Source organism: Mycobacterium sp. NBC_00419 (assembly GCF_036023875.1).
In the GTDB taxonomy this organism is placed as follows: Bacteria; Actinomycetota; Actinomycetes; order Mycobacteriales; family Mycobacteriaceae; genus Mycobacterium.
The window spans coordinates 629601-857941 of the sequence record NZ_CP107931.1 but is presented as its reverse complement, the minus strand read 5'-3'; the positions used below and the strand labels follow the sequence as shown (position 1 = coordinate 857941).

The window sequence follows — 228341 nt, the reverse complement described above, 5'->3', positions numbered from 1 at the left end:
TGCTGCGTGGTGCTCAGGTGAATCTGGGTCTGGGCAATGTGGGGTTTGGCAATGTCGGGTCGGGCAATGTGGGGGATTGGAACCTGGGCTCGGGTAACGAGGGTGCGACCAATGTCGGTGACGGCAATGTGGGGGACGGCAATCTGGGGTCGGGGAACTCCGGTGACGGCAATGTCGGTTGGGGTAATGCGGGGTCGGGCAATGTTGGTGTCGGGAACCTGGGGGACAACAACTTCGGGTTCGGCAATACCGGTAGCGGCAACATCGGGTTCGGGAATACCGGGACGGGCAATATCGGGTTTGGTCTGACGGGTAACAATCAGATCGGGTTCGGTGGCTGGAACACCGGGACGGGCAATATCGGGTTGTTCAACTCGGGGAACAACAACATCGGTTTCTTCAACTCTGGTGATGGCAATATCGGGTTCTTCAACTCTGGTGACAACAACTTCGGTATCGGCAATGCCGGAAACCTCAACACCGGGTTGTTCAATGTGGGCAACACCAATACCGGTGTCTCCAATGTCGGCAGCGTCAACACCGGCTACGGCAACAAGGGCAGCCACAACTCGGGCAGCCTGAACATCGGCAACACCAACAGCGGCGACTTCAACGCGGGCAATACCAACACCGGGTGGGCGAACTCGGGGAACTCCAACACCGGTGTGGCCAACACCGGCAACCTCAACACCGGGGCGTTCATCTCCGGCAACGGCAACAACGGCTTCTTCTGGCGCGGCAACAACCAGGGCCTCTTCGGGGCGAGCCTGGGTATCACCATCTCCGAGATCACCGGCCACTTCGACGTCGACATCCCCGTCGACATCCCCGTCACCGTCACCGTCACCCCACTGACGATCGACACCATCACGATCCCTACCGTCACGGTCGGCCCAGGAGCCGTTCTCGGGCAGTCGGTCTGCTTCATCGGCTGCGTTGTCAACCAAGAAGGCGTCAGCGCGAACTTCGGGCCGATCACCGTCGGACCCATCCAACTCGGATTCACCGACAACAAGGCCGTGACCGCAACGATCGGTGGACCGAGCACCGTCATCAAGATCGGCGCCAGCGGCGGCATCGGCCCCGTCGAGATCAAGCTGCTCGACATCCCGGCCGCCCCCGGCTTCTTCAACTCCACCACCAACCCGACATCGGGCTTCTTCAACACCGGCACCGGCGGCGGCTCCGGGCTGTTCAACGTCGGCGCCGGCTCCTCCGGCTGGTCCAACGCCGGCAACGGCCTCTCCGGCCTGCAGAACTACGGCGCACTGCTCTCGGGTTGGGCCAACCTCGGCAACACCATGTCGGGATGGTTCAACACCTCCACACTCGATCTTGCTGCAGCGGCCAACGTTTCGGGCCTGGCGACCCTCGGCACGCAATTGGCCGGTCTGTTCCGCGATGCCACCGGCACAAGGTTCAACCTCGGCCTGGGCAACGTCGGTTCCCTCAATGCCGGATTCGGCAACGTCGGTGACGTGAACCTCGGATCCGGTAACTACGGCAACAACAACGTCGGCAGCGGCAATGCCGGGGACGGCAACCTCGGGTCGGGGAACTCCGGTGACGGCAATATCGGCGTCGGCAACGCCGGCGATGTCAACATCGGTATCGGCAACCTGGGGAACTTCAACGTCGGCTGGGGCAACCTGGGAGACAACAACTTCGGGTTCGGCAACACCGGCAGCGGCAACATCGGGTTCGGTAACACCGGAACCGGCAATATCGGGTTCGGTCTGACGGGGAACAATCAGATCGGGTTCGGAGCCTGGAACACCGGGACGGGCAACTTTGGGTTGTTCAACTCGGGTAACAACAACATCGGGTTCTTCAACTCCGGTGACGGCAACGTCGGATTCTTCAACTCCGGCAACAACAACTGGGGCATCGGCAACGCCGGCAACCTCAACACCGGGTTGTTCAACGTGGGCGGCAGTAACACCGGCATCTCCAATGTCGGCAGCGTTAACACCGGCTACGGCAACGCGGGCAGCCACAACTCCGGCAGCGTGAACGTCGGCGGCAACAACAGCGGATCGGCCAACGCCGGCAACACCAATACCGGCTGGGCCAACTCCGGCAACACCAACACCGGCCTGGCCAACTCCGGCAACACCAACACCGGGGCCTTCATCTCGGGCACCAACAGCAACGGTCTCTTCTGGCGTGGCAACAACCAGGGGCTGCTGAGCTTCACCTACTCGATCACGATCTCCGAGATCGAGTACCACTACGACGTGACGATCCCGATCGACATTCCGATCGGCGCCACCATCGACCCGGCGACGCTCAACGCCATCGACATCAACATCCCGTTCCAGGTCAGGACCTGGGACCGCATCGGGGGATGCGCCCCGTTTGTCGGTTGCTCCTTCACCAACTGGGGCGCGTCAATCAAGGTCGTTGACAGCAATATCCCCATCACGATCGACGCCATGACGTTCGGGCCGTTCCAACTGCCGCCGATCGCGTACACCGACACGATCGACCTCGCGGGCAACGGAACCCTGGGGCCGTTCGTCTTCAACGTCATCGACATCCAACAAGAGCCCGGCTTCTTCAACTCCACGACCACCCCGTCGTCGGGCTTCCTCAACAGCGGCGGCGGCGCGAATTCCGGCTTCGTCAACTCCGGAACCGGGCTGTCGGGTCTGTTCCAGAGCGGCTCCTAGCGGCCCGTAAGTTGGTTGCCCATGTACCCCAAGCGCGAAGCCTTCCCCAACCCGCCAGTGGTGGTGGTCGCCGCCGAGGTCCTCTTCACCGATTCACCGCGGCTTCGCCAGAACGAAACCCTCGACGCGATCGCGATCGCATTAGAAGGGCGTTTCCCGTTCACCGAGCCGCTGACCGGAGTCGGCGTCGCCGCTGTCGCCCCAGGTATGCCGGCACAGCTGCAATCCCGCCAGGGCGTGCTGCTGCGCAATGCCGAGCGCACCGAAGCCGTGACCATCACCGCCGGCTCACTGACCTACGAGACATCCGGCTACACCGAGTTCGACAGCCTCCACACCGCGATGGGAGCCGCGTGCCAGGCGCTGGTGCAGGCCCAGGTGGCACCCGAACTCAAGCGGGTGGGTCTGCGCTACATCGACGAGATCCGGGTGGCCCAACCCGTCACCGACGCCCGGCAATGGGGCACCTGGGTCGACGCAAGCCTGCTGGGGCCGATGGCGATCACCCCCGATCACGTTCCCTCGGCCGGCATCCAGGGGGCCGTCGGATTCGACCTCGGCGGACGCGGTGGCCTCAAGATCCAGTTCGCGTCGTTCACCGAGGGCGCGACGATGCTGCCGGGTCATCTGCGGCGCCGGCCGTTCGAACCCGGACCGTTCTTCGCACTCGATTTCGACGGCTTCGTCGAGTTCGGCGCCGAGGAGTCCGTGCGGTTGGATGCCGGTGTGGTCACCGAACTGCTGGCCAAGGTGCATGCGCCGCTCGGCGCCGCGTTCCAGGGCTCGATCACCGACGCCGCCCGGGCCCTGTTCCGTGGCGGTGTCGCCGGGTCGATCAACGGGTCGGGCGGCCCGCGCCATCGCAGCGAGTCCGAACCGCCGATCGGCTGAACCAGCCCCCACCTGCCGGTTGGTCGGCAGACCGATACCCTGGTCCGATGAGTGTGCGAGCACCGTCGGTTCCCGATGTTCGTGAACAGGTGCATGAGGCGGCCCGGCGCGCCCGTGTGGCGTCGCGCATCCTCGGATCCCTGAACACCACGGTCAAAGACCGGGCGCTGCACGCCGCCGCTGACGCCGTCCTGGCCCACACCCACCAGATCATCGCCGCCAACGCCGAGGATCTCGACGCCGCCCGTGCCGCCGGCACACCCGAGGCCATGCTGGACCGGCTGGCGCTGAACCCTCAGCGTGTCGACGGCATCGCCGCCGGACTGCGCCAGGTCGCCGGGCTACCGGACCCGGTCGGCGAGGTGCTGCGCGGGCGGACCCTGCCCAACGGCCTGCAACTGCGCCAGCAGCGCGTTCCCCTCGGCGTGATCGGCATCGTCTACGAGGGCCGGCCCAACGTCACCGTGGACGCCTTCGGGCTGACATTGAAGTCCGGGAACGCCGTGCTGCTGCGCGGCAGTTCCTCCGCGGCGAACTCCAACGCTGAACTGGTCACCGTGCTGCGCGGCGCACTGGCCGGCGAAGGTCTGCCCGAAGACGCGGTTCAACTACTGCCCAGCGCCGACCGCTCCAGCGTCACCCATCTGATCCAGGCCCGCGGCCTGGTCGACGTGGTCATCCCGCGCGGCGGCGCCGGACTCATCGACGCCGTCGTCCGCGACGCCACCGTGCCCACCATCGAGACCGGCGTCGGCAACTGCCACGTATACGTGCACTCCGCGGCCGATCTCGACGTCGCCGAGCGAATCATCCTCAACGCCAAGACCCGTCGCCCCAGCGTCTGCAACGCCGCCGAGACCCTGCTCATCGACGCGGGAATCGCTGAGGTCGCCAGGCCACGGCTGCTCGGGGCGCTGCAGCAGGCCGGGGTAACCGTGCACGACAACCCGACCGAGGACGAGCTGCGCGCCGAGTTCCTCTCCATGGACATCGCGGTGGCCGTCGTCGCGGACCTGGATGCGGCAATCGACCACATCAACACCTATGGGACCGGGCACACCGAGGCCATCGTCACCACCAATCTCGCAGCGGCACAACGATTCACCGAACAGGTGGATGCTGCCGCCGTGATGGTCAACGCGTCGACCTCCTTCACCGACGGTGAGCAATTCGGATTCGGCGCCGAGATCGGCATCTCCACCCAAAAGCTGCATGCCCGCGGCCCGATGGGTCTGCCAGAACTGACATCGACCAAGTGGATCGTCTGGGGAGACGGTCATACCCGACCTGCCTGACCACGACAGGAGAACCCGTGACTGAAACTCCGGCACGCCCGGCCCCGCTGTTCGCTGACATCGAGGATGTCTCCAAGCGGCTGGCCGAGACCGGCTACCTGCCCGACACCGCGACGGCCACCGCGGTGTTCCTCGCCGACCGGCTCGGCAAGCCGCTGCTGGTCGAAGGCCCGGCCGGCGTCGGCAAGACCGAACTGGCCCGTGCGGTCGCGCAGTGCACCGGTTCGGGTCTGGTGCGGCTGCAGTGCTACGAGGGTGTCGACGAGGCGCGCGCCCTCTACGAGTGGAATCACGCCAAGCAGATCCTGCGGATGCAGTCTGGGGCCAACGACTGGGACCAGGCCAAGACCGACATCTTCAGCGAGGAATTCCTGCTGTCCCGCCCGCTGCTGACCGCCATCCGGCGCACCGAGCCCACGGTGCTGCTGATCGACGAGACCGACAAGGCCGATATCGAGATCGAAGGCCTGCTGCTCGAGGTCCTCTCCGACTTCGCGGTCACCGTGCCCGAACTGGGCACCATCACCGCATCGCGCACCCCGTTCGTCGTGCTGACCTCCAACGCCACCCGCGAACTGTCCGAGGCGCTCAAGCGGCGTTGCCTGTTCCTGCACATCGACTTCCCCGACCCCGACCTCGAGCGGCGCATCCTGCTGTCCCGCGTCCCGGAGCTGCCCGAGTCGCTGGCCGCCGAACTGGTGCGCATCATCGGTGTGCTGCGCGGTATGCAGCTCAAGAAGCTGCCATCGGTGGCCGAGACCATCGACTGGGGCCGCACCATCCTGGCGCTGGGCATGGACACCATCGACGACGCCACGATCGCCGCCACCCTGGGCGTGATCCTCAAACACCAGTCCGACCAGCAGCGCGCGGCCGGCGAGCTCCGGCTCAACTAGGGAGTCAGCAGATGGCCGTCCGCAGGGTCCGCCCCCCACAACCGCTGGCGCCGCATGGCCTGCCGGGTCACCTGGTTGGGTTCGTTGAAGCGCTTCGGGCGCAGGGTATTTCGGTTGGACCCTCGGAGACTGTCGATGCCGGGCGGGTGCTGACCGTCTTGGGCCTCGGTGACCGCCAGGCGCTGCGGGAGGGGTTGGCCTGCGCGGTCTTGCGCCGGGCCGACCACCGCCAGACCTACGACGCGATGTTCGACCTGTGGTGGCCCGCCGCCCTGGGCGGGCGCACCGTTCTGGTCGACGAGGACGCCGACGAGGACACACCGGACGGGCTGCCCCCCGAGGATGTCGACGCCATGCGCGACATGCTGCTGCAGTTGCTGGCCGACAACCCCGAGATCGGCGATATGGACGACCGGCTGGTCGCCATGATCGCCCAGATCGTCGAGGCCTACGGCCGCTACACCTCCAGCCGTGGACCGTCGTACTCGTCGTATCAGGCACTCAAGGCGATGGGGCTCGACGAGCTGGAGGGCCGGCTGCTGGCCGGGTTGCTTGCCCCGCACGGCGACGATCCCAGCCCCACCCAGGAACAGATCGCCAAAGCGCTTGCAGCGCAAAAGATTCAGCAGCTTCGCCGACTGGTTGAAGGTGAGACCAAGCGGCGTACCGCCGAACAACTCGGTCGCGACCATGTGCAGATGTACGGCATCCCGCAGCTGGCCGAGAACGTCGAGTTCCTGCGGGCCTCCGGCGATCAGCTGCGCCAGATGCGCAAGACGGTCCAGCCGTTGGCCCGCATGCTGGCCACCAAGTTGGCGGCCAAGCGCCGGCGTCACCGCGCCGGGTCGATCGACCTGCGCAAGACGCTGCGTAAGTCGATGTCGACCGGCGGTGTGCCGATCGACGTCGTGCTGCGCAAGCCGCGGCCCGCCCGCCCGGAACTGGTGGTGCTGTGCGACGTGTCCGGCTCGGTGGCCGGGTTCAGCCACTTCACCCTGCTGCTGGTGCACGCATTGCGCCAGCAGTTCTCCCGGGTGCGGGTGTTCGCCTTCATCGACACCACCGACGAGGTGACCCACCTCTTCGGACCCGAGGCCGACCTCGCGTTGGCCATCCAGCGGATCACCCGCGAGGCCGGGGTCTACACCCGCGACGGACACTCCGACTACGGCAACGCGTTCGTGTCGTTCACCGAGAACTTCCACAACGTGCTCTCGCCGCGCAGCTCGCTGCTGGTGCTCGGCGACGGCCGCACCAACTACCGCAACCCCGCCGTCGACGTCCTGGCTCACATGGTCAACGCCAGCCGCCACGCGCACTGGCTCAACCCGGAACCACGTCACCTGTGGGGCAGCGGCGATTCAGCCGTCCGGCGCTACGAGGACGTCATCACCATGCACGAATGCCGGTCGGCCAAGCAGCTGGCGGCCGTCATCGACCAGCTCCTGCCGGTCTAGTCCGCGGCCCTGGCGCTGCGACCGGTGGTCCTGGCGCCCGCGCTGTGGCGAGGCGACCCGGCCTCCGGGGCACTCGAGGCTGCGGCGGCCGACTTCGCGGTGCGTGCCTTCGTCGCATTGACCCTGACCGGGCCGGCTGCGGCAGTGTGGGCACGCTGCAGCGCGCTGCGGATCGCCTGAGCCGGTGAGGCAACCGTGCGAGTGTCGGCGACGGCGGCTGAACCGGCCGGCAGCGACCACGTGGCCGGCGTCGGCTGGCTGTAGTCGGTGCGGTCGTAGCCCTGTTCGACGATGGGCCGCAGGCCCGCATCCCAGGCGTTGAGGAGCGACTCCGGCAGGATGCCGGACAGCGGCATCAACAACGGCAGCCGCGGGGTGCGGACCAGGTAGTAGGTCGTGGTGCCGTGTTCCTGGTAGTACATGCTGTCGCCGCTGGCCTTCGCGGCCGCGATGTCGGCTGCGGTGATCTCGGTCTGCGTCGAGCCGTGGACGTAGATCATGCCCAGGACTGCATTGGCGGTGGCCAGCAGGTTCAGCGGGTGGGTCGGGAAGTCGGCCCAGCCGTCGTACTGCCGGGCGACGTCGATCGTCGGATCGCCGTTGTCGGGGGTGGCGCCGCTGAAGTCGACGTCGAGGATCGGAATGTGCAGGCCGGCGAACCTGGCCATCACGCCGCCGTTGGGTCGGCTGGGGTTCTCGACGAGGACGAAGGTGTTGCCGGTGCCGCCGGGGTGCTCGGCCTTGTACCGCGACACCACCACCGCCCCCTGCGACAGCCCGAAGACGACGTTGCCGTCGGGGTTGCGGGCGTCCAGGTTGCTCACGCCCTGGGCAACCGAACGGTTCCAGGTCAGGTCGAAGATCAAACCGTGTGAGACAGGCCAGAATCCCGCGTTGTAGTCGACGTTGCCCGCCGCGGTGGGCGGGTCTGCCGTCGTCCCGGTGCCGTCGAGCACCCGCCCGATGAAGGCGTGGTATTCCTGCTCGCTGGGCGTCCAGCCGATATTGGTTCCCCGGAGGTAGGTCACGGTGGCCGCTGCGAGTTGGGGAACGCTCGACATCGTCGGGGTCAATCCGACGACCGCGGCCGCGACGGCGGCAGTCACCGCGGTCAGCGCGCCGCCCCACGTGGTTGTCACTTTGCCGCCACCGTTGAACCGCACATCCGATAACCCCCTTCTCCGAGGCGGATCGTAACCCGGCGGGTGTGGTGTCATGGCCGGTTCGGCTTTGCTGACGTGCCGCAGCCGGCCAGCGCTGCGAGCGCTGCGAACAGCTCGGCGGCCTCCCGTAAGCTGGTCAATCGTGGTTTCCTCGGCTCGGCGCAGGCTCGGCGTGATGGGCGGGACGTTCGATCCCGTCCACAACGGCCACCTCGTTGCCGCCAGTGAGGTCGCCGACCTGTTCGAGCTCGACGAAGTGGTGTTCGTACCCACCGGCCAGCCCTGGCAGAAGTCCCGCGATGTGACCCCGGCCGAGGACCGTTATCTGATGACGGTCATCGCGACCGCGGCCAACCCCCGTTTCTCGGTCAGCCGGGTCGACATCGACCGGGGCGGCCCCACCTACACCACTGACACGCTGCGGGACCTGCGCGCCCTGAACCCGGACGCCGATCTGTACTTCATCACCGGCGCCGACGCGTTGGCCTCGATCCTGTCCTGGCAGAACTGGGAGGAGCTGTTCGCCCTGGCCACATTCATCGGCGTCAGCAGACCCGGCTACGACCTCAACGGCCAACACATCGTCGCGGCGTTCGACCAGCTGCCCGAGGAGGCGCTGAACCTGGTCGAGGTGCCGGCGCTGGCGATCTCGTCCACCGACTGCAGGATCCGCGCCGCCAAGAACCGGCCCATCTGGTACCTGGTGCCCGACGGCGTCGTGCAATACGTCGCCAAACGCGGCCTTTATCGTGACCACCGAGGGGATAACCACCATGACCGCGTCGACTGAGTCCATCGCGATGTCCACCATCGCCGCCCGCGCCGCGGCGGCCAAACTGGCGCAGGACATCGTCGTCATCGACGTCTCGGGTCAGCTCGTCATCACCGACTGCTTCGTGATCGCATCGGCCGCCAACGATCGGCAGGTCAGCGCCATCGTCGACGAGGTCGAGGAGAAGATGCGGGCGGCCGGCTACAAGCCCGCCCGCCGCGAAGGTACCCGCGAAGGCCGATGGGTGCTGCTGGACTATGTCGACATCGTGGTGCACATCCAGCATCAGGACGAACGCAACTTCTATGCGCTGGACCGGCTGTGGCGGGACTGCCCACAGGTGAAGGTCGACCTGGATGAGGCAGCCGACGACCCGCAGACCGGTGCGGCGCCGTGAGGGTGCGCCGACTGGTCATGTTGCGACACGGCCAGACCGAGTACAACGCCGGCAGCCGGATGCAGGGCCAGCTCGACACCGACCTGACCGACCTCGGCCGGGCCCAGGCGGTCGCGGCCGCCGAGGTGCTCGCCAAACGGCAGCCACTTCTGATCATCTCCTCGGATCTGCGGCGTGCCTACGACACCGCCGTCGCGCTCAGCGAGCGCACCGCGCTCCCTGTCCACGTCGACACCCGGCTGCGCGAAACCCACCTCGGTGACTGGCAGGGGCTGACCCACCATCAGGTCGACGCCACCGCACCGGGAGCGCGTATCGCCTGGCGCGACGACGCCACCTGGGCCCCGCACGGTGGCGAGAGCCGCATCGACGTCGCCGACCGGAGCCGGCCATTGGTGGCCGAACTCGTTGTCGCCGAGCAGGAATGGGGCCGCGACGAACCCGACCGGCCGGTGGTTCTGGTAGCCCATGGCGGTCTGATCGCGGCCCTGTGCGCGGCTCTGCTGGATCTGCCCGTCGACAGCTGGCCGATACTCGGTGGCATGGGCAACGCGAGCTGGGCGCAGCTGTCCGGGCACAGCGCCGATGACGCGCCGTTCACCGACATCCGGTGGCGCCTGGATGTGTGGAACGCCTCGGCCCAGGTGGCCAACGATGTCCTCTGAAGCTCCTGCCCGCCGGAGTCCATCCCCGGGTCGCTCCGCTCCTGCCCGCCGGTCCCTGCTGGTCTTCGCCGACTCGCTGTCCTACTACGGGCCGCAGGGCGGTCTGCCCTCCGACGACCCGAGGATCTGGCCCAATATCGTTGCCGGCCAGCTGGGTTGGGATCTCGAGCTGATCGGCCGCATCGGCTGGACGTCGCGTGACGTGTGGTGGGCCGCCACCCAGGACCCGCGGGCGTGGGCGGCCCTGCCCCGTGCCGGTGCGGTGGTCTTTGCCACCAGTGGCATGGACTCGTTGCCGTCACCACTGCCGACCGCGCTGCGTGAACTCATCCGCTACGTCCGCCCCGCGGTGTTGCGGCGCTGGGTGCGCGACGGGTACGGCTGGATACAGCCCCGGCTGTCGCCCATCGCCCGGCCCGCCCTGCCGCCGCATCTGAGCGTCGAATATCTTGAAATGACGCGAGCTGCAATAGATTTCAACAGGCCCGGCATTCCCGTGGTGGCGGCGCTGCCGTCGGTGCACATCGCCGACACCTACGGCAACGCCCACCATGGACGCCGGGGCACCGTCAAGGCCATCACCGAATGGGCCGACCAGCACGGAATTGCGTTGGTCGACTTGAAAGAGGCGGTCGCCGAGGAGGTGTTGGCGGGGCGGGGAAACCCCGACGGCATCCACTGGAACTTCGAGGCGCACCAGCGGGTCGCCGAACTGATGCTCAAAGCACTGACCGAAGTCGGCGTGCCCCCCGAGAAATCGCTCGACTGACCCATGGCCGTCGTCGTGGTGACCGACTCCTCAGCTCGGCTTCCCGCCGCGGAAGTCGACCAATGGGGTATCCAGGTTGTGCCACTTCACATTCTGGTCGACGGTGCCGATCTGCCCGACGGCAGCGACGCGATTCCGCCGGATCTCTATCACCGCGGCCAGGTCACCACGGCCGGTGCCACGCCTGCCGAGCTGACCGCGGTCTACCGGCGGGCGCTGGCTGACAGTGGTGGCGACGGTGTGGTGGCCGTGCACATCTCCGGGGCGCTGTCGAGCACGCTGGGCGCCGCCGAGTACGCGGCGGGGGAGTTCGGTGGATCCGTTCGGGTGGTGGACTCGAAGTCGACGGCGATGGGCACCGGATTCGTCGCATTGGCTGCCGCCGGTGCGGCGCGGGCCGGCCTCGATCTGGATACCGTTGCCGCACGGGCCGAGTCGACGGTCGGTCGGGTACACGGCTATATCGTGGTGCACCGCTTGGAGAATCTACGGCGCAGCGGCCGGATCGGGACGGCGGCATCGTGGCTGGGGACCGCACTCGCGCTCAAGCCGCTGTTGCGCATCGACGAAAGTGGACAGCTGGTCCTGGTCCAACGGGTCAGGACCGCCTCCAAGGCGCTCGCAGCGATGGTGGAGCAGGTTCTTGCGACGGTCGGGGAGCACCGCGCGAGACTGGCCGTGCACCACATCGACAATCCGGACGTCGCAGCCGATCTCGCTGCGACACTGGCTGCCGCCCTGCCCGGCTGCGGCCCTGCGGTGATCACCGATCTAGGTCCGGTGCTCGGCGTGCACGTGGGCAGCGGTGCGGTGGGTGTCGTTGCGGCGGTTGAGGAACCGCAGCCCTGACCTCAGCGCGCGGCGAACCGCCCGGTCACCGGCGGTAGGTCGGCCAGCGTCACGATGCCCGGTTCGGCGGCCACCACAGCGGGTACCGCGTTGGTCACCGGCATCGCCGTGTAGATCATGCCCAGCCCCATGAAGCCCTGTTCCGGCCAGTCCTTCGGCGGCAGGCAGTGCAGTACCGTGCGCATGTTGGGCACACCGAAGACCTGGATGACGTGACCGTGTTCCAGCGGCTTGGGCGGGGTGACGTGCGAGCCCATGATCCAGTTGAATCCGACGCTGACGACGTTGCGGTCCCCGACCCAGCCGCGGTGATAGCCGTAGACGCCGCCGACGGTGCCCGCCGGGATGGTCATGAACCCCAGGTCGGAGTCTCCTGTGGCCGGGGTGAACGTGACGTCGAACGTCATCCGGTCCAGGTCGGCGCCGATCGCATCGGCCATCATGGCCGCCGACTCGGCGAACACTTCGCTTTCCTGGCGCACGCTCTCGGCCAGTCCCGGGGTGTCGGGATCACAGCCGAACCCCATCGCGCTCTGGGTGCCTGCCGACTCGTAGGTCGAGCAGTCCACCGATTCGGTGATGCGGATCTCGTCGACCCGTTCACATGCACCGGAGAGGACCATTCCGACCGTGTTGGTCATACCGGGATGGGCGCCGCTGCCGAAGATCGTGGAATTGCCCTTCTCGCAAGCCTTTCGGATCCTCTCAAGGTCCTCCGGAGATTGCTTGCCGCCGGTGATCCACGCGGCTGACGCACAGACGTTCACCCCGGCCTCGAGCAGCCGCACCAATTCGTCGACGCTGGGCCACAGCGGGTTGTAGCAGCAGGCGTCCGGTTCGGCGGCCAGCAGCGCGTCGATGTCATTGGTGGCCTTGATGCCGGTCGGTGTGCCCGGTCCCAGTGGCCAGCCGGACAACTCGGCCGCGTCCACCCCGACCTTGTCGGCGCCGTGCGCGTAGACCCCGACCAGTTCCATGTCCGAGCGGCCGATGATGGCGTGCAGGGACCGGCGGCCGATGTTGCCGGTGGTCCATTGGATGACTCGTATCGGCTTGTCGGTACGTGCGCTCATCGGGCGGTCCTCCTGGACATCTGTAGACACTCTCGTCGCTTTGTACACCAAGTTCGCCCGGCGGTGTGCACAGTCCCGGATTCATCCACAGCCCACCCGGTTCGGCCCGTTTCCGGGCAGTTCTGCGTTGGGCGGCAGACCTACCGTCGCGGCATGGGATCGGAACCACCGTTGGTCAGCCTGCACCGCCGCCTGGGCGTGGCAGAGGAGCAGGCCGGCGAGGATGAGGACCAGGACGCCGCCGCCCTGCCCAGCTGGATTCCCGACGGTCGACCCGAGCGTGGGCGCAGGCTGGTGGCGGCGATCCGGGCTGACCCCGGTCGGGCCGGCGCGCTCGCCATGGGAGTCGTCGCGGTGATCGCCGTGCTCGTCACCGTGGTCACCCTGATGCGCGACGACTCCGCCCCGGTGATGTCAGCCAAGCTGCCGCCGGTGGAGATGGTGTCCTCGGAGGCCCCGCGCTCCGGGGCAGCGGCACCGCAGGGGCCGGTCGTCGTCAGTGTCGTGGGCCTGGTGAACACGCCCGGTCTGGTCACCCTGGCCCCGGATGCGCGGATTGCCGACGCGGTCTCAGCCGCCGGTGGCGCACTCGACGGCGCTGATCTGCTCGGACTCAATCTGGCCCGCCACCTCGTCGACGGTGAGCAGGTCGTCGTCGGCATCCCCATGCCCGCGGGCCAGCCCGACGCCCTGGGCAGCTCGGTCAGCGGCGCCCCGGCCACCTCAGGGGCGCCGACGACGGCAGCGCCGGCGGCACCCCTCGACCTCAACACCGCCAGCGCCGAGCAATTCGACACCCTGCCTGGCATCGGGCCGGTGATGGCGGCGGCCATCGTGGCCTGGCGCGAGACCAACGGAAAATTCACCAGCGTCGACCAACTGGGTGAGGTGGACGGCATCGGTACGGCGCGGCTGGAAAAGCTGCGGAGCCTGGTCCGGGTCTGAGTGCCGTGGACACCGAACCCCCAGCCCGGCTGGATCTGCGGCTGGTGCCTGCCGCGCTGACGGCATGGGCGGTGACGGCCGCCGGGATCGTCTGGTCGGCGGGCGCCGCGCTGGCGGCCACCTGCGCGGTGGTCGCCGCCGGGTGGACCGCCCTGGTGTGGTGGCGCTGCGGTCCGGCGGCAGTCCGGGCCTGCGCGCTCGCGGTGATCGGTACCGCCGTCGTCGGCGCCGGGTTCGGCGTTGCAGTCGCGTTACGCACTGACGCGCTGCGCGAGCACCCCGTCACGGGACGGTTCGGCAGCACCGACTCGGTGACGGTGACTCCGACCGAGAGCCCGAGATCACTGGGCAACGGGCGGCTGATGTTCGCCGCGAACCTCGATCGCCTCGATGCCGTCGAATCATCGGGTCGCGTCGTCGTGTTCGCACCCGTGCTCGGGTTCGCCGAGGTCTCGGCCGGTCAGCCGGCCCGGTTCCGGGCCCGGATCAGCCGGCCCACCCGGCGGGATCTGACGGTGGCGGTGTTGCGCGCCACCGGGGAACCGATCGTGGGCGAGGCCTCCTCGGTGCAGCGGGCTGCGCTTGCCGTGCGGTCGCGGTTCGCCGCCGCGGCGCTCGAGGTGCTGCCTGCCGACCAGGCGGCCATGCTCCCCGGACTCGTACTGGGTGACACGTCGTCGGTCACGCCGGAGACCGCCGCCGAGTTCCGTACGGCGGGCCTCACTCATCTGACGGCGGTGTCCGGCGCCAACGTCACGATCGTGTGCGGGACGGTGTTGCTCTCGGCGCGGCTGATCGGTCCGCGCGCGGCCACCGGGCTGGCGGCGGTGGCGTTGCTGGCCTTCGTCGTCGTGGTTCAACCCAGCGCCAGTGTGCTGCGTGCTGCGGTGATGGGAGCCCTGGCGCTGCTGGCGGTGCTGTCCGGCCGCCGCAGGCAGGCCATCCCGGTTCTGTCGGCCGCGGTCCTCGCCCTGCTCGTGGCCGCCCCGCAACTGGCCGTCGACGCGGGCTTTGCCCTGTCGGTGACGGCGACGGCCGCGCTCGTGGTGCTGGCCCCCGTCTGGTCGGCCCGGCTGGTGGCCCGGGGGTGGCCCAAACCACTGGCCGATGCGGTGTGTATCGCGGTGGCCGCGCAGCTGGTCACCGCACCGCTGGTAGCCGCCATCTCCGGACAACTCAGCCTGGTCGCGGTGTTGGCCAATCTCGCTGTGGCCGTTGTGATTCCGCCTATCACGGTGCTGGGGACGGCTGCGGCGGCACTGTGTCCGGTCTGGGCCGCGGGCGCGGGGCTGCTGATCAGGTTCACCGGGCCGGAACTGTGGTGGTTGTTGCACGTCGCGCGCTGGGCCGGCGCTGTGCCCGGTGCGGCGATCACGGTGCCCTCCGGGGTGGGCGGGGTCGTGACGGTCGGCGGTGTCACGGCGCTCGGCGCCGGGCTGTGGTGGTGGGCGCGGCGCGGGTGATTCGGTGCTGTCGGGTGGGCGTGAAACGATCGGGGCGTGAGCGCGACGGTAGCCAGCCTGCATCTGATCCTGGGCGACGAGGAACTGCTGGTCGACCGCGCCATCAGCCAGGTGCTGCGGGCCGCGCGGGCCGCCGCCGGCACCGACGACGTTCCGGTGAACCGGCTGCGTGCCGGTGAGGTGTCGACCAACGAACTGCTCGAACTGCTGAGCCCGTCGCTGTTCGCCGACGAGCGGGTCGTCGTTCTGGAGTCGGCCGCCGAGGCCGGCAAGGAGGCTGTCGACCTGATCGCCTCGGCCGCGGCGGACCTGCCGCCGGGCACGGTGCTCGTCGTCGTCCACAGCGGCGGCGGCCGGGCCAAGGCGCTGGCCGAACAGCTCAAGAAACTCGGCGCCGAGGTGCATCCCTGCGCCAAGATCGCCAAGGCCGCTGAACGTTCGGACTTCGTCCGCGCTGAGTTCCGCGCCCTCAAGGTGAAGGTCGACGACGACACTCTCGCCGCGCTTCTCGACGCGGTCGGCTCCGACATCCGCGAGCTGGCCTCGGCGTGTTCCCAGCTGGTCGCCGACACCGGCGGGCTCGTCGACGCGGAGGCGGTGCGCCGCTATCACAGCGGTAAGGCGGAGGTGTCCGGCTTCGACATCGCCGACAAGGCGGTCGTGGGTGACATCGCGGGGTCGGCTGAGGCGCTGCGCTGGGCGATGATGCGGGGGATGCCCCACGTTGTGCTGGCCGATGCGCTGGCCGAAGCCGTCCACACGATTGCCAGGGTGGGTCCGCTCACGGGCGACCCTTACCGCCTGGCCTCAGAGCTGGGCATGCCGCCGTGGCGTATCCAGAAGGCTCAGAAGCAGTCGCGGCGATGGTCGCGGGACAAGATCGCCACGGCGATCCGCCTGGTGGCGACCCTCAATGCGGACGTCAAGGGCGCAGCGGCCGACGCCAACTATGTCCTGGAGGACGCGGTGCGCAAAGTGGCGCAATTGGCCGCCGGAAGCGGCCGGGACTAAATCAGATCTTCTGGAAGGCCTGCGCGAGCGCGGACTTCTTGTTGGCCGCCTGATTCTTGTGAATCACGCCCTTGCTGGCGGCCTTGTCCAGCTTGCGGCTGGTGGCGGTCAGCAGATCGCCGGCCTTGTCCTTGTCGCCCTCGGCGGCAGCCTGACGGAACGCGCGGATCGCGGTATGGAGCGAGCTCTTCACCGACTTGTTGCGCAGCCTGCGGCGCTCGTTGGTGAGAATCCGCTTCTGCTGCGACTTGATGTTGGCCACGCGTATATATCCTCTTCGTTCTCAAGCTGGAATGTCGGTCTTGCCGGGGCCGTCAGGCCCTCGGGCAGCGACTGTTCAGGCTACCAGTGCGGGGCACAATCACCCAAAAGCGACGGCCAAGGCCCTGTACTGGCCTGCCGAAAAGTCCAACGTGGTGCAGCATGTGACGGGTGAGCCTTCGAACCCTGCCCTCCGAAGCCAGCCGGTCCTCGCGCAACGGTTCGCGTGAGCCCCGACAACACGACCACATCTTCGGTGGTTACAACAAGATGGGCTCGTACGCGAAGGCCTTCGACGAGATGTTCGACGCCCAGGGCAACGTCCGCGGGCCCTACAAAGGCATCTTCGCCGAGCTCGCCCCGTCCGATGCCGAGGAGCTCGAAGCCAGGGCCGAGGCGTTGGGCCGCGCCTTCATCGACCAGGGCATCACGTTCTCGCTGTCCGGCCAGGAACGGCCGTTCCCGCTCGACCTGGTGCCGCGCGTCATCTCCGCCGCCGAGTGGTCGCGCCTCGAGCGGGGCATCACCCAGCGGGTGAAGGCGCTGGAGATGTACCTCGACGACATCTACGGCGACCAGGAGATCCTGCGCGACGGCGTCATCCCACGCCGTTTGGTGACCTCCTGTGAGCATTTCCACCGGCAGGCCGCCGGGATCAACCCGCCCAACGGGGTGCGCATCCACGTCGCCGGCATCGACCTGGTCCGCGACGCCCAGGGAACCTTCCGGGTGCTCGAGGACAACCTGCGCTCACCGTCGGGTGTCTCCTACGTGATGGAGAACCGCCGCACGATGGCGCGGGTGTTCCCGAACCTGTTCGCCACTCACCGGGTACGCGCGGTCGGCGACTACTCCTCGCATCTGCTGCGGGCGCTGCGCAACGCCGCGGCGACCAACGAGGCCGACCCGACGGTGGTCGTGCTGACCCCCGGCCCGTTCAACTCGGCCTACTTCGAGCATTCGCTGCTGGCCCGGCAGATGGGCGTCGAACTCGTCGAGGGCCGCGACCTGTTCTGCCGCGACAACACCGTCTACATGCGCACCACCGAAGGGGAGCGGCAGGTCGACGTCATCTACCGCCGCATCGACGACGACTACCTGGACCCGATGCAGTTCCGGCCCGACTCGGTGCTCGGGGTGGCCGGGCTGCTCAACGCCGCCCGCGCCGGAAACGTCGTGATCTCCAGCGCGGTGGGCAATGGCGTCGGCGACGACAAGCTGGTCTACACCTACGTGCCCACGATCATCGAGTACTACCTCGGCGAGAAGCCGCTGCTGGCCAACGTCGACACCTTCCGGTGTTGGCTGGACGAGGAATGCGAAGAGGTCCTCGACCGCATCGACGAACTGGTCATCAAGCCGGTCGAGGGATCGGGTGGGTACGGCATCGTCTTCGGACCGGACGCCTCGGAGAAGGAACTGGCCGCGACCCGCAAGAAGATCCTCGGTGACCCGCGGGGTTGGATCGCCCAGCCGGTGGTCCAGCTCTCGACGGTGCCGACCAAGGTCGGTGACAGCCTGGCGCCGCGCCACGTCGACCTGCGGCCGTTCGCCGTCAACGACGGCGAGGACGTCTGGGTGCTGCCGGGCGGTCTGACCCGCGTCGCCCTCACCGAAGGCTCCCTGGTAGTCAACTCCAGTCAGGGCGGTGGCTCCAAGGACACCTGGGTGCTGGCGTCACGGACGTCGGTGGCGGCCCGCGAGCTGGGTGCTGCCGAGATCCTGCGCAAGCTTCCCAAGGCGGCCAAGGCGCCCGCGGTCGAGAAGGCTCCCGAGCAGTCCGGTCAGCAACAGCAGGGCCAACAACAGCAACAGCAGCAGCAGGCGGTGATGCACTGATGCTCGCCCGTAATGCCGAGGCGCTCTACTGGATCGGGCGCTACGTCGAGCGCGCTGACGACACCGCCCGGATTCTCGACGTCACCGTGCACCAGCTGCTCGAGGATTCCAGCGTCGACCCCGACCAGACCTCCCGGGTGCTGCTTCAGGTGCTCGGTATCGAACCGCCCAAACACCAACTCGACCTGTGGTCGCTGACCGACCTGGTGGCGTTCAGCCGGGGTCTGCCGGGCGGTTGCTCGATCGTCGACGCGATCTCGGCTGCCCGCGAAAACGCCCGATCCGCAAGGGAAGTCACCTCCAGTGACATGTGGGAGTGCCTCAACACCACCTACAACGCGCTGGCCGAGCGGGAGCGGGCGGCCCGCAGGCTGGGCCCGCACGAGTTCTTCTCCTTCATCGAGGGCCGCGCGGCGATGTTCGCCGGGCTGGCCGACTCGACTCTGTCCCGGGACGACGGCTACCGGTTCCTGGTGCTGGGGCGGGCCATCGAACGGGTGGACATGACCGTGCGGCTGCTGCTGTCGCGGGTCGGGGACAGTGCCTCCTCGCCGGCCTGGGTCACGGTGCTGCGCTCGGCGGGCGCGCACGACACCTACCTGCGGACCTACCGCGGTGTGCTCGACGCCAACCGGGTCGTCGAATTCATGTTGCTGGACCGGCTTTTCCCGCGCTCGATCTACTACTCGCTCAAACTCGCCGAACACAGCCTCGACGAACTGATGCACCGTGCGCACAACCGGATCGGCGCCACCGCCGAGGCCCAGCGGCTGCTGGGCCGGGCCCGCAGTGAGTTGGAGTTCATCCAGCCCGGCGTGCTGCTGGAGTCACTCGAGGAGCGGCTGGCCGCTCTGCAGGAGACATGCGCCGGCGTCGGAGAAGCCGTGGCGCTGCAGTACTTCCACTCCGCGCCGTGGGTGGCTTGGTCGGATGCCGGGCACAACGGTGCGCTGGTTGTCGAGGAAGGTGAGATCTGATGTGGCGGATGCGCGTGGTGCACGCGACAGGCTACGCCTACAAGTCGCCGGTGACCGCCTCCTATAACGAGGCCAGGCTCACCCCGCGGTCGGACTCTCGGCAGAACGTGATCCTCAACCGTGTGGAGACCGTTCCCGCGACCCGCAATTACCGCTATGTCGACTATTGGGGAACCGCCGTAACGGCTTTCGACCTGCACGCGCCACACACCGAGCTGGAGGTGACGTCCTCCTCGGTGGTCGAAACCGACAAAGCCGAGCCGCTGGAGAAGTCCGTCTCGTGGGAGGAACTCGCCTCCCCGGCGGTGCGCGACCGCTTCGACGAGGTGCTCACCCCGACGCAGTACACCCCGGGCAGCCGGCGGCTCGAGCGCGTCGGCAGGCGCATCATGAAGGAGAACGACCCGAACGACGCCGTGGTCGCCGCGGCCAGGTGGGCGCACAGCGAGTTGCAGTACGTTCCCGGTACCACCGGCGTGCACTCGTCGGGTCTTGACGCCCTGCGTGAGGGCAAGGGCGTCTGCCAGGATTTCGCCCATCTGACACTGATTCTGTTGCGCGGCATGGGAATTCCGGCACGCTACGTTTCGGGCTATCTGCACCCCAACCGCAAGGCCGTCGTCGGCGACACGGTCGACGGGCAGAGCCACGCCTGGATCCAGGCCTGGATAGGCGGCTGGTGGAACTACGACCCGACCAACGACTCAACGATTAACGAGCAGTACATCAGCGTCGGCGTGGGCCGCAACTACGGGGATGTCTCACCGTTGAAGGGCATCTACTCCGGTGAGGGCTCCACCGACCTGGATGTGGTGGTCGAGATCACCCGCCTGGCCTGACCGGGCGGGTGATCCGCACCCCACCTAGTTCTGCGCGCCGACCGGCACCTCGTCGTCCTCGCTGCCGGCGACCGCGTCATCGGTTGCCGGCAGCGCCGTTTCGGGTGCGCGGCGCCGGACGGCGACCACCGCCTCGGCCACCAGCATCACAAGCAGTGAGACACCGAACACCGGGTAGAGCACCCCGAGCCCGACGGCGACGACCGTCACCACGCTCATCGCCCCCTTGGGTGTGTTGGCGCGGGTGGCTGCACTGGCCGGGGCGGGCAGTCCGGTGCCGCCGGCCGGGCGGCGCTTCCACCACATGAGGAACCCGGTCACCACGCTGGTCAGCACACCGAGGCAGGCCAGCGTCGCGGTGATACGGGTCAGCACGCCGAACTGATTGCCCATGTGCATGGCGATACCGAAACTGGTCAGCCGGGACAGCGCACCGTCCTGGGCGGCGGTGGCATTGGCGATGGTGGCCCCGCTGAACTGGTCGAGATACAGGGTGCGCTGTTCGGAAACCCGCTGCGGCCAGCGGTTGACCACGGTGTAGCTGCCGTAGACCGTCGTGCCGTCCTCGGTCGAGTTCGAGGGCGGGATGATCGAATAGCCGGGAACCATGTGCTCGTCCTTGGCGATTCGGTCGATGTCGGCGAACGGCAGCGGCGCCGCCACGGCACCGCCCCGCTGGGAGGCGTAGATCGGGTCGTCGGTGGCGGCCCAGGCGATGCGGCGTCCGAGCCGGTCGTAATCACCCAGCTTGGCCGGCGTCGAGGGCGCGTCGATGGACGTGGACGGGGTGACCGTGGCGGTCACGGCGCGCCAGTTCTCGCCCCAGTATCGGGTCCAGGTCATGCCGGAGAGGATGTAGCCGATCAGGATGACCGCGACGACCACGCCGGTGAGGGCATGTAGATCGCGCCAGCGGATCCGGCCGCCCTTGCTCCACCTGACCTTCAGCAACGGCTTCGCGGCTTCGATCGCTCGGGGCCACCACAGGTAGATACCGCTGGCCAGCAGCACCAGGATCCACGTCGCTGTCAGCTCCATCACCAGGTTGCCTATCCCGGCAGGGATGGTGGCTTCGGGATAGGCCGACGGGTTGATCAGATGGCCCAGGGACGGCAGCTGGACGTGCGGGCCGTCGTTGCCGAACATCCGGTGGATCTGATTGGCCCAGCCCACCAGGCCGGAGAGTTGGTTGCGCTGGCCCAGGTAGGCGCCGGTGTACGGGTCGAGGAAAACCTGGACGACGTTCTTCTCGGCCTGCGGGTATCCGGGCGCGTCGGGGGCGAGGAAGTCGACCCGCGTCGATCCGTCCGGATTGTCCGGCGGCGACACCGCTTCGAGGCTGTAGTCGGCCCCGACATGCTCCTTGGCCACGGCGATCTGCTGATCCAGCGGGACTGTCGCCGGTCCCTGCGCGACGACGAAGAGATGCCGGTTCAGCAGCGCATCCAGCGGCTGGCTGTACAGGATGATCAGGCCGGTGCAGGCCAGCACCACCAGCACCGGCGCCGCGAACAACCCGACCCAGAAGTGCAGCCGCCAGATCCGGCGCAGCACAGCAGCCTCACCGCGCCGCTTCGTTGTTTCCGTCGTCGTCATCGCACCCCTTGGACCAGTGGCCGGGCCAGCGTGGCCACAGCTCAGACGTGGCCTTAGTCGGGGGCAGGGGTGCTGCAGTTCCCGGGTTGGGAGAAAAAGATCAGCCGATCGACACCTGGTGCAGGTCGTCGCCGAGTTCGATACGACCGCTGAACTCGGTCGCCGCCTTGGCCCGCCACTGGTCTTCCTGACCGGGCGCCAGCGGCGGCACGTAGTGGGTGAGCACCAGGGTCTTGACGCCGGCGCGCTCCGCGGTGGCCCCGGCCTGCTCCACCGACGAGTGGTAGTCCAGGATGTCGCGCAACCGCTGCACGGGTATCTGCTCGACGAGATCGGCCCGGATGACGGTGTGCACCAAAGCATCTGCCCCACTGGCTAATTCGTCGAGCGTTGCGCACGGTACGGTGTCGCCGGCCAGGACTACCGAGGTGCCGTCGTGCTCGACCCGGAAGGCGATCGTCGGCTCGACCGGCCGGTGATCGGTCGGGGCGACGGTGATCCGCACGCCGTCGGCATCCCACACCTGGCCCTCGGTGTACTCGTGCACCTGGATCGACGGCGGCTCGGTGATGTCGGGGTGATGGCCGATGCGGTAGGAGATGTCGGGTGCCAGCGCGGCCAGCGTCGCCTCGACGACAGCCTTGGTGCCCGGCGGGCCGATGATCGGCAGCGGGGTCGGGACGAACGTCGTCACCCAGCGGGTGGTGATGACATCGGACAGGTCGGTGATGTGGTCGCTGTGCAGGTGTGTCAGCAACAGAGCGCTGATATTGGCCGCGCCCACCCCCACAGCGGCGGCCCGCATCAGCGCGCCGCGGCCACAGTCCACCAGAAAGACCGCCTCGCCGGCCTTCACGAGGGTGGACGGTCCCGCCCGATTCGGGTCGACCATGGGGCTTCCGGTGCCGAGCAGGGTGATGTCAATCATGGCGTTATTACTACCCTGCGACCGTCATTCACGCCGGGCCGACACCCAGTGCGGGTCGCCACCACGACCTTTTCAATACTGTATTGATCACCGGTAATCATCGGAGCAGGGAAAGATGCTGTTCGCCATCGATCATTGCCTGCTCTTTCAATAGGTCATTCACTAACCGGAAACACCCCGGCAATAGATCGCCCCTACGGTCGGAGTTCTACCGCCGCCGGCTTCGCGTCGGCCGCTGAAAGGAATCAGATGACCACCACGCTCAACGGCCACGCGCGGGACTCCGACGTCGGCCAGATCGCCGAGGCGTTGGCGACCGCAGGCGTTCGGTACGCCGCGATCAGCTTCGTTGACATGCACGGTAAGCCGAAGTCGAAGATGGTTCCGCTGGCACACCTCGAGCAGGCCGCGTACGGATCGGAGATGTTCACCGGCGCCGCACTCGACGGTGTTCCACAGGACGTCAACGACGACGAGGTGGCACCCCACCCGGATCTCGGCAGGGCGATCATCATGCCGTTCAACCGCGAGATCGCCTGGTTCCCGGGAGATCTGTGGATCGGCGACACCCCGTTCGAGGCGTGCAGCAGGCAGATCCTCAAGCGGGTCACCGCCGACGCCGCGTCCCTCGGCTACACCTTCAACCTGGGGATCGAGACCGAGTTCTTCCTGCTGTCGGACAGCTCCGGCGTTCCGGCTCCCGCCAGCCCGGACGACACCCTCGACAAGCCCTGCTACGACCTGCGCACCATGTTGCACAACTTCGGCGTGGTCGACGAGATTGTCAGCGCCATGAACGAATTGGGTTGGGACGTGTACTCGTTCGACCATGAGGACGGCAACGGTCAGTTCGAGACCGACTTCACCTACACCGATGTGGTGACAATGTCCGACCGCTTCGTGTTCTTCCGGATGATGGTCGGTGAGATCGCCCGCAAGCACGGCCTGTTCGCATCGTGGATGCCCAAGCCGTTTGCCGATCGGACCGGCAGTGGTGCGCACTTCAACATGTCACTGGCCGACTCCGCAGGCACCAACCTGTTCGCCGCTGCCGGCGACCCCCGCGGGTGTGGTCTCTCGGAACTGGGCTACCAGTTCCTCGCCGGTGTGCTCCGGCACGCGCCGGCGATCTGCGCGGTGATCGCCCCCACCGTCAACAGCTACAAACGGCTGGTCAAACAGGGCAGCATGTCGGGGCTCACCTGGGCCCCTATCTTCGCCTGCTACGGAGACAACAACCGCACCAACATGCTGCGAATCCCCAAGGGCGGTGGCCGAGTCGAGTGCCGGGCCGCCGACAGCGCCAACAATCCATATCTGGGGGCCGCCCTGATGCTGGCCGCCGGATTGGAGGGGATCCGCGAGGGGCTCGACCCGGGAGAACCCAACCGGGACAACCTCTATCGGCTTTCCGATACTGAGTTGCAGGAGCGGGGGATCACCTGGTTACCGCGCTCGCTCGGCGAAGCCATCGAGGCACTCGAATCGGACCCGTTGGCCCGCAGCGTCTTCGGTGAGGCGATGTTCGCCTCGTTCATCGACGAGAAGCGTGCCGAGTGGGACTCCTACAACGCCCACGTGTCGTCGTGGGAATCCGAGCGCTACCTGAGGTTCTTCTGATGGCCGATGGCGGCAACCATGCGGGCAGTCACCGCTGGGAGGAACTCAACTCGGTCCAGATCGCCGCGCGCCTGGTCGCCGACCCCGACACGGTGGCCCTGATCCCGGTCGGGGCCACCGAACAACACGGCCCGCATCTACCGGTCGGCACCGACACCATCATGGCCACCGCAGTGGCCGAGGCCGCTGGCGGCGACCTGGCGCTGGTGCTGCCCGCACTGTCGTTCGGCGCGAGCATGTTTCACGGAACCCAGCTGGCCGGCACCGTCGCCTTCAGCGGCGAGGACACCGCCGACGCGGCGGTGCGGGTCGCACAGGCGTGCGTCGACTCCGGAGTTCGGCGCATCCTGTTCGTCAACGGGCACGTCGGCAATGCCGCACCACTGTGGCTGTCCTGCGACCGGTTCCGCCGGCTGCATCCGGACCGGCGCATCGGGGTCATGCAGTGGTGGGACCTGACACCCGACATCGCCCGCCGCGCCACCGAGGATGCCGTCGACTGGCATGCCAATGCCGCTGAAACCTCGCTCATGCTGGCGGTGCGCCCGGAGTTGGTGGACATCGACGCGATGGCCGGCGCCGACGATCCTGATCGCACCGCCGGTTCGGTGTTCCGCTATCCCGTTCAGCAGGTGTCCACCAACGGGGTGACCGGATACCCGTCGCGGGCATCGAAGGCGTTCGGTCTGCAGCTGTGGCGGGACGTGGTGGCCGCGGCCCGCGATGTCGTCGAACGCGCCCACGACGAGGTCCCCCCACTGGGGTGAGCGGCGACCTTACAATTCGCCGTGTGCCGACATCGGAGAGCGGGTCGCAGGTCCGTTCCATCGGGCGACCCCGCAACGATGCCGAATCGGTGAGTGCGGCCTCGCCGCGGGTCGGCATCGTCAACGCTGCGACACGGCTGTTCTCCGAAAAGGGCTACGCCCAAACCACGATGAGCGACATCGCGAGGGCCGCGGGCCTACAGCAGTCCTCGCTGTACTACTGGTTTCGCAACAAGGAACAGCTGCTGGGCGAGACACTGCTGGTGAACCGGGCGCCGCTGAAGTTCATCTCCGAGGTGGGCGCCGGTTCGGGCTCGCCGGCGGTGAAGTTGTACCGGTTGCTGCGGTTCGACACCCTGCAGCTGGCGTTGTCGCCGATCGACTTCAACGAGATCCAGCGCATCGCCCACAACCAGCGCACCGAGTTCCACCAGTTCTGGACGGATTACGAGCGACTGAAGAACTGGGTTGCCGACCTGATCGGCGCCGGCATCGCCGAAGGCAAGTTCATCGACTGCGATCAGCAGGAGACTGCGGGTCTGCTGTTGAACTTCGACGAGGGAGCGCAGAAACGCACCCGGCTGCACACCGACGTGGGTGACCGGGGGGCCGAGGCGATCAGGGTCGCCGAGCAGGTCGCCGTCATCGCCGTGCGCGGCCTGCTGAAGCGCCCGAGTGAGATCGCGCGAATCAGCAGTCAGGCCGCACAGTTCGACGATGCCGCGATGGCGCTCCGGGCTCGCCAGGAGTCCTGAGCCGCATCATCATTCCCGGCCGGCCGACACCCAGGTGAGGTCGGTGAACCGGTCACCGGTGACAGCGGCGGCGGCCGTATCCAGTGCTGCCAGGTGCTCACCGGTCAGCTCGACCGACAGCGAGGCCGCGTTCTCGTCGACCCGAGCGGCCCGCCGGGTTCCCGGAATCGGCACCGACGCCACACCGAGTGTCCGGGCACGCTGCCGAAGCCAGGCCAGCGCCACCTGCGCAGGCGTGCCGCCGAGTTCCTCGGCAACCGCGGAAACCGCTTGCACCACAGCAAGGTTGGCGTCCAGAGCGCCTTCGGCGAAGCGCGGCATGGTACGGCGGAAGTCCCACTCGGAGGAGAAGTCGCCCGTTGATCGGATCGCACCGGCCAGGAAGCCGCGCCCCAGCGGTGAGTACGGCACGAACCCCACGCCGAGTTCCACGGCCGCCGGTACGACATTGCGTTCCACGTCGCGACTCCACAGCGACCACTCACTCTGAACCGCGGCGATCGGGTGCACCGCGACGGCGGCGCGCAGTTCGTCGGCGGTGACCTCCGACAGGCCGAGGTGGCGCACCTTGCCCGCGCTGACCAATTCGGCCATCGCACCCACGGTCTCCTCGATCGGCACCGAGAGGTCACGGCGGTGCATGTAGTACAGGTCGACCACATCGGTGCCCAGACGCGTAAGACTGTCTTCGAGGCACTGCCGCACGTAGTCGGCGCCACCGAAGGCGCGCAGCGTGCCGGTGGTGGGATCGCCGCCGATGCCGAATTTCGTGGCCAGCGTGACCTCCTCACGGCGATCAGCGAGCAGTCGCCCGATCAGCTGCTCGTTGGCGCCCAGGCCGTAGACGTTGGCGGTGTCGATGAAGCTGACACCGACGTCGACGCAGTGGTGCAGCGTCGCCAGCGACTCGGTGTCGTCCACCTCGCCGTAGACCGGGGTCAGCGCCATCGCGCCGAAGCCGATCGCGCTGACCGTCAAACCATCGCCCAGCTGCGTCGCGGGAAGTGCGCCCATCGTCAAGCCTCCTGGTAGTCGTCTCGATCACTACCCAACACGTGCGGTTTGCATCCGCTGCGCCCGGCTACGCCCTAACCTGGTGTGAGGTCGATCACAAAGGAGTGACGATGCGCATCGCGGACATCTTGCGGAGCAAAGGCTCGGCGGTGGCGACTGTCACCGAGACGACCACAGTCAAGGGCCTGCTGACCGAACTGGCCGCCCACAACATCGGCGCCATGGTGGTCGTCGGCCCCGACGGAGTGCTGGGCATCGTCTCGGAACGTGATGTGGTGCGCACCCTGCTCGAGCACGGACCCGACCTGTTGCACCGCCGGGTCGGCGACATCATGAGCAGCGTGCTGGTGACCTGCACGCCCGAAGACCACATCGACGATCTGAGCGCCCTGATGACCAACAACCGGGTGCGGCACGTCCCAGTCCTGCACGACGGTCGCCTCGTTGGCATCGTCAGCATCGGCGACGTGGTGAAGAACCGGATGGAGGAACTGCAGGCCGAGCACGAGCAACTGCAGGCCTACATCACCCAAGGCGGTTAGCCCGCTGCCCGGGCTTGCTCGTCCACACCCTCGCCCACACCGTTGAGCAGGTCGTTGCCCGCGAACGCCCCGCGGTAGGCCGCGGCCGGGTGGGTGTCGGGCAGCCGGTCGCCGCGACCCAGGAGTTTGTGGCGCAACGTTCCGGACTTGTCGGTGGCGATCAGTCCACGCTCCCGCAGAACCGGGAAGAGCCGGTCGGCGATCTCCTGAAAAGAGCCCGGCACGGTGGCGTGGTAGACGTTGATCCCGTCCACGCCGGCCTCCCGCCATTCCTCGAGGTAGTCGGCGATCTCCTCGGCCGTGCCGACGACCCGGTTGGCTCCTTCGAGCGCCCAGGCCATATCGCGGATGGTCGGCGCGTCATTGCCGGAGATCTCCGATGCCCAGCGGATGAAGCTCTTGATGCCGGTGAACTCGCCGAGCTCGCTGATCGGGGTGTCCAGTGGGAGCCTGCCGGCGTCGATTCCGGCATCGCCGAGGGCGTGCAGCGCCACACCCTCCAGATCGAGGTAGCGCTTGATCTCGTCGTTTCGTCGAACCGCGTCGGCATGGCTGTCACCGATCACGAATGACAGCCCCTGGGCGAAGGTGATGTCCGAGGGATCGCGGCCGTTCTGGGCCGCAAGTGCCCGGGTTTCGCTGGTCAGCCCGTACGCGGCTTCGGGGGTGGGGCTGCTGATGTACACCCCTTCGGCGTTTCGGGCCGAGAAGAGCTGACCGGCCGGCGACGAACCGGCCTGGAACAGCACCGGGGTGCGCTGAGGTGACGGCGAGACGAAGTGCGGGCCCTCAACCTGGTAGCGATTGCCGACGTGGTTGATCTTGTGGATCTTCGAGGGGTCGGAATGGACACCGCGCTCTTTGTCCTGAACCAGACCGTCGTCGTCCCAGGAGCCCTCCCACAACTTGTACGTGACGTCGACGTACTCGTAGGCCCATTCGTAGCGCTGGTCGTGTTGGAGTGTGCCTTCGTGGCCGAAGCTGCGAAACATGTTGTCGTTGAAGCTCGTCACGATGTTCCACCCGAGCCGCCCGCCCGTGTAGTGGTCTAGCGAAGACATCCGGCGGGCGAAGTTGAACGGGTGGTCCTGGATGATCGAACTGGTGAACACGATGCCCAGGTTGTCGGTGGCAGCGGCGAGTGCCGAGGCCAGCACCGAGGGATCGTTGACCGGAATCTGAATTCCGCCTTCGACCGACTTGCGCCAGTTGCCGTTCCACGGTGCCCGCAGTCCGAATACGTCGGCGAAGAACAACAGGTCATAGCCCGCCTTGTCGACCTGGGTCGCCAGCGAGGTCCAGTGCCGCAGCGAGTTGAACTTGTGGTTCTCGGCCTCCGGCGAGCGCCAAAGTCCATGCAGCACATGGGATGCGGTATTCATCACGAACGCCGAGAAATACAGGGGACGCTTCGTCATTGCGGCGCAGTCTCGGTAACCGGGCCCAGGGTGTCCCGGATCAGCCGGTTGTCGGTGGTCTGCAGGAACTCTGCGATCTCTGGGTCCTTGAAGGTCGCGATGAGCTTCTGCACGTTGGGATCGTTCAGGTGCTTGTCGCTGACCACCAGGCCGCCCTCGCTGCCCTTGGGTGCGGGTTCGCGGGCCAGGATCTGGCTTTCGGTCAGACCGGCGGCGTACACGTCGGAGATGTGCACGACGACGGCGTCGACATCGGCCAGGCTTCGGGCCAACTGGCCGATCGGAACCTGGATGAATTGGTAGTTCTTCGGGTTGGTCGCGATATCGGACAACTGCGGCAATCCGGCGACAGTGTCTTTGCCCGGCTTGAGCGTGATCTGCTTGTCGTACGCGAGGTCCAGTAGTGCGATGGCCTGTCCGGCGGGGTCGTCGCGCAGCGCGATCTTGGCCCCGTTGGGCACCTGATCCCAGCTGCGGTACTTGTCGGAATACGTGGCCTGGTCCCAGGTGAAGGTGGGGGCGGCCAGCGTCAGCTTGAATCCGTTGGCGGCGATGGCGTCGTTGAGGAACGGCTGATGCTCGAAGAAGTTGCCGGCGACCGTGCCGGCGTCCACCGCGCGGTTGATCTCGATGAGGTTGTCGATCTTGACCGGTTCGATCGTGATCCCATGCGACGGAGCGATATTGGTGGCGATGTACCGCAGCAGTTGTTCGGCGGCGATGTCGGTGCTCCAGGTGGCCACCGGCAACGTCGTCCCGAACGGCTTGTCGCGGTGGGAGAACTTCGCGTAGGTCACACCTCCCGCGACAGCCACCACGATTGCGGCGGCCAGGGCGATCCACGGCCAGCGCTTCTTCTTCTTGATCTCGATGTCGACGTTGTTGCCGACCGGAGAGCCGATCTGTTCGGTCACGAGGTTCCTTTCAACGGGTGAGGGCTTTGACGACGCGGTCGCCGACGAACTGGACCGCTTGGATGGTCACGATCAAGGAGACCGCGGTGGCGATCATGATGTTGTGGTCGAAACGGTTGTAGCCGTAGGTGATTGCCAAGTTTCCGATGCCGCCCGCGCCGATCGACCCGGCGATCGCGGAGTAGTCGATCATGGCGATCGTGTTGACCGTCAGCGCACCGGCCAGTGCCGGAAGTGCTTCTGACAGCTGGACGGTGCGGATGACCTGCAGTTGGTTGCCGCCCGACACCTTGCCCATGTCGGTGACGTCGGATCGGACGTCCCGCAGCGCGTTCTGGACGAGCCGGGCGAAGAACGGCACCCCTGCCGTCGTCATCGGCACGATGGCTGCCGGTATGCCGATCGTGGTTCCGACCAGGAAGCGGGTCACCGGGATGATCGCGGCCATCAGGATCAGGAAGGGCAGGGAGCGGCCGATGTTGACGATGGTGTTGAGCACGCCGAATACCTTCGGGTCGGGAAAGAGCCCGAAGTCGGAGGTGTTGTGCAACGTGATGCCGAGCGGAATGCCGATCAGGATGACGAGCACCATGGTGATCCCGACCATCAGCCAGGTCTGCCCGTAGGCGGGCAGCAACAGGTCGGGCACCTTGTCCCAGGGCGTGCTGAAGTCCTTCTGCGCCAAGTAGTCCAGGTGACTCACGCCGCCCGTCCTCCCGCCTCGGCCGTCGTCGCACGGACATGCAGGCCATGGCGAGTCAGGTGCTCGGCGAACCCGGGCGGCGTGACGGGGGAGAGTGCCAGGACAGCGCGGCCGACGGCGACCCCGCGGATCGCCTCGACACTGGCCGACAGCACGTTCACCTGGGTTGCGGCGATGCCCGGGATCGTCGAGATGGAGGTGAGCCAATCCAGTGGCACGTTGCGGGAGGCGTAGGACACCTCCCAGATGTCGCCGGGACCGTCCAGTGCGACGCTGGGCCGGTCCGGGAGCAGTTCGTGAGCCAGCGCAGAGGCGGGATCCAGGATGATGTCCTCGACCCGGCCGCTCTCGATGATCCGGCCGCCGTCGATGCGGGCCACCGAGTCGGCGATCTCCCGGACCACCTCCATCTCGTGCGTGATAAGGATGATCGACAGGCCGTACTCGTCGCGAAGGTGGCTCAGCAGCGCCAGGATCGACTTCGTGGTCGCCGGGTCCAGCCCGGACGTCGCCTCGTCGGACAACAGATTCGACGGCCCGAGGGCCAGCGCACGGGCGATCCCGACGCGTTGCTTCTGGCCACCCGACAACTGAGCCGGGAGATAGTCACTGCGGTCGGACAGGCCGACGCGGTCGAGTAGCTCTGCGACGCGCTTGTCGGTGGAAGCCGAAGTGGCCCCGAGGTATTCAAGGGGCAACGCGACGTTCTGGGCGACGGTACGGCGGCGAAGCAGCGGTGCGGTCTGGAAGATCACGCCGACGCCGCGGCGGGCCGCGAGCAGTTCCTCGCCGTCGAGTCGGGTGAAGTCCTTACCGTCCACTCGTACGGTGCCGCTGCTGGGCTTCTCCAGGAAGCTCACACATCGCGACAGGGTGCTCTTCCCGGCTCCGCTGGGGCCGACCACGGCCAGAATTTCACCCTTGCCGACCGACAGGGAGATGTCGTCGAGCACGGTCCGGTCGCCGAACCGCTTGGTGAGGTTTTCGATCTCGATCACGGCAGCTCTCTGGGCTGGATGAGAATCTCAAGAGGTGGGCGTGCGACAGCACTGTCATGCGCCTCGGGAATGAACTCACCGTATGGGCGGCCGTCCGGGCAGGACAGGCAACGGATCGTTGTGATCGAAACTGGCCGGGCACATGCAATCACGCTGGTTTGAAAGATGGCCTGGCCACACGGGTTCCTCAGATACTGAGGGGTGGGGTTGCTGTCACTCGAAGATGCTGGAGCGCAAAGGAATTGATGAACGTTCATCTGATGTGGGTGTGACTGGCCAGCTGAAGTTTCACTGGTATCTGCCGACCCACGGCGACACGACCACCATTGCCGACAACCAAACCGACTTTCACCTGCGGGCCCAGTCCCATCTGCTGCCGACGCTGGAGAACCTCACCAAGCTGGTCCGCACCGCCGAACAGTTCGGCTTCGAGGCCGCGCTGACTCCCACCGGTTCGGCATGCGAGGACTCCTGGCTCGCCACCGCGGCGCTGGCACAGCACAGCGAGAAGCTGAAATTTCTGGTGGCGTTCCGGCCCGGGGTGCTCTCGCCGACCCTGGCCGCCCAGGAGGTCAGCACCTACCAGCGGTTCACCGGCAACCGGCTGGCACTCAACATCGTCACCGGTGGGGAAGACCTCGAGATGCGCCGCTACGGCGATCATCTGGACAAGGCGGCCCGTTACCGGCGGACCGGGGAGTTCTTGTCGATCCTGCGCGGCGTCTGGCGCGGTGGCGAGTTCTCCTTTCGCGGCGAGTTCTATCAGGTGGAGAAGGCCCGGGTCGCCTACCCGGTCCCCGTGGAGCCGGCCATCTATTTCGGCGGCTCGTCACCGGAGGCCATCGAGGTGGCTGCCGAGCATGCCGACGTCTACCTCACCTGGGGTGAGACACCCGACCAGGTCGCCGAGAAGATCGATCAGGTCCGTACCGCCGCCGCCCGGCGGGGTCGCACTCTGCGCTACGGCCTGCGGGTGCACACCGTCGCCCGGCCGAGCCGCGACGAAGCCTGGACCCGGGCCGAGGAGCTGCTGGCCGACCTGACCGCCGAGCAGGTGCGCGCCGCTCATCAGCGCTTCCTGCACTCGGGGTCGGAAGGTCAGCGCCGCATGGCCGCCCTGACCAACGGGCAGCTTGTCGATGCGCGCAGCCTTGAGGTGCACCCCGGGTTGTGGGCCGGACCGGGTCTGGTGCGCGACGGCGCGGGTACCGCCGCGGTGGGCAGTTACGCCGACGTCGCGGCACTGTTCGAGGAGTACGCCCGCCTGGGCATCAGCGAATTCGTGCTGTCCGGCTATCCCCAGATCGACGAGATCGCCCATGTCGGCAGCGGCGTGCTGCCCGTGGTGCGGGACGCCGAACGGGCTGCCGCAGCGGTGTGAGCGCTCAGCTCCAGGAGTACTGGGCGCGCAGCCGGGTGGCGACAAGTTCGAAGGTCACCTCGTCGACGATCGCACCTTCGCGCCGGATGCCCTCCTCGGGAACGTCGAGCACCCGGTCCAGCCGCACCCAACTGGGCCGGCCTTCGTAGTCCCAGCTGCCGGCACCGATCCCGATCCAGTTCGGGTCCTCGCCGTGATGCTGGCTGGACAACATCAGCCCCAGCAGGATTTGGCGGTCGCGGCCGACTACGAGAACCGGTCGGTCCTTGCCGCGGGTGGGGTCGTCCTCGTACACCACCCAGGTCCACACGATCTCGCCCGGGTCGGCACGTCCGTCGAGGTCGGGGGCATAGGCCACCTTGCGGGCGCGGTGGCCGGTCGGGACGCTGTTGTTGGTCACCGGGCGGCCCGCAGTGATCGCGGCGGGCGGCTCGGGAGCCAGAGCGGTCGCGAGCAATACATCGAGACCCATCTTGAGGCCCTGTTGGATGGTCCGCTGCACCCCCTGTGGACCCTGCAGCTGACGGATGAGCTTCGGGGCCTCGTTGAACACGAGGTGCTCAGTGCCGATCAGAATCCGCTGCAACGTCTTCCACTGCGACGCCATTCTCGACAGCATAGGCGAGGAGGATGGAGCGCGATTGTGCTCGACGGCGCCGGTGTCGATACTCTTGAGCTGCCCAACGGCCCTCCGAACACCGCCCGACCAGGAGATTCCCATCAGCAGTTTCGCCGACAAGACGTTCACCGCGCCGGCACAGATTCGAAACTTCTGCATCATCGCCCACATCGATCACGGCAAGTCGACGCTGGCCGACCGGATGCTGGGCATCACCGGCGTCGTTGCTGACCGGGACATGCGCGCCCAGTACTTGGACCGGATGGACATCGAGCGCGAGCGTGGCATCACCATCAAGGCCCAGAACGTGCGGCTGCCCTGGAAGGTCGGTGACACCGACTACGTGCTGCACCTGATCGACACCCCGGGCCACGTCGACTTCACCTACGAGGTGTCGCGCGCGCTGGAGGCCTGCGAGGGCGCGGTCCTGCTGGTCGACGCCGCCCAGGGCATCGAGGCCCAGACCCTGGCCAACCTGTACCTGGCACTCGACCGCGACCTGACCATCATCCCCGTGCTGAACAAGATCGACCTGCCCGCTGCCGACCCGGACCGCTACGCCGGTGAGATCGCGCACATCATCGGCTGCGAACCCGGTGACGTTCTGCGGGTGTCGGGCAAGACCGGGGAGGGCGTCCGCGAACTGCTCGATGAAGTGGTCCGGTTGATTCCCGCCCCGACCGGCGACGCCGACGCCCCCGCCCGGGCGATGATCTTCGACTCGGTCTACGACATCTACCGCGGCGTGGTCACCTACGTGCGCGTGGTCGACGGCAAGCTGAGCCCGCGCGAAAAGATCAAGATGATGTCCACCGGCGCCACCCACGAACTGCTCGAGGTGGGCATCGTCTCTCCGGAGCCCAAGCCCACCGACGGCCTCGGCGTCGGCGAGGTGGGTTACCTGATCACCGGGGTCAAGGACGTCCGGCAGTCGAAGGTCGGCGACACCGTGACCTCGGCCCGCCACGGCGCCACCGAGGCGCTCACCGGATACCGCGAGCCGCGGCCGATGGTCTACTCGGGCCTCTACCCGGTCGACGGCTCGGACTACCCGAACCTGCGTGACGCCCTGGAGCGGTTGCAGCTCAACGACGCCGCGTTGGTGTGGGAGCCCGAGACGTCGGTGGCGCTCGGCTTCGGCTTCCGCTGCGGTTTCCTGGGCCTGTTGCACATGGAGATCACCCGCGAACGTCTCGAGCGTGAGTTCGACCTGGACCTGATCTCCACCTCGCCCAACGTGGTCTACCGGGTCGTCCAGGACGACGGCACCGAGAAGATCGTCACCAACCCGTCGGACTGGCCGGAGGGCAAGGTCCGCGAGGTCTACGAGCCGGTGGTCAAGACCACGGTGATCGCGCCGAGTGAGTTCATCGGCACCATCATGGAGCTGTGCCAGTCCCGGCGCGGCGAACTCGGTGGCATGGACTACCTGTCGCCGGAGCGCGTCGAGCTGCGCTACACGATGCCGCTGGGCGAGATCATCTTCGACTTCTTCGACTCGCTGAAGTCGCGCACCCGCGGCTACGCCAGCCTGGACTACGAGGAAGCCGGCGAGCAGGAGGCCGCGCTGGTCAAGGTCGACATCTTGTTGCAGGGTGAGGCGGTCGACGCATTCAGCGCGATCGTGCACAGGGACTCGGCGCAGGCCTACGGCAACAAGATGACCACCAAGCTCAAGGAACTCATTCCGCGCCAGCAGTTCGAGGTTCCCGTGCAGGCCGCCATCGGCGCGAAAATCATTGCCCGCGAGAACATCCGGGCCATTCGCAAAGATGTGCTCGCCAAGTGCTACGGCGGTGACATCACCCGTAAGCGCAAGCTGCTGGAGAAGCAGAAAGAGGGCAAGAAGCGGATGAAGACCATCGGCCGGGTCGAGGTTCCGCAGGAGGCGTTCGTCGCGGCGCTGTCGAGCGACGCCGCCGGTGACAAGTCGGCCGACAAGGCCAGGAAGTAGGGCACATCACTCACGACACTCGTGTCGTTCGGGGGCGATCGATACTTGGTGCCGTTCTCGGCATCGCCGTCCTGGCAGGCTGCACAGCCACCGTCGGCGGCAGCGCGGTGCGCCAGGCGCCCGGCACGGCAGCGCGCGACCTCGCCGCGGTGCTGCCCAGCACTGCCGAGGTCAGCCAGATTGCCGGAAATCCGTTGGACGACAACGGTTCTGCACCCCAGCGGGGCGGCATCGATATCCTGCCCAACGGAATTCGCGACAACGACACGGCCCGGCCGATCGACTGCCTGGGGCCGGTCTCGCCGTTCATGCGCATCGTCTACGAGAAAGGCGATGTCGTGGGCGCGGCCTGGCAGGCGTTCTCCAACTACGGCGCCGGGCAGGCGGTTTCCAGCGTCAATGCCGGGGTGGTGCGGTTCCGTTCGGACGCCGAGGCGCAGCGGATGTTCGCCGATTTCGTGACCCGCTGGAAGTCCTGCGAGGGCACGACGGTCACCACGTTCCTGCGCGACGCCGACGGCACCGAACTCTACGAGAAGATCACCGGTGTCCGGGTGAACGCCAACGTGCTGACGGCGACCATCGTCAACTCCGACAATCAGGGCGATGCCGAATTCCCCACGGAACGGGCGATCGAAGTGGCCGCCGACTGCATCGTCGACGTCGACGTCGCAGTCACTGCCGGTGGAGCCGCGCAGCAGACGCCGCGGGACCGCGCGGCGGACATCGCCGGACTGACCGCGGGAAACATCGTTCGTCCTCGTTGATCGCGGATCGCCCCGGAAGGCGCACAGGAAACCTCCGGCCGGGGGACAATGGCCGGTGTGATCCGCCCCGTTCCCGCGGTGTGTACCGCTCTTGTCATCGGTGCCCTGCTGTCCGGATGCGCCTCGACGGTGCAGGGAACCGCGATACGGGCGCAAGGCGGCGGGGTGTCCCCGGCCAACCTGCCCGAGTTGAAGGAGTCCGACCTGGGCCGGGTCCTGCTCAGCGACGGGGAGATCAACGGCATCATGGGTGCCACGGGCATCCGCGGCGGCGGGTCCACCGAGGAGATGAGCGACAACTCCGACGCGGTATCCGATCTGGACTGCCTGGGGGCCATCTACGGTGCCGAGGAGCTGGTCTACAAGGGCAGCGACTGGACCGCGGTGCGCGACGAGGTCCTGCAGGAGCCCACCGGTGACAACGAACACTGGGTGGAGCAGATCGCCGTGCTCTACCCGAACTCGGACAAAGCGCAGACGTTCCTGGAGCAGTCACGCTCGACCTGGAGCACGTGTGAGAACACCTCGATCGACATCGACCATGACGAGGTCCACTCGACATGGGACATCGGTCCGGCCGACACCGGTGGCGATGTCCTGACGCAGAGCGCCGAACAGCAGGACGCCGGGGGATGGGGTTGCCAGCACGCGATGGCCGCCGGCGCCAATCTGATCGTGGAGGCCTGGGCGTGCAGCGACTCGATCGGCGACGAGGCCAAGAGCATTGTCACCACGATGCTGCAGAACGCCGCCAAGAAGAAGTAGCCGCGTGGTTGCCGGACAGTTCAGTTCGTGGCGGGTTTAACCGATGCGCCTGCGCACCAAGGGGTTCTAACCTGCCAAGGTGTCCAGAGAAGTGCACCTGCTGGCTTTCGGTAGCACCCGCTCCGCGGGCCCGTGGCGCCATCCTGATATCGACAACAGCACGGCGGCGGTCCGTCGCGGCCTGATCGAACGTGCTCGCACCGCGGAGAAGGGTACTTTCGACGCTCTCTTCTTCCCCGACGGCCTGAACTTCGGCCCGCCGGCGACCTGGGCCTACAAGACAACTGAGGACTTCGAACCATTGACGGCCACCGCGGCACTGTCGTCGGTGACCGAGCGCATCGGCCTGGTGGTGACCGGATCGGCTACTCTCGCCCACCCGTATCACCTTGCCCGCCAGTTGCTCTCACTGGATCACCTCAGCGGCGGCCGGGCCGGATGGAACCTGGTCACCAGCTTCGCCCGCGCCGCGGCAGACAACTTCAGTGACCGCGGGGTGGTGGATCACGACGAGCGCTACGACATCGCCGACGAGGCGATCGAGGTCGTCAAGAAACTGTGGGACGGCTGGGGTGAGGAGACGATCGTCGAAGATCGCCGGAGCGGAATCTTCAACGACGTCAACGCAATCCAGGTAGCCAATCACCGCGGTCGGCACTTCCAAGTCGGTGGCCCGCTGGGTGCGGCGCGCTCGGAGCAGGGTCAGCCGGTCATCTTCCAGGCGGGCTCGTCGCCGCGGGGGCGTCAGTTCGCCGCCCGGCATGCCGAGGTGATCTTCACCGGGCAGGGCACCATCTCCCGCGGCCAGGAGTTCTACCGGCAGATCCAGGCCGAGGCCCGTCGGCAGGGTCGCGCCCAGGCGCCGCTCGTCACCCCGTCGCTGCGGGTCCTCGTCGGCTCGACAGAGGACGAGGTTCGGCGGTTGCAGCAGGCGGAGTTCGACTACTTCAGTCCCGAATACCAGGCGGGCTGGCTGCTCGAAGTGGACGTCGACGTCACCTGTGCCGATCTGGACGGGCCGGTTCCCGACTCCGCGTTCCCCGCCAGCACCGAGACCCACCAGACGGCCCTGGCCGGATATCGGGCACTGGCCGCCGACTCTGCATCGGTTCGGGAGTTCCTGTATCGCACGATCAACGGGTGGGGCGCCCGGGTGGCCGGCACCCCCGAGCAGATCGCCGACGAGATCGAGGCGTGGTTCGTCGGCCGGGCGGCCGACGGCTTCGTGCTCGCCGATTCCGGATTGCCAGGACAGTTGGCCGATTTCGTCGAACAGGTGGTGCCGGTGTTGCGCAAGCGTGGACTGTTCCGCCACGAGTACAGCGGGACGACCCTGCGTGATCACCTGGGTCTGCCGGTACCTCAGCGCCGGGTGAGGTCGGCATGAGCCGCGCACCGTTCGTGTTGTCGGCCTTCACCATGTCGACGGTGTCGCACGGAAACTTTGGCCTGTGGCGCCATCCGGCGGATCGCACCGCGCACTACACCGACCTGAACTACTGGGTGGATCTGGCCCGGCTGCTGGACACCGGGGGCTTCGATCTGCTCTTCGTCGCCGACGCCGTCGGCCAGCTCGACGTGTTCGGTGGCAGTGCGCGGGCCGCGCTGGCCCACGGGGTGCAGACCCCCGTCACCGATCCGCTGCTCGCGGTTTCCGCGATGGCCGCGGCGACCACCCGCCTCGGGTTTGGCATCACGGTCTCCACGACCTATGAGAGTCCGTACCTGCTGGCCCGCAAGTTCAGTACGCTCGATCACCTCACCGGCGGGCGCATCGGCTGGAACGTCGTCACCTCGCTGCTCGACAGCGCCGCGCGCAACATCCTCGGCCGCGAGCGTCAGATTCCGCACGACGAGCGCTATGCCATCGCCCAGGAGTTCCTGGACGTCACCTACAAGCTGTGGGAGGGATCGTGGGAGGACGGAGCGGTGGTGCGCGATGCCGCGCGCGGTGTGTTCACCGACCCCGACAAGGTTCATCCGATCGAGCACGAGGGCCGCTACTTCAGCGTCCCGGGAGCACATCTCGTCGAGCCCTCACCGCAGCGCACGCCGGTGCTCTTCCAGGCCGGCTCGTCGACGGCGGGACGCGAATTCGCCGCCCGCAACGCCGAGTTGGTGTTCCTGTCGGACCCTCGGCCCGATGTCGTCCGGTCGCGTGTCGATGACGTCCGGCGCCGGGCGGTCGAACACGGGCGTGCGCCGGACTCGGTGCGGTTGCTGACGTCGGTCGAGATCGTCGTCGACAGCACGGCACGGGCCGCGCAGGCCAAGGCTGACGAGCTGTCGCGCTACACCGATCTCGAGGGCGGGCTGGTGCTGTTGTCCGCACTGACCGGGGTGGACTGGTCGACCTATGGTGTCGACCGGCCGATCGAGGAGTTCGACACCGATGCGTGTCGCTCGATCCTGTCCACCGTCAACGACCCGGATAATCCCGCACTACGTCAGCAAATCACGTTGCGCGACTATGTCGGAAAGCTCGGCGGCTTCGGCGGTCCGCTGTTTGTGGGGGATCCGGGCACCGTTGCAGACGGCCTTGCGGACTATGCCGATCGCACCGGCATCGATGGGTTCAACGTGGCCTACCACGTCACGCCCGGCAGCTTCGCCGATGTCGCCGAGTACCTTGTGCCGGAGCTGCGGCGCCGGGGTCTGGTCGGTTCGGATTCTGGAGAAACGTTGCGCCAGAGGATTTTCCCGTCAGGATCCGCGTACCTTCCGGATAACCATCCTGGCTCGGCATACCGCAAAAGAATCTCGGCGATTCGATAACTGACGGTCCGGAAGTCTTTCCGGCACCGTAACTGTCACATCAACAATAAGTAAAACCCTTGCGTGCCAGGCGCTTGCGTGGCGTCGGTGATACACGCCGGGTTCAGAGAGGCAACATCATGTCCACATCACACATCGGACTCGGTGGCCGTCCGCTGACGGCGGCCGAATCCACCGGCTTGGAACGAGAAGCCCTGGGCCCCTGGGGCGTGTTCGCCCAGGGCCTGGCCGCGGCGGCGCCCAGCGTCGCGATCGCCTCCGTGCCGTTCTCCTTGTTCGCGTTGGCCGGCAAGGGCGCATCGTGGGCGGTGGTGATCGGTCTGGGGTTGACCGTACTGATCGCCATCACCATCAGCTTTCAGGCCAAGCGGACGGTATCGACCGGATCTTTGGGCACCTACGCGGGCAACGGTCTGGGCCCCGGATTCGCCTACGCCGCAGGATTCAGCCTGTTGATCGGTTACATCGGATTCTCCGTCACGGGCACTCTGGGCGGAGTGCTCTACCTCGATGCGTTCCTGGAGTCGATCGGTCTGGGTTCTGAGGCCAGCTGGTTCCGTCTGCTGCTGGTGGTCGTGGTGGTGGCTGTCGCCACCTACCTACCGTTGCGGGGGGTCGGCATCGCGGCGAAGTACGAGCTCATCTTCGAGGTCATCGCGATCTCGTCGATTCTGGTGATCATCGTGGCGTCCTACGTCAGCTACGGCTGGCGTTTCGACACCGAGCAGTGGAGCCTCAGCCATCTGAGTTCGGGAGCGACCATCGCGGCGGGGGTCTCCGCTGTCGGCGCCTATGCCGGGTTCGAGAGCGTCGCAGCGCTGGGCGCGGAAGCGAAGAACGCACACCAGAACATCGCCCGCTCGCTGCTGCGGGTGGTGCTGCTGATCGGTGTGCTCTACCTGTTCACCACCTATCCCCAGGTCCTGCACTTCGACGCGATCGATGGTGACAAGGCGGTGCTCCCGCAGTTGGCTGGCATCACCGGCGTGGGTTGGGTGAACCACATCGTCAGTGCGACAGTGGCTATCGCCTATATCGTCTTCGTCACGGCGGTGAGTACCGCCGCTGCGCGTGCGCTGTTCACCCTGGCTCATGAGGGAGCGCTTCCGCGCGCGTTGACCCGGGTGCACCCCAAGTACAAGACCCCGTGGGTCGGCATCGCCATCGTGAGCGCGTTGGCAGTGGTGTTCGCCGTCTTCGCCACTTTCAGCTCGGTAGGCCGGCTGGTGTTCGACGTCTACGGTGCCTACGTGGCCAACTGGGGCTTCCTGGTCAGTTATCTCTTGGTAGCTATCGCGACCCCGATCTGGCTACGAAAGATCAATGCGCTCACCACCATCCGTCTTCTGGTGTCGGTGGCCGCCACCCTCGGAATCGGCTACGTGATCTTCTCGAGCTTCTACCCGGCCCCGGAGTTCCCCTTCAACATCTTGCCGTTCGTCTTCTTCGGTCTGCTCGCGGTCGGTCTGCTCTGGTACTTCTACCTGCGCACGACCCGCCCCGAGGTGGCGGCCCGCCTGGGCACCATCCAGACGCTGTCGGCGGCCGAACAGCAGCGGCTGATCGACGAGGGCATCCTCGAGGTGCTCGCCGAGGAGGCACCCACGCAGGACGAGGCGGCTAAGCAGGACGACGACCGCGACAAGCAGGTGGTGGCGCCATGAGCGGCGGCAGATCCCGACTGTTCTTCTCCGCTATCCGTACCGGATGGCTCGCTGCCGCAACGCCTCCGCGTGAGGTGCCGCAACCGGAGAGCATCGAGCTGAGCTGGCTCAACGAAGCAACGTTGGTGGGTATCTCGGTCCCGCCGCCGAGGAGTAAGAAATGACACTGCTCGACATCTCGGTGACCGGCAGTTGGTCGGTCGACCCGGTCGCCTCCGTCGACCATCCGCTGATCGCCGACTTTCTGGCGACCACCCCCGGGCTGGGCGGCCGCAAGTTCGCCGCCGACTCCCGTGATGTGGCCGAGCAGCTGGACGGGGCCTTCCAGACGCGCGTGGTCCGGGACAGTGGCGCCCGGATCCGCGGGTATGCCGCCGTACACCACCCGCACGGCGAACAACCCGAGCTCCTAGGTGACTTCGTCTTCGACAGCGAGGTGCCCTCCGACATCGTCGACGACGTCGTCGGTCTGACGGTGCACCGCTTCGAACGCGAAGCGCCCGGCATCCCGGGGTCGTTCTTCCGCGTCATCCTCGGTGATGACCAGACCGACGTGATCGATGCCCTCAAGCGGCGGGGGGCGGTGCAGGAGGCTCAGTTCGTCGGTGTTCGCAAACCGCTGCACAACGAGGATCGGGATGCGCTGGCGCAGGCCGGCATTCCGGGCATCGCGGTGATCGGCTGGCCCGAGATCGTCAGCCGCGGTCTGGGCGAACAGGTGCGCGAGCTGCAGCACCTGACCTTCCTGGAGCACTTCGGGAACATGTCGAAGACACCCGAGGACTGGCAGCACCATATTCACAGCCGCTCATTCGCACCGGATTTCAGCAATGCCGCCCTCGACGACCGCGGCGAGGTCGTCGGCTATGTGCTGGGCTCCACGTACACCTCGGGGACAGCGCCCGGCGAGGAGCGCACTGCCCACACCGACTACATCGGAGTCCGGCCCGACCTGCGTAAGCACGGCATCGGCGAACTTCTGCTGCGCAAGATATGGCTGGCCGCGTTGCGGCGCGGTCTGACCGCCGCGTCACTGGGCACCGATATCAACAACCGCAGCAAGGCGCACCTGCTCTACCGGCGCCTCGGCTATGCCACGGTGTCGCATCAGTCGGCCTATCGCATCGATTCCACGGGGACGCAGTCATGACCGAATCCACGACCTACCTGGCGGTTCCGACGGCCTCGGATACCGGGCTGTCCTCGGTGTTCGGCCCGATCTTCGACAAGATCGCCGAGGCAAACGTCGAACGTGAACGCGACCGGGTGTTTCCCTACGAGCAGGTTCGCTGGCTCAACGACGCCGGCTTCGGAACCATCCGTATTCCGGCTGCCAACGGCGGGTTCGGTGCGTCCCTGGAGCAGACGTTCCTGCTTCTCGCGGACCTGGCCGAGGCCGACGCCAACGTCGCCCACATCTGGCGTAACCATCTGGCCTTCGTCGAGGACAGGCTCAACGCCTCGGTCACCGACGGCAACGACACCTGGATCAAACGTTTCCTCGGCGGTGAGTTCGTCGGCGGCGGATGGACCGAGGCCAACAATGTTCCACTGGCCAACCTCACCACGACCATCACCGCCGAGGACGACCACTGGCTGGTCAGTGGCGCGAAATACTATGCGACAGGCAGCCTTTACGCGGACTGGCTCGATGTCCTCGGGCGCGGCGACGACGGTGAGCTGCTGACGGCACTGGTCCGCAGCGACGACACCGGGGTCACCCTCATCGACGACTGGAAGGGTTTCGGTCAGCGCACCACCGCCAGCGGTACGGCACGCTACGACCGTGCGCGCGCCGATCGCGGGGACGTGTTCCCGGCTACTGATCGGTTCAGTTATCAGGGCCACTTCTACCAGAACGCGATGCACTCGGTGCTGACCGGAATCGCCAAAGCCGCACTGCGGGACGGATCGACGGCATTGACCGAGCGGATCAGGAACTATCCGCAGGGCCTGACGCCGGTACCGGCCGCCGACCCCCAGCTGCTTCAGGTGATCGGGGAGGTCTCGGCGGATGTGTTCGCGGCGGAATCCGCACTCGCGCGCAGCAGCCGCTCCCTGGACCGGATCGTCGAAGGCAGGATCAGCGGTGACCCCGCCGATGCCCGTCAGCGCCTGATCGACGCCGAGGTCGCCGTCGACCAGGCGCAGCTGGTCATCATCGCCGCCACGCTGTCGGCCACCACACGCGTCTTCGATGCGCTCGGCGCCTCAGCGGTGTCCGAACAGCTGGGGCTGGACCGGCATTGGCGTAACGCGCGGACCTTGGCTTCGCACAATCCGCGGGTCTACAAAGCCCGCATCCTCGGTGACTGGCTGATCAACCGTGCCGACCCGGTGGCCGATCTGGCGTCACTGGGCCGGGGTGGGCAGGGCAACTAGATCGGCCGACCTGAGCCGACGCTCTCTGGGGCAACGGTGCACACTTCCTCCTGTGACATCTGCTCAACCTGCGCCGGCCGCTCTGTCGATCACGGGCTTGCGAAAGGTCTACCGCGGGGGCTTCACTGCAGTCGACGGCCTGGACCTCGAACTGCCTGAAGGCACCATCTTCGGTCTGCTGGGACCCAACGGCGCCGGCAAGACCACGCTCATCGGATCGGTCTGCAACATCGTCAGTCCCACCGACGGGCAACTCCGGGTCTTCGGTCACGATCACACGACCCGGGCCGCGCGCCGCCTGATCGGACTGGCAGAACAGGAGATCAACCTCGACCGGTTCCTGTCGGTCCGCCAACTGCTGGTCTACCACGCCGGCTACCACGGGATCGGGCGCGTGTCGGCGCGCCGTCGCGCCGACGAGTTACTGGAGCTCTTCGAACTGGGGCACAAGAGCACCGCGCGGGCCTACGAACTCTCCGGCGGCATGCAACGCAGGTTGGTGCTGGCGCGCGCATTGATGCACCGGCCGCGGTTGCTGATCCTCGACGAGCCCACCGCCGGTGTCGATGTTGCGCTGCGCACCGAAATCTGGCGACTGACAAAGGAACTCAACGCAAGCGGCACCACCATCCTGCTCACGACCCACTATCTCGAGGAAGCCGAGACCCTCTGCGACGAGTTCGCCCTGATCGTGGCCGGCCGGATCGTCGACCGGGGCTCTGCGGCCACACTGCGCCGACGGCACCGGGCGCGGGACATCTCCGAGGTCTACCACCGGGTCATCAGCCGCGAGGGGGCCCGATGAGCAGTTCCCGAGTGGCATTCGAGCGGGCACCGTTCCTGTGGCTGGCCGAGCGGGAAATCCTGCGCTTCCTCAACATCTGGCAGTACACGATCGTCGGCCCCGTACTGTCCACCATCCTGTTCGTCATCGTGTTCGGCTCGGCCTTGGGCAACCACGTGGACGGGATCGACGGAATTCTCTACGGGCAGTTCATCGTTCCCGGGCTGTTCGCCCAGGCCATCGTCAACGTCGGGTTCTTCAACGGCACAACGAGTCTGTTCGAAGCCCGTCGTGACAAGTACATCCATGACGTGTTCGCCAGCCCACTGCGATGGTGGGAGATCAATGCGGCACTGGTGACCGGGGGGCTGGCCCGCGGCACCATCGTCGGTGCCGCCGTTCTGGCGATCGCCCTGCCGCTGACCCACATTGCCGGGGTGGCCCGCCCGCTGGTCTTCGCCATCGGCACGTTGGGGGTTCTGGTGGTCGCGGCCCAGACCGGTGTGATCGCCGGGAGCCTGGCCAAGTCGCTCGACCACGTCTATTCGATGGAGTCGATCATCCTGCTGCCCCTGGGCTTCCTGGGCGGCGTCTTCTATTCGGTGCGGCAGCTGCCGCACGTCTGGGATCTGCTGAGCCGGGTCAACCCGGTCTTCTGGCTGGTGCAGGTGGAGCGGATCGGGCTGCTCGGACACGCTGATGTCAGCGCCGGTGCCGCGCTGGCTGTGGTGTGGGCACTGGCGATCGGCCTGTCGGTGTGGTCGGCGGTGATCTTCGGGTCCGACCAGCTCAAGGCCTGACCAGTCGAGCTATCGCGTGGCGAACGCCGTCGTACGGGCGGCGAGCAGATCGGCCCACAGGTCGAACGCCTCGGCCTGGTGGGGCACCGACTGGTCCGCGGGCCCCGTGATGGCGACCAGCGCGCGGGCGATCGCGCCGAGACCGACCCCGGTCCGGTGGACGGCGGCGACCAGTTCGGCGAACGCCTCCTGTTCCGAGCAGCCCCGCAGGCCGACCAGAATGCCGGTCGCCAGATCGATGACTCGGCGCGAGGTGTCAACGTAGCGGTAGCTCATGGACTCATCGTCGCCGTGGCCGCCGTCCCGGGACAAGAGATCGATGCACGATGATCCGAGGGGGATTCCGCCGTGTCGACCTGCTTCACACCCGTGCAGTTGTCGTGAAAGCCCGTGGCGGTGTTCACCGCCGGTACCGCACAATGGCGCACGTGCTCCCCGTACTCGACCTGACGCAGGCCGACAGTAACCCGCAGGCCTTTCGGTCGCGGCTGCGCGAGGCCGCTCACGACTTCGGCTTCTTCTATCTGGTGGGCCATGGCGTCGGCGACGAGCAGGCCGCACAGGTGCTGGCGCTGGCGCGGGAGTTCTTCGCGCTGCCGGCCGAGGCCAAGGCTCAGATCAGTCAGCTGAAAAGCCCCCAGTTCCGGGGCTACTCGCGCCTCGGTGGTGAACTGACCAATGGAACGGTCGACTGGCGTGAGCAGATCGACATCGGCCCGCAACGCCCGGCGATCGACGGTGCGACCGGCTACTGGCGGCTGCAGGGCCCCAATCTGTGGCCGTCCTCGCCGCCGGGTTTCCGGGCGGCGTTCGAAGCCTGGGACGCCAGCCTCTCCGCTCTGGGGTTGCGGCTGTTGCGCCACTGGGCGGCGTCACTGGGGGCTGCCGAGGACACCTTCGATCCGGCGTTCGCCGACCGGCCCGCAACCCTGATCAAGGTGGTCCGCTACCCGGGCAGAGACGACTACCGGCAAGGCGTTGGTACGCACAAAGATTCGGGTGTGCTGACCTTGCTGCTCCTGGAACCAGGAACCACCGGCTTACAGGTCGAGCTGTCCGATGGCCAGTGGCTCGACGTCCCGCCCGTCCCCGGCGCCTTCGTCGTAAACATCGGGGAATTGCTCGAGGTCGCCACCGGCGGCTATCTACGCGCCACCCGCCACCGGGTGCTGGCGCCGCAGCCGGGCACCGACCGGGTGTCCATCCCGTACTTCGTCAACCCCGGTCTGGACGCGACCGTCCCGATCATCGCGTTGCCGCCCGACTTGGCGGCCCGTTCCCGAGGTGTCGAGGCCGACCCGAACAATCCCATCTTCAACACCTACGGCGAGAACGCCTGGAAGTCGCGGACCCGAGCGCACCCCGACGTCGCCGAACTGCACCATGGGATCAAGCCCGCGGGCCCCGCGTCGGCATATTGATTTCTTCGTGTTGATCACAACCATGGGCGCGTGGCACCCCCGACGCTAGCTTGAACAAGGTGTTCGATGTGCGCCGGCTGCGGGTTCTGCAGGAGGTTGCGCGGTGTGGCTCGCTGTCCGGCGCCGCGGTCACCCTGAACTACACGACCTCGGCAGTGTCACAACAGATCTCGGCGCTGGAGCGTGAGATCGGAGCCGCCCTGTTGGTGCGCGGCCCATCGGGCGCTCAGGTCACCGCCGCAGGCACCAGGCTGCTCGAGCACGCCGAGCGGATCCTCGATGCCATCGGTGCCGCCGAGCGTGATCTTGCCCGACTGGCCACGGCGGGGCCCGATGTCGTGCGGGTGGCGTCGTTCACCAGTGCTGCCGCGGCCATCCTGCCCCGCGCCCTGGCGCGGTTTCGCAGCCGGTATCCCGGCACCGGCGTGGCCATCGTCGATGCCGATCCGGATGACGGCGTCGCCCTGCTCGCCGCCGGGGGAGTCGACGCGGCGATCATCACCGAAGTCCCCGGCGAACGCAGTCAGTACCCGCACGTGGTCGCCGTCCCGGTGTACGACGACGAGTTCTTCGTGGTCCTGCCGTCCGATCATCGACTCAGCGCGGCAGCTGAAGTGCCGCTGCCGGCCCTGGCATCCGATCAGTGGGTGGTGAGCTCGGCGACCGGTACCTGTCCGGATACCCGGGTGTTCCACAATGCCTGTCGCCACGCCGGTTTCGCGCCTTCGGTGACATTCCGGGCGGAGGACTACGCCACCGTGCAGGGTTTGGTGGCCGCCAACTTCGGGGTGTCTCTGGTGCCCTCGCTGGCAGCCGCCGGATCGCGGTCGGACGTGGCGGTGCGACGGGTCGCCGGCCGGCGTCCGGTACGCCGGATCGCGGTCGCGACCGCCGAGCCGCCAGGGCGCGGAACGGCACTGGCAGCTCTGGTCGCCCTGATCCAGGCGGTTGGTGCGCGGCTCGCCGCCGACGAGGTGTACAGCATTCCTGCACACCCGTTCAGCGTCGCTTGACACCGGCTCGCTTCCGCGATTTCACCGCCTAGCGTTCCTGGTCATCAACCCGATCGCCCAACCGCGTAGGTGGCCAATGATTTTCCCGCACAACCGATGTCCATCCCCACCCATCCGCCGCATATCTAGTCAGGAGTGAATTGCCATGACCACCGCCCAAACCTCAGCCCCGGTGTTGCACTCGGCCGACGAGGCCCTAGCGGTCGCGCGACTGCTCGCCGCCGACATCGGCACCGGTGCTGTCCAACGGGAGCTCGACGGCGTGCTTCCCGTCGAGCAACTCCGCCAGATCGGGACCTCGGGTCTGTTGGGCATCATCGTGCCTGCCGAACACGGCGGGCCCGATCTTCCGCGGTCGACCGCGGTCGAGGTGTTGCGCATCCTGTCCCGGGCTGACTCTGCGGTCGGCCAGTTGCTGCTGTCCCACTACGTGCTGTCGGCAGCGATTCGCGGGCTGGGTCAGAGTGATCCTGCGCCAAGGATTTTCGCCGACGTGCTGGCCGGTGCTCAATTGGGCAACGCCAGCGTGGAGCGCGGCACCCGCACCTCGGTGGACAGGCTCACCACGGTGCGGCGCAGGCCGGAGGGGGGATGGGTGCTCGACGGCACCAAGTACTACGCCACCGGCTCGCTCGGTGCGACCTGGATCGCTGTCGCGGCGCGCATTCCCGGCACCGATCCGGCCCACGGGGCGACGGTGTTCGTCCGGCCCGAGGATGCCGGTGTCGCACTGCATCTGGACAAGTGGTCGTCCTTCGGGCAGCGCGGCACGGCCAGTGGCGAGGTGGTCTTCGAGGGTGTAGTTGTCGACGATCAGTTCGTGATCGACGAGGGGCCCGATCCCGACCCGGTCACCTCCGAACCGTCTGTTCTCGGTGCATTCGACCAGGCGTTGCACGCGGCGGTGGACATCGGAATCGCCAGGGCGGCTTTGGAGGACGGTGCCGACTTCGTCCGCACCACGAGCCGGCCGTGGTTCGAGGCCCGGGTCGACTCCGCAGCCGACGAGCCTCACGTCATCCGGCGGTTCGGTGAACTCACGGCGCGGTTGTATGCGCTGGAGGCGTTGTTGGCTCATGGCGCCGGACTGGTCGACGACGCGCTGGCGCAGGCGGAGCTGACCAGGGATTCCGCGGCTGCAGCCTCACTGCAGGTCGCCGCGGCCAAGGCGCTGGCCCAGGAGTTTGCCGTCGAGATCTCCAGCGGAGTGTTCGAACTCGCCGGCGCCTCGGCGACTGACCGCCGCCATGCCCTGGATCGGCACTGGCGCAATGTCCGTGTGCATTCCCTGCACGACCCGGCACGGTGGAAATACGTTCACCTCGGCAATTACACGCTGCACGGCACCCGTCCGCCGCGCCTCGGCGTTCTCTTGTAAACCTTTTCCCGACAGGAGTTTTCATGACCAAGTTCTATGTCACCGGCAGTATCAACGTCCCGACCGTCGAGGATGCCTTTCGTCTCGTGGGCTCCCGCCTGCAGCCCGGCGTGAGCAGGGTTCCCGACGGGGAGCCCGGTGACCGGGCCAACTGGGTGTTCACCCAGGCGGATCATTTCCTGAACAACCCCACCCTGGACGTGGTCGGCGACCGGGCGAAGGTTCGGCCCGGCGTCGCGGTGAGCTTCGGCCCCGTCGACTACCACAGCATCGCCGCGGAGTCGTATGCGAAGTTCCGGCAGGCCCGCGAAAGCGGCGTGCTGCAGGAGGGTTCGCGGTTCCTGGTGTCGATCCCGACCCCCTTCAACGCGGTGAACTCGTTTGTCGAGTTCGACGACCGGGTCGAGGTGGCCGCCGCGTATGAACAGGCGCTGCGGCACAGTGTCGATGCCGTTCAGGACGCGATCCCACCGTCGGACCTGGCGATCCAGTGGGATCTGCCGACGGAACTGGCGACGATCGAGGGCTGGTTCGACAACCCGTACGACGGATTCGAGCCGATCTTCGCCGCCACGGCGAGGGTGGCGGACTGGGTGCACGACGACGCCGAACTGACCTTTCATCTGTGCTACGGCGACTCGAAGTTCGGTGCCTCGCCGTTCATGGGGGAGCCGCCGAACGACGAGGCCGCCGCCCGCGGCGGACGGCACATTCTGCCGCGGGACGCCTCGACGATCGTCGCGGTGTCTAACGGTCTGTCGCGCCACGTTTCGCGCCGCATTGATGCGATCCAGGCCGCGACCGTGGCCGCGTGGACCAAGCGCGCGCACTGGCAGCCGTTGGCCGACCTCGCACTGGAACCGGGCACCGAGTTCTACCTCGGCCTGCTGCATGCCGAGGATGGTGCGCAGGGCGCCGCCGCCCGCGCGGCGCTGGCGGCGGAGTTTCTTCCCGAGTTCGGCTTGTCGACCGAATGCGGTCTCGGGCGGCACTCGGCGCAGCAGCTGGAGGCGGTGCTGGTTGCCTGGCAACAGTATTCGGCCGCCCACGAACCGGCGCTGGCCGGCTGACCGGGTCGACACCAGGAGAGTCGTCATGACCGATACCGTCATTGCATCCGAGATCGAGCGAATTGCACTCGGGGACACCATCACACGCCAACCCCAGGGCAATCCCGGCGTGTTGGGGCTGCCGCTCATCATCGCCGGCGCGCTGGGCCTGGGATTCACCAACACCGGGATCATCACGGCAGGCTCGGCCGCGGTGCCGATCCTGCTGTCGGCAACCACGGTGGGCCTGTTGATCACCACGATCTGGTCGGCGGCACTGGGGCAGAACGTCAATGCCACCGTCTACGGTGTGTTCTTCGGCTTCTACGGAAGCTATTCGGTCCTGTCCCTGGGATTCACCCACGATTGGTTCGGCATCCCGGCCGACGCTGTCCAGGACACCACGGCCTTGTGGCTGGCCAGCTGGTTGCTGACCATCGGTCTGCTCACCGTGCTGACACTGCGGCTGCCGTGGACCTACCCGCTGTTGCTCGCGATCGTCGACGTCGCGCTGATCCTGCTGCTGATCGGAACGGTGACCGGCAGTGCGGTGGCGACCAGGGCGGGCGGCTGGTTCGTGTTCGCCTTCGTGGCCTTCGTCGTCTACTTCTACGTGGCAACCCTGTGGGAGGAGACCGGAGGGCGCGCGCTGCCATTGGGCCGGCCGCTGGTCAGCTGAGCTTGCGGCCGCTGAGGTAGGCGACCAACGCCAGGACCGACAGCGTCACCATGACCACGGCGAGCGGAAGAGCGGTGTGCTCGCCGCCGAGACCGACGAGCGGAGAGACGGCCGCTCCGAGTCCGAACTGCAAGGCGCCCAGCCCCGCTGAGCCGGAGCCGGCTGCCTGCGGCACCGCGGCCAGTGCCAGCGCGGTGGCGTTGCCCAGGATCAGACCCTGACAGGACACCGCCACGAAGATCGGGATGGCGATCGTCCACACGGGCGCGCCTGCGAGCACCAGGCCCAGCAGGGTCAGCGTCGCCGCCAGCGTCAGGCCGAGGCCCACGCCGAGCAGCTTTCGGCTGGAGATGCTCGCAGTCAGGCGCGCCGACAGTGCGCTCACCGCGGTGAGTCCCAGCGCATTGATGGCGAAGGCGATGCCGTACTGCGTCGGGCTGAGACCGAGCATCACCTGGTAGACGAACGGCGAGGCCGAGATGTAGGCCATCATCACCGCGAAGCCGAAGCCGAACGCCAGCGTATTGCCGATGTAGGTGCGTGAGCGCAGTTGGTGCCACGGTGAAACACCCTCGACAGCAGTCGCTTTCAGGGCGGCTCGACGTTCCTTGGGGTGCGATTCGCGCACCAGCGCGACCGTCGCGACGAACATCGCCACAGCGATACCGCCGACGACCCACAGGATTCCGCGCCATCCGACCGGGCCCACCAGCAGTCCACCGGCGAAGGGGGCGACGACCGGAGCCACGCCGCCGACGATCATCATCAGGCTGAAAGCCCGTGCCGCCGCCTTGCCGGTCGCGAGGTCGGAGATGACGGCCCGGCCGATGACCATTCCGGCCGCGCCGGTGAACCCCTGCGCGAATCGTGCCGCGACCAGAATGCCGACGGTCGGGGCCATCGCCGCCACTACGCTGGCGACCACGCACAACAGGGTGCCGGCGACCAGCGGACCGCGGCGTCCGATCCGGTCCGAGAGCGGTCCGAAGGCGAGTTGTCCGAAGGTCAGGCCGAGCAGGAATGCGGTCAACGTCAACTGGACGGCGGTGGCACTGGCATGCAGTTCGACCGTCATTTCCGGGAACGCGGGCAGGTACAGGTCGGTCGCCACCGGGGCGACGGCCGACAGCAACGCCAACACCAGAAGTAGCCATGGCGGTATCGATCCGTCGCGCTCGGCGGTGTGGGTCGGCTCGGTCACGGCGGTCGGCATATCCATCCTTGAAGCAAGTAGTTATGAAGTAATAACTATGTGATCATAATCAATTCCGGTACGATTTGTCCATGGAGAGTGAGCTAGCCGACCTCGCCGAGGTGATCCTCGTCGTCGCCCGTGAACTCCGGATGGGGATGGAACCCGACACGGTGCTGACCCCATCGGAGGCGCACGTCATGCGCTACATCGACGACCACCCGGGGGCCGCGCCCAGCGATGTCGCCAGGTTCACCGGCCTGCAGCGCAGCAACCTCAGCACCGCCCTGAAAGGGCTCGAGCGCCGCGGTTTCGTCGAACGCCGCGCCGACGCGCACGACGCCCGCGGCGTCAACCTCTTCCCGACCCCGCTGGCCGCCGACAACCTGACCCGGCTGCGTACCCGGTGGGCTCGCCAGCTGGCGGTCGCCCTCGGTGGCGACGTGCACGACGTGGCGACCGTCAAGACCCTGCTGGACCGCGCCGAGGCGCGGCTGCTGGCCGACCGCCTGGGCTGACTACATCGGCGCGTTGGCCGGCTGGAACACCCCGGTGCTGTCGGCTTCCTCCTCGGCGCGAATCACGTGCACCACGGCGTTGATCAACGCCAGGTGAGTGAACGCCTGCGGGAAGTTACCCAGGTGCCGCCCCGTTCGCGGCTCGATCTCCTCGGCATACAGATGCAGGGGGCTGGCGAAGGACAGCAGCCGCTCGCACAGATGGCGCGCCCTGCTCACCTCGCCGATCTCCACCAGCGCCGACACCAGCCAGAACGAACAGATGGTGAAGCTGCCCTCCTCGCCGGACAGCCCGTCGTCGGTCTCCTCGACGCGGTAGCGCAGCACCAGCCCGTCTTCGGTGAGCTCGTCGGCGATCGCCAGCACTGTCGCCCGAACCCTCGGATCGTCGGACGGCAGGAACCGCACCAGCGGGATCAGCAGCAGTGAGGCATCGAGGGCATCGTCGCCGTAGCGCTGGGTGAGCACCCCGCGCTTGTCCACCCCGTTGGCCAGGATGTCGGCCTTGATCTCCTCGGCGATCGCCCGCCACTGCTGGGCGTAGCTCTTCTCGCCGACGAGTTCGGCCAGCTTGGACCCGCGGTCCAGGGCCACCCAGCACATCACCTTCGACGAGGTGAAGTGCTGAGGTTCCCCGCGCACCTCCCAGATGCCCCGATCGGGTTCCTTCCAGTGCTTGATGGCCTCTTCGACCTGCTCCTTGAGCACCGGCCACAGCTGATCGGAGATCTGCTCGCGCGACTTGGCGTGCAGGTACACCGAGTCGAGCATGGTGCCCCAGATATCGTGCTGACGCTGGTTGTAGGCGCCGTTGCCGATGCGCACGGGCCGGGCGTTGTCGTATCCCGACAGGTGATTGAGTTCCTCTTCGACGAGTTCACGCTCGCCGCCCACGGCATACATCACCTGCAGGGGGTGGCGTTCGCCGTTGTTGGCGCCCGACACGTCGGCGATGAAGGAGAAGAAATCGTCGGCCTCGCGGTCCAGGCCCAGGGTGTAGAGCCCCCACAGCGCGAACGTCGAGTCACGCACCCACGCGTACCGGTAGTCCCAGTTGCGTTCCCCCTGCGGCGTCTCGGGCAACGAGGTGGTGCTGGCCGCCAGCAGGGCGCCGGTGGGCGAGTAGGTCAGTCCCTTGAGCGTGAGCGCACTGCGTTGCAGATATGAGCGCCACGGGTGGTCCGGGAAGTCGCCGATATTGATCCACTGCCGCCAGGCCTCGCTGGTCTGCCACATCTTGTCGGCGGCCTCTTCGTAGGTCTGCGGCGACGGATGCTTGGACCAGGACAGCGCGACGAAGATGTTGTCGCCTTCTTTGAGCCGCGTCCGGGCCCTGGCCTCCCGGCCTTCCAGCCCGATGCGCAGGTTGGTGGTCAACCGCAGGGTCGGGTGCGCGTCGGGGTCCTTGCGGGCCCGGGCGATGGCCTCGCCGTAGGCGTTGGCCGAGTACTCCCAGGTGGCGTTGACCCGGGCGTAGTCGAAGGACGGCTCGCAGTTCATCACCAGTTCGACGGTCCCGCTGACGCACTTCACGGTGCGCAGCAGGATGTGCTCGGCGTCCCAGTCCATCGGTGTCCGGCGATGCGTGCGTGACCGGGTGTCGATGTCATGCCAGGGACCCATGACCAGCGCGTCGCGCACGATTACCCAACCGGTGTGGGTCTGCCACGTGGTTTCCAGGATCAGGCTGCCGGGCAGGTAGCGGCGCGCGGCCGGAACCGACACACCGTAGGGCCCGAGCCGAAAATGCCCGGCCCCGCGGTCGAGGATGGCGCCGAAGACGCTGGGGGAGTCCGGCCGCGGAACGCACAGCCACTCGACGGCGCCCGCTGAGGAGATCAGGCAGGTGTTCTCGCAGTCCGACAGGAAGGCATAGTCGGCGATCGGCGGGAACGGGTTACGCAGCGGCCCTCCCGGCGTGTAGGGCACCGGGGCTGTGGCGGACAGCGGCGTGGGCGTCTGATAGGCCGGCGCGGCCGTGTCCTCGCCCGCAGGCTGGGCTTGCAGAACCATCCAGACATCATCGACCGCGCAGACGCCCGGCGTCTACTTGTAGGCCGAACCGTAACTTTGCTGCTCACGGAGATCGCAACTGGGTTTGCGGCGTCGGCATAAGGTGGTGATCGTGACCGGGATCCTGAGTTGGTGGGACGGCGTGGAGTTGTGGCTCTCCGGGCTCGGGTTCGTCCCGCAGGTGATCATCGTGATGCCGGTGGTTCTGGCGCTGGCCTACGGGATCGCGGTCACAGTGGACTTTGCGCTGGGCAACGGCATCAAAGCGCTGCACTGGATCCGTCGCGGCGACGGGCAGCACCGATGAGCGGGATGCCCCGATCACGGGTGACTCTGGCCCTAGTGGCGCTGCTGATTCTCGTCGTCCTGGTGTGGTTCTTGAACCGCTGACGCCCGAGTCGCCCTGTAACAGAACTCTGTTAAGCTTCGCGCCATGCAATCGGCGACCGGTTACGGCGAGGGCCATATCTTGGCGCTCATTGCCGTCGGTGCTCGCGCCGTTGCTGATGTTGCTTGTTGTCGCTGACACCCCTGCCCGTCTGCGGTCTGGTGTCGGTCTTGGTCACGGCAATTCGCTGATGACACAAAGACATTCCCTGCCATTCCGTTGCACGGGTTCGATCCCTTCCGATCCCGCAATGAGAAAGGCCCCCAATGAAGAGAGTCACCTCGATCCCCAGCCGCTGGCGCGCAGCGGCGGCGCTTGCCGTCACCGCGACCGTGCTCGCAGCGTGCGGCGGCGGCTCCAGTGACGTCGCAGGCGGGGACGGCGGGACCAAGGCCGACACCACGCTGACGCTGGTCGCCTACGCAGTGCCCGAACCCGGTTGGAGCAAGATCATCCCGGCCTTCGCGGCCACCCCTGAGGGCAAGGGTGTCGGCGTCACCACCTCCTACGGCGCGTCCGGTGACCAGTCACGCGCGGTGGTGGACGGCAAGCCCGCCGACATCGTCAATTTCTCCGTCGAGCCTGACGTCACCCGTCTGGTGAAAGCGAACAAGGTCGCCGCCGACTGGAACGCGGACGCGACCAAGGGCATCCCGTTCGGGTCGGTGGTGGCCATCGTCGTCCGCAAGGGCAACCCGAAGAACATCAAGAACTGGGACGACCTGCTGGCACCCGGTGTCGAGGTCGTCACCCCCAGCCCGTTGAGTTCGGGTTCGGCCAAGTGGAACCTGCTCGCGCCCTACGCGGCCAAGAGCAACGGCGGCCAGGACCCGCAGGCCGGTCTGGACTTCGTCAGCAAGCTGGTCAGCGAGCACGTCAAGACCCGCCCGGGCTCGGGCCGAGAGGCCACCGACGTGTTCCTGCAGGGCACCGGTGACGTGCTGTTGAGCTACGAGGACGAGGCCATCAACGTCGAACGTCAGGGCAAGGATGTCGAGCACATCATCCCGCCGCAGACCTTCAAGATCGAGAACCCGGTGGCTGTCGTGACCACCAGCGCCCATCAGGACAAGGCGACCGCGCTGAAGAACTTCCTGTACACCCCTGAGGGGCAGAAGATCTGGGCCGAGGCCGGCTTCCGCCCGGTCGACCCGGCGGTCGCCGCGGCCTTCGCCGCTGACTTCCCGGCGCCGTCGGAGAAGCTCTGGACGATCTCCGACCTGGGCGGCTGGAAGACGGTGGATCCGGCGCTGTTCGACAAGGAGAATGGCTCGATCACCAAGATCTACAAGCAGGCCACTGGATGACAGCAGCTGTCGAGCCGAATCCCCAGGTGGTCCGACCCGAGCTCACCGGTGGTGGCTCGGGCGGGCCGCCCGGCTTGTTGTCCCGCCGGCACGGCACAACCCGGCTGCGGGTCGGTGCCGCGTCGATCTGGCTGAGCGTCATCGTCCTGCTGCCGCTGGCGGCGATCGTCTGGCAGTCCGCCAAGGGTGGCTGGGCCGCCTTCTGGGCCGCGGTCACCTCCAACGCCGCGGTGGAATCGTTCCGGGTGACGCTGACCATCTCGATCGGTGTGACGCTGATCAACGCGGTGTTCGGCTTGCTGGTGGCCTGGGTGTTGACCCGCGACGACTTCCCCGGCAAGCGCCTGGTCGACGCGGTGATCGACCTACCGTTCGCGCTGCCCACCATCGTCGCGAGCCTGGTGATGCTGGCGCTCTACGGCCCTAACAGTCCCGTCGATCTGCAGCTGCAGCACACCAAGTGGGGTGTCGGGATCGCCCTGCTGTTCGTCACGCTGCCATTCGTGGTGCGCTCGGTTCAGCCGGTCCTGCTCGAACTCGACCGGGAAGTCGAAGAGGCAGCGGCGTCATTGGGCGCCACCAACTCCGTGATCTTCACCAGGGTGATCCTGCCCGCGCTGCTGCCGTCGTTGCTGTCCGGTGCCGGACTGGCGTTCTCCCGCGCCATCGGCGAGTTCGGTTCGGTGGTGCTCATCGGTGGCGCCGTGCCGGGTGAGACCGAGGTGTCCTCACAGTGGATTCGCACCCTGATCGAGAATGACGACCGGACCGGTGCGGCAGCGATTTCGATTGTGCTGCTGCTGATCTCGTTTGTCGTGCTCTTCATCCTTCGTACGATCGGGTCACGGGCCGCCAAACGGGAGGCCTTGGCGTCATGACTCCCTCACCGTTGGTGCGCTACCTGGCCCGCTACACGGCGCTCGCCTACATCCTGATCCTCGTGCTCGTGCCGGTCGGGCTGATCCTGTGGCGCACCTTCGCCCCCGGCTTCGGTGCGTTCTTCGGATCGATCACCACCCCGGCCGCCTTGTCGGCGTTGCAGGTGTCGCTGCTGGTGGTGGCGATCGTCGTACCGCTCAACGTCATCTTCGGCGTCCCGACCGCACTGGTGCTGGCGCGCAACAAATTCCGCGGCAAGTCCGCTCTGCAGGCGATCATCGACTTGCCGTTCGCGGTGTCGCCGGTCGTCGTCGGTGTGGCCCTGATCCTGCTGTGGGGCACCGCCGGGGTGTTCGGCTTCGTGGAGAACAGCCTCGGCTTCAAGATCATCTTTGGCTTCCCCGGCATCGTGCTCGCGAGCATCTTCGTCACCGTGCCGTTCGTGATCCGGGAAGTCGAGCCGGTGCTCCATGAACTCGGGACCGACCAGGAAGAGGCCGCCGCGACACTGGGATCGAGTTGGTGGCAGACGTTCTGGCGGATCACCCTGCCGTCGATTCGGTGGGGCCTGACCTACGGCATCGTGCTCACCGTGGCCCGGACCCTCGGCGAGTACGGCGCCGTCATCATGGTGTCGTCCAACCTGCCCGGTAAGTCCCAGACGCTGACCCTGTTGGTGTCCGACCGCTACACCCGCGGCGCCGAGTACGGCGCCTATGCCGTATCGACACTGCTGATGGCGGTGGCGGTCATCGTCCTCGTGGTTCAGGTCGTGCTCGATGCGCGGCGCACCGGAGCCACCGCCGAGTGAGCCAGACAAGATTGGAACTGTCATGACCAATGCGATCACCGTCGCCGGCGCCAACAAGCGCTACGGGGACTTCGTCGCTCTGGACAACGTCGACTTCGTGGTGCCCTCAGGGTCGCTGACGGCCCTGCTGGGTCCCAGCGGTTCGGGCAAGTCCACACTGCTGCGTGCCATCGCCGGCCTCGACCAGCCGGACACCGGCACCATCACCATCAACGGCAAAGACGTCACCAACGTGCCGCCACAGCGGCGGGGGATCGGCTTTGTATTCCAGCACTACGCCGCCTTCAAGCACCTGACCGTGCGGGACAACGTCGCGTTCGGACTCAAGATCCGCAAGAAGCCGAAGGCCGAGATCAAGGAGAAGGTGGACAACCTTCTCGAGGTCGTCGGGCTGGCGGGCTTCCAAACCCGTTACCCAAACCAGCTTTCCGGCGGCCAGCGGCAGCGGATGGCGCTGGCCCGGGCACTTGCGGTCGACCCCGAGGTGCTCCTGCTCGACGAGCCCTTCGGTGCGCTGGACGCCAAGGTCCGCGAGGATCTGCGGACCTGGCTGCGCCGCCTGCACGACGAAGTGCACGTAACGACGGTGCTGGTGACTCACGATCAGGCCGAGGCGCTCGACGTGGCCGACCGGATCGCGGTGCTCAACAAGGGCCGCATCGAGCAGGTGGGCTCACCGACCGACGTATACGACAGTCCCGCCAACGCGTTCGTCATGTCCTTCCTGGGCACCGTGTCGGCGCTGAACGGAATCCTGGTGCGCCCGCACGATATTCGGGTGGGCCGTAGCCCGGACTTGGCCATCGCGGCCGGCGATGGCACCGCGGAATCCACCGGTGTCGTACGCGCCACCATCGACCGCGTGGCCTACCTCGGCTTCGAGGTTCGGGTGGAACTGACCAGTGCCACAAACGGCGCGCCGTTCATCGCCCAGATCACCCGCGGCGATGCCGAGGCACTCGGTCTGAAGGAAGGTGACACCGTCTACGTGCGGGCCACCCGGGTGCCGCCGATAGCCGGTGAAGTGCAGGTCGCTGCAGGCTAGGCCGCGGCCCGCTGGGCCACGGCCACGTCGTACCGGTCCAGCACCGCCTGTGCGAGCAACGGGTGCGCGCCCAGCGGCGCTGCCATCACAATCCCTGCGGCACTGGCGATCTCGGCTACCCGGTCGGTGATGCGGCCCGGCGCGATGAACCACGGCGCCAGAACCACCCGGCTCGCGCCACGGTCCCGCAGAAGGTCGATCCCGTCGAGCACCGAGGGCTGCGGCCCGGTGGCGTAGGCCACCTGCACCCCGGCCCACCCTGCCCCGTCGGCCAGTGCGTCGCCCAGCGTTGCGGTGCGGGCGTTGGCCTGCGGCTGCGACGAACCGACCGCCACGACCAGCACGCCCACGTCGGGCGCGTCACCGGGGACACCGGCCTGCGCCAGGCGTTCACGCATCACCTGGACGAGGCGCGGGTCCTCACCGAGCGTGTCGGCCTGCAGCACATCGGCGCCGGCGTCGGCGATCATCTCCGGAATATCGACCCGGGCGTGGTACGCACTGGCCAACAGCAGGGGAGTGACGACAGCCGGCCCATCGGTGGTGCACAGAACGTCGCGAAGGTTCGGAGAGTTCTTCTCGCAGAACGCCACCGTCACGTCGAGCGCCGGGCGTAGCAGCCTGATCTGGTCGGCGACGGCGTGCGTGGTCGCCGCCGAACGGGGATCGGCGCTGCCGTGCGCGGTGAGAACGAGTCTCACGAAACGTGCAGTCCGCATTCGGTTTTGGCCGAGCCGAGCCAGCGTCCGCTGCGCGGGTCGGCACCCTCGACCGGCTTGGCCGTGCACGGTGCGCAGCCGATCGACGGGTAGCCCTCGTCGACGAGCGGATTCACCAGCACACCGTTGGCGTCGATGTAGGCCTGCATGTCCTCGTCGGTCCAGGCCGCCAGCGGGTTGATCTTCACCAAGCCGAAGGCCTCGTCGTAGGAGATCAGCGGTGCGTTGGCCCGGGTCGGTGACTCCACCCGGCGGATACCGGTCGCCCAGGCCGAATAGCCTTGCAGCGCCTTACGCAACGGTGTCACCTTGCGCAGCCGGCAGCACTCGTTGGGATCGCGGGCGAACAGATCCTTGCCCAGCAGCCGATCCTGCTCGGCGACGCTGTGCTCGGCGGTCACGTTCACCACGGTGATGTCGTAGACGGCTTCGGCGGCGTCGCGGGTGCCGATGGTCTCGGCGAAGTGATAGCCGGTATCCAGGAACAGCACGTCGACCCCGGGGCGCACTTTGGCGGCAAGGTCGACCAGCACGGCGTCCTGCATATTGGAGGCCACCACGTAGTTACCGGCGAAATGCTCGTCGGTCCAGGCCAGCAGTTCGGTTGCGCTGGCACCGTCCAACTCGGCGGCACCGCGCTCTGCCAATGCCCGCAGGTCGGTCTCGGTCATCTCATGCACCCCAATGGTCATCGCAAATCAGCCTCATCAGCGCGCAGCGCCCACTGGGCGAAACGCTCGCCGTCGTGTCTTTGTTTCACGAAGTTGCGCACGACCCGCTCGATGTAGTCGCCAAGCTCGCTGGAGAGCACCTTGTGCTGACGCAGCTTGCGGCCGAAGGCGCTGTCCAGGCCCAGGCTGCCGCCCAGGTGAACCTGGAACCCTTCCTCCGGTCCGTCGCCCTCGTCGACCATCTGTCCCTTGAACCCGATGTCGGCGATCTGGATGCGGGCGCACGAGTTGGGGCATCCGTTGATGTTGACGGTCACCGGCACGTCCAGCGCGGCGTTGATGTCCTCGAGGCGCTTCTCCAGGTCGGGCACCAGGCTCTGGGCGCGCACCCGCGTCTCGGCGAAGCTCAGCTTGCAGAACTCGATTCCGGTGCAGGCCATCAGGTTGCGCCGCCAGTGCGACGGCGCCGACGGCAGACCGAGCGCATCGAGACCGGCCCGCAGCTCCTCGAGCTTGTCGTCGGGGACGTCGAGGATGACCAGCTTCTGGTACGGCGTGAACCGGACCCGATCGGAGCCTGCGGCCTGCGCCAGGTCGGCGACCGCCGTCAGGATCGTGCCGGACACGCGGCCCGCGATGGGCGCCACTCCGACGGCGTTGAGACCGTTCTTAAGCCGTTGCACGCCGACGTGGTCGATCGGGCGGGCGACCGGCTCAGGTGCCGGCCCGTCGATCAGCGGCCGCTTGAGGTATTCGGTCTCGAGGACTTCCCTGAATTTCTCAATACCCCAGTCCTTGATCAGGAACTTCAGCCTGGCCTTCGCGCGCAGCCGTCGGTAGCCGTAGTCGCGGAACACGCTGACCACCGCTTCCCAGACATCGGGCACCTCGTCGAGGGGAACCCAGGCGCCCACTCGCTGGCCCAGCATCGGGTTGGTCGACAGGCCGCCGCCGACCCACAGATCGAAACCGGGGCCGTGGTCGGGGTGGTTGACCCCGATGAACGCCACGTCATTGACCTCGTGCACCACGTCCTGCAGACCACTGATGGCCGTCTTGAACTTGCGCGGGAGGTTGGAGTACTCCTTCTTGCCGACGTAGCGGCGGACGATCTCGTCGATCGCGGGAGTGCCGTCGAGAACCTCGTCGAGGGATTCGCCGGCCAGCGGCGACCCGAGCACCACACGTGGGCAGTCGCCGCAGGCCTCGGTGGTCTGCAGCCCGACCTCGTCGAGCCGGCGCCAGATCTCCGGCATGTCCTCGACGCGGATCCAGTGGTACTGCACGTTCTCGCGGTCGCTGATGTCGGCGGTGTCGCGGCCGAACTCGGTCGAGATCCCACCGAGCGTGCGCAGCGCTGCGGTGGTCAGTGCGCCGCCGTCGCTGCGCACCCGCAGCATGAAGAACTCGTCCTCGAGCATGTCGGTGTTCTCGTCACCGGTCCAGGTGCCGTCATAGCCGGGTTTGCGCTGGGTGTAGAGGCCCCACCAGCGGAAGCGGCCGCGCAGGTCACCCTTGTCGATGCTGTCGAAGCCCTGCTTGGCATAGATGTTCTCGATGCGCTCCCGCACATTGAGCGGGTTGTCATCCTTCTTGCTCTGCTCGTTGGCGTTGAGCGGTTCCCGGTAGCCGAGGGCCCACTGGCCTTCGCCTTTAGGACGCTTGGCAGGTCGGTCCGCTTTGGTCGGCTGGGTCATGAATCGATGCTCCTGGAGTCAAGGAGCCGGCGTTGGGAGTGCGCTGATCACCGGTGAGCTGTTCCGGCGGCGCAGATCCGTCGGCCAGCTGAAGTACAGGTGGGCGGTTCTACGGCGTCAAGCCAGACAACAACAGGTACAGACGCGCTTGAAATCAACATGCCGCCGAGCCACCAGCACACCGTTGCGCAGTGTCTGAGGGGCAGCCATGCCGGCCATTCTGCCACGAACACGCGCGATCCCCCCAACCGGGCCAGATTTGTGCTCGCGGTGAGTAAAACTAGGGTCTGCGACACTGGCAGCATGTCGGTTCGCCCCGTTCCGGCCGCTGCGCCCGAGCTCACCATCGCCCAGGGCACGGCGTTCGGCATCTACGTTCACGTGCCCTTTTGTGCCAGCCGCTGCGGGTATTGCGACTTCAACACCTACACCCCCGGGGAACTCGGCGGTGCCACGCCGGAGGGCTGGCTCATCGCCGCCCGGGCCGAACTCGCCATGGCCGCCGACATGCTCGGCGACGTGACAATCGACACCGTCTTCGTCGGGGGTGGCACGCCGTCCCTGCTGGGCGGCGCCGGCCTGACGGCGGTACTGGACGCGATCCGGGCCCACTTCTCGCTGGCCGCCGACGCCGAGGTCACCACCGAGGCGAACCCCGAGTCGACCTCGGCGGCGTTCTTCGACCAGATCCGCAATGCCGGCTACACGCGGGTGTCGCTGGGCATGCAGTCCGCGGTGCCCCGCGTTTTGGCGACGCTGGACCGGACCCACTCCCCGGGGCGCGCGCTGCAGGCGGCGGCGCAGGCGCGGGCGGCCGGTTTCGAGCACCTCAACCTCGATCTGATCTACGGCACGCCGGGGGAGTCCGACGACGACCTGCGCGAGTCGGTCGACGCGGTGCTCGCCGCCGACGTTGACCATGTGTCGGCCTATGCACTGGTGGTGGAGGAGGGGACCGCGCTGGCCCGGCGGGTTCGGCGCGGCGAGGTGGCCCGGCCCGACGACGACGTGCTGGCGCAGCGCTACGAACTCCTCGACGCGTGGCTGTCGGCGGCGGGCTTCGACTGGTACGAGGTATCCAACTGGAGCAAGCCCGGCGGTGAGTGCCTGCACAACCTCGGCTACTGGAACGGCGGCCAGTGGTGGGGTGTGGGCCCAGGGGCGCACGGTTTTGTCGGCGATACCCGGTGGTGGAATGTCAAGCATCCCAATGCTTACGCGGAGCTGCTCGGCGAAAAGCGAATGCCGGTAGCCGATTTCGAGCTCCTCGATGCCCACGATCGCCACGTCGAGGATGTGCTGTTGGGTATTCGATTACGCAGCGGCTTGCCGCTCGACGTTCTCACCGACTCCGAGCAGGCACGGGCACGGCAAGCGGTGGCCGAAGGCCTGCTGACGGCCGGCGCCGACCGGCTGATCCTGACCCCACGGGGCAGGCTGCTGGCCGATGCCGTGGTGCGCGACGTGCTCGACGACTAGTACTGGCCGTTGGGTCCGGCGTCCATGTCGTAGACCCGCGCATGCAGCACCGTGCGGTTACGCAGGGCGGCACGCACCGCCCGGTGCAGGCCGTCTTCGAGGTACACCACGCCGTGCCACTTGACCGCATGCGGGAACAGGTCGCCATAGAACGTCGAGTCCTCCGACAGCAACCGATCCAGCGCCAGCACGGTGGTGGTCGTCACGAGCTCGTCCAGGCGGATCTGTCGTGGCGGAATCTGCGACCAGTCGCGGTAGGTCAAACCATGGTCCGGGTACGGCTTACCTTCGCGGACACCCTTGAAGATCATCGACGCGCCATCCCCGTCGCAACCCCCAGGCCTGGCGTCACCATCTGAGCAAGGCTAGTCGCTGCCCGACGGAATGCCAGCGCTGGGCGAACTTCGATGCGCTGGTGACCGACCTGTGACGCCCTGAGACGCGGGATGGCACTCTCCGGGCTTGGGTGCTAATTGTGCAGATGATGCCCCTAAAATGGAGACGACTTGGAGGTGTACCAGATGGGAAGTGCTGACGACCGTCGCTTTGAGGTGCTTCGTGCCATCGTCGCCGACTTCGTCGCGACCCAGGAGCCGATCGGCTCCAAGGCCCTCGTCGACCGCCACAACCTCGGCGTGTCCAGTGCCACGGTGCGCAACGACATGGCCGTGCTGGAAGCCGAGGGCTACATCGCCCAGCCGCACACCAGCTCCGGCCGGGTGCCCACGGAGAAGGGCTATCGGGAGTTCGTCAACCGGCTCGACCAGGTCAAGCCGTTGTCGTCGTCGGAGCGGCGCGCGATCCTGCAGTTCCTGGAGACCGGGGTCGACCTCGACGACGTGCTGCGCCGCGCGGTGAAGCTGCTGGCCCAGCTGACCCGGCAGGTGGCGATCGTGCAGTACCCGACGCTGTCCAGCTCGACGGTCCGCCGCCTCGAGATCGTCTCCCTGACCCCGGCCCGACTGCTGATGGTTGTCATCACCGACTCGGGCCGAGTCGACCAGCGCATCGTCGAACTCGGTGACGCCATCGACGACCATCAGCTTGCGCAGCTGCGGGAACTTCTGGGCCAGGCGCTCGACGGCAAGCGACTCGGGGCGGCCTCGGTGGCAGTGGCCGACCTGGCGGCCCGGCTCGACGGGTCCGGCGGCCTGGGCGACGCGGTGGGCCGGTCGGCGACGGTGCTCCTGGAGTCGTTGGTCGAGCACAACGAGGAGCGGCTGTTGATGGGCGGCACCGCGAACCTGACCCGCAACACCGCTGATTTCGGCGGGTCGCTGCGGACGGTGCTTGAAGCGCTCGAGGAGCAGGTGGTGGTTCTTCGGCTGCTCGCCGCCCAGCAGGAGGCGGGTAAAGTCACGGTGCGTATCGGTCACGAAACCGAGGCCGAGCAGATGGTCGGTACCTCGGTGGTGACCACGACCTATGGCAGCTCGAACACGGTGTACGGCGGCATGGGTGTGTTGGGGCCGACGCGAATGGACTATCCGGGAACTATTGCCAACGTCGCGGCGGTTGCGACGTATATCGGCGAGGTTCTCGGCGGCCGATAGGCCCAAGCGGAGCCGGCTAACGGCGAGATTTTCGAAAGGTCAAGGGTGGCACGCGACTACTACGGCTTGCTCGGGGTGAGCACCGGCGCCAGCGATCAGGAGATCAAGCGCGCCTATCGGAAGCTGGCCCGCGAGCTGCATCCCGACGTCAACCCCGACGAAGAAGCCCAGCACAAGTTCAAAGAGATCAGCGCCGCCTACGAGGTGCTGTCCGATCCCGAGAAGCGGCGCATCGTCGACCTCGGCGGCGATCCGCTCGAGAACGGCGCGGCGGCCAACGGCTTCAGCGGCTTCGGCGGGCTCGGCGACGTGTTCGAGGCGTTCTTCGGCGGTGGCACCGGATCGCGTGGTCCGGTCGGCCGGGTGCGGCCCGGCTCGGATTCGCTGCTGCGGATGCGACTGGATCTGTCCGAGTGCGCGACCGGGGTGACCAAACAGGTCACCGTCGACACCGCGGTCCTCTGCGACATCTGCCAGGGCAAGGGCACCCACGGCAATTCGACCCCGGTCACCTGTGACGTCTGTGGTGGGCGCGGTGAGGTGCAGACCGTTCAGCGATCGCTGCTGGGCCAGGTCATGACGTCACGCCCGTGCCCGCAGTGCCGCGGTGTGGGTGAGGTCATCCCGGATCCCTGCCATCGGTGCGGGGGCGACGGACGGGTGCGGGCCCGCCGCGACATCAGCGTGAAGATCCCGGCCGGCGTCGGCGACGGCATGCGGGTGCGGCTGGCCGCCCAGGGTGAGGTCGGACCCGGCGGCGGTCCTGCAGGCGATCTCTATGTCGAGGTCCACGAGCAGCCGCACGACATCTTCGTGCGCGACGGTGACGACCTGCACTGCACCGTGTCGGTGCCGATGGCCGATGCGGCGCTGGGCACCACGGTCACCGTCGACGCGATCCTCGACGGGCTGACCGAGATCACGATCCCGCCCGGTACCCAGCCCGGTTCGGTGACCACGTTGCGTGGCCGCGGTATGCCGCACCTTCGTTCCGGTGTCCGCGGCGATCTGCACGCGCACATCGAGGTCAGCATCCCGACCAAGCTGGACGCCCGTACTAAGGAGTTGCTGACCGAGGTCAAGACCCGCAGCCTCGAAGAGGCCGCGGTCCGTTCCGCACACGCGCAGACCGCCAACGCCGGTGGGCTGTTCAGCCGGCTGCGGGAAACCTTCAGCGGCCGCTGACGCGTTGGCCGACACGCTGTTCTACACCGACGCCGTCCCGGCTGTCGGCGCCAGCGCCGTCGTCGAGGGCGACGAGGGCTTCCACGCCGCCACCGTGCGCCGCATCCGGCCCGGGGAAGTGCTCGTGCTCTCCGACGGGGCGGGCGAGATGGCCCGCTGCGAGGTCGAATCGGCGACCAAGCGCGGCCTGACGGCCACGGTGCTCCAGCGGTGGTCCGCGGCGCGAGCGGTCCCCGAGGTGACCATCGTGCAGGCCATCCCCAAGTCCGAGCGGTCGGAGCTGGCGGTCGAACTGGCCACCGAGGCCGGTGCGGATGCCTTCATCGCCTGGCAGGCCGCCCGCTGCGTGGCCCGCTGGGACGGCGAGCGCGCCGACAAGGGTTTGCGGCGCTGGCGTGCGGTGGCCCGCTCGGCTGCCCGACAGTCCCGCCGGGCGTGGATCCCTGAGGTCAGCGGACCGGTCGCCACGGCAGCGTTGGCCACCCTGGTCGCCGACCGGGTCGCCGCCGGTGCGGTGGTACTCGCCCTGCACGAGTCCGCCGACGTGCCACTGGCCGAAATTCCTGTCGCCCAAGCAGATTCGATCATGATGATGATCGGACCGGAGGGCGGCATCAGCGACACCGAGCTCACCGACCTCACGGCTGCGGGTGCCCGCACGGTCCGGCTGGGTCCGACGGTGCTGCGGACCTCGACGGCCGCGGCGGTGGCTCTCGGAGCCCTCGGCGTGCTCACACCGCGCTGGGCGGCACCGTCGTCATGACCGGTCACAACTCGGCGGGCGCGCTCCCCAACCGGGCATAGATCGATGCCGCTTCGGCCCGGTTGGTCGCGTGCAACTTACGCAGCACTCGCTTCACATGGGACTTCACCGTGCCCGGTGTGATGACGAGTTCGTCGGCGATCTGCTGGTTGGTGCGTCCGTCGGCCATCAGCCGCAGGACCTCGACCTCGCGCCGGGTCAGCATCTGATTGACCCGCGATGACATGGTGGCCAGCATCCTGCTGGCCGGGCTGCGTACCGCAGGCTCGACTTTGCGCAGTTCCAGGTCGGCGTCCTGCACGGCCTGGGCCGCCTTCTCGGCGGTGGCCAGCGCGGTGCGGACCTCGGCGTGCTGGCGCCGCATCCGCTCGACCAGGACGGTCCGCTCGAAGGCGTAGCCGAAGCCTTCGGCGAAGGCCCACACCGTGTCGCGGTCGATCTCGTCGACCGTCCGGCCGCTGTACAGCCGGTCGGCGTGCAGGAATCCGATCACCCGGCCGGTCGGCATCACCGGTGCGGCGACGTAGGACCGGGTCAGGGAGAAGTCGATGATCGGGCGGTTGACCCGGGGGTCGTTGCGGGCGTCGCGGACGATCGCCGGCGCATGTCGGCGAATCATCTGTGTTTCCAACAACATATGGTCGAGCGGCGGTGACACCGACTGGGCGAAGGCCACCATCTTCTCGGCGCCTTCGACGTCGTCGCCGAAGTACGCCGACTCCATCACCATGCGGCCGTCGTGCACCCGAAACAGCACCGCCCGGTCGAAGCCGCAACATTCGACGAGCTCACGCGGCGCGCGGTCGACGATGGCCGCAACGTCGTCCACGGCCCGCAACTTGCTCAACCCATCCTGAACCTGCAGCAGAGCCGTGGCCCGGCGCCGCGCGCCGTCCTCGATCAGCTGGCGTTCGAGCAGGGACAGGTCGAGTACGGCTTCCAGTGCCGCCAGCGCGCGCTCGTCGCCGACCGCCTCCAGTGCGTCACGAACGACGGCGGCCTGGGCGTCGACTGTTTCGGCGACCGCGGTGATCGGGTCGCTGCCGGGTTCCACGGTGCCGGCTCGGCAGGCCTCGGCGTAGCGACGCGACACCGGACTCACGGGTGCGGGCTTCGATGCCCACCCGGGGTGGTCGCCGTCGGCGAGCGCGTTGAGGGACAGAGGTTCGCTGGCAATGCTCACAGTGGGTCGATCGTCGCACCGCTTCGCCGCCGCCGGTGGCAAATCCGCCCGCACGGGGGCAGAACTGACCTCCATTGGGAGATCGACCCGCCGTAGCGGCTGCCGCGACGCTGGTGGCATGACCCTGACGACCACATCGGCACTTCACCAGCTGACCACCCCGGAGGGGGTTGCCAACCCCTATCCGCTCTTCGAGCACCTGCGCGAGGTTTCGCCCGTCGCCGGATACCAGGACTGGCCGCCCGGCACGGTGCCCGGAGCCGATGAGCCGGTGACGGCATGGGCCCTGTTCCGCTACGACCAGGTCTTCGCCGCGGCCCGCGACAGCGAGACGTTCTCTTCCCGGGATCCCATCCAGGAGGCCTCCTCGGCGCCGAGCCTGATGCTGGTCAACACCGATCCGCCCGCGCACACAGGGGAGCGCAAACTGGTCAGCCAGGCGTTCTCGCCGCGGCGCATTCGCCGGCTCGAGGGCTGGCTGACCGATCTGGTGCCGGTCCTGCTCGCCGACTTCGACGACCGCACCGGCGACGGTGACCGCGACGTGATGCAGTTTGCGGACGAGGTACCCACTCGGGCCATGGTCCGGCTCCTGGGCCTGCCCGAAGGTGACCACGTCCGGTTCAAGAACTGGGCCAACGCCTTCATGCTGTCCTCGACGATGTCACCCGAGGAGCGGATGGCCAGCAACGCCGAGATGGTGCAGGCGTTCACTGAACGGGTCATCGAACACAGTGGGCGCCTTGATCATTCGCAGGACGTCGAAGATGCCGAAGATCTGATCTCGGCGCTGCTGCGCGCCGAACTCGACGGGCAGCGGCTGACCCCCGAACAGATCGTGCGGCTCTGCGTGACGCTGGTGGTGGCGGGCAGCGAGACCACGACCTATCTGATCGGCAGCGTCCTGCACGCACTGGCGCGCGAACCAGCAGTGGCCGCCCGCCTGCGGGCCGACCGGTCGCTGGTCGGCACGTTCATCGAGGAGGTCGCACGGCTCACCGGTCCGCAACGGCTGTTCCGGATCGCCACCCGCGACGTCGAGATCGACGGGGCCAGCATCCGCAAAGGCGATTGGGTTGCGTTGTTCTTCGGATCGGCCAACCACGACCCGGCCGTGTTCGAGGATCCCGAGCGCCTGGATCTGGACCGGCCCAACATCCGCCAGCACATGGCCTTCGGGCAGGGCCTGCACTTCTGCCTGGGCGCGCCACTGGCCCGGCTGGAGGTGCTCGCGGTGGTCAACGCGGTGCTCGACCGGTACTCGACGATCGGATTGTCCGAGGAACCGGGCGAGCGACAGACCGCGAGCCTGCTCACCCACGGTTTCGTCCGGCTACCGCTGCAGCTGAGCCGATGACCGAGGAGCGCAACATCGCCAACACCAGGGCGATCTACACCGCTGTTCCCGCTGGTGACCTGGACACCGCGGTGAGCCTGCTCGATCCCGAGATCCGGATCACCTACTACGGCAGCGAGGCGATCCCGTACGCCGGCGACTACCGGGGCATGGCACGCGCGCTGGAGTTCTTCGCGACGGTGGCCGAACACATCGAGATCGTCGCCATGGAGCCCTGGCTCTTCATCCCCGACGGCGACAACCTGGCCGTCTGGGGCCAGCAGAAGTTCCTGCGGCCGTCGACCGGGCACACCTGGGAATCGGAGTTCGCCCACATCATCACGCTGCGGGATGGCAAGTGGCTGCACTTCCGGGACTTCATGAACTCGGCGCTGACCCACGAGGCGTTCACCACGACGCGGTAAACTGGGGATTCACTACGTTTGACCAGGGAACCCAGGAAGCAGGCTTCGAAGACCACGTGACGCCCCGCGAGACGACCGCTGCTCGCCCTGATGATCGCGGCCAGGTGCGCAGCAGCATGACTGTTCCGCCCGACCTCGTCGTGGGCCTGCTGGGTTCCGCTGACGAGAATCTGCGTGCGATCGAGAAGAGCCTCTCGGCCGACGTGCACGTCCGGGGCAACACCGTGTCGATGGCCGGTGAGGCCGCCGACGTGGCGCTGGCCGAGCGCGTCATCTCCGAGCTCATCGCGGTCGTCGCCGGGGGGCAGAGCCTGACCCCGGACTCGGTGCGCCGCAGTGTGGCGATGGTGTCCGGGTCGGACAACGAGTCCCCGGCCGAGGTGCTGAGCCTGGACATCCTGTCGCGACGCGGCAAGACCATCCGGCCCAAGACGCTCAACCAGAAGCGCTACGTCGACGCCATCGACGCCAACACCATCGTGTTCGGCATCGGCCCGGCCGGCACCGGCAAGACCTATCTCGCGATGGCCAAGGCGGTCAGCGCGCTTCAGACCAAGCAGGTCACCCGGATCATCCTCACCCGCCCGGCGGTGGAAGCCGGTGAGCGCCTTGGCTTTTTGCCGGGCACGCTGTACGAGAAGATCGACCCGTATCTGCGGCCGCTGTATGACGCGCTGCACGACATGATGGATCCCGACGCCATCCCGAAGCTGATGACGGCAGGTGTGATCGAGGTTGCGCCACTGGCTTTCATGCGTGGCCGGGCTCAGCCCTTGTCGACGAATGTCTTGACGCCCTCCGGTTTCCGGCCGATAGGTGAGCTGGCGGTCGGCGACTTCGTCATCGGCTCCGACGGTCAGCCAACCGAGGTGCTCGGCGTCTATCCGCAGGGCTACAAAGAGATTTATCGGGTCTTCACCCAGGACGGCTCGTCGACTCTCGCGTCGGGAGATCATCTCTGGTCGGTCTACACCGCAAGTGATCGTCGGCGTAACCGGCCTGCCCGGGTTCTCGAAACCAAGCAGATGATCGGCAATTTGCGGACCTACCACCAGCACAGGTACGAGTTGCCGCTGCTCGATGCACCCGTCGCTTTTGAATCACGACCGGTGCCGCTGGACCCATACGCATTAGGCCTTTTGCTGGGCGATGGCTGCTTCAGTAGCCGCGCCACCCCGACCTTCGCTACCACCGACCCCGAGTTGGCCCAGGCGCTGACCGATCTCATCCCCGGCGTCCAAGCGCGACGAAAGACCGAGGTCGACTACGTCCTGAACAGGATTCGGAAGCCGGGCGAAGTCATCACCATCGAGAATCCGGTCACCGGCGCGATGCGCCGACTGGGGCTCGACGGCAGGAGGTCGAACACCAAGTTCGTCCCCAACGACTATCTGCTCAACTCGATCGATGTGCGGCTAGCGGTGTTGCAGGGACTGCTGGACACCGACGGCGGTCCCGTCACTCAAGAGGGCCGCACCTGTCGGATTCAATACACGACGGTTTCTGACCGTCTGCGCGATGACGTTGCCTTCCTTGTCCGGTCGCTGGGCGGTGTCGTGTATTGCCGCACGCGAAAAGCGGAGGGCCGCAAACCCGGCCTTGCTCGTGGCAGGGAGGTCCACTACCGATCCGATGCGCACGTTATGGACATCCGATTGCCGGAGGGTCTCGCACCATTCCGCTTGCAGCGTAAGGCTGCGAAGTATGACGCGACCGGGGGCGGCCACCCCAAACGTTTCGTCCATCAGATCGAACCCGCCGGCACCGAGGAGGCCGTCTGCATCCGCGTCGCGGCGCAGGACTCGTTGTATGTCACGGAGGACTTCCTCCTCACGCATAACACCCTCAATGATGCGTTCATCATCCTCGACGAGGCGCAGAACACCACCGCCGAGCAGATGAAGATGTTCCTCACCAGGCTGGGATTCGGCTCGAAAATCGTTGTCACAGGCGATGTTACGCAGGTCGACCTGCCCGGGGGGGCAACCTCTGGTCTGCGCGCGGCTGCGGAGATCCTCGACGGGATCGACGATATCCACTTCGCGCAGCTCACCTCCGCCGATGTCGTGCGCCACCGGCTGGTCTCCGAGATCGTCGACGCCTACGCGAAAGCCGAGCAGCCGGGCATGATGAACCGGGCGCAGCGGCGCTCGCCCAGACGTTAGGCGGCGGTCGAGAACATGAGCATCGAGGTATCCAACGAATCCGGCCTCGACGTTTCCGAAGAGGAACTGATCAGTGTCGCTCGGTTCGTCATTCGCAAGATGAACGTCAACCCGGCCGCCGAGCTGTCCATGGTGCTGCTGGACACCAACGCCATGGCCGACCTGCACATGCGCTGGATGGACCTGCCCGGGCCCACCGACGTCATGAGCTTCCCGATGGACGAGCTCGAACCCGGCGGCCGGCCCGACTCGCCGGAGCCAGGTCCGGCGATGCTCGGTGACATCGTGCTGTGCCCGGAGTTCGCCGCAGGACAGGCCGAGTCGGCCGGCCACACCCTGGGTCAGGAGCTGGCGCTACTCACCGTGCACGGCGTGCTGCATCTGCTCGGCTACGACCACGCCGAACCGGACGAGGAAAAAGAGATGTTCGCCCTGCAGCGTCAGCTGCTCGAGGAGTGGGTGGCCGACCAGGTCGAGTCGTATCACTCCGAGCGCCAGAACGAGAAGGACCGGCGACTGCTCGACAAGTCACGGTATTTCGACGAACCGTGACCGGAATCGTCCCGCTGCTCGGAGCGATCGCGCTCATCGCGCTGGGTGGACTGTTCGCTGCGATCGACGCCGCCATCAGCACGGTGTCGGTGGCCCGCGTGGAGGAACTCGTGCGCGACGAGAGGCCCGGGGCGCTGCGTCTGGCCCGGGTGATGGCCGAACGGCCGCGCTACATCAACCTTGTTGTGCTGCTGCGGATCGCCTGCGAGTCGGCGGCCACCGTGCTGCTGGTGGCCTTCCTATGGGACGACCTGGGTCTGACATGGGGCTTGGTCGGCGCCGCTGCGATCATGACGGTCGCCAGCTTCGTGGTGATCGGCGTGGGACCGCGCACCATCGGCCGGCAGAACGCCTACACCATCGCCCTGTTGTCCGCGGTTCCGCTGCAAGCGATTTCGGTGCTTCTGACGCCGATCAGCCGCCTGCTGATCCTGCTCGGTAACGCCGTCACGCCTGGCCGCGGTTTCCGCAACGGGCCGTTCGCCTCGGAGATCGAACTGCGCGAGGTGGTCGACCTGGCCCAGCAGCGCGGCGTGGTGGCCGACGACGAACGGCGGATGATCCAGTCGGTGTTCGAACTCGGTGACACCCCGGCCCGCGAGGTCATGGTCCCGCGGACCGAGATGGTGTGGATCGAATCCGATAAGACCGCCGGGCAAGCCACATCGTTGGCGGTGCGCAGCGGGCACTCCCGGATTCCGGTGATCGGTGAGAACGTCGACGACGTCGTCGGCGTCGTCTACCTCAAAGACCTTGTCCAGCGCACCTATTACTCCGCCAACGGCGGACACGACACTGCCGTCTGCGATGTCATGCGCCCCGCCGTGTTCGTACCGGACTCCAAGCCGCTCGATGACCTGCTGCGCGAAATGCAGCGCGACCGCAACCACATGGCCCTGCTGGTCGACGAGTACGGCGCCATCGCCGGACTGGTCACCATCGAGGACGTCCTCGAGGAGATCGTCGGCGAGATCGCCGACGAGTACGACACCGACGAGGTGGCGCCGGTCGAGGAGTTGGAGGACAACAAGTTCCGGGTATCGGCGCGACTGCCGATCGAGGACGTCGGCGAGCTCTATGACATCGAGTTCGAAGAGGACCTCGACGTCGACACCGTGGGTGGGCTGCTCGCCCTGGAATTGGGTCGTGTTCCGCTGCCCGATGCCGAAGTGGTGTCGCACGGCCTTCGGCTGCGCGCCGAGGGCCGCCGCGACCACCGCGGCCGAGTGCGGATCGAAACCGTCCTGGTCAGCAGGACGGAACTGGAGAACGAGGTGACCGATGAGTGAGCTCGACGCGGAAGACGCCAAGCTGGTGGTGCTTGCACGAGGGGCCATGGGCCGTGCCGAAGCCCCCCAGGGAGCGGCGGTGCGCGACCTCGACGGCCGCACCTACGCCGGTGCGCCGGTCACCCTGCACGCGCTCGGGCTGACCGCCCTGCAGGCGGCAGTGGCCGCCGCGGTATCCAGTGGCGCAACGGGTGTGGAGGCCGCGGTGCTCATCGGCGGGTCCTCTGACGACGCCGGAGTCGCGGCCGTGCGCGAACTCTCGCCGGACGCGGCGGTCATCGTCACCGACCGCGCTGGGACACCACAATGAGCGAATTCCATTCCGGCTTCGTCTGTTTCGTCGGACGGCCCAACACCGGCAAGTCCACCCTGACCAACGCCCTCGTCGGCTCCAAGGTGGCGATCACCGCCGACCAGCCGCAGACCACCCGCCACACCATCCGCGGGATCGTGCACCGCGAGGACTTCCAGATCGTGCTGGTCGACACCCCGGGTCTGCACCGGCCGCGCACCCTGCTGGGCAAGCGGCTCAACGAACTGGTGCGCGCCACCTACTCCGAAGTCGACGTCATCGGCCTGTGCATCCCCGCCGACGAGCCGATCGGCCCCGGTGATCGGTGGATCTGCGAACAGATCCGGACCGTCGCGCCCAGGACCACCTTCGTCGTCATCGTCACCAAGATCGACAAGGTCACCAAAGAGAAAGTGGCCGAACAGCTCATCGCCGTATACGAGCTCGTCGGCGATACCGCCGCCGAGATCGTTCCCGTATCTGCAGCCACGGGCGAACAGGTCGACATCCTCATCGACGTCCTGGCAGCACAGCTGCCACCGGGGCCGGCGTTCTATCCCGATGGTGAACTCACCGACGAGCCCGAAGAGGTGCTCATGGCCGAGCTCATTCGCGAGGCCGCCCTCGAAGGTGTGCGCGACGAGTTGCCGCACTCGCTGGCCGTGGTCATCGAGGAGGTCGAGCGCCGGGAGGGCCGTGACGACCTCATCGACGTGCACGCCGTGCTCTATGTCGAGCGGGACAGCCAGAAGGGCATCGTGATCGGTAAGGGCGGGGCCCGCCTCAAAGAGGTCGGCACCGCCGCGCGCACGCAGATCGAGAAGCTGCTCGGCACCAAGGTGTACCTGGATCTTCGGGTCAAGATCGCCAAGAACTGGCAGCGCGATCCCAAACAGCTTGGGCGGCTAGGCTTCTAGATCCTTGACAGTCGGCGTGTTCCACCACACCGCCGGCTGTTTGTCGGCCCATCCGTTGATGGCCTCCAACTCGGCGGCCAGCGAGACCAGCAGCGGTTCGCTGTTGGCCGGGCCCATCAGCTGCACACCGATCGGCAGACCGTCGGCGGTGAAGCCGGCCGGGATACTGATCGACGGCCAGCCCAGCACGTTCCACGGGAAAGTCACCGGGCAGGCTGCGATCATCGCCCGGTCGGTGCCCGTCGGTCCGAGGTCGTCGAACATCCGCGCAGGCGGCGGCGGTTGCGCGGTGGTCGGAGCCAGCACCACGTCGACGGCGTTGAATATCGCGCCCACCCGGCGATGCAGCGCCGGTTCGCTGCGGCGAGCCCAGCGCAGCATTGACCCCGACAGAAGTTGTCCCATCCGCATATTGGCCTCGGTGCGGCGGTCGAAAGTGACGTCCTCACCGAGCCGGTCGGCCCAGTCCAGCAACCCGGCCGTCGAGCGCGGCAGGAAGCTGAGCGGCAGGCGCAGCCCGTAGTTGGGATTGCCCGCCATCACGGTGTGGCCAAGGTCCGTCAGCTGCTCACCGACGGTCTGCAGCGCGGCCCGGATCTCGGGATGCAGCTTGGCGCCGAACACGGTGAACGGAAACCGGGTGGACATCGCGACGCGCAGCGGCCCCGGGGCGACACCGACGTGGTCGGAGATCCGTACCGGCGGCGGCTGGTGCGGATCGTCGGGGACGTTGCCCGAGCAGGCGTCGAGCACCAGCGCGGCATCGGCGACGGTACGCGCCAGCACACCGTTGACGGTGATGCCGTTGAACGGCTCGCGCAGCGGCGAGGTCGAGATGCGGCCACGCTGCGGCTTGATGCCGACCAGATGTGTCCACGCCGCGGGCACCCGCACGCTGCCGGCTCCGTCTGAGCCGATGGCGGCGGCCACCAGGCCTGCGGCCACCGCGGCGGCGCTACCGCCCGAGGACCCGCCCGGGGTGTGCTTGCGTGACCACGGGTTTCGGGTGTGGCCGAAGGCCGGGCCGCTGGTGAAGGGCCACTGGCCCAGCTCACAGCAGTTGGTCTTGCCGACGATCACCGCGCCCGCGGCCCGCAGCCGGCGGACCACTTCGGCGTCCTCGGTGGCGGGGCGGATCCGCCCGGCCGCGCCGAAGGAGGTGGGCACCCCTGCGATGTCGACGTCGTCCTTGACGGCGATGGGGACACCCAGCAGGGCCGCCTGCTCACCGGCGGCCCGGCGGCGGTCGGCCTCGGCCGCCTCGGCCAGCGCACTTTCGGTGAGCACTACCCGGAAGGCATTGAGTGTCGACTGGCTGACGGTGATCGCATGCAGGGACCGCCGTACCAGTTCGGCGGAGGTCACCGCACCGCTGGCCAACTGGTACAGCTGCTCGGACACGGTCGGAAACCGTGTCGACCTGCTCGGATTCACATTCACAGACATGGCGACGTCGAGACTAACGGCGCGGGTCCCTGTCGTTGTCGCATTACGGTGCGAAACTGGCATTCATGCGGCTGTATCGGGACCGGGCGGTCGTGCTGCGCCAGCACAAGCTCGGTGAGGCCGATCGCATCGTCACCTTGCTGACCCGCGACCACGGTCTGGTCCGCGCGGTGGCTAAGGGTGTCCGGCGTACCCGCAGCAAGTTCGGTTCTCGGCTCGAGCCGTTCGCGCATATCGACGTGCAACTGCATCCCGGCCGCAACCTCGACATCGTCACCCAGGTGGTGTCCATCGACGCGTTCGCCACCGACATCGTCAGCGACTACGGCCGCTACACCTGCGCGTGTGCCGTGTTGGAGACCGCCGAGCGGCTGGCCGGTGAGGAACACGCGCCGGCTCCTGCACTGCACCGGCTGACCGTCGGGGCGTTGCGGGCGGTCGCCGACGGCGCCCATCCCCGCGAACTGGTCCTGGACGCCTACCTGTTGCGGGCCATGGGGATCGCCGGCTGGGCGCCCGCGCTGACCGAATGTGCCCGCTGCGCGGCACCGGGCCCGCATCGCGCTTTCCACATCGGCGCAGGTGGCAGCGTATGCATGCACTGCAGGCCCTCCGGGTCGACCACCCCGCCGCAGGCGGTGCTGGAACTGATGGCGGCACTGCACGACGGTGACTGGCAGGTGGCGGAGTCCTCGACGCCGTCGCATCGCAGCCATGCCAGCGGCCTGGTCGCCGCTCACCTGCAGTGGCACCTGGAACGCCAGCTTCGGACGCTGCCATTGGTGGAGCGTGTCTACCGGCAGCCCGCTACCCACGGTAAGGAGATGTTCAGGCAGGATGTGCCCCATGGCGATGAACCGGGTGACCAGCTCGTGGCGGGGGGCTGAGCGCAGGCGGAAGGAACAGTTCCCCCAGCTGCCCCCGGCGCCCGACGACTACCCGACGTTCCCCGACACCTCGAGCTGGCCGGTGATCTTCCCGGCATTGCCGCCTGCTCCCGGCGGCGGCCCGTGTCGGCCGCCGCAGCACACCTCCAAGGCGGTGCCGCCGGCGATCCCGACCGACCAGATGCCCAAGCACGTCGCTGTGGTCATGGATGGCAACGGTCGCTGGGCCACCCAGCGCGGGCTGAGCCGCACCGAGGGCCACAAGATGGGCGAGGCGGTGCTGATCGACATCACCTGCGGGGCCATCGAGATCGGCATCAAACACCTGACCGTGTACGCGTTCTCCACCGAGAACTGGCGCCGCAGCGCCGACGAGGTCCGCTTCCTGATGGGCTTCAACCGCGAGGTGGTACGCCGCCGCCGCGAGAACCTCGACATCATGGGCGTGCAGATGCGCTGGGTGGGCTCCAGGGCCCGGATGTGGCGCAGCGTCATCAAAGAATTCGACATCGCCGAGAACATGACGACCGAGAACGACGTCATCACCGTCAACTACTGCGTCAACTACGGCGGGCGGGCCGAGATCGCCGAAGCGGCAAGGCAGATCGCCCGGGACGCCGCGGCGGGCCGGATCGACCCGGAGCGTGTCAACGAGGCGATGGTCGAGCAGCATCTGCACCGTCCCGACATCCCCGATGTCGACCTGTTCATCCGGACATCGGGGGAGCAGCGGTCGAGCAACTTCATGCTGTGGCAGGCCGCGTACGCCGAATACGTCTTCCAGGACAAGCTGTGGCCGGACTACGACCGCCGCGACCTGTGGGCCGCGTGCGAGGAATACGCCGAGCGCAACCGGCGCTTCGGGCGCGCCTAGCCCGTGGCTCTCGCCGAACGCCTCGCCGAGGCACTCACTGACGTCATGCCGGTCGACGTCGAGGAGGACGGCGCGCTGACGGTGCGCCACGACGGCACGTTCGCGTCACTGCGGACGGTCACGATCGCCGAGGACATCGTGATGGTGTCGGTGACCCAGGTGCTGGCCTGGGATCTCCCGCTGACCGCTGATCTACGCAAACGTGTTGCCGCCCAAGCGCAGTCGACGATGCTGGGGACGGTGACGCTGGTCGAGCAGCCGGGCAGGCGCGGTGATGTGATGCTGCGCTACAACTTCCCCGGCGAGGGCCTGGAGAATCAGGCGCTGAGCACGCTGGTGTTGATGGTGCTCGCGGGCGGGGTCGACGCGCGGGCAGCCCTTACCGACTAGGTTGCCGCCGCTGCGCTCAGACAGTCGGCGCAGGTGCCGAACAACTCGATGGTGTGGTTGACGTCGGAAAAGCCATGCGCCTGGGCAACTTCGGCGGCCCAGGCCTCGACCTCACGGCCGCTGACTTCCACCGTCGAACCGCAGTGCCTGCACACGAGGTGGTGGTGATGATGCGGTGCCGAGCAGCGCCGGTACATCGACTCGCCGGTATCGGTGCGCACCATGTCCACCAGGTCGGCCGACGACAATGACTGCAGCGTGCGATAGACGGTCGTCAGGCCGATGTTGTCGCCGCGGCGGCGAAGCTCGTCGTGCAGATCCTGGGCCGAGCGGAATTCCTCGACGGAATCGAGCAGGGCGATGATGGCAGCCCGCTGGCGCGTCGCGCGTACTCCGGTCCCCGCTGTGCGGGTCTGCGCCCCGGTCACGTGTGGTCCTCTCCGGAGTGGGTGATCGCGGCGACGACGATCTCGGCCAGGTGATGGTCGACGAGCCGGTACATCACTTCGCGCCCGGACCGCTCGCCGGCGACGACGCCCGCGGCCTTGAGGATTCGCAGGTGCTGGCTGACCAACGGCTGCGGCACGTCGAGGGCGTCGACGAGTTCGTGCACGCAGCGCTGGGATTCGCGCAGCTGCATCACGATGGCGATGCGCACCGGCGCGGCCAGCGCGCGCAGCAACTCACCGGCGCGATCGAGCAGGTCGGCAGGCAGGTGCGGCGACGCGTCGACATCAGTCCAATTGGAAACGGTTTTCATATAGGACCCAGAATACATGCGCAGTTGTGCATTTCAACGACGGTGCTCTGCCGCGGGGCGAACAGGGCGGCATCTGCGGGTCGCTAGGCTAAGGAACTGTTGCCCACCGACAGACAAAGGAGTGACACCCATCGTGGCGTCCGTGATCGATAGCGTCGTCAACCTCGCCAAGCGGCGAGGCCTGGTCTACCAGTCCGGCGAGATCTACGGCGGCACCAAGTCGGCGTGGGACTACGGCCCGCTGGGCGTCGAGCTCAAGGAGAACATCAAGCGGCAGTGGTGGCGCTCGGTGGTCACCAGTCGCGACGACGTCGTCGGCCTGGACAGCTCGATCATCCTGCCGCGCGAGGTGTGGGTGGCCTCCGGCCACGTCGAGGTCTTCAACGACCCGCTCGTCGAGTGCCTGAACTGCCACAAGCGGCACCGCCAGGACCACATGCAGGAGGCGTACGCCGAGAAGAAGGGCCTTTCAGACCCCGATTCGGTGCCGATGGCCGACATCACCTGCCCGGACTGCGGCACCAAGGGGCAGTGGACCGAGCCGCGCGACTTCAACATGATGCTCAAGACCTACCTCGGCCCGATCGAGACCGAGGAGGGCCTGCACTATCTGCGGCCCGAGACCGCGCAGGGCATCTTCGTCAATTTCGCCAACGTGGTCACCACCTCACGCAAGAAGCCGCCGTTCGGCATCGGCCAGATCGGCAAGAGCTTCCGCAACGAGATCACCCCGGGCAACTTCATCTTCCGCACCCGCGAGTTCGAGCAGATGGAGATGGAGTTCTTCGTCGAACCCGACACCGCGCGCGAGTGGCATCAGTACTGGATCGACACCCGGCTGCAGTGGTACGTCGACCTCGGTATCGAGCCGGAGAACCTGCGGCTCTTCGAGCATCCCAAGGAGAAGCTGTCGCACTACTCCGATCGCACCGTCGACATCGAGTACAAGTTCGGCTTCCAGGGCAACCCGTGGGGTGAGCTCGAAGGCATCGCCAACCGCACCGATTTCGACCTCAAGACGCATTCGGAGCACTCCGGCACCGACCTGTCGTTCTACGACCAGGCCGCCGACACCCGCTACGTCCCCTACGTCATCGAACCCGCAGCGGGACTTACCCGTTCGTTCATGGCGTTCCTGGTCGACGCCTACGCCGAGGACGAGGCGCCCAACGCCAAGGGCGGGGTGGACAAGCGCACGGTGCTGCGGCTGGATTCGCGGCTGGCGCCGGTCAAGGCTGCGGTGCTGCCGCTGTCCCGGCACGCCGACCTGACGCCCAAGGCCAAGGACCTGGCCGCCGAGTTACGCAAGTACTGGAACATCGAGTTCGACGACGCGGGCGCGATCGGGCGGCGGTACCGCCGCCAGGACGAGATCGGCACGCCCTATTGCGTCACAGTCGATTTCGACACCCTCGAGGACCATGCGGTCACCGTGCGCGAACGCGACCAGATGACCCAGGAGCGCATCGGTATCGACTCGGTGGTCGACTACCTCGCGACGCGGCTGAAGGGCTAGCGCGCCTCTGCGCGAGCGTGCGTGTCGGTACAGCGACACGCCGTCGGTGAGCGCACTTCGCGCACGCTCGCGGCTGAAGGGCTAGAACCGCCCGCCGCCACCGAGCATCCCGCCACCGCCGCCGCCCTGCGACCCGCCGTAGGTGGTCGACGTCCAACCGCCGCCGCCACCGAAGCCGCCGCCGCGACCGCCGGACAGAATGTTGCCGAGGATGATGCCGCCGATCACTGCGCCCATGTCCGACGAACGGCCAACGCCGCCATGGTGATTCATGTAGGCGCGCTGGGCGGCCTGCACGTCACTGTTGGCCAGCTGCTGGGCCTGGGCGGCCAGTAGCGACGCGCCGTTGGCGTGCGCGATGGCCTCGGTGATGTTGGAGGCCTTCTTGGACTGGGCGGCCTCCAGTTGGCGCACCGCCTCGTTGAGCCGGGTCCGTGCCTCCGGGCCGACGCTGCCGCGCCGGGTGTCGACGTAGTCCGAGACCGAGCGCACCCGCGACTGCGCGGTGAACAGGGCCTGGTCATAGGACCGGCTCAGCCGCTCGGCGGCCTCGCGTTCCTCGGCCACCGCGGCCAGCAGCCGGTCCAGCTGGGCGTCGGCCTCGGTCAGCTGGGTGAACGCACCGAGCGGGTCGGCCGCCCCGGTGCTCTGCGCCGCGGTGACCGCTTTGACGGCGGTGTCGCGCGCAGCGGACAGCTCGGCGGCGTTGGCCAGCTCACCCTGGGCCAGCTGGGTGGCGGCCTGGTTGATGCCGTTCTGGATGTCGGCGATCGCCGCCGGCAGTGTGCTCACCGCCTTACGGATGTCGCTGGCCGCGCTGTCCACCGCGTCGAGCATCGACGTCGCTTGCTGCAGAGCCGATTCCGCACCGCGAACCGAGTCGACCAGTTCGGACTGCTTGCCGGCGACCGGCTTGGCCACCAGCTCGCGGCCGCGGGAGATCGACTCGTCGGCGAAGGCCACCCGCTCCTTGGCCGCGTTGACGTTGCGGGCCACCGACGCCAGGGCGGAGTCGGCGAACTCGCTGTGCAGCTGGGTCAGCTTCTGCTGCGACGGTTCGATCCGCGCGGTGACGTCGACCAGCTGCCGGGTCAGGGCATCGAGGCGGTCCGGCGCGTTGATCACCAGATCGCGCAGCTGGTGGAACGACTGGGTCTGGGTGTCGAGTTCGCGGTTGGCCCGGGCCGCGGCGACGACCACCCGGGTCAGCAGGTCACGGCGCTGCGTAGGGGTCTCGGGGACGTCGTCGTCGAGCTGCTGGCGCACGTTGAACGCCTGCTTGAGGGTGACCCTGGCGTTCTCGACGGCCGTGGCGAACGGCTCGGTCTCTTTCGGCCCGAATTCCTCGACGGCCAGGTCGAGTTCGTTGCTGCTCGTGCGGACGGCGTTGTCGACGTCGACGACGATCGAGCGGGACAGCTCGTCGAGGGCGTCGACGGGCACCGCGGCCAGGGCGTTGGGATCGGTCGGGTCCACCCGCTTGGCGGCCTCGACCTCGGCTTGGTGGCGCTTGCGCTTGCGGTGCCGGCTCCACAGGATCAGCAGCGCCACGGCCAGCAGCAGAATCGCGGCGATGATCAGCACCGGCACCCACGAGATGCTGGCGGCCGTCGCACCGCCGCCGGCCGCCCCGAGCGTGCCCAGGGCGTTGGCGGCGGCGATCGCGGAGCCCGCCCAATCGTTGGAGCGTAGGGCGGGCTCGATGCGGTCCCGGCGGATGTCGTCGACCTTGGTGGAACTGCCGCCTGCCGCGGCCGAGGGCACCAGGAACGAATACGACCGGTCCTGGGTGGCCACCGCGAGGATGGCGTCCTCGTCGCCCAGATCGCTGATCCGGCGGGTGTCCTGCGCCCAGGACATGGCGCCCTTGGGTGCAAAGGAATCCACGAAGACCACCCACAGCCGCACCCGCCGGTCGGTGTAGAGCTGGTCGACGGCCTTCTGCACATCGGAGATCTGCTTGTCGGAGAGCACGCCGGCGTTGTCGGTGACGTAGTCGGGCAGCCGGAACGGCGGCTCGGCTGTGGCTGCCGGTGCCACCAGGGTCGCGGCCGTCATGATGGCGGCGAGCAGGCTGAGCAGACGAGCGATGCGCATGAGGGTCAAATGTAGCTGGCAGACTGTGCCTCGGTGACGACGAATCAGCAGGGCCGCTACGACAAGGCCGATCACGAACGGGTGGTGACCGAACCGCCCAAGGCGGCGGGGCTGCCCGGGACCAGTGCTGAGCACCGCAGCGAGTTCGCCCGGGACCGGGCCCGGGTGCTGCACTGCGCCGCACTGCGCCGGCTGGCCGACAAGACCCAGGTGGTGGGTCCGCGGGAGAGCGAGAACCCGCGCACCCGGCTGACCCATTCCCTCGAGGTCGCCCAGATCGGCCGGGGAATGGCCATTCCGCTGGGCTGCGACGCCGACCTGGTCGACATGGCCGGGCTGGCCCATGACATCGGGCACCCGCCCTACGGGCACAACGGCGAACGTGCCCTCGACGAGTTCGCCGCCTCGTGCGGCGGTTTCGAGGGCAACGCACAGAACTTCCGCATCCTGACCCGTATCGAGCCGAAAGTGCTTGACGCCCAAGGGCGCAGCGTCGGGCTCAACCTCACCCGCGCGGCGCTGGACGCCGTGACGAAGTACCCATGGTTCCGCGGCACCCGCGGCCGCAAGTTCGGCTTCTACGAGGACGACCGGGAACTGGCCGACTGGGTGCGCGGCGGCGTGCCCGAACAGCGGCCGTGCCTGGAATCGCAGGTGATGGACTGGGCCGACGACGTGGCGTACTCGGTGCACGACGTCGAGGACGGCGTGGTCTCGGGCCGCATCGACCTGCGGGTGCTCGCCGAGGACGACGCCGCGGCGACGCTGGCCCGGCTGGGGGAGTCGGACACCCTCGCCGCCGACGATCTGGAGGAGGCCGCCAGGCGGCTGTCCCGGTTGCCGGTGGTCGCCGCTGTCGGCAAGTACGACGGCACGCTGACCGCGTCGGTGGCACTCAAGCGGCTGACCAGTGAGTTGGTCGGGCGGTTCGCCTCGGCCGCGATCGCGCTGACCCATGAGACGGCCGGGCCGCAGCCGCTGGTCCGCTACCAGGCCGACCTTGCGGTGCCCGCGACCGTGCGCGCCGAGGTCGTCGTGCTCAAGACGCTTGCGCTGCAATTCATCATGTCCGATCCGCGGCACCTGGATCTGCAGGCCCGCCAGCGCGATCGCATCCACGCGGTGGCGCACTTCCTGCTGCAGGGCGCGCCCGCCACCCTCGACCCGATCTTCGTGCCGGCGTTCAATGCGGCCGCCGACGACGGTGCCCGGATGCGGGTCGTCGTCGACCAGATCGCCTCCTACACCGAGGGCAGACTCGAGCGCATCGACGCGCTCTAGACTGTGCCGATGGCCGGTGGCGTGAGCGCAGGGGGAGACCGCAAGGGTCGCATCTCCGACCGCGATATCGCCGCCATCCGCGAGCGGGTCCGCATCGAGGATGTCGTCGGCGACTACGTCCAGCTGCGCCGCGCCGGTGCGGACTCGATGAAGGGTCTGTGCCCGTTCCACGACGAGAAGTCGCCGTCGTTCCACGTGCGGCCCAACCACGGCCACTTCCACTGTTTCGGCTGCGGCGAGGGCGGTGACGTCTACGCCTTCCTCCAGAAGATCGACCACATCAGCTTCATCGAGGCCGTCGAGATGCTGGCCGACCGCATCGGCTACACCGTCACCTACAGCGGCGGCGGCACCAGCGTGCAGCGCGACCGCGGAAGCCGCAGCAGGCTGGTCGCCGCCAACGCCGCCGCCCAGGAGTTCTACGCCGCCGCGCTGGAGTCCGACGAGGCCGGGCCGGCGCGAAAGTACTTGACCGAACGCAACTTCGACGCTGCCGCGGCACGGCAGTTCGGTTGCGGCTTCGCGCCGTCGGGCTGGGATTCGCTGACCAAGCACCTGATCCGCAGGGGCTTCGAATTCAAGGAACTCGAAGCCGCCGGGCTGTCGCGGGAGGGCAGGCGCGGGCCGATGGACCGCTTCCACCGCAGGCTGCTGTGGCCGATCCGCACGGCCAGCGGCGAAACCGTCGGCTTCGGGGCGCGCCGCATCTTCGACGACGACACCATGGAAGCCAAGTACGTCAACACCCCGGAGACGGTGCTCTACAAAAAGTCCAACGTGCTGTTCGGCATCGACCTGGCCAAGCGTGATATCGCCAAGGGGCACCAGGCGGTCGTCGTCGAGGGCTACACCGACGTGATGGCAATGCACCTGGCCGGCGTCGCCACCGCCGTCGCCTCCTGCGGCACCGCCTTCGGCGACGAGCACCTGTCGATGCTGCGGCGGCTGATGATGGACGACAAGTTCTTCCGGGGCGAGTTGATCTACGTCTTCGACGGCGACGCCGCCGGCCGGGCGGCCGCACTCAAGGCGTTCGAGGGCGAGCAGAACCTGGCCGGGCAGAGCTTCGTGGCCGTGGCTGCCGACGGGATGGACCCGTGCGATCTGCGGCTGGCCCATGGCGACGGCGCGCTGCGCGACCTGGTAGCCCGCCGCACACCGCTGTTCGAGTTCGCCATCCGCACCGCACTGGCCGAGCACGACCTCGAGCTCGCCGAGGGTCGGGTATCGGCGTTGCGTCGCTGCGTGCCGATGGTGGCCCAGATCAAGGACCCGAGCCTGCGCGACGAGTACGCCCGGCAGCTGGCCGGCTGGGTGGGCTGGGACGACGTGCCCCAGGTCATCTCCCGGGTTCGTGAGGAGGCCGGCCACAAGCCCGGCGGGCGCGGCGACAACCGGCGGCAGCCCGCGCGGCCTAAATCGCCTGCCGAGGCCGGGGCGGTGCGGCCCGATCCGCGCGACCCGACGCTGTGGCCGCAGCGCGAGGCGCTCAAGGCGGCGTTGCAGTACCCGGCGCTGGCCGGGCCCGTCTTCGACACCCTGACCGCCGAGAGCTTCACCCACCCGGGTTACACGGCGGTGCGCGTCGCGATCGAGGCCGCCGGGGGGACGTCGTCGGGGATCAGCGGTGGCCAGTGGATCGACGCGGTGCGCGAGCAGAGCGGCTCCCCGGCTGCTCAGGGCCTGATCACCGAGCTCGGGGTGGAGGCGATCCGGGTCGAGGACGAGGAGAAGCTGCCCCGCTACATCGGTGGCGTGCTGGCCCGGTTGCAGGAGGTCTGGGTCGGTCGGCAGGTCGCCGAGGTCAAGTCCAAGTTGCAGCGGATGTCGCCGGTCGAACAGGGAGACGAATATCACGCACTGTTCGGCGACCTGGTGGCCCTGGAGTCGTATCGGCGCAGTTTGCTCGAGCAGGCCAGCGGCGACGACATGACTGCGTGAAAACTGTGATCACGGTATGGTTAACACGCTGCCTGTCTCCGGCGAAAGGTCAGATATGACTACCGCAAACACTCGTGCCCGGCGTATCGCCGCCTTCGGCGCGCTCGCCGTGGCCGCGGCTGCGGTGCCGGCCCTGGCGGCGCTGACCGATGCCAGCACCTCGAGCACCTCGGCCACCGGCACCTGCCTGGCTTGGGTCGGCTCGCGCACCGACGGCCAGTGCATCTCGTACTCCAACGGCACGCCTACGTTCATCGGTACGCCGCAACTCGGCGTGTACGGCCCCGATACCAACGGCGGAAACGGCGGCGGTATCGGCATCACCACCGGCCCGCTGATGCCGGGCCAGACCATCAGCATCCCGCTGGGCTAGTTTCCCGGCCCTATCTCGCTTCAGGCCGCCGTGGTTCCACCACGGTGGTTTCCGCGTCGATCTCGGTCAGCGTGACCATCTTCGGATCCGGGTCCGGTGAGACCCGGTCGGCAATCTTGCGGCGACCCGCGTCGAGCACTGTCTTGGTGGCGGGATTATCGGTGAGCGCACGGTAGGTACCCACGATCTGCTCGTAGCGACGTCGTCCGGCTTTGGTGCCCAACACGTAGCCCACGCCCAGTACGGCCAGATACCGAATCACTGCGCTCCCTTCCTCGGCTGGTCTCCACCATCCTGCCTGACGCGGGTGGGTCGATGCCCGTCCACCCGTTTTGGCGTCGAGGGTCCCCAGTAGGCTAGAGTCACTCTCCGGTCCGCGTCAGCGCAAGCGCGCCTGGCCGGGAAGTCAGTCCCCTGTAGCTCAATTGGCAGAGCAGCCGACTGTTAATCGGCAGGTTGATGGTTCGAGTCCATCCGGGGGAGCAGCATTGCCCAGCGTGGCTACAGCCACAGATAGAGGCCCGACAACAGGGCCCACAACGCCACGCAGTAGATCTCGAAGGCCACCCTCAGCGGTATCGGCGCGTGCCTCAGCTCCATGAAATCCAGGCCCACCAACCGCACCTTCACCGCGGCGATACCCAGCACGGCCACCACGACCACCGAGCCGGTGCCGTGCTCGGCCCCCAGCGCCCACGACGCGCACGTGGCAGCCACCAGGATCAACCAGCTCACGCGGGCGCGCACGGGGATCAGCGACAGCATCAGCTCACCAGATACAGCAGAGGGAACAGGACGATCCACAACAGGTCGACCAGATGCCAGAAGCACCCGCCGCCTTCGATGACGGCCAGCCTGGTTGCGGACAGGTCGACCCGGCGGGTCTGGGTGAGCATGAGCGCCAGCACGACGATGCCGATGAGCACGTGCAGCAGGTGCAGCCCGGTGAGGATGAAGTAGTACAGGTAGAAGTGGTTGTCGCCGGGGCTGTGCCCGTCGCCGGCGAGCATCACGTACTCGCTGATCTTGAGGACCACGAACGTCACGCCGCAGCCGATCGCGGCCAGCAGGGCGCGTGCGGCGAGCGTACGGGCACCGGTGCGCAGCGCCCCCACCGCGGCGACCACGAACAGCGAACTGGTGAGCAGCACCAGGGTGTTGACCAGTCCGATGTTGAGGTGCAGGGTTTTGCGGGCCGAATCGAAAATGACTGGTGCTTTTGATCTTTCGACCATGAAGGTGGCGAAGAACACGGCGAAGACCACCATGTCGCCGAACAGGAACACCCAGGTGCCCTGCTCGCCCGGGATGCGACGGGGGGCCGGCGGTGCCGATTCCCCGACCGTGGTCACGGCGCCTCGGCCCGCTGCTGGGCCTTGATCCCGCGCAACAGCACGTAGGTCGTGGTGAACATCCAGACGGTCAGGGCCGCGCCGGGGATGTAGAACGCGAAGACGCCGGACCAGGACAGCGGTCCGTCGTTGAACACCACGACCACGCAGCCGGGCAGCGACAGCAGCGCCACCCAGAGGTTGAGGTACCCGTACCACCGCGGGAAGGTCAACGGATCGGTCTTGTCGATGAACGAGGCGATCGCCAGCACGATGTTCTGCATGATGATCGTTCCCACGATGCCGATGAACATCAGCCAGAACACGTCGTTGAGAGCCATGGTGATCTCGGCGGGTCTGGTCTCCGGCCGGAACGCCGCGGCCGCCATCACCAGGAACGGAAACAGCAGGGCGGGAACGAAGATCACCGCGGCGAACAGCTGGGTGACCGTCAGCATGCCCCAGTGACCCTCGACGCGGCGGATGCGCAGCACGATGGTCGCCAGGAACGGCAGGGCGATCACCGATGTCAGCAGGCACCCCGCGACACCGATCCGGATCCAGATCTTGTGGTCGACGTAGAAGTCGGCGACCTCCTGAGCGGACCACACCGGTGACATCGGCGGGAACATCCGCGCCAGCCCCGACATACACGTCCCGTAGAGGATCAACATGATCGTCCCGGACCAGGCACCAATTCGCTGCAGCGTCAGTTCCACGGCGGTGAGGCTACTGGGAAATCACCGGCGTTTTGTCAAAAATGTCAAAACTCAGGCCAAGTGTTCCGGGTGCAGCATCTCGGCGTACCGCAGTTGCTCCGGAATCCCGAAGCCGTCGACGAGTGCCTCGGCATAGGGCCGCAGCGTCCGGCAGCGTTCGTTGATGCCCCGGGTGACGGCCTTGGACCGCTCGGTGGACAAGAACCGGTGCTCGATGAACCAGGCCTTGTCCTCCTCGATCACCGTGAGCACGTAGAGGTCGCACACCATCTCCAGCACCCGGCGCGCCTCGGCGTCCTCGCAGGCGTCGATCCCGGCGACGAACGCCTCCAGCACGATCCGGTCGATATGGGCCTGCGCGGTGTGCAGCACGTGGTCCTGGACGGCATTGAACGCCTCGAACGCCGGCATCTCCTTGGACTTGCCCTGCAGGCGCCGGGCCACCGTCGAGAGCAGGTACTGCTCGCGGTCCTCGAACATCTTGACCTGGGTGCCCCGGTTGAACAGGCTGCCCTCCTCCTCGTTGTCCTGGCGGGTGTCGAGGATGGTCTGCATGATCGTCTCTGCCGCAGTCCGTTTCAGCACCCGGTCGCCGGCGAAGTTCGCGGCGAAGCGCACCCATTCGACCGGGCTCATGCCCTTGATGTCGTCGGCGTAAGCGGTCAGCAGTTCCTTGGCGACCAGTTGGGTCAGCACATGGTTGTCGCCTTCGAACGTGGTGAACACGTCGGTGTCGGCGCGCAGCGCGATCAGCCGGTTCTCGGCGAGATAGCCTGCGCCACCGCAGGCTTCGCGCGCTTCCTGGATGGCGGCGCTGGCATGCCAGGTGTTGGCGGCCTTCAGTCCGGCCGCCCTTGACTCCAGTTCGCGCTGCTCCTCGGCGTCGGGGTCCTCGGAGGTCTGCAGGTCGTGCAGCCGGGCGACCAGTTCGTTCTGGGCGAACTGCAGCGCATAGGAGCGCGCGACCAGGGGGAACAGCCGGCGCTGGTGCGCCAGGTAGTCCATGATCAGCACTTCGCCCTCGTCGTCGGGTGCGCTGAACTGCCTGCGCTGCAACGCATACCGCACCGCGATGTCCAAGCCCACCCGCGCCGCCGCCGCCGCGCTGCCGCCGACGGTGACCCGCCCGCGGATCAGGGTGCCCAGCATCGTGAAGAACCGGCGGTTCTGGTTCTCGATAGGCGAGGAGTATGTGCCGTCGGGTGCCACGTCAGCGTACTTGTTGAGCAGGTTCTCCCGGGGAACGCGGACGTGGTCGAACATGATCCGCCCGTTGTCGACACCGGGCAGCCCACCTTTGTAGTGGCAGTCCGACGTGGTGACGCCGGGCAGGTCGTTTCCGTCCTCGTCGCGCAACGGGACGACGAAGCAGTGCACCCCGTGTCCTTCGCCGCCGGTGATCAGCTGGGCGAAAACAGCGGCCACCCTTGCGGTTTGCGCCGCACCGCCGATGTAGTCCTTGCGTGAGGATGGGGTGGGGGAGTTGATGACGAATTCTCCAGTGCCCGGATCGTAGGTCGCCGTGGTCTCGATGGACTGAACGTCGCTGCCATGGCCGGTCTCGGTCATGGCGAAACACCCCAGTAGGTCCACGTCGATGATCCGTTGTACATAGGCCTGGTGGTGACGTTCGGTGCCCAGGTTCTCGATCGCCCCGCCGAACAGGCCCCACTGCACACCGGCTTTGACCATCAGTGACAGGTCGGACATCGCCAGCATCTCGATGCGGGTGACCGCGGCGCCGACATCCCCGTTGCCGCCGTACTCCTTGCGGAAGCCGTCCTCGGCGGCGCCTGCGGCCGCCATGATCTTCAGTTGCTCGGCAACCTTGGCGCGGGCGATCGCGGTGTTGGGCGTGTAGTGCGGCCGGAACACCTCCGTCGCCAGTTCGGCGCGGACCTCGTTCTTGACATCGCGCCAGCGACCATCGAGCGCATTCCGGAGATGCTCAGCAGTGGTAGTCATACGTGAAAGTAACCCGCTCGTTGTCCGCGCAAACGCCGTTGTGGCAAACACAGGTAAACCTGAGTCGATGTGACCTCGACGAGCCGCGTTGAATAGCCGTCATGGCCGAACAGACCGGGGGCGACATGCAGCCTGAGGTTGCCCTTCCGCACGAGATCGACCACTCTCACGCCGACGTCACTGGTGGCTGGCTGCGTGCCGCCACGTTCGGCGCGATGGATGGCCTGGTGAGCAACACCGCACTGATCGCCGGTGTCGCCGCGAGCGCCGGCGCGCAAACTGTCGTCCTCAGCGGCGTCGCCGGACTGCTGGCCGGGGCGTTCTCCATGGCGCTGGGCGAGTACACCTCGGTCACCACAGCCAACGAGCAGCTCGACTCCGAGGTGCGCGCCGAGCGGCTGGCCTTCGAGCGTCATCCGCATGCCGAGCAGATCGAACTCGTCGCCATGCTGATGGACATGGGGATGACCGAGCCGACGGCGCGCACAGCCGCCGAGGAGATCCACCTCGACGAGGACAAGGCCGTGCATTTCCACCTCTCCCAGGAACTCGGTGTGGACCCGCGGGAGAAGCCGTCGGCCATGGTGGCCGCGGTGTCGTCGTTCCTGCTGTTCGCCGTCGGCGCCATCATCCCGCTGCTGCCGTACCTGTTCGGTGCCGAATCGTTGTGGCCCGGGCTGGTGTTCGGCGGCGTGGGCCTGCTGGTCGCCGGGGCTGTCGCGGCCCGGTTCACCAAGGGCTCGCTGTGGTTCGGCGCCGGACGGCAGCTGATCTTCGGGGTCGTTGCGATCGCCGCCACGTACCTGGTCGGAATGCTTGTTGGCCGCGTCCTCTGACGGGTTGGCCCTTACGCTGTCGCGATGATCCGAAGTGTCGGGGTGGCCGGACCGGTCAAGGTCGCGTGGGTACTGGTGTGGCAGCTGCGCTATGACCTGCTGGCGGTGGTGATCGTCGCGGCGTTGATGATGCCGATCCCCGACGCCGTGCAGAGCGAGAACGCGCTGGCGGTGCTGTCGGTTCTCGGCATCGCCGCCTCGATCTTCATCGGCTTCCGCAACAGCAACGCCTACGCCAGATGGTGGGAGGCGCGGACGCTGTGGGGCGGCATCATCATCAACAGCAGGGCCCTGCACAACGGTCTTCAGTCTGTGGACACCGGGGCGGCGGCGATGGCCCCGATCGTGAACCGGATGCGCCGCCGCCAGGTCCGCCACGCCTGGCAGCTCGCCGCCGAAATGCGTGGAATCCCCGCGGTACCAGGGGTTGTCGAGCTCACCCCGGAAGACCCCGCCGACGCCAGTGCCACCGATCTGATCGTCTTCCAGGCTGACGACATCCACAAGCTGCGGGCCGGCCGGTATATCGACGATCAGGCCCGGGTGATGCTGATGGCGGCCAACACCGGAACAGTCACCGCGCAGAGCGGGCTGGAACGGGTGCGCAACCAGCCGGTGCCGATTCATTACGACCTGTTCATCCGGGCGATGGCCTGGTTCTTCGGGATCATGGTGTTCAACCGCCTCGACGGCGCCAGTCACCACATCGCCAGCATCGTGATCGGATTTCTGGTGATGGCGGTCTTCGTGATCGCCGAACGGGTGGGCCACTTCATCGAGGAACCGATGAGCAACACCGTGTTCGACCTGCCGATGTACCGGCTGTGCACCCTGATCACCGGCAACCTGCTCGGCGCCGGGCATCCGCTGGCGCAGCCTCAAGACAGCGCCACCGCAATGGTGTGGCGTTAGCTCACCGGCATTTGGCCACGACGGCGTGGGCGAACCGCTCGATCGGTGCGCGAAAGCGCTCGACGTCGGTGCCGGTGTCGATATCCGGTTCGGTGACCCAGGGGGCACACATCACTGCGGTGATGCCGATGTCCTCGGCGCGTTTGTACAGATCCGGCGACGGCCGCTCGAGTAACGCCACCATGATGTCGAAAGGTTCTCGGCTGCGGCCGAATTCGCGCCGCAGAGCGTTGAGCTTCTCGACGTAGGCCACCGCGCCGTCCCAGCTGTAGGCCGTGCCTATCCAACCGTCACACAGCTTCGCCGCGCGGCGCAGCGCCGCCTCGGATTCGCCACCGCACCAGATCGGAACCGGTTGTGGGGGATGGGGTTCGACCATCATCTCCGGAACCTGGTAGTACGTCCCGTCCCACGACACCCAGCCGCCCTGCCACAGTGCGCGCAGCGCCGGAATCATCTCGTCCAGTCGCTTGCCACGGTTGGAAAAGTCCTGGCCCAACAGCTCGTATTCCTCACGCATCCAACCGATTCCGACACCGAGTGACACCCGTCCCTCCGACAGCGCAGCGGCGGTGGCCACCTGCTTGGCCACCTCCAGCAGCGGCCGGGCCGGTGCGACGTAGATCGCGTTGGAGAACCGCAGCCGCGTGGTCACCGCGGCCATCGCACCAATCAGCACCCAGCTGTCGGGCCACGGCGTCTCGGGCGCCCAGCCGGGTTCACCGCTGGGCGAGGGATAGGGCGAGCGCAGCACCCGCGGATAGATCAGGTGGTCGGCGCAGATCATGCCCTCGTAGCCGGCCTCGTCGACCATCCGGGCCACCGCGGGGGCCTCGGCCGGTCGCTTCATGAACGGGGTGCCGCACCAGAACTGCATCGTCCTCCTCGGGCCTGACGGCGTCTCGCCGAACTCATCTTGCTCGACGCCGGCCAGATCCCGATGCGGTCAGCTACGAATCGGCAGGGCTGTCGAGATCGCCGAGGAGTCGGTGCAAGGCGCCGACGGCGGCCGACAGGATGTCGCGGTCCTCATCGGAGAGCCGCTCGATGCGCGGGTCGATGACCGCCGCGCGGTCCGCCCGGACCTGAGCCAGCACGCGCTGGCCCTCGGGTGTGATGCGAATGCGCACCGCGCGGGCGTCGTCGGGATCGGGGGCGCGGGCCACCAGCCCGGCGTCTTCGAGCCGGCGTACCTGGGTGGTCATCGTCGGCTGCGAGCAGTGGTCGAGTTCGGCCAGATCCGAGATCCGGGCGTGGCCCTGGTCGTCGATGGTGCTCAGCAGCCTGGCCTGCGCCCAGGGCAACGGTAGCCGGATGCGCTGGGTCGCCAGCCGGTTGAGCTTGGCGACGACGCCCAGCAGGTCCGAACCCAGTCCGGTGGTCTGTGGCGGCGTCGAACTCATGTCCCCATGTTTACATAGATTCACTATGTTGTAAGTGGTGGCACGCCGTGGGTTTCCTCACAGGCAGGTCGAATCGGGGGCCCGGGCCGGCCGGCTGGCAGAATCAGGAGATGACCGCGACGCGACAGGGGGCGCTCCAAGACCCTCCCGGCTCGGCGTCGCACCACCCGACCAGCCGATCGCTGACCCCGGTCGAGATAGCGCACGCATCGGTGATGGCCGCTCTTGCTGCCGCGTTGTCGATCCTGTCGGTGGTGATCCCGTTCGCCGGCGGCCTGTCGTTGCTGGTGACCGTTCCGATGGGCCTGCTCGGCTACCGCTACCGGCTGCGGGTGCTGATTGCGGCCACGTTCGCCGGCTGCGTCATCGCGTTCCTCATCGGCGGCATCGCCGGTTTCATGGTGGTGCTCAACTGCGCCTACGTGGGCGGACTGACGGGCATCATCAAGCGCCGCAAGCGGGGCACACCGACGGTGATCGCGATCTCGGTGGTGGCCGGGGTGATCTCCGGGCTGTTCATCATCGCCGCGTTGACCGTTCTGGTCCGGTTGCGCACCCTGACCTTCGATGCGATGACGGCCAATGTCGACGGCGTGGTGGCGGTGATGTCGCGCTTCGATCCGTTCCGGCCCGCCGCGCAGGACTTCAAGGCATTCTTCGGTACCGCACTGCAGTACTGGCCGCTGATCATCATGGTCTACGCGATCTTCTCGATCATGGTCGTGACGCTGGTCGGCTGGTGGGCGTTGTCGCGGGTGCTGGAGCGGCTGCGGGGCATCCCCGACGTCCACAAACTGGAGGCCCCGTCCGACTCGGGCCCCGTCGCGCCGGCGCCCGTCCGGCTCGTTGACGCGCGCTTCCGCTACCCGGGCGCCGACCACGACGCGCTACGGCCGCTGTCGATGACGGTCGAGCCCGGTGAGCACGTCGCCATCACCGGTGCCAACGGCTCCGGAAAGACCACCCTCATGCTGCTGCTGTCGGGACGCGCACCGACCTCGGGCGCGATCGAGCGGCCGGGCGCAGTCGGACTGGGTCGGCTCGGTGGAACGGCGGTGATCCTGCAGCACCCCGAAAGCCAGGTGCTGGGTACCCGGGTCGCCGATGACATCGTGTGGGGTCTGCCGCCGGGAACGCACACCGACGTGACCACGCTGCTCGACGAGGTCGGGCTGACCGGCATGGAAGAGCGTGACACCGGCGGACTGTCCGGTGGGGAGCTGCAGCGCCTGGCGGTGGCCGCCGCGCTGGCCCGTCAGCCCGCGATGCTGATCGCCGACGAGATCACCAGCATGGTCGACCAACAAGGCCGGGAGGGTCTGCTCAATGTGCTCTCGGGCCTGACCGAGCACCACCGGATGGCACTGGTCCAGATCACGCACTACACCAACGAGGCTGACACCGCCGACCGGATCGTCAATCTCAGCGAGTCACTGGACAACGCCGAGACGGTCGACAGCGCCGACGCGCCGACCACCACCGCGAGTGTGCACGCACCGCGCGGCGGCGCACCGGTGTTGCAGCTGGACAACGTCTCTCACGAATACGCCAGCGGCACACCGTGGGCCAAGTCCGCGCTGCGCGACGTGAGCTTCACCGTCCGTGAAGGCGAGGGCCTACTCATCCACGGCGGTAACGGTTCGGGCAAGTCGACGCTGGCCTGGATCATGGCCGGGCTCGTCGCCCCGACCTCTGGTACCTGCCTGGTGCGCGGCCGGCCGGCCGGTGAGCATGTGGGCGAGGTGGCGATCGCCTTCCAGGCGGCCCGTCTGCAATTGATGCGCGCCCGTGTTGATCTGGAAGTCGCGTCGGCAGCAGGCTTTTCACCCGACGACAAGGCCCGGGTGGCCTCGGCCCTTGCCAACGTCGGCCTCGACGCCTCGCTGGCGCGCCGCCGCATCGACCAGCTGTCCGGCGGCCAGATGCGTCGGGTGGTGCTGGCCGGGCTGCTGGCCCGCTCGCCGCAGGCCCTGATCCTCGACGAGCCGCTGGCCGGTCTGGACGCCGCCGCCCAGCGCGGGCTGCTGCGGCTGCTGACCGACCTGCGTCACAACACCGGGCTGACCGTCGTGGTGATCTCCCACGATTTCGTCGGGCTCGAAGAGCTCTGCCCGCAGACCCTGCATCTCGACGACGGGGTGCTTGCTGCGGCTCCCACGGCCGCGGGAGGGATGGCATGACAAACCGTCAGCGCCGCCCCGTCGTCCTGCTACGTCCAACGCCGGGAACCTCGACCATCCACGAGCTGTGGGCGGGCACCAAGATCGTGGTGGTGCTTGCCCTGTCGGCGCTGCTCGCGTTCTACCCGGGCTGGGTGCCGATCGCGTTTGTCACCGTCCTCGTCGCCGTCGCACTCTGGCTGTCCCGTGTGACCTGGGGTGTGGTTCCGTCGATCCCGAAGTGGTTGTGGCTGTTGATCTTCCTCGGTGGTTTCACCGCGGCCCTGGCCGGCGGCAGTCCCGAGATCCACATCGGCCCGATCGTGATCGGTCTGCACGGGCTGCTGAATTTCCTGCGGCTCACCGCGGTCTCCTTCCTGCTGATCGGACTGGCCGGTTTGGTGTCGTGGACGACGAATGTCGCCGACGTCGCGCCCGCGGTGGCCAAACTGGGCCGTCCGTTCAAGGTGCTCCGGATCCCGGTCGACGACTGGGCGGTGGCATTGTCGTTGGCGCTGCGGGCTTTTCCCATGCTGCTCGACGAGTTCCGGATGATGTATGCCGCGCGACGGCTTCGGCCCAGCCCCGTCCTGACCGGCCGACGGGCACGCCGCCGCCGCTGGTCCATCGAGATCGTCGACCTACTGGCCGCGGGTATCACCGTGACACTGCGCCGCGCCGACGAGATGGGCGATGCGATCACCGCCCGCGGCGGCACCGGCCAGATTGCGGCGGCGCCGTCGGGACCGCGACGGGCCGACTGGGTGGTGTTGGCGACCACGGCCGCGGTGTGCGTGCTGTCGATCGGGATTGAACTGGTCGTTCTGGGCTAACGGGCGGCCGCGTCGTTGGCTGCGCGCTGGGCGGTCGCCAGGGTGTCAGCGACCGAGGCCCGGCCCAGGAACATCTCGTCGAAATACGGCCTAATCGCCTGGTAGCCGGCGGCGAATCCCGCCCCGCCGGGTGCGGCGATCCGGGGTCCGTCGAGCACCCGGAAGAATGGAGCCACCTCGACTCCCTTGGCCGACCAGTAGTCGAAGTACGCCTGCTGGGCCGGCAACACCGCGGGGATCGCCGCGCCGCGCCGGCCGAGGAACTCGTTGCCCCGGCTGCTGCCCAGCCAGGCCAGCACCTCACGGACCGCGTCGGGGTGGCGGCTGGCCGGATTGCCCGCAGCGGCAATGCCGTTGGTGACACTGACCCGTCCTACCGGCCCGATCGGAAGCATGGCGACGCCCCACCGGAACCTGGCCTGCTCGGCGATCTCAGCCAGGTTGTAGGTGCCGGATTGGAACAGTGCCATCCGCCCGGACAGGAACTGGTTGCGGGAGAAGTCGCCGTTGCCGTTGGTGTCGGCGGCGGGTGGGGACACCCGGTCGGTGTTGATCAGGTCGACGACGTAGCGCAACGCCTCGGCGGCCTGCGGATTGTCGAAGGCGAACCGGTCGTCGGCGGCGAACACTCCACCCGCCGAGCCGATGTAGTTGAGGTAGATGCCCTGCAGGTCGTTGGCCGCGTTGTAGGCCCACTGGCGGCCGTGGGTGAGGCGCTTGAGCAGCGGCCGCAGCGTGTCGGCGGCCGGTTCGGGATCCCAGCGCAGGGTGTCCAGGTCGGCGGGGTCGACGCCGTCGGCGGCCAGCAGGTCGGCGTTGTAGTACAGCGCGATACCGGCATCGGTGAGCTGCGGCACCCCCCAGAGCACGCCGTTGCGGGTGAACTGGGCGACCACCGAGCGGTCCCAGTCCGGGCTGGGTTCAACGGCCAGCAGGCGGTTGTTGTCGGCGTATTCGGCGAAGTAGGCGTTGTTGATCCAGAAGATGTCGTCGGCGCCGCCGCCTGCGACGTCGGTGCGCAGGGTGTCGAAGTACCCGGCATAGGCGACGACGTTGGTGCGGACCTCGATATCGGGGTGGGTGCGGCTGAATTCGGCGAACGAGTCGCGGTAGGCGGCGGCGACCTGAGTGTCCCACAGCCGAACCGTGATCACGGTCTTGCCGCTGGGCGCGCCGGTGCGGCCCAGCGCCAACACCCCGGCCACGAGCAGCAGCATCACGGCCAGCAGCGCCGCCAGCATGAGCGTCGATACGCGGGGCCGGCTCACTTGAGCCCCGTCACCACGATCGAGCGCACGATGTGCCGCTGGAATGCCAGGAACAGCACCAGCAGTGGAACGATCGCGACCGTCGTGGCGGCCATCACCAGAGTCCACTGCGCGTTGTACTGCGACTGCAGGCCCGCGGTGGCCACCGTCAGCACCCGCCACGTGCCGCCGCTGGTGATCACCAGCGGCCACATGAACGAATTCCATTGACTCACAACGGTGATCAGGGTCAGCGTCGCCAGGATCGGCTTGCTCGCCGGCAGCACCACGTGGACGATCACGTCGAGGGTGTTCGCGCCGTCGAGCCGTGCGGCGTTGATGAGATCACCCGGGATGGCCCGAAAGTGCTCCCGCAGCAGGAAGATCGCGTACGGCGAGCCGAACACGAACGGCAGCACCAACGCCCAGAACGTATTGCGCAGACCGAGTTCGGCCATCATCAGATACAGCGGGACGACCGTGACCGTCGCCGGCACCATGAGAGTGGCGATGTACACCCAGAACAGCGCATCGCGACCGGTGAACTCCAGCCGTGCGAACGCGAAACCGGCCAGCACCGAGAACGTCAGCTGGGCCAGCGTGATGATCGCCGTCATCAGCGCGGTGACGGCCAGCGCCCGGCCGAAACCGGCGTCGCCGAGGGCGCCGTAGTTGGCCAGCGTCGGTGGGCGCGGCAGTGACAGTGGCGTACCGGTGGCGAACTGCTGCGCGGAGGTGAACGACGTCAGCAGGCCCAGCCCGAACGGCGCCAAAGTGATCACCGCCCCCGCCAGCAGCCCGAGGTAGATCAGCGCGTTACGTAACGTCATAGCTGACCCGTCGGCGGAAATAGAGGTGCTGGACGACGGTCGCGCCGACCAGGATCACGAACAACACCAGGGCCATGACCGCGGCCCGCCCGATCGCCGCCGCGCCGAACGCCTCGGCGTAGATACGGTGGGCCACCAGGTCGGTGCGCCCGGCCGGGCCGCCGCCGGTGAGGGCGTAGACGGTGTCGAACACCTGCGCCGCGCTCACGATGCCGGTGACCGAGACGAAGAACAGCGTCGGTCGCAGCATCGGCAGCGTCACGTGCCAGAACCGCTGCCAGTTGGTCGCGCCGTCCAGGCGTGCGGCGGCCTGGATCTGCGGCGGGATGGCCAGGATGCCGGCCAGGAAGAACAGCGTCACGTAGCCGACGTTGGTCCACACCGTCACCGCGCAGACCACCGGTAATGCCAAGCCGGGGTCGGTCAGCCACTCGACGGGCCGGCCCAGCAGCGTGCTCACCGCACCGTCGGTCGGTGCCAGGATCCAATGCCACAGCACCGCCACCGCCAGCGGCGAGCACACCCACGGCAGCACATAGAGGGTGCGGAACATTCCGCTGCCAGGCAGTTCACGCGCCAGCAGCGAGGCGGCCACCAACCCGAGGACGATCTGAGCCGGAACCACGATCGCGATGAAGGCCAGGGTCACCAGCAGCGAGTTGCCGAAACCCGGGTCGGTCAGCACCGAACGCCAATTGTCCAGTCCCACAAAGCGGATCGGGCCGAGCAGATCCCAGCGGTGCACGCTGAGCCAGACCACCACCAACATCGGCAGCAGCAGGAAGCAGACCACCCCGAACAGGCTGGGTGCCAGCAGTGCGTAGCCCAGCAGGCCCGAACGCTGACGACGGATGGTCACGTCAGTCATTAAAGCCCGTGAGCGAGCTCGCCCGTTACGGTGTAGCGGTGAGTTTCCGTGATGTCGACGCCGACTTCGTCGCCCTGCCGCGCCACCAGCTGGCCGATGCCGCGCTGACCGCAGCCCGCGATGCCGGGGCCAGCTACGCCGACCTGCGAATTCACGCGATCACCAACGAGGTGGTGCAGCTGCGCGACGGTGAACTGGAGACCGCGGTCACCGACCGCGAGATCGGCCTGGCGGTGCGGGTGATCGTCGACGGCACCTGGGGGTTCGCCTCGCATGCCGAGCTGGCACCCGAAGTCGCGGCCGTGACGGCACGCCGCGCGGTCGCGGTGGCCACCACCCTGGCCGCCCTCAATGCCGAACGCATCGAGTTGGCCGCCGAGCCGGTCTACTCCGACGCCACCTGGGTGTCGACCTACGCGGTCGACCCGTTCACCATTTCGACCGCCGACAAGATCGCCGTGCTGGGGGAGTACTCCGGGCGGCTGCTGGCTAGCAAAACAGGTGGGGTCGGTGTCGACCACGTCTCGGCGATGGTGAACACCGTCAAAGAGCAGGTGTTCTACGCCGACACGTTTGGTTCGAGCATCACCCAGCAGCGGGTGCGGGTGATGCCGATGCTGGAGGCGGTGGCCGTCGACGCCGCCGCGGGCAGCTTCGAGTCGATGCGCACCTTGGCCCCACCCACCGCGCGGGGCTGGGAGGCGGTGGCCGGTGACGAGATCTGGGATTGGACCTCCGAGCTGGCCGAGCTGCCCACCCTGCTGGCCGAGAAGACCAAGGCGCCCAGCGTGATCGCCGGACCCACCGACCTGGTGATCGACCCCACCAACCTGTGGCTGACCATCCACGAGTCGATCGGGCACGCCACCGAATATGACCGCGCCATCGGCTACGAAGCCGCCTATGCCGGTACCTCGTTCGCCACCCCCGACAAACTGAACACCATGCGCTACGGCTCGCCGCTGATGAACGTGACCGCCGACCGCACCGTCGAATACGGTTTGGCGACAATCGGATACGACGACGAAGGGGTAGCCGCCCAGAGCTGGGATCTGGTGCGTGACGGCGTCTTCGTCGGCTACCAGCTCGACCGGGTGTTCGCCCCCCGACTGGGACAGGCCCGCTCCAACGGGTGCTCGTACGCCGATTCCCCGCACCACGTGCCGATCCAGCGGATGGCCAACGTCTCGCTGCAACCGGGAACCGAAGATCTGTCCACCGCTGACCTGATCAGCCGGGTGCGCGACGGCATCTACATCGTCGGTGACAAGTCGTGGTCGATCGATATGCAGCGCTACAACTTCCAGTTCACCGGACAGCGGTTCTTCCGGATCCGGGACGGCAAACTGGACGGGCAGTTGCGCGATGTGGCCTATCAGGCCACCACGACGGACTTCTGGAACTCAATGGAAGCCGTCGGTGGACCGTCGACCTGGCGACTGGGCGGGGCGTTCAACTGCGGTAAGGCCCAGCCCGGGCAGGTCGCCGCCGTCAGCCACGGCTGCCCGTCGGCCTTGTTCCGCGGGGTGAACGTACTCAACACGCGTGAAGAATCGGGCCGCGCATGATCCCCGCACAGCAGGTCGTCGAACTGGCCCTGGCCGCCGCGACGGTCGACGAGACCATCGTCATCGTCACCGATCGGGCCGAGGCCTCGTTGCGCTGGGCCGGGAACTCGATGACCACCAACGGTGTGTCGACCACCCGATCCACCACGGTGATTTCCATTGTGCGTAAAGGCAATACCTCGCACACCGGATCCATCCGCACCAGCGACGTCGACCCCGCCTCGATCGGCGCCCTGGTGGCCGCCGCCGAGCAGGCCGCACATGCGGCGCCCGACGCCCGCGACAGCGCGGCACTGCTGTCGGGAGCCGGGAACCCGGACGACTGGAGCCATGCGGTGCCCGAGACCGGGGCCGAGGTGTTCGCCGATGTCGCCGAGTCGTTGACGCGCGGGTTCGCCGGCTCCGATCGGCTCTACGGCTACGCCCACCACCTGGTCGAGACGACGTTCCTGGCCACCTCCACCGGGGTGCGCAGGCGCTTCACCCAGCCCACCGGGACGGTGGAGGTCAATGCCAAGCGCGCTCGCGCCAGCGCGTGGGCCGGGGTCAGCACGCCGTGGTTCGCCGATGTCTCGACCGACGCTCTGCTCGATGACCTGGCGATGCGACTGGGCTGGGCGGCGCGCACCGTGGACCTGCCCGCCGGGCGATACGAGACGCTGATGCCACCCTCGACGGTCGCCGACATGATGATCTACCTCGGCTGGTCGATGGACGGCCGTGGCGCTCAGGAGGGCCGCACCGCGCTGTCGGCACCCGGCGGTGGAACGCGGGTGGGGGAGAAGCTCACCGACCTGCCGCTGACGATGTACTCGGATCCCTTCGCACCCGGTCAGGAGTGTGCACCCTTCGTCGCCGCCACCAGCAGCTCGGAGCGAATCTCGGTGTTCGACAACGGAATCGACATCGGCCGCGTCGACTGGATTCGGGACGGCGCCGTCAACGCGCTGGCGTATCCGCGGGCCGCGGCCGGCGAGTTCGGTGTGGAGCCGGCGGTGCCCGCCGACAACCTGCTGATGACCGGCGGTACGGCTGATCTGGCCGATATGGTGGCCGCCACCGAGCGTGGGCTGCTGCTGACCACGTTGTGGTACATCCGTACCGTCGATCCGACCACGCTGCTGCTGACCGGACTCACCCGCGACGGCGTGTACCTGATCGAGGACGGCGAGGTCACCGCGGCGGTCAACAACTTCCGGTTCAACGAGAGCCCGCTGGACTTGCTGCGGCGGGCGAGCCAGGCCGGTGTTCCCGAGGCGACCCTGCCCCGGGAATGGGGTGACTGGGCCACCCGCGCGGTGATGCCGACCCTGCGAATCCCGGACTTCCACATGTCATCGGTGAGCCAGGCGCAATAATCCAGGCATGGTCGATGATCTCGATGCCGAACTGAACTCCCTCGTCGTGCAGTCCCCGGCCGGCCAGCAGCGGCTGGTGGGGTTGATCCGGTCGACGTGCGCGACGGCGCTGCAACTCACACCGCTGCCCTCCGAAGCCGTCGTCACCCAGCCGGAGTCGGACACCGAGACGGTGGTGGCCGAGTTCGCCGAGCAGTTCAGCGTGGACGTCTCGACAGTGTCCGACGCGCAGCGCGCGGCGCTGACCGGTGCGCTGGGGGCCGCGACGTTCGCGGTGGCGACGCAGATGTTCGTCGCCGACTTCCTGCCGCGGGTCCGCAACGCACTGGAGGTCCTGGGCCTTGCGGTGCCGTGGCTGCCCGAGCAGCCGGTCTGGGACGCCGACGTCGACGCCACCGACGTGGTGTTCAACCGGTTGCTACCCGGAATTGCCAGGCTGCGGGCGCTGGACCCGGTGACCTCCGAGGTGGTGCGGCTGCGGGGGGCCGTCCAGCACAACTGCCGGCTGTGCAAGTCGCTGCGCGAAGGCAACGCGCTGGACGCCGGCGGGTCGGAAAGCCTGTACGAGGACATCGAGCACTACGAATCCTCCGAACTCCTCAGTGACGCGCACAAGGCGGCCCTGCGCTACGCCGACGCCCTGATCTGGTCGCCGGCCCGGATCAGTCCCGCGGTGGCGGCAGGGGTGCGCAAGCATTTCTCCGACGAGCAGGCCCGCGAGCTCACCCTCGATGTCATGCGCAACGCGAGCAACAAGATCGCCGTCGCCCTGGCCGCCGACGCTCCCCGAGTCGAGCAGGGCACCGAGCGCTATCTCATCGACGCCGACGGTCAGACACAGTTCGCCTGAGGATGTCCAGGACGGCGTGGACGTCGTCCTCGGTGCTCGCCCAGGAGCAGACGAACCGTACGGCCGGTGTGTGGGGGTCGGGCACATGCACGACGAAGTGTTCCCGGACGGCGCCCAGAGCCTCGGCGTCGAGGTCGACGAAGACCTCGTTGGCGTCGGTGGGAGAGCTCAGGCGCAATCCGAGCTCGGCCATTCCGGCTGAGAGCCGGGCCGCCAGAGCGTTGGCATGCGCGGCTGAGCGCAGCCAATCGCCGTCTGCCAGCATCGCATCGAATTGGGCTGAGACGTAACGATGCTTGCTTGCCAGGTGGCCGATCTGCTTCTGGACGAACTCGATACCGGCGAAATGCTCGGGGCGGCGCACCAGAATCGCGTCGCCGAACAACATGCCGCTCTTGGTGCCGCCGACGGTGACGATGTCCGCGTCGCCGATCGCCTGTGCCGGGGTGATATCAAGGGCGGCAATGGCGTTGGCGATTCGTGAACCGTCGACGTGGACCAGCAGGTCGAGATCGTGGGCGTGGTCGACGAATGCCGCGAGGGCATCGGGCTGCCAGACGCGGCCGTTCTCGGTGGACTGGGTGATGGTGACGATCCGCGGCTGGGAGTGATGTACCGCGCCGCGGCGGGTGATGCGCCGATCCAGTTCGGCTGGATCGATGAGGCCGTCGTCACTGGGCAGCGGCGCCAGGCTCGCGCCGGAAATGCGGACCGGGCCACCGGCTTCGTCGAGCAGCGAGTGTGCGATGTCGCTGCACAGGATCTCGTGCCAGGGGCGCACCGCGGAGGCGAGCGCGATGATGTTGGCGCCGGTTCCGGTGAACGCGAACAGCACGTCGGCATCCGGTGCGTCGAACGCGTCTTTGATCCGGTCGGCGGCGCGCCGGGTGATCGCGTCGGCGCCGTAGGAGACGACGGAGCCGTGGTTGGCGGCCACCAGCGCCGCCATGGCCGCGGGATGGGCCCCGGCGGCGTTGTCGGAGGCGAAGGCGGCGGACGTGTGCGGCACGGGTCTCATCGTTACATCCGCATTCGGGGTGAGTGAAACGATGGCCGGCCGGTGGCGGCGGCGGGACAATGGTCGGTATGTCTAGCGCGCAGCCTCACCAGACGGACACCACCGCGGGGCTTGCGCCCCTGGCCGGGGAACTCGAGAAGATCGCGGCACTGCTGGGGGTCAAGTCGGTGCTGGTGATGCGCTCCGAGCCGGACTCGATGGTGGTCGCTGCCACCGCAGGCGAGGCAACCCAGCACTACACCGTCGGCGCGGCGGGCAAGAAGGCCCTCGATGACGCGTCGGGGGTGCCGCTGTACTGCGAGCGGGTGGTCGACCACGACAGCGCGCTGTTCGTCCGCGACTCCCGTGAAGACGCCACCTTCGCCGGCAACGAGGACGAGGTCGAGTTCGGTCTGCACAACTACCTGGGGCTGCCGGTGCATGACGGGACGGGTGCCGTGGTGGGGACGGTCTGCGTGCTCGACAACACCGCCCGGGACTACACCGAAGACGAGCTGGCCCAGCTCTCTGCGCTGGCCGGCAAGGTGGAGGGCATCATCGACGCTGACGGCAGCGCGCTGGGTTGATCACGACGTAGTCGCACAGACCACGGTCGGCATGCGACCATAGTTGCCGCACCGGGGGCGGTAGCTCAGTCGGTTAGAGCCGTGGCGTGCCTGGGCGCAGGTTGGCGTGCAGTGGTCAAGGGCCAAAGGCATTTCTATCGGCATTTGGCGGTAGTGAAGTCTGCTGGGTGGGTTGGTGTCTGGAGCCCTGTGGCGTCCGCCGCTGCCTAGCGCGTTGACCACTGTGGTCATGATTCGCGCGCCGCCGGCGCCGAGCGGTCATGAGGATGCGTAAGCGTCGGCGGGGCGATGAGTAGTCGCCCCCGCTGGGGCGATGTCGGGGCTCGGCTACCCGATGGCGTTCGCGTGGCGTCGTCTATGGTGCTCGTTGTCGCACTTACGATCCAGTGTTGACAAACCGGTTAAGGGGCCATTTAAGGCCCCTTAAGCACTGGTGACCGCCTTAAGGGGACAGATATGGCCCCTAATGATAGGGAGTGCTGCCTATGGTGCTCGTTGCCACACCTACAATTCAGTGTTGACGAACCGGTTAAGGGGCCATATAATGCCCTTTAAGCTTAATAACCGCTTTAAAGGGACAGATATGGCCCCTAATGAGAGGCAGTCGGTCGACTCGATCGAAGGCGAACTAAGAGATCTGGGTGCCCGCATAGCCCGGATCCGACTCGGCCGAAATTTTACGCAGGCTGCCCTGGCAAAAGAGGCTGGGGCCTCTGTGCGGAGCGTCAAGCGGCTGGAGGCCGGCGAAAACACGTCTCTCGATACGTTGATTCGTGTCTTGGTCGCACTTGATCTGGGTGACCGGCTGTCGAGCACGCTCCCGAATCCAGATGTGCGACCGATCGAGCGGGTCAAGCACGAAGGGCACGAGCGGCGACGCGCGCGTGAACGTCATACTGTCCCAAGGGCTACGGACTGGGCCTGGGGTGAAGAGGACGAAGAATGACGGACGCAACGGTCCGGCTGTGGGGCAGCGACATCGGCGCCGTCAGCTGGCTCCCCGACCGTGGCGTCGGCGTATTTCAGTACATGCCAGACTTCGTGAGCAGCGGAATTCAGTTGGCGCCAATCATGATGCCGCTTGGTCCCGATCCATTTGAATTCCCTGCCTTACCGCGCGACGCATTCAAAGGCTTGCCGGGCATGCTGGCTGACTCGTTGCCGGACAGGTTCGGCAACGCCGTGATCGACGCGTGGGTCGCAGGGCAGGGGCGGCGGGCTGGGGAGTTCAATCCGGTCGAACGCCTCTGCTACATCGGAACGCGCGGTATGGGTGCGCTGGAATTCAACCCGGCTGTTGTACTTCCGGGTGCTAAGAAGTCGCACCGCCTTGAGATAGAAGCGCTGACCCAGCTGGCTGACGATGTCCTCAATAACCGTGGGAAACTTGCGGGCGTACTCAAGGGCGACGATGACGACCGCGAGGCGCTCGAAGATATCCTCCGGGTCGGAACATCCGCGGGCGGCGCGCGCGCAAAAGCGATCCTCGCGTGGAATGAGAAGACCGGCGAGTTCCGCTCTGGCCAAGTCAAGGCTGGCGAAGGCTTTACCTACTGGCTTATGAAGTTTGACGGAGTATCGAACAATCGCGACAAGGAACTGGCGGACCCGCAAGGCTTCGGCCTGATCGAGTATGGCTTTAGCCTTCTTGCTGTCGCTGCTGGAATCGATATGAGCGACTGTCGCATTCACCGCGAAGGTGGCCGATCGCACTTCATGACGCGGCGCTTCGATCGCAGTGCCGGAGGCCAGAAGTTACACATGCAGTCGCTGGCCGCGCTTCGTCACTACGATTTCAATGCGGCGGGGGCCTATTCCTATGAGCAGGCGATTGAGACTATCCGCATCCTCGGCCTGCCGGCATATGACGTTGAACAGCAGTTCCGCCGAGCAGTGCTAAACATCTTGATCCGCAACCAGGACGATCACGTCAAAAACATTGCATTCCTAATGAACCGCAAGGGTGACTGGCGTCTATCACCCGCTTTCGACGTCGTCTACGCATACAACCCTGACGGCAGTTGGACCCACCAGCACCAAATGAGCCTCAACGGCAAGCGGGATCGATTCGAGTTATCCGACCTACTTGAGTTCGGTGTTTTCTGTGGACTGAAGCGACCCAAAGCCGAGGACATCATTCGAGACATGCACGTTCACGTTGAAAACTGGATGTCATACGCGGACGAGGCTGGCGTTGCCGAGAGTGAAGCAGCAAAAATTTACCGCGCCATGCGCCGCCAGATCGTTCTGCCGATCTGACAGCAGGAGCGGCACACGCTCGACTGTCCCCACCAACACGATGGAACCGATCCGCCGCCTGCTTCACACGTTCAAACTTGTTGCACCACAATAGAATAAGGCGCAATCTATTGCGTTGGTCATTCCAGACTCGAGCCTGGCTGGCTCGGCCGAGGGATGCCGCGCCAAGTCCTGACCCTTGCCGAAATTGGCTAGTCTGTTTGTTGATACCAAATTCCCACACTAGATGGCACGTCTGTGTGGATGCATAGGGTTGTAATGGCTTCAAGGTCCAACGTTCTCCGAATAAATTCTCCACCAGTGGTGCGATCAGTAACCGTTGTGAACGGCCCATCCTCATAGGCAACCGTGATTTCGGCGTTGTCTGTTAGTCCAAGGCAGTACCGCGGAACCTCCCCTAGGTCGGCGAGACATTTCTCTACATCGGCGACAGAGGAGAACGAGCGTGACCCCTCGCCTTCTGGTGGCGGTCAATGCGCCACACCTTGCAGATGATTCCCGGAATCTCGCCCGAGCCAAGCTTCACGCCGAAGGATCCGGTCAAGCTCATCGAAGCGACGTAAATCGCGGCTTACCACGAAGGGACTTCTCATTTGCTCGACAACGTGACCACCGGCCGGCGGGTTCGCCTGTGGCTGGCGGAGGCCGGGTGCCATGATTCGCTGCTTACCCCAGTGCATGATTGGCGTAGCCACGCGGCATTGAACGCCTCGCGCAAAGAGGCCTCAACTACTGCCACGGATGCGGCGAATTGCTGGCACCATGTAGACCATGGTGGAAGGTCCTGTCGGCTTCTGGAGCTACGTTCACGCTGATAATGATGCGGTCGACGGGGCCATCTTGGAGCTGCGGCAGCTCATCATGAATGCGTATTCGATTCTGACCGGCGAAGATCTCACATTGTTTGTCGACACCGACATAACTTGGGGCGAGCAGTGGGAGAAGCGCATATCTGCGAGCATCGCCGGGACCACGTTCTTCATCCCGATCATCACCCCGCGGTTCTTCAAGAGCAAGGCATGCCGACAGGAGGTAATCGACTTCACCACGAAGGCAACAGAAGCCAGCGGATTGAAAGAACTCTTCCTGCCGATTCTCTATGCAGATGTGCCGTTCCTGTCAAAGGAAGCCGACGATCCTGTGGTGCGGTTGGTAGCGAACACGCAATACGTTCCATGGCACCAACTGCGATTACTTGACTCACGCTCGAGTGACCATCGGACCGCAGTGCACAAACTTGCAGTGGAAATCGAGCGGATTTCGCGAGACGTAGCCGATAAGCCCGACACAGTCCCCGCTGCTTTAGGCGGAGCTCGCTTTCCAGATGGCGGCGACGACGCCGACAGCGATGAGGGCGGCCTAGGCACGTTGGATCGAATCGCAGCCGCCGAGGAGGTCATGCCCCTCTTTAATGCCACGATAGGAGAGATGGCCGCCTGTCTCAACGAGATTGGGGAGATCGCCACAGCGAGCCAGCCTGAGATCGAAGAGGCAGCTCGGTCGCAGAAGATGTCGACCCCGATGGCTGTCATAAAGAAGGTCGCCGCGAATCTTGACCGTCCAGCCCAGCAGTTCTTGGACCTCTCGACGAAGTACTCTGAGCAGGCGATTGATCTGAATGCGGGGATCGACGTTCTTATACATCTCAAGTCATATTCAGACATGGATCCAGACGAGCAATCGGGCTACAGATTCCTCGCGAACTCGATCAGGGCCATGCGGGATGCGGGCCTGGACGCAGTACAGAGTGCTACCGCTACAAGCGATTCCATGCAAGAGCTTGCCTCCTTCAGCCGCGACATGAGAAGACCTGCGACCAAAATGAAGCGGGCGGTTGAGCGCATGGAAGACGTTCATGGCCTTTACGACGAATGGGTCAAAGGGTTCGAGGAGTCTGGCGTTTGGGCAAACCCACTCGGCAACGAGAAGCCCAATTCTCCTGCACCCGAATCGGATTGACGACGCCATTTGTCATTTGGATAATCTCGCTAGTTGTGTCTGGCGTGGAACGTCGTTCGCGCTGACTCTGTCCTCTCCGGGATGTAGCGTGGCCGCACCTCGTAGAGAGCGCTTCGTCACAACCGTCGGGGCAGGTTGGAGTACGTCCAGCTGGCTGGCGCAATCTGGCTGGCGTTCTCTCCGCTTGTAACCCGAGCTTCCGCGAGAGCTAGAACCCCACACGACACGCGACCCCGCTACGGGGCTGGCCGCCTCCGGCAGTTGGCGCGTCACGTTGGCGAGCCGCTCGGCAGTGGTCGTTACGAACGTCGGGTTCGTCACCCGGCAAAGAGGCCCGACATTGCCGTTCGGCCCCCGAATGTCGTCGTTCAGCAACATGTAATGGACTCCGAGTCGACCTCCCGTTAGGACCAGAGTTACGCGCCATAGGCGAGGGCCAAGTAATGGCTCTGTAGACCCGAAGACTTTGCTGGCAGATGCCGGCGGCATTCCGCTTGGGATGCCCTGTTTTGTTTGCTGACGACAGCGGGTTGGGCCAAATCTCACCGCGACACGCTGCAGGTACACGCTTGTGCTGCGGGCGGTGACGGTTTAGCGTCCGTTGCTGACAAAGATAGGCCTCCGCCTGCGGGAACAGACGGATGGCAGGCACCAGATTGGAGCTGCGCGTTGAACATTCTTTCGCGAGACGACCCCGCGCTTGCCCTCGCTCGCAGTGTCGGCCGGGGCGAACGTGAAGGTGCTCCAGAGAATCCTTGGCCACGCCTCAGAAGCCATGACACTGGATACCTACGCCGATTTGTTCGATGACGATCTCGCCGCCTTCGCCGTGGCCCTGAGCAAGGCGATAGAGAGCGCGCCGGCATCTGCCCGGTACCGTACCGGTGAGGAGGCCGTATCCAGCTAAAATACCGCTGGTCGACCTCGGGGGCGGTAGCTCAGTCGGTTAGAGCCGGGCACTCATAATGCTCTGGTCGCGGGTTCGAGCCCCGCCCGCCCCACTCAAACGCTGTATGACCTCGCCTGATGGTTGACGTTTCGGTGTCGGGTGATGGGCGACAGTGTTTCGGCTGATGCTTTACACCTGCTTCGGTTGATCCTTGACACTCCCTAGATGAGGGAGTTGAGCGTGGCTGAGCAGCGGTATCAGGCCGTGTTGGCCTTAATCAGTGATGGGTTGTCGATTTCGCAGGTCGCCTCGAAGGTAGGGGTGTCGCGGCAGACGCTGCACGCGTGGTTGGCCCGCTATGAGGCTGAGGGCCTAAAACACAACACCGAGTGTCAAGGATCAACCGACACTAAAACGTCAACGATCAACCGACTCTGAACAGCCCTACCAAGCGTTGTGTATGACCTCGGCCGGCGTGCCCGCTCATCCACGCGGCGTCTCCGTCGTCCCCAAGACTCGTTGCAGGTCGGGTTTCATCATCTGGAGTTGCTGTCCCCAGTAGTTCCAGCTGTGGGTGCCGTCGCTCGGGAAGTTGAACACTCCATTCGTGCCGCCCGCCGCGAGGTACTTCTCCCGGAAGGTCTTGCTGGTGCGACCGAGGAACCCCTCGAGGAATCGGGCAGCCGCCAGATTGCCGGCTGTGGCCCCGGTGTCCAGGTCCGACGGGATCCCGTTGCCGGCGTAGATCCACACCCGGGTGTTGTTGGCGACCAATCTGGCGATGTTGACCGTGGGGTCGTTGCGTTGCCACGCCGCATCACTGGCTGGGCCCCACATGTCTTGGGGGCTGAAACCTCCGGCGTCTCCCATCGCGATTCCGATCAATGTGGGCCACCACCCTTCTGATGGGTTCAGCGCTCCCGACAGCGCGGCGGCATAGATGAATTCACCCGGGTGCCAGATAGCGAGATTCAGCGATGCCGAGCCGGCCATCGACAGACCGACCGCGGCATTTCCCGTCGCAGACACGTTCTTGTTGGTCGACAGCCAGGCCGGTAGTTCTTCGGTGAGAAAGGTCTCCCACCGGTAGGTATGGATGCCGTCCTTGCCCGTCGCCGGTCGATACCAATCGGTGTAGAAACTCGACTGTCCACCGACCGGCATGACGACAGAGATACCGGAGTTGTCGTACCACTCGAACGCAGTGGTGTTGATGTCCCAGCCGTTGAAATCGTCCTGGGCGCGCTGCCCGTCCAACAGGTAGAGGGCGTGCGGGCCGCCGTACTGGAACTGGATGCGAATGTCACGCCCCATCGAGGGTGACGGCACGTCCAGGTATTCCACCGGCAGACCTGGCCTCGAAAAAGCCTGTGCGCGTGGAACATCACCCAGGCCGATCGCTATCAACACGAGCATCGCGATGGCCAGGGTAAGTCGGGCTGCTGAGCGTCTGGTCACGTCGAACTCCACTCTGCTCAGGTCACCGAGCGCAGAAATGGCTCGGCGAGCGCCAGGAACTCTTCGGGGGCCGAGGCGAATGGCACGTGACCGGTGTCGAGCACCTCGAACCGAGAATTCGGTATGACCGCGTGGGTGGCGCGTCCGGCAGACACCGGAATGGCTCTGTCGCGCAGTCCCCACACGATCAGGGTGGGCGTGACGAGTTGGGCTGCGCGGCTTCGTAAATCGCTGTCATCGCGTGCGAAGCTGCGCCAGAGTGCGGCCGCCTGCTGCACGCCGGCACTGGTTCGGGCGCGGCTGACGACCCGTTCCAGGATCTCGTGGTCCAGGGAACTCGTCGGCTTCATGTAGAGCCGGGCGAAGGTGGGCAACGCGAGTCGGGTGATCCAGGGTGTTCCCATGGCCTTGCAGAACAGCCGGGTCGGAGTGGTCATGGGAATGAACCCGCCCGTATCGACCAACACCAGACCCGCCACCTGCTGCGGCCGGGTGAGGGCCAACCGCGCCGCGGCGAAGCCGCCTACCGAGTTACCCACGATGCAGAGCGAGGGCACCGCGAGGTGGTCGACGAGATCCTCGAGGGCATCGGCGAACAACGTCGCGCTGAGCTTCGCAGGCTCGGTCGCTGGCGCCGAGAGCCCGCAGCCCGGCCAATCGAGTGTCACCAGCCTGTAGTCGGGCTCGAGACGTTCAACGAGCGCATCGAAGTCGTGGTGGTCGTGAAGAGTTGCGTGCAAGAGCACGATCAGCGGTCCGTCGCCGTGGTCTTGATAGCACAGCGTTCCGGCGCGCGTCTCGACAAAAGGCATGACCGGATGGTACTCATTGACCGTCCGGTCGGTCAATAAACACCGAATCACCGATCCGCTGACGAGAGGAATCGCGATGACTGCACCTGCTGTAGGCGCCCCGTTCGCCGAGAAGATGGCGTACTACCGCACCCAGCACACCAGCCGCGGGGTCAAGCTGACTCACCTGGTTGGCTTACCGGTGATCGTCTGGGGGATACCGCTACTGGCGGCTAGGCCCCGTATCGGGGCGGCGATGTTTCTCGGCGGCTGGGCACTGCAGATCGCGGGTCATGTTGTCTTCGAGAAGAATCTGCCGTCGACGCACAAGGGTTGGATCACCTATCAGCTCACCGGCGTGATCGACGTGTGCGAGACGTACGGCGACATACTTGCGCGCCGGGGCGCGCGCAAGGCGCTGCGCCGGGTGTCGGTCCCGCCGGCGACGTTCTCAGCACGTGTGAGAGTTATGCTCAGCAGGGCTGACCGGTCGGTCAACTACATGCCATGTATGAACGGATCTGCCTCTCACGATGACTGAAAGCGTTCGCGCCGCCGCGAAGGAGAAGACGCGAGATACGTTGTTGGATACCGGACTCGCACTGGCTGAGACCACGGGTCTGGAGGCTCTGAGCGTCAATGCCGTCACAGCGGCGGCGGGAGTGGCCAAAGGAACCTTCTTCCACCACTTTGGCGACCGTACGTCCTACCTTGTGGCACTGCATCGCCGGTTCCACGACGGCATTCTTGACGAGGTTCAGCAGGCGGTAGCGGGCATGGCATCGGGTGGTGAACGACTCTCGGTGATGTCGAACACCTACCTCGATGCGTGCATTCGGAGTCGGGGAGTGCGCGCACTCATCCTGGAAGCCCGCGGCCTGCTTCCGATTCAGGCCGAGATAACCCGACGTAACGACGCGATCGTGGCTCTGCTGGCCGTTGACTTCGTGGCCCTGGGGTGGCCGTCTCCCAGTGTTGCGGCGCGGTTGTGGGTTGCCGCCAACGCCGAATGTGCCTTACTCGAACTCGATCTGGGTAGACCCGACCTTGACGCACGCGAGGCGCTGCGCGCCTTCGCACAGCGACCAGGGCAAGGCTCGATGAACACGTCGACCTAATCCGGTTGATCCTCGACATCCCTTGACGTGGGGTTGCCGACCAGGTGTCCGCCGGTGGCCCCACGGGTGGGCGGCGCAGTGAGAATGCCTCGGCCACGTGCCTTTTCGACCCAACTGACCACCGTGCGAGACGTCACGAAGTACTCCTGGGCCAGGCTCGCGGCGTAGCCGCGGCCGCGCGCCAGGTACTCGCGGGCGATCGTGGTCAGGAACTCGTCGGTGAGAATCCTTCGATGTCGCAGCGGCTGGGCGGCGACAGCCGGGAATCCGGTCACCGGAAGGTCGACGGCGAACGGGTCGGTTCCCGCTGCGATGAGCCGGGGCAGTATTCCCGTGACGGCATTCAAGGGCGAGGCCCACCGAAACTCGCGCTGCAGCATCGCGAGATCGAGTCCGGCAGGAGCAACCAGGGATATCTGCACGATCTGCGGCTCACCGTCAACGAGATCGACTCGCGCGTTGACCCGTATCGCTTCGTCGCCGGTGACGGGATCGGTCTGCACCCAGTCGACGATCACGGGCAGATCGACCGTGACGTCTCCGGTCGTCCACGGATGGCGGGGCCCATCGGCACCGACGAAACGCGAGGAAACGCCGGGGAGTCGTGGCGCTGCGCCCATTGGTCCCTCCTCGGCGGCCCGCCTGCCACCGTCCATGGTGCGGCGCATTGATCCACTTCGTGGCTCTTCGGTCGACTTCCACTGCGCCCGTGTGCTGGGTCAGCTACACAACGGCGACACCGACTGCCGTCCGCGTCGCCGCTGTGTTGTGCTGGACTACGTGGTGCCGTTGGCGCCGGTTTGACCCGGCTGGCCGCCGAAGCCGCCGGGTCCGCCGAAGCCGCCCGTGCCGGGTGTCACCCCGGAGCCCGGCGACTTGGCGTTGCCGCCGCCGCCGCCGCGGCCACCGTTGGCGAAGAGGCCGCCTCTGCCGCCGGTGCCGCCGTTGCCAGCCTCACCATTCGCCGCGTTATGCCAGATGGGAAGGTTCGAGAGCGAACCGCCGGCCCCGCCGGTGCCGCCGACGGCGAACAGCCCGCCTTTACCGCCGGTGCCGCCCTTACCGCCATGGGCGGCCCCGCCACCAGCGTTAGCAGTCATGGCGTCACCGCCTGCGCCGCCGGAAGCCGCGCGGATGAGACTGAGGAAGCTGGCACCGCCGTTGCCGCCTGCCCCGCCCTGAGTGAGACCGAGCAAGCTGACAGCGCCTCCGCCGGTACCGCCGGACTGGCCCTGGCCGGCGAACCGGGCACTACCGCCGTTGCCGCCGTTGCCGCCGCCGGCGGTGCCTTCGTTTGACGCCGCCGAGCCGCCGCCGCCGGCCAGACCGCCGGAGCCGATGGTCGCGTCGCCGCCGGTGCCGCCGTTCCCACCGGCTGCGTACAGGACGCCGGAGAGAACCCCGAACTTGTACCAGTCGTCCGGATTTGTGCTGGGGGTATAGCCGCCGCCGTTGCCACCGGCGCCGCCGTTGCCCAACAGGAGGCCGCCGCGTCCACCGTCAGCGCCATCGCCGCCAGTGGCGACGCCAGAGTCCGCTAGGGCTTTGGCACCGGCTCCACCGGCGCCGCCGGTGCCGAACAGGCCGGTGCTTCCGCCTTCGCCACCGGAACCGCCAGTGGCCTTGTTGTTGGTGGGGGTGGGAGTCGCGACGCGGTTCTCGGCATAACCACCTGCGCCGCCTGCGCCGCCGTCACCCCAGAGCAGGCCACCGCTTCCGCCCGCGCCACCGTTGGCGCCCACCGAGTGATCGGTCTGGTCCCTGCCACCACGATCTTCACCGCCGTTGCCGCCGATGCCACCGTTGCCGAACAACCCGGCGCGGCCACCCCGTCCACCAGCCGTGGCGGCCCCAGTCCGCACGAAGGGCTGGGCAAATGTGTACGCGGCGTCGGCACCGTCGCCGCCATTGCCGGCGTTGCCGAGGAGCAAGGCGGCGTTTCCGCCGTTGCCGGCGGCCAGACCCGAGCCCGCGAAGGGGCTCCAACCGCTGCCACCGTTGCCGAAGAGCAGGCCGGCGTTGCCGCCATTGCAGACATGCGACGTGCAGTAGACGTCATCCGCCGCGGTGTAGTTGTAGCCGCTGCCGATCAGCACACCCGCGTTCGGATGCGTCTGTGTCCCGTTACCGATCAGAAAGCCGACGACGGACCCCAGGAGACCACCCGAGGAACTGGTCAGCTCGACATTGGCGGTCCGTAGCTGCACCTGCGCGACGGGTGCGGCGGGGTAGAGCGACTCCGCCCCCGGCGGGATCATCAACATCATCCCGGCGCTGGCTAACGCCCCCAAGGTCACCACCGGTGCGACCCGAAAGAGACCGCCTAGCCGACGGCCGGCGCACACGTCATCAGTCATCATCAAATTCCCCCCCGTTGAAAGCCCCACCCCGTTGTGTAGCCAAGCAGACTGGCGGGGTCACTAGTGGAGATTCGCCTACTGATGGGATCTTGTCGTCTTGATGGAAGGTTCGCCTCGCGGCCTCGTGGCTGGTCCGGCCTGAGTTGCATACTCATCCCTTATGAGGCAACTCGTGTTCGTGGAGCCCGGCGTGCTGGCATGGCAGGACGCCACGGATCCGGTCGCCGGCCCCGGCCAGGCCGTGGTGCGGCCGCTGGCGGTCTCCCGCTGCGACCTCGATGTCGCGATGGCCGGCTTCGGACTCTTTCCGGGGCCGTACGCAGTAGGTCATGAGATCGCCGCCGAAGTCGTCGACGTCGGTGCCGGGGTGACTGGATTCCGTCCCGGGCAGCGGGTCGCCGTGCCGTTTCAGGTGTCGTGCGGCACGTGCCCGCCGTGCGGCGAACGGCACTACGCCGCCTGCCTACCCAGCCAGGCCCGCGCCGGGGCGGCGTTCGGGTTCGGTGAGTCCGGCGGCGGTCACGGCGGTGGCCTGGCCGACCTGCTGCTCGTGCCCTACGCCGACCACCTGCTGGTGGAGGCCCCGCCGTCGATCAGCGACGTCGCCTTGGCCACCATCCCCGACAACGTCATCGACGGCTACCGCGCCGTCGTCGACGGACTACGTGAACGGCCCGGATCCGACGTGCTCATCGTCGGCGGCGACGCCACCTCGATCAGCTTGTACGCGATCCAGTGCGCGCGGGCATTGGGCGCCGGGCGGATCCGCTACGCCGACAGTGACTCCCAGCGACTGGCGGCGGCTTCGGACCTGGGGGCCGACGTGATCGACGTGGGCGGGCAGTTCCCGCGGCGTCTCGAGCGAGCCCCGATCGTCGTCGCCGCGTCGCTACAACTCGACGGACTGAACTGCGCGATCCGCTCCACGGAAGCTTATGGACGTATCACGGTGGTGACGATCCACTTCGCCCCGGAAACTCCGCTGCCGTTGCTCGAAATGTACACGCGCGGAATCACTTTCCACACCTCTCGGGCGGATTCCCGACGCTATCTCCCCGAGTTGCTCGATCTGGTCGGCGCCGGGCGAATCGACCCGCTGGCCGTGCCGACCACCACGGTCGGTTGGGATGACGCGGCGGATCGCTGGCTGGAACCCGCACTGAAGATGGTGGTCACCAGGAGTTGAGCGGCCGACGGTCCGCGATTGAAGTGACCTAAATGCCGCATCGCGGCGCCCGAATTCTGCAACACTGGCGGCGGCTAACCGTTGTATCGGATTCAACGACGAGGCAAGGGACGGGGGTCCCGCCGTGCGTAGTGCGGCTCTATCGTGGGCAGTTGCCGCTCTGGCACTGGGCACAGCCCCGCTGTTGGCGCTCTCACCCGTGACGTCGATGGGCGTCGGACTCACGGCGACTGCCTTGTTCATGGGTGGCACCGGGCATCCGCTGAGCATCCCCGAAGACACCACCGAGTACATCACCGAGTACGTCGAGGACGCCGACGCCGTCTATGTAGCGCCCTCCGGCTTGTGCGTCGGGGGAGACCCGGGTTGCTCACGGGTGGCGGTCTACGGTCCGGAGCAGTTCCGCTTCGATACGGGACTGTGGGACATGCCGTATGACGAGTCGGTGGCGATCGGACTGTCGAATCTCGATGCGTGCCTTCGCAAGGCGTCATGCACCGTCACCAAGCCCCCGTTCACGTCCACCGCGACCGCAACGCTCACCGACACGTCCTACGTGGTCTACGGGTATTCGCAAAGCGCCGCCATCGCGGCTCTGGAGAAATACGACCTCATCGCGCACCCGCCGCCGGGTACGACCGTGAGTTTCGTCGTCAACGCCAACCCGAACCGCCCCAACGGCGGCATCCTGGAACGTTTCGTCGGTGCCTACATTCCGATCATCGACGTGTCCTTCAACGGTGCGATGACGACAAATTCACCTGAGCCGCATCCCATTACGACGGTCGACGTGGCCAATCAGTATGAGCCGGTCGCCGACTTCCCGACCAACCCGTTGAACCTGCTGGCCGATCTCAATGTGCTGCTCGGATTCCTCTACCTACACCCCGAGCCGGCGTATTTCGCAGCCACTGACATCCGGCTGCAGGGTCAGTACCAGGACACGACGTACTACCTGGCGCCGGCCAAGACCGTTCCGTTGTTGATGCCGCTGGAACAGATTCCGCTCATCGGCCCGCCGCTGGCAGCAATACTGGACCCACCGCTACGCGTTCTCATCGAGGCGGGCTACGACCGCACCATCAACCCGGGCCAGCCCACGCCCGCTAAATGGCTCTACGTCCCGGATCTTCTGAAGACGACGGTGGACTTCCTCGAGGCCATCCCGACCGGATGGGACAACGGAATCGCGCTGATCTCCGGCGACCCGGCGAACCGGCCCTTCCACACCACTCCGCCGGGCCCGTACGGGGTGGGCGGACCCCCGGTGGATACCGGGGCTATCGACTCCTATGGCCCGCCGGCGCCGTACACCCCGTCGCCGACGCCGGCCCTAGCCGCCACCACGGTGGCCGGTGTAACCACCACGGCGGCACCGCGATCGGCCCGCCGCGCCACGGCTCGCACTACGCGCGCCGCCCGCAAACCGGGTCATGCGGTCGCAGCCCGCCCGTCCTCCAGTGGCGTGAGCGGGCGACCGCGTGCGGTACGGCCGCCCACCGGATAACGCCGATTCCCCGGCGCTGAGTGCGGCCGCGTGGTATTCCTTCGCCAGTACTGGTCCATAGCCCACGGGAGTCGCGATGCGTGGTTCGGCGCACAGATCGCTGACGGTGGTCAGGTGGCTTCAGTTCGGTGTGGCGGCAACCGGAATGGGCATTGCGCTGGCCGCGGCGCCCGGCACCGCCCACGCTGACGACAGCACCGGCGCGCACAGTGCGTCCTCGGCAGGTCACCACAAGCCGCGGTCCGCGGCAGACAAACCGACATCGGCCCGCCCCGCCGCGGCCACGCGCTCACGTCCCATCGCCGCCATCTCCGCGGCACGGGTGGCGGCGCGCCCGGTGGCCACCGTGGTCGGCTCAGCCAAGCGGCAACAGGCCTCGCCACTATCGGCCCCGCTGACCACGTCGTCCCAAACCTTGCCCGACGCGGTGAACGGCCTGCTCTATTCGGTGGCGAACCTGCTCTCCGTGCTGCCGCAGGGTCCCATCACCTACATCGCCGAGAGCACGCTGTATCTCGTTCGACGGACGCTGTTTCCGGCCAGCGTCGGTGTGATCACCACACCGATCACGGTGCCGCTGTACTTCACCGCCATCGATAGCGACGGTGACGGCACAGCCGACACGAAGAAGCTCGGCATCTATGCAACCCTCGGTAACGGCGCGAAGCCCAAACTGTTCGAATTCGACACCGGCGCTTCGGGTTTCTTCGCAGCGTATGCATCCAACGACCCGCATACCTCCGACTGGTGGGGCAACGGAGTCAAGGGGTCGACCACCCTGGTCTCGCGTGGCGACGACAGCGGCATCACCTATAGCGGCGTCGCGGCGAACACCACGGTATCGCTATTCGCACAAGGCAATTCGCTGCCGCTGACCTCCACCGGCTCCGTCCAGGTCGGCCAGGCCAACCTGATCACCAACGGCGACACCAATCTCTGGACACCCAGCGGCACGACGATCTCGGGCGGTATCGATCCGCCGCCCGTCGAGAAGGCCTTCTACGGCGACTTCGGAGTGGGTACCAACTACGAGGCCGACGGGATCACCAGCCTGTTGTCCCAGTTCACTTTCGGCAACGGGATATCACCAGGATTCATCGTCCACGTCGACGACCAGAGCCAGCAGGCGTGGGTTCAGATCGGCCTGACGGCAGCCGACCTCCAGAACCCGTCGACATCGTTCTTCGTCATGGATCCCGACGAGTCCGCCAAGGGCAACACCGTGCCCAACAGCGATGTCCGCTTCTACAAGCAGCAGCTCATCAAGGCGAAGATCAACATCAGCGACGGCAGCACGCCGGTCGTCACCGATTCCAAGGTGAAGGTGGTCCTCGACACCGGCGCCGCGACCACCGTGCACAACACCGACAAGAGTTCCGAGGCAGCCGATTACGACCAGATTCTGGTGCCGTCGCACGACGACGCCAAGAAGGGTGTTCTGGCCGGCAACCTGACGTTCTCCCTGAAGGGAACCACCACTGCCGGTCAGCACGAGACGTTCTTCACTGTGACGACGACGACCGATCGCCAGCAGGAGGACCAGACAACGCAGGTGATCAAGTTTCAGAACGACAAGGCCGCCGCCGACATCGACTCCGACAAGGCGAAGTACTACCTCAACTCCGGCATCCAGTTCTTCTACCACTACGACGTCGTCTACGACCTCGGGAATTCGGCAGGCGGCGGCCAGTTGGGTCTGGCACCGCAGACGACCTGAGCCCCTCAGAGCCCGCCGAGATCGTCGGGCACGTCGACGGCGTAGCGCTGCAGCGTTTCCAGCGGGACCAGATCCAGGGTGCGTTCGTGGGTGCAGGCCAGGACGACAGGCGCCGCGCAGCCGTCCTGGTGGGCCCGCAGCCAATTGCGGGCGGTGACGCACCAGCGGTCGCCGGGCGCCAGCCCGGGGAACCGGAACTGGGGCATCGGCGTCGACAGGTCGTTGCCGATGGAGCGCTGGTGCTCCAGAAACTCCGCGGTGACCACCGCGCAGATGGTGTGCGATCCGATGTCCTCGGGCCCGGTCGAACAACATCCGTCGCGGTAGAAGCCGGTCAGCGGGTCGCTGCCGCAGGGTTGCAGTTCATCACCAAGCACATTGCGATCGGGCACCTCACCATTATCGGCCCCGGGCACGCCAACTGCGGTAGCCCCGGTGTGCGGCGAATGCCCCGATGATCGCGGTGACGCACCACACCGCGATGGCCGGTGTAGGCCAACGGTGAGTTCAGGTCCGAGACCGAGGCGCCCAGTGCGGTATACACGAAGGCCCGTGGGGCTGACCCGATCAGAGCGCCAATCGCCATCTGCCACAGCGGCATCCCGAAAGCGCCGAATGCGTAGGGTGTCAGGGCGTCATATCGTCGCGGGGTTCGGGTCCTGCCCGGCCCGACCCTCAGTGGCTGGGCTATCTAGCCGAAGTTGATGGGGGTAAAGCCACCGGCGTCGGTGTACGTCGGCGGCATCCATCCGGGTTCGCCCGGCACGACGGTATCGGGCGTAACCGGGTACTTCACCTTCTCGAATACTTGCTCGTCCTGCCAATAGCCGCCACTTGTGGTGCAGCTGTATGTACCGCAACTTGTCCGAACCGGCACTGCATGTGCAGGTACCCAAACCATGCGGAATCGGATCCAGCTGCCGTCCGGCTGGAGCGGCCCGTCGCAGATGCTGCGTGTTTGGGTTGCCAGGAATCCCCACGGAACACTCTCGCAGCCCAGCTGCGCATCTGCGTTTGCCAGTGGGGAGCACAGTGTTCCGAAGATGGCCGAGAGACCTAGGGTAATAGCTATTTTCGTCTTCATGATTAAACCACCTCAGCAGGCAATATAACTGTATTGCCTCATGTTGGCAACGGTTACGCCAGAGTCAATTTGGTGATGTTGTCAAAGTTATTTATGTTGCTGGTGTGACAGATGGGTTCGGTGGTGGCAACGTCATGCGCGGTGCGGTTGCGCTTGAAGGCGAGGCCTCGCACCGCTCCACTGCCCCCAAGATCGTGACTCGCCGATGCCGTCCGTGAGCGAGAGGAAAGTCCTTCGACTCGGCTCGCGCGGGGCAGCGCCAAGTCGGCGATAAGCAGATCATCGTGTCGGCGTCGACTACCGGGGGTGGGATCCCCGTTGTCGCGTCGACGGTGCGGGGTCGCCCACCGGTCGACGGCGTCACCAGGCCCAGGGTGCATTCATGGGTGCAGGCCAGCCACCCCACCATTTATCGGCCCCGGGCACGCCAACTGCGGTAGCCCCGGTGTGCGGCGAATGCCCCGATGATCGCGGTGACGCACCACACCGCGATGGCCGCGTAGGCCAACGGTGAGTTCAGGTCCGAGACCGAGGCGCCCAGTGCGGTGTACACGAAGGCCCGTGGGGCTGATCCGATCAGAGCGCCAATTGCCATCTGCCACAGCGGCATCCCGAAAGCGCCGAACGCGTAGGACGCCAGGGCGTCAGAGATGCCGGGGATGAAGCGCTGGCCGACGACAGCCCACAGTCCGCGGCGCTTGATCTGGTCGTCGATGCGCTGCGCCCAGTCGGCTCCGATGAGCGCCCGAGCGCTGTCCCGGCCGGCGCGCCGTCCGAGGAAAGCGGTGATGGTCGCCGTCGTCACCGTCGAACCCAGCGTCACGAACGTGCCGATCAGCGGGCCGAACAGAAACCCGCTACCGGCGGCCAACAGCGGACCGGGAACGAAGATCGACGCCAGCACTGCCGACACCAGTAGGTAGGCCAGCGGCGCTGCCGGCCCGGTGGCGGCGACGGCGTCCCGGACCTGTTCGACGTCGATGACACGGGAGACGGCGACGAGATAGAAGACCGTGAGCAGCACCGCGACGAACAGCGCGAGTCGCAGAATGTGCGGCCAGCGCCTGACGGCCGGGGGTTCAGTGTCCTCAGTCATTGAGGATCTGCAGGGCGGCGGCGCTTCCCTGGCGCAGAAACTCGATGATCTCCGTCGCGGTGGCCTGCACCTGCTTGCGGTTTGCCCGTTCCGGCCCCAGCAGGGCGGTGACGGCGGGGCCCAGCACCCGCAGGGGATCGGCGTCGACCCAGTCCGGTACGGGCCGCAGCTGTGACAGCACGGCACCGGTAATCAGAAGATGAAGTGCGATGGCCTGGTCGGCGACATCCCAGTCTTCACGGGCCAGGCCATGGCGGCGCCAGATCGGCAGGATGCCGTGCAGCATGGCGCTGGGTCCCAGCGTGCTGTGCAGGGAGACCGAGCGCGGGTGGTTGGCGAGGACTCCGAGCAGGTCTTCGTTGTGGTCCTGCATCGCAGAGATGAGCGGATTGGTGGTCACCGTCTGCAGCATCGTGGGGCAGAAGCGCGAGGGGCGGACGAGGTCGGGTTCGTCGGTGATCTGCTGGATCAGGCCGTCCATGATGCTCATGAAGTTGCGGCCGATGAGCCCGACCAACAGGTCCTCTTTGGTGGGCCAGTACAGGTAGACCGTTCCCTTGCCCACGTGAGCCCGCTGTGCGACGTCGGCGACGGTGAATCCTTTGACGCCGCGTGCCACGAGCAGATCACTTGCCGCCGCCAGCAGCCTGGCCGCCTTCGCCGAGTGCTGTTCGGGCAGGTCATCGAGGGAAGTGCTCACCGTCGTGACTATATCGGCGCGCGAGTTGAACGCACGCGAATCGGCTTCTGTCGGCACGGCAGCCAGTATGGCATACTGACCAAAATGGTCGTTTGGTCAGTTTGGGGTTGGCATCGGTCGCAGCCGAAAGGGATTTGAGTGGTAAAGGTGTTGAGGCGTATACGGATTCCAGCCCCATCGGTCACGATGCGCACGCTGGCCGTCCTCTCGGCGGCCGCCACCGCCATCGTCGCAATGACCACCGCCTGCGCCGCGCTTCTGGCGGCATCACCCGCGGCATTACCCTAGGAGATGATTGTGTCGAACCCATTGCCGGACAACGATTCCCGCATGCCGGCCGAACTCGAGCGCCTGGTCAACCAGCCCGAGCGTGTACAGGCCATCACCAAAGCCATCTTCGCCGTCGCCGACCGGGTGAATCCGGTCGTCGACTTCGGCAAACCCTATGTCGACGGGCTGAACAACCTGCCGCGGGACGGCCGGTTCCTGCTCGTCGGCAATCACACGACATTCGGGATGGCCGAGATCGTGATGATCCCGTACTTCGTGCACCGCGAACTCGGTGTTCGCGTCCGCGGCCTTGCCGAGAAGTCATTCGGCGACGTGCGCGGTGTCGCCGCAGACGTACTGGCGGCTGCCGGCGCGGTGGTCGGTACACCGGCCAACGCCACTGCGCTGATGGCGAACGACGAAACGATCCTGGTGTTTCCCGGCGGTGGGCGCGAGATGCCCAAGTTCAAGGGTGAGGAGTATCGGTTGAGTTGGCAGGGCAGAAGCGGATTCGCGCGGCTGGCGATCGCCCACGACTACCCGATCGTGCCCGTCGGACTCGTCGGCGGCGACGACGTCTATCACGGTCTGGTCGAACGAGACAGCGCGGTGGGGCGGGTGAGCCAGTTCATCGGGCGGCGCATCGGAGGCCGGCCGGATATGGCCATCCCGCCGACGCGCGGCCTGGGACCCACCCTGCTTCCCGATCCCAAGCGGATGTACCTGCGTTTCGCCCTGCCGATCGACACCACGAAACCCGCCCGCACCAAAGCGGAGACGTGGGAAGCCACCGTCAAGGAACGGACCCAGTCCGCGCTGGAAGGTGTCCTGGCCGATCTGCAGACCCTGCGCGAGACAGACCCGTTCCGTAACCTCAATCCACTCGGCTGGAGCCGGGCCGTCCAGCCCGAATCAGCCGCGCCCTAGGCGTTCCCGGACGGTGTCGGTCAAGAACCGGGCCGCCGATGCGGGGCGGAATGCCCGTGCCGCTGCCGTCAGTACGTCCAAGGCCTCGGCAGACAACTCGATGTCGGCTGCAGCACAGTTGAATTCGAGTTGTTCGACGCTGGAGGCACCCGGAATTGCCACCACGCCGGGCAGGGCGATCAGCCAGGCCAGCGCCACCTGCGCCGGCTTGGCGCCGACGTCCGCGGCGACGTCACGCAGTGTCTGCAGCAGCGGCTCGGCCCGACGCAGGTTCTCGGTTCCGAACAAGCGGTTGGCGGCGCGGATACCACCGGGGCGGTTGTCGATGCCGTACTTGCCGCCGAGCAGCCCCTGTTCCAGCGGGCTCCACGCGATCACGATCCGGTTCTCCCGCTCGGCGAAGGGGACGAGATCGTCGAGCGGCCCGGCGTGCGCCAGCGAGAAGTGCACCTGATTACTGATCACCGGCCGGCCCAGTGCCGCATCGGCTTTGCGCCAGCGCTCCAGTGAATAGTTGGAGACGCCCGCCGCGCCGATCGCACCGCTGTCGAGGAGATCGCGCATACCGGGCATGATCACCGAATCGGGGACCACCGGGTTGGGCTGGTGGATCTGGTAGAGCGGGATCCGGTCGAGTCCGAGCCGCTGGGCGCTGGCCTTCTCGCGCTGGCGGACCACCGCCGGAAACGGCGCCACCGGAAACACCTTGCTGGCGACAGCGACATTGGCCCGCTCATCACCGAGCGCCTCGCCGAGGATCCGCTCACTGCGGCCGAAGCCGTAGATCTCGGCGGTGTCGAAGAAGGTGACTCCCAACGCCAGCGCACGCTGCACGATGTCGCGTGCCGCGCCCTGGGCGTACTCGTCGCCATAGCCCCACTCGCTGGAGCCGAACTGCCATGTTCCCAGACCGATGCGGCTGACCCGTCCCACACCGTCGACTTCGAGATACTTCATGGCACCAACCTACGGGTCCGGCAGTTCTGCCTGCATCTCGGCCTGTGCCGCATCAAAACTCAGAAGTCCCTTGATGGGCATGCTTTCCGGTAGCGGATCGTCGTAACTCCACGCGACGTCGTCGACGACGACCTCGCCGATCCTCGCCGACCAGTAGGTCGCCACACCCTTGTAGTTGCAGTAGCTGCTGGTGTCGCTTCTGGTCAGCAGGTCCATCCGGACGTGCTGCGGGGCGACGTACAGCCGCGGCTGCAGAGCCGTCTCGAAGAGGATCACGGTGTCGTCGGTGTCGACCAGCGTGGTGCCCGCCACCTCGACACGTAGCCGCCGCGAGGTCGGGCGGCAGTCGACCCGGTGGTACGGGTTGGGCGGGTAGTGGACCAGTCGCCGCCCTTCTTCCAGCCAGGTGTCCACCGAATTCCACGGCACCAGGACATAACCGGGCGCCAGGGGCTCGGGCTCGCCGGGCAGGTCGCCGATCTCGTCCTGCGGGAAGACGTAGCTCAGCGGGCGGCCCGCCCGGTGCACCATGAGGGCGTGCTCGGTGTCGATGACTGTGCGGCCGTTGCGAATTGCCTCGATACGCCGGGGATGCGGCTCGACGTAGGCCACGTCCTGGGGGAGTGGAACCGAGAACCGGCCCGCCGGGTCCGGGCCCAGGGGGCCCCGTCCCGCGACCAAGCTCACCGGATCAGACCACCGTGGTGTGCAGCGGCGTCAGGTCGGTCTGCATCAGGGTCACGTTGTAGGGGCCCCACAGCGACATGTTCCAGTACAGGTTGGTGATGTCGGGATTGTTGTTGTTGTCGACCAGCTTGCCCGTGCCCGACCAGGGGTGGATCATCGGCGCGTAGAGGCCCGGGTACTGGGCTGAGGTGGCGATGGTGATCGGATCCGACCACGGCCCCTCCGGCCGGTCGGCCGTGCGCAGCACCACGTTGTTCTGGCCGTTGCCGTAGAGCGCCACGTACTTGCCCAGATAGTCGTTGTACTGCACCGACATCTCGCTGACATTGCCACCGGTCTTGGCGCCGGTGAATCCGGCGAACCAGCCGCCGAAGAAATTCGGATTGTTCGCCAGGTCGATGATCCCCCCGAAAAGCCCTGGGGAACTGGTGGAGTCGCCGAGGATGGGTGCGGCGACGGCGGGCTTGCCCTGCACCCAGGTGCTGCCGTCCCAGTACTCGTACTTACTCAGATCGGTGATGTTGCCTTCGGCCACCCGTGACAGGTAGGCCGAACCGGCCCGGCCCGACGGGGTACCGAACGCGTAGACGTACTGCGGCTCACCTTCGGCTACCTGGTCGGCGGGCTGCAGGACATAGGCGGCCTGCTGGAAGTTCTGGCTGCCCGCCACATACGGGGTCGAGGACCGGAACCAGCCGGCCGAGCGGATCGTCGAACCCACCAGCACCCACTTGTCGGTCGCTGCGTCATACATCGAGATCGCCGAGTAATTGGTGGTCCAGCGGCCGGGGGTGTCCCAGGACTTCACCGACATGTAGTTGACGTACTGCTGTTGGTTCACCGAGATCGCCGACGTCGGGATGATCGTCACCTCGGAGTTGAGGATCGGGAACAGCGCGCCCGGCGCGCTCGGGATGAACTGGTAGGCGTAACCGGTCGGCAGCAGACTCAGGCCGTTGGTCAGGTTCGTGTCGGTGCTCAGCAGCAGCACGTTGGAGCGCCAGTCGCCGGTCATGTTGGGCCCGCTGAAGGTATCGCCGAACGCCAACTGGATCTTGCCGGTCAGTCCGTTCTCCCACATGATGCCGAGGTCGGTTCCGTTGATGCCGAAGCCGTTGGTGATGTTGGGGCCGGTGACAAAGCCGACGTTCCTGGTGTTGAGCGTGCCGGTCGTGGTCACCGCCGCCGCGGCCAGCGTGGTGGCCTGGGCTGCCTGGGCGCTCGACGTCGTGACCGGGGACGCCGCCGTGGGTTCGAATTCCCGTCGCGCTGACGCTGCCAGCGCCCACAGGGCCGGCGCCGGTGCCGGAGTGGGGGCGCCCGGCTCAGCCTCGGCGGTGGCTGTCGTGGTGCCGCTGGTCAGTGCGCCGCCGGAGCTGGTCACGATGCCGCGCACGGCGCTGACCTTGCCCGACGTCGACGACGACGAACCCGCGGAGTCCGAACCTGGCGTGCGCTTGACGCGCGCCGAGCCGCCGGTGGATGCCGGCTTGCTTGATCCCGGTGCACTCGCGCCAGTGCCGGACGAACTAGTGCCCGACGAACTCGCCGTCGAACCGGCCCCACCGGCGCCCGGGCTGTCCTCGGCCCACGCCGCGGCGCTGCCGTTCGCTATCGCCGTGCCGATGCCCAAGGCCACCGCGAGCGCACCCATCCGGCCCACATATGTGGCAGCTGTCCTGGAAGGACCCATCAACTTCACCCCTCGATTCACTTCTGTCACATCATCCATCGCCCGCGGCCCGCTCGATGTTTCCCCGTCAGGAGGTGAGCAGTAGTTCGCCCATCCTGGGAACGATGGCCTGCAACGCCTTCAGCGGCCGGATCATCACCGTGAACGACACGATCTTGCCGTCGTCGTTCCATCGAATGATGTCGACTCCCTCGAGGGTGAGGCCGTCCACCTCGGCGGCGAATTCCAGTACGGCCGAACGACTCTCGATCCATTTCTCGACATAGCGGAAATTGCTGTGCGAGAACAGCTTCTCGGCCGCCCGCAGATACGCCGCCGTCTTCTCCCGGCCGTGCTGTGGGGTGAAAACGGCCGGCGAGTAGAACACCGCGTCCTCGGCGAGCAGGTCGTCGAGCTCATCGGTCTGGCCGTTCTCGATGAACCTGAGCCAGCGTTCGATGACGGGAGCGGTCACGTCGGTGGTCCTTTCACGTAACGGACTTCCAGCGTCCCACAGCCGCACGGCTCGATGGCCGGGTGTTCCAGGTCGACGCGAAATTGAAACCTCGCCGAGCCTGACTCGGCCGTTCCAGCAAATATATTGACCAGCGATTGATGTTGCCAGATCAGCTGTAACGTGACAGTATCGTTGAGCCCGGCGAAGTCATATCCCGTCGGCGACAACGTGCGCGGTGAACTATTTCACCGCAGCCTAACGAGGGGAAATCCCATGAACGCAGGTCGTTCCTATACCAGTCTGGCAATCATTGTCGGAGCATCCATGTTCATCGCCTTCAGTTCGCTCGTCGCCGGTTGTGGCAACGGCGATAAGGAGGCTCCGCCGAGTACCACGTCGCCCAGTGGCACGCCTTCGTCGAGCACACCGGTGTCACCGACGGAGAAGTCGTTGGACCCCAACGGAGGCAACAAGTTCACCCCGCCGGTGGTGGCCCCGCCCGCACCGACCGAGGGCGCCGGAAATCACCACCACGGTCTGAACGGGATCGGCTGAGGTCGCGCACGTCGGCTGCACTTCGGGTAAAACCGACGGGTGATGCAACGCGGTGTGATGACGTGCGGTTCCTGCCTGCGCACCGTTGCATCGGCGGCCTTCTGCCTGCACTGCGGTGCGGATCTGACCAACCCTGACGGCGACGGACGTAACCGGCTCCGGCTGGCGCACTACGCCGCGGCTCCTCGTGAGCATGTACTGCGATTCGCGGTGGCAAGTTCACTGTTCCCCCAGGTGCCCCCGACATCGCGCCGCGCGTTGCGGCTCGGACTCCTGGTAGTGGCGGCCGCACTCGTCGGCTTCACGGTTGCCGGCTGGCAGGCCCCGCTGATCGGCGCGGCCGTGCTCGGGCTGCCACTGCTGTTCGCCCTCTACCTTCGTGCCGCCGCGATCCATCCGGATCTGCCCAGGCGCTGGCTGACGCTCACCGTCGGACTCGGTGTCGTTCTCGGCGTCATGTGGGGGTTGATCGGCGGACCGATGGTCGCCCGAGCTGCCGACGTCGGCTTGGGCGGTTCCAGAGCAGTCGGCTCAATTCTGGTGGAGAGCTTCGTCTTTCCGCTTGCGGGAGCGATGCTGATGCTCGCGCCCGCGGTGGCGGTGTGGGCGATGCAGCCTCGCGTCCGCGACTCGCTGGACGGCTTCGCCGTCGGCGCACTCGGCGCGCTGGTGTTCACCGCCGCGAGCACGCTGACCCGGTTGGCGCCGCAACTGGCCACCGGGCCCTGGACCGACGGTCAGCCGATGGGCCCGATTCTCGCCGAGGCGGGGATCCGCGGTCTGGCGATGCCCGTGATCGCGGCCGCGGTCGGCGGCCTGGTCGGCATCGCGATCTGGTTTGCCCGGCCGGTCCGCGCCATCCCCTTGGCGTTGACCGCCGCGGTGTCGATCTACCTGGCGCTGGGCTTCGTCCAGACGCTGCGGGTGCGGGACGACTTCCAACTGCTTCTGCATCTCGCGATCGCGGGCCTGACTCTGCTCGTCCTGCGGATCGGTGTTCAGGTGGCATTGCTGCACGAAGTGCACGACGAGGTGACGACGTCCGAGCCGGTGCTGTGTTCCTACTGCGATCACGTCGTCCCGGCCGCGGCCTTCTGCCCCAGGTGTGGGGTGGCGACCCGCGCTGCGTCGCGGTCGTCGCGCGCCGCTCGGCGCGCCTACCCGCCGGGCGAGCCCCCCGTCGGCGCCCGGCCCCAACTCGGCTACGCGATGCCTGCCGATACCTATCAGGCGGTGCCGGTCCGGCACAGCACGCGCGCGCGGGTGGCGGCGGTGATGGGAGCGGGACTCGGTATCGCGGCGGCGGCGGCCTTCGTCGTCTCGTTCGCGATCACCCCAGCGGGTGTGCAGCGCTACATCTGCCCGCCGGATTGTGGACGTCCGCCGATGGGGGTGCCGGTGGCGGCTAGTCCGCGGTTCGTATCGAGTCACGGCGAGTTCTCGGTGAACTATCCGGCCCCGGGGACGGCCTATCGAGCCGACACCGACCCGAACGGCGTCGTGCTGGACTACATCGCAGGCGATACCGGCACGATGGAACTCTTCGGACAGCCCTCGGTCGGCCGCAGCGCCCGGCAGATCACCGAGCAGATTCTCACCCGCAGCTACCCGGATGCCGTCGTCGAATACGAAATCCCCAACGCCACAGTGGGATACCAACAGGGTTACGGGGTGGTGGCCGACGTCTATCCCACCGATCCGGACGCCACTTACACCCGGCTACGGATTCTGGTGCTGACTGCGGTCAAGAACGACTACGCGCTGGTGGCCTCGGCTGTCGGACCGTTTCATCGGTTCAGCCCCGACTTCGGCAGCGGACATCCCTCCGGTGCCAACCTCGAACTCGCCCTGGACATGGGCAAGTACGTGAACAGCTTCATGTGGCAAGGCGATCCGCCCCGCTAAGCCGATCCGGCGAGCTGAAACTACTTGTCGCAGGTGATCGTCACGTAGGCGATCGGCTGACTACCGGCCGAGCCGACGGTATTGATGTCGGTGACTGTGCACTCCGACAAGCCCCCGTTGGGGACACCGTTCTCGTACTGCAGTGTGACGTCGTAGCCGAGGTTGTCGAGGTCGCCGATGGTGGACGCCACCGACTCCGAGCCGGGCTCGGGGATGTTCGGCGGATCGGCTAAAGCGTTGGGGGCCAACGCGATCGACGCGCCGAGACCGGTCAGTAAGGTGGCGATGGAGCGCAATCCTAGCGACATGCGAGGACTGTCGCGGTTGCGCCTTGCAGCGCGGGGAACGCCGGTTGAACAGCCGTCTAACAGCAGGTGTCGGGTCATCTCACCAGTTCCAGACGGACATGTCGTTCGGCGCGTAGTTCATGCAGACGTCGGTGGTCTTGGCGGCCACGCCCTTGTTGTTGAAGAACAGCTTGGCGTGGTTGGGCCACTGGAACGCCAGCGGATCGGAGTAGATGTTGGTCGCCATCTCCTCAGACCAGCCGCGGCGGGCGGCGGCGTCCATCGAGTAGAACCAGTGAACGTAGTCCTGGGCGGCCTGCTGAACCTGAGGCGACTTGTTGTTGTAGTCGATCATGTAGCGCTCGTAGTAGACCGGTGTCACGTCGCGTGCGGCCGCCATGATCTGTTCGGCGGTGCATGTCGTGATGATCATGCGGTGCGGGATCGGGTAGTCGTCGGAGGCGTCCGCGGCAGCCGTCGCGGGCAGTGCCACCGCGGCCATCGCCAGGGCGGCCGCTGCCGCGCCCATGCGCAGAGTGGTGCTCATCGTTGTCATGTAGAACCTCCTTCAGGGCTCGCGCCCACGGATAGCCGATCCGTATTGTCCGAGTCGTCGCGGGGCGACGGCCACTGTTGTGGCAGCGGGCGTTGACGCACCCGCTGCGGCCACCAGAACCATTTGCCCAGCAGCGCGGCGATCGACGGTGTCATGAACGACCGCACGATCAGTGTGTCGAACAGCAGGCCGAGCGCGATCGTCGTCCCGACCTGGCCGCCCACCCGCAGCGGGCTGATGAGCATCGAGCCCATGGTGAACGCGAACACCAGGCCGGCTGACGTCACCACTGAACCGCTGCCAGCCATTGCCCGGATGATACCGGTGTTGAGTCCGGCGTGGATCTCTTCTTTGAACCGCGCGACCAGCAGCAGGTTGTAGTCCGATCCGACCGCCAGCAGGATGATCACGGCCATGGCGAGGACGAGCCAGTGCAGTGGCTGGCCGAGGATGTGCTGCCACAACAGCACCGACAACCCGAACGACGCGCCCAGCGACAAGACCACGGTGCCCACGATCACCGCCGCGGCGACGATGCTTCGGGTGATCACCAGCATGATCACGAAGATCAGGCACAGCGCGGCGATCCCGGCGATCAGCAGGTCGTAGTTGGCGCCGTTCTGCATGTCCTTGTAGACCGACGCGGTGCCGCCCATGAAGACCTTGGAACCCTCCAGCGGGCTGCCCTTGAGGGCTTCGAACGCGGCGTTCTTGATCTTGTCGATGTGCGAGATGCCTTCCGGCGTCGCGGGGTCACCCTCGTGAGAGATGATGAACCGCACCGCTTTTCCGTCCGGAGAGACGAACATCTTGAGGCCGCGCTTGAAGTCGGGATTGTCGAAGACTTCCGGCGGCAGGTAGAACGAGTCGTCGTTCTTCGAGGCGTCGAAGGCCTGTCCCATCGCGGTCGCGTTGTCCTGCATCGCCTGCATCTGGTCCTGGAAGCCGTTCATCGTCGACTGCATCGTCAGCATCGACGCCTTCATGCTCTTCATGGTCGCGATCATCGGCGGCATGACCTGGACCATCTTCGGCATCAGGACGTCGAGCCTGTCCATGTCGACGACCAGTGACGCCAGATCGTCACTGAGAGTGTCGATCCCGTCCAGGCTGTCGAAGATCGAGCGCAACGACCAGCAGATCGGGATGTCGAAGCAGTGCGGCTCCCAGTACAGGTAGTTGCGGATCGGCCGGAAGAAGTCGTCGAAATCGGCCAGGTGGTCCCGGATCTCGTTGGTGTCGGCCACCATCTGCTTGGTCTTGGCCACCATGTCGTGGGTGACGCCCACCATCTGCTTGGTCAGGGCCAGCATGCGTTCCATGGTGTCGATGCTGACCTGCAGCTCGTCACCCATCTTGAGCATGTCCTTCATGCGGTCCTGCAGGTAGGACATGTTCATCGTCTGGTTGGTGCCCGACATGCTGATGATGAACGGGATCGAGGTGTGCTCGATCGGCGTGCCCAGCGGGCGGGTGATGGTCTGCACCCGTCCGATGCCCGGGATATGGAAGACATTCTTGGCGATGCGGTCGATCACCAGCATGTCCGCCGGGTTGCGCACGTCGTGGTCGGTCTCGATCAGCAGCAGTTCGGGATTCATCCGCGCCTGCGGGAAATGCCGGTCCGCCGCGGCGTAGCCGATATTGGCCGGGATGTCCTTGGGCAGGTAATTGCGGTCGTTGTAGTTGGTCGTATACGACGGCAGGGCGAGGAGGCCGACCAACGCCAGCGCGATCGAGGCGACCAGGATGGGGCCGGGCCAGCGGACCACCGCGGTGCCCACCCGGCGCCACGTGTGGGTGTTCATCTTCCGCTTGGGCTCGAAGACCTTTCTGAACCGGCTGCCGATCGCGATGACCGCGGGCCCGAATGTCAGCGCCGCGAACACCACGACGAGCATGCCGATGGCCAACGGGAAGCCCAGCGACTTGAAGTAGGGCAGGCGCGTGAAATGCAGGCAGAACGTCGCACCAGCGATGGTCAGGCCCGAGCCCAGGATCACGTGGGCTGTGCCGTGGTACATGGTGTAGAACGCGGTTTCGCGATCTTCGCCGTCCAGGCGGGCCTCGTGATAGCGCCCGAACAGGAATATCGCGTAGTCGGTGGCCGCGGCGATCGACAGGGTCGCCAGCAGGTTGACCGCGAACGTCGACAGACCGATGACCTCGGCGTTGCCCAGGAACGCGATGACCCCCCGGGCCGCGGTCAGTTCCAGGAAGACCATCACCAGCACCAGGATCGTGGTGACGATCGAGCGGTAGACCAGCAGCAACATCACGAAGATCACGCCGATGGTCACCATCTCGACGACCTTGACCGCCGAGTCGCCGACGTTGTGCTGGTCGTGACTCAGTGCTGTCGGGCCGGTGACGTAGACCTTGATCCCGGCCGGGGGCGGGTTGGCCGTGACGATCTTCTGCACGGCGTCGACAGACTCGTTGGCCAGGCTCTCGCCCTGGTTGCCGGCCAGATACACCTGGACGTAGGCGGCTTTGCCGTCCGCACTCTGGGAGCCGGCGGCGGTCAGCGGATCGCCCCAGAAATCCTGGATGTGCTCGACGTGCTTGGGGTCGTCGCGCAGCTTCTGGATCAGGCCGTCGTAGTACCGGTGGGCCTCGGCGCCCAGCGGCTGATCGCCCTCCAGCAGGATCATCGCGCTGCTGTTGGAGTCGAACTCCTGGAAGTCCTTACCGACCCGCTTCATCGCCTGCATCGACGGCGCGTCGTCGGGCGCCAGCGAGACCGTGTGCTCCTGGCTCACCTGCTCGAGCGGGGGGACCGCGACGCTCAGGACGACGACGAGGCCGATCCAGAACAGCACGATGGGCACGGCGAAACTCCGGACAAACCGGGGAATCCGCGGGTGCGCTCCGGGTGGCCGGCTCACGCGGACTTCACCAGACAGAAGGTTTGTGCGTTGACCCCGGACGAGGTCTTCTCGTCCTTGAGGACGCCGTCGACCAGGATGCGGCAGCCGATGGTGTCGGTGTCACCCTGGGCGACCACATTGGCGCTGGCCGCGGGGGCGGTCGTGGTCAGCGTGACCGACCACGGCAGCGTGACATCACGCGCGATCTGGGGCTGGGCATCGAGATCGAGGTAGTTGACGGTCGCTACCGCGCCCTGCGGACCGAAGATCTCGTAGGTCACCTGCTTGGGATTGAACGGCTTGGTGTCGTTGGCCAGGCCGCTGCCGGGCCGGGTGAGTTCGGTCTTGCCGAACACCCCATGCAGCCGAAACACCGAGAAACCCGCGATGGCCACCACGATGATGATGACCACCGGAATCCATGCGCGTCGAATTGCCTTGACCATTGGTTATCCCGAGGACGTCAGGACGCCGACACGGGCAACGCGCACATTTCTGCGACGCCGATCGTGAGGGTGCCCGTCAGTCTCATCTCAACCCCGATTTTCTCGCGCCGCCACAGATTGGTCGATTTAACTCAAGAGATTAGCTCACTTAACTGATCGGACGATACCCCGCGGTAGCTTCCCTGACCGATTTCCCTCCGTCATTCGTGCCCTAGGTCACACCGGCCGTCCGGATGTGATGGGTGGCATCTCGCATCTGCGTTGTGCCGCAGCGTGTTTCGGTCTCCGGATAGGCCATGCGCCGGAGGGCTTCCGCACCGCTGGTTAGCTGGCCTACAATTCCTCTTCATGAACGTCACGAGGCTTGCCATGGTCGCCGCTGCTGCCGTCGCGGCGCCGATGGTCCTGGCCGTTCCGGCCCATGCCGACCCCGACATCGACTTCGCCAATGAGCTGCACGGTTTCGGGATCTACGGTCCGCGTGACTACAACGCCTGGATCGGCAAGATCACCTGCAAGCGCCTGAACAACGGCCTGGACACCGACGCGTACCAGTCGGCCAAGTTCATCCTGACCAACCTGCCCAACGGGTCCACCCAGGCACAGTCCGTGCAGTTCCTGGGCGCGGCGATCAACACCTACTGCCCGGAGCAGATCGGCGTGCTGCAGCGCGCCGCCGTCCAGTAAGGACTCTTCGTGGCCGGGCCGGTCGACCGGACTATCACCGAGGATGTGCCGGGCACGCCCGACGCCGTCCGCGACCACTATGTCGATCTCGACAACATCAAGGATGTGCACCCGCTGGTAGTGGCGGTGCGCACGCTGCACCGCACTGACTCCGACGACGGGTACGTCCACACCTACCGGGTGTCCGACCGGATTCCGCTGGGCTTCGCGACCCTGCCGATCAGCTATACGGCCACTGTGCGGGTGCCCCGCAACGGCCCGGTACTCACCGAGGCCCGCCAGTTCCCCCGGGTGCGCCTCGAGGGTGTCGTGTCCTTCGAGCCGATCCCGACCGGCACCCGGCTGACCGAGCGCCTCCGCATCAGTGCGCCGTGGCCGCTGCTGGGAATGACGGCCAAGCAGGCGGTGGCGGCGCATCAGGAGATGCTGGCCGGAATCCGGCGGCGGTTCGAGGCCTCGCCTTAGTTCCCCTGCCCCCCCGGGGCTAGCCGGCGGTCTTGCCGTTGTCGACGTTGTAGACGGCGCCGTGAATGGTCGAGGCGTCATCGCTGGCCAGGAAGGCGATCACCTTGGCGACGTCGCGCGGGTCCATCATTCCGCGGGGTGCGGCGATGCGCATGATCAGATTCCAGTCGGCGTCGTCCGGGGTGGCGAACTCCGTCACCTGCGGGGTGAGCATCCCGCCGGGACACACCACGTTGACCCGCAGCTGTTCCTTGGTGAACTCCACGGCCAGCGCCCGGGTGAGCCCGACCAGTCCGTGCTTGGCGGCGCAGTAACCGGCCGAGTAGACCTCACCCTCGACCCCGGCGATCGAGGCCACGTTGACGATGTTGCCGCCGACCTCCAGCAGATGAGGCAGTGCTGCCCGGCTCAGGTAGAACGGTCCGTTGAGGTTGACTGCCAGGTCGTAGTCCCAATCCTGGTCGGCCACGGACGCGGTGTGGCGCATCTGGTGGAAGCCCGCGGCGTTGACCAGGACGTCGAGCCTGCCGAACTGCTCCATGCAGCCCGCGACGGCATCCTGGCAGGCCTGTGCGCTGGTGATGTCGATCGACGCATACGCACCGCCGGGCACGGATTCGAACACTCCTGCCATCCGGTCGGTGTCGCGCGCGATCCCGTAGACCGTGGCGCCCCGTTCGGCGAAGACCTGCGCCACCGCCGCCCCGAGTCCCGACGACGCTCCGGTCACCAGGGCGACTTTCCCGCTCAGCTGTGTCATGCCGGCCTCTCCGCCTGATCAGGCGTGTACGTTGCGGACGCCCACCGCGTTGCGCAATCCCGAGCAGTTGTAGCACCCGATGCAACCCACGCAGTCGGTGCACCGGGCACAGGCCAGGCACGCCATACATCTGCGGCATGCGAAGCAGGCCGCGCATCCGACGCATTCCCGCATCAGTGCGCACAACACGGTGATCACACAGCCCGCGATCAGTGCACTGCCCGCCGTCGCGACCGAGCCGGCGATCACCGCGCTACCCGCGGTCGCCAACGACCCGGCCACCGCCGCGCTGCCGGCGGTCGCGACCGATCCGCCCACCGCGGCGCTGCCGGACGTGGCGATCGATCCCGCCACGGCGACGCTGCCCACGGTGGCGATAGACCCCGCCACCGCCGCACTGGTGGTGGTCGAGATCGATCCGGCAGTGGTGACGGCGTCGTCCATGACTGTCTGCATCCCACCAGTATTCCAGCAGCTAGAGCCGCTTTCCGGGGTGTTGCGCAGGTGCCCGGGAAAAATTACGCGTACGTGACCATGTGCGTTCTGACAAGGCATCCGGGTCACCACTCGCCTTGAATTGGACCTAAGAGCACCGCCGTCTGGTTGCATCGGCATCCAGGGGGGTATCGCATGCACGGTGCTCGGCCCGGGTCGAGGTGGCCCGCCACGGGGAAGGAGCAGCCATTGCGCGCATCTGACGCAGTCTCGCTGAACGGCGCGCGTGTGCCCACCGCCAGTGGTGTGGCCACCGAACACGACGCGCAGTTCGAGATCTGGCGTAACGGCGTGCGACACGGCGCCCTGGCCCACGTCGCCGACTTCGTCGACAACCACTGCGTCCCGCAACTGGCCGGCGCCGGCATCGACGTCGCCGCCGACGTGCTGGTCCAGTTCGTCGGTGGGGGCAAGTGCCTGCGCTCCACCTTCATGTACCTGGGCTGGCTGTGCGGGGCACCGGCCGACGACGCCGCGCTGCGGGCCAGCGCCGGTCTGGAACTGCTCCACGCGTTCGCCCTGCTGCAAGACGACGTCATGGACGACTCGGACATGCGCCGGGGACAGCCCGCCGCGCATGTCCAGTTCGGTCAGTGGCATCGCCAGAACGGCCTGTCCGGGTCGCAGTGGCGGTTCGGCGCCTCGGCGGCGATCCTGCTGTCGGATCTGTGTCTGGTGTGGGCCGAGCAGATGATGCGCGACAGCGGGGTCTCCGCCGACGCGTTGGCGCGGGCCTGGCGACGCTACGACCTGATGCGTATCGAGCTCGCGGTCGGCCAGTTCGCCGACGTCGCCAACGACTACGGCGCCCTGCCCACGTTGGACCAGGTGCTCGACGTCGCCCGCCGCAAGTCGGGCAACTACACGGTGCGCAGGCCGCTGGAGATCGGCGCCGCGATGTCCGGTCGCGAGGAGCTCATCGGTGCGCTGGGCGAGTACGGCAGCGCCGTGGGCGAGGCCTTCCAGCTCCGGGACGACATTCTTGGCGTATTCGGTACACCCTCGGTAACGGGAAAGCCCATCGGCGGGGACCTCGCCGAGCGCAAGGCGACCAGTGTCGTCGTCGCAGCCCATCAGATGGCCGATGGAACGATCCGCCGCCAGTTCGTCGAGCTGATGAATGCCGAGGAACTCGGCACCGCCGACATCGCCCGGTGGCGCAACCTGATCGTGGCGACCGGCGCCGTCGAGTGGATCGAGGACCTGATCGACGAGCTGGTCGCGACCGCACAGGATCACGTGTGCGACAACAGAATTGACCCATGGGTGCAGTCGACGCTGGCCAACATGGCCGCGGCCTGCACGCTGCGAGAGACCTGATGAGAAGGAGTCGATGATGCGTACCGTCCCAGGGGCGACTGACCACGTCGTGGTGGTTGGAGCCGGACTGTCGGGCCTGTCCGCTGCGATGCAGCTCGCCGGGCGCGGCCGGTCGGTCACGGTGGTGGAGCGCTACCCGTTCCCCGGCGGGCGGATGGGCCAGGCCGACATTCGCGGGTATTCCATCGACACCGGTCCCACCGTGCTGACGATGCCCGACATCATCGAAGAGGCATTCGCCGCCGTCGGCGCCTCGATGGACGACCACCTGCATTTGGATCTGGTCGATCCGGCCTACCGGGCGTCGTTCGCCGACGGGTCCTCGCTGGACGTGCACACCGACGCCGCCGCCATGGCCGCCGCCATCGAGGAGTTCGCCGGTCCGGCCGAGGCGGCCGGCTACCACCGGCTGCGCGACTGGCTCACCGAGCTCTACCGGGTGGAGATGAACGGGTTCATCGCCTCCAACTTCGACTCCCCGTTGTCGCTGCTGACCCCCCAACTGGCCCGGCTGGCCGCACTCGGTGGCTTCCGCGGCTGGGAGAAGATGGTCAGCAAGTACATCAAAGACGAACGGCTGCAACGGGTTTTCACCTTCCAGGCGCTCTACGCCGGTGTCCCGCCGCAGCAGGCACTGGCCGCCTACGCGGTGATCGCCTACATGGACACCGTCGCCGGGGTGTACTTCCCGCGCGGCGGCATGCGCGCGGTGCCCGAGGCGCTGGCCGCCGCTGCGGCCGCGGCCGGGGTGGAGTTCCGCTACCAGTCCTCGGTGACCTCGCTGGAGAAGTCCGGCACCCGGATCACCGCTGTGCGCACCGATAACGGAGACCGGATCGCTTGTGACGCAGTGGTTCTCACCACCGAGCTGCCGCTGAGCTATCACCTTCTCGGCCGTACCCCACGCCGTCCGATCAAGATCCTGCCGGCCCCCTCGGCCGTCGTCATCCACGCCGGTGTCCCCGCGGTCGGCGACAAGCTGGTGCACCACAACATCAGCTTCGGCCGGCAGTGGGCGCGCACCTTCGACGAGATCATCCGCGACGGCACGCTGATGAGCGACCCGTCGCTTCTGGTGACCAGGCCGACCGCGAGCGACCCCAGCCTGGCCCCGGCCGGGCGCGACCTGCTCTACATCCTGGCCCCGGCGCCGAACCTCGACGCGGGCGTCGTGGACTGGGCATCGGCCGGCGACGCCTACGCCAACCAGGTGGTCGCGAAGGCGGCCGAGCGGCTGCTTCCGGGTCTCGACGACGACGCCGACATCCTCGACGTCGTCACCCCCGCGGACTGGGCACGGCAGGGGATGGCCGCCGGTTCGCCGTTCGCGCTGGCCCACACCTTCTCCCAGACCGGGCCGTTCCGGCCGGCCAATCTCGTGCGCGGTGTCGACAACGCGGTGCTGGCCGGCGGCTCCACCGTTCCCGGCGTCGGGGTGCCCACCGCGCTGCTGTCCGGCCGCCTGGCCGCCGATCGGGTCGCCGGACCGGCCGACGAGCTCACTCGAAAGCGCACCATCACCAGGTCGGGAAGCAGGTAGCGATGATCCACACCGAGTTACACGCCGCGGGGATCGACGACGAGCGGCTCCGCGAGTCCTACCGGTACTGCCGCAAGCTCAACGCCCAGCACGGCCGGACCTACTTCCTGGCCACCCGGCTGCTGGCACCGTCTCAGCGACCGGCCGTCCACGCGCTGTACGGCTTCGCCCGCTACGCCGACGACATCCTCGACGACCTCGACTCGACAGCCACCACCGCGCAGCGGGAAGCCCGCCTCGATGACCTGTCGGCCAAGTTCTTCAGTGGCACAGCCGATCCCAGTGAACCGGTGCTGCCCGCGGTGCTGCACACCGCCCGCACCTACCGCATCCCGCTGGACCTCTTCGACGATTTCCTGACCTCGATGCGGATGGACCTGACCGTCACGGACTATCCCGACCGGGCCGCGCTGAACCACTACATGCGCGGGTCGGCCGAGGTGATCGGGCTGCAGATGCTGCCGATCCTCGGGACGGTCGTGCCGACCGCCGAGGCCGAGCCGTGCGCCGAGGCGCTGGGGCGGGCGTTTCAGCTCACCAACTTCCTGCGGGATATCGACGAGGACCTGGATCGCAACCGGGTCTACCTGCCGGCCGACGAACTCGCCGCATTCGGTGTGGACCGTGACCTGCTGACCTGGTGCCACCGCAGCAACCGCACCGATGACCGGGTGCGCCGGGCGCTGGCCGCCCAGCACGAGATCACCCGGGAGATCTATCGGGAAGCCCGCAAGGGCATCGCACTGCTGGCCCCGCAGTCGCGCCCGTGTGTGACCACCGCCTTCACCCTCTACTCGGAGATCCTGGACCGCATCGAGGCGATCAACTTCGAGGTGTTCAGCCAGCGAGCCACCGTGGGGACCGGCCGTCGCATACAGGTGTTCGCCGGTGGCCTGATCCGCGCCCGGCGGGCCAGAAGGTACGGCGCCGCCTGATGGAATTCGCGGGTTTGCGCGCCGCGCTATCGCGCACCGTCGAATACTGGACGTTGATGGTGAGCTATGGAAAGGACCCTCAGTGGTAAGTGTCGGCCAGCGAGGACTGCGCCGGGAGCAGGTTCCCGGCGCCTTCGACGTCGGCGCCCAGGCCTACGACAAGCTGGTCGGGGCGAATCCGGGCTATCACGACCACCTGCGGATCTCGGCGCGGCGGATGCGTATCAGCGGCGGCGGACGTGGGCTGCGCCTGCTCGATGCCGGCTGCGGCACGGGCGCGTCGACGGCGGCCCTGCTCGAGGCGGCGCCGTATGCCGAGATCGTCGCGGTCGACGCGTCGGCAGGCATGCTCGCCGAAGCGAGAGCCAAGTCGTGGCCGGACACCGTGCAGTTCGTGCACAGCCCGATCGAGGGGATCGCAGAGGCGGGTGTGGAAGGACCGTTCGACGGGATCCTGGCCGCCTATCTGCTGCGTAACCTGGCCGACCCCGATTCGACGCTGCGGACCTTCCGCGGACTGCTGCGGCCCGGGGCGACCCTGGCAGTTCACGAGTACTCGGTGAGCGATTCCCGTGTCGCCAAGGCGATTTGGAATGCCGTCTGCTGGGGCATCATCATCCCGGCCGGCTGGCGGCAGACCGGTGACAGCACGCTCTACCGTCATCTGTGGCGCAGCGTGAACACCTTCGACGGAGCCCGGGACTTCCAGCGCAGGCTCGTCGCGGCAGGGTTCACCGGCGTGCACAGCGAGACCATGCCCGGCTGGCAGCGCGACATCGTGCACACGTTCCTGGCGGACGCTCCGAAATGATCGATCCACGCCGAGTCGCCCACCCGGCGCAGTCCGGGTTGCCGCACGCCAACGCACTGCCCAACACCCCGCATGTCGTGGTGGTCGGCGCCGGTATCGCCGGCCTTGCCGCCGCCGCCGGTCTGGCCGAACGCGGTGTATCCGTCGAGGTCCTGGAACGCCAGGATTATCTGGGCGGCCGCGTCGGCGGCTGGACCGAGAAGCTCGAAGACGGCACCGAGGTGGCCAACAACCGAGGATTCCACGCGTTCTTCCGGCAGTACTACAACCTGCGCGCGTTGTTGCGGCGCAGCGATCCCGGGCTCGATCGGCTGCGGGCCGTCGAGGACTACCCGCTGGTCGACGGGCAGGGTCGCCGTGACACCTTCCGCGGGCTGCCCAAGACCCCGCCGTGGAACGCATTGGTGTTCGCGCTGCGCAGCCCCACGTTCCGGATGCGAGACCTGGTGCGGCTCAACGCTCCCGCTGCCGCGCCACTGGCCGCGGTCTCGGTGCCCGATATCTACGACCAGCTCGACGACCTGGACGCCGAGACCTTCCTGACGAACATCAACTTCCCGGTCGCGGCCAGGCACCTGGCCTTCGAGGTGTTCGCCCGCAGCTTCTTCGCCCGCCCCGACAAGCTGTCGGCTGCGGAGCTGGCGGCGATGTTCCACATCTATTTCCTGGGTTCCAGCGAGGGTCTGGTATTCGACGTCGCCGAGTCGAACTTCAACACCGCGCTGTGGGATCCGTTGGGGGAGTATCTGATCGAGCAGGGGGTCCAGTTCCACACCGGCGTGACTGCCGAGTCGGTCAGCGTGGGCGGGCCAAAGACCATGCAGGTGAGGGTGTCCGACGGAAGGACCATCGACGCCGACGGAGTGGTGCTGGCGACCGATCCGGGCAGTCTGCGCCAGATCGTGGCCGGTTCACCGGGACTGGGCGACGAGCGGTGGCGGGAACAGGTTGCCGGCCTGCAGACGGCGCCGCCGTTCGTGGTGCAGCGGCTGTGGCTGGACCGGCCGCTGGAACCGGGGCGCCCGCCGTTCCTGGGCACCGGGGGACTGGAGCCCGTCGACAACATCAGCGTCGTCAGCAATTACGAACAGCAGGCCGCGCAGTGGGCTCGCGCCCACGGCGGTTCGGTGGTCGAGGTGCACTCGTACTCGGTGGTGGACCCGCCGCCCTTCGACGGACTTCGGGACAAGATGCTGGCCCGTCTGCATCAGCTCTACCCGGAGACGGCGACGGCCGGAATCGTCAAGGAAACAATGCTGCTGCGTGAGGATTGCCCGCTGTTCGCACCGGGTGCCTTCGCCAACCGGCCCACCGTGGAGACACCGGTGCCCAATCTGATGCTCGCCGGCGACGGTATCCGCATCGACCTGCCGGTAGCGTTGATGGAGCGAGCCGCCACCACCGGATGGACGGCCGCGAACGGTCTGCTGGCCGGATGGGGGGTCAGCGGGCACACGGTGCACACCGTTCCGGTGCAGGGACGTTCACCGGTCCTGCGCCGGCTGGCAACTCCGAGGAAGGCCCGGGCGTCATGAGCATCAAGTCGCGGCTGGCCGCACGATTTCCCAAAGGACTTCCGCTGCAGGTTGTTCCGAAGCTGGACTGGGCCAACCAGAAGCCGACGTATCAGGACGCCCAGCCCGCTGTGATCGACGCGGCGCTGCGCCGTGCCGAGCAACGGCCCAGCGGAAACTGGTTCGTGTTCGCCGCCAGCTCCGACGTGCGCACCGACAAGCCGTTTGGCACCCGGGTCGGCGGTGCGGAGATCGTGGCCTGGCGCGACGAGCAGGGCGGGCTGCACGTCGGACCCGCGGCCTGCCCGCACCTGGGCGCCGATCTGGCCACCGGAACCGTGAACTGCGGGACGCTGATCTGTCCGTGGCACGGCCTGAAGCTGGAAGGCAAGCGCGAATTCGGCTGGAAACCGTTGCCCGCGTTCGACGATGGTGTGCTGGTGTGGGTCCGGCTCGACCGGATCGGTGGTGAGCAGGCACTCGATGCGCCGGTGATTCCGGTGCGTCCGGAGGGTGCGGCGCTGGCCGCGGTGACCCGACTCGAAGGGGTCTGCGAACCGTCGGACATCATCGCCAACCGGCTGGACCCGTGGCACGGCGCGTGGTTCCACCCCTATTCGTTCACCCAACTCGAGGTGCTCAGCGCCCCGCCCGACGACGCCGACGAGGCCGCCGACCGCTTCCTGGTCGCCGTGACGTTCCGGATGGGCCGCCTCGGTGTCCCGGTGATCGCGGAGTTCACCACCCCGGAGCCACGCACCATCGTCATGCGCATCGTCGACGGCGAAGGTGCGGGCAGCGTGGTGGAGACCCATGCGACGCCGCTGGGACCCGGTCCTGACGGCCGGCCGCGCACCGCCGTGATCGAAGCCGTGATCGCCCAGTCCGACCGCACCGGCTTCAAGCATTCGCTTCGGGTGGCCCCGATGATCACCCCGCTGATGCGGGTGGCGGCGGCACGGCTGTGGCGCGACGACCTGGCCTACGCCGAACGCCGATTCGCTTTGCGCGACAACTGATCCAGCTAGGCTCCTAGCGTGGCTAAGCGAATAGTGATCTGGGGTACCGGTTTCGTCGGCAAGATGGTCATCCCGGAGGTGCTCGCGCATCCGGAATTCGAGCTGGTCGGGGTCGGTGTGAGCAACCCGGCCAAGGTCGGTGTCGATGTCGGCGAGATCTGCGGACTGGCTGAAGCGGTGGGCATCGGCGCCACCGACGACATCGATGCGCTGATCGCGCTGAAGCCCGACGCTCTCGTGCACTACGGCCCGACCGCCGCGCATGCCGACGCCAACATCGACGTCATCAGCCGTTTCCTGAGCGCCGGGATCGACGTGTGCTCGACGGCGATGACACCGTGGGTGTGGCCCAAGATGCACCTGAACCCGCCCAACTGGATCGACCCGATCACCCGGGCCTGCGAAGAGGGCCAGTCGTCGTGCTTCACCACCGGCATCGACCCGGGTTTCGCCAACGACCTGTTCCCGATGACCCTGATGGGGCTGTGCTCGCAGGTCCGCCGGGTCCGCGCCTCGGAATTGCTGGACTACACCAACTACGAGGGTGACTACGAATTCGAGATGGGCATCGGCCGGGAGCCGGAGTTCAAGCCGCTGCTGCAGAACTCCGATGTGCTGGTGTTCGCGTGGGGCGCGACCGTGCCGATGATCGCCTACGCCGCCGGGATCGAACTCGACGAGATCACCACGACGTGGGACAAGTGGGTGACCCCGACCGAACGCAAGACGGTCAAGGGCGTCATCGAGGCAGGCCACGTGGCGGCCGTGCGATTCACCATCAACGGCGTCTACAACGGCGAAACCCGCATCCAGCTCGAGCACGTCAACCGCATCGGACACGACGCGGCACCGGACTGGCCCTCCGGCGAGCAGGACGACGTCTATCGCGTCGACATCGAGGGCACGCCGAGCGTCTTCCAGGAGACCGCGTTCCGCTTCACCGACGGCTCCGGGCGCGATGCGGCCACCGCGGGCTGCCTGGCCACCGGGCTGCGCGCGCTCAATGCCGTCCCGGCGGTGAACGACCTGCCCCCGGGCTGGGTCACACCCCTGGATCTGCCCCTGATCCCGGGCCGCGGCACCATTCGCTGAGTAACGTCCGCGGCGGTCACACCGACATTTTCGGTGATGACTGACCACACGAAACCGGCCATCGGCCTGTCGGTCGGTGCAACCACCCTGGCCGCGGTGACCCCGGACCGAAGTGTCACGCGCAAGCCGGTTCTCACGCTCTCCGGCGTGACGATCACCGACTTCGTCGACCGGGTCGGGGATCCGGTGGGTATCGTCGCGCCCGACGGGTCGGCGCATCCGGCGGACAGGTTGCTGGCTGAGGCCCTGCGCGCACTGGCCTACGAGGCGACCGCCGGACGGCCGCTGCCCGGGGCCGCCGCCATCACCTATCCCGCACATTGGGGAACCCGGGCCGTCGAGGCCCTGCGCCGCGCCGTCGGCCGCATCCCGGAATGGTCAGCAGGCCCACCACTGCTGATGCCCGATGCGGCCGCGGCGGCGACCGCCCTGCAGGCCGATCCCGGGCTGCCGACCCGCGGCATCGTCGCATTGTGCGACTTCGGCGGCAGCGGCACCTCGGTCGCCCTGCTCGATGCCTCGGCGGGTTACCGGCCCATCGAGGCGCCGCTTCGGCATCTGGACTTCTCGGGGGACCTGGTGGACCAGGGCGTGCTGGCCCACGTGCTCGCCGAACTGTCGGCCGGCCGGACGCTCGATGTCACCGGCACATCGGCCTTCGGATCGCTGAGCCGGTTACGGGCCGACTGCCGGGCCGCAAAAGAACGCCTCTCGACGGTCTCGGTCACGGCGTTGCCCGCCGACCTGCCGGGCTTTGTCGGCGACGTGCGGCTCACCCGCACCGAACTCGATGACGTGGTGCGCCGTCCGCTGGCCGACCTGGTGGCCGCGGTGCACCAGCTGCTCGAGCGCGTTGGGGTCCGGCCCGCCGATCTGGTGGCCGTCGCCTCGATCGGCGGCGGCGCGGCAACCCCGGTGATCACCACGACGCTCTCCGAACACCTGCGGGTGCCCGTCGTCACCGTGCCACGTCCGGCGCTCATCCCGGCGATCGGCGCCGCGCTGCGGGCTGCCCGCGGTCCGGCTGACGACAGTCCCACCGCACTGGCCGCTGCACCGGTGGTACCGGTCGCGGCGCCGGCGCCGCAGACCGGGGCGGCGCTGGCCTGGTCTGCGGCTCCTGACGTGCCAGAGGTCCGGTTGCCGGTGGCAGAGCCGGCTGTCGTGCCGGCTGTCGTCGTCCGTCCGCAGATCGACTTCGAACACGGTCCCGCCGAAGCGGTCGAGGTCGCACAGCCGTGGTACCGGCGACCGCTGCCGGTGGTGGCGGCGGCCCTGCTGGTGATCGCGATGGCCGGTGCCGCCACGACGGTTGCGCTGCGCAACGACAGCAGCGCCGCCGCGCCGGCACAGCCGACCCCGAGTGTCACCACCGCGCCACCAGCGGAGTCGCCAACGCCGGCGCAACTCGCGGCACCGGTCGAGCAGCCGCCGCTGCGGACCGTGGTGCAGGCACCGGACCCGGCGCCCGCTCCGGCGCCCGCTCCGGTGGTCCAGACCCGGGTGGTGCAGGCACCTCCGGTGACGACCGAGGCGCCGCCGCCACCACCGCCACCGCCGGTGACCGAGACCGCGACCACGACTGTCGTCACCACCACGGTGTCGACGCCGCCACCGGTCACCGAGACGGCCACCGTCACCGCGCCGCCACCACCGACTCAGCCGCCGCCGGTGATCCCGACCATTCCGGCCATTCCGCCCATCCCGACGATTCCCGGACTGCCGCAGTTCTTTCCGCAGCTCAGCACGTCAGGTTGACGTATCCCGCTTGGCCAGGACGAGTTTGGCCAGCGGGATCGACATCTGCTCGGGTTCGGCGGCCAGGTGAGCGGCGACCCCGGCTTCTAGGCGCTCGACGAATTCGGTTGCCCGCGAATCGGTGACGCCGCCGTCCAGCGCCGCGGCCAGGGTGGGGAAGATCGAGGCACGAAGGAACCCAGCCCACTTCGCGCCGAATGCCCGCGCGTCCTTGTCGGTGCGGTACTGCGACCAGAACCGGTCCTCGGCGTTGAACATCTCCAGGTGCTCGATCGAGAGGCCTTCGAAACGCCCCGAGGGCGCGAACGGCGCACGGAAGTCCTTCTCGTCGCGGCCCATTGACGGAATCGACATCCGCCGGGTCTCGTCGCCGGTGACCAGGCCGTCATCGACCAACTCTCGCAACACCGTCACGATCGCGTCGAACGCCGCCCGGAACCCCGAGCCGCCATCGGGCTCGAGGCCGACGGTCAACACCACCAGCCGACCGCCTGGCGCCAACTCGCGGCCGCGGAACGCGACGAACTCGTGCCAGTCCTCGGCGGCCTGGCGGGCGTACGCGCGGCGCGCCTGCTCGTCACAGCTGTAGGAGATTTGCACGTGGTCGGGAATCGGGGTCGGTATCCGGCTCAGCCAGTGCACGGCCCACGAACTCCAGCCCAGAGCGATGCTGTCCGAGGGCAGGATCTGCGCGTAGAACGAACGTCCGACAGCTGAGGCGAAGGTTGCGGAATCCCGCTTCAGGTAGCTGTCCTGGTCGTCGGCCAACGTGGCGAACAGCGCGGTGAAGTCGTTGTCGGGGACGTCGGTGTGGGCTACCAGGATGGCGTGGTCGGCGCGGGTGCGTTGCCGCACGATCGCGATGGCCGCGCAGATGGGCAGCAGGGAGTTGAAGCCGTTGGCCGCGCCGTAGTCGGCGATCGCGATCGGCTGTGGTGCTCTGGGCAGCGGAACGGTTCGGGCGGCTTGCTCGAAAAGTTCTATGGCAGAGCGTAATCCGGCTGCCTGCAGGCGCGAGGAGGCGGTGTAGGTGGCGCTGTCCATCGGCTGTGGGCGCACCACGAAGCTGGACTCGGGCACATCAGGCTCGGCGACGGCGGTGCAACAGCAGACCGACGACGACGCCCACAACGAGCATCGCCGTCAGTAGCAGCCACATCGGTGACTCCACGGTGATCCACAGAACATGTACCTGCTGGCGATCGCGGTTCTGGCCGATGAAGACCGCGGCGAGCGCCACCAGCAGGATGGCCAGCCAGTAACGCAGCGCGAAACGCTGCACCGCGCCGCCGGAGGGCTTGGTTTCGTCAGGTGACATGGCGACCTCCCGTACTTGCTTGTCAGCAGGTGACGGTAGTCGTCCGACGGTCAATTGTTCGGATAACTCACCCCGGTGAGCTTCTCGGAGATCTGCCAGAGCCGGCGGCAGCCCTCGGCGTCGGTGGCGCGGGGCAGGATCTTGCCCTCCTTGGCCCCGCCGCCGACCATCTCCATGAATCCGGTGGGTCCGTAGAACTTGCCGCCCTGGGCGTTCGGGTCGACCGCGGCGTACAGGGTCGGGATGATGCCCTCGTCGACCTCCTGCCACATGAACGGCATGTAGCGCCAGCTGAACTGGTAGAACCGCGCGATGGCGGTGGGCTTGTCCCGCCCGTGTGACGGTCCGCTGATCTGCAGGTTGGTCTTGCACAGGCCGGGGTGAGCGGCGTTGGACATCACGCCCCAGCCGTGCTGGCGGCTGAGCCGGTCGAGTTCGATGGCGAACATCAGCGTCGCGCTCTTGGACTGCGAGTAGGCGGCGTTGGCCGAGTAGCTGCGTTCGAAGTTGGGATCGTCGAAGTTGATGCCGCCGAGCCGGGCGGCCAGGCTGCTCAGCGACACGACGCGGGCACTCTGGGCGGCCCGCAGCAGCGGCAGGACGTGGGCGGTCAGAGCGAAATGGCCCAGATGGTTGGCGCCGAACTGAAGCTCGAAGCCGTCGGAGGTGGTGTCGCGCTCGGGTGGCTGCATAACACCGGCGTTGTTGACGAGGATGTCGATCGGGCGTCCCTCGGCGTTGAGTTCCACGCCGAGGGCGGCGACGCTGGCCAGCGAGGACAGGTCGATGTTCTTGAGGGTCAGCTTCGCGGCCGGGACGGCGGCGCGGATCTCGGCGGCCGCGGCTTCGCCCTTGGCGTGGTTGCGGATCGCCATGATCACCTCGGCGCCGGCGGCGGCGAAGCGTTTGGTCACGCCGAGGCCAAGGCCGCTGTTGGCGCCGGTGACGACGGCGAGTTTTCCGGACAGGTCGGGAACGGTGAGGGAGAGGTCAGCCATGCCGGTGACATTAACAGAACGCTGGTCTGATAACAATAGAACGGTGGTCTGCTAAATTCATGGCTGTGACGTCGACCTTCCAGCGGGCCCGCCGGCCCGAGCAGCTGGCCGCCCGCCGCACGGCCATCCTGGCCGCCGCGCGCGAGGCGCTGGCTGCCGGCGGGGTCGACGAGGTCACCCTGCGCGATATCAGCGAACGGGTGGGCCTGGCCAAGTCGAACGTGCTGCGCTACTTCGAGAGCCGCGAAGCGATCTTCCTGGAGGTGCTCGACGAGGAGTGCCGGTCCTGGCTGGTAGACCTGGAGCAGCGCCTGGGTCGACCGCGCACCCGGAAACCGGATTACGCCAACGAGATTCGAGTAGCAGACGTTATCGCGGACTCGCTGGTGCAGCGCGCCATGCTGTGCGAGCTGCTGGGCGCGATGGCCGGGGTTCTGGAGCGCAACATCTCGGTCGAGTTCGCCAGGGACTTCAAGGTTCGGGCCGTGCAGACGATCGCCGAGCTCTCGGGCGTCGTCGGCAGGCAGCTGCCGTGGCTGGCCGAGGAGTTCGTGGGTTTCCTCGGCGAGGGCATTCTGTCGCTGGTGGCGGGCACGTATCCGTTCTCGGTGCCCACCGAGCCGGTGCGACAGGCGGTCCAGGAGCTCGGCCTTCCCGATCCGGCGTGCCGCTTCGCCGACGGCCTGCGCGCCGGTCTGCGAACCTGGCTGATTGGTGCGGCGGCCCAGAGCCCGGCGTGACACACTTCCCGCCATGAAGGGCACCTGGTCGGTCTCGCGCATCATGGCCGTCTGCGGAATCATCACGATGCTTGTTGGCGGGATCGGGTTCATCATCGTGATGGCACTCAACGCGTTCGTCCTCGACGAGTTCGACGCCTACGGCGAGGTTCCGATCCCGGGATCGGGTCAGGTCGAGCTGCCTGCCGGTGAGGTGCAGATCAGCTTCCACACCTCGGTGACCGGGTCGACCTCGGGAAGTTTCCCGGTGCCCGCGTTGAAGCTGAGCATCATCCCGCCCGACGGTGCAGCGGATCCGGTGCTCACCGAAAGCCGCAGTGGTACAACGACGGTCAACAGCGACACCCATCTGCGGATCTGGACCGCACAGGTTCCGGTGGCAGGCGTCTACGGGATTCGGACGGGTGGCGACGTCAACGGCTACATCAACCCGCGGCTGGCGTTCGGGCACGAGAGTGACTACGACTATCTGCACTGGGTGTTCGCCGCGATCTTCGGGGTGGGGTTGCTCGACGTGCTCCTGTCGCGGGTGTTCAAGCGCATGCGCGGCGGCGGATCGCCGGGCGTGGGCCTTCAGGACCTGCCCACCGCCCTCGCGCCCGTCGACCCGTTTACCCCGACCGATCAGGGCGTACGGCTCGAGCAGCTGAAAACTATTGCTGCGTTGCGCGATTCGGGTGCCCTGACCGAGGCGGAATTCGAGGCGGAGAAGCGCCGGATACTCAAGGGATAGGCGTCTACACTCGGCCACGTGAAGGCTGTCAGCTGTGTGAACGCAACCCTGTCGGTGATCGAGATGCCCGCGCCGCGTCCCGGGGACGGGCAGCTGGTGCTCGACGTCCGCAGCTGCGGTATCTGCGGATCCGACCTGCACGCCAAGGACCACGGCGACGAACTGGCCGACGTGCTCGATGAGGTCGGCTACCACGACTGCATCCGCAGCACCACCCCGACGGTGATGGGACACGAGTTCTCCGGCGAGATCGCCGAACGCGGCGTCAAGACCCCGAAGGCGCTCAAGGTCGGCACCCGGGTGGTGTCATTCCCGATGGTGCGAGCACACGGCGGCGTGCAGCTCACCGGTCTTTCCCCGCTGGCGCCGGGCGGTTACGCCGAGCAGGTCCTGGTCGAGGCGGCAATGACGTTCCCGGTGCCGAACGGGCTGTCGATGGACATCGCCGCGCTCACCGAGCCGATGGCGATCGCCCTGCATGCGGTGCGGCGCAGCGAGATCAAGAAGGGGGACACCGCGATCGTGATCGGCTGCGGACCGATCGGGCTGGCCGTCATCTGTCAGCTCGAGGCTCTCGGTGTCGAGACCGTTGTCGCCAGCGACTTCTCCCCGGGTCGGCGTGCCCTGGCCAGCCGCTGCGGTGCCGAGATCGTGGTGGACCCGAAGGTCGACTCGCCCTACGACAGGGCGGTGGGCAAGGGCGTGGTCACCGACTTCTCCGGGCTGGCTGACCTTGCCGTCGGGTCGATGGAGAAGCTGCGCAAGCTGCCCGGCTGGCAGCACGTCTACCGCGCCGCCGACGCACTCGGCGCGGCCGGACCCAAGCGGCAGGTGATCTTCGAATGCGTCGGCGTGCCGGGGATGATCGACGGTGTCATCGGCGCCGCGCCGCTCAACGCGCGGGTGGTCGTCGTCGGCGTCTGTATGAGCGACGACAAGATCCGCCCGGCCATGGCCATCGGCAAGGAGATCGACCTGCGGTTCGTGTTCGGTTACACGCCACTGGAATTCCGCGACACGCTGCACATGCTGGCCGACGGCAAGCTGAATGCCACGCCGCTGGTGACCGGCAAGGTGGGGTTGGGCGGTGTCGCCGCGGCCTTCGCGGCGCTCGGCGACCCGGAGACCCACGCGAAGATCCTCATCGATCCCCGCAGCGCGGTCACCGCGCCCTAGTCAGCTGCCCTTAGCCACCCAGTCGTCGTAGTTGACCAGTTCGTCGCCGATGCGGGTGGTGTCGCCGTGGCCGGTGTAGACGACGGTGTCGGCGGGTAGCTTGCCCAGCTGGTCCTTGATAGACCCGAGGATGGTCGGGAAGTCGGAGAACGACCGGCCCGTCGCGCCGGGCCCACCCTGGAACAGGGTGTCGCCGGAGAACACCGCACCTAGGGCCGGGGCGTAGAGGCAGGTGGAACCGGGGGAGTGGCCCGGGGTGGCGATGGCGTGCAGCTCGATGCCGTCGGCCTTGAGGACCTGGCCGTCGGAGATGGTGTGGAACGGCTTGTCGCCGTGAGTCATTCGCCACAGCATGTCGTCGGCCGGGTTCAGCAGGACCGGGGCGTCGAGGTCCTTGCTGAGCTGGGGGGCGACGGTGATGTGGTCGTTGTGGCCGTGCGTGCACACCACCGCGACGACGTGCCGGTTGCCCACGGCGTCGGTGATGGCCTTCGCGTCGTGGGCGGCGTCGATGACGATGACCTCTTTGTCGTCGCCGACGATCCAGATGTTGTTATCGACTTCCCAACTGCCGCCGTCGAGTTCGAAGGTGCCGTGGGTGACGACCCGCTCGATGCCGCTCACAGCACGACCACCGAGCGCAGCACTTCACCGGCGTGCATCTTGTGGAAGGCATCCTCAATGCCGTCGAGGCCGATGCGCTCGGAGACGAACTTCTCCAGCGGTAGCCGGCCCTGGCGGTAGAGGCTGATGAGGGTGGGGAAGTCGCGCTCGGGCAGGCAGTCGCCGTACCAGGACGACTTCAGCGCGCCGCCGCGGGAGAAGAAGTCCACCAACGGCATCTCCAGCTTCATGTCCGGAGTCGGAACACCAACCAGCACAACGGTTCCGGCGAGGTCGCGAGCGTAGAACGCCTGCTTCCAGGTCTCCGGGCGGCCGACGGCGTCGATCACCACGTCGGCACCGAACCCGTCGGTGAGGTCCTGGATGGTCTCGACCACGTCGAACTCTTTGGCGTTGACGGTGTGAGTGGCGCCGAATTCGCGGGCCCAGGCCAGCTTGGTGTTGTCGGTGTCGACGGCGATGATCGTGCGGGCGCCCACCAGGGCCGCACCGGCGATCGCGGCATCGCCGACGCCGCCGCAGCCGATCACCGCGACGGTGTCGTCGCGGCCGATGTGACCGGTGTTGACCGCAGCACCGAGGCCGGCCATCACGCCGCAGCCGAGCAGGCCGGCCACCGCCGGGTCAGCCTCGGGATCGACCTTGGTGCACTGGCCTTCGTGGACCAGCGTCTTGTCGGCGAAGGCGCCGATCCCCAGCGCCGGGGTGAGTTCGGTGCCGTCGGTCAGCGTCATCTTCTGGGTGGCGTTGAACGTGTCGAAGCAGTACCAGGGGCGTCCGCGCTTGCAGGCGCGGCACTGGCCGCACACCGCGCGCCAGTTGAGGATCACGAAGTCGCCGGGCGCGACGTTGGTGACGCCGTCGCCGATGGATTCGACGGTGCCCGCGGCCTCGTGGCCCAGCAGGAAGGGATACTCGTCGTTGATGCCGCCCTCGCGGTAGGTCAGGTCCGTATGGCAGACGCCGCACGCCGTCACGTTGACCACGACCTCGCCCGGACCGGGATCGGGGATGACGATGTCGACGAGCTCGACGGGTTCGCCCTTCTTGCGAGAAATCACACCGCGCACTGTTTGACTCATGAGTCAAACCTTAGCGTGGCGGCGCCGGAATGCCTTACGGCAGTATCGCTGAACGATACCGAGGGCCCCGGGCATTAGGCTCACCGCTGTGCCTGAGCCCCTCGACCTGATCGCCGATTGGCCGGTACCGGCCGCGTCTGCCGCAGTGGTGGGACCGGCGGGAGTGCTCGCGACCTACGGCGACCAGGCCGCCGAATACCGGCTCGCCTCGGTGACCAAGCCCCTCGTCGCCCGAGCCGCCCAGGTCGCCGTCGAAGAGGGTGTCGTCGACCTCGACACCCCGGCCGGACCGCCGGGCAGCACGATCCGCCACCTGCTTGCGCATGCCTCTGGGCTGTCGATGCATTCCGCAGAGGTGATGGCCGAGCCCGGCAAGCGACGGGTGTACTCGAACTACGGCTTCACCGTGCTGGCCGAGGCGATCGAGCAGAGCTCCGGAATCGAATTCGGGCAGTATGTGGCCGAGGCGATCTTCGGACCGCTGGGCATGGGTACCTCACGGTTGACCGAGGGCGCGGTCGCGGCGGGCTACGGTGCGGTGTCGACGGTGGCTGACCTGGCGATATTCGTTGCTGACCTGCTGAATCCGCGAACCGTCTCGGCCGAGATGCACGCCGAGGCGACCAGTGTGCAGTTCCCGGGGCTGACCGGCGTGCTGCCCGGGTTCGGCGTCCAGCGGCCCAACGACTGGGGGCTGGGCTTCGAGATCCGGGACGACAAATCACCGCACTGGACGGGGTCGGCGAACTCACCGCGCACCTATGGCCATTTCGGCCAGACGGGCACCTTCATCTGGGTGGATCCTGACCGCAGGCTGGCGCTGGTGGTCCTGACGGCGCGCGACTTCGACGAGTGGGCCAAACCGTTGTGGCCGGCGTTGTCTGATGAAGTTCTGAGAGACTACAGCGCTGACTAGCGCAACAGGGGCCTCACAAGGCACAATAAACACGCACGAAACAACTGCATCTTCGGAAACACCAGGTCGTTGGGGAAGACGTCCCTCGTGGAGCCGAAGGAGCAAGGTATGCGTGCGTCGAACCAGTTCGCCGACGCGACGACTGGCGTGGTGTATGTGCACGCCTCGCCCGCGGCGGTGTGCCCACATGTCGAGTGGGCGTTGTCGTCGACCCTGAATGCCAGGGCGAATTTGAAGTGGACCGCGCAGCCGGCCATGCCTGGTCAGTTGCGCGCCGTGACCAACTGGGTTGGTCCGGTGGGCACGGGTGCGCGGTTGGCCAATGCGCTGCGCTCCTGGTCTGTGCTGCGTTTCGAGGTCACCGAGGATCCGAGTGCGGGCGTGGACGGTCAGCGGTACTGCCACACCCCGCAGCTGGGTCTGTGGAGCGGATCGATGAGCGCCAACGGTGACACGATGGTCGGCGAGATGCGCCTGCGTGCACTCATGGCCGCCGGCGCCGACACCCTGGCCGCGGAGCTGGATTCGGTGCTGGGCACCGCATGGGACGACGCGCTCGAGCCCTATCGCGATGGCGGCGACAGCGGTGAAGTGAGCTGGCTGAGCCGGGGAGTCGGCTGAGCCACGATCAGAACGGCGGCGGCTTGTTGCGTTCGGCGACGCGAGCGTCGTTGAGTGCGCGTTCCCGTCTGACGTAGCGGGCCCGGTCCTGTGCGCGGGTTCGGCGCCGCGTCGGCATCATCAGTGTGCGCGCGTGCGACGGGTCGGCTTCTTTTGGCGGCGGTAGCGGGCTGGTCGTGACGTCCCATTGCGGGAAGAACACCCGACTGCCCGGATGCGTCACATAGGTGTTGCCGGTCGGCGACGTCCACTCGACCGTTCCGTCGGGGAACTGGATCTCCGACCAGCCCTCCCAGAATGTCTTGAGCAGGTGCTCTTTTCGGCACGTGCATTTCAGATTCGACGGATGTGTCGGGCCGAGCGGCCACGGGATCGTGTGGTCGATGTCGCAGAATTCGGCGGGCACGTCGCAGTTCGGGAAACGGCAGGTGAGGTCCCGGAACCGGACGAACTCCGCCAGCGCTGCCGACGGCCGGTAGCCGGGCTCGGGTTGGTCGGACGGCTGGCGAACGTGCCGCACGGTGGCACCGCCACGGATCAACTCGGCAAGCATCGGGGTCGGAACAATCCCGCCGCGACCGGTCAGCGTCGCCGTCGACTTCCTGGCCGGCGGGTCGGCGGGGGAGTCGACGGTGCCGAAACCCTCTCCCGACATGTTCGGGTCCGGTTCGATGGCATCCACGTCGGCGTCGGTCACGACGTGGATGACGACAGCGGCTGAGCGGCCGTCGTCGCCGGACGCCGGGCACGTCGGCGATCCGCATTGGCAGGCCAGGCGGTCCGAACCGGCGGCCAGCGCGCCGAGTGCGTCGGCCCGCCGTTGCCCGGTGGTCCGCGGGTCGTCGTCACACACGCCGCGCGCCATCTGCATGAGGCGACGGTCGAGCAGGGCGGCATCGGTGGCATACAGGCGGCCGCGCACCGAGGTGGACCCCGCCGTGTCGTGTTGGGCGCCGAACTGGACGTCGCGGTCCCGAGCCCGGGACCGGGTCTGGTGGAGGGCGCCGGGGTCGATCTGGTCAACCCACGCGTCGATGGCTTTCTCCATCTTGTACACCGAGAGCACGCCCCAGGACCGGGCGTGCTCGGCGAGGACGGTGTCGATGCGATCCAGTGCCGTGCGGTCTTGGATCAGGTCGGTGCGGTCGGCGATCACCGAGCACACCCGGTGGCTGATCAGGCCTTCGGTGAACAACTCGGCAACCTGCGGCAAGCGGTAGCGCAGCGAGAGGCCCAGGTGCATCTCCCCGGAAGCCCGGCCCCGACTGATGCCCAGGGCCGCGCCGATCTCGGCGGCGGCGGCATCCCACGGATCGCAGGCCCAGTAGGCCCGCTCGTCGTCACCGCACCGGCGGCGCACCAGCTCACTGATCGCCGCGATGCGCCGGGCCGCGGTCTCGGCCTCGTGGCGGGCGAGGTCCTGGATCGCGGAGACGACAGCTGCGTCGCTGGCCGATCGAAGACCGCTATCGAACATACGTTCTAGTATAGCGGCGGCCCCGACAGAAATCGTCGTCACGCCTAGCCTGGACGTCATGGTCCTGATTCACGTCGAACGCACCATCGCCGCGCCGTCCGATCAGGTCTTCACGTGGCTCGCCGACCCGGCGAATCTGACGACCGCGCCGCTACTCCTTAAGGCCAACTGGGTCGACGGTGTCTCGGAACCGCGCGTGGGCGCGGTGCGCAGGGCGGTCGCCACCGGCATGTGGTTTCGCGAGGAGATCACCACCTACGACCCGCCGCGCAGCTATTCGTACCTGATCATCAGTTCGGTTCCGGCTTTCGACCACGAGGGCGGCACCCTGACGTTCACGCCGGCGCCCGGCGGGACTCACGTCAGTTGGGATTCGCGCTATACCCATCCGCTGCGCGGCGGCGGAAAAGCCATGGAGGCCTTGACCTCCCGGCTGCTTCCGTGGAACTTCGGCGCCATCCTGAAGGCCTGCGCAGCGGCATTGGAACGCTAGGCGGGAACGAAGATCGTCAACGCGCCGGGCACCGCAGAGATCTCAGCGGGAAGCGGGCAGACGTAGTCGCCGTCGGCGTAGGCATTGATGCCGGGGGATTCGACGGTGATGGTCCGGGCCCGGTCGACGGTGACCTCGTCGAGGTTGACGTGGGTTCCCTTGAACACCGTCGGGAACAACCGGATCAGCCTGGTGCGTGACTCCGAATGCACCATCGTGATGTCGAGCATCCCGTCAGAGTGGTTGGCGCCCGGGCAGATCTGCATTCCGCCGCCGTAGCTGCGGGTGTTTCCGAACGCCGCCAGCGTCAGCCTGGTGTTGATCTCGCGCTGGCCGTCGAGGACCATCCGGAACGGCAGCAGCCGCAGCTTCGACAACTCGGCCACCATCGCGACGTTGTAGCGCATCCGCCCGTGCGGCCAACTCATCCGGTTCACCCGATCGCTGACGAGCGAGTCGAAACCCGTTGCCGCGACAGTGCCGAACCACGTGGTGCTGCCGTCGGCGCCGGTGATCAGGCCGAGGTCGACCGTCTCGGTATGCCCCGCCGCGATGATGTCGACGGCGCCCTCGGGATCTGCGGTCGGCAACCGGTACTCCCGTGCGTGGTCGTTGCCCGTGCCCGCAGGCACGATCCCCAGCGGAACGCCGCTGCGCGCCAGCGCCTGCAGCGCCAGCCGGATCACCCCGTCGCCGCCCACCACCACGAGGGCGTCGGTGCCCCGGCTCAACGCCTCGTCGACCAGTTCCCGGGCATGTGCGGCGTCACGGCCGACGATCGCGACCACGTCGACGCCAAGCTCCTGGAACCGGGCAACCGCGCGTTCCGAGGCGTGCGGCGCATTGCCGTGCCCCGACATCGGGTTGGTCAGCAGTGTGACGGTGCCGATCATGGAATGAGCTTGCCCGGGTTGAGGATTCCGGCCGGATCCACCGCCTGCTTCACAGCGCGCAGCACCTTCACGCCGAGCTCGCCGACCTCGGCGGTCATCCACGGCCGATGGTCGGCCCCCACGGCATGGTGATGGGTGATGGTCGCGCCGACGCGTGTGATCGCCTCGCAGGCAGCGACTTTCGCGGTCCGCCACTGCTCGGTGACGTCACCGCGCTGTCCGGCGACGACGGTGAAGTACAGCGACGCTCCGGTGGGGTACACATGCGAAATGTGACACATCACCAGCGCCGCTGTCCCGCTTTCGGCCAGCGAATTGGTCAGCGCCTCGGTCACGGCCGCCTTCAGGTTGGGCACGTTGGCCCATGTGGTCGCCGTTTCGAGGGTCTCGCAGAGCGCGCCTGCCGCCAGCAGCGAGTCGCGCAGATAGGGCGCGTCGAAACGGCCGTGCTCCCAGGCGCGGGCCGGGGCCTCGCCGAGCGAGGTTCCACCGTTGGCCTCCAGCACGGCCCTGGTCTCGGCGTGCCTGCTCTCGGTATGCGCGGCGCTGCCCTCGAACACGGTGATGCCCAGGCAGCCGCCCGTGATGGTCTGCTCGCCGATGTTGCCGGTGGTGGCCAGGTTGACGCCCGTCTCGGCTTCGTCGGACAACCGCACAACGGTCGGGCCGGTGCCGATCTGCGTGACGGTGCGCAGGGCTGCGGCGCCGGTGCTGAAGTCGGGGAACGACCATGCCTCGTACCGCACCGTCTCCGGCACCGGATGGACCCGCAGCCGCACGCGGGTGATGATGCCGAACACGCCTTCGGACCCGGAGAACAGCTCGCGCAGATCCGGGCCCGCCGCGGTCTCCGGCGCCCGGCCGAGATCCAGCACGCCGGCGGGTGTCACGATCCGCAGCCCGCGGATCATGTCGTTGAACCGGCCGTAGCCCGCGGAATCCTGGCCCGAGGACCGGGTGGCCGCGTATCCGCCGATGGTGGCGAACTTGAAACTCTGCGGGAAATGTCCGATCGAGAAGCCCCGCTCACCCAGTAGCCGCTCAGCGTCCGGTCCGGTGAGGCCGGCGCCGAGTTCGGCCTCCTGTGAGGTCTCGTCGAGCGAGTGCAGCTGGTCGAGGCGGCGCAGGTCCAGTGAGATCACCGCGGCAAACTCGCCACGAATCGGATCCAGACCGCCGACCACGCTGGTGCCGCCACCGAACGGAACGACTGCGATGCCGTGCTCGGTGCAGTAGGCCAGCACCGCCGCGATCTCGTCCTCACCGGAAGGAAGCAGCACCGCGTCCGGAGCGTCCTGATGAGTCTGCTTGCGGCGCAACAGGTCCAGCGTTGACTTGCCACCCGCGTACAGCAGGCGATCGCGATCACCCGTGCGGACGTAGTCGGCGCCGACGATCGCTGCGAGTCCCTCGCGGTCGGCGTCAGGCAGTGACGACGGCCGCACCTGCACCTCGTCGATGGTGGGTGCGGCGATGGTGGTGGCCTGCACGCCGAGGGCCTGTTCGAGCAGGCTGCGGATTCCATCGGACAGTGGTTTGGCGGCGTGCGGGTCGCCCCAGGCGTTCCATGCCATCGGCGGAATCAGGGTGGTGTGGGCGGCATCGTTGACCATGCGTTACAGTATTACACATGCTGTCAATCAGTAACGCGGAGTCGGTGGACATCGACGACCGGATTATGACCGCGGCGGCCAGCTGCCTGCGGGATTATGGCGTGGAACGGGTCACCCTGGCCGAGATCGCACGCCGGGCCGGAGTGAGCCGCCCGACGATCTACCGGCGCTGGCCCGATACCCGCGCGATCCTGGCGTCGCTTCTCACCGACCGGATCACCGGCACCTGGAAGTCGATTCCCGCGCGCCGACCAGGCCGCGAAGGGCTGGTGGCCCGGATTGTCGAGGTGGCCCGACGGCTGCGCGACGACGAGCTGATCGTCTCGGTCCTGCGCTCGGCACCCGACCTCGCGATGGTCTACATCGCCGGCCGGCTCGGCACCAGCCAGCAGATCCTCATCGACCTGGTCGAAGACGAGCTGCGCGCCGGCCAGGCCGACGGCAGCGTCCGGGCCGGCGACGTCCGGCAGATGTCGGCGATGGTCCTGCTGATCGCCCAGTCGTCCATCCAGTCGGCCGCGATCGTCGAGACGATCCTCGACACGCAAGCCCTGGCCATCGAACTCGCCCGCGTCCTGAACGGATACCTCGCCCCATGAGTGACCTCACTGCCCTCAACGCCGCCCGCCGTGCCGCTGACCTGGCCACGCTCGGTGCCGACGGACGCGTCGACGTCGTGGTCATCGGCGGCGGCATCACCGGTACCGGCGTCGCGCTGGATGCCGCCAGCCGCGGGCTGTCGGTCGTCCTCGTGGAAAAGCACGACCTGGCCTTCGGAACCAGCCGGTGGAGCTCCAAGCTGGTTCACGGCGGCCTTCGCTACCTCGCCACCGGCAATGTCGGCATCGCGCGGCGCAGCGCCATCGAGCGCGGCATCCTGATGACCCGCAACGCGCCCCACCTGGTCCACGCCATGCCCCAGTTGGTGCCGCTGCTGCCGTCGATGAGCCGCGCCCAACGGGCCCTGGTGCGTACCGGATTCATCGCCGGTGACGGGCTGCGCCTGCTTGCCGGTACGAAATCCTCGACGTTGCCTCGCTCGCGCCGGATCGGTGTTCAGCAGGCCGTGGCGATGGCGCCGACGGTGCGCCGTGACGGGCTCGACGGCGCGCTGCTCGCCTACGACGGACAGCTGATCGATGACGCCCGACTGGTCACCGCCGTCGCCCGTACCGCCGCCCAGCACGGCGCGCGGATCCTCACCCGGGTGTCGGCGGCCTCGGGGACCGGCGACTCGGTGCAGTTGGTCGACGAGCTCACGGGGGAGACGCTGACCCTGAACGCCCGGGTGGTCATCAACGCGACCGGGGTGTGGGCCGGTGAAGTGGACTCCGCGATCAAACTGCGCCCGAGCCGTGGGACGCATCTGGTGTTCGACGCCGCCTCGTTCGGCAATCCCGTTGCAGCCCTGACCATCCCGATACCCGGTGAGATCAACCGCTTCGTGTTCGCGATGCCCGAACAGCTCGGCCGGGTGTACCTGGGCCTGACCGACGAGGACGCGCCCGGCCCGGTTCCCGACGAGCCGCAGCCCAGTGCGGCGGAGGTCGACTTCCTGCTGAACACCGTCAACACGGCGCTGGGAACCGCGCTGGGAACCGCAGACGTCACCGGCGCGTACGCCGGTCTGCGGCCGCTCATCGACACCGGCGAAGGCAGGACATCCGACTTGTCTCGCGACCACGCCGTCCTGGAATCGGGGTCCGGGGTGTTCAGTGTCGTCGGCGGCAAGCTGACCGAATACCGCCACATGGCCGAAGACACCTTGGATCGTGCGTTCGCGGCCAGGTCGATCACCGCGGGGCCGTGCCGGACCCGCAATCTGCCCCTGGTCGGGGCACCTGCCAATCCCGTTGCCACCCTGCGCACCTCGAGCGAGCTCCCCGGGTCGCTGGTGGCCCGCTACGGAGCGGAGTCGCCCAACGTCATCGCCTCGGCCCGGTGCGAGAGGCCGACCGAGGCCGTCGCCGACGGGATCGACGTGACCCGCGCCGAGTTCGAGTTCGCCGTCACCCACGAGGGCGCGCTCAGCGCCGACGACATCCTCGACCGGCGCACCCGCATCGGACTGGTCGCCGCCGACCGGGAGCGCGCACTGGCCGCCGCACAGGAGCTGCTCGCCGCGACCACCTGACAGGTATAACTTCCGTGCGAATGGGCATTCAATGCCCATTTCCCGCACAGCCGGAGGACGCCATGTCAGACACACCAGCTTTGAAGAAGGCCCTCAACCAGCGGCAACTGAGAATGATCGCCATCGGCGGTGTGATCGGCGCCGGCCTGTTCGTCGGGTCGGGGGTGGTGATGGGCGACACCGGCCCCGGTGTGTTCATCACCTACGCGCTGTCCGGGGTGCTGATCATCATGGTCATGCGAATGCTGGCGGAGATGGCCGTCGCCAACCCGTCGACCGGGTCCTTCGCCGACTACTCCCGCGAAGCTCTCGGCCACTGGGCGGGCTTCTCCGTCGGCTGGCTCTACTGGTACTTCTGGGTGATCGTCGTCGGCTTCGAGGCGATCGCCGGCGCCAAGATCGTCGAATACTGGATCGACGTCCCATTGTGGTTGTGCGCCTTGGCGTTCATGGTGCTGATGACGGCCACCAACTTGTTCTCGGTGAAGTCATACGGCGAGTTCGAGTTCTGGTTCGCCGGGATCAAGGTCGCGGCCATCCTGGTGTTCATCGCGATCGGCGCCTGCTTCGTGTTCGGCCTGTGGCCGGGCAAGTCGGCGGACTTCTCTAACCTCACCAGCCATGGCGGGTTCCTGCCCATGGGTGCCGGGGTGATCACGGTCGGGATCGTGACGGTGATCTTCTCCATGGTCGGCCCGGAGATCGCGACCATCGCGGCCGCTGAGTCGTCCGACCCCGAGAAAGCCGTTGCCCGGGCGGCCAATTCGGTGATCATGCGGATCCTGGTGTTCTACGTGCTCTCGGTGTTCCTGATCGTGACGATCGTGCCCTGGAATGACAACGGGCTGGCGGCGTCGCCGTTCGTCGCCGCGTTCACCGAGATGGGCATTCCCTACGCCGACCACATCATGAACGCCGTCGTGCTCACGGCCGTGCTGAGTTGTCTCAATTCCGGGATGTACACGGCCTCACGAATGCTGTTCGTGCTCGCGGCGCGACGGGAAGCCCCCAGGCTGCTGGTCCAGGTGACCCCTCGGGGTGTGCCTGCCAATGCGATCCTGTTCTCGTCGATCGTCGGCTTCGCCTGCGTCATCGCCGCGGCATTCGCCGAGGATTCGATCTTCGCGTTCCTGCTGAACTCCAGCGGCGCGATCATCCTGTTCGTCTACCTGCTGATCGCCATCTCGCAGATCGTGCTGCGCTACCGCCATCGCGGCGCCGAACTGCGGATGAAGATGTGGCTGTTCCCGGTGCTGTCGATCCTCACCATCGTGGGGATGCTGGCGATCCTGGTGCAGATGTCCCTCGACGACAAGCTGCGCTCGCAGCTGCTCCTGAGCCTGCTGTCGTGGGCCGTGGTGGTGGGCCTGTACTTCGCAAACAAGCGGTTCAACCGTGACCGGCACGAGCCTGAAATGGCCGTGCCGGCCACCGCCGATCGCTGAGCCGAGGGCTACAGCGGGATGTTCTTGTGGCGACCGCGGCGCCCGGGAGCCTCGGCCAGGGCCTGGGTGACCCTGCTGCGGGTGTGCGACGGATCGATCTTCTCGTCCACCACGCCGATCTCGATGGCCGAGTCCACGCCACCGGCGATCCGCTCGTGCTCGACGGCGAGCTCCTCGTGCAGCGCATCGCGCTCGTGATCGGCCGCAGCGGCCAGCTTCTTCTTGTGCAGAATCCCGACCGCAGCCTTGGCGCCCATCACGGCGACCTCGGCGTCCGGCCAGGCGAACACCTTGGTGGCGCCCAGCGAGCGCGAATTCATCGCGATGTAGGCCCCGCCGTAGATCTTTCGGGTCACCAGCGTCACCCGTGGGACGCTCGCCTCACCGAAGGCGTGCAGCAGCTTGGCGCCGCGTCGCACGACACCGCCCCACTCCTGGTCGACACCGGGCAGGTAGCCCGGCACGTCGACGATGACGACCAGCGGGATGCCGAACGCATCGCACAACCGCACCAGACGTGCTGCCTTCTCGGCGCTTTCGGAGTTCAGGCAGCCGCCCAGTCGCAGCGGGTTGTTCGCCAGCACGCCAACGGAGCGACCGGCAAGCCGGCCGATGCCGACCACGATCGAGGGAGCCCACTTGCCCTGGAATTCCTCGAAGGTCGAGCCGCCCTCGTCATCGGAATCCAGCAGCGCCTCCACCAACGGATGCACGTCGTAGGCGCGGCGGGGCGACTCCGGCAGCAGCGCGTGCAGGTCGACGTCGCCGGCCTCAGCCTTGCTGCGGTCGAAATGACCCTGCTGGCTGAACAATCCGACCAGCCGGCGGCCACGCGCATAGGCGTCGAGCTCGCTGTCGGCGACGATGTGGCACACACCGGATTTCCTGTGGTGGGTGTCCGGGCCGCCCAGGGAGGCCATGTCCACGTCTTCACCGGTGACGCTGCGGACCACGTCCGGCCCGGTGACGAACACCCGGCCCTCGCTGGCCATGATGACGACGTCGGTCAGCGCCGGCCCGTAGGCGGCACCGCCCGCGGCGAACCCGACGACGACCGAGATCTGCGGGATGTAACCCGACGCGCGGATCATCGCCTCGAACACCAGGCCCACCGCGTGCAGCGCGCGCACGCCCTCGGCCAGCCGGGCCCCGCCGGAGTGCCAGATGCCCACGATCGGGCTCTGCTCCTCGATGGCCGTGTCGTAGGCGTTGACGATGTGCTGGCAGCCCTCCACGCCCATGGCGCCGCCCATGACGGTGCCGTCGGTGCAGAACGCGATGGTCCGCACACCGTTGACGGTGCCGGATGCGGCCAGCACACCGGAGCGGTCGCGCTCGTGCAGCAGCTCGACGGTGTCGTCGTCGAAGAAGGTGCGCAGGCGCAGCAACGGGTCGCGCGGGTCGAGCGATTCGCCGACCGTCTCAGGTGCCATGATCGTCATCCAAATCTCCTTTGTGCGCGCCGGTTGCCGCCAGCGCCTTCGGTTTTCAGTACTTTCCGAAAGCGATCGCGACGTTGTGGCCACCGAATCCGAATGAGTTGTTTACCGCGTATTGGTAGTTGCCTGGCCGGGGTTCTCCGGCCACCACATCCAGATCGATCTCCGGATCGAGGTTGCGCAGGTTGAGCGTGGGCGGGACGACGCCGTCCCGCAGCGCCATGATGGTCAGGATCGACTCCACCGCTCCGACGGCACCGACCGAGTGACCCAGCGCCGACTTGGGCGCGTAGACGGCCGGACGGTGCTTGCCCATCGCGTTGTTGATCGCCTTGCCTTCCGCCACGTCACCAACCTGAGTGCCCGTCGCGTGCGCGTTGATGTGATCGATGTCGGTGGGCTGGAGTCCGGCGACCCGGACCGCCCGGGTGATCGCTTGTCCGGCCTGATCGCCCGTGGGGTCGGGGGCCACGATGTGGTAGCCGTCCGAGGTGATGGCCGCACCCATGAGCCGGGCCAGGATGTTGGCGCCGCGGGCCTTGGCATGCTCCTCGGTTTCGATCACCATCAGCGCGCCACCCTCGCCGAACACGAAACCGTTGCGATCCCGGTCGAACGGCCGGCAGGCACCGGCGGGATCGTCATTCGTGGTCGACAAGACGATGCGCATCTGAGCGAATCCGGCAATCGGCACCGCCTCGATCTTGGTCTCGACGCCGCCGCAGACCGCGATATCGGCTTCGCCGAGAACGATCTGCCGCCACGCTTGGGCGATACCCTCCGAACCTGAAGCACACGCTGAAACCGGCGTGATCACACCGGCTTTGGCGCCGAGCTCCAGGCCGACCGCCGCGGCCGCGGCGTTGGGCATGTACATCTGAACCGCCAACGGCGACACCGCCCGCAGACCCTTTGCGCGCATGCCGTCGTAGGCGAACACCAGCTCCTCGGTCGAACCCATACCGGTTCCGATCGAGACCATCAGGCGCCGGGTGTCGACCTCCGGGGAGCCGGCGTTCTGCCACACCCGCCTGCTCAGCACGGTGGACATCTTCTGCAGGTAGGACAGCCGACGCAGTTCCACCCGCGTCAGCTGCCCGTCGAACTCCTCGACGAGATGACCGCCGATCCGGACGGGCAAGTCGTACTTCTCGACGAACTCGTCTTCGAGAAGCCGGATTCCACTTTGCCCGTCCAGCAGCGCCTTCCAGGTGCTGTCGGCGTCAGATGCCAGGGCGGTCGTCATGGCAACGCCAGTGACGACCACATTGGGGAAACTCTTCCCCGTTGACAGTTGTGTCAACCCTGCCATTCTCTGTCGCTCGTCCTTTCCCCCAGGATCAGTAGCGCCCGAAGGCGAGCGCCACGTTGTGTCCTCCGAATCCGAACGAGTTGTTGATCGCGTACTGGTAATCGCCGTAACGGGGTTCACCCGCGACCACGTCCAGATTGATCTCCGGATCCGGTGTCTCGTAGTTCAGCGTCGGCGGGATGACACCGTCGCGCAGAGCCAGCACCGTGAGGATCGACTCCAGGGCGCCAACCGCACCGATCGAGTGGCCCAGCGCCGACTTCGGTGCGTACACCGCGGCATGGTCCACACCGGCGACCCGGATGGCATTGGCCTCGGCGATGTCACCGATCGACGTTGAGGTGGCGTGCGCGTTGACGTGGTCGATGTCCTTGGGGGACAAGCCCGCCAGCTCCATCGCCCGCGTCATCGCCCGGCCGGCCCGCAGGCCGTCCGGAGCCGGCGCCACCATGTGGTAGGCGTCCGACGTGATGCCCGCACCCAACAGCCTGGCCAGCGGCTTGGCGCCGCGGGCCAGGGCATGCTCCTCGGTCTCGATGATCATGAGCGCACCGGCTTCGCCGAAGACGAACCCGTCGCGATCCTTATCGAACGGACGTGATGCCCGCTCGGGCTCGTCGTTGCGAGTCGACATCGCGCGCATCATCGAGAACGTTGCGATGGGCAACGCCTCGATGCCGCCTTCGACGCCACCACAGACCGCGAAATCGGCGTCACCCATGACGATTTGACGCCATGCGTGAGCGATGGCCTCCGACCCCGACGAGCAGGCCGACACCGGCGTGATGACGCCGGCGCGGGCCCCGAGCTCGAGGCCGACGACCGCCGCCGCACCGTTGGGCATGATCATCTGAACGGCGAGCGGGGACACCTTGCGGGGCCCGCCCTCGTTCATCGCGTCGTAGGTTTCGACGATCTTCTCGCCACCACCCAGGCCCGTGCCGACCACGACCGCGAAGCGATCGGGATCGACCTCCGGCTTGCCGGCGGTTTCCCACAGCTGAGCGCTGAGGAACTTCGACATCCGCTGGACGTATGACATCCGGCGGAAGTCGAGCCGACCCATGTGGTCGTCGACCGGATCCTTGAGGTGCCCACCGATCTTGACCGGCAGATCCCATTTGGTGACGAAGTCGTCCTCGAGAACGCGGATGCCGCTCTCGCCGGCCAACAGACCCTTCCACGTGCTCTCAATGTCGCCCGCGACTGAGGTTGTCGCCGTTACGGCGGTCACCACAACATTGGGGAAACCGCCGTTAGCAGTGGAAGGCTTGGTCACTGTGCGAACTTCTCGCGCAGAGCAGCGGCAGCCTCGGGGTTCTCTTCCTCGAGCTTCTGGATGTAGTTCACGACGTCACCGACGGTGCGCAGGCCGGCCAGATCCTCATCGGGGATCTTCACGCCGTACTTGTCCTCGGTCTGAACCGCGATCTCCACCATCGACAGCGAGTCGATGTCCAGGTCGTCGACGAAGGACTTCTCGGGGGTCACCTCGGACGGCTCGATACCGGTGACCTCTTCGATGATCTCGGCGAGACCGGCAATGATTTCTTCCTGGCTGGCGGCCACAGTGTGGCTCCCTTCGTAATCGGTTGTTCTTCTTGGTAAATCTGTGGTGCTTATGCGGTTGCCCTGGATCCGGCCCGCGTCTAGAGCTCGGTCAATTCGTCCAGGTCTGCGGGTGTCTTGACGGCGCGCGTCGCAACTCCCCGAAGTTCTCGTTTGGCGATACCGGTCAAGGCGCCCGCGGGCGGGAACTCGACGATCGCCTCCACTGCGAGCTGACGCAGTGTTTCGGTGCACAGGTCCCAGCGCACGGGGCGGGTCAGCTGTGCGACGAGCTTGTCCATGGCGTCCGCGGCCGAGGCGACCGGCTGGCCGTCGGCGTTGGACAGCAGCGTGGTGGTCGGCTCGGCGGTGGCCACATCCGCGGCCGCGGCGGCGTAGGCGTCCAGTGCGGAGGCCATGAAGTGGGTGTGGAAGGCGCCTGCGGTGGCCAGCTGGCGGACGCGGGCCTTGGCCGGGGGATCCTCGGCCAGCTTCTCCAATGCTGCGAGCGCGCCGGCGGCCACAATCTGGCCCGCGGCGTTGCGGTTGGCCGGGATGAGGTCCAGTGCCTCGAGACGGGCCAGCACCTCGGCCTCATCGCCGCCCAGGACGGCCGACATACCGGTGGGCTCCACCGCACAGGCCTTGGCCATCTCGGCGCCGCGGACAGCGGCCAGCTTGACCGCATCGTCGGGGGAGATGACGCCGGCGATCGCGTAGGCGGCGATCTCACCGACCGAGTGCCCGGCCACGACGGTCTTCTTGTGGGCCAGGGTCCCGCGCTTCACCAGTTCGGCGTTGGCCAGCAGGGTTGCCGCCACGACCAACGGCTGGGTGACCGCGGTGTCGGTGATCTCCTCAGCCGACGCCGTGGTGCCGAGCCGGGCCAGATCCAGACCACTGATCTGCGACCAGGTCGCAATCTGATCGGCAGAACCGGGCAACTCGAGCCATGGCGCGAGCATGCCGGGGGTCTGTGATCCCTGTCCGGGGGCGAGCAAAGCAATCACGTTATTAAGGGAACACTGTGAAACCGGTTTTGCGCGGTGTAAGAGATTATGAACCTTGTCTTAGGTTTTTGTAGGTTGTCCACAAAAGTGCATGTGATGCGACTCCAATGAGACCATCCCGCGATCTGTGGCCTGGCTCACTTCATGCCGTTGATGCCCACCAGCGCCGGTGTGAGCTGGGCGACAGATCTGTTTGCCATGGTCTGGGGCGACGGTGGGTAACCCAGCCGCGCGACCGTGGTCGCGACCCGTAGCACATACGCATCGCGCGGCAGCGTGGGATCCCGGCCGGTGAAATCGGCTATCCGCTTTAGGCGATACCGGACAGTATTTGGATGAACGAACAGTTTCCGCGCGCAAGCTTCAATCGCGCCACCACTGTCGAGGTAAGCATCGAGTGTCTCGGTGAGCGCCGGGCCGGCATCGGCCAGTGGTCGCATGATCTCGGTGTGCAGCGCGGCGATCGCCGCGGCGTCGCCGAGTAGCGCCCGCTCGGGCAGCAGTTCGCGGGCCAGTACCGGCCGAGGCGCCCCGCTCCAACCGGCGACGGCGTTCATCCCCGAGATCGCCTCGGTGGCGCTGTAATGGGCGGCGGTGAGCATCGCCGCCGTCGGGCCGATGACGACGGGTCCGCTGGAGAACGCCGTCAGCAGCTGATTGAAGAACTTGTCGGTCGGGGACAGCGGCCCGGAGATGATCGCGATCAGCCAGGTGCCGTGCACGTCGGCCAGGGCCCCGCGATCGAAGCGGGCCGCGATCTCGCGGATGTCCTCGCTGGCCAGATCCTCCCGCCCAAGCGGTGGGGTGCCGACGACCACCGTCGCGGGCGCGTTGGTGTCCCAGTTCAGCGCCGCCGACCGGGACAACAGTTCCGGTCCGGCGTCCCCGCGCACGATGGCGTCGACCACGCTGGCCTCCATCCGGCTGTCCCAGGAACCGCGGGCCTCTGCGGCGTCGGCGTAGGAGGCCGCAGCCGCGAAGGCGAGGTCCCGGCTGTAGCGCAGGATGCCGATGGTCAGGGAGGTGAGCTGCTCGTCGGAGCGGGCCAACAGCGGCACCACCTCTTCGAAGAACTCCATGGTGACCCGGACCATGTCGACGGTCTGGGCCAGCGCGATGCGGCGGGTGAGGTCCTGCGGCACCAGCTCGAAGGCCTGCGCGGTGTAGCCGACCTGGCTGGCCGGATCGCGCATCCACTCGACGAAGTTCACCACCGCGGCCTGCACCACCAACTGGACGCTGGCGCGCTGCGAGGCCTCGAGCTCACCGAAGAACGGCAGTCGCTCCTCCATGGCATGCACGGCCTGGGTGGCCAACCGCCCGGAGTACTGCTTGAGCCGGCGCAGGGTGGACTCGGGCACGTTGGCGAGAACCGCCAATGGCAAGGGCGGCGGCGCGTCCGAACGAGGATTGTCGGGCATCCCTAAAAGCTACGCCCCTTTTATGGATGTTCCCACCAAAGACGCGGGGTTCTCCCCGTCGCGAGTGTGCGGTTCCGTCCGCAACACGCCGGCTGCGGCGTATGAGGATGCACACTCGCGGCGATCGAAGCGTCGGCTACGCACTCCCGGGATCGACGTAGGAGACCTGAGCCGCCATCACGTCGTCGATCCGGTACTCCCGCGCCGCGGCCACCGCCACCGACGGGTCGATCTCGCCGTCCCGGGCCAGTGCCGCGAGCACCGCCACCACGACCGACTCGGCGTCGGTGTTGAAGTAGCGGCGGGCAGCAGGACGGGTGTCGGAGAATCCGAAGCCGTCGGTCCCCAGCGTCACATAGGTGTTGGGCACCCACGGCCGGATCTGCTCGGGCACCGCACGCATCCAGTCCGAGACCGCGACCACAGGCCCGGCGGTATCGCCGAGTACCTGGGTCACATACGGCGTCGCCGCCGGCCGGTCGGGATGGCGCAGCAGGTCCTTCTCGATCGCCACTCCGTCGCGGTTGAGCTCACCCCAGCTGGTGACCGACCACACGTCGGCGGCCACATCCCAGCGTTCGGCCAGCAGGTCCGCCGCCCGCAGGGCCTCGGGCATCGCCACCCCCGAGGCCAGGATCTGAGCGACGTTGGAACGCTTCTCGGTGGCCGCGCGATAGCGGTAAATCCCGCGCAACAGGCCCTCGGGGTCGAAGTTCTCCGGCTCCGGCGGCTGAGCGTAGGGCTCGTTGTAGATCGTGATGTAGAAGTAGATGTTCTCGGGGTTCTCCCCGAACATCCGGGCCAGCCCGCTCTCGACGATGTAGGCGATCTCGAAGGCGAACGCCGGGTCGTAGGCCACCACGGCCGGGTTGGTCGACGCCAGCAGCAGCGAGTGCCCGTCGGCGTGCTGCAGGCCTTCGCCGGTCAGTGTGGTGCGGCCGGCGGTCGCGCCGAGCACGAAGCCGCGGGCCATCTGATCGGCCGCCGCCCAGAAACTGTCGCCGGTGCGCTGGAAGCCGAACATCGAATAGAAGATGTAGATCGGGATCATCGGCTCGTTGTGCGTAGCGTACGAGGTGCCGACTGCGATGAACGACCCCGTGGACCCGGCCTCGTTGATGCCCTCGTGCAGGATCTGGCCGATCTCGGATTCCTTGTATGCCAACATCAACTCGGCGTCCACCGCGGTGTACAGCTGGCCGTTGCGGTTGTAGATCTTGAGGCTCGGGAACCACGAGTCCATCCCGAACGTGCGAGCCTCGTCGGGGATGATCGGGACGATGCGATGTCCGATCTCCTTGTCCCGCAACAGTTCCTTGAAGGTACGCACGATCGCCATCGTGGTGGCCACCTGCTGGTGGCCGGACCCCTTCTTGAGTGCCTTGTAGGCATCGCGCGGCGGCAGCTTGAGCACCTTGGCCTTGGTGCGGCGTTCCGGCAGGAACCCGCCGAGTGCGCGGCGACGATCCACCAGGTAGCGGATCTCCGGTGCCTCGGGGCCGGGGTGGTAGTACGGCGGCAGATACGGGTCCTGCTCGAGCTGGGCGTCGCTGATCGGGATGCGGATAGCATCGCGGAAGTCCTTGAGATCTTGCAGCGCAAGCTTTTTCATCTGATGGGTGGCGTTGCGACCCTGGAAGTGAGCGCCCAGCGAGTAGCCCTTGATGGTCTTGGCCAAGATCACCGTCGGCTGGCCCTTGTGCTCCATCGCCGCACGGTAGGCGGCGTAGACCTTGCGGTAGTCGTGCCCACCACGCTTGAGGTTCCAGATCTCGGCGTCGGTCATCGGTTCCACCAACGCCTTGGTGCGCGGATCGCGGCCGAAGAAGTGATCGCGGACGTAGGCGCCGTCGTTGGCCTTGTAGGTCTGGAAGTCACCGTCGGGCGTGGTGTTCATCAGGTTGACCAGGGCGCCGTCCTTGTCGGCATGCAGCAGCGCGTCCCACTCGCGGCCCCACACCACCTTGATGACGTTCCAGCCCGCCCCGCGGAAGAACGACTCCAGCTCCTGGATGATCTTGCCGTTGCCGCGCACCGGGCCATCGAGGCGTTGCAGGTTGCAGTTGATGACGAAGGTCAGGTTGTCCAGCGCCTCGTTGGCGGCCACCTGGATCAGCCCGCGGCTCTCCGGCTCGTCCATCTCGCCGTCACCGAGGAACGCCCACACATGTTGGTCGGCGGTGTCCTTGATGCCGCGGTCATGCAGATAGTGGTTGAACCGGGCCTGATAGATGGCGTTCATCGGACCCAGGCCCATCGACACCGTCGGGAACTCCCAGAAGTCCGGCATCAGCCGCGGGTGCGGATAGGACGGCAGCCCGCCGCCGGCATGGCTGTGCTCCTGGCGGAAACCGTCGAGCTGGTCGCTGCTGAGGCGGCCTTCGAGGAACGCGCGCGCGTAGATACCGGGGGAGGCGTGGCCCTGGATGAACACGTGGTCGCCGCCGCCCGGGTGGGCCTTGCCGCGGAAGAAGTGGTTGAAGCCGACCTCGTAGAGCGCCGCCGACGACGCGTAGGTGGAGATGTGGCCGCCGACGCCGACACCCGGACGCTGCGCCCGGTGCACCATGATCGCGGCATTCCACCTGATCCAGGCGCGGTAGCGGCGCTCGACGTCCTCGTCGCCGGGGAACCAGGGCTCCAGTTCGGTGGGGATGGTGTTGACGTAGTCGCTGGAGGTCAGCGCGGGAATGGCCACCCGCTGCTCGCCGGCGCGTTCGAGCATGCGCAGCAGCAGATATCGGGCCCTGGCCGGGCCGGAGCGCGCCAGCAGGTCATCGAATGACTCGAGCCACTCGCTGGTCTCCTCGGCGTCGATGTCGGGCAGATAGGACGCGACTCCCTCGCGGATCACTCGCACACGATCAGATTCGGTTGGGCTGTTTGAGTTTTGAGCCAGATCGTGGCGCGCGAACTCGGTGGTCAACATCAGCTCCTTAGTAGCTGGCGCAGGTTTTGCACCCTCTGCCCACTATCGTGCCGCACTCGGGGCAGTACCGACGAGTAGTAGCCGACAGCGACCGGTGAAATTAATGCACCGCGCCGGACCGGGCCATTTGCCGGTAACCTCTCGGGCTGTGCTGATCAGTAAGGCTCGGGGGTTGCGGATCGGCGGTCTGCTGGCCGCCGGCGCCGCGGTGATCGCCATGGGCGTGGTGGGCTGCACCACGGTCAGTGACGGCACGCCCCGGGTCAACGCGGGCGACGCTCCGGCCTACCGGACCTCGGTCTCGGTGTCGGCATCGCAATCCGCGGAGTCGTCGCGGGTGCGCGAGTCCGAGCGTCAGGAGTCGCTGACCACGCAGGCCATGCACGACACCTGCGAGACACTCTCGACCACCAGCGCCGACGCCATCGATGCGGTCAACGCCTACGTGAGCGCCTTCAACGACGGTGGTGGGAACACCACGGCCACCGAGGGACCCGCGGTCGACGCGCTGAACCAGAGTGCCGACGCGGTGGCGGGCAGCATCACCGACGCCATCCCGCAGGAACTGAAGCAGGCGTTCACCGACTGGATCGACGGTGCCCGCGCAACGGCCAAGGCGATCACCGCTCGGGCGCCTGCCGGGGAGTTCAACACAACGATCGGCGCCCTCAACGACACCAGGTCTAACGCCTTGAGTCTGTGCGACGCGACGTACTAGTCCCCACCGCGCGGCATGCATTCGCCCGTGTCGTGCGACGATAAACCCTAGACAGCCGACCCTGACGATTAAAGGAGGTCCCGACGGTGGTCGCGGAGGATGGCCCCCCGAACTATGCCCAGAGGCTGGGTGTGCAGAAGGGCCAGGTCGTTCAGGAGTTGGGCTGGGACGAAGACACCGATGACGACATCCGGGTCGACGTCGAGGACGCCAGTGGTGGTGAGCTGCTCGACGAGGACGCCGACGAGGTTGTCGACGTGGTCCTGCTGTGGTGGCGAGACGGCGACGGGGACCTGGTGGACCGGCTGATGGACGCGATCGCGCCGCTGGCCGACGACGGGATCATCTGGGTCCTGACGCCCAAGACCGGCAAGCCTGGGCATGTGCTTCCCGCGGAGATCGCCGAGTCGGCCCCGACCGCCGGCCTGATGCCGACGTCGTCGGCCAACCTGGGTGACTGGAGCGCCAGCCGACTGGTGCAACCGAAGTCGAAGGCTGCCGGACGGCATTCGTGACCGCCGCCGTCGGTACCGAGGCGCCTGACTTCACCCTCAAAGACCAAAACGGTCAACCCGTCACACTGCGCGACTTCCGCGGCCGCAAGAACGTCCTGCTGGTGTTCTTCCCGCTCGCGTTCACCGGAATCTGTCAGGGCGAACTCGACGGGATTCGCGACCACCTGCCCGTCTACGAGAACGACGACACCGCCACGCTGGCGATCTCGGTGGGCCCGCCGCCCACCCACAAGATCTGGGCCGTCCACAGCGGCTTCCTGTTCCCGGTGCTGTCCGACTTCTGGCCGCACGGCGCCGTCGCCCAGGCTTACGGAGTGTTCAACGAGCAGGCCGGTTATCCGAACCGCGGCACCTTCGCCGTCGACCGCTCCGGGATGATCGGTTTCGCCGAGTGCAAAGAGCCCGGCGAGGCCCGTGACCAGTCGGTGTGGGCCGAGGCGCTGGCCGCGCTGAGGGCCTGACCTGGATTTCCCTGCACCCGCGCGGTCCGTGTAACCTGCCCGGGCACGGGCGTGTAGCTCAGTGGTAGAGCTCTGGTTTTACACACCAGCGGTCGGGGGTTCGAAACCCTCCGCGCCCACCAGTGAAGTCCCTGTTAGGGGCCAGTTTCGGTCCAGATCAGCATTGGTAGCCGACCCCCCGTTAGGCCACGAATAGGTCAGCGGGGTGAAGGCCGGGCGGAAAGGGGGAGCGTTGACGCTTCCACTTTGGGACAAAGTTGATGTGTCGGTGCTGGAACTCAAGGCAGAGGATTCGCCTGAGGTAAGCGCGAAGCCGCGCAAGCGGAATTGGCGTCGTATTTCCCGCGTTGGAGGTGTTCTCGGCGCGCTCTGTTGGGGCCTCGCGCTGACCAAGTTGTTCGTTTTTGACTTTGACCGGTTTATCGCAGAAAAGCTCGGCCCGCCGTTCGATCTGATCGTGCAATTCCGCTTCCTGGTAATCCTCGGCGTAGTCGCCCTGCTGATTGCGGTATTCAGAAAAGCTTGGGCGCTTTTGATCTACATTGCGCTATTCCCGCTTATTTTCCTGTTCTGGACAATTCCCAGGACTTTGGTGAAACTTCGGAGCTGGAATCTAATTCTGGCCATTATGTCCCTTGTGGCATCGTGGTTTCACCGGTTCCAGCTGAGGTTTCTGATCCGCTCGCTGGAAGTCATTACCGGTGTCCTTGCGTTGTTCAGTTCAAGTAAATGGCTATCCATAGTCTGCGCGTGTCTGCTCGGAGCGGCGCTCATTTATCGCTACACCATGACGGTGGTTTCCGGAATCCGCGCATCGAAGTTTTCAGAGTATCAAGAGAAGCTAGTCGGGGTTGCCACTAAAATGGAGTTCAACGCCTACATCGAGCCGGAACTCAAGAGTGACGAAATAGTCCGCTTCACGAAGGAGCAGCTGGAGACGTTCTCGGCCACTGTCTCAAACGGGCTGGTGCAGGTCAAACTTCTGTCCTATTACGCCGCGCTACTGCGTCAATACCGCAAGAGTCAAGCCTTAGTCTTTTTGAACCTTCTGTCCTACGCGTGGCTATTCGTCCAATCGGCCATTCTCCTAACGCTGATCAACCTGTCGGTCTACGTGGCGGATCCAGATCTGTTCCGAATCGAGGGTGAGGCCACGCTTCCTCAATTCCTCTACTATGCAACTGCTGCTTTGTATGGCAACACGGTTCCGCAGATAACCGCGTCCGGAGATGTTGCGGTGCTAATCGCCACCGCGACGGCTTTCTACGGGCCAATATTCTTGTTGGCGCTTGGGTTGCAGGTGATCGCCAGTTTTCGGCATGCTAAAGACGACGCGGCGTTTGGTGAATTTGCTGAGCGCCTGAAATCGAAGGAAATTGAACTCTCAAACGAGCTTCAGGCCGAGTATGAAATGTCTCCTGATGAGGTGATGCGGCGACTCCAAGAGTTGGGCAACAGTACCGGCAACCTCTTTGCGCACTGGGTGTCCAAACTGCCGACCGACCTAGACGGCGAGCACGGCAGAGGCGCATAGCGGGCGGGCCTATGACCGCACTGTTGCTGGTCCAAATGGCAGGTTAGGGCTCCCAGGCGTGCGTGATCGGGTGACACTGGTGAGCTACTTCGGCGGCGAGAACTGCGGCGCGTGGGTGCCGACCTTCACTGAAAGTCTGGACGACTGAAACCTGTCGAGCTGCGGCCACTGCGCCGGTGCAAGAGAACGCTGAGCCCGGCGGGCGCTTTAGTCGCGGTCGACCGTGTCATAGCGTCCTTGCCGGACTCCCGACACGGTCTCCAACAACCGGTGCGCCATCGCCTCAGCTTCTTCCACCGACATCATGATTATGGCGGGCTGATGCGCCGGATTTCCCGCACGTAAGCGTGGCTCAAAGTGGCCGAACGGCCATAAGGCGATGGACGCATCCGTCACTGTGCCGTATTCATTGACCGTTGCCGACGACTCGACGTAGGGAGTTACATCAAATTCAGTGAAGCTGGTGCTCACATGCATGGGGCGTAGGCTTTCTGTGTAAGGGTTAACGTGGCTGTTAGCAGGTATTAGGCAGGCGAGAGCTTGTTCGATTTAGACCGATTGCATTTCCAGCAAAGAGTCTGCAAATTCTCCGATGTTGACAATCCACCCTTGGAGACCGGGATGATGTGGTCAACCTCCAAAAGCAGGTGGGGTTCCGCTGCAAGCGACACCGAGCAGTATCGACAGGTGTGGTTGTCACGCGCTTTGATGGAACTACGGAGCCGCGATGTCATAAGCGCGCGTTGGCCAGCAGCACTTTTTCTCCAGCGGATCTTCTGCGATAGGGTTCCGATCAGAGCATCGATGGTCGGGGTGTCGAACGTGACCGTTGCGCGCTGCGAGCTGTTTCCTCCTGCACTGACGTACTCAAAGACGTAGACCGGGTAGGGAACCGTGATCGGGGATAGCTCTACCCCCACGTGTTGCATGAACTCGCCAGCGTAGTGCTTCACGATGAATGCAGGCGGATTGATCGCCTGCGTGATGCTAACTTCACGTTGCCGGAGGTTATAGACAGCATCTTCGAGTCTGGTGATGCCGTCGCCGAGCTCCTCAACCTCGGCGAGGTGGGTCTCGTCAGCCTTGATATTGAAGTACTTCATGACGTATTTGATGGGATCGGCGCTGGCGTTTCGGACGACCTGAAGTGAACAGTTATGGACATTCGGAGCGTGGTAATTAGCCACGTTTCTATCTCTTTGATAATTCCAGTGACTTGTATTCTGAAACGAAGCCAGATGCGCATGCGATCCGGTATACGACGCACCCAGCTCAAAAGTGCCTTGGCCACGTATTTCCGAGATGTAGCCGGCGAGTTCGTTGTGCTCGCCAACGAATGACGCAATCCGCTTCTTTTGCGCCAGAAACTCTTCGCTGGCGAAGTACCGCTCTTTAAGTATGTAGCGACCGAGCCGGTACGAGCCCCATCCCGCTAACGCCACGAGCCCAAGGACCAAAATAGCTTCCATGCCGAGTGCGGCCTCCTGCATCGTCTCCTGTTTGAGCGACCGGACTCTAGCAAGCTGCTACGACATCGTCAGTTGGTTTGGAGCCAACCGATGCCGTGTTTGGGCTCTATTCGGCTCATCAGACGTTGAGAAAGAACTGTTGTCGACGCGCTCTACGGGGTCTCCACAGCCAAGAGGTCGCACTGGTCGATCCAGCGCGACAGAGTGCTCAATATCGCGAGCTGTTCCATCGCCAAGTGCGGGGCCATCTCCGTCGTTCCGTGGGTCGCCGGGTTGCGAATCGCTGCGAAGCACCCCTGACTGAATTGCAGTAGGCCCGTGCGCATCGCCTTAACCGTTGGATCGGCGTCTGTCGCTCGCCCTGCGGGACAGTCCGACCACTCGTGGTGATGGGCACCGGCATTGTTCTTCAGCGCAGCAACACCGTGCTCTACCCACCATGTTAGATAAGTGGTCATAGATTTACACACCAGCGGTCGGGGGTTCGAAACCCTCCGCGCCCACCAGGAAAGACCCTGTTACTGATGTGCCGGGTACGCGTGGATCAGTGCAGTCGTCAGCTTCGGCACGGCGTGGGTGAGATCGTGCTCGGCGTCATGCGCTATCCGGTGCGCCTGCGCCAGATCGAGCGAAGGGTCGAGGTCCAGCTCCGCATCGGCGTGCAGGCGATGACCGATCCAGCGCATCCGCACGCTGCGAACCGAACGCACGCCGGGGTGAGCGGCCAGAGCCTTCTCGGCGGCGTCGACGAACTCCGGATCGACTCCGTCGAGCAACCGGCGGAAGACGTCGCGGACCGCCGTTCGCAGGACGGCCAGGATTGCCACCGTGATGACCAGGCCGATGATGGGGTCGGCCAGCGGGAAACCCAGTGCCACACCTGCGGCGCTCACCAGCACGGCCAAGGACGTGAATCCGTCGGTGCGGGCGTGCAGGCCGTCGGCAACCAGGGCGGCGGAGCCGATGCGACGCCCCACGCGGATGCGGTACAGGGCCACCCACTCGTTTCCGATGAAGCCGAGGAGTCCCGCTACTGCCACCCACCCGAGGTGCTCGATCGGCTGCGGATGGATCAGCCTCATGATGGCCTCGTAGCCCGCGACGGTCGCCGACAGCGCGATCATCGCGACGACGAACAGCCCCGCGAGGTCTTCGGCGCGGCCGTACCCGTAGGTGTAGCGGCGAGTCGCGGCCTTGGTGCCCAAGGCGAATGCGATCCACAGCGGCACCGCCGTCAAGGCATCCGAGAAGTTGTGGATGGTGTCGGCCGCCAGCGCCACCGACCCTGAGATCACGACGATGACGATCTGAGCGAGCGCCGTGACGCCGAGGACCACCAGGCTGATCTTGACGGCGCGGATACCGGCGGCCGACGATTCCAGCGCACTGTCGACGCTGTCGGCGGAGTCATGTGAGTGCGGCGCGAAGATCTCTTTGACCACACCGCGCAGCCCCGTGGGGTGGTCGTGGTCGTGACCGTGGCTGTGGTGGCCATGGGCCGCGTGGGCTTCGTGGGCCATCAGTTGCCCTCGGCAATCATGGTGTCGGGGTGCAGGCTCACGAGTTCGCCGGCGTCGCGGTGATGCCCGGGCACGCCCGGCCCGGCGTGCTCGGCATTGAAGACGGCATCGGTCACCAGTTGGGCGATGTGAGCGTTGTCCAGGCTGTAGAAGATCGTGGTGCCCTCGCGGCGGGTGCGAACCAGCCGGGCCATCCGCAGCTTCGCCAGGTGCTGTGACACCGACGGAGCCGGCTTACCGATGTGGGCCGCCAGGTCGTTGACCGACATCTCCCGGCTCGTCAGGGCCCACAGCACCTGGACGCGGGTCGCGTCGGCCAGCATCCGGAAGACTTCGACCACCAGGTCGACCTGATCGTCGGGCAGCCGGCGCCGGCAAGCACCCTTATCTGCATTCATACGCAGATAGTAGCTGAGGCGCGCCGCGTCGCGCTTGGAGGCCCCGGTCCGAACGTGGTCGTCGCCAACTCGTGAAATGCAATCTAAAACATAAATTATTTAGCGATATAGTTGTATATTCCGCCGCGTGGACTTGAAACTGCAACGCGGTGCCGCGTGGACCGGCCTCATCATGGTGGTTCTGCTCCTGGTGTTCTTCTTGATCATCGGCAAGCTCATCCCACCTTTCGATCCGACGGCAGGGGCCGACGAGATCGCCCGCTTCCTCATCGAGAACAAGTTGCGCGTTCGACTCGGAGCGACGCTATCGATGATCGGCGCCACGCTGATGCTGCCGTTCCTCGCCGTGATCTGCGTTCGGATATTCCGCATCGAGCGAACGTTCGGTGTGCTGACGGCCACCCAGGTGTTGGCGAGCGCCTTCTTCGTTCCTGGATTCTGGGTGTCCCTGATGTCATTGTCGACCGCACTCTTTCGGCCCGAGTCCCGGGCCGTCGAGATCACCCAGGCGTTCACCGATTACTTCTGGCTGATGTTCGTCGGTATCGCAGAGGTCGCGGTGGCTCAGGCGGTCATTCTCGCGATCGCGGCCTTTATCGACCGCGGCACTCCAGCCACGTTCCCGCGTTGGTTCGCATACTTCAACATCTGGTACGCCCTGCTGACCCTGCCCGGTGCGCTGGTGGTGCTGTTCAACGACGGCCCTCTGGCGTGGAACGGTGTTTTCGCGTTCTGGATTCCACTGACTGTCTTCTCCATTTGGTTACTCACGACGGTGTGGGTTCTGCTGCGCTCGATCCGGGATGAAGAGGCCGCGGCGAATCGAGCAGCCGTGTCGCCGGAATGACCATGCGACAGATCCGCTCGGACTCGAGCGTCAGTCCAGCTCGGCGAGTGCCCTACGGGCGGCTTCCAGTTCGGCCTCCAGAGCCGCGACCCGGGCGGCCTGCTGGGAGCGGGCCTCCTCGATGACCGCATCGATCGGGGTCGAGAGATCCTCGTGCAGTTCCTTGGCCGCCCTTGACACGGCGGCGGCCGCGACTGCGAGGTCTTTCGCGAGGTAGGTGCTGCCCTGTTTAAGCTCCGCGCGCCATTCGCCGTCAGCGGTGCCGGTTACCGTCAGGGTCAGCTCCAGCGTCTTGGCTTTCTTGCCGGGCCCACGCTTGGACTGGGCCTTTGGCTCCGCGACGGGCTGCTCGACGGGCTGCTCGATATTGAACGTGTCGATGGTGGTGGGGGCTGCGTCTGCGGTCATCAACTCAACGGTCATCGGTACGTGATCTCCTCTCGATGGAGCGCCAAGTAGAACACACGTTCGATGGTCGGTTCAACGCGCCGCGCCCACGACACACCAAGAGCCCGCCCGGTGACGTCACGGGCGGGCTCAGGGGTGTGGGGGATCAGCTGCGGCGAGCTACGGTGCGTAGCAGCGCTCGTCGCCGTTGTCGTTGATCCAGCAGTTCGGGCTGATGAAGTGGGCGCCGGGGCCGGGGATGTTGACGACGCAGTTCCCGCCGTCGAGGTGGAAGCCGATGCCGCAGCCGTCGGCGGCCTGCGCGGCCGGGGCTAGCCCCAGGCCCATGGCCAGTGCGCCGGTGGCGAGGGCGCCGGTGAGAAGTCCTGCAGCACGCTTGGTGATCTTGGTAGCCATGTTGTCCTCCGGGTTGTTCAGGTTCTGTGGGCCGGCTCGGGTTGAGCGCGGCTCGAAATGAATAGTGCGCTGAACCACACCGGCTGTATGTCCACCGACCAGACCGCATCGAGAGGGAATCGCGCGTCCACCAATCGGTGGACACCGATCGCCTTTCGGACTGCACCCCGACATCGACTGTCAAACGAAAAGCATTGCAGCACAACATAGTTCAAGAAAAATCCCGCCCGAGCCAAGTGGCCCGGACGGGAGTGGTTGGGTGGTGTCGCCGAGTTACGGTGCGTAGCAGCGCTCGTCGCCGTTGTCGTTGATCCAGCAGTTGGGGCTGACGAAGCGGGCGTTTGGCGGGGGAACGTTGACCACGCAGTTGGGGCCGTCGAGGTGGAAGCCGATACCGCAGCCGTCGGCAGCATTGGCGTTGGGGGCGAGGCTCATTCCCGCAGTCACTGCACCAGCAGCGAGCGCGCCTGCGAAAAACGCTGCGGCGCGTGTGGAAATCGATCCGGTCATGTGTGTCCTCCCGAGCGTGCCCCCGCTCGGGATGAGCGGGGCGCGAGACGAGCAAGTGTACGTCCGCAACGCTTGTGCCGCAGGGCGATTTAGTCGAAGTTGGGACAGTTCAGCGCCCTGAGAAACCGATCGTTCACAGACACGTCATCCCGCCCGGGCCAGTGGCCCGGGCGGGATGAAAAGGGGGTCGGATGGTTCAGTAGCAACGCTGATCGTCGTTGCCGTTGATCCAGCAGTTCGGGTGACCGGGGTCGGCCTGGGCGCCGGGGCCGGGCAGGTTGACGACGCAGCTGCCGCCGTCGAGATGGTAGCCGTACCCGCAGCCGTTGGCGGCGCTGGCGGTGGGGGCGAAGCCCAAGCCCAGGGCCAGCCCGCCGGCGGCGACGACGCTGGCCAGCAGCCCTGCGGTGCGCTTCGAGATCTGTGCAGTCATCGTGTCCTCCAAGTCTGGGTCCGCTTCGCTTGAGCGGCTCGAGATGAATACTGCGCCGCCACCACACCGGCGTCTGTCCACCGAGCGGCCCCGGTGGGGGATGATTCGCGTGTACTCCGATCGGTGGACCCCTGTGCGGTCAATACTGGACGGGCGATCTAGGGAGTACGGAATGCGCAGAGCAACGTATGTGGGCCGAATCGGGGGCCTGGCGATAGCACTCGGTGTAGGCACCGCGCTGGCCAGCGGCTCGGGGATTGCGTCAGCGGAGTCCGGTGACGGCACGCCGAGCTCAACCTCGGCCGCGCACTCGCCGCGCCACCAGCGGGCCTCCTCGCCACGCACGACGGTGAAGCCCGCGAGCGCGGCGCCCAGCGCTGCGACGACGACGGCCGCCGGGGCCCGCGACAGCGTCGAGGTGCCGAAAGCGCTGCCGCGCAGAGATTCCCGGGCCGCCGGCTCCTTCGCCCCCAACCGGCCGGTTGCCCCGGTGGATCCGGCTCCGCTGATGGCCCTGGCGTCGTGGACGCGCCGCGACACCGAGGCCACAACCACGACGCCGACGGCCACCGCCTCGGTGGCCGCGGTGACGTCGTCACCCGTCACGACCAAGGTCGGTTGGGTTACCGGACCCAACAACGGCACCTCGGCCCGGTTCGGCATCTACGGCACCGACGTCGGCGTCATGTGGGACAACGGCATGACCGGCCAGGACCGTCAGGTGCTCATCATCTTCGGAGACACCTTCAGCGGTCCGAACATGAGCGGTGCGTGGCGCTCGAACGTGCTGCTGCGCACCACCGACCCGATCGCCCGGACGTTCGCAACCGGCTCGTTGACCAACCCGTTCGCCGGCTCGCCGCTGAGTTCGACCGGCATGTCCAAACAGGTCATCCGGGGCAACGCGAGTTACCTGGGGCTGTTCGGCTCCGAGGTGACGATCATCCCGACTGCGGCGATCTCCGTGCCGTACGACAACACCTATGGTGCACGGCAATACGTCAACTTCATGTCGGTTCGATCGTGGGACTTCGGCGGCCAGTGGACCACCAACTACTCGGCGATCGCCTACTCCGATGACAACGGGCAGAACTGGACCGTCGCCCCGCAGACCATCCGGGCCGCCAGCTGGCTGCGATCCAGCCGATCATTCGTCTACGGCAACCAGAACTTTCAGCAGGGCGCCTACGTCAAGCCGCCCGCCGACTCCGCCGACGCCGGGTACGTCTACTCATTCGGCACCCCGTCGGGGCGGATGGGCTCGGCCTACGTCTCACGGGTCAAGCAGGACGCCATCCTCGACCTCGACCAGTACGAGTACTGGAACGGCGCATCCTGGACGATCAACGACCCGTCGGCCGCAATACCGATCCTGCCGCCGACTACGCAGAACCAGAACGCCGGCGGATTCCTGGGCCAGCTCGGCCTGTTCTTCGGCAGCTGGGTCGCCGGTGTCTTCGGCGTCGGCGGACCCAACGGCCACGTCAGCGAGATGTCGGTGCAGTACAACACCTACCTGAACAAGTACGTGGCGATGTACTCCGACGGCACCGGCACGGTGGTGATGCGGACGGCTGATTCGCCGCAGGGCACCTGGTCGTCGGCCACCCCGCTGGTGAATTCACTGCAGTATCCCGGCCTGTACGCGCCGATGATGGATCCGTGGTCCACCGGCCAGGACATCTACTGGAACATGTCGCTATGGGGTGACTACAACGTCGCCCTGATGAAGACCACGCTCGCGTAGCCGACGGGTCTGGGAATCGTTGCACTGTAAACCGCCTGGAGGACGTTGAGGTCGGTTATGCTTCGCCCCAGCCGGGGGGTTTCAGGGCCCGCGCGTGTCTCGTCCGTCGACCGTAGGGGTGCCGATGTCCGCTGTTCGTGTGTGGCCAACCAGTCAGCCGTCCCGGTGGCTCCAACGCCTGGCGATCGTCGTGCTGGCGGTCGTGATGTTCATCGCGTCCTCGGCAGTGGCCTGGGCGGCCACCTCGATGACGCTGACGTTTGTTCGGCACGCCCAGTCGATGGAGAACGTCGAGCAGATCCTCGGCTCGATTCCACCGGGCCCCGATCTGAGCCCGCTGGGCCAAACCCAGGCGCAGGCTCTGAAAGACACCCTGATCGCGAAAGGCGTTGACTACGACGCCATTTACACCTCCACCCTGATCCGAACCTCACAGACCGCCGCGCCCTACGCGCAGTACGCCGGACTGACGCCGGTCGCCCTGAACGGACTGCTCGAGGTCCGCGCCGGCGCCAACGAGTTGGCCAGCACCGTGACGACCCCCGACGGAAAATTCGTGGACCCCCGAATGACGTCCTACGTCAATGTTCAGGACCAGTGGAGGCTGGGCAGCTGGCTGACCCCGATGCCGCAAAGCCCCACACCCACTTTGGCGAATGGTGATGTCAACGGCATCGCCTTCTACGACCGTACCAACGCCGCCATCCAGAAGATCTACTGGGACGAGATGAACAAGTACTCGTCCTTCACGGCCGACGCCCTCAACCCCGACGCGAACCCATTGGCGTTCTCGCACAACGGCACGATCACCAGCTGGGTGATGTTGAACGTCAAGAACCCGCCGACCCTCGACTTCGTCAACAACAACTTCCTCGGCAACACCGGAATCGTGGTGGTCCGAGGCAACCCGACCGACGGCTGGACTCTGGTGAGCTGGAATGGCGTTGCGGTGCCGGAACATCCGGCACTGGGAACCGCACTGTTCGTCGACTATCGCGACTGGGCGCTGGCGGGTTCGCGGGCGGTCTACGACGTCCAGCTCGCGCTGGCGACCGGGGATGCCGGCCTGGTGCTGCAGAAGACCGTGGAAGCTGTGGGCGCCGTCATCAAAGCGACCGCCGTGCTGCCCGGCAAGGTGTTGGGTGACGTCGGATATGCCATCGTCGACGCGATCCGGCCGCAGGCGCCTGCGGCCGCACCGGCGGCGGTCGAGACCGCCGGCGCACGGCTCACGTCGGTGCGGACCGCCGGGGCTGCCAAGGTGCGCGGTGCGTCCGTCGTCCCGATCAAGCCCCGGACGGCGGCTGCCTCGGGAAGCTCGCGGTCCACAACGGATGCCGGCAGCCCGACCGCGAGCCGGTCCACCGCCAAGTCCGTGGCCTCGACAGGGCGGCCTGCGCGTTCGGATCGGGTCCGCCCGGCCGCCTGACCCGGGGCACGGTTCAGCAGCAGGTGTGCCGGGGTTCACCGGCCAGATGAGCATGCGTGCCGGGGTCGGCACCTCCGACGGCTCCCAGGAACTCGTCGAGGTCGATTCGCTTGCCGCTCAACCACGTTCCGCTCACCTGAGCTTTCTGCGCCAATTCCGCCGGATCGACTGTGTAGGGGTCGGCGGTCAGTTCGGTGAAATCGGCGAGCTTGCCGACGCTGACCGAACCGACGAGATCCTCCCGGTGCAGTGTGCGTGCGGCGTCGATCGTATGTGCACGCAACCCCTGGTCCAGTGAGATCGCCTGCTCGGGACCGTGGACATTGCCCGCCCTGGTGCGCCGGGACACCGCCGTCGCGATGTTGAGCACCGGTGTCGGCGGCGACACCGACCCGTCGTTGTGCAGCGACAGCACCGCACCTGCGGCCGCCGCGTCACCGAATGCTTGCCAGCGGCTGCCGTGCTCGTGGTCGAACAGCTGACCGTCGAGCAGGTCACCCCAGTAGTAGTACTGAAACGGCGCCATCGAGACGTAGACACCCAGTGCCGCGGCCCGCTCGAATTGCGCGCGGGTGCCCGCACCGAGGTGTTCCAGCCGCCAACGATGGTCGGTGCCGACCAGGTTGTGCCGGTGCAGCGCCGCGTCGTAGGCGTCGAGCGCCAACTCGATCGCCAGGTCGCCATTGGCGTGAAACGACATCTGCCAGCCTGCTGGAGCGGCCTTGTCGAGGGTGACGTCGAGTTCCTCGCGGGTGTAGTTCAACGAGCGCGCCCCACCGGCCACCGCGGGGTCGATACCGGCGTCGGCGGTGGTCGTGTTGCTCAGGTAGGGAAACGAGGTCGCGATGTTGCCGATCCACGGCGAGCCGTCGGTCCACAGCTTCACGCCGCGTTTGACCAACAACGCCTCGCCCGCGGCGAAGCTCTCGGGGTCGGCGAAGCTGTCGGAGGTCGACATCTCCCACATGCTGACCCGCAGCGGACACGACGGCGCGGCGGCCAGCGCCTCGTAGGCGGTCTTGAGATTGCGGTCATAGGTCATGTCCGAGGTGGACGTGTAGCCGCCGCGCGCCATCTCCGCGTAGTACTGTGCGGCGCTGAACAGCGGGTTGCCGCCCAGTTCGGCCATCACCGGCGCGGCGATCGCCATGATGGCCGCCGTTTCGAAGCCCTGGCCGTTGAGACTGCCGTCGGCGTTCCGGCCGTAATGGGCACCGGCCGGATCCGGGGGCGGGGTGACATCCCAGCCGTTGCGCTTCATGACCGCGGTGTTGAAATACGCGCCGTGGCCCGAGTTGTCGGCGATCACCGCGACCCGCTCGCCGAATATCCGGTCGAGTTCGTCGGCCTTCGGCGAGGGCCGGCCGTGCAGCAGCGCGTCGAATCCGGCGAACAGCAGCGGGGTCGCCGGGTCGGTCGCGGCGATCGCCTCGGCGATGATCGCTTCCACATCAGCCCAGGTCGGCGCGACCCATGGCGCGATGGATCGCGCCGGTGGCTGGGTGGCCACACCGCTCATCACCGGATGGCTGTGCGGTTCGACGAACCCGGGCAGCAGCGCGGCCACCCCGGTGTCGAGGACCTCGGCGTCCGGGCACGCCGCCTGGCACTCGGCCAGCGAACCCACCGCGGCGATGCGGCCGTCGGTGACGGCCACGGCCTCGGCACGCGGGCGTGCTGGATCCATCGTGATGACGGTGCCTGCCGTCAGGATCTGGCTGGACATGGGGGCAGTACACCACGTGTGAGAGAGTGCCGAGGTGTTTGTGCGCAGACCGTGGCGGGCCACCGGAATCGTGCTCGGTCAACTGGCCGACGTCGCGTTCGCCGACCCGCAGCGCCACCATCCGGTCGCGGGGTTCGGTTGGTGCGCAGCCGCACTCGAATCCAGGACCTACCGCGACAGCCGCGCCGCCGGCGCCGTGCACGTCGCCGTCCTGCTGGGTGGGCTGGCGTTGGCGGGCACGGCGGCGCAGCGGGGCGCCCGTGGTGGTCCCGCTCTGGGCGCGGTGACGGCGGCCGCCACCTGGGTGGCACTCGGCGGTACGACGCTGGCCCGAACCGGGACCCGGCTGGCCGATCTGCTCGACGCCGGTGACATCGACGGCGCCCGCGACCTGCTGCCGTCGCTGTGCGGGCGAGATCCCTCGGTGCTCGACTCCGACGGTCTGGCCCGAGCGGCGCTGGAGTCGGTGGCCGAGAACACCTCTGACGCCCACGTCGCCCCGCTGCTGTGGGCCGCGCTGGGGGGAGTGCCGGGGGTGCTGGTCTACCGCGGCGCCAACACCCTCGATGCGATGATCGGCAACCGGTCGCCGCGCTACGCCCGATTCGGTTGGGCGGCAGCGCGATTGGATGACATCGCCAACTATGTCGCGGCCCGGCTGGCCGGCGCGCTGGTGGTGCTGTGCGCGCCGGCGGTCGCGGGGTCGCCGTCGGGGGCGCTGCGGGCCTGGCGCCGTGACGCCGCCCGTCACCCCAGCCCGAACGCCGGGGTGGTGGAGGCGACGTTCGCCGGGGCGCTGGGGGTGCGGCTCGGCGGCCCGACGCAGTACCGGCACGAGCTGGAGATCCGGCCCACCCTGGGCGACGGGCGGGTGCCGCAGGTCGAGGACCTGCGCCGGTCGGTGGCGCTCTCGCGGGTGGTTCAGGTGGCCGCGGCCGGTGTGGCGGTCGGGCTCAGCGTCGCCGGCCGTAGCGGTCGGCGAGCTTGTCCTCGACGGTGACCGGCTCGGACGGCACTTTGGCCGCGTCCGCTTCGGCGTCGCGGCGCCGGGCCCGGACCTCGGAATACACGAAGTAGCCGAGGCCGATCGGCGCGACGATGCCGAACGCGATCCACTGAATGCCGTACGACAGGAACGGCCCGGCGTCGAGGTGCGGCAGTTCGGCGACGCCGAGCACCCCGGGCTGGTTCTCGGTGAGCTGGAGATACGAGCCTGCCACCGGCACCCGGGTGGCGGCCGACACCGCACGGGTGTCGATCGCATAGATCTGGGTGACGCCGTTCTCGGTGAACGCCGGCTTGTCCGGCGGTGCGGTCTCGGAGTCACGCAGCCGGGCGGTGATGGACACCGTGCCGCCGGGCGCAGCCGGGATCTCGGGTACCGCGGTGCCCTTCACCGGACGGACGTAGCCGCGGTCGACCAGCACGGTGGGGCCGCCGTCGACGGCGAACGGCACCAGCACCTCGTAGGCGGGCTCGCCGCCCACCACCCGCAGCCGAGCCACCACCTGAGCGTCGGTCAGGTAGCGCCCGGTCGCGGTGACCTGCCGCCACTGCGCGTCGGGTGCCGACGAATTCTGTTGCGGAAGAAAGGTTTGCACCGGAACCGGAGCAGCCGTCAGTGACGACTGGATCTGGTCGTTCTCTCGCTCGGTCTTGGTGTTCTTGCCCAGCTGCCACGGGGCCAGCACCGTGAAGCACAGGTAGGCGAACGCCACCACCACCAGGCCCAGTGCCCACCAGCCGGGTTTGAGCAGGAACGACCAGCGCTTCATCTAGCCCGCCAGACCCTCGGCGGCCAGTCGCTGGTCGACCCAGGCGTGTAGGCCCGGCAACGACGCCTCGATGACGGTGAACGTCTCCTCGAAGTCGGCGTGCGTCCCGTAGTACGGGTCTTCGACGTCGAGGGCGTGGGCGCCGGAGCGGGGATCGAAGGCCCGCAGCATGCGCAGCCGTTCGGGTTCCACTCCGAGGTCGGTGAGAAAACGAAGGTGGTTGCGGCCCATGGCGATCACCAGGTCGGCGCCGAGATGGTCGTCGGCCAGACGCGCCGCCCGGTGCTCGGTGGGGTAGCCGTGCTGGCGCAGCACGGCATTGGTGCGCGCGTCGGCCCCTTCACCGGCATGCCAGTGCCCGGTCCCTGCACTGCTCACCCGCACCACGTCGGCCAGACCGCGCTCGGCGATCTGGTGGCCGAACATCTTCTCGGCCATCGGCGAGCGGCAGATGTTGCCCGAGCAGACGAAGGTGACGTGCAGTATTTCCGTGGTCTCAGACACCGAGCACCTCGCGCAGCGCGGCGACCGAGGTGACGTGGGCGGCCGCTGCGGCCGCAGCCTCGGGATCGGTGAAGTCACCTGCGCCGTAACCCCAACCGACCACGATGGTGTCGATGCCGTGTTCGGCAGCGCCTTCCACGTCGTGGGCACGGTCGCCCACCATCACCACCCGCTGCGGCAGGGGTTGCAACTGACCCAGCGCGTGCGCCACCACCTCGGCCTTGCTGGAGCGGGTCCCGTCGACGCTGGCGCCGGCGATCACGTCGAACGCCTCGGACAGGCCGAAGTGCTCGAGGATCCGCCGCGCCGTCGGTTCGGCTTTCGAGGTCGCCACCGCCAGCCGCACCCCGGCTGCCCGCAGGTCCTCGAGCAGCTGCGGAATACCGTCGAACAGGCTGTTCATCGCCCAGCCGCGAGTGGTGTAGTCAGCCCGGTAGGCGGCCATCGCGTCGTCGGCCAATTCGCCGAGCCCCATGGCGGTCAGGGTCTGGTGCATCGGCGGCCCGACGATCCGGCCTGCCAGGTCACCGCCGGGAACCTCGGCGCCCACGGCTGTCAGCGCGTGCCGGAAGCTGGCGACGATGCCGTCCGCGGAATCGGTGAGGGTGCCGTCGAGATCGAAGATCACCAACTGCGGGCGGGTGGCGGAGGCCGTGCGGGTCACGGCTCCATTGTCCCTGATCGCCCGGCGGTACTGTGCTTGGCGTGGTGGAGATGTCGAGATGAGCGCACGACTCGCCGAGATCATCGCTGTGCTCGACGCGGCCTACCCGCCCAGCCTGGCCCATAGCTGGGACTCGGTGGGCCTGGTCTGCGGCGACCCCGACGACGTCGTCGACTCCGTCACGGTGGCCGTGGACGCCACCGCAGAGGTGGTCGCGACGGTGGGGCAGCGCGGTCTGCTGCTGGCCCACCACCCGCTGTTGCTGCGCGGGGTGGACACCGTGGCGGCCAGTACCCCGAAAGGTGCGTTGATCCACCAGTTGATCCGCGCCGGCTCCGCATTGTTCACCGCCCACACCAACGCCGACTCGGCGAACCCCGGGGTGTCCGACGCCCTGGCGGACGTGCTGGGGTTGTCCGTCGAGGGCGTCCTGGATCCCGCGGCTGCGCCCGACACCGACAAGTGGGAGATCCTGGTCCCGCCGGAGCACTCCGAGGCGCTGCGTTCGGCGGTCCTCGCGGCCGGCGCCATACCGGCGATCGGCACGACGGAGCACCGTCCCGGGGAACGCGTCGAGGTGGTGGCCCCGGCGCGGCTGCGGGCCCAGATCCTGGCGGCCCTGCGTGCCGCCCACCCCGACGAGGAGCCGTCGTTCGACGTGCTGACGCTGGCACCGCTGCCCGCGGGTGTCGGGATCGGCCGGATCGGCAGCCTCGCCGAACCGCTGCGGTTCGCCGACTTCGTGGCCCGGGTGGACGCGGTGCTGCCGCAGACCACCTGGGGCGTGCGCGGCGCCGGTGATCCGGATGCCCCGGTGTCGCGGGTGGCGGTCTGCGGCGGCGCCGGCGACTCGCTGCTCGGGGCGGCCTCGGCCGCCGGCGTGGACGTCTACGTCACCTCCGATCTGCGGCACCATCCCGCCGACGAACACCGCCGGGCCGGCGGGCCGGCACTGGTCGACGTCGCGCACTGGGCCGGCGAATACCCGTGGTGCACCCAGGCCGCCGAACTGCTGGGCTCGCATTTCGGTCCGGTGCTGCCGGTCACCGTCTGCGGCATCCGTACCGACCCGTGGAACATCGAGCATCAACCCCGAAAGGCAGGCTGTGAAAGCTGAAGTGACACAGCAGCGTTCGCTGCTGGAGCTGGCAGAGCTGGACGCCGAGCTGACCCGTACCGACCATCGCGCGGCGCATCTGCCCGAGCAGCAGGCATACGAGCAGGTGCTGGCCGAGCACCGCGGCGCCAGCGACCACCTCGCCGCCCTGACCATCGCGATCGAGGACCTCGAGGCGCAGGTGACCCGGTTCGAGTCCGAGATCGACGGTGTGCGCCAGCGCGAGGAGCGCGATCGCGGGCTGCTGGATTCCGGCACCGTCAACCCCAAACAACTCGAGGAGCTCTCGCACGAGCTGCAGACCCTGGAGCGCAGGCAGGCCAGCCTGGAGGACTCCCTGCTGGAGGTGATGGAACGCCGCGAGCAACTGGTGGCCGAGCAGACTGCCGCGGCGTCGAAACTCGAAGCGCTGCAGCATGATCTGGCCACCGCGACGGCCGGGCGCGACGAAGCGCTCGGCGACGTCGACAAGCTGCGCACCGAGAACGCCGCGCGCCGCGCCGACGTGGTGGCCGGCCTGGACACCGCGCTCGCGCAACTCTACGAACGGCAACGCAAGTCATCGGGGGTCGGTGCGGCGCGGTTCCTTGGCGGCCGGTGCGGGGCCTGCAGAATCGAGATGGACCGCGGTGAGCTGGCCCGGATTTCGGCCGCCGCCGAGGACGAGGTGCTGCGCTGCCCCGAGTGCGGAGCAATCCTGTTGCGCATCGACGGGTTCAGCCGGTGAAAGTAGTCGTCGAGGCCGACGGCGGGTCGCGCGGCAACCCCGGCCCGGCGGGCTACGGCGTGGTGGTGTGGTCGGCCGACCGGCAGCACGTGCTCGCCGAGCACGGCAGCGCTATCGGCGTGGCCACCAACAACGTCGCCGAATACCGCGGTCTGATCGCCGGGTTGGAGGAAGCCCGCAGGGTCGGCGCCACCGAGGTGGCGGTGTCGATGGACTCCAAACTCGTCGTCGAGCAGATGGCCGGGCGCTGGAAGGTCAAGCATGCCGCGATGGCCGAGCTGCATCAGCAGGCCCGCGCCCTGGCGTCGACGTTCGACTCGGTGACCTACGAGTGGATCCCTCGCGAACAGAACTCCTACGCCGACCGGCTGGCCAACGAGGCGATGGACGGGCCCGCCTCGATCGCCGACCCGCCCGCGGGGGCGGTGGCCGTGCCGCCCGCGGCCTGGACCGGAAACCGTGGCGAGCCGACCCGCTTTCTGCTGTTGCGCCACGGCCAGACCGAGCTGTCGGTCGCGCGCCGCTATTCGGGCCGCGGCAACCCGGAACTGACCGAGACGGGCCGTGGGCAGGCCGACGCGGCGGCGCGTTACCTGGCGCAGCGGGGCGAGGTCGACGCGGTGATCAGCTCGCCGCTGCAGCGCTGCGTGGCGACGGCCTCGGCGGCGGCCACGGCGCTCGGCCGCGATGTCGTGGTCGACGAGGACCTGATCGAGACGGACTTCGGCGCGTGGGAGGGCCTGACCTTCACCGAAGCCGCCGAACGTGACCCCGGCCTGCACGGCCAGTGGCTGCGCGACACCAGCCTGCGTCCGCCCGCCGGTGAGAGCTTCGACGACGTCACCCACCGGGTCCGGCGCGCCCAGGACCGCATCATCGCCGCGCATCCCGGCCAGACGGTCCTGGTCGTCTCGCATGTGACGCCGATCAAGACGATGCTGCGCCTCGCGCTGGACGCCGGGGCGAGCATCCTGCACCGCCTGCACCTGGACCTGGCGTCGCTGAGCATCGCCGAGTTCTATCCCGATGGCGGCTCCTCGGTCCGGTTGGTGAACCAGACGTCATATCTGGGCTGATCCCTACGACCGCAGGTGCACCCGCTCGCCGTGGGCGCCGAACAAGATGATGGCCTCCACCGCGGAGTCGACGGCACCGAACCAGTGCGGGGTCCACGTGCTGAACTCCACCGCTTCGCCGGGGTCGACGACGAAGTGCTGCTCGTCGAGGATCAGCTGCAGCCGCCCGGACAGCACGTAGAGCCACTCATGGCCCTCGTGGGTCGGCAGTTCCGCCGGCGGTGTGCGCCGGCGGGCGCTGATGCGGATCTTGAAGGCCTGAAGGCCCGCCGCGCCGCCGTGGCGGGTCAGCGGCCAATACGTGACCAGGCCTCTCGTCTGAGACGGGGCCCGAACCCGGGGGTCGGTAGCCTGCGGCGGTCCCAGCAGTTCGTCCGTGCTGACCGACAGTGCGGCGGCCAGCCGGGGGAGATGGTCGAGGGCCAGGCGCCGCTTGCCCGATTCGAGCCGGCTCAGGGTCGAGACGTCGATACCGGCGCGGGTGGCCACCTCCTCGAGTGTCAGGCTCAGCCGGGTGCGCAGCTCACGTAGCCGCCGCCGCACCCGTCGGTCGACATCGCCGTCGGCGCCGTTTGCCTGCATGGCAAAAGACCTTGCCAGTTCCGGGTGGTCGGGACAAGCTCGGAGTATGGACAACGAACACCAGGCCCACTGGGAGCAGCGCTACACCGAGAAACCGCGGATCTGGAGCGGGCGGGTCAACGCCCAGCTCGCCGAGATCGCCCCGCAGCTCGACTGCGGCGTCGCGCTGGACCTGGGCTGCGGGGAGGGCGGGGACGCGATCTGGCTCGCCGAGCACGGCTGGCAGGTGGTGGCCGTCGACGTGTCCGCCACCGCGCTGGCCCGCGCCGCCGAGGAGGCCGGCAAGCGTGGGGTGTTGTCCCACATCGACTTTCAGCAGCACGACCTGACCCAGACCCTGCCCGCGGGCCCGTTCAATCTGGTGTCGGCGCAGTTCTTCCACAGCTTGGTGGAGATGGACCGGCCTGCCATCCTGCGCCGGGCAGCGGCGACCGTGGCACCCGGTGGCACGCTGCTGATCGTCGACCACGGCGGTATGCCCCCCTGGGCACCCGAGGAGGTCCACCACCACGTGTTCGAGTCCCCGCACGAGGTGATCGACGGGTTGGCATTGGACCCCGCCCGGTGGGAGACCACCAGGGTCGGACCCGTGCCGCGCGAGGCCGTCGGACCCGACGGCGAGCAGACCACCCTGGTCGACAACGTGATCCAGCTGCGACGCCGATGAGCTACCGTGTTCAGGCGGACGAGTTGGCCGGGCGGCCGCGGCTCACTTGTGAGTCGAGGAAAGTCCGGACTTCACAGAGCAGGGTGATTGCTAACGGCAATCCGAGGTGACTCGCGGGACAGTGCCACAGAAAACAAACCGCCACCCGTCAGGGTGGTAAGGGTGAAAAGGTGCGGTAAGAGCGCACCAGCATTCCGGGTGACCGGAGTGGCTCGGTAAACCCCACCCGAAGCAAGGCCAAGAGGCCGCACCTGGTGCGGCTGCGCAGGCGTCCGAGGGCTGCTCGCCCGAGCCTGCGGGTAGGCCGCTCGAGGCACCCGGCGACGGTGTGCCCAGATGGATGGTCGCCGCCGCCTTGTCACGGTCAACCGGGGCAGGGCGGAACAGAATCCGGCTTACAGGCCAGCTCGTCCGCCCCCGCTCAGTGCGCCTTGTCGACGGCGCGCTTGAGCGCGCGCAGCGCGTCCTCGAGCTGTTCGCGGGACCGCTCGGCAAGATCGTCTTCCTGCTGATAGAGCAGGCCGTAGGTGAACGTGTCCTCACCGGCGGCGTAGGCGGCCTCGGCCTGCTGGCTCAGGTGGGTGCGGCTGACGACACTGTCCTGGTGGTCGCCGAGCAGGGTCTGGATGACCTTGGCCCGGTCGGACACCTTTGGCTCGCCCGTTGCCGCTGCGACGTAGCGAAGACGCTTGGCGCCCTTGCGGATTCGATGCAGCGCTTCGTCCTTGTGGTCTTCTTCGGCGTGCGCGGCCGTCCTGGCCGCCTTGCGGATCCGCTTGTAGGCCGAGTCGATACTCACCGGCGGATGCTCCTCACCAGGAGCGGGCGGCGTCGGCTCGGCGGCGACGAGAGCCTCCAGCGCGTCGAGCAGGCGGAAGTACCGCGGCGAGCGCATCGCGGCCAGCGACCGTCGCAGTCCGGCCTGGTAGCGCCGGTTGGCCCCGTCCACCAGGCGCTCGCGCACCGGGCCGCGGACCAATTCCGGAGCCAGTTCGTCCAGGGAGCGTTCATAGCGCTCCGCGAGCACCTCGGCGTCGCGGGCCACGCCCAGCACGGCGGCGAGCTGACGCAGTTCGTCGAGCACCCACGCGTCGTCGGTCAGGCCGAAGGAGTCCTCGGACGCCTGCAGCAGGCTGCGGATCTTGCGGGTGGTCACCCGCATCTGATGCACCGAATCCCAGGTGTCGGCGCGCACCGCCCGGTCCCACTCCAGCATCTGGTCGACCTGTTCGGCGACCGCTCGGTGCACGGGATCGGGGGACGGCTCGGGACGGGGGGCTGCCGGCAGCCCGGCCTGTAGAACCTTGGCCAGCTTCGAGCCGTGCCCTGCCGGGGCCGCACCGGCGTCGAGCAGCCGGTTGGCCAGCCGCCTGAGCACATCCTTGCCGCCGTCGGCCTCGCCGTCGACCAGTTCCAGCTCCCACTCGTGCCAGCCCTGCTCCTCGCCGCTGGCGCCGTCGGCGGGATCGATGGCCCACGCGCTGACCTGGTCGTCACAGAACTCGGCCAGCGCGGCACCGTCGGTCCCGTAGACCAGCACGACATTGCGGGTGGTCGAGATCCGCGCGACCGGGACCAGGGGACGATCCCGCACGATTGCCAGCACGATGTCGACGAGTTCGGTGGGAACCTCGCTGTCCGCGGCGTGCGTACCGCCGTCCAGCGGCGCATGGACCTCGGTGCGGGCATCCGGTCCGGCAGGCAACTTGAGGTGCCAACCGGCGTCCGGACCGCCGGTGCGGCGGCGCAGCGTGACACGCCGTCGCGCCAGATCCTGGCCTGATGTGTCGTAATACACCGCGTCGAGAGACTGTGACGGAAGCCGCTCGACCCGGGAGACGAACGTCAGCCCCTCGAACGACGGAAACACCGTCTCGGGCGGGACGTCGAACTTCTGCTCCACTTCCACGTGGCGGGTCGAACCCGCAGCTTTAGCAGCCATTTCCACCTTCGCTCGCGACCCACCGTGTAGTCCGTCTTGCCGCACAGGGTGTCACATCCAAGTGAACACGACGCCGCGCCGCGATGTCGGCGGCCGCCGCCGGAGCCACCGCGGATTCGGCGGCGCGCCGCGTGCGGACCGGGGAAATGTGCTGGCCGATCGTAAAATTCGATCATGAGCCGCGAACCCGCATCCGCCGCCGACCAGGGTGTCCGGCTGAGGCTCGAGGACTATCTCGACGACAGCGGCAACATCGCACTTCCCGCCGATCTGACCATCACGCATTTCCTCGACCACAACATCGCCCAGTTCGGCGAGACCGCCGCCTACCGCTACCTCGACTTCGACCACGACTCCGCAGGAATCACGATCAACTTGACCTGGCGGGAGCTCGGGGCGCGGCTGCGCGCCGTGGGGGCGCGGCTGCAACAGGTCACCTCACCCGGTGACCGGGTGGCGATCCTGGCCCCGCAGGGTGTCGACTACGTCGTCGGTTTCTTCGCGGCGATCCAGGCGGGCAATATCGCGGTGCCGTTGTTCGCCCCGGAACTGCCCGGCCACGCCGAGCGGCTGGACGCGGTGCTGACCGACGCGCTGCCCTCTGCGGTGCTGACCACCACGGCGGCCGCCGAGGCCGCGCAGGCTTTCGTGCGCAAGCTGCCGCACTCGCGCCGACCGCGGGTGATCGCGATCGACGCGCTGCCCGATTCGGTCGGGGAGACGTTCGTGCCCGCGCCGCTGGAGAGCAACGGAATCGCCTATCTGCAGTACACCTCGGGATCGACCCGCACCCCGGCCGGCGTCGAGATCACCCACCGCGCGGTGTTGACCAACGTCGTGCAGATGATCATCTCGGTCGGGCTGGACTGGGACACCGCCAGCGTCAGCTGGCTGCCGCTGTTCCACGACATGGGTCTGCTGATGATCATGTTCCCGGCCCTGTTCGGCGGTCACCTGACCTTGATGTCGCCGACGGCGTTCGTCCGCAGGCCGCATCGCTGGATCAAAGAGCTTGCCGCGGAAGCCAAATGGGGCCGAACCTTTGCCGCGGCACCCAACTTCGCCTTCGAGCTGGCTGCGCAGCGCGGGCTGCCGCCGGCCGGTGAGGACCTCGACCTGAGCAATGTCGCCGGGCTGATCAACGGTTCCGAGCCGGTGAACATCGCCTCGATCGACAAGTTCAACGCGGTGTTCGGGCCCTACGGGCTGGCGCCCACCGCGGTCAAACCGTCCTACGGCATGGCCGAGGCGACGCTGTTCGTCTCCACGATCGGTTCCGATGCCCGGGCGACCGCCATCTACCTGGACCGCGAAGAACTCGGCCTGGGCCGTGCCGTTCCGGTGTCGCGCGACGCGCCGAACGCCGTCCCGCAGGTGTCGTGCGGCCACGTCGCCCGCAGCCAGTGGGCGGTCATCGTCGACCCAGGCTCGGGGGCCGAGCTGCCCGACGGCGGGGTGGGCGAGATCTGGTTGCACGGCGAGAACATCGGGCGCGGCTACTGGGGCCGCGAGCGCGAAACCGAGCTGTCCTTCCGTAACAAGCTGCAGGTGCGGTTGGACAGCGGCACCCATGCCGAGGGTGTCGCGGCCGACGGCATGTGGTTTCGCACCGGCGACATGGGTGTCTATCTCGGCGGCGAGCTCTACATCACCGGCCGTATCAAGGATCTGGTGATCCTCGACGGCCGCAACCACTACCCGCAGGACATCGAGGCCACCGTGGCCGAGTCCTCGAGCGCGGTGCGCCCCGGGTTCGTCACCGCCTTCTCGGTGCCCGGACCCGACGGCGCAGGCGAGCGGCTGGTGATCATCGCCGAGCGCGGCCCGGGTGCCGGCAAGGCCGACCCCGGGCCGGTCGTCGAGGCCATCCGGGCGGCCGTCTCCCGCCAGCACGCGCTGCCGGTTGCCGACGTGCGACTGGTCGCCGCCGGCGCGATCCCGCGCACCACCAGCGGCAAGCTCGCCCGGCGGGCCTGCCGCGCCGAATACCTGGCCGGAGTCCTCGGCAGCCGCTAACTGGCCAGCTGACCGGAGAACTCGCCGGCCTTGTCCCATGCCTGCCGTTCAGCGGCGAACGCCTCGGCCTGTTGCCCACGGAAGGTGGCGATGCTGTCTGCGTTGCCGGCCAGGAACCGTTGGTACTGAGACATCGAGAACTCGCCGTCGCGGATGTCGACGTTGCCCCGGCCCGCCGCCATGTCGGACCGCAGATCGAGAAGTTCCTCAGCGCTGACGGGGTAGAAGCTGATGCGGTCGAAGTAGCGCAGCAGCCACGGTGTTCCGGGTTCGAACGATTGAGAATCGTTGGGGTGCTGGTGGTTCCACACCTGGGTGGTACGCCCGACGAACTGGTAGCCGCCGGGGCCTTCCATCCCGTAGATACACAGGTATGCCCCGCCGATGCCGACGGCGTTCTCCGGTGTCCAGGTCCGAGCCGGGTTGTACTTGGTCGTGACCAACCGGTGGCGCGGGTCTAGTGGGGTGGCCACCGGCGCACCCAGGTACACGTCGCCCAGACCGAGTACCAAGTACTGCGCCTGGTAGACGATGTCGTGGACGGCCTCGACGTCGGCGAGTCCGTTGATGCGGCGGATGAACTCGATGTTCCACGGGCACCACGGCGCGTCGGCGCGCACACCGTGGATGTAGCGCTGGATCGCCTCGTGGGTCGACGGGTCGTCCCAGGACAGCGGCAATTGCACGGTGCGGCTGGGGACCACGAGTTCGTCTGTGGCAGGCAGTGTTTCCTCGGTACGGGCCAGCAGGTCGACGAGTTCGGGCATCGAGATCACGGCGGGATCGAACTGCACCTGCAGTGAGCGCACGCCCGGGGTGAGTTCGGTGACGCCGGGAACCCGGCTGGCCAGCATGGCCTCATACAGCACGTGGACCCGCGCGCGCAGAGCCAGGTCGAGGACCATCGCGCCGTACTCGACGAGCAAGCCTCCGTCGCCGTCGCGGCGCACCGTCACCGCGATGTCGTCGGCGGCAGTGAATCGCGTCAGCACGCCGTCGTCGGCGTCACCGGAGGTGGAGATCACCAGCGGTAGCGAGGCCCGCCGGTCGGCGTCGATGCTGCCCAGCGACGGTGCGCGATCGGCCCGCACCGGAACGAAGCGAACGCTGTCACCGGGCGCCATCTGGCCGAGCTTCCAGCGGTCGCCGCGCACCACGGTGACCGGACAGACGAAGCCGCCCAGGCTCGGTCCGTCCGGCCCGAGCAGGATCGGGGTGTCGCCGGTGAAGTCCAAAGTGCCGACGCAGTAAGCATTGTCGTGAATGTTCGACGGGTGCAGGCCGGCTTCGCCGCCGTCGGTCCTGGCCCACTGTGGCTTGGGGCCTTCCAGGCGCACGCCGGTGCGGTCGGAGTTGAAGTGCACGGTGTAGTCGGTGTTGACCAGGGTGTCGATGTCAGCGCGGGTGAAGAACTCCGGCGCGGCGTGCGGGCCCTCGGTGACGGCGACCTCCCAGCGATGGCCGATCGCGGGCTGTTCCTCGATGGCCGCGCGGGCGGGCCGGCTCGACAGCGGACCCGGATCGTGCCCGGCGGTCAGCTCGTCGCCCTCGCGCAGCGGCCTCCCGTCGTGGCCGCCGAACGTGCCGAGCGTGAAGGTGGCTGTGCTGCCGAGATATTCGGGCTCTTCCAGGCCGCCGGCGATCAGGATGTAGCAGCGCATCCCGGGGCCGTCGACCATCCCGACGTCGAGCAGACCGCCGGCCGGTACGGTGACCGACTGCCACTGCGCCACCGGAACTCCGTCAAGGGTGACCGGTGCCGGAGCGCCGGTGACGCACACCCGTCCACCGTCGGGAAACCGAAGGGCCGGGCCGGCTTTGGTGCATTCCAGCCCGGCTGCACCCTCCTGATTGCCCAGGACTCGGTTGCCGATCCGGAACGACAGGTCGTCCATCGGTCCCGACGGCGGCACCCCGACATGCCAGTAACCGATCCGGCCGGGCCAGTCCTGGACGGTGGTCAGCATGCCCTGCCGGACGACCTGGAGGCTCGTCATGATGCGGTGATCACCATCCGCACCGGCGTTGGGTCGAATCCGTTGCACGGGTTGTTGATCTGCGGGCAGTTCGACACCAGCACCAGGGTGTCGCTCTCGGCGCGCAGCGTCAGTGACTTGCCCGGGGCGGAGAGGCCGTCGACGATGCCCAGCGTGCCGTTGGGTTCGACCGGCACGTTCATGAAGAAGTTGACGTTGGAGACGATGTCGCGCTTGCCCATTCCCCAAGTCGCGGCCTCGGCCAGGAAGTTTTCGGCGCAGGCGTGCTGGTGCACGGTGTGGTGCCCGTAGCGCAGGGTGTTGGACTCCTTGGAGCAGGCGCCGGCGATGGTGTCGTGGTTACCGACCTCGTCGGCGACGATCGACACCAGTGGCCGGCCGTCGGCGGCGCGCAGCACCGAACCGGTGGTCAGGAAGATGTTGCGCTGGGCGGCCACGGTGACCTGGGCGCTGTAGCGGCCGGCCGGATCGACCCGGTCGCCGTCGACGGCGTAGAACAGCGTGTCCACCGCCTGGTTGCCGTGCAGGTCGATGATCTGCAGGGACTGGCCGGTGCGCAGGATCGCCGACCACGGCGCGCAGGCCGCCACGACTTCGTCTCGGATCACCGTCGGTAGTGCGGTCGTCATCGAAGTTCCTCACTGGATTGTTCTGCGGCCCATGTTGATTCGGTGTTGAACAAGGCCCTGAGATACTCGGGGTCGTCGTTGACCGGGGTGGTGAGTTCTTCGGGGGCACGCCACGCGACGATGTCGAGTCCGGTGACCGCCGGTGCCGGGTCGAGGGGATGGGCGGTGTTGACCACCGCGACGACCACGGGCAGATGGATGAGCAGATCCACCGCAGCGCCGGGACCGGCGGAACCGGTGAAGGTCAGGGCGCCGGACTCTTCGACCCGGGCACCCTTGAACAGCGTCGCCGACGGTGCCACGTCACGAATGTCCATGCCGTGCTTGATGGCCGCCAGCAGCATCGTGGGACGTGCCGACGGGGGCAGGCCGCAGAGCATGTCGTGGTGACCGGAGGTGTCGGCGACGACGGTGGCCAACACCCGGCCCTGGTCGGACAGCAGCGGGTGCCCGGCGCTGAGGTAGGCCTGCCACGGCACCTTCATGGTGTCGGCGACGTTGAGCCGCTCCCACGATGCGTCGGCGCGGAACAGCAGTAGGTGCGCGCACGCTCCGCCATCGGGGTCGGAGAACCGAAGACGGGTTCCGCGGCCGAGCACCCGGGTGGCGTAGGACTCGGCGGGCACAGCCTCCGACCACACCAGGCGGGTGTCGTCGACGCCGTCGGGCACGGCCGGGATGCGCATGGCCGCGGCGGCGGCCTGGGAGCGGGCGTGCGAGCGGGCGCCGTCGGTCGACGCGGTGGTCATGGTGTCACTCCTGTCCGGGACGAACCCGATTAACTGTCAAGTGAAAGTTTTAAGTGACCCCGTTCCCGTCGGGTGTCACGGGTGTAACGCTTGCGTTGACTCTATTTCTATCAAATGACAGGTATTGGCACATCCGGGCAGTGCAACAATGTCCTATGCGCAGCGAGGGCCGGGGCCGGCCGCGGCTCGAGCAGTCCCGCCGACCGGGCAATACCGCCCGCGAGGAGATCCTGGACGCGGCGGCCGAACTGTTCACCACAGTGGGCTACGCGGCGACGTCCACCCGTCGGATCGCCGACGCGGTCGGTATGCGGCAGGCCTCGCTCTACCACCACTTCGCCACCAAGGACGACATTCTCGACGCGCTTCTGGCCGGCACCGTCGACGAGCCACTGGCGCTGGCGGCCGACCTGCTCGGCCAAAACGGCCCGGCCGCAGAACGGTTGCACGCCCTGGTGGTCGGCGACGTGTCGCAACTGTGCGCCAAGCGCTGGAACCTCGGCGCGCTCTACCTGCTCCCGGAGTTGCGGGTCGACCGCTTCGAACAGTTCCGGATCAGCCGCGATCAACTGCGCGACCGTTATCGGCAACTGGCGGCCCAGGTCATCGCCGAATGCGACGGTGTCCCCGACGCCGACGACCTTCCGTTCCGGCTCGTCGAGTCGGTGATCAACCGGCGCTCCGACGACGGGGTGTGCCCGCCGGAGACGCCGCGGATCATCGCCGACGGCGCTGTACGGATCCTCGGCTGGCGCGGCGATACCGCCGCCCTGCGCGACCGCAGTGCGGACCGGCTGCAGACCCGGCGCGAGGAGCCCGCGGTCACCGGTTAACGTGTGCCGAATGAGCGAATACGAGAGCCTGAGCTTCGAGCAGAGCGGGCCAATCGCGCGCATCGTGCTGGACCGCCCCGAAGCCGCCAATGGCATGAACGACACCATGACCCGGGAATTGGCCGAGGTCGCCCAACACTGCACGGCGCCCGACGTCAAGGTCGTCGTATTGACCGGCGCGGGGCGGTTCTTCTGTGCCGGTGGTGATCTCAAGGCGATGGCCGCCTCTCCGCTGGGGCCCGGCCGCTTCGTCAAGGGCATCGCCGACGACCTGCACCGCGCCATCGCGACATTCGCCCGGATGGACGCGGTGCTGATCACCGCGGTCAACGGTGTCGCCGCCGGTGCCGGGTTCAGCCTGGCCGTCGCGGGTGATCTGGTGCTGGCCGCCGACAACGCCTCGTTCACCATGGCCTACACCAAGGCCGGGCTCAGCCCGGACGGCAGCTCGTCGTACTACCTGCCGCGCCTGGTCGGGGTGCGCCGCGCCACTGAACTGATGCTGACCAATCGCACGCTGAGCGCGGCCGAAGCCGTCGAATGGGGTCTGGTCACCGAGACCGTTGCGGCCGCCGACCTGGCGGCCACAGCGCAGGCGTTGGCTGAGCAGATCGCCTCGGCGGCAAAGGGTTCCAGCAGTGCTGTCAAGAAACTGCTGTTGACGACCTTCGGCAATGACATCGAAACCCAGATGGATCTGGAGTCCGAATTCATCGCCGCGTGCGCCGACAGCCCGGACGGCGCAGAAGGTATCGACGCGTTCCTCAACAAGCGCGCGCCGAAGTTCAGTTGACCCGTCGCCCAGATCGACGAAATGGCGGGTTCCACTCGCGCTTTCGCGCCCGTTTGTCGGTTTGGGCGGGAACGGTCGCCTAGAAGCTGTGCTCCTCGGCGGGGAATGCGCCTGTCGCGACCTCAGTGGCGTATTGCGTTGCGGCACGGCGTAGTTCGCCGCCGACGTCACCGAAGCGCTTGACGAACTTGGCGGTCTTGCCGCTGGTGAGTCCGGCCATGTCCTGCCACACCAGCACCTGAGCGTCGCAGTTCGGGCCCGCGCCGATGCCGACCGTCGGGATGGTCAGCTTGCCGGTGATCTGGGTGGCCAGCTCTGCGGGCACCATCTCCATCACCACCGCGAACGCGCCGGCTTCCTGGACCGCGATCGCGTCGTGGATGGTCTGCTCGGCGGCGTCACCACGGCCCTGCACCCGGAAACCGCCGAGGCCGTTGACACTCTGCGGGGTGAAGCCGATGTGGGCCATCACCGGAATACCGGCGGCGGTCAGCGTGGCGATCTGGTCGGCGACACGCTCGCCGCCCTCCAGCTTCACCGCGTGCGCGCCGGCCTCCTTGAGGAACCGGGTAGCGGTCGCGAGGGCCTGCGCGGGGCTGGACTCGTAGCTGCCGAAGGGCAGGTCGGCGACGACCAGGGCGTGCTCGGCGCCGCGGACCACGCCGCGAACCAGGGGGATCAGCTCGTCGGCCGAGATCGGCACCGTGGTGTCGTAGCCGTAGACGACGTTGGCGGCGGAGTCACCCACCAGCAGCACCGGAATCTCCGCCTCGTCGAAGGCGCGGGCGGTCGAATAGTCGTAGACCGTCAGCATGGCCCACTTGTGGCCCTCGGTCTTCCACTTGTGCAGGTGATGCGTACGTACCTTGACGCGGGCCACAGCGGGCGTAGTACAGCCACCGTAAACAGTCTGCTCAGACATCATTGTCCCTAGTAATCGTCTCTGTCGATCCTCGTGGCCCATCCGGGTCCCCGGGTTCGTCTGACCTGATAAGTCTGCCACCGCCACCCGGCAAAGGTGAACGGCGAGTGAAGTGGACTTTGTCACACCACAAACCTGGCGGCGTATGCGGCGTTGGCCGAATCCGGCTCGGGCGGCATCTGCGCAGACATACCATCGGCGGCATGGTCCAACACCTGCAGCGGCTCAGCGGACTCGACGCAAGTTTCCTCTATCTCGAAACGCCTTCCCAGCCATTGCATGTGTGCTCGGTGCTCGAGTTGGACGCCGCCACGATTCCGGGCGGCTACACCTTCGATCGGCTGCGCACCGCGCTGCAGTCGCGGGTCAAGGCAATGCCGAACTTCCGGGAGAAGCTGGCCAACAGCTTCCTCAACCTCGACCACCCGGTGTGGGTGGAAGACGAGCACTTCGACATCGACCGTCACCTCCACCGCATCGGCCTGCCCGCCCCCGGCGGCCGGGTCGAACTGGGGGAGATCTGCGGTCATCTCGCCTCGCTGCCACTGGACCGCCGCTACCCGCTGTGGGAGATGTGGGTCATCGAAGGTGTGGCCGGCACCGACGCCCGCAACGGCGGCCGGCTGGCCGTGCTGACCAAGGTGCACCACGCCGCCGTCGACGGAGTCACCGGCGCCAACCTGATGTCCCAGCTGTGTTCCACCGAGCCCGACGCGCCGCCGCCGGCCCCGGTCGAGGGCCAGGGTGACGCCAACCCGCTGCGCATCGCGCTCGGCGGTCTCGGCAACTTCGTGTCCCGGCCGATGCACCTGGCCACCAACGTGCTTCCGTCCACCGTCACCACGGTCTTCGACACCGTTAAACGCGCGGTCGGCGGTCGCGCGATGGCCGCGCCGTTCGCCGCACCCCAGACCCGCTTCAACGCCAGCGTCACCGCGCACCGCAACGTCGCCTTCGCCGAACTCGATTTCGATGACATCAAGAAGGTCAAGAACCACTTCGGGGTCAAGGTCAACGATGTGGTGATGGCGCTGGTCGCCGGAGTGCTGCGTCAGTTCCTGCTCGAGCGCGGCGAACTGCCCGACTCCTCGCTGGTGGCGATGATCCCGGTGTCGGTGCACGACCGTTCGGACCGCCCGGGCCGCAACCAGGTGTCGGGAATGTTCTCCAAACTCGAGACCCAGATCGAGGATCCGGCAAAGCGTCTGGCGGCCATTGCCGAGGCGAACGACACCGCCAAGGAACACAGTTCGGCGATCGGCGCGACACTGCTGCAGGACTGGAGTCAGTTCGCCGGCCCGGCGATCTTCGGCGTCGCGATGCGGGTGTACGCCCGCAGCCGGCTTACCGAATCGCGTCCGGTGCACAACCTCGTCGTCTCCAATGTGCCCGGACCGCAGATCCCGCTCTACTTCCTGGGTGCCGAAGTGACCGCGATGTATCCGTTGGGCCCGATCTTCCACGGCTCTGGCCTCAACATCACCGTGATGTCGCTCAACGGCAAGCTCGACGTCGGACTGATCTCCTGCCCCGAGCTGCTGCCGGACCTGTGGGACATGGCCGACGACTTCGCCGTCGGGATGAAGGAACTGCTCGACGCGACGAAACCGGCCGCCAAACAAGGCCGGAAGTGAACCGCGGCTGACCGGAAAGCCCGTCCTCGGCGGGTCGGTGCGTAAGCCGCCCCCCGAAAGCATGGCAGCATGTTTGCCATGAGGCAGTACCACCGCCCGCGCGTCCTTCGCACCGCACTGGTGCTTTCCGCCGTGGCCGGACTCGTCGCTAGTGCCGGCTGCAGCACCATGGTGTCGGGAACGGCCGTCATCGCCGAGCCCAGGCTCGGCCAGCCGGTGACGTGGGGGCCGTGCCGCGCGGCCGGCGGGGGTGGCGGCAACGCACTGCCGATTCCGGCGGGCGCGCAGTGCGGCAAGATCGCGGTCCCGGTGGACTACGCCAAGCCCGACGACGGCATCGCCAGCCTGGCGCTGATCCGGTTCCCGGCCACCGGCGACAAGATCGGCTCGCTGATCATCAACCCCGGCGGCCCGGGGGAGTCCGGTATCGAGGCGGCCGCGAGCATCGTCGAGAACCTGCCCGCCAACGTGCGCCAGAAGTTCGACCTCGTGGGCTTCGACCCGCGCGGCGTCGGATCCTCCACTCCGGCACTGTGGTGCAACTCCGACGCCGACAACGACCGCCTGCGGGCCGACCCGCAGGTCGATTACAGCCCCGAGGGCATTGCGCACATCGAGGGCGAGACCAAGGCCTTCATCCAGCGCTGCGTCGACAAGATGGGCAAGGACTTCCTGGCCAACATCGGCACCGCCAGCGTCGTCAAGGACATGGACTCGCTGCGCGCGGCCGTCGGCGACGACAAGATCACGTATCTCGGCTACTCGTATGGCACCCGCATCGGGGCGGCCTACGCCGAAGCGTTCCCGGACAAGGTCCGGGGGATGATCCTCGACGGCGCCGTCGACCCCAACGCCGACCCGATCCAGGCCGACATCGACCAGGCGGCGGCATTCCAGCAGGCCTTCAACGACTACGCCGCCGACTGCGCCAAGGATCCGACCTGCCCGCTGGGCACCGATCCCGCCAAGGCCGTCGACGTCTACCGCAACCTGGTCGACCCGCTGGTGAAGAAGCCGCTGCCCACCGCCGACCCACGCGGACTGGCCTACAGCGACGCGATCATCGGCACCATCATGGCGCTGTACTCACCGAACCTGTGGCGGCACCTGACCCAGGCGCTCAGCGAGATGACCGACGGTCGCGGCGACACCATGCTGGCGCTGGCCGACATGTACATGCGCCGCGACGCCCAAGGCCGCTACACCAACGCCACCGACGCCCGCATCGCCGTCAACTGTGTCGACCAGCCACCGATCACCGACCGCACCAAGGTGATCGAGGAAGACCGCAAGATGCGCGAGGTCGCGCCGTTCATGAGCTACGGCGCGTTCACCGGCAACGCGCCGCTGAGCACGTGTGCGTTCTGGCCGGTCCCGCCGACCAGCACTCCGCATTTGGTCGCCGCGCCCGGCCTGCCGCCGGTGCTGGTGGTGTCGACGACCAACGACCCGGCCACGCCCTATCAGGCCGGCGTCGACCTGGCCAAGCAACTCGGCGGGGCCCTGCTGACCTTCAACGGAACCCAGCACACCGTCGTGTTCCAAGGCAACACCTGCGTGGACAACTACGCCGCCGCCTACCTCGTGAACCTCACCGTGCCGCCGCCCGGGGCTACCTGCTGAGTACTGAAAATCGCAGCGGGACAACAGTTTTACGCCTACGTCAACAAGCGTTACCGAAGTCGGTTCCATCTGAGATCGACGCGTGACCGGCTCGCCCGCACGTTCGCGGCCCAGCCGTGCGACGATGGCATCCATGGGACGCACGAGTCGAGTCGGCTCGGCCCTGTCCTCCTGGTTCCTGTGCACCGTGCTTGCCCTCGGTGTCGCGGTGCCACCGGCTGCTGCCACTGAACCGGGAGCCGGTCAGACGACGGCGCCGCAGGCTCTCTGGGGAAGCTGTGAACGCTTTCTCGGCGGTGCGTCCGGTGACGTCCCCAACGCGGTGTGCATCGCTGTCCCGGTACCGATCGACGACGCCGATCCCGCTGGCGCGCAAGCGCAATTGGCCGTCATCAAGATCCCGGCAACCGGTCAGCGAATCGGCGCGCTGTTCATCAACCCCGGTGGTCCGGGCGCGTCGGCGGTCGACGCCACCGCGGCAATGGGGTACGCCCTGGCGGGTAGTCCCATCAACGAGCATTTCGACCTCGTCGGGTTCGACCCGCGCGGGGTCGGCTACTCCACACCCGAGGTGCGGTGCCGCACCGACGCCGAGTTCGATGCCTGGCGGCGCAACCCGATGGTCGACTACAGCCCCGAGGGTGTCGCCGCGATCGAACAGATCTACCGTGACTACGCCGCCGAGTGCGCCGACAAGATGGGCAGTGCGTTTCTGGCCGGCGTCGGAACCGCCTCGGCGGCAAAGGATATGGACACCGTTCGCCAGGTGCTCGGCGACGACACGATCAACTACCTGGGCTTCAGCTACGGCACCGAGCTGGGCACCGCCTACCTCGAGCGGTACCCGGAGCGGGTGCGCACCATGGTTCTCGACGGTGCGATCGACCCCGCTCAGGACACCGTCGGCTCGATCATTCAGCAGATGAACGGCTTCCAGGTGGTCTTCGACGACTACGCCGCCGACTGCGCCAAGTCGCGGGGCTGCCCGCTGGGCACCGATCCGACCCAGTGGGTCGCGCGGTTCCACCAGCTCGTCGACCCGCTCGTGACCACGCCCGGCCCGACATCCGATCCGCGCGGACTGAGCTACCAGGACGCGATCACCGGCACCTTCAACGCGCTGTACGCGCCGCAGTACTGGAAGTTCCTCACCAGCGGCCTGCTCGGCTTGGCGCGGCACAGCGATGCCGGCGACCTGTTGCTGCTGGCCGACGAGTATCAGGGCCGCGATCCGTGGGGCCGTTACAGCAACGGCCAGGACGCCTTCAATGCCATCCGCTGTGTGGACAACGCGACGCCCACCGACCCTGCGGTGTGGGCCGACATCGACAGGCGCACTCGCGAGTCGGCGCCGTTTCAGTCCTACGGTCAGTACACCGGGTTCGCGCCCAGGGACATCTGCGCGTTCTGGCCGGTGCCGCCGACCTCGACACCGCACCCGGCGTCGCCGGCGTCGCCGGGCAGCGTCGTCGTCGTCTCCACGACACACGATCCGGCCACTCCCTACGAGTCGGGCGTGAACCTGGCCCACCAGTTGAACGCCCCGCTGATCACCTACACCGGCACCCAGCACACGGCGGTGTTCAACGGTGATATGTGCGTCGACTCGGCGATCGTGCGGTATTTCGTCGACCGGGAGGTCCCGGGCGACCTGCACTGCTGAGGGTTCTAGTCGGCCTTCTTGGCGCGCTTGGACCCGCCGGTGGATTTGGCGTTCTCGGCGGAGCTGTTGGCGGCCTTGGGTTTCGACGCTGCAGCAGGGGAGGCCTTGCGGGCGTTCACCGCGGATGCCCCGCCGACGACGATGCCGTTGATGTTGAAGCCGGGCCCGGACTTCACCACGCTTGCGTTGCTCTGGAGGATCGTTCCGGCGATGGCGAACGGCCCGGTGCCGGCCGTGACGTTATTGGTGCTGCCCGCAATGTTGAACGCGGTGTTGAAGGCACCGCTGCTACCGCCCACCGCCGTGAGGTGATTCTTCTGGCCGCCGAGATTCGCCGCCACGTTGATGATTCCGGAGGCGGTCACGCTATTGGTGTCGAATGCGCCGGTACCGGTGCCGAACAGGTTGACTGCGATATTGCCGATGCCGTTTGTCGAAACGTAGCTCCACGGATTGGCGCCCGGCCCGATATTGAGGGAGATGTTGAAGCCGAGGTTGCCTGCGCTGCTCAAGCCTTCGGCGCTGGCCTGTCCGCCCGAGCCCAACTGCGCGGCGATATTGAACAGGCCGGTGGTGTAGGCAGCAGACGAGTTGCCCGCCGTGATGGCGAAAGTGAAGGACCCCAGGTTCGTGGCTATCGCGTTGTCGCCGGCCGCGAACGCGGTGCCGAAGAGTCCGGTCGCGGTGGCTTTGGCGCCCGTGCCGAGCGCGATGGCGACGCTGCCGATACTGCTGGTGCAGTCCGCGCTGTTCCCGATTCCCCAGAACGAGGCACAGCTGGCGTTGGCCGCCGGCGCCGACGCCAGGCCGACGCTGAGCAGTGTCCCGGCGGCGAAGGCGCCGAGTGTGGTTGAGCCGATGATCTTGGGCGTACGCATGCCGGTGCCTCCCTGGTCGTTGCAGTAGTAAGGGAATTTAGTAGCCGGAATGCTTGATCGGGTCAGAATTGACAACAGGGAAAGATTTACTTGCCGGTGGCGCCGGGAAGCCGTCTGCGGCGGTCTCGGCGCGACGTCGGCATTTGCCTGCTGAGGCGGCTTGTACCGCCTACGTAACACAGAATTAACAGCCGGTGCATACGCTCGCGTCATGGACCGCCAGAAGGAATTTGTGCTGCGCACGCTGGAGGAACGGGATATCCGATTCGTCCGGTTGTGGTTCACCGACGTGCTCGGCTTCCTCAAATCGGTCGCCATCGCACCTGCGGAGTTGGAGGGCGCCTTCGAGGAGGGCATCGGCTTCGACGGCTCCTCGATCGAGGGCTTCGCCCGCGTCTTCGAATCCGACACCGTCGCCCGTCCGGACCCGTCCACGTTCCAGGTATTGCCCTGGACCACCAGCGGCGGTCAGCACCACTCGGCGCGGATGTTCTGCGACATCACCATGCCCGACGGCTCACCGTCCTGGGCGGACAGCCGCCACGTGCTGCGCAGGCAGTTGGCCAAGGCCAGTGATCTCGGCTTCTCCTGCTACGTGCACCCGGAGATCGAGTTCTTCCTGCTCGAGCCCGGACCGTACGACGGCAGCGTGCCGGTGCCCGCCGACAACGGCGGCTATTTCGATCAAGCCGTGCACGACTCGGCCCCCAACTTCCGCCGCCATGCCATCGACGCCCTGGAGCAGATGGGCATCTCAGTGGAGTTCAGCCACCACGAGGGCGCGCCGGGCCAGCAGGAGATCGACCTGCGTTACGCCGATGCGTTGTCGATGGCCGACAACGTGATGACCTTCCGCTACGTCGTCAAGGAAGTCGCCTTGGCAGAAGGGGTGCGGGCGTCGTTCATGCCCAAGCCGTTCGCCGAATACCCCGGCTCGGCCATGCACACCCACATGAGCCTCTTCGAGGGTGAGAACAACGCCTTCCACAGCCCTGACGACCCGCTGCAACTGTCCGATGTCGCCAAGTCGTTCATCGCGGGCATCCTCGAGCACGCCAGCGAGATCAGTGCGATCACCAACCAGTGGGTGAACTCCTACAAGCGGCTGGTGCACGGCGGCGAGGCGCCGACCGCGGCTTCCTGGGGCGCGTCCAACCGCTCGGCGCTGGTGCGCGTGCCGATGTATACCCCGCGCAAGGCGTCCTCTCGCCGCATCGAGGTCCGCAGCCCCGACTCGGCCTGCAACCCGTACCTGACCTTCGCGGTTCTGCTGGCCGCAGGTTTGCGGGGCATCGAGAAGAACTATGTGCTGAGCCCCCAGGCCGAGGACAACGTGTGGATGCTGACCCCCGAAGAGCGCCGCGCCATGGGCTACCGGGAGCTACCGTCCAGCCTGGGCATCGCACTGTCGGAGATGGAGAACTCCGAACTCGTCGCCGAGGCGCTCGGCGAGCACGTCTTCGACTACTTCCTGCGCAACAAGCGTGCGGAGTGGGAGGAGTACCGGAGCAACGTGACGCCCTACGAGCTCAAGGCCTACCTGTCGCTCTGATGCTCCCGGAGCGCAGGAGCGGAGCGACTCGGGAATTGGCACTGCGATACCGTCGTGGGCGTGGCCAAACCAGCGACGCAGCGCCCACGCGTACCCAGCGTGGGCCGACTCGGTTTGGTCGAACGCACTGCACCCGCTGACCTGGCTGTACTGGGCTGGGATACCGATGCCCATGTCGAGCTGCTGTGGTCGCTGTCGCGGTCACCCGATGCCGACGTCGCGCTGCACACGATGGTCCGACTCGCCGAGGCGCTCGGCCCGGACTGGCAGCAACTGAACTCTGCGCTACTCAAGGATCGTGGTCTGCGCGGGCGACTGTTCGCCGTGATCGGCTCGTCGTCGGCACTCGGCGATCACCTGGTGGCCAACCCGCGCTCCTGGCATCTACTCGAAGGGGCCGTGACGCTGCCCGATGCCGCGCAGTTGCGGCGAGCCTTCGACGATTGCATCGGCGAATTCGGAACAGCCGCAGCCACAATCATGCCGAAGCTGCGGACTCTGTACCGCGACCAGCTGCTGATCCTGGCCGGTCTTGACCTGGCACCCACCGTCGAGAACGAACCCGTCCTGCAGTTCCAGACGGTCGGCGCCCATCTCTCCGACATGGCTGATGCCGCGCTGCACGCCACGTTGCAGGTCGCGGTGGCGGCCGTGTGTAAACAGGATGAGACGGCACCTCGCATCGCGGTCATCGCGATGGGCAAATGCGGTGCGCGCGAACTTAATTACGTCAGCGACGTCGACGTCATCTTCGTCGCCGAGTTCGCCGATGCGATCACCACCCGGGTCGCGGGTGAACTGATGCGGTTGGCATCGGACACCTTCTTCGAAGTCGACGCCGCACTGCGACCCGAGGGCAAGCAGGGCGCTCTGGTGCGCACGCTGGACTCGCACATCGCCTACTACCAGCGCTGGGCCAAGACCTGGGAGTTCCAGGCCCTGTTGAAGGCCCGGCCGGCCGTGGGTGACGCCGAACTGGGGGAGCAGTACCGCGCGGCGCTGATGCCGATGGTCTGGACCGCCTGTGAGCGTGAGGATTTCGTGCCCGAAGTCCAGGCGATGCGGCGCCGGGTCGAGGCGCTGGTGCCTGCGGATGTGCGCGACCGGGAGATCAAGCTGGGCACCGGCGGCCTGCGCGACGTCGAATTCGCGGTCCAGTTGCTGCAATTGGTGCACGGCCGCACCGACGATTCGCTGCACGTGGCCTCGACGCTGGACGCGTTGGCGGCACTGAGCTCCGGGGGATACGTCGGCCGTGACGACGCCGCCAACCTCACCGCGTCCTATGAGTTCCTGCGCCTGCTCGAGCACCGACTGCAATTGCAGCGCCTCAAGAGAACTCACATGCTGCCCGCACCCGACGACATCGAGGCGCTGCGCTGGCTGGCGCGTGCGGCCCACATGCGACCCGACGGCACCCACGACGCGCTGGGCGTGCTGCGCGAGGAGATCAAGCGGCAGAACCTGCGGGTGTCGCGGCTGCATGCCAAGTTGTTCTATCAGCCGCTGCTGGAGTCGGTCGGTCCATCGGTGGGCCTCGCCCCCGGCCTGACTCCCGCGGCGGCCGAAAGGCAGCTTGCCGCACTCGGTTATGAGGGTCCGCAGAGCGCCCTGACCCATCTGGGCGCGTTGGTCAACCAGAACGGCCGGCGCGGTCGGGTGCAGGCGGTGCTGCTGCCGCGACTGCTGGACTGGCTCTCGGACACCCCCGACCCGGACAGCGGCCTGCTGGCCTATCGCCGCGTCAGTGAGGCGCTATCCGAACAGCGTTGGTATCTCAGCACATTGCGTGACGAGAGCGCCGTTGCTAAAAGGCTGATGCGGGTGCTGGGCACCTCGGCATTCGTACCCGAACTTCTGATGCGCGCCCCCGAGGTGATCCAGCAGTACGCCGACGGGCCCGCCGGGCCCAAACTGCTCGACGTCGATCCCGACGGTGTGGCGCGGTCGTTGATCGCCTCGACCGCGCGGCATCCCGACCCGGTGCGGGCCATCAGTGCCTCCCGCACGTTGCGCCGACGCGAACTGGCCCGGATCGCCTCCGCCGACCTACTCGGGATGCTCGAGGTCAGGCAGGTCTGCGCCGCCCTCACCTCGATCTGGGTGGCGGTGCTGCAGTCGGCGCTGGAGGCGGTGATCCGGGCGAACACCGCCGCCGACGGCACGGTCCCGGCCAGGATCGCCGTCATCGGCATGGGCCGCCTGGGCGGCGGCGAGTTGGGTTACGGCTCGGATGCCGACGTGATGTTCGTCTGCGAACCGAACGCCGGAGTGGAGGAGTCCCGGGCAGTCAAGTGGTCGGTGTCGATCGCCGAGCAGGTCCGTGCACTGCTGGGCACCCCGAGCGCGGACCCGCCGTTGGAGGTCGACGCCAACCTGCGGCCCGAAGGCAGGCAGGGTCCGCTGGTCCGCACCCTGGCCTCCTATGAGGCTTACTACGACCAGTGGGCGCAGGCCTGGGAGATTCAGGCGCTGCTGCGTGCCCACCGGGTGGCCGGCGACCTCGAACTGGGCCACCGCTTCCTGCTGATGGTGGACAAGACCCGGTACCCCGCCGGTGGGGTGTCGGCCGAGGCCGTGCACGAGATCCGGCGGGTCAAGGCCCGGGTGGACGCCGAGCGGCTGCCGCGCGGCGCCGATCCCAACACCCACACCAAACTCGGTCGCGGCGGCCTGGCCGACATCGAATGGACGGTGCAGTTGCTGCAACTGCGTCATGCACACGAGGTGCCAGCGCTGCACAACACCTCGACGTTGCAGACACTCGACGTCATCGGCGCAGCCGAGCTGCTCGCCGAGGACGACGTCGACATGTTGCGCCAGGCGTGGCTCACAGCCACCAGGGCGCGCAACGCGCTGGTGCTGGTGCGCGGCAAGCCCACCGACCAGCTGCCAGGGCCGGGCCGTCAGCTCAATGCGGTGGCGGTGGCGGCCGGCTGGCACAACGACGACGGCGGAGAGTTCCTGGACAACTACCTTCGCGTCACCCGGAGGGCCAAGACGGTGGCGCTGCGAGTGTTCGGGGGTTGACGGCAATGGATGTCGACTGGGATTTCATCAGTGCCGAAGAGCATGACCGGATCGCGGCGCTGCACGAGCCGTTGGCCGAGGCGGTGCGCAGGCTCGTCGACGCCAGCCTGCACAGCGGGGCCGACGAGGAGACGATCGTCGCGGCCCGCCAGGCCATCGACGCGGTCAGTGAGGTGCTCGAGCGCACTGCGACCGACCGGCCGCGGATCCTGCGGCATGCCGAGACCGGACTGCCGGTAGTGTGGCGCAATCCGGCTGTGGGACAGCACAATCCGCTGGCGCCGCCGATGACGACACACCATGACGGTGCGGGCCGGTGCTGGAGCGAGTTCACGCTCGGACCTCTCTACGAGGGCCCGCCCGGGCTGGTGCACGGCGGGATCTGCGCGCTGCTGCTCGACCAGCTGCTCGGTGAGGTCGCGACCAACCAGCTCAGCAAGCCCAGGTTCACCGGCACGATCACGCTGAAGTATCTTCGCGGAACACCGCTGGGGCCGCTGCGGGCGCGGGCATGGGTGGAGCGCACCGAGGGACACAAGACCTATGCGCGTGGCACATTGGGCGACGCGCAAGGGACCACTGTTGAAGCAGAAGGGGTTTTCATCATGCCAGCGTGGGCGAGGGTTGCAACCGGATGAAATTCTACGTCAGCTGCGCTTTTCTGAAGACCAGTGAGGTCATCGAGATCGCAAAGGCCGCAGACGATCTCGGCTACGAGGGCTTGGGCATCCCGGACCACGTGGTGAACCTCGAGACGCTTGCCACCCCGTACCCGTACACCCCCGACGGCGAGCGCCGGTGGCAGCCGTTCACCGACTGGCCCGACCCGTGGGTGCTCGTCGGGGCGCTGGCGCAGGCCACGCAGCGGCTGAAGTTCCTCACCACCGTCTACATTCCGGCGATGCGCGACCCCTACTCGGCGGCCAAGGCCATCGGCACCGCTGCCTATCTGGCCGACGGCCGGGTGGAGCTGGGTATCGGGGTCGGCTGGTGCGAAGAAGAGTTCACCTTGATGGGCCAGCAATTCGCCAAGCGGGGCAAGCGAACTGACGAGATGATCCGGCTGATGCGGGAGCTGTGGCAGCCCGGCTGGACGGAGTTCGACGGTGAGTTCTACCAGACTCCACGCTTGGAGATGACCCCGACGCCGCCACCCATCCCCGTCTACAGCGGCGGTTTGTCGGACATCGCACTGCGCCGCGCGGCGGGTCTCGACGGCTGGATCGGCGATCTCATCACGCTGGATCAGGCCATCGAGCGCGTCGAGAAGGTGCGTGCGTTACGGGCCGACAAGGGCCTGACCATGGACGGCTACACGGTGGTGACCCCGTTGTCGGACGCCTTCCTGCCCGAGCACTACGAACGCGCCTCGGCTGCCGGAATCCACGGCATCATCACCATGCCGTGGGTGTTCTACTGCGCGCCCGACGCCTCGGTAGCCGACAAGATCGACGGAATGCGGCGGTTCCGCAAGGATCTGGGGCTGGACGCCTAAGTCGCATCCGCCTCGTGCAGGACCGACAGGATCTCGCCAATGTGGTGGCCGCGTTCGACCGGGTGCCGCAGCGGCCGGTCGGCCTTGACCCGGTAGTAGTTACGCCTGCCCTCACGTAGCCGGTCCAGGTAGCCGGCTTCGACCAGATCGCTGACGATGCGCTGTGCCGCGCGTTCGGTGACGCCGACCCGTTCGGCCACATCGCGCAGCCGGATCCCGGGGTCTCGGGCGATACACAGCAGCGTGTGGGCGTGATTGGTGAGAAACGTCCACTCTGCCATACCGGAATCCTAGGTCCGCAACGCCGTAACAGGAAACAACCATCTCCGGTTTTGTCCGTACACCCGCCGACACAAACAAGATTTCCGTTTCCAGAAGATTGACACCGGAAACTAAACACATGTAATTTGTGTCGCATGTCGAACATGAGCGCACTGCTGGTGGCCAGCCTGCTCGGACCGGTGCTGATCGGGGCGGTCGCCGCGGCCGCAGGCCGGCGCCACGCCCGGCTGGTCGGCCGGCTCGGGGCCGCTGCTGCGGGATTCGGGTTCCTGACGGCGGTCGCCCTGGCGGTCGAGGCGGCACGCGGCGAGACGGTGTCGGTGACAGTGGCCGGCGCCGGCGGAAACGCCATCCTCGCCCTTTCGGCAGACCGGCTGGCGGTGGTGCTCCTGCTGCTGGTCTTCGGCGTCAGCACGATCGTGCAGGCCTTCGCGGTCCGCTACCTCGCCGAGGACCCGCGAGCGGGTTGGTTCACCGCGGGTGCGGGTCTGCTCACCACGGCCTCCGCCATGCTGATGACCGCGCAGACGCTCGTGGTCCTGGGCGTCGGCTGGACGCTGGCCGGGCTGGCCCTGTGCCTGCTTCTGGCGACCTACTGGGATCTGCCCGCCGCCCGAGACGGAGTACGGCGTACCGCCATCGCCTTCCTCCTCGGCGACCTCGCACTGTGGACCGCGGTGGTTCTGGCCGCGACCCGCAGCGGCAGCCTCGAGTTGGCGACGCTGGCCTCGCAGCCGCTCGGCGGGCCGGTCATGGCGATTGCCGCCTGCCTGGTGGTGGTGGCCGCGTTGTCCCGCTCGGCCCAGATGCCCTTCCATCGCTGGCTGCCCGCCACGCTGGCCGCTCCGACCCCGGTCTCGGCGCTGCTGCACGCCGGTGTGGTCAACGCCGGCGGCATCCTGCTCATCAAGCTCAGCGCCCTGACCGCCACGTCGGGCCCAGCCCAGGCACTGACGATCGGCGCGGGCATCGCCACCCTCGGCTACGGCGCGGTCATCATGCTCGTCAAGCCGGATATCAAAGGCGCGCTGGCACATTCGACCATGGCCCAGATGGGCTTCATGATCCTCACCTGCGGGCTGGGGCTGTGGGCCGCAGCGGTCTTCCACCTCGTCGCCCACGGCTTCTACAAGGCCACCCTGTTCCTGTCCTCCGGATCGGCCATCGCCTACCGGCGCCGCAAGGCGATGCTGCCGCCCACCGCACCCACTGATGGCCAGCGGCGCGGGGCACTCATCGCAGCCCTGGGGATGCCGACAGCCGCGCTCGGCCTGGCGGTGACGGTGGTGCCTGCGGGGTCCGGTGATCACACCGCCGAGTGGGCGCTGCTGCTCTTCGCCTGGGTGACAGGTGCCGCGGTGACCTGGGGCTGGCTCAAGCGCCGCCCGGGAACCACCGGAGTGCTGGCGGCCGGCGCCTTCCTGGCGCCGGCGAGCATCGCCTACGTCTGGCTGATCACCACGGTCAGCGGGTTCCTGGCCCCGGCGCTGCCCGCCGCGGTGCTCCCGGCCGGCGCGACGTGGCTCATCACCGGTGCCGCCCTGACGCTGCTCGCCGGCCTGGCAGTCCTGCGCGCGGCCCCGCGGTCCGACCGGCTGCAGCGGATCCTCTACGTCCGCGCCCTGAGCGCCGGCCACATCGCAGCACCCACACCGACTCGTTCCATCCGACTGACAGGAGCCCGTTCATGACGACCGCCCACCTGGAAGCCAGCCTCGCCGAGCGCAGGTCCCAGCTGCGCAGCGACATCACCCTCGCCGCCCGGGTGCTGCCCACCCACTACCCGCTGGAGACCTTCATCGCGGTCAACCCGCTGGCCGGTCTGGAGAACCTGCCCTTCGAGCAGGCAGTCCGGCGCGCCGGGGACCTCTACGGGACCCGGGGCACACTGGCCGAGGACGGCTTCCGCGACCTGTATCGGGCGGGACGCATCACCGACGCCGACCTCGACCGGGCGCTGCAACGGCGCTATCCGAGCCTGCTGGCCCAACCGGTACTGCGCCTGGGCGCTCGCGACGTCACGCCCGCCGACCTGCTGCGCGGCGACCTGCTGCACGGCACCGGAACGCCGCAACCGGCCCGCCGCTTCCGCACCACCGCCGAACAGTGCGCTCCCGAGATGGCCCGGATCGTCGACGCGCAGGCCGCCAAGTGGTGCTCAGCATTCTTCGGCGAGGCCGGCTGGCCGATGCCGGGACGCGAGGCCGGCTTCTACACGGCATGGCGGGGACTGGCGACGGCCGACCCGACACTGTCCCGCAAGGCCAGGGCCGCACTGCGCGCGGCAGCCGAACGCCCTGATGACGCGGTCCTACAGGCACTTTCGGCGCTCGACGTGGACGACGCCGACCGTGCCGCATACCTGCAGGCACACCTCACCCGGCTGCCCGGCTGGGCGGCACACATCCAGTGGTGCGCCGGCCGCGACAAGGGCATCGACCTGCTGGCCTACCTGGCCATGCGGTTGAGCTATGAGGCGGCACTGCTGGCCGGGCGCCGCAGTGAGCGTGCAGCCGAACAGCCCGCCGAGCGCATCCCATCGGCACGGCAGCGTGCGGTGCACCTCGCCCAGGTGTGGGGTGTCGGCGAGGCGGCCGAAGCGGAGCTGACCGCCGCCGCCCGGGTGCTCGCCGCACTGCCCGTCACTGCGCGGGAAATGTTGTGGCAGAACGCCTTCGAGGGTCATTACCGCGATGAGCTGCTGGACGCCCTGAGCGCCGCGGGCGAGGCGCCCGAGCCGTCCACCCCACACACCCAGGTGGTCACCTGCATCGACACCCGCTCCGAAGGGCTGCGCAGGCACCTGGAGTCGACCGAGGGATACCAGACCTTCGGCTTCGCCGGCTTCTTCGCGGTCGCCATCCGGTTCACCGACCTACTCGGTGGCGCCTCCTGCGATCTGTGCCCGGTACTGATCGAGCCCAGCCACGAGATCCACGAGACACCGGCGCCCGGGGCGGCTGCCACGGCCGCGCGCCGGGCGGCGGGGTTCCGCGGACTGGCCGCGGCCGAATCGGCCTTCCATGCCGCCAAAGATGCACTGGCAGCGCCGTTCACTCTCGCCGAGGCGGCCGGTTGGGCGGCGGCACCCTTGTCGGCGGCAAAGACGCTGACCCCCGCCACCAGCGGACGGTTGCGCCGGCGGCTGCGTGACCTGGTGGCTCCGCAGGCCCCGGCCGAGCTGAACGTCACCGACCTGTCCCTGGACCAGCGGGCCCTGTTCGCCCAGGTGGCGCTCACCACGATGGGCCTGACGGGGCAGTTCGGCCGGCTGGTCGTGCTCTGCGGACACGCCAGCACGACCGAGAACAACCCGTACCAGGCGGCACTGGACTGCGGTGCCTGCGGAGGCCAGGCCGGTGGCCCCAACGCCCGCACCGCCGCGGCGATCCTCAACCAGGCCGACGTGCGCGAGGAGTTGCGGCCGCTGGGTATCGACATCCCGGATCACACCTGGTTTCTCGCCGCCCAGCACGACACCGCCACCGACCGGGTGACGGTGCTCGACGACCATCTGATCCCCGCCTCACATCGCGATCAGGTGGTTCGGCTGCAGGGTGCACTGGCCACCGCCGGTGCGGCACTGGCCGCCGAACGCGGCGCGCTGCTGCCCGGTGCTCCGCAGGACATGTCGCCGACGCGGGCCGCCCGCCACGTCGTGGGCCGCTCGCTGGACTGGGCGCAGGTGTACCCGGAGTGGGCGCTGGCGGGCAACGCCGCCTTCCTGGTGGGCCCGCGCGAGATGTCCCGCGGAATCGACCTGCGGCGCAGGACATTTCTGCACTCCTACTCCGCCGAGGTCGACCGGGACGGCAGCGCACTGGAGACGATCCTGACCGCACCTCTGGTGGTCGCTCAGTGGATCAACTGCCAGTACTACTTCTCCACGGTCGCACCCGAGGTCTTCGGCGCCGGCACCAAGACCATCCACAACGTGGTCGGCACCGCCGGTGTCATCGCCGGCCACGAAGGGGACCTGCGGCTGGGGCTGCCCTGGCAGTCGGTGGCCACCAGCCGGGGCCTGGCACACGAGCCCATGCGGCTGCTCGCGGTCATCCAGGCCCCGCTGGAGCGGATCGACATGGTGGTACAGCGCAACCCGATCCTGCAGCGGCTCTTCGGCAACGGCTGGGTCAGCATGGCAGCCCGCGAGACGCCGGGGCAGGAATGGCAACGATGGACGATCGCGGGATGGCGATCCTGGACCGAAAACAACAGCACCCCAGAAGTTCTCGACGAAGAGGAGATGGTTCCATGACCGCACCGCCACTGACCAAGATGATCAAGATCGAGGTCGTCGTCGCCGGAAGTGACGCGCCTGCGGTGCGCGAGCTCATCCAGAGCGTCGGCGCCACCGGCTTCACCAGCCTGTCCGGGGTCTCCGGGCTCGGGCACAGCGGATACCACCAGGGCCGGCTGCTGTTCAACCAGCAGGCCGCGCTGGAACTGCTCATCACGGTGGTGCCGGAAGACAAGGTCGATGCACTGCTGGCCGGACTGCGGCCCCTGCTCGACGCCTCGTCCGGCGTGATGTTCGTGACCGAGACCTACGTCAGCCGGCCCGACTACTTCTCCTGATTTCGCCCACTGAAAAGAAAGGTTCACCACCATGTCTGATCCGATGAGCGCCTGGCAGCGACTGCGTGCGGGCAACGAGCTGTTCTTCCGGCCGCTGCGCCCACAGCGGCAGAACTTCCACGACGGCCCGCCCGTCGCCGCGGTATTCCGGTGCTCGGACGCCGATGTCGCCAACGAGGTGGTGTTCGGCCAGAGCTGGGGTTCGCTGCTGGACCTGAGCACCTGGGGCCACGTCGTCGACACCGGCGTCCTCGGGAGCCTCGAGCACGCGGTCGAGACGTTCGAGGTGCCGCTGATCGTGGTGCTCGGCCACCACAACTGCAGCGCGATGCGCGCGGCATTGCGGGCCTGGGACACCGCCGAGGTGCCGGACGGCGCCAGCCGGCTGGCCATCGAACAGGCACTCACCTCGATCGTGCGGCGAGGATCGGCGGCGGACAGCGTCGACGCCGTCGCTGCCGCCCACATCGTCTCGGTCGGGATGTCGCTGCTGGAGAAGTCACCGGTGATCGCCCGGCGGGTCGACGCCGGACTGTGCGGGATCGTCTGCGCGACAACCGATCACAGCGGACGAATCCAGGCCTACGCCACCGTCGGTGCGCTCGGTGAGGCGGGTGACTCGCTACTGGAGTGCGTCTGAGCTGCTAGAGCGACCGGCTGATGATCTGCTTCATCACCTCGTTGGCGCCGGCGTAGATGCGCTGCACCCGGGCGTCCTCGTACATCCGGGCGATCAGGTACTCGCGCATGTAGCCGTACCCACCGTGCAGTTGGACGCACCGGTCGATGACGGCACACTGCTGGTCGGTGATCCAGTACTTGGCCATCGCCGCGTCGCTGCCGTCGAGCTCACCGCGCAGGTGTGATTCGACGCAGTGGTCGAAGAAGGTGCGGCAGGTACGCGCGATCGTGGCGCACTCAGCGAGTTCGAACGCGGTGTTCTGGAAGTCGAACAGGCTGTGCCCGAAGGCTTCCCGGGACTTGGTGTAGGACACGGTCTCGTCGACCGCGCGTTCCAGGCCGCCGATCGCCTGGGCGGCGACCACCAGCCGTTCCTGGCCGAGCTGGTCGATCATCTGGCCGAAACCCAGGCCCTCGTCGGGTCCGAGCAGGTTGGCCACCGGCACCCGGACGTCGGTGAAGGACATCTCGGCGGTGTCCGCGCCGTGCTGGCCCACCTTGTCGAGCACCCTGGTGACCTGGAATCCAGGAGCGTCGTGCAGGTCGATGAGCAGCAGCGAGATTCCGCGCGCGCCCGCCTTGGGGTCCGTCTTGACGGCGAGCAGGATCATGTCTGCCGAGCCGCCATTGGTGATGAACGTCTTGGAGCCGTTGACGATGTACTCGTCGCCCTTGCGCACCGCGCTGGTGCGGATGGCTTTCAGGTCCGAGCCCGCGCCCGGCTCGGTCATACCGATGGCACAGAGCATCTCGCCGGTGGCCATCGGCGGCAGCCAGGTGCGCTTCTGTTCCTCCGAACCGTATTTGACGATGTAGTGCGGAACGATGCCGCTGTGCACGCCGATACCCAGCGACAGGTCACCTGCGTACCCCTGGGCGTCGAGTACGGCGAGGTCGTGTGCGAAGGTGCCGCCGCCCCCGCCGTACTCCTCGGGAACCGAACACAGCAGCAGGCCCAGCTTGCCGGCCTCCAGCCAGACGCTGCGGTCGATGTGGCGCTGGGCGTCCCACGTGTCGACGTGTGCCACCACTTCTCGCTCGAAGAAGCCCAGCGCCAGTTCGTGGAGCGCACCGACTTCGTCGTCGTGCCAGGACGGCGTGTGCTTACGGCCCATGGCTAGCTCTTGCGCACGGCAAACGCGCCCACGCCGGCGAACGCGATCAGCAGGAACGAGAAGCAGTACAGGATCGCCAGTTCGCCACCATTATCGATGGGCCACAGGGCGTTCGGCTGGTGCTGGGTGAAGTAGGCGAAGGCCATCTGGCCGGAGCCGATGATCGCGGCGATCCGGGTGATCACGCCCAGTCCCAGGATGACCAGAACGCCGACGACGAGTTCGATCACGCCGGCGTACCAGTACGGCCAGGTGCCCACCGGCACGGCGCCGCCGCCCTGGTCGATCGGCCAGGCGAACAATTTCACCGTGCCGTGGATGGCGAACAGGAAGCCGACGACGATGCGGAACACGCCGAGCACGGGGGAGTGGTAGGTGGTCAGGCGAGCATCCAGTTTCTGTGTCATAGCTGAAAGCGTACTATTCGGACCGCAGTCCGGATAGTCCGCCCTTCCGCTGCGTGGACACAGTGCTCCCACATGCCGAAGCGCCCACCCGCTGCACGATTTCGGAGGAGATCGTGCAGTGGATGGGCGCCAACGGCCTACTGCGACAAGCGGTTACACGTCGTAGTAGAGCGCGAACTCGTACGGATGCGGCCGGATCTGGATCGGCAGGATCTCGTTCTCCCGCTTGTATGCGATGTACGTCTCGATCAGGTCGGGAGTGAACACGCCACCCTCGGTGAGGTACTCGTGGTCCTCTTCGAGACGGTCGATCACCGCCGCCAGCGAGGTCGGGGCCTGCGGGATGTTGGCGGCCTCGTCCGGCGGCAACTCGTAGAGGTCCTTGTCCACGGGCGCCAGCGGCTCGATCTTCTTCTTGATGCCGTCGATGCCGGCCATCAACATCGCCGCGAACGCCAGGTACGGGTTACCCGAGCTGTCGGGGCAGCGGAACTCGAGGCGCTTGGCCTTCGGGTTGTTGCCGGTGATCGGGATGCGCACGCACGCCGACCGGTTGCGCTGGCTGTACACCAGGTTGATCGGGGCCTCGTAACCCGGCACCAAGCGCTTGTAGGAGTTCACCGTCGGGTTGGTGAACGCCAGCAGCGACGGTGCGTGGTGCAGGATGCCGCCGATGTAGTGGCGGGCCAGATCCGACAGGCCGGCGTAACCGGACTCGTCGTGGAACAGCGGCTTGCCGTCCTTCCACAGCGACTGGTGGGCGTGCATGCCCGAGCCGTTGTCACCGAAGAGCGGCTTGGGCATGAAGGTGACGGTCTTGCCGTTCTTCCATGCCGTGTTCTTGATGATGTATTTGAACAGCAGCACATCGTCGGCCGCATGTAGCAGCGTGTTGAACTTGTAGTTGATCTCGGCCTGGCCGGCGGTGCCCACCTCGTGGTGACCGCGCTCGAGGGTGAAGCCGGCGTTCTGCAGGTTGGTCGCCATCTCGTCGCGCAGATCCACGTAGTGGTCGTACGGCGCCACCGGGAAGTAGCCGCCCTTGGGGCGAACCTTGTAGCCCAGGTTGGGGCTTCCGTCGGCCTCGAACGGCTCGCCGGTGTTCCACCAGCCCGACTCGGAGTCGACCTCGTAGAAGGTGCCGTTCATCTTCGAGTCGAAGCTCACCGAGTCGAAGATGTAGAACTCCGCCTCGGCGCCGAAGAAGGCGGTGTCGGCGATGCCGGTGCTGGCCAGGTAGTTCTCCGCCTTGCGGGCCACGTTGCGCGGGTCGCGCGAGTAGGCCTCACGGGTGAACGGGTCGTGGACGAAGAAGTTCAGGTTCAACGTCTTCGCATGGCGGAACGGGTCGATGCGCGCGGTCTCGGGGTCCGGCAGCAGCATCATGTCGGACTCGTGGATTGACTGGAAGCCGCGAACCGACGAACCGTCGAACGCGAGGCCGTCCTCGAACACGCTCTTGTCGAACGCGGAGGCCGGGATCGAGAAGTGCTGGACGACACCAGGCAGGTCGCAGAACCGGATGTCGACGTACTCGACGTCCTCGTCCTTGATCAGCTTAAAGATGTCGTCAGCGTTCTTTTCTGCCACTTAAACACTCCATTCTTTGCTTTGCAGCCGGTCATGCATGTCCAGGCACACATTCTTAACCCGCAGGTGACGCTAAGTAGCTGATGTTGCACGCCAGTCAAGCTCGTGTTGCGCCGACGTTACGCATCGGCGGCCCGCAGGGGAACGTCGGGTCCACCTATCCTGGGGCCATGGCGCGTGAAATCGGCTCATGGCTGTCCGGACCCGAATCTGTCGAGCCCAGCGGACGGACTGGGTACCCGGGCCAGGACCTCGGCCTGCCGGAGACCGGCTCACGGTCGCTGGCACGGATGGGCAGGCGATTCGCCGCACTGCTCATCGACTGGTTCATCAGTTACGGGCTCGCCGGGCTGGCGATCGCGACCGGGATGGTGAGCACCGCCACGCTGTCCACCGCGGTCCTGGTGATCTGGTTCCTGCTCGGGGTGATTTCGGTACGGCTGTTCGGGTTCACCCCCGGCCAGTACGCGCTGGGATTGATGGTGGTTCCGGTCGACAACCGCGTGCACGTGGGAACCGGACGAGCGATCGTGCGGGGATTGCTGATCGCGCTGGTGATCCCGCCGTTGTTCACCGATGCCGATGGCCGCGGCCTGCACGACCGCTTCACCGCGACAGCCGTGGTGCGGCGCTGACGTGAGCTAGCGCCGCCGTACGGTGCGCTGCACGCCCTTCATCTTGGCCTGGCCCGGCAGCGGACCCTTCGGCATTGCGGCCGGGCCGATCCGCGAGCCCAGCGCGACCAGCTTGGACTCCAGGGCGTCCATCTGCTTGACGGTGATATTCGCCGGCAGCTTCGTCAGATGCCGTTCCAGCTTCGACAGCGGCACCTCGCCCTCGCCGTTACCGACGATCACGTCGTAGATCGGCACCTCGCCGACCAGGCGGGCAGTGCGCTTCTTCTCCTGGGCCAGCAGCGGCTTGACCCGTGACGGCGAGCCCTCGGCGACGAAGATCACGCCGGGGCGCCCGATCACCCGGTGCACCGCATCGAAATGCCCGGTGGCGGCGACACCCGGTGTGACCCGCCATTTACCGCGCAGGTTGTCCAGTGCCCACGCCGCGGCACCGGTCTGGCCCTCGGCCTTGCTGTACACCGACTTCTGGGCGCGGCGACCGAAGATGATGAACGCGACCAGTGCGCCCAGCACCACGCCGAGCAGGATCATCAGATACATCGTGAACCCGCCGGTGTAGATGCCGACGGCCACCGACGCGGCCACGATCAGCACAAACGCGCCGATCATGTACGGCAGTAGGCGCTTGTCCTCTTTGCGTTGCATCTGGAATGCCTGCCACAGCTGACTGCGGCGCTGCTTGGACGCGACCTTGCGGGCGGCCTTCGCCTCGGCCTTGGCGGCCTTGGTTGCGGCGGGGGTGCGGGATTTCGCCATAGCTAGCAGGATACGGAAGCCGGATCAGCGCGGAGCCGGGGTCGTCGTGCCGAGCCGGTGCGTGCGGGCGGCCTGCTCATAAAGCCGGCCCGCGCGGTACGACGAACGCACCAGTGGCCCGGCCAGCACGCCGGCGAAACCCAACCCCTCGGCATGGGCGGCGAGTGCGACGAACTCGTCGGGGTGAACCCAGCGCTCGACCGGGTGGTGGCGCAGCGACGGCCGCAGGTACTGGGTGATGGTGACGATGTCGCAGCCGGCGCCGTGCAGGTCGGCCAGCGCGTCGTGCACCTCGTCGATGGTCTCGCCCATCCCGAGGATGAGGTTGCTCTTGGTCACCAGACCGAACTCGCGGGCGGCGGTCAGCACATCGAGGCTGCGCTGGTAACGGAACGCGGGCCGGATCCGCTTGAAGATGCGCGGCACGGTCTCGACGTTGTGCGCGAACACTTCTGGACGCGATTCGAACACCTCGCGCAGCAACGCGGGCTCGCCGTTGAAGTCGGGCGCCAGCAACTCGACACCGGTGGACGGGTTGAGGGCCTTGATGGCGCGCACCGTCTCGGCGTACAGCCACGCCCCGCCGTCGGGCAGGTCGTCACGGGCGACACCGGTAACCGTGGCGTACTTCAGGCCCATCGCGGCAACGCTCTCGGCCACCCGGCGGGGCTCGTCGCGGTCGAGTTCGGCGGGCTTTCCGGTGTCGATCTGGCAGAAGTCACAGCGGCGGGTGCACTGCTCACCGCCGATGAGGAACGTCGCCTCCCGGTCCTCCCAGCATTCGTAGATGTTGGGGCAGCCGGCTTCCTCGCAGACCGTGTGCAGACCTTCGCGGCGGACCAGGCTCTTCAGCTCGGTGTACTCCGGGCCCATCTTGGCCCGCGTCTTGATCCACGGCGGCTTGCGCTCGATGGGGGTCTCGGCGTTGCGGACCTCCAGGCGCAGCAGCTTGCGGGTACCGGGGTCGACGCTCACGATGTCGATGCTACGTGAGTCGACACTGGTAGGCGGCCGTCGAGTGCGTCACACACCGCCTGCGCAACAGGCCCGCGGACGTCGTCGATCTCGACTCGCCTGCCCAGTTCGGCACTCAGCGATGTCACCCCCGCGTCAGCGATCCCGCACGGCACGATCGCGGAGTAGGCCGACAGGTCGCAGTCACAGTTCAGCGCGAAGCCGTGCAAGGTGGTGCCGCGGGCCACCCGGATGCCGATCGCCGCGATCTTGCGCTCGGGGCGGCCGTCGCAGGCGGGCAGCCACACCCCGGAGCGGCCCTCGACGCGGAAGGTCTGCACTCCGAGGCCGGCACACACGGCGATCAGTGATTCTTCAAGTCGCCGAACATAATTCACCACATCCAGCGGCTCGGCCATGCCGATCACGGGATAGCCGACGAGCTGGCCCGGCCCGTGCCAGGTGATCTTGCCGCCGCGGTCGGTGTCGACGACGGGGGTGCCGTCCACGGGACGTTCGTGATCCTCGGTGCGTTTTCCCGCGGTGTAGACCGCCGGGTGCTCCAGGAGCAGCAGGGTGTCAGGACCGCCGGCCACCCGGGCGTCGGCGAGCTCGCGCTGCAGCTGCCAGGCGCTGCGATAGTCCACCGCGCCCAGCTGCCGCACCTCGACTGGTGCGGGGCTGGACCGGATGGACTGGCGCACCTGATCGACGCTACTAGCCCTGCGCCGAGGAGGTGGCATACGCCAGCGCCTCGCCGATGGTGTTGTGGTGGAACACGAAGCCGGCCCGTTCCAACGCGGCCGGGATGGCGCGCTGGCCGCCGAGCAGGCCTTCCTCGGCGAACTCGCCGAGAAGGGTGCGCAGCGCGATTCCGGGCACCAGCCACGGAGTGGGGCGGTTGAGCGCCCGACCCAGCGCCGCAGTGAACTCCGAATTGGTCACCGGCGCGGGCCCGGTGAAGTTCACCGGACCGGACACGTCCTCGGAGTTGATCGCGAAC

Annotated in this window: 220 protein-coding genes, 3 tRNA genes, 1 other RNA gene and 6 pseudogenes (2 of these 230 cut by a window edge); 134 read left to right on the top strand and 96 right to left on the bottom strand. The window is 67.2% G+C overall.

Going from position 1 to position 228341, the window contains the following annotated elements; translation table 11 throughout:
* The 5 genes and pseudogenes from OG976_RS04145 to OG976_RS04125 all read left to right on the top strand — a co-directional run.
* A pseudogene (locus OG976_RS04145) lies at positions 1–2669 on the top strand (hypothetical protein) (its annotated part extends 6313 nt beyond the left edge of the window); the annotation flags it as partial.
* A gap of 24 nt (positions 2670–2693) precedes the next feature.
* A complete protein-coding gene (locus OG976_RS04140; RefSeq protein ID WP_328358258.1) occupies positions 2694–3563 on the top strand; it encodes a TIGR04255 family protein in 870 nt (289 codons plus the stop codon).
* 47 nt (positions 3564–3610) lie between these two features.
* A complete protein-coding gene (locus OG976_RS04135) occupies positions 3611–4858 on the top strand; it encodes a glutamate-5-semialdehyde dehydrogenase (protein ID WP_328358255.1) in 1248 nt (415 codons plus the stop codon).
* A gap of 17 nt (positions 4859–4875) precedes the next feature.
* Positions 4876–5754, top strand: a complete 879-nt coding sequence (locus OG976_RS04130; RefSeq protein ID WP_328358252.1) for an AAA family ATPase — start codon at positions 4876–4878, stop codon at positions 5752–5754.
* An 11-nt stretch (positions 5755–5765) separates the two neighbouring features.
* Positions 5766–7211 (top strand): vWA domain-containing protein, encoded by a 1446-nt coding sequence (locus OG976_RS04125; RefSeq protein WP_328358249.1) that lies wholly within the window; start codon positions 5766–5768, stop codon positions 7209–7211.
* On the opposite strand, the gene OG976_RS04120 is transcribed toward OG976_RS04125, so the two are convergent.
* Complete coding sequence (locus OG976_RS04120; RefSeq protein ID WP_328358246.1) at positions 7208–8350, bottom strand: PE-PPE domain-containing protein; 1143 nt, start codon at positions 8348–8350, stop codon at positions 7208–7210. The two genes, OG976_RS04125 and OG976_RS04120, sit on opposite strands and share 4 nt — an antisense overlap.
* Positions 8351–8516: 166 nt before the next feature.
* On the opposite strand from OG976_RS04120, the gene nadD reads away from it, so the two are divergent.
* Genes nadD through OG976_RS04095 form a run of 5 tightly spaced genes read left to right on the top strand, consistent with a single transcriptional unit; the run spans position 8517 to position 11826 of the window.
* Positions 8517–9164, top strand: a complete 648-nt coding sequence (gene nadD / locus OG976_RS04115; protein ID WP_328358243.1) for a nicotinate-nucleotide adenylyltransferase — start codon at positions 8517–8519, stop codon at positions 9162–9164.
* Entirely contained in the window at positions 9148–9543 is a 396-nt protein-coding gene (gene rsfS, locus OG976_RS04110; RefSeq protein ID WP_328358240.1) for a ribosome silencing factor, read from the top strand. Before nadD ends, rsfS begins: the two co-directional genes overlap by 17 nt.
* On the top strand, positions 9540–10208 hold the full coding sequence (gene gpgP / locus OG976_RS04105; protein ID WP_328358237.1) for a glucosyl-3-phosphoglycerate phosphatase: 669 nt from the start codon (positions 9540–9542) through the stop codon (positions 10206–10208). The genes rsfS and gpgP overlap by 4 nt, the downstream gene beginning before the upstream one ends.
* The gene (gene octT, locus OG976_RS04100; protein ID WP_328358235.1) at positions 10198–10977 is read left to right on the top strand and encodes a diglucosylglycerate octanoyltransferase; all 780 of its coding nucleotides are present in this window, start codon (positions 10198–10200) and stop codon (positions 10975–10977) included. The genes gpgP and octT overlap by 11 nt, the downstream gene beginning before the upstream one ends.
* Before the next feature lie 3 nt (positions 10978–10980).
* The gene (locus tag OG976_RS04095) at positions 10981–11826 is read left to right on the top strand and encodes a DegV family protein (protein ID WP_328358232.1); all 846 of its coding nucleotides are present in this window, start codon (positions 10981–10983) and stop codon (positions 11824–11826) included.
* A gap of 2 nt (positions 11827–11828) precedes the next feature.
* On the opposite strand, the gene OG976_RS04090 is transcribed toward OG976_RS04095, so the two are convergent.
* Entirely contained in the window at positions 11829–12899 is a 1071-nt protein-coding gene (locus tag OG976_RS04090) for an NAD(P)H-dependent amine dehydrogenase family protein (protein WP_328358229.1), read from the bottom strand.
* 153 nt (positions 12900–13052) lie between these two features.
* Here OG976_RS04090 and OG976_RS04085 point away from each other — a divergent pair, with 153 nt between their 5' ends.
* Genes OG976_RS04085 through holA form a run of 3 tightly spaced genes read left to right on the top strand, consistent with a single transcriptional unit; the run spans position 13053 to position 16318 of the window.
* The gene (locus tag OG976_RS04085) at positions 13053–13844 is read left to right on the top strand and encodes a ComEA family DNA-binding protein (RefSeq protein ID WP_328358226.1); all 792 of its coding nucleotides are present in this window, start codon (positions 13053–13055) and stop codon (positions 13842–13844) included.
* 35 nt (positions 13845–13879) lie between these two features.
* Positions 13880–15307, top strand: a complete 1428-nt coding sequence (locus OG976_RS04080) for a ComEC/Rec2 family competence protein (RefSeq protein WP_328363149.1) — start codon at positions 13880–13882, stop codon at positions 15305–15307.
* A gap of 57 nt (positions 15308–15364) precedes the next feature.
* The gene (gene holA / locus OG976_RS04075; protein ID WP_328363147.1) at positions 15365–16318 is read left to right on the top strand and encodes a DNA polymerase III subunit delta; all 954 of its coding nucleotides are present in this window, start codon (positions 15365–15367) and stop codon (positions 16316–16318) included.
* 1 nt (position 16319) lies between these two features.
* Here holA and rpsT read toward each other — a convergent pair whose 3' ends face one another.
* Positions 16320–16580, bottom strand: a complete 261-nt coding sequence (rpsT, locus tag OG976_RS04070; RefSeq protein ID WP_328358223.1) for a 30S ribosomal protein S20 — start codon at positions 16578–16580, stop codon at positions 16320–16322.
* 269 nt (positions 16581–16849) lie between these two features.
* Here rpsT and OG976_RS04065 point away from each other — a divergent pair, with 269 nt between their 5' ends.
* From OG976_RS04065 to OG976_RS04055, 3 genes are read left to right on the top strand one after another with little or no spacing between them, the layout of a single operon-like run.
* The gene (locus OG976_RS04065) at positions 16850–18418 is read left to right on the top strand and encodes a circularly permuted type 2 ATP-grasp protein (protein ID WP_442930497.1); all 1569 of its coding nucleotides are present in this window, start codon (positions 16850–16852) and stop codon (positions 18416–18418) included.
* A complete protein-coding gene (locus OG976_RS04060) occupies positions 18418–19395 on the top strand; it encodes an alpha-E domain-containing protein (protein ID WP_328358217.1) in 978 nt (325 codons plus the stop codon). The genes OG976_RS04065 and OG976_RS04060 overlap by 1 nt, the downstream gene beginning before the upstream one ends.
* Positions 19395–20234 (top strand): transglutaminase family protein, encoded by an 840-nt coding sequence (locus tag OG976_RS04055; protein WP_328358215.1) that lies wholly within the window; start codon positions 19395–19397, stop codon positions 20232–20234. Before OG976_RS04060 ends, OG976_RS04055 begins: the two co-directional genes overlap by 1 nt.
* A 24-nt stretch (positions 20235–20258) precedes the next feature.
* Here the strand turns inward: OG976_RS04055 and OG976_RS04050 are convergent, their stop codons facing one another.
* The gene (locus OG976_RS04050) at positions 20259–21830 is read right to left on the bottom strand and encodes a PepSY-associated TM helix domain-containing protein (protein ID WP_328358212.1); all 1572 of its coding nucleotides are present in this window, start codon (positions 21828–21830) and stop codon (positions 20259–20261) included.
* A 100-nt stretch (positions 21831–21930) separates the two neighbouring features.
* Positions 21931–22758 (bottom strand): ribonuclease Z, encoded by an 828-nt coding sequence (locus OG976_RS04045; RefSeq protein ID WP_328358209.1) that lies wholly within the window; start codon positions 22756–22758, stop codon positions 21931–21933.
* A 249-nt stretch (positions 22759–23007) separates the two neighbouring features.
* Here OG976_RS04045 and glnT point away from each other — a divergent pair, with 249 nt between their 5' ends.
* From glnT to OG976_RS04030, 3 genes are read left to right on the top strand one after another with little or no spacing between them, the layout of a single operon-like run.
* The gene (gene glnT, locus OG976_RS04040) at positions 23008–24378 is read left to right on the top strand and encodes a type III glutamate--ammonia ligase (protein ID WP_328358206.1); all 1371 of its coding nucleotides are present in this window, start codon (positions 23008–23010) and stop codon (positions 24376–24378) included.
* Positions 24378–25145, top strand: a complete 768-nt coding sequence (locus OG976_RS04035) for a creatininase family protein (protein WP_328358203.1) — start codon at positions 24378–24380, stop codon at positions 25143–25145. The genes glnT and OG976_RS04035 overlap by 1 nt, the downstream gene beginning before the upstream one ends.
* A 23-nt stretch (positions 25146–25168) precedes the next feature.
* Positions 25169–25900 (top strand): TetR/AcrR family transcriptional regulator, encoded by a 732-nt coding sequence (locus OG976_RS04030; RefSeq protein ID WP_328358200.1) that lies wholly within the window; start codon positions 25169–25171, stop codon positions 25898–25900.
* Between the two features lie 9 nt (positions 25901–25909).
* Here the strand turns inward: OG976_RS04030 and OG976_RS04025 are convergent, their stop codons facing one another.
* Positions 25910–26914, bottom strand: a complete 1005-nt coding sequence (locus OG976_RS04025; RefSeq protein ID WP_328358197.1) for an aldo/keto reductase — start codon at positions 26912–26914, stop codon at positions 25910–25912.
* Positions 26915–27024: 110 nt separating this feature from the next.
* Here OG976_RS04025 and OG976_RS04020 point away from each other — a divergent pair, with 110 nt between their 5' ends.
* Positions 27025–27456: a CBS domain-containing protein gene (locus OG976_RS04020; RefSeq protein ID WP_328358194.1), complete on the top strand. Its 432-nt coding sequence runs from the start codon at positions 27025–27027 to the stop codon at positions 27454–27456.
* Here the strand turns inward: OG976_RS04020 and OG976_RS04015 are convergent.
* Genes OG976_RS04015 through OG976_RS04000 form a run of 4 tightly spaced genes read right to left on the bottom strand, consistent with a single transcriptional unit; the run spans position 27453 to position 31489 of the window.
* Positions 27453–28874 (bottom strand): NtaA/DmoA family FMN-dependent monooxygenase, encoded by a 1422-nt coding sequence (locus tag OG976_RS04015; RefSeq protein ID WP_328358191.1) that lies wholly within the window; start codon positions 28872–28874, stop codon positions 27453–27455. The two genes, OG976_RS04020 and OG976_RS04015, sit on opposite strands and share 4 nt — an antisense overlap.
* Complete coding sequence (locus OG976_RS04010) at positions 28871–29788, bottom strand: MetQ/NlpA family ABC transporter substrate-binding protein (protein WP_328358188.1); 918 nt, start codon at positions 29786–29788, stop codon at positions 28871–28873. The genes OG976_RS04015 and OG976_RS04010 overlap by 4 nt, the downstream gene beginning before the upstream one ends.
* A 10-nt stretch (positions 29789–29798) precedes the next feature.
* On the bottom strand, positions 29799–30482 hold the full coding sequence (locus OG976_RS04005; RefSeq protein ID WP_328363145.1) for a methionine ABC transporter permease: 684 nt from the start codon (positions 30480–30482) through the stop codon (positions 29799–29801).
* A gap of 5 nt (positions 30483–30487) precedes the next feature.
* On the bottom strand, positions 30488–31489 hold the full coding sequence (locus tag OG976_RS04000) for a methionine ABC transporter ATP-binding protein (RefSeq protein WP_328358185.1): 1002 nt from the start codon (positions 31487–31489) through the stop codon (positions 30488–30490).
* A 268-nt stretch (positions 31490–31757) separates the two neighbouring features.
* On the opposite strand from OG976_RS04000, the gene OG976_RS03995 reads away from it, so the two are divergent.
* Entirely contained in the window at positions 31758–32870 is a 1113-nt protein-coding gene (locus tag OG976_RS03995; protein ID WP_328358182.1) for an LLM class flavin-dependent oxidoreductase, read from the top strand.
* Positions 32871–32874: 4 nt separating this feature from the next.
* Here the strand turns inward: OG976_RS03995 and OG976_RS03990 are convergent, their stop codons facing one another.
* Positions 32875–33477: a type II toxin-antitoxin system PemK/MazF family toxin gene (locus OG976_RS03990; protein WP_328358180.1), complete on the bottom strand. Its 603-nt coding sequence runs from the start codon at positions 33475–33477 to the stop codon at positions 32875–32877.
* Between the two features lie 34 nt (positions 33478–33511).
* On the opposite strand from OG976_RS03990, the gene lepA reads away from it, so the two are divergent.
* From lepA to OG976_RS03940, 10 genes are all read left to right on the top strand, one after another.
* On the top strand, positions 33512–35443 hold the full coding sequence (lepA, locus tag OG976_RS03985; RefSeq protein WP_442930425.1) for a translation elongation factor 4: 1932 nt from the start codon (positions 33512–33514) through the stop codon (positions 35441–35443).
* Between the two features lie 107 nt (positions 35444–35550).
* Positions 35551–36210: a sensor domain-containing protein gene (locus OG976_RS03980; protein ID WP_328358176.1), complete on the top strand. Its 660-nt coding sequence runs from the start codon at positions 35551–35553 to the stop codon at positions 36208–36210.
* Between the two features lie 48 nt (positions 36211–36258).
* Complete coding sequence (locus OG976_RS03975) at positions 36259–36975, top strand: sensor domain-containing protein (protein ID WP_442930424.1); 717 nt, start codon at positions 36259–36261, stop codon at positions 36973–36975.
* Between the two features lie 79 nt (positions 36976–37054).
* Positions 37055–38362 carry an NtaA/DmoA family FMN-dependent monooxygenase gene (locus OG976_RS03970; protein WP_328358170.1) on the top strand — a complete coding sequence of 436 codons (1308 nt, stop codon included), beginning with the start codon at positions 37055–37057 and terminating at the stop codon, positions 38360–38362.
* Positions 38359–39750, top strand: a complete 1392-nt coding sequence (locus tag OG976_RS03965; protein ID WP_328358167.1) for an LLM class flavin-dependent oxidoreductase — start codon at positions 38359–38361, stop codon at positions 39748–39750. Before OG976_RS03970 ends, OG976_RS03965 begins: the two co-directional genes overlap by 4 nt.
* 119 nt (positions 39751–39869) lie before the next feature.
* Positions 39870–41414: an APC family permease gene (locus tag OG976_RS03960; RefSeq protein ID WP_442930423.1), complete on the top strand. Its 1545-nt coding sequence runs from the start codon at positions 39870–39872 to the stop codon at positions 41412–41414.
* Positions 41415–41574: 160 nt separating this feature from the next.
* Positions 41575–42564, top strand: a complete 990-nt coding sequence (locus OG976_RS03955) for a GNAT family N-acetyltransferase (protein ID WP_328358164.1) — start codon at positions 41575–41577, stop codon at positions 42562–42564.
* Complete coding sequence (locus tag OG976_RS03950) at positions 42561–43796, top strand: acyl-CoA dehydrogenase family protein (protein ID WP_328358162.1); 1236 nt, start codon at positions 42561–42563, stop codon at positions 43794–43796. The genes OG976_RS03955 and OG976_RS03950 overlap by 4 nt, the downstream gene beginning before the upstream one ends.
* Before the next feature lie 52 nt (positions 43797–43848).
* The gene (locus tag OG976_RS03945; protein WP_328358159.1) at positions 43849–44601 is read left to right on the top strand and encodes an ABC transporter ATP-binding protein; all 753 of its coding nucleotides are present in this window, start codon (positions 43849–43851) and stop codon (positions 44599–44601) included.
* Entirely contained in the window at positions 44598–45380 is a 783-nt protein-coding gene (locus OG976_RS03940) for an ABC transporter permease (protein ID WP_328358156.1), read from the top strand. Before OG976_RS03945 ends, OG976_RS03940 begins: the two co-directional genes overlap by 4 nt.
* Positions 45381–45389: 9 nt before the next feature.
* Here OG976_RS03940 and OG976_RS03935 read toward each other — a convergent pair whose 3' ends face one another.
* Positions 45390–45656: an ANTAR domain-containing protein gene (locus OG976_RS03935; protein WP_328358153.1), complete on the bottom strand. Its 267-nt coding sequence runs from the start codon at positions 45654–45656 to the stop codon at positions 45390–45392.
* Between the two features lie 152 nt (positions 45657–45808).
* Here OG976_RS03935 and OG976_RS03930 point away from each other — a divergent pair, with 152 nt between their 5' ends.
* From OG976_RS03930 to OG976_RS03910, 5 genes are all read left to right on the top strand, one after another.
* Positions 45809–46801: an isopenicillin N synthase family dioxygenase gene (locus OG976_RS03930; protein ID WP_328358150.1), complete on the top strand. Its 993-nt coding sequence runs from the start codon at positions 45809–45811 to the stop codon at positions 46799–46801.
* Between the two features lie 59 nt (positions 46802–46860).
* A complete protein-coding gene (locus OG976_RS03925; RefSeq protein WP_328358147.1) occupies positions 46861–47814 on the top strand; it encodes a LysR family transcriptional regulator in 954 nt (317 codons plus the stop codon).
* 145 nt (positions 47815–47959) lie between these two features.
* Positions 47960–49192 carry an acyl-CoA dehydrogenase family protein gene (locus OG976_RS03920; RefSeq protein WP_328358144.1) on the top strand — a complete coding sequence of 411 codons (1233 nt, stop codon included), beginning with the start codon at positions 47960–47962 and terminating at the stop codon, positions 49190–49192.
* A gap of 23 nt (positions 49193–49215) precedes the next feature.
* On the top strand, positions 49216–50262 hold the full coding sequence (locus OG976_RS03915) for a hypothetical protein (RefSeq protein WP_328358141.1): 1047 nt from the start codon (positions 49216–49218) through the stop codon (positions 50260–50262).
* Between the two features lie 25 nt (positions 50263–50287).
* The gene (locus OG976_RS03910; RefSeq protein ID WP_328358138.1) at positions 50288–50920 is read left to right on the top strand and encodes a GPR1/FUN34/YaaH family transporter; all 633 of its coding nucleotides are present in this window, start codon (positions 50288–50290) and stop codon (positions 50918–50920) included.
* Here the strand turns inward: OG976_RS03910 and OG976_RS03905 are convergent.
* On the bottom strand, positions 50913–52133 hold the full coding sequence (locus OG976_RS03905) for a multidrug effflux MFS transporter (RefSeq protein WP_328358135.1): 1221 nt from the start codon (positions 52131–52133) through the stop codon (positions 50913–50915). The genes OG976_RS03910 and OG976_RS03905 overlap by 8 nt on opposite strands.
* Positions 52134–52204: 71 nt before the next feature.
* Between OG976_RS03905 and OG976_RS03900 the strand changes: the two genes are divergently transcribed.
* A complete protein-coding gene (locus tag OG976_RS03900; protein ID WP_328358132.1) occupies positions 52205–52630 on the top strand; it encodes a MarR family winged helix-turn-helix transcriptional regulator in 426 nt (141 codons plus the stop codon).
* Here the strand turns inward: OG976_RS03900 and OG976_RS03895 are convergent, their stop codons facing one another.
* On the bottom strand, positions 52631–54643 hold the full coding sequence (locus tag OG976_RS03895; protein ID WP_328358129.1) for a glycoside hydrolase family 15 protein: 2013 nt from the start codon (positions 54641–54643) through the stop codon (positions 52631–52633).
* A 112-nt stretch (positions 54644–54755) separates the two neighbouring features.
* Here OG976_RS03895 and OG976_RS03890 point away from each other — a divergent pair, with 112 nt between their 5' ends.
* The 6 genes from OG976_RS03890 to OG976_RS03870 all read left to right on the top strand — a co-directional run bounded on the left by OG976_RS03890 (position 54756) and on the right by OG976_RS03870 (position 59073).
* Positions 54756–54950, top strand: a complete 195-nt coding sequence (locus tag OG976_RS03890; RefSeq protein ID WP_328358126.1) for a hypothetical protein — start codon at positions 54756–54758, stop codon at positions 54948–54950.
* Positions 54951–55076: 126 nt separating this feature from the next.
* Positions 55077–55169, top strand: a complete 93-nt coding sequence (locus OG976_RS26810; RefSeq protein WP_442930422.1) for an Ms4533A family Cys-rich leader peptide — start codon at positions 55077–55079, stop codon at positions 55167–55169.
* A 128-nt stretch (positions 55170–55297) separates the two neighbouring features.
* Positions 55298–56338 carry a sulfate ABC transporter substrate-binding protein gene (locus OG976_RS03885; protein ID WP_328358124.1) on the top strand — a complete coding sequence of 347 codons (1041 nt, stop codon included), beginning with the start codon at positions 55298–55300 and terminating at the stop codon, positions 56336–56338.
* On the top strand, positions 56335–57216 hold the full coding sequence (cysT, locus tag OG976_RS03880; protein ID WP_328358122.1) for a sulfate ABC transporter permease subunit CysT: 882 nt from the start codon (positions 56335–56337) through the stop codon (positions 57214–57216). Before OG976_RS03885 ends, cysT begins: the two co-directional genes overlap by 4 nt.
* On the top strand, positions 57213–58028 hold the full coding sequence (gene cysW / locus OG976_RS03875; RefSeq protein ID WP_328358119.1) for a sulfate ABC transporter permease subunit CysW: 816 nt from the start codon (positions 57213–57215) through the stop codon (positions 58026–58028). Before cysT ends, cysW begins: the two co-directional genes overlap by 4 nt.
* A gap of 22 nt (positions 58029–58050) precedes the next feature.
* The gene (locus OG976_RS03870; RefSeq protein WP_328358117.1) at positions 58051–59073 is read left to right on the top strand and encodes a sulfate/molybdate ABC transporter ATP-binding protein; all 1023 of its coding nucleotides are present in this window, start codon (positions 58051–58053) and stop codon (positions 59071–59073) included.
* Here OG976_RS03870 and OG976_RS03865 read toward each other — a convergent pair.
* The 3 genes from OG976_RS03865 to OG976_RS03855 are packed head-to-tail and all read right to left on the bottom strand — an operon-like array spanning position 59070 to position 62160.
* Positions 59070–59774 (bottom strand): sirohydrochlorin chelatase, encoded by a 705-nt coding sequence (locus OG976_RS03865; RefSeq protein WP_328358115.1) that lies wholly within the window; start codon positions 59772–59774, stop codon positions 59070–59072. The genes OG976_RS03870 and OG976_RS03865 overlap by 4 nt on opposite strands.
* On the bottom strand, positions 59771–60484 hold the full coding sequence (locus OG976_RS03860; protein WP_328358112.1) for a phosphoadenylyl-sulfate reductase: 714 nt from the start codon (positions 60482–60484) through the stop codon (positions 59771–59773). Before OG976_RS03860 ends, OG976_RS03865 begins: the two co-directional genes overlap by 4 nt.
* Positions 60481–62160 carry a nitrite/sulfite reductase gene (locus OG976_RS03855; RefSeq protein ID WP_328358109.1) on the bottom strand — a complete coding sequence of 560 codons (1680 nt, stop codon included), beginning with the start codon at positions 62158–62160 and terminating at the stop codon, positions 60481–60483. The genes OG976_RS03860 and OG976_RS03855 overlap by 4 nt, the downstream gene beginning before the upstream one ends.
* Positions 62161–62463: 303 nt before the next feature.
* On the opposite strand from OG976_RS03855, the gene hemW reads away from it, so the two are divergent.
* On the top strand, positions 62464–63639 hold the full coding sequence (gene hemW, locus OG976_RS03850; RefSeq protein WP_328358106.1) for a radical SAM family heme chaperone HemW: 1176 nt from the start codon (positions 62464–62466) through the stop codon (positions 63637–63639).
* Here the strand turns inward: hemW and OG976_RS03845 are convergent.
* The gene (locus tag OG976_RS03845; RefSeq protein ID WP_328358103.1) at positions 63636–63950 is read right to left on the bottom strand and encodes a type II toxin-antitoxin system VapB family antitoxin; all 315 of its coding nucleotides are present in this window, start codon (positions 63948–63950) and stop codon (positions 63636–63638) included. The genes hemW and OG976_RS03845 overlap by 4 nt on opposite strands.
* Before the next feature lie 210 nt (positions 63951–64160).
* Between OG976_RS03845 and hrcA the strand changes: the two genes are divergently transcribed.
* From hrcA to OG976_RS03830, 3 genes are read left to right on the top strand one after another with little or no spacing between them, the layout of a single operon-like run.
* Positions 64161–65192 (top strand): heat-inducible transcriptional repressor HrcA, encoded by a 1032-nt coding sequence (hrcA, locus tag OG976_RS03840; RefSeq protein ID WP_328358100.1) that lies wholly within the window; start codon positions 64161–64163, stop codon positions 65190–65192.
* Positions 65193–65237: 45 nt separating this feature from the next.
* Positions 65238–66377, top strand: coding sequence for a molecular chaperone DnaJ (gene dnaJ, locus OG976_RS03835; protein ID WP_328358097.1), 1140 nt, complete (start codon positions 65238–65240; stop codon positions 66375–66377).
* Positions 66378–66381: 4 nt separating this feature from the next.
* Complete coding sequence (locus tag OG976_RS03830; protein WP_328358094.1) at positions 66382–67140, top strand: 16S rRNA (uracil(1498)-N(3))-methyltransferase; 759 nt, start codon at positions 66382–66384, stop codon at positions 67138–67140.
* Positions 67141–67144: 4 nt separating this feature from the next.
* Here OG976_RS03830 and OG976_RS03825 read toward each other — a convergent pair whose 3' ends face one another.
* Entirely contained in the window at positions 67145–68323 is a 1179-nt protein-coding gene (locus OG976_RS03825) for a LuxR C-terminal-related transcriptional regulator (RefSeq protein ID WP_328358092.1), read from the bottom strand.
* 118 nt (positions 68324–68441) lie between these two features.
* Between OG976_RS03825 and OG976_RS03820 the strand changes: the two genes are divergently transcribed.
* The 9 genes and pseudogenes from OG976_RS03820 (at position 68442) to era (ending at position 75299) form a co-directional block, all read left to right on the top strand.
* Positions 68442–69680, top strand: a complete 1239-nt coding sequence (locus OG976_RS03820; RefSeq protein ID WP_328358090.1) for a cytochrome P450 — start codon at positions 68442–68444, stop codon at positions 69678–69680.
* On the top strand, positions 69677–70084 hold the full coding sequence (locus tag OG976_RS03815; RefSeq protein WP_328358088.1) for a nuclear transport factor 2 family protein: 408 nt from the start codon (positions 69677–69679) through the stop codon (positions 70082–70084). Before OG976_RS03820 ends, OG976_RS03815 begins: the two co-directional genes overlap by 4 nt.
* Positions 70085–70140: 56 nt before the next feature.
* Positions 70141–70848: pseudogene (locus OG976_RS03810) on the top strand (PhoH family protein); the annotation flags it as partial.
* Positions 70837–71667 (top strand): annotated as a pseudogene (locus tag OG976_RS03805) (LAGLIDADG family homing endonuclease); the annotation flags it as partial. The pseudogenes OG976_RS03810 and OG976_RS03805, both read left to right, overlap by 12 nt.
* A 258-nt stretch (positions 71668–71925) precedes the next feature.
* Positions 71926–72249: pseudogene (locus OG976_RS03800) on the top strand (PhoH family protein); the annotation flags it as partial.
* Between the two features lie 15 nt (positions 72250–72264).
* Entirely contained in the window at positions 72265–72801 is a 537-nt protein-coding gene (ybeY, locus tag OG976_RS03795) for an rRNA maturation RNase YbeY (RefSeq protein WP_167100335.1), read from the top strand.
* On the top strand, positions 72798–74090 hold the full coding sequence (locus OG976_RS03790; protein ID WP_328358083.1) for a hemolysin family protein: 1293 nt from the start codon (positions 72798–72800) through the stop codon (positions 74088–74090). The genes ybeY and OG976_RS03790 overlap by 4 nt, the downstream gene beginning before the upstream one ends.
* Positions 74083–74400, top strand: a complete 318-nt coding sequence (locus OG976_RS03785) for a cytidine deaminase (protein ID WP_328358080.1) — start codon at positions 74083–74085, stop codon at positions 74398–74400. Before OG976_RS03790 ends, OG976_RS03785 begins: the two co-directional genes overlap by 8 nt.
* Complete coding sequence (gene era / locus OG976_RS03780; protein WP_328358077.1) at positions 74397–75299, top strand: GTPase Era; 903 nt, start codon at positions 74397–74399, stop codon at positions 75297–75299. Before OG976_RS03785 ends, era begins: the two co-directional genes overlap by 4 nt.
* Here the strand turns inward: era and OG976_RS03775 are convergent.
* Entirely contained in the window at positions 75288–76745 is a 1458-nt protein-coding gene (locus OG976_RS03775) for an amidase (protein ID WP_328358074.1), read from the bottom strand. The genes era and OG976_RS03775 overlap by 12 nt on opposite strands.
* A gap of 65 nt (positions 76746–76810) precedes the next feature.
* Between OG976_RS03775 and recO the strand changes: the two genes are divergently transcribed.
* The 3 genes from recO to OG976_RS03760 are packed head-to-tail and all read left to right on the top strand — an operon-like array spanning position 76811 to position 78896.
* Complete coding sequence (gene recO, locus OG976_RS03770; RefSeq protein ID WP_328358071.1) at positions 76811–77632, top strand: DNA repair protein RecO; 822 nt, start codon at positions 76811–76813, stop codon at positions 77630–77632.
* Positions 77598–78506, top strand: coding sequence for a decaprenyl diphosphate synthase (locus tag OG976_RS03765; RefSeq protein WP_328363142.1), 909 nt, complete (start codon positions 77598–77600; stop codon positions 78504–78506). The genes recO and OG976_RS03765 overlap by 35 nt, the downstream gene beginning before the upstream one ends.
* Positions 78507–78551: 45 nt before the next feature.
* A complete protein-coding gene (locus OG976_RS03760) occupies positions 78552–78896 on the top strand; it encodes a hypothetical protein (RefSeq protein WP_328363140.1) in 345 nt (114 codons plus the stop codon).
* Here OG976_RS03760 and OG976_RS03755 read toward each other — a convergent pair.
* The gene (locus OG976_RS03755) at positions 78893–79324 is read right to left on the bottom strand and encodes a Fur family transcriptional regulator (RefSeq protein ID WP_328358068.1); all 432 of its coding nucleotides are present in this window, start codon (positions 79322–79324) and stop codon (positions 78893–78895) included. The genes OG976_RS03760 and OG976_RS03755 overlap by 4 nt on opposite strands.
* Positions 79321–79656 carry an ArsR/SmtB family transcription factor gene (locus OG976_RS03750; RefSeq protein WP_328358065.1) on the bottom strand — a complete coding sequence of 112 codons (336 nt, stop codon included), beginning with the start codon at positions 79654–79656 and terminating at the stop codon, positions 79321–79323. The genes OG976_RS03755 and OG976_RS03750 overlap by 4 nt, the downstream gene beginning before the upstream one ends.
* A 133-nt stretch (positions 79657–79789) precedes the next feature.
* On the opposite strand from OG976_RS03750, the gene OG976_RS03745 reads away from it, so the two are divergent.
* The gene (locus tag OG976_RS03745) at positions 79790–81172 is read left to right on the top strand and encodes a glycine--tRNA ligase (RefSeq protein ID WP_442930421.1); all 1383 of its coding nucleotides are present in this window, start codon (positions 79790–79792) and stop codon (positions 81170–81172) included.
* A gap of 81 nt (positions 81173–81253) precedes the next feature.
* Here OG976_RS03745 and OG976_RS03740 read toward each other — a convergent pair whose 3' ends face one another.
* Positions 81254–83269: a TPM domain-containing protein gene (locus OG976_RS03740; protein ID WP_328358060.1), complete on the bottom strand. Its 2016-nt coding sequence runs from the start codon at positions 83267–83269 to the stop codon at positions 81254–81256.
* A gap of 33 nt (positions 83270–83302) precedes the next feature.
* Here OG976_RS03740 and OG976_RS03735 point away from each other — a divergent pair, with 33 nt between their 5' ends.
* From OG976_RS03735 to OG976_RS03725, 3 genes are read left to right on the top strand one after another with little or no spacing between them, the layout of a single operon-like run.
* Entirely contained in the window at positions 83303–84550 is a 1248-nt protein-coding gene (locus OG976_RS03735; protein WP_328358057.1) for a deoxyguanosinetriphosphate triphosphohydrolase, read from the top strand.
* A 9-nt stretch (positions 84551–84559) separates the two neighbouring features.
* Positions 84560–86491 carry a DNA primase gene (gene dnaG / locus OG976_RS03730; RefSeq protein WP_328358054.1) on the top strand — a complete coding sequence of 644 codons (1932 nt, stop codon included), beginning with the start codon at positions 84560–84562 and terminating at the stop codon, positions 86489–86491.
* 55 nt (positions 86492–86546) lie between these two features.
* Positions 86547–86864, top strand: a complete 318-nt coding sequence (locus tag OG976_RS03725) for a DUF7155 family protein (protein WP_328358051.1) — start codon at positions 86547–86549, stop codon at positions 86862–86864.
* 10 nt (positions 86865–86874) lie between these two features.
* Here OG976_RS03725 and OG976_RS03720 read toward each other — a convergent pair whose 3' ends face one another.
* Positions 86875–87126, bottom strand: a complete 252-nt coding sequence (locus OG976_RS03720; RefSeq protein ID WP_328358048.1) for a hypothetical protein — start codon at positions 87124–87126, stop codon at positions 86875–86877.
* A 148-nt stretch (positions 87127–87274) separates the two neighbouring features.
* On the opposite strand from OG976_RS03720, the gene OG976_RS03715 reads away from it, so the two are divergent.
* A tRNA-Asn gene (locus OG976_RS03715) sits at positions 87275–87347 on the top strand.
* Positions 87348–87365: 18 nt separating this feature from the next.
* Here OG976_RS03715 and OG976_RS03710 read toward each other — a convergent pair.
* From OG976_RS03710 to OG976_RS03695, 4 genes are all read right to left on the bottom strand, one after another.
* Entirely contained in the window at positions 87366–87629 is a 264-nt protein-coding gene (locus tag OG976_RS03710) for a cytochrome C oxidase subunit IV family protein (protein ID WP_328358045.1), read from the bottom strand.
* Positions 87629–88216: a cytochrome c oxidase subunit 3 gene (locus OG976_RS03705; protein WP_442930420.1), complete on the bottom strand. Its 588-nt coding sequence runs from the start codon at positions 88214–88216 to the stop codon at positions 87629–87631. Before OG976_RS03705 ends, OG976_RS03710 begins: the two co-directional genes overlap by 1 nt.
* Complete coding sequence (locus tag OG976_RS03700) at positions 88213–88869, bottom strand: hypothetical protein (protein ID WP_328363137.1); 657 nt, start codon at positions 88867–88869, stop codon at positions 88213–88215. Before OG976_RS03700 ends, OG976_RS03705 begins: the two co-directional genes overlap by 4 nt.
* 96 nt (positions 88870–88965) lie before the next feature.
* Positions 88966–90879: an acyl-CoA dehydrogenase family protein gene (locus tag OG976_RS03695; RefSeq protein ID WP_328358041.1), complete on the bottom strand. Its 1914-nt coding sequence runs from the start codon at positions 90877–90879 to the stop codon at positions 88966–88968.
* A 101-nt stretch (positions 90880–90980) separates the two neighbouring features.
* Here OG976_RS03695 and OG976_RS03690 point away from each other — a divergent pair, with 101 nt between their 5' ends.
* On the top strand, positions 90981–91715 hold the full coding sequence (locus tag OG976_RS03690) for a VIT1/CCC1 transporter family protein (RefSeq protein WP_442930419.1): 735 nt from the start codon (positions 90981–90983) through the stop codon (positions 91713–91715).
* A 24-nt stretch (positions 91716–91739) separates the two neighbouring features.
* Positions 91740–92627, top strand: coding sequence for a bestrophin family ion channel (locus OG976_RS03685; RefSeq protein WP_328358038.1), 888 nt, complete (start codon positions 91740–91742; stop codon positions 92625–92627).
* Between the two features lies 1 nt (position 92628).
* Here OG976_RS03685 and OG976_RS03680 read toward each other — a convergent pair whose 3' ends face one another.
* Both OG976_RS03680 and OG976_RS03675 read right to left on the bottom strand, forming a co-directional pair.
* On the bottom strand, positions 92629–93504 hold the full coding sequence (locus tag OG976_RS03680) for a TIGR03619 family F420-dependent LLM class oxidoreductase (protein ID WP_328358035.1): 876 nt from the start codon (positions 93502–93504) through the stop codon (positions 92629–92631).
* A gap of 73 nt (positions 93505–93577) precedes the next feature.
* Positions 93578–94030, bottom strand: coding sequence for a MarR family winged helix-turn-helix transcriptional regulator (locus OG976_RS03675; RefSeq protein ID WP_328358032.1), 453 nt, complete (start codon positions 94028–94030; stop codon positions 93578–93580).
* Between the two features lie 110 nt (positions 94031–94140).
* Between OG976_RS03675 and OG976_RS03670 the strand changes: the two genes are divergently transcribed.
* Together OG976_RS03670 and OG976_RS03665 are read left to right on the top strand one after the other, a co-directional pair.
* Positions 94141–96210, top strand: coding sequence for a DUF2232 domain-containing protein (locus OG976_RS03670; protein WP_442930418.1), 2070 nt, complete (start codon positions 94141–94143; stop codon positions 96208–96210).
* A complete protein-coding gene (locus OG976_RS03665) occupies positions 96207–97022 on the top strand; it encodes an energy-coupling factor transporter transmembrane component T family protein (RefSeq protein WP_328358029.1) in 816 nt (271 codons plus the stop codon). Before OG976_RS03670 ends, OG976_RS03665 begins: the two co-directional genes overlap by 4 nt.
* On the opposite strand, the gene OG976_RS03660 is transcribed toward OG976_RS03665, so the two are convergent.
* From OG976_RS03660 to OG976_RS03650, 3 genes are read right to left on the bottom strand one after another with little or no spacing between them, the layout of a single operon-like run.
* A complete protein-coding gene (locus OG976_RS03660; RefSeq protein WP_328358025.1) occupies positions 97019–98290 on the bottom strand; it encodes an ABC transporter substrate-binding protein in 1272 nt (423 codons plus the stop codon). The genes OG976_RS03665 and OG976_RS03660 overlap by 4 nt on opposite strands.
* The gene (locus OG976_RS03655) at positions 98287–99099 is read right to left on the bottom strand and encodes a carbohydrate ABC transporter permease (protein ID WP_328358022.1); all 813 of its coding nucleotides are present in this window, start codon (positions 99097–99099) and stop codon (positions 98287–98289) included. Before OG976_RS03655 ends, OG976_RS03660 begins: the two co-directional genes overlap by 4 nt.
* Positions 99086–99967 carry a carbohydrate ABC transporter permease gene (locus OG976_RS03650; RefSeq protein ID WP_328358019.1) on the bottom strand — a complete coding sequence of 294 codons (882 nt, stop codon included), beginning with the start codon at positions 99965–99967 and terminating at the stop codon, positions 99086–99088. The genes OG976_RS03655 and OG976_RS03650 overlap by 14 nt, the downstream gene beginning before the upstream one ends.
* A gap of 38 nt (positions 99968–100005) precedes the next feature.
* On the opposite strand from OG976_RS03650, the gene OG976_RS03645 reads away from it, so the two are divergent.
* Genes OG976_RS03645 through OG976_RS03635 form a run of 3 tightly spaced genes read left to right on the top strand, consistent with a single transcriptional unit; the run spans position 100006 to position 103743 of the window.
* Positions 100006–101535 carry a TldD/PmbA family protein gene (locus OG976_RS03645; protein ID WP_328358016.1) on the top strand — a complete coding sequence of 510 codons (1530 nt, stop codon included), beginning with the start codon at positions 100006–100008 and terminating at the stop codon, positions 101533–101535.
* Positions 101532–102893, top strand: a complete 1362-nt coding sequence (locus OG976_RS03640; RefSeq protein ID WP_328358013.1) for a metallopeptidase TldD-related protein — start codon at positions 101532–101534, stop codon at positions 102891–102893. Before OG976_RS03645 ends, OG976_RS03640 begins: the two co-directional genes overlap by 4 nt.
* 7 nt (positions 102894–102900) lie before the next feature.
* Entirely contained in the window at positions 102901–103743 is an 843-nt protein-coding gene (locus OG976_RS03635) for a carboxymuconolactone decarboxylase family protein (protein WP_328358010.1), read from the top strand.
* On the opposite strand, the gene OG976_RS03630 is transcribed toward OG976_RS03635, so the two are convergent.
* Positions 103709–104761, bottom strand: coding sequence for a threonine aldolase family protein (locus OG976_RS03630; RefSeq protein WP_328358007.1), 1053 nt, complete (start codon positions 104759–104761; stop codon positions 103709–103711). The two genes, OG976_RS03635 and OG976_RS03630, sit on opposite strands and share 35 nt — an antisense overlap.
* Before the next feature lie 68 nt (positions 104762–104829).
* Here OG976_RS03630 and OG976_RS03625 point away from each other — a divergent pair, with 68 nt between their 5' ends.
* From OG976_RS03625 to OG976_RS03600, 7 genes are all read left to right on the top strand, one after another.
* Complete coding sequence (locus OG976_RS03625; protein WP_328358005.1) at positions 104830–105327, top strand: GAF domain-containing protein; 498 nt, start codon at positions 104830–104832, stop codon at positions 105325–105327.
* A gap of 466 nt (positions 105328–105793) precedes the next feature.
* Entirely contained in the window at positions 105794–106273 is a 480-nt protein-coding gene (locus tag OG976_RS26805; RefSeq protein ID WP_442930417.1) for a helix-turn-helix domain-containing protein, read from the top strand.
* Positions 106270–107586 (top strand): type II toxin-antitoxin system HipA family toxin, encoded by a 1317-nt coding sequence (locus OG976_RS03620; protein WP_328358002.1) that lies wholly within the window; start codon positions 106270–106272, stop codon positions 107584–107586. Before OG976_RS26805 ends, OG976_RS03620 begins: the two co-directional genes overlap by 4 nt.
* 771 nt (positions 107587–108357) lie before the next feature.
* Complete coding sequence (locus tag OG976_RS03615; RefSeq protein ID WP_328357999.1) at positions 108358–109545, top strand: TIR domain-containing protein; 1188 nt, start codon at positions 108358–108360, stop codon at positions 109543–109545.
* Between the two features lie 733 nt (positions 109546–110278).
* Entirely contained in the window at positions 110279–110452 is a 174-nt protein-coding gene (locus tag OG976_RS03610) for a hypothetical protein (RefSeq protein WP_328357996.1), read from the top strand.
* A gap of 20 nt (positions 110453–110472) precedes the next feature.
* A tRNA-Ile gene (locus OG976_RS03605) sits at positions 110473–110546 on the top strand.
* A gap of 113 nt (positions 110547–110659) precedes the next feature.
* Complete coding sequence (locus OG976_RS03600; protein WP_328357993.1) at positions 110660–110872, top strand: helix-turn-helix domain-containing protein; 213 nt, start codon at positions 110660–110662, stop codon at positions 110870–110872.
* Positions 110873–110917: 45 nt separating this feature from the next.
* Here the strand turns inward: OG976_RS03600 and OG976_RS03595 are convergent, their stop codons facing one another.
* Together OG976_RS03595 and OG976_RS03590 are read right to left on the bottom strand one after the other, a co-directional pair.
* The gene (locus tag OG976_RS03595; RefSeq protein ID WP_328363132.1) at positions 110918–111850 is read right to left on the bottom strand and encodes an esterase family protein; all 933 of its coding nucleotides are present in this window, start codon (positions 111848–111850) and stop codon (positions 110918–110920) included.
* A gap of 59 nt (positions 111851–111909) precedes the next feature.
* Entirely contained in the window at positions 111910–112704 is a 795-nt protein-coding gene (locus OG976_RS03590) for an alpha/beta fold hydrolase (RefSeq protein WP_328357990.1), read from the bottom strand.
* 76 nt (positions 112705–112780) lie between these two features.
* Between OG976_RS03590 and OG976_RS03585 the strand changes: the two genes are divergently transcribed.
* Both OG976_RS03585 and OG976_RS03580 read left to right on the top strand, forming a co-directional pair.
* Positions 112781–113224, top strand: coding sequence for a DUF962 domain-containing protein (locus tag OG976_RS03585; protein ID WP_328357987.1), 444 nt, complete (start codon positions 112781–112783; stop codon positions 113222–113224).
* The gene (locus tag OG976_RS03580; RefSeq protein ID WP_328357984.1) at positions 113217–113801 is read left to right on the top strand and encodes a TetR/AcrR family transcriptional regulator; all 585 of its coding nucleotides are present in this window, start codon (positions 113217–113219) and stop codon (positions 113799–113801) included. The genes OG976_RS03585 and OG976_RS03580 overlap by 8 nt, the downstream gene beginning before the upstream one ends.
* On the opposite strand, the gene OG976_RS03575 is transcribed toward OG976_RS03580, so the two are convergent.
* Both OG976_RS03575 and OG976_RS03570 read right to left on the bottom strand, forming a co-directional pair.
* Positions 113798–114469: a hypothetical protein gene (locus tag OG976_RS03575; RefSeq protein WP_328357981.1), complete on the bottom strand. Its 672-nt coding sequence runs from the start codon at positions 114467–114469 to the stop codon at positions 113798–113800. The genes OG976_RS03580 and OG976_RS03575 overlap by 4 nt on opposite strands.
* A gap of 108 nt (positions 114470–114577) precedes the next feature.
* Positions 114578–116161 carry a PE family protein gene (locus OG976_RS03570; RefSeq protein WP_328357978.1) on the bottom strand — a complete coding sequence of 528 codons (1584 nt, stop codon included), beginning with the start codon at positions 116159–116161 and terminating at the stop codon, positions 114578–114580.
* Between the two features lie 160 nt (positions 116162–116321).
* On the opposite strand from OG976_RS03570, the gene OG976_RS03565 reads away from it, so the two are divergent.
* The 3 genes from OG976_RS03565 to OG976_RS03555 all read left to right on the top strand — a co-directional run bounded on the left by OG976_RS03565 (position 116322) and on the right by OG976_RS03555 (position 120571).
* On the top strand, positions 116322–117347 hold the full coding sequence (locus OG976_RS03565) for a zinc-dependent alcohol dehydrogenase (RefSeq protein ID WP_328357975.1): 1026 nt from the start codon (positions 116322–116324) through the stop codon (positions 117345–117347).
* 124 nt (positions 117348–117471) lie between these two features.
* The gene (locus tag OG976_RS03560; protein ID WP_328357972.1) at positions 117472–118854 is read left to right on the top strand and encodes a PE-PPE domain-containing protein; all 1383 of its coding nucleotides are present in this window, start codon (positions 117472–117474) and stop codon (positions 118852–118854) included.
* A gap of 76 nt (positions 118855–118930) precedes the next feature.
* A complete protein-coding gene (locus OG976_RS03555) occupies positions 118931–120571 on the top strand; it encodes a hypothetical protein (protein WP_328357969.1) in 1641 nt (546 codons plus the stop codon).
* A gap of 5 nt (positions 120572–120576) precedes the next feature.
* Here OG976_RS03555 and OG976_RS03550 read toward each other — a convergent pair whose 3' ends face one another.
* The 5 genes and pseudogenes from OG976_RS03550 to OG976_RS03530 all read right to left on the bottom strand — a co-directional run bounded on the left by OG976_RS03550 (position 120577) and on the right by OG976_RS03530 (position 123451).
* The gene (locus OG976_RS03550) at positions 120577–120963 is read right to left on the bottom strand and encodes a DUF2237 family protein (RefSeq protein WP_328357966.1); all 387 of its coding nucleotides are present in this window, start codon (positions 120961–120963) and stop codon (positions 120577–120579) included.
* Positions 120964–120970: 7 nt separating this feature from the next.
* Positions 120971–121214 (bottom strand): annotated as a pseudogene (locus OG976_RS03545) (TVP38/TMEM64 family protein); the annotation flags it as partial.
* A 48-nt stretch (positions 121215–121262) separates the two neighbouring features.
* Positions 121263–121655 carry a CDGP domain-containing protein gene (locus tag OG976_RS03540; protein ID WP_328357963.1) on the bottom strand — a complete coding sequence of 131 codons (393 nt, stop codon included), beginning with the start codon at positions 121653–121655 and terminating at the stop codon, positions 121263–121265.
* Positions 121656–122064: 409 nt separating this feature from the next.
* A complete protein-coding gene (locus tag OG976_RS03535; protein ID WP_328357960.1) occupies positions 122065–122751 on the bottom strand; it encodes a TVP38/TMEM64 family protein in 687 nt (228 codons plus the stop codon).
* A complete protein-coding gene (locus tag OG976_RS03530) occupies positions 122744–123451 on the bottom strand; it encodes a TetR/AcrR family transcriptional regulator (protein WP_328357958.1) in 708 nt (235 codons plus the stop codon). The genes OG976_RS03535 and OG976_RS03530 overlap by 8 nt, the downstream gene beginning before the upstream one ends.
* A gap of 330 nt (positions 123452–123781) precedes the next feature.
* Between OG976_RS03530 and OG976_RS03525 the strand changes: the two genes are divergently transcribed.
* Positions 123782–124648: a lysophospholipid acyltransferase family protein gene (locus tag OG976_RS03525; protein WP_328363130.1), complete on the top strand. Its 867-nt coding sequence runs from the start codon at positions 123782–123784 to the stop codon at positions 124646–124648.
* Here OG976_RS03525 and OG976_RS03520 read toward each other — a convergent pair.
* The 4 genes from OG976_RS03520 to OG976_RS03505 all read right to left on the bottom strand — a co-directional run bounded on the left by OG976_RS03520 (position 124634) and on the right by OG976_RS03505 (position 128439).
* Positions 124634–125605, bottom strand: coding sequence for an aldo/keto reductase (locus OG976_RS03520; protein ID WP_328357955.1), 972 nt, complete (start codon positions 125603–125605; stop codon positions 124634–124636). The two genes, OG976_RS03525 and OG976_RS03520, sit on opposite strands and share 15 nt — an antisense overlap.
* Positions 125606–125614: 9 nt before the next feature.
* Positions 125615–126292 carry a DUF427 domain-containing protein gene (locus OG976_RS03515; protein WP_328357952.1) on the bottom strand — a complete coding sequence of 226 codons (678 nt, stop codon included), beginning with the start codon at positions 126290–126292 and terminating at the stop codon, positions 125615–125617.
* Between the two features lie 4 nt (positions 126293–126296).
* On the bottom strand, positions 126297–127946 hold the full coding sequence (locus OG976_RS03510; protein WP_328357949.1) for a DUF4185 domain-containing protein: 1650 nt from the start codon (positions 127944–127946) through the stop codon (positions 126297–126299).
* Positions 127947–128052: 106 nt separating this feature from the next.
* The gene (locus OG976_RS03505) at positions 128053–128439 is read right to left on the bottom strand and encodes a nuclear transport factor 2 family protein (RefSeq protein WP_328357948.1); all 387 of its coding nucleotides are present in this window, start codon (positions 128437–128439) and stop codon (positions 128053–128055) included.
* 306 nt (positions 128440–128745) lie between these two features.
* Here OG976_RS03505 and OG976_RS03500 point away from each other — a divergent pair, with 306 nt between their 5' ends.
* Together OG976_RS03500 and OG976_RS03495 are read left to right on the top strand one after the other, a co-directional pair.
* Entirely contained in the window at positions 128746–128976 is a 231-nt protein-coding gene (locus tag OG976_RS03500; protein ID WP_328357945.1) for a hypothetical protein, read from the top strand.
* Positions 128977–129018: 42 nt separating this feature from the next.
* On the top strand, positions 129019–130881 hold the full coding sequence (locus OG976_RS03495; RefSeq protein ID WP_328363128.1) for a zinc ribbon domain-containing protein: 1863 nt from the start codon (positions 129019–129021) through the stop codon (positions 130879–130881).
* Between the two features lie 20 nt (positions 130882–130901).
* On the opposite strand, the gene OG976_RS03490 is transcribed toward OG976_RS03495, so the two are convergent.
* The 4 genes from OG976_RS03490 to OG976_RS03475 all read right to left on the bottom strand — a co-directional run bounded on the left by OG976_RS03490 (position 130902) and on the right by OG976_RS03475 (position 135040).
* On the bottom strand, positions 130902–131189 hold the full coding sequence (locus OG976_RS03490) for a hypothetical protein (protein WP_328357943.1): 288 nt from the start codon (positions 131187–131189) through the stop codon (positions 130902–130904).
* A 79-nt stretch (positions 131190–131268) separates the two neighbouring features.
* A complete protein-coding gene (locus OG976_RS03485) occupies positions 131269–131724 on the bottom strand; it encodes a DUF5078 domain-containing protein (protein WP_442930416.1) in 456 nt (151 codons plus the stop codon).
* Complete coding sequence (locus OG976_RS03480) at positions 131721–134630, bottom strand: MMPL/RND family transporter (RefSeq protein WP_328363125.1); 2910 nt, start codon at positions 134628–134630, stop codon at positions 131721–131723. The genes OG976_RS03485 and OG976_RS03480 overlap by 4 nt, the downstream gene beginning before the upstream one ends.
* Positions 134609–135040, bottom strand: coding sequence for an MmpS family transport accessory protein (locus tag OG976_RS03475; RefSeq protein ID WP_328357940.1), 432 nt, complete (start codon positions 135038–135040; stop codon positions 134609–134611). The genes OG976_RS03480 and OG976_RS03475 overlap by 22 nt, the downstream gene beginning before the upstream one ends.
* Positions 135041–135388: 348 nt before the next feature.
* Here OG976_RS03475 and OG976_RS03470 point away from each other — a divergent pair, with 348 nt between their 5' ends.
* Positions 135389–135727, top strand: a complete 339-nt coding sequence (locus OG976_RS03470) for a DUF732 domain-containing protein (RefSeq protein WP_328357937.1) — start codon at positions 135389–135391, stop codon at positions 135725–135727.
* A gap of 9 nt (positions 135728–135736) precedes the next feature.
* Positions 135737–136192, top strand: coding sequence for an SRPBCC family protein (locus tag OG976_RS03465; protein WP_328357934.1), 456 nt, complete (start codon positions 135737–135739; stop codon positions 136190–136192).
* Positions 136193–136211: 19 nt separating this feature from the next.
* Here OG976_RS03465 and OG976_RS03460 read toward each other — a convergent pair whose 3' ends face one another.
* Positions 136212–136952: an SDR family NAD(P)-dependent oxidoreductase gene (locus OG976_RS03460; protein ID WP_328357931.1), complete on the bottom strand. Its 741-nt coding sequence runs from the start codon at positions 136950–136952 to the stop codon at positions 136212–136214.
* Positions 136953–136970: 18 nt separating this feature from the next.
* Positions 136971–137408 (bottom strand): hypothetical protein, encoded by a 438-nt coding sequence (locus OG976_RS03455; RefSeq protein ID WP_328357928.1) that lies wholly within the window; start codon positions 137406–137408, stop codon positions 136971–136973.
* Between the two features lie 228 nt (positions 137409–137636).
* Between OG976_RS03455 and OG976_RS03450 the strand changes: the two genes are divergently transcribed.
* The 8 genes from OG976_RS03450 to OG976_RS03415 all read left to right on the top strand — a co-directional run bounded on the left by OG976_RS03450 (position 137637) and on the right by OG976_RS03415 (position 147436).
* Positions 137637–138767, top strand: a complete 1131-nt coding sequence (locus tag OG976_RS03450; RefSeq protein ID WP_442930415.1) for a polyprenyl synthetase family protein — start codon at positions 137637–137639, stop codon at positions 138765–138767.
* Positions 138768–138783: 16 nt separating this feature from the next.
* Complete coding sequence (gene crtI, locus OG976_RS03445) at positions 138784–140307, top strand: phytoene desaturase family protein (RefSeq protein ID WP_328357925.1); 1524 nt, start codon at positions 138784–138786, stop codon at positions 140305–140307.
* Positions 140308–140309: 2 nt separating this feature from the next.
* Positions 140310–141242: a phytoene/squalene synthase family protein gene (locus tag OG976_RS03440; protein ID WP_328357922.1), complete on the top strand. Its 933-nt coding sequence runs from the start codon at positions 140310–140312 to the stop codon at positions 141240–141242.
* An 82-nt stretch (positions 141243–141324) separates the two neighbouring features.
* The gene (locus OG976_RS03435; RefSeq protein WP_328357919.1) at positions 141325–142053 is read left to right on the top strand and encodes a class I SAM-dependent methyltransferase; all 729 of its coding nucleotides are present in this window, start codon (positions 141325–141327) and stop codon (positions 142051–142053) included.
* Entirely contained in the window at positions 142050–143588 is a 1539-nt protein-coding gene (locus tag OG976_RS03430; protein ID WP_328357916.1) for an FAD-dependent oxidoreductase, read from the top strand. Before OG976_RS03435 ends, OG976_RS03430 begins: the two co-directional genes overlap by 4 nt.
* Positions 143585–144586: a DUF5914 domain-containing protein gene (locus OG976_RS03425; protein ID WP_328357913.1), complete on the top strand. Its 1002-nt coding sequence runs from the start codon at positions 143585–143587 to the stop codon at positions 144584–144586. Before OG976_RS03430 ends, OG976_RS03425 begins: the two co-directional genes overlap by 4 nt.
* Before the next feature lie 63 nt (positions 144587–144649).
* Entirely contained in the window at positions 144650–145678 is a 1029-nt protein-coding gene (locus OG976_RS03420) for an NAD(P)H-dependent amine dehydrogenase family protein (RefSeq protein ID WP_328363120.1), read from the top strand.
* 36 nt (positions 145679–145714) lie between these two features.
* Positions 145715–147436, top strand: coding sequence for an Hsp70 family protein (locus tag OG976_RS03415; RefSeq protein ID WP_328357910.1), 1722 nt, complete (start codon positions 145715–145717; stop codon positions 147434–147436).
* On the opposite strand, the gene OG976_RS03410 is transcribed toward OG976_RS03415, so the two are convergent.
* The 3 genes from OG976_RS03410 to OG976_RS03400 are packed head-to-tail and all read right to left on the bottom strand — an operon-like array spanning position 147428 to position 149752.
* The gene (locus OG976_RS03410; RefSeq protein ID WP_442930495.1) at positions 147428–148480 is read right to left on the bottom strand and encodes an SAM-dependent methyltransferase; all 1053 of its coding nucleotides are present in this window, start codon (positions 148478–148480) and stop codon (positions 147428–147430) included. The two genes, OG976_RS03415 and OG976_RS03410, sit on opposite strands and share 9 nt — an antisense overlap.
* Before the next feature lie 37 nt (positions 148481–148517).
* On the bottom strand, positions 148518–148754 hold the full coding sequence (locus OG976_RS03405) for a DUF1049 domain-containing protein (RefSeq protein WP_328357904.1): 237 nt from the start codon (positions 148752–148754) through the stop codon (positions 148518–148520).
* Between the two features lie 50 nt (positions 148755–148804).
* Positions 148805–149752 (bottom strand): SDR family oxidoreductase, encoded by a 948-nt coding sequence (locus tag OG976_RS03400; RefSeq protein WP_328357901.1) that lies wholly within the window; start codon positions 149750–149752, stop codon positions 148805–148807.
* A 59-nt stretch (positions 149753–149811) separates the two neighbouring features.
* Here OG976_RS03400 and OG976_RS03395 point away from each other — a divergent pair, with 59 nt between their 5' ends.
* The 3 genes from OG976_RS03395 to OG976_RS03385 are packed head-to-tail and all read left to right on the top strand — an operon-like array spanning position 149812 to position 152401.
* Positions 149812–150492: a TetR family transcriptional regulator gene (locus tag OG976_RS03395; protein WP_328357898.1), complete on the top strand. Its 681-nt coding sequence runs from the start codon at positions 149812–149814 to the stop codon at positions 150490–150492.
* Between the two features lie 13 nt (positions 150493–150505).
* Positions 150506–151225, top strand: a complete 720-nt coding sequence (locus OG976_RS03390; RefSeq protein WP_328357895.1) for an SHOCT domain-containing protein — start codon at positions 150506–150508, stop codon at positions 151223–151225.
* Positions 151226–151243: 18 nt separating this feature from the next.
* Complete coding sequence (locus OG976_RS03385; protein WP_328357892.1) at positions 151244–152401, top strand: zinc-binding dehydrogenase; 1158 nt, start codon at positions 151244–151246, stop codon at positions 152399–152401.
* Here OG976_RS03385 and OG976_RS03380 read toward each other — a convergent pair whose 3' ends face one another.
* Together OG976_RS03380 and OG976_RS03375 are read right to left on the bottom strand one after the other, a co-directional pair.
* Positions 152402–153025 (bottom strand): MBL fold metallo-hydrolase, encoded by a 624-nt coding sequence (locus OG976_RS03380; RefSeq protein ID WP_328357889.1) that lies wholly within the window; start codon positions 153023–153025, stop codon positions 152402–152404.
* Entirely contained in the window at positions 153022–154107 is a 1086-nt protein-coding gene (locus OG976_RS03375; RefSeq protein WP_328357886.1) for an S-(hydroxymethyl)mycothiol dehydrogenase, read from the bottom strand. Before OG976_RS03375 ends, OG976_RS03380 begins: the two co-directional genes overlap by 4 nt.
* An 88-nt stretch (positions 154108–154195) precedes the next feature.
* On the opposite strand from OG976_RS03375, the gene OG976_RS03370 reads away from it, so the two are divergent.
* On the top strand, positions 154196–155023 hold the full coding sequence (locus OG976_RS03370; RefSeq protein WP_328357883.1) for a serine hydrolase domain-containing protein: 828 nt from the start codon (positions 154196–154198) through the stop codon (positions 155021–155023).
* A 108-nt stretch (positions 155024–155131) separates the two neighbouring features.
* Positions 155132–155644, top strand: coding sequence for a DUF3145 domain-containing protein (locus OG976_RS03365; RefSeq protein ID WP_328357878.1), 513 nt, complete (start codon positions 155132–155134; stop codon positions 155642–155644).
* Positions 155645–155651: 7 nt separating this feature from the next.
* On the opposite strand, the gene OG976_RS03360 is transcribed toward OG976_RS03365, so the two are convergent.
* Positions 155652–157121: a DUF222 domain-containing protein gene (locus tag OG976_RS03360; RefSeq protein WP_328357875.1), complete on the bottom strand. Its 1470-nt coding sequence runs from the start codon at positions 157119–157121 to the stop codon at positions 155652–155654.
* A gap of 58 nt (positions 157122–157179) precedes the next feature.
* On the opposite strand from OG976_RS03360, the gene OG976_RS03355 reads away from it, so the two are divergent.
* Entirely contained in the window at positions 157180–157614 is a 435-nt protein-coding gene (locus OG976_RS03355; RefSeq protein WP_328357872.1) for an SRPBCC family protein, read from the top strand.
* On the opposite strand, the gene OG976_RS03350 is transcribed toward OG976_RS03355, so the two are convergent.
* Together OG976_RS03350 and OG976_RS03345 are read right to left on the bottom strand one after the other, a co-directional pair.
* Entirely contained in the window at positions 157611–158507 is an 897-nt protein-coding gene (locus OG976_RS03350; protein WP_328357869.1) for a diacylglycerol kinase, read from the bottom strand. The genes OG976_RS03355 and OG976_RS03350 overlap by 4 nt on opposite strands.
* Positions 158504–160081, bottom strand: a complete 1578-nt coding sequence (locus tag OG976_RS03345; RefSeq protein WP_328363118.1) for an FAD-binding oxidoreductase — start codon at positions 160079–160081, stop codon at positions 158504–158506. The genes OG976_RS03350 and OG976_RS03345 overlap by 4 nt, the downstream gene beginning before the upstream one ends.
* 56 nt (positions 160082–160137) lie before the next feature.
* On the opposite strand from OG976_RS03345, the gene OG976_RS03340 reads away from it, so the two are divergent.
* The 3 genes and pseudogenes from OG976_RS03340 to OG976_RS03330 all read left to right on the top strand — a co-directional run.
* Positions 160138–160719: a TetR/AcrR family transcriptional regulator gene (locus tag OG976_RS03340; protein WP_328357866.1), complete on the top strand. Its 582-nt coding sequence runs from the start codon at positions 160138–160140 to the stop codon at positions 160717–160719.
* A complete protein-coding gene (locus tag OG976_RS03335) occupies positions 160716–162254 on the top strand; it encodes a glycerol-3-phosphate dehydrogenase/oxidase (protein WP_328357863.1) in 1539 nt (512 codons plus the stop codon). Before OG976_RS03340 ends, OG976_RS03335 begins: the two co-directional genes overlap by 4 nt.
* A 62-nt stretch (positions 162255–162316) precedes the next feature.
* Positions 162317–163645, top strand: a pseudogene (locus OG976_RS03330) (amino acid permease); the annotation flags it as partial.
* 62 nt (positions 163646–163707) lie between these two features.
* On the opposite strand, the gene OG976_RS03325 reads toward OG976_RS03330, so the two are convergent.
* The 7 genes from OG976_RS03325 to aceE all read right to left on the bottom strand — a co-directional run bounded on the left by OG976_RS03325 (position 163708) and on the right by aceE (position 173355).
* Entirely contained in the window at positions 163708–165141 is a 1434-nt protein-coding gene (locus tag OG976_RS03325; protein WP_328357860.1) for an acyl-CoA carboxylase subunit beta, read from the bottom strand.
* 46 nt (positions 165142–165187) lie between these two features.
* Positions 165188–166450 (bottom strand): 3-oxoacyl-ACP synthase KasB, encoded by a 1263-nt coding sequence (gene kasB, locus OG976_RS03320; protein WP_328357857.1) that lies wholly within the window; start codon positions 166448–166450, stop codon positions 165188–165190.
* A gap of 28 nt (positions 166451–166478) precedes the next feature.
* Positions 166479–167729 carry a 3-oxoacyl-ACP synthase KasA gene (gene kasA, locus OG976_RS03315; protein WP_167100551.1) on the bottom strand — a complete coding sequence of 417 codons (1251 nt, stop codon included), beginning with the start codon at positions 167727–167729 and terminating at the stop codon, positions 166479–166481.
* On the bottom strand, positions 167726–168019 hold the full coding sequence (acpM, locus tag OG976_RS03310; protein WP_163804014.1) for a meromycolate extension acyl carrier protein AcpM: 294 nt from the start codon (positions 168017–168019) through the stop codon (positions 167726–167728). The genes kasA and acpM overlap by 4 nt, the downstream gene beginning before the upstream one ends.
* An 80-nt stretch (positions 168020–168099) precedes the next feature.
* Complete coding sequence (locus OG976_RS03305; protein ID WP_328357845.1) at positions 168100–169008, bottom strand: ACP S-malonyltransferase; 909 nt, start codon at positions 169006–169008, stop codon at positions 168100–168102.
* A 137-nt stretch (positions 169009–169145) separates the two neighbouring features.
* On the bottom strand, positions 169146–170429 hold the full coding sequence (locus OG976_RS03300) for a PucR family transcriptional regulator (RefSeq protein WP_328357842.1): 1284 nt from the start codon (positions 170427–170429) through the stop codon (positions 169146–169148).
* A gap of 136 nt (positions 170430–170565) precedes the next feature.
* A complete protein-coding gene (aceE, locus tag OG976_RS03295) occupies positions 170566–173355 on the bottom strand; it encodes a pyruvate dehydrogenase (acetyl-transferring), homodimeric type (protein WP_328363116.1) in 2790 nt (929 codons plus the stop codon).
* Positions 173356–173575: 220 nt separating this feature from the next.
* Between aceE and OG976_RS03290 the strand changes: the two genes are divergently transcribed.
* The 5 genes from OG976_RS03290 (at position 173576) to OG976_RS03270 (ending at position 176586) form a co-directional block, all read left to right on the top strand.
* A complete protein-coding gene (locus tag OG976_RS03290; protein ID WP_328363114.1) occupies positions 173576–174076 on the top strand; it encodes a hypothetical protein in 501 nt (166 codons plus the stop codon).
* An 86-nt stretch (positions 174077–174162) separates the two neighbouring features.
* Positions 174163–174591, top strand: coding sequence for a DUF3052 domain-containing protein (locus OG976_RS03285; protein ID WP_328357839.1), 429 nt, complete (start codon positions 174163–174165; stop codon positions 174589–174591).
* On the top strand, positions 174588–175052 hold the full coding sequence (locus OG976_RS03280; protein WP_328357836.1) for a peroxiredoxin: 465 nt from the start codon (positions 174588–174590) through the stop codon (positions 175050–175052). The genes OG976_RS03285 and OG976_RS03280 overlap by 4 nt, the downstream gene beginning before the upstream one ends.
* 47 nt (positions 175053–175099) lie before the next feature.
* Positions 175100–175174, top strand: a tRNA-Val gene (locus OG976_RS03275).
* 83 nt (positions 175175–175257) lie between these two features.
* Positions 175258–176586: a hypothetical protein gene (locus OG976_RS03270; protein ID WP_328357833.1), complete on the top strand. Its 1329-nt coding sequence runs from the start codon at positions 175258–175260 to the stop codon at positions 176584–176586.
* Between the two features lie 207 nt (positions 176587–176793).
* On the opposite strand, the gene OG976_RS03265 is transcribed toward OG976_RS03270, so the two are convergent.
* The 5 genes from OG976_RS03265 to OG976_RS03250 all read right to left on the bottom strand — a co-directional run bounded on the left by OG976_RS03265 (position 176794) and on the right by OG976_RS03250 (position 179973).
* Positions 176794–177057 carry a hypothetical protein gene (locus OG976_RS03265; RefSeq protein ID WP_328357830.1) on the bottom strand — a complete coding sequence of 88 codons (264 nt, stop codon included), beginning with the start codon at positions 177055–177057 and terminating at the stop codon, positions 176794–176796.
* A 53-nt stretch (positions 177058–177110) separates the two neighbouring features.
* Positions 177111–178055, bottom strand: coding sequence for an HNH endonuclease (locus OG976_RS03260; protein ID WP_328363112.1), 945 nt, complete (start codon positions 178053–178055; stop codon positions 177111–177113).
* A gap of 152 nt (positions 178056–178207) precedes the next feature.
* A complete protein-coding gene (locus OG976_RS26800) occupies positions 178208–178513 on the bottom strand; it encodes a TIGR02391 family protein (protein ID WP_442930414.1) in 306 nt (101 codons plus the stop codon).
* A 60-nt stretch (positions 178514–178573) separates the two neighbouring features.
* Positions 178574–179575: a cation diffusion facilitator family transporter gene (locus tag OG976_RS03255; protein ID WP_328357827.1), complete on the bottom strand. Its 1002-nt coding sequence runs from the start codon at positions 179573–179575 to the stop codon at positions 178574–178576.
* The gene (locus tag OG976_RS03250) at positions 179575–179973 is read right to left on the bottom strand and encodes an ArsR/SmtB family transcription factor (RefSeq protein WP_328357824.1); all 399 of its coding nucleotides are present in this window, start codon (positions 179971–179973) and stop codon (positions 179575–179577) included. Before OG976_RS03250 ends, OG976_RS03255 begins: the two co-directional genes overlap by 1 nt.
* A 190-nt stretch (positions 179974–180163) precedes the next feature.
* On the opposite strand from OG976_RS03250, the gene OG976_RS03245 reads away from it, so the two are divergent.
* Positions 180164–180820: a hypothetical protein gene (locus OG976_RS03245; protein ID WP_328363110.1), complete on the top strand. Its 657-nt coding sequence runs from the start codon at positions 180164–180166 to the stop codon at positions 180818–180820.
* Between the two features lie 30 nt (positions 180821–180850).
* On the opposite strand, the gene OG976_RS03240 is transcribed toward OG976_RS03245, so the two are convergent.
* The 4 genes from OG976_RS03240 to OG976_RS03225 form a co-directional block, all read right to left on the bottom strand.
* Positions 180851–181228: a DUF6319 family protein gene (locus OG976_RS03240; protein ID WP_442930413.1), complete on the bottom strand. Its 378-nt coding sequence runs from the start codon at positions 181226–181228 to the stop codon at positions 180851–180853.
* Positions 181229–181387: 159 nt separating this feature from the next.
* Entirely contained in the window at positions 181388–181624 is a 237-nt protein-coding gene (locus tag OG976_RS03235) for a GCG_CRPN prefix-to-repeats domain-containing protein (protein ID WP_328357818.1), read from the bottom strand.
* Positions 181625–181897: 273 nt separating this feature from the next.
* The gene (locus tag OG976_RS03230; protein WP_328357815.1) at positions 181898–182059 is read right to left on the bottom strand and encodes a hypothetical protein; all 162 of its coding nucleotides are present in this window, start codon (positions 182057–182059) and stop codon (positions 181898–181900) included.
* Between the two features lie 271 nt (positions 182060–182330).
* Entirely contained in the window at positions 182331–182567 is a 237-nt protein-coding gene (locus OG976_RS03225; protein WP_328357812.1) for a hypothetical protein, read from the bottom strand.
* A 172-nt stretch (positions 182568–182739) separates the two neighbouring features.
* Here OG976_RS03225 and OG976_RS03220 point away from each other — a divergent pair, with 172 nt between their 5' ends.
* Both OG976_RS03220 and OG976_RS03215 read left to right on the top strand, forming a co-directional pair.
* Positions 182740–184314: a DUF4185 domain-containing protein gene (locus OG976_RS03220; protein WP_328357809.1), complete on the top strand. Its 1575-nt coding sequence runs from the start codon at positions 182740–182742 to the stop codon at positions 184312–184314.
* 124 nt (positions 184315–184438) lie between these two features.
* Positions 184439–185743, top strand: coding sequence for a histidine phosphatase family protein (locus OG976_RS03215; RefSeq protein WP_328357806.1), 1305 nt, complete (start codon positions 184439–184441; stop codon positions 185741–185743).
* Between the two features lie 13 nt (positions 185744–185756).
* Here OG976_RS03215 and OG976_RS03210 read toward each other — a convergent pair whose 3' ends face one another.
* A complete protein-coding gene (locus OG976_RS03210; RefSeq protein WP_328357803.1) occupies positions 185757–187469 on the bottom strand; it encodes an amidohydrolase in 1713 nt (570 codons plus the stop codon).
* A 34-nt stretch (positions 187470–187503) separates the two neighbouring features.
* Here OG976_RS03210 and OG976_RS03205 point away from each other — a divergent pair, with 34 nt between their 5' ends.
* Positions 187504–188469 carry a cobalamin biosynthesis protein gene (locus tag OG976_RS03205; RefSeq protein ID WP_328357800.1) on the top strand — a complete coding sequence of 322 codons (966 nt, stop codon included), beginning with the start codon at positions 187504–187506 and terminating at the stop codon, positions 188467–188469.
* Here the strand turns inward: OG976_RS03205 and OG976_RS03200 are convergent.
* The 3 genes from OG976_RS03200 to OG976_RS03190 are packed head-to-tail and all read right to left on the bottom strand — an operon-like array spanning position 188423 to position 190412.
* Positions 188423–189244 carry an SURF1 family cytochrome oxidase biogenesis protein gene (locus OG976_RS03200; protein ID WP_328357797.1) on the bottom strand — a complete coding sequence of 274 codons (822 nt, stop codon included), beginning with the start codon at positions 189242–189244 and terminating at the stop codon, positions 188423–188425. The two genes, OG976_RS03205 and OG976_RS03200, sit on opposite strands and share 47 nt — an antisense overlap.
* A complete protein-coding gene (locus OG976_RS03195) occupies positions 189245–189748 on the bottom strand; it encodes a low molecular weight protein-tyrosine-phosphatase (RefSeq protein ID WP_328357793.1) in 504 nt (167 codons plus the stop codon). It abuts the gene before it with no gap.
* Positions 189741–190412 (bottom strand): HAD-IA family hydrolase, encoded by a 672-nt coding sequence (locus tag OG976_RS03190; RefSeq protein WP_328357790.1) that lies wholly within the window; start codon positions 190410–190412, stop codon positions 189741–189743. Before OG976_RS03190 ends, OG976_RS03195 begins: the two co-directional genes overlap by 8 nt.
* Positions 190413–190470: 58 nt before the next feature.
* On the opposite strand from OG976_RS03190, the gene OG976_RS03185 reads away from it, so the two are divergent.
* The 3 genes from OG976_RS03185 to OG976_RS03175 are packed head-to-tail and all read left to right on the top strand — an operon-like array spanning position 190471 to position 193332.
* A complete protein-coding gene (locus OG976_RS03185) occupies positions 190471–191529 on the top strand; it encodes a Nif3-like dinuclear metal center hexameric protein (protein WP_328357787.1) in 1059 nt (352 codons plus the stop codon).
* Positions 191519–192256 (top strand): zinc ribbon domain-containing protein, encoded by a 738-nt coding sequence (locus OG976_RS03180; RefSeq protein WP_328357784.1) that lies wholly within the window; start codon positions 191519–191521, stop codon positions 192254–192256. The genes OG976_RS03185 and OG976_RS03180 overlap by 11 nt, the downstream gene beginning before the upstream one ends.
* Positions 192253–193332 carry a bifunctional RNase H/acid phosphatase gene (locus OG976_RS03175; protein ID WP_328357781.1) on the top strand — a complete coding sequence of 360 codons (1080 nt, stop codon included), beginning with the start codon at positions 192253–192255 and terminating at the stop codon, positions 193330–193332. Before OG976_RS03180 ends, OG976_RS03175 begins: the two co-directional genes overlap by 4 nt.
* Before the next feature lie 3 nt (positions 193333–193335).
* Here OG976_RS03175 and OG976_RS03170 read toward each other — a convergent pair whose 3' ends face one another.
* Positions 193336–193914, bottom strand: coding sequence for a helix-turn-helix domain-containing protein (locus OG976_RS03170; RefSeq protein WP_328357778.1), 579 nt, complete (start codon positions 193912–193914; stop codon positions 193336–193338).
* 46 nt (positions 193915–193960) lie between these two features.
* Between OG976_RS03170 and OG976_RS03165 the strand changes: the two genes are divergently transcribed.
* Together OG976_RS03165 and rnpB are read left to right on the top strand one after the other, a co-directional pair.
* A complete protein-coding gene (locus tag OG976_RS03165; RefSeq protein WP_328357775.1) occupies positions 193961–194581 on the top strand; it encodes a class I SAM-dependent methyltransferase in 621 nt (206 codons plus the stop codon).
* Positions 194582–194600: 19 nt separating this feature from the next.
* Positions 194601–194995: RNase P RNA component class A (gene rnpB / locus OG976_RS03160), an RNA gene on the top strand.
* Between the two features lie 7 nt (positions 194996–195002).
* Here rnpB and OG976_RS03155 read toward each other — a convergent pair.
* Positions 195003–196523, bottom strand: coding sequence for a CYTH and CHAD domain-containing protein (locus OG976_RS03155; protein WP_328357772.1), 1521 nt, complete (start codon positions 196521–196523; stop codon positions 195003–195005).
* Positions 196524–196697: 174 nt separating this feature from the next.
* On the opposite strand from OG976_RS03155, the gene OG976_RS03150 reads away from it, so the two are divergent.
* Positions 196698–198539 (top strand): fatty acyl-AMP ligase, encoded by a 1842-nt coding sequence (locus tag OG976_RS03150; RefSeq protein ID WP_328357769.1) that lies wholly within the window; start codon positions 196698–196700, stop codon positions 198537–198539.
* Here OG976_RS03150 and OG976_RS03145 read toward each other — a convergent pair.
* Genes OG976_RS03145 through OG976_RS03135 form a run of 3 tightly spaced genes read right to left on the bottom strand, consistent with a single transcriptional unit; the run spans position 198536 to position 201914 of the window.
* The gene (locus OG976_RS03145) at positions 198536–200536 is read right to left on the bottom strand and encodes a 5-oxoprolinase/urea amidolyase family protein (RefSeq protein WP_328357766.1); all 2001 of its coding nucleotides are present in this window, start codon (positions 200534–200536) and stop codon (positions 198536–198538) included. The two genes, OG976_RS03150 and OG976_RS03145, sit on opposite strands and share 4 nt — an antisense overlap.
* A complete protein-coding gene (locus OG976_RS03140) occupies positions 200533–201165 on the bottom strand; it encodes an urea amidolyase associated protein UAAP2 (RefSeq protein WP_328357763.1) in 633 nt (210 codons plus the stop codon). The genes OG976_RS03145 and OG976_RS03140 overlap by 4 nt, the downstream gene beginning before the upstream one ends.
* Positions 201162–201914: a DUF1989 domain-containing protein gene (locus tag OG976_RS03135; RefSeq protein WP_328357760.1), complete on the bottom strand. Its 753-nt coding sequence runs from the start codon at positions 201912–201914 to the stop codon at positions 201162–201164. Before OG976_RS03135 ends, OG976_RS03140 begins: the two co-directional genes overlap by 4 nt.
* Positions 201915–202069: 155 nt before the next feature.
* Between OG976_RS03135 and OG976_RS03130 the strand changes: the two genes are divergently transcribed.
* Together OG976_RS03130 and OG976_RS03125 are read left to right on the top strand one after the other, a co-directional pair.
* Positions 202070–202747 (top strand): TetR/AcrR family transcriptional regulator, encoded by a 678-nt coding sequence (locus OG976_RS03130; RefSeq protein WP_328357757.1) that lies wholly within the window; start codon positions 202070–202072, stop codon positions 202745–202747.
* A gap of 10 nt (positions 202748–202757) precedes the next feature.
* A complete protein-coding gene (locus tag OG976_RS03125; protein WP_328357755.1) occupies positions 202758–203540 on the top strand; it encodes an enoyl-CoA hydratase/isomerase family protein in 783 nt (260 codons plus the stop codon).
* 79 nt (positions 203541–203619) lie between these two features.
* Here the strand turns inward: OG976_RS03125 and panB are convergent, their stop codons facing one another.
* Positions 203620–204462 carry a 3-methyl-2-oxobutanoate hydroxymethyltransferase gene (gene panB / locus OG976_RS03120; protein ID WP_328357752.1) on the bottom strand — a complete coding sequence of 281 codons (843 nt, stop codon included), beginning with the start codon at positions 204460–204462 and terminating at the stop codon, positions 203620–203622.
* Positions 204463–204677: 215 nt separating this feature from the next.
* Here panB and OG976_RS03115 point away from each other — a divergent pair, with 215 nt between their 5' ends.
* The 3 genes from OG976_RS03115 to OG976_RS03105 all read left to right on the top strand — a co-directional run bounded on the left by OG976_RS03115 (position 204678) and on the right by OG976_RS03105 (position 209382).
* Entirely contained in the window at positions 204678–206096 is a 1419-nt protein-coding gene (locus OG976_RS03115; protein WP_328363108.1) for a WS/DGAT/MGAT family O-acyltransferase, read from the top strand.
* 78 nt (positions 206097–206174) lie between these two features.
* Positions 206175–207719, top strand: a complete 1545-nt coding sequence (locus OG976_RS03110; RefSeq protein ID WP_328357749.1) for an alpha/beta hydrolase — start codon at positions 206175–206177, stop codon at positions 207717–207719.
* Positions 207720–207843: 124 nt separating this feature from the next.
* Entirely contained in the window at positions 207844–209382 is a 1539-nt protein-coding gene (locus OG976_RS03105) for an alpha/beta hydrolase (protein ID WP_328363106.1), read from the top strand.
* A gap of 5 nt (positions 209383–209387) precedes the next feature.
* Here the strand turns inward: OG976_RS03105 and OG976_RS03100 are convergent, their stop codons facing one another.
* Positions 209388–210260: a hypothetical protein gene (locus OG976_RS03100; RefSeq protein WP_328357746.1), complete on the bottom strand. Its 873-nt coding sequence runs from the start codon at positions 210258–210260 to the stop codon at positions 209388–209390.
* Between the two features lie 211 nt (positions 210261–210471).
* Here OG976_RS03100 and glnA (OG976_RS03095) point away from each other — a divergent pair, with 211 nt between their 5' ends.
* The 4 genes from glnA (OG976_RS03095) to OG976_RS03080 are packed head-to-tail and all read left to right on the top strand — an operon-like array spanning position 210472 to position 216337.
* The gene (gene glnA / locus OG976_RS03095) at positions 210472–211812 is read left to right on the top strand and encodes a type I glutamate--ammonia ligase (protein WP_328357742.1); all 1341 of its coding nucleotides are present in this window, start codon (positions 210472–210474) and stop codon (positions 211810–211812) included.
* A 54-nt stretch (positions 211813–211866) separates the two neighbouring features.
* Complete coding sequence (locus OG976_RS03090) at positions 211867–214842, top strand: bifunctional [glutamine synthetase] adenylyltransferase/[glutamine synthetase]-adenylyl-L-tyrosine phosphorylase (RefSeq protein ID WP_328357739.1); 2976 nt, start codon at positions 211867–211869, stop codon at positions 214840–214842.
* A 5-nt stretch (positions 214843–214847) separates the two neighbouring features.
* The gene (locus tag OG976_RS03085; RefSeq protein WP_328363104.1) at positions 214848–215480 is read left to right on the top strand and encodes a PaaI family thioesterase; all 633 of its coding nucleotides are present in this window, start codon (positions 214848–214850) and stop codon (positions 215478–215480) included.
* Complete coding sequence (locus OG976_RS03080; protein WP_328357736.1) at positions 215477–216337, top strand: TIGR03619 family F420-dependent LLM class oxidoreductase; 861 nt, start codon at positions 215477–215479, stop codon at positions 216335–216337. Before OG976_RS03085 ends, OG976_RS03080 begins: the two co-directional genes overlap by 4 nt.
* On the opposite strand, the gene OG976_RS03075 is transcribed toward OG976_RS03080, so the two are convergent.
* On the bottom strand, positions 216334–216618 hold the full coding sequence (locus OG976_RS03075) for a helix-turn-helix transcriptional regulator (RefSeq protein ID WP_328357733.1): 285 nt from the start codon (positions 216616–216618) through the stop codon (positions 216334–216336). The genes OG976_RS03080 and OG976_RS03075 overlap by 4 nt on opposite strands.
* Before the next feature lie 144 nt (positions 216619–216762).
* Between OG976_RS03075 and OG976_RS03070 the strand changes: the two genes are divergently transcribed.
* Genes OG976_RS03070 through OG976_RS03055 form a run of 4 tightly spaced genes read left to right on the top strand, consistent with a single transcriptional unit; the run spans position 216763 to position 221837 of the window.
* Positions 216763–218310: a proton-conducting transporter transmembrane domain-containing protein gene (locus tag OG976_RS03070; RefSeq protein ID WP_328357730.1), complete on the top strand. Its 1548-nt coding sequence runs from the start codon at positions 216763–216765 to the stop codon at positions 218308–218310.
* A complete protein-coding gene (locus OG976_RS03065; RefSeq protein ID WP_328357725.1) occupies positions 218307–220877 on the top strand; it encodes a DUF2309 domain-containing protein in 2571 nt (856 codons plus the stop codon). The genes OG976_RS03070 and OG976_RS03065 overlap by 4 nt, the downstream gene beginning before the upstream one ends.
* Positions 220874–221197 carry a P-II family nitrogen regulator gene (locus tag OG976_RS03060; RefSeq protein ID WP_328357723.1) on the top strand — a complete coding sequence of 108 codons (324 nt, stop codon included), beginning with the start codon at positions 220874–220876 and terminating at the stop codon, positions 221195–221197. Before OG976_RS03065 ends, OG976_RS03060 begins: the two co-directional genes overlap by 4 nt.
* A gap of 31 nt (positions 221198–221228) precedes the next feature.
* The gene (locus OG976_RS03055) at positions 221229–221837 is read left to right on the top strand and encodes a carbonic anhydrase (RefSeq protein WP_328357720.1); all 609 of its coding nucleotides are present in this window, start codon (positions 221229–221231) and stop codon (positions 221835–221837) included.
* A 4-nt stretch (positions 221838–221841) separates the two neighbouring features.
* Here OG976_RS03055 and OG976_RS03050 read toward each other — a convergent pair whose 3' ends face one another.
* From OG976_RS03050 to glnA (OG976_RS03040), 3 genes are all read right to left on the bottom strand, one after another.
* Positions 221842–222993: an acyl-CoA dehydrogenase family protein gene (locus tag OG976_RS03050; protein WP_328357717.1), complete on the bottom strand. Its 1152-nt coding sequence runs from the start codon at positions 222991–222993 to the stop codon at positions 221842–221844.
* A 2-nt stretch (positions 222994–222995) separates the two neighbouring features.
* Positions 222996–223400 (bottom strand): DoxX family protein, encoded by a 405-nt coding sequence (locus OG976_RS03045; RefSeq protein ID WP_328357714.1) that lies wholly within the window; start codon positions 223398–223400, stop codon positions 222996–222998.
* 153 nt (positions 223401–223553) lie between these two features.
* Positions 223554–224990 (bottom strand): type I glutamate--ammonia ligase, encoded by a 1437-nt coding sequence (glnA, locus tag OG976_RS03040; protein ID WP_328357711.1) that lies wholly within the window; start codon positions 224988–224990, stop codon positions 223554–223556.
* Between the two features lie 170 nt (positions 224991–225160).
* On the opposite strand from glnA (OG976_RS03040), the gene OG976_RS03035 reads away from it, so the two are divergent.
* Positions 225161–225625, top strand: a complete 465-nt coding sequence (locus tag OG976_RS03035; RefSeq protein WP_328357708.1) for an RDD family protein — start codon at positions 225161–225163, stop codon at positions 225623–225625.
* 6 nt (positions 225626–225631) lie between these two features.
* Here the strand turns inward: OG976_RS03035 and OG976_RS03030 are convergent, their stop codons facing one another.
* The 4 genes in view from OG976_RS03030 to OG976_RS03015 are tightly spaced (at most 24 nt apart) and all read right to left on the bottom strand, a layout consistent with a single transcriptional unit that may run on beyond the window.
* Positions 225632–226384, bottom strand: a complete 753-nt coding sequence (locus tag OG976_RS03030; protein ID WP_328357705.1) for a DUF4191 domain-containing protein — start codon at positions 226382–226384, stop codon at positions 225632–225634.
* Between the two features lie 24 nt (positions 226385–226408).
* A complete protein-coding gene (gene lipA, locus OG976_RS03025; protein WP_328357702.1) occupies positions 226409–227359 on the bottom strand; it encodes a lipoyl synthase in 951 nt (316 codons plus the stop codon).
* Complete coding sequence (gene lipB / locus OG976_RS03020) at positions 227356–228042, bottom strand: lipoyl(octanoyl) transferase LipB (protein ID WP_328357699.1); 687 nt, start codon at positions 228040–228042, stop codon at positions 227356–227358. The genes lipA and lipB overlap by 4 nt, the downstream gene beginning before the upstream one ends.
* Positions 228043–228055: 13 nt before the next feature.
* Positions 228056–228341, bottom strand: the final stretch of a protein-coding gene (locus tag OG976_RS03015) for a TIGR01777 family oxidoreductase (protein WP_328357696.1). Its footprint extends 626 nt past the window's final position; only the last 286 of its 912 coding nucleotides appear in the window; its start codon lies beyond the right edge, outside the window; it ends in the stop codon at positions 228056–228058.

Coding starts and splice junctions, on each gene's coding strand:
- OG976_RS04140 (WP_328358258.1), top strand. CDS start 2,694: ATGTACCCCAAGCGCGAAGCCTTCCCCAACCCGCCAGTGGTGGTGGTC.
- OG976_RS04135 (WP_328358255.1), top strand. CDS start 3,611: ATGAGTGTGCGAGCACCGTCGGTTCCCGATGTTCGTGAACAGGTGCAT.
- OG976_RS04125 (WP_328358249.1), top strand. CDS start 5,766: ATGGCCGTCCGCAGGGTCCGCCCCCCACAACCGCTGGCGCCGCATGGC.
- rsfS (WP_328358240.1), top strand. CDS start 9,148: ATGACCGCGTCGACTGAGTCCATCGCGATGTCCACCATCGCCGCCCGC.
- octT (WP_328358235.1), top strand. CDS start 10,198: ATGTCCTCTGAAGCTCCTGCCCGCCGGAGTCCATCCCCGGGTCGCTCC.
- OG976_RS04095 (WP_328358232.1), top strand. CDS start 10,981: ATGGCCGTCGTCGTGGTGACCGACTCCTCAGCTCGGCTTCCCGCCGCG.
- OG976_RS04090 (WP_328358229.1), bottom strand. CDS start 12,899: ATGAGCGCACGTACCGACAAGCCGATACGAGTCATCCAATGGACCACC.
- OG976_RS04085 (WP_328358226.1), top strand. CDS start 13,053: ATGGGATCGGAACCACCGTTGGTCAGCCTGCACCGCCGCCTGGGCGTG.
- OG976_RS04065 (WP_442930497.1), top strand. CDS start 16,850: ATGGGCTCGTACGCGAAGGCCTTCGACGAGATGTTCGACGCCCAGGGC.
- OG976_RS04060 (WP_328358217.1), top strand. CDS start 18,418: ATGCTCGCCCGTAATGCCGAGGCGCTCTACTGGATCGGGCGCTACGTC.
- OG976_RS04055 (WP_328358215.1), top strand. CDS start 19,395: ATGTGGCGGATGCGCGTGGTGCACGCGACAGGCTACGCCTACAAGTCG.
- OG976_RS04050 (WP_328358212.1), bottom strand. CDS start 21,830: ATGACGACGACGGAAACAACGAAGCGGCGCGGTGAGGCTGCTGTGCTG.
- OG976_RS04045 (WP_328358209.1), bottom strand. CDS start 22,758: ATGATTGACATCACCCTGCTCGGCACCGGAAGCCCCATGGTCGACCCG.
- glnT (WP_328358206.1), top strand. CDS start 23,008: ATGACCACCACGCTCAACGGCCACGCGCGGGACTCCGACGTCGGCCAG.
- OG976_RS04035 (WP_328358203.1), top strand. CDS start 24,378: ATGGCCGATGGCGGCAACCATGCGGGCAGTCACCGCTGGGAGGAACTC.
- OG976_RS04025 (WP_328358197.1), bottom strand. CDS start 26,914: ATGGGCGCACTTCCCGCGACGCAGCTGGGCGATGGTTTGACGGTCAGC.
- OG976_RS04020 (WP_328358194.1), top strand. CDS start 27,025: ATGCGCATCGCGGACATCTTGCGGAGCAAAGGCTCGGCGGTGGCGACT.
- OG976_RS04015 (WP_328358191.1), bottom strand. CDS start 28,874: ATGACGAAGCGTCCCCTGTATTTCTCGGCGTTCGTGATGAATACCGCA.
- OG976_RS03990 (WP_328358180.1), bottom strand. CDS start 33,477: ATGGCGTCGCAGTGGAAGACGTTGCAGCGGATTCTGATCGGCACTGAG.
- OG976_RS03975 (WP_442930424.1), top strand. CDS start 36,259: ATGGCCGGTGTGATCCGCCCCGTTCCCGCGGTGTGTACCGCTCTTGTC.
- OG976_RS03965 (WP_328358167.1), top strand. CDS start 38,359: ATGAGCCGCGCACCGTTCGTGTTGTCGGCCTTCACCATGTCGACGGTG.
- OG976_RS03960 (WP_442930423.1), top strand. CDS start 39,870: ATGTCCACATCACACATCGGACTCGGTGGCCGTCCGCTGACGGCGGCC.
- OG976_RS03955 (WP_328358164.1), top strand. CDS start 41,575: ATGACACTGCTCGACATCTCGGTGACCGGCAGTTGGTCGGTCGACCCG.
- OG976_RS03950 (WP_328358162.1), top strand. CDS start 42,561: ATGACCGAATCCACGACCTACCTGGCGGTTCCGACGGCCTCGGATACC.
- OG976_RS03940 (WP_328358156.1), top strand. CDS start 44,598: ATGAGCAGTTCCCGAGTGGCATTCGAGCGGGCACCGTTCCTGTGGCTG.
- OG976_RS03935 (WP_328358153.1), bottom strand. CDS start 45,656: ATGAGCTACCGCTACGTTGACACCTCGCGCCGAGTCATCGATCTGGCG.
- OG976_RS03920 (WP_328358144.1), top strand. CDS start 47,960: ATGACCACCGCCCAAACCTCAGCCCCGGTGTTGCACTCGGCCGACGAG.
- OG976_RS03915 (WP_328358141.1), top strand. CDS start 49,216: ATGACCAAGTTCTATGTCACCGGCAGTATCAACGTCCCGACCGTCGAG.
- OG976_RS03910 (WP_328358138.1), top strand. CDS start 50,288: ATGACCGATACCGTCATTGCATCCGAGATCGAGCGAATTGCACTCGGG.
- OG976_RS03905 (WP_328358135.1), bottom strand. CDS start 52,133: ATGCCGACCGCCGTGACCGAGCCGACCCACACCGCCGAGCGCGACGGA.
- OG976_RS03900 (WP_328358132.1), top strand. CDS start 52,205: ATGGAGAGTGAGCTAGCCGACCTCGCCGAGGTGATCCTCGTCGTCGCC.
- OG976_RS03895 (WP_328358129.1), bottom strand. CDS start 54,643: ATGGTTCTGCAAGCCCAGCCTGCGGGCGAGGACACGGCCGCGCCGGCC.
- OG976_RS26810 (WP_442930422.1), top strand. CDS start 55,077: ATGCAATCGGCGACCGGTTACGGCGAGGGCCATATCTTGGCGCTCATT.
- OG976_RS03885 (WP_328358124.1), top strand. CDS start 55,298: ATGAAGAGAGTCACCTCGATCCCCAGCCGCTGGCGCGCAGCGGCGGCG.
- cysT (WP_328358122.1), top strand. CDS start 56,335: ATGACAGCAGCTGTCGAGCCGAATCCCCAGGTGGTCCGACCCGAGCTC.
- cysW (WP_328358119.1), top strand. CDS start 57,213: ATGACTCCCTCACCGTTGGTGCGCTACCTGGCCCGCTACACGGCGCTC.
- OG976_RS03870 (WP_328358117.1), top strand. CDS start 58,051: ATGACCAATGCGATCACCGTCGCCGGCGCCAACAAGCGCTACGGGGAC.
- OG976_RS03860 (WP_328358112.1), bottom strand. CDS start 60,484: ATGACCATTGGGGTGCATGAGATGACCGAGACCGACCTGCGGGCATTG.
- OG976_RS03855 (WP_328358109.1), bottom strand. CDS start 62,160: ATGACCCAGCCGACCAAAGCGGACCGACCTGCCAAGCGTCCTAAAGGC.
- hemW (WP_328358106.1), top strand. CDS start 62,464: ATGTCGGTTCGCCCCGTTCCGGCCGCTGCGCCCGAGCTCACCATCGCC.
- OG976_RS03845 (WP_328358103.1), bottom strand. CDS start 63,950: ATGATCTTCAAGGGTGTCCGCGAAGGTAAGCCGTACCCGGACCATGGT.
- hrcA (WP_328358100.1), top strand. CDS start 64,161: ATGGGAAGTGCTGACGACCGTCGCTTTGAGGTGCTTCGTGCCATCGTC.
- OG976_RS03820 (WP_328358090.1), top strand. CDS start 68,442: ATGACCCTGACGACCACATCGGCACTTCACCAGCTGACCACCCCGGAG.
- OG976_RS03815 (WP_328358088.1), top strand. CDS start 69,677: ATGACCGAGGAGCGCAACATCGCCAACACCAGGGCGATCTACACCGCT.
- ybeY (WP_167100335.1), top strand. CDS start 72,265: ATGAGCATCGAGGTATCCAACGAATCCGGCCTCGACGTTTCCGAAGAG.
- OG976_RS03785 (WP_328358080.1), top strand. CDS start 74,083: ATGAGTGAGCTCGACGCGGAAGACGCCAAGCTGGTGGTGCTTGCACGA.
- era (WP_328358077.1), top strand. CDS start 74,397: ATGAGCGAATTCCATTCCGGCTTCGTCTGTTTCGTCGGACGGCCCAAC.
- OG976_RS03775 (WP_328358074.1), bottom strand. CDS start 76,745: ATGTCTGTGAATGTGAATCCGAGCAGGTCGACACGGTTTCCGACCGTG.
- recO (WP_328358071.1), top strand. CDS start 76,811: ATGCGGCTGTATCGGGACCGGGCGGTCGTGCTGCGCCAGCACAAGCTC.
- OG976_RS03765 (WP_328363142.1), top strand. CDS start 77,598: ATGAACCGGGTGACCAGCTCGTGGCGGGGGGCTGAGCGCAGGCGGAAG.
- OG976_RS03760 (WP_328363140.1), top strand. CDS start 78,552: ATGCCGGTCGACGTCGAGGAGGACGGCGCGCTGACGGTGCGCCACGAC.
- OG976_RS03750 (WP_328358065.1), bottom strand. CDS start 79,656: ATGAAAACCGTTTCCAATTGGACTGATGTCGACGCGTCGCCGCACCTG.
- OG976_RS03740 (WP_328358060.1), bottom strand. CDS start 83,269: ATGCGCATCGCTCGTCTGCTCAGCCTGCTCGCCGCCATCATGACGGCC.
- dnaG (WP_328358054.1), top strand. CDS start 84,560: ATGGCCGGTGGCGTGAGCGCAGGGGGAGACCGCAAGGGTCGCATCTCC.
- OG976_RS03725 (WP_328358051.1), top strand. CDS start 86,547: ATGACTACCGCAAACACTCGTGCCCGGCGTATCGCCGCCTTCGGCGCG.
- OG976_RS03710 (WP_328358045.1), bottom strand. CDS start 87,629: ATGCTGTCGCTGATCCCCGTGCGCGCCCGCGTGAGCTGGTTGATCCTG.
- OG976_RS03700 (WP_328363137.1), bottom strand. CDS start 88,869: ATGTTGATCCTCTACGGGACGTGTATGTCGGGGCTGGCGCGGATGTTC.
- OG976_RS03695 (WP_328358041.1), bottom strand. CDS start 90,879: ATGACTACCACTGCTGAGCATCTCCGGAATGCGCTCGATGGTCGCTGG.
- OG976_RS03690 (WP_442930419.1), top strand. CDS start 90,981: ATGGCCGAACAGACCGGGGGCGACATGCAGCCTGAGGTTGCCCTTCCG.
- OG976_RS03685 (WP_328358038.1), top strand. CDS start 91,740: ATGATCCGAAGTGTCGGGGTGGCCGGACCGGTCAAGGTCGCGTGGGTA.
- OG976_RS03680 (WP_328358035.1), bottom strand. CDS start 93,504: ATGCAGTTCTGGTGCGGCACCCCGTTCATGAAGCGACCGGCCGAGGCC.
- OG976_RS03675 (WP_328358032.1), bottom strand. CDS start 94,030: ATGAGTTCGACGCCGCCACAGACCACCGGACTGGGTTCGGACCTGCTG.
- OG976_RS03670 (WP_442930418.1), top strand. CDS start 94,141: ATGACCGCGACGCGACAGGGGGCGCTCCAAGACCCTCCCGGCTCGGCG.
- OG976_RS03665 (WP_328358029.1), top strand. CDS start 96,207: ATGACAAACCGTCAGCGCCGCCCCGTCGTCCTGCTACGTCCAACGCCG.
- OG976_RS03655 (WP_328358022.1), bottom strand. CDS start 99,099: ATGACGTTACGTAACGCGCTGATCTACCTCGGGCTGCTGGCGGGGGCG.
- OG976_RS03650 (WP_328358019.1), bottom strand. CDS start 99,967: ATGACTGACGTGACCATCCGTCGTCAGCGTTCGGGCCTGCTGGGCTAC.
- OG976_RS03640 (WP_328358013.1), top strand. CDS start 101,532: ATGATCCCCGCACAGCAGGTCGTCGAACTGGCCCTGGCCGCCGCGACG.
- OG976_RS03635 (WP_328358010.1), top strand. CDS start 102,901: ATGGTCGATGATCTCGATGCCGAACTGAACTCCCTCGTCGTGCAGTCC.
- OG976_RS03630 (WP_328358007.1), bottom strand. CDS start 104,761: ATGAGACCCGTGCCGCACACGTCCGCCGCCTTCGCCTCCGACAACGCC.
- OG976_RS03625 (WP_328358005.1), top strand. CDS start 104,830: ATGTCTAGCGCGCAGCCTCACCAGACGGACACCACCGCGGGGCTTGCG.
- OG976_RS26805 (WP_442930417.1), top strand. CDS start 105,794: ATGATAGGGAGTGCTGCCTATGGTGCTCGTTGCCACACCTACAATTCA.
- OG976_RS03620 (WP_328358002.1), top strand. CDS start 106,270: ATGACGGACGCAACGGTCCGGCTGTGGGGCAGCGACATCGGCGCCGTC.
- OG976_RS03615 (WP_328357999.1), top strand. CDS start 108,358: ATGGTGGAAGGTCCTGTCGGCTTCTGGAGCTACGTTCACGCTGATAAT.
- OG976_RS03600 (WP_328357993.1), top strand. CDS start 110,660: ATGAGGGAGTTGAGCGTGGCTGAGCAGCGGTATCAGGCCGTGTTGGCC.
- OG976_RS03595 (WP_328363132.1), bottom strand. CDS start 111,850: ATGCTCGTGTTGATAGCGATCGGCCTGGGTGATGTTCCACGCGCACAG.
- OG976_RS03590 (WP_328357990.1), bottom strand. CDS start 112,704: ATGCCTTTTGTCGAGACGCGCGCCGGAACGCTGTGCTATCAAGACCAC.
- OG976_RS03585 (WP_328357987.1), top strand. CDS start 112,781: ATGACTGCACCTGCTGTAGGCGCCCCGTTCGCCGAGAAGATGGCGTAC.
- OG976_RS03580 (WP_328357984.1), top strand. CDS start 113,217: ATGACTGAAAGCGTTCGCGCCGCCGCGAAGGAGAAGACGCGAGATACG.
- OG976_RS03575 (WP_328357981.1), bottom strand. CDS start 114,469: ATGCGCCGCACCATGGACGGTGGCAGGCGGGCCGCCGAGGAGGGACCA.
- OG976_RS03570 (WP_328357978.1), bottom strand. CDS start 116,161: ATGATGACTGATGACGTGTGCGCCGGCCGTCGGCTAGGCGGTCTCTTT.
- OG976_RS03565 (WP_328357975.1), top strand. CDS start 116,322: ATGAGGCAACTCGTGTTCGTGGAGCCCGGCGTGCTGGCATGGCAGGAC.
- OG976_RS03555 (WP_328357969.1), top strand. CDS start 118,931: ATGCGTGGTTCGGCGCACAGATCGCTGACGGTGGTCAGGTGGCTTCAG.
- OG976_RS03540 (WP_328357963.1), bottom strand. CDS start 121,655: ATGAAGACGAAAATAGCTATTACCCTAGGTCTCTCGGCCATCTTCGGA.
- OG976_RS03535 (WP_328357960.1), bottom strand. CDS start 122,751: ATGACTGAGGACACTGAACCCCCGGCCGTCAGGCGCTGGCCGCACATT.
- OG976_RS03525 (WP_328363130.1), top strand. CDS start 123,782: ATGCCGGCCGAACTCGAGCGCCTGGTCAACCAGCCCGAGCGTGTACAG.
- OG976_RS03520 (WP_328357955.1), bottom strand. CDS start 125,605: ATGAAGTATCTCGAAGTCGACGGTGTGGGACGGGTCAGCCGCATCGGT.
- OG976_RS03510 (WP_328357949.1), bottom strand. CDS start 127,946: ATGGGTGCGCTCGCGGTGGCCTTGGGCATCGGCACGGCGATAGCGAAC.
- OG976_RS03500 (WP_328357945.1), top strand. CDS start 128,746: ATGTTCATCGCCTTCAGTTCGCTCGTCGCCGGTTGTGGCAACGGCGAT.
- OG976_RS03495 (WP_328363128.1), top strand. CDS start 129,019: ATGCAACGCGGTGTGATGACGTGCGGTTCCTGCCTGCGCACCGTTGCA.
- OG976_RS03490 (WP_328357943.1), bottom strand. CDS start 131,189: ATGTCGCTAGGATTGCGCTCCATCGCCACCTTACTGACCGGTCTCGGC.
- OG976_RS03485 (WP_442930416.1), bottom strand. CDS start 131,724: ATGACAACGATGAGCACCACTCTGCGCATGGGCGCGGCAGCGGCCGCC.
- OG976_RS03475 (WP_328357940.1), bottom strand. CDS start 135,040: ATGGTCAAGGCAATTCGACGCGCATGGATTCCGGTGGTCATCATCATC.
- OG976_RS03470 (WP_328357937.1), top strand. CDS start 135,389: ATGAACGTCACGAGGCTTGCCATGGTCGCCGCTGCTGCCGTCGCGGCG.
- OG976_RS03460 (WP_328357931.1), bottom strand. CDS start 136,952: ATGACACAGCTGAGCGGGAAAGTCGCCCTGGTGACCGGAGCGTCGTCG.
- OG976_RS03455 (WP_328357928.1), bottom strand. CDS start 137,408: ATGCAGACAGTCATGGACGACGCCGTCACCACTGCCGGATCGATCTCG.
- crtI (WP_328357925.1), top strand. CDS start 138,784: ATGCGTACCGTCCCAGGGGCGACTGACCACGTCGTGGTGGTTGGAGCC.
- OG976_RS03440 (WP_328357922.1), top strand. CDS start 140,310: ATGATCCACACCGAGTTACACGCCGCGGGGATCGACGACGAGCGGCTC.
- OG976_RS03430 (WP_328357916.1), top strand. CDS start 142,050: ATGATCGATCCACGCCGAGTCGCCCACCCGGCGCAGTCCGGGTTGCCG.
- OG976_RS03425 (WP_328357913.1), top strand. CDS start 143,585: ATGAGCATCAAGTCGCGGCTGGCCGCACGATTTCCCAAAGGACTTCCG.
- OG976_RS03420 (WP_328363120.1), top strand. CDS start 144,650: ATGGTCATCCCGGAGGTGCTCGCGCATCCGGAATTCGAGCTGGTCGGG.
- OG976_RS03415 (WP_328357910.1), top strand. CDS start 145,715: ATGACTGACCACACGAAACCGGCCATCGGCCTGTCGGTCGGTGCAACC.
- OG976_RS03410 (WP_442930495.1), bottom strand. CDS start 148,480: ATGGACAGCGCCACCTACACCGCCTCCTCGCGCCTGCAGGCAGCCGGA.
- OG976_RS03405 (WP_328357904.1), bottom strand. CDS start 148,754: ATGTCACCTGACGAAACCAAGCCCTCCGGCGGCGCGGTGCAGCGTTTC.
- OG976_RS03400 (WP_328357901.1), bottom strand. CDS start 149,752: ATGGCTGACCTCTCCCTCACCGTTCCCGACCTGTCCGGAAAACTCGCC.
- OG976_RS03395 (WP_328357898.1), top strand. CDS start 149,812: ATGGCTGTGACGTCGACCTTCCAGCGGGCCCGCCGGCCCGAGCAGCTG.
- OG976_RS03390 (WP_328357895.1), top strand. CDS start 150,506: ATGAAGGGCACCTGGTCGGTCTCGCGCATCATGGCCGTCTGCGGAATC.
- OG976_RS03375 (WP_328357886.1), bottom strand. CDS start 154,107: ATGAGTCAAACAGTGCGCGGTGTGATTTCTCGCAAGAAGGGCGAACCC.
- OG976_RS03365 (WP_328357878.1), top strand. CDS start 155,132: ATGCGTGCGTCGAACCAGTTCGCCGACGCGACGACTGGCGTGGTGTAT.
- OG976_RS03360 (WP_328357875.1), bottom strand. CDS start 157,121: ATGTTCGATAGCGGTCTTCGATCGGCCAGCGACGCAGCTGTCGTCTCC.
- OG976_RS03355 (WP_328357872.1), top strand. CDS start 157,180: ATGGTCCTGATTCACGTCGAACGCACCATCGCCGCGCCGTCCGATCAG.
- OG976_RS03350 (WP_328357869.1), bottom strand. CDS start 158,507: ATGATCGGCACCGTCACACTGCTGACCAACCCGATGTCGGGGCACGGC.
- OG976_RS03345 (WP_328363118.1), bottom strand. CDS start 160,081: ATGGCATGGAACGCCTGGGGCGACCCGCACGCCGCCAAACCACTGTCC.
- OG976_RS03340 (WP_328357866.1), top strand. CDS start 160,138: ATGCTGTCAATCAGTAACGCGGAGTCGGTGGACATCGACGACCGGATT.
- OG976_RS03335 (WP_328357863.1), top strand. CDS start 160,716: ATGAGTGACCTCACTGCCCTCAACGCCGCCCGCCGTGCCGCTGACCTG.
- OG976_RS03325 (WP_328357860.1), bottom strand. CDS start 165,141: ATGACGATCATGGCACCTGAGACGGTCGGCGAATCGCTCGACCCGCGC.
- kasB (WP_328357857.1), bottom strand. CDS start 166,450: ATGGCAGGGTTGACACAACTGTCAACGGGGAAGAGTTTCCCCAATGTG.
- OG976_RS03300 (WP_328357842.1), bottom strand. CDS start 170,429: ATGCCCGACAATCCTCGTTCGGACGCGCCGCCGCCCTTGCCATTGGCG.
- OG976_RS03290 (WP_328363114.1), top strand. CDS start 173,576: ATGGGCGTGGTGGGCTGCACCACGGTCAGTGACGGCACGCCCCGGGTC.
- OG976_RS03260 (WP_328363112.1), bottom strand. CDS start 178,055: ATGGAAGCTATTTTGGTCCTTGGGCTCGTGGCGTTAGCGGGATGGGGC.
- OG976_RS26800 (WP_442930414.1), bottom strand. CDS start 178,513: ATGACCACTTATCTAACATGGTGGGTAGAGCACGGTGTTGCTGCGCTG.
- OG976_RS03255 (WP_328357827.1), bottom strand. CDS start 179,575: ATGGCCCACGAAGCCCACGCGGCCCATGGCCACCACAGCCACGGTCAC.
- OG976_RS03250 (WP_328357824.1), bottom strand. CDS start 179,973: ATGAATGCAGATAAGGGTGCTTGCCGGCGCCGGCTGCCCGACGATCAG.
- OG976_RS03240 (WP_442930413.1), bottom strand. CDS start 181,228: ATGACCGCAGACGCAGCCCCCACCACCATCGACACGTTCAATATCGAG.
- OG976_RS03235 (WP_328357818.1), bottom strand. CDS start 181,624: ATGGCTACCAAGATCACCAAGCGTGCTGCAGGACTTCTCACCGGCGCC.
- OG976_RS03230 (WP_328357815.1), bottom strand. CDS start 182,059: ATGAGCCTCGCCCCCAACGCCAATGCTGCCGACGGCTGCGGTATCGGC.
- OG976_RS03225 (WP_328357812.1), bottom strand. CDS start 182,567: ATGACTGCACAGATCTCGAAGCGCACCGCAGGGCTGCTGGCCAGCGTC.
- OG976_RS03220 (WP_328357809.1), top strand. CDS start 182,740: ATGCGCAGAGCAACGTATGTGGGCCGAATCGGGGGCCTGGCGATAGCA.
- OG976_RS03215 (WP_328357806.1), top strand. CDS start 184,439: ATGTCCGCTGTTCGTGTGTGGCCAACCAGTCAGCCGTCCCGGTGGCTC.
- OG976_RS03210 (WP_328357803.1), bottom strand. CDS start 187,469: ATGTCCAGCCAGATCCTGACGGCAGGCACCGTCATCACGATGGATCCA.
- OG976_RS03200 (WP_328357797.1), bottom strand. CDS start 189,244: ATGAAGCGCTGGTCGTTCCTGCTCAAACCCGGCTGGTGGGCACTGGGC.
- OG976_RS03185 (WP_328357787.1), top strand. CDS start 190,471: ATGAGCGCACGACTCGCCGAGATCATCGCTGTGCTCGACGCGGCCTAC.
- OG976_RS03170 (WP_328357778.1), bottom strand. CDS start 193,914: ATGCAGGCAAACGGCGCCGACGGCGATGTCGACCGACGGGTGCGGCGG.
- OG976_RS03165 (WP_328357775.1), top strand. CDS start 193,961: ATGGACAACGAACACCAGGCCCACTGGGAGCAGCGCTACACCGAGAAA.
- OG976_RS03155 (WP_328357772.1), bottom strand. CDS start 196,523: ATGGCTGCTAAAGCTGCGGGTTCGACCCGCCACGTGGAAGTGGAGCAG.
- OG976_RS03150 (WP_328357769.1), top strand. CDS start 196,698: ATGAGCCGCGAACCCGCATCCGCCGCCGACCAGGGTGTCCGGCTGAGG.
- OG976_RS03145 (WP_328357766.1), bottom strand. CDS start 200,536: ATGACGAGCCTCCAGGTCGTCCGGCAGGGCATGCTGACCACCGTCCAG.
- OG976_RS03140 (WP_328357763.1), bottom strand. CDS start 201,165: ATGACGACCGCACTACCGACGGTGATCCGAGACGAAGTCGTGGCGGCC.
- OG976_RS03135 (WP_328357760.1), bottom strand. CDS start 201,914: ATGACCACCGCGTCGACCGACGGCGCCCGCTCGCACGCCCGCTCCCAG.
- OG976_RS03130 (WP_328357757.1), top strand. CDS start 202,070: ATGCGCAGCGAGGGCCGGGGCCGGCCGCGGCTCGAGCAGTCCCGCCGA.
- OG976_RS03125 (WP_328357755.1), top strand. CDS start 202,758: ATGAGCGAATACGAGAGCCTGAGCTTCGAGCAGAGCGGGCCAATCGCG.
- panB (WP_328357752.1), bottom strand. CDS start 204,462: ATGTCTGAGCAGACTGTTTACGGTGGCTGTACTACGCCCGCTGTGGCC.
- OG976_RS03110 (WP_328357749.1), top strand. CDS start 206,175: ATGAGGCAGTACCACCGCCCGCGCGTCCTTCGCACCGCACTGGTGCTT.
- OG976_RS03105 (WP_328363106.1), top strand. CDS start 207,844: ATGGCATCCATGGGACGCACGAGTCGAGTCGGCTCGGCCCTGTCCTCC.
- OG976_RS03100 (WP_328357746.1), bottom strand. CDS start 210,260: ATGCGTACGCCCAAGATCATCGGCTCAACCACACTCGGCGCCTTCGCC.
- glnA (WP_328357742.1), top strand. CDS start 210,472: ATGGACCGCCAGAAGGAATTTGTGCTGCGCACGCTGGAGGAACGGGAT.
- OG976_RS03085 (WP_328363104.1), top strand. CDS start 214,848: ATGGATGTCGACTGGGATTTCATCAGTGCCGAAGAGCATGACCGGATC.
- OG976_RS03080 (WP_328357736.1), top strand. CDS start 215,477: ATGAAATTCTACGTCAGCTGCGCTTTTCTGAAGACCAGTGAGGTCATC.
- OG976_RS03075 (WP_328357733.1), bottom strand. CDS start 216,618: ATGGCAGAGTGGACGTTTCTCACCAATCACGCCCACACGCTGCTGTGT.
- OG976_RS03070 (WP_328357730.1), top strand. CDS start 216,763: ATGAGCGCACTGCTGGTGGCCAGCCTGCTCGGACCGGTGCTGATCGGG.
- OG976_RS03065 (WP_328357725.1), top strand. CDS start 218,307: ATGACGACCGCCCACCTGGAAGCCAGCCTCGCCGAGCGCAGGTCCCAG.
- OG976_RS03060 (WP_328357723.1), top strand. CDS start 220,874: ATGACCGCACCGCCACTGACCAAGATGATCAAGATCGAGGTCGTCGTC.
- OG976_RS03055 (WP_328357720.1), top strand. CDS start 221,229: ATGTCTGATCCGATGAGCGCCTGGCAGCGACTGCGTGCGGGCAACGAG.
- OG976_RS03050 (WP_328357717.1), bottom strand. CDS start 222,993: ATGGGCCGTAAGCACACGCCGTCCTGGCACGACGACGAAGTCGGTGCG.
- OG976_RS03045 (WP_328357714.1), bottom strand. CDS start 223,400: ATGACACAGAAACTGGATGCTCGCCTGACCACCTACCACTCCCCCGTG.
- OG976_RS03035 (WP_328357708.1), top strand. CDS start 225,161: ATGGCGCGTGAAATCGGCTCATGGCTGTCCGGACCCGAATCTGTCGAG.
- OG976_RS03030 (WP_328357705.1), bottom strand. CDS start 226,384: ATGGCGAAATCCCGCACCCCCGCCGCAACCAAGGCCGCCAAGGCCGAG.